The organism is Paractinoplanes globisporus DSM 43857, assembly GCF_000379645.1.
Classification (GTDB): Bacteria; Actinomycetota; Actinomycetes; order Mycobacteriales; family Micromonosporaceae; genus Actinoplanes; species Actinoplanes globisporus.
The window spans coordinates 57552-286931 of record NZ_KB903294.1; the positions used below are offsets into that span (position 1 = coordinate 57552).

General features: G+C 71.3%; 199 protein-coding genes and 2 pseudogenes (2 of these 201 running past the window's edge). 120 read left to right on the top strand and 81 right to left on the bottom strand.

All coding sequences use genetic code 11. The features are described 5' to 3' along the window. Positions 1–224: the final stretch of an enoyl-CoA hydratase/isomerase family protein gene (locus A3CQ_RS0100235; protein ID WP_020508891.1), read on the top strand. It extends 532 nt beyond the left edge of the window; the window shows 224 of its 756 coding nt (coding positions 533–756); the start codon falls outside the window, past its left edge; its stop codon occupies positions 222–224. 17 nt (positions 225–241) lie between these two features. On the opposite strand, the gene A3CQ_RS0100240 is transcribed toward A3CQ_RS0100235, so the two are convergent. After that, positions 242–3049, bottom strand: coding sequence for a helix-turn-helix transcriptional regulator (locus A3CQ_RS0100240; protein WP_026205142.1), 2808 nt, complete (start codon positions 3047–3049; stop codon positions 242–244). A 78-nt stretch (positions 3050–3127) separates the two neighbouring features. On the opposite strand from A3CQ_RS0100240, the gene A3CQ_RS50855 reads away from it, so the two are divergent. Then, the gene (locus tag A3CQ_RS50855; protein ID WP_020508893.1) at positions 3128–4957 is read left to right on the top strand and encodes an AfsR/SARP family transcriptional regulator; all 1830 of its coding nucleotides are present in this window, start codon (positions 3128–3130) and stop codon (positions 4955–4957) included. Positions 4958–4976: 19 nt separating this feature from the next. Here the strand turns inward: A3CQ_RS50855 and A3CQ_RS0100250 are convergent, their stop codons facing one another. Next, positions 4977–5471 carry a sigma-70 family RNA polymerase sigma factor gene (locus A3CQ_RS0100250; protein WP_020508894.1) on the bottom strand — a complete coding sequence of 165 codons (495 nt, stop codon included), beginning with the start codon at positions 5469–5471 and terminating at the stop codon, positions 4977–4979. Between the two features lie 224 nt (positions 5472–5695). Here A3CQ_RS0100250 and A3CQ_RS0100255 point away from each other — a divergent pair, with 224 nt between their 5' ends. Both A3CQ_RS0100255 and A3CQ_RS50860 read left to right on the top strand, forming a co-directional pair. After that, on the top strand, positions 5696–6184 hold the full coding sequence (locus A3CQ_RS0100255; RefSeq protein ID WP_020508895.1) for a MarR family winged helix-turn-helix transcriptional regulator: 489 nt from the start codon (positions 5696–5698) through the stop codon (positions 6182–6184). Continuing rightward, positions 6181–6819: an NADPH-dependent F420 reductase gene (locus A3CQ_RS50860; RefSeq protein ID WP_020508896.1), complete on the top strand. Its 639-nt coding sequence runs from the start codon at positions 6181–6183 to the stop codon at positions 6817–6819. Before A3CQ_RS0100255 ends, A3CQ_RS50860 begins: the two co-directional genes overlap by 4 nt. Positions 6820–6891: 72 nt before the next feature. Here the strand turns inward: A3CQ_RS50860 and A3CQ_RS50865 are convergent, their stop codons facing one another. Further along, positions 6892–7479, bottom strand: coding sequence for a GNAT family N-acetyltransferase (locus tag A3CQ_RS50865; protein ID WP_020508897.1), 588 nt, complete (start codon positions 7477–7479; stop codon positions 6892–6894). A gap of 195 nt (positions 7480–7674) precedes the next feature. On the opposite strand from A3CQ_RS50865, the gene trpC reads away from it, so the two are divergent. From trpC to A3CQ_RS0100285, 4 genes are all read left to right on the top strand, one after another. Continuing rightward, positions 7675–8454: an indole-3-glycerol phosphate synthase TrpC gene (trpC, locus tag A3CQ_RS0100270; protein WP_026205143.1), complete on the top strand. Its 780-nt coding sequence runs from the start codon at positions 7675–7677 to the stop codon at positions 8452–8454. Between the two features lie 453 nt (positions 8455–8907). After that, on the top strand, positions 8908–13170 hold the full coding sequence (locus A3CQ_RS50870) for a discoidin domain-containing protein (RefSeq protein ID WP_084698854.1): 4263 nt from the start codon (positions 8908–8910) through the stop codon (positions 13168–13170). A gap of 339 nt (positions 13171–13509) precedes the next feature. Continuing rightward, the gene (def, locus tag A3CQ_RS0100280) at positions 13510–14055 is read left to right on the top strand and encodes a peptide deformylase (RefSeq protein WP_020508900.1); all 546 of its coding nucleotides are present in this window, start codon (positions 13510–13512) and stop codon (positions 14053–14055) included. 38 nt (positions 14056–14093) lie between these two features. Further along, the gene (locus tag A3CQ_RS0100285) at positions 14094–14693 is read left to right on the top strand and encodes a TetR/AcrR family transcriptional regulator (RefSeq protein ID WP_020508901.1); all 600 of its coding nucleotides are present in this window, start codon (positions 14094–14096) and stop codon (positions 14691–14693) included. Between the two features lie 16 nt (positions 14694–14709). Here the strand turns inward: A3CQ_RS0100285 and A3CQ_RS0100290 are convergent, their stop codons facing one another. Both A3CQ_RS0100290 and A3CQ_RS58435 read right to left on the bottom strand, forming a co-directional pair. Further along, entirely contained in the window at positions 14710–15063 is a 354-nt protein-coding gene (locus tag A3CQ_RS0100290) for a response regulator (RefSeq protein WP_020508902.1), read from the bottom strand. A 56-nt stretch (positions 15064–15119) separates the two neighbouring features. Next, entirely contained in the window at positions 15120–17288 is a 2169-nt protein-coding gene (locus A3CQ_RS58435) for a sensor histidine kinase (protein WP_020508903.1), read from the bottom strand. A gap of 144 nt (positions 17289–17432) precedes the next feature. Between A3CQ_RS58435 and A3CQ_RS0100300 the strand changes: the two genes are divergently transcribed. Both A3CQ_RS0100300 and helR read left to right on the top strand, forming a co-directional pair. Beyond that, on the top strand, positions 17433–17915 hold the full coding sequence (locus A3CQ_RS0100300) for a hypothetical protein (protein ID WP_020508904.1): 483 nt from the start codon (positions 17433–17435) through the stop codon (positions 17913–17915). Between the two features lie 344 nt (positions 17916–18259). After that, a complete protein-coding gene (helR, locus tag A3CQ_RS0100305; protein ID WP_020508905.1) occupies positions 18260–20386 on the top strand; it encodes an RNA polymerase recycling motor ATPase HelR in 2127 nt (708 codons plus the stop codon). On the opposite strand, the gene A3CQ_RS0100310 is transcribed toward helR, so the two are convergent. Beyond that, a complete protein-coding gene (locus A3CQ_RS0100310) occupies positions 20375–21511 on the bottom strand; it encodes a Gfo/Idh/MocA family protein (RefSeq protein ID WP_020508906.1) in 1137 nt (378 codons plus the stop codon). The two genes, helR and A3CQ_RS0100310, sit on opposite strands and share 12 nt — an antisense overlap. Further along, entirely contained in the window at positions 21481–22182 is a 702-nt protein-coding gene (locus A3CQ_RS0100315) for a ThuA domain-containing protein (RefSeq protein ID WP_040431215.1), read from the bottom strand. Before A3CQ_RS0100315 ends, A3CQ_RS0100310 begins: the two co-directional genes overlap by 31 nt. Before the next feature lie 105 nt (positions 22183–22287). On the opposite strand from A3CQ_RS0100315, the gene A3CQ_RS0100320 reads away from it, so the two are divergent. From A3CQ_RS0100320 to A3CQ_RS0100330, 3 genes are all read left to right on the top strand, one after another. Then, a complete protein-coding gene (locus A3CQ_RS0100320) occupies positions 22288–24093 on the top strand; it encodes a rhamnogalacturonan lyase (protein WP_026205145.1) in 1806 nt (601 codons plus the stop codon). A gap of 125 nt (positions 24094–24218) precedes the next feature. Beyond that, on the top strand, positions 24219–25223 hold the full coding sequence (locus A3CQ_RS0100325; RefSeq protein ID WP_020508908.1) for an alpha/beta hydrolase: 1005 nt from the start codon (positions 24219–24221) through the stop codon (positions 25221–25223). A 527-nt stretch (positions 25224–25750) separates the two neighbouring features. After that, positions 25751–26515, top strand: coding sequence for a PIG-L deacetylase family protein (locus tag A3CQ_RS0100330; RefSeq protein WP_026205146.1), 765 nt, complete (start codon positions 25751–25753; stop codon positions 26513–26515). Between the two features lie 27 nt (positions 26516–26542). On the opposite strand, the gene A3CQ_RS0100335 is transcribed toward A3CQ_RS0100330, so the two are convergent. Continuing rightward, on the bottom strand, positions 26543–27475 hold the full coding sequence (locus A3CQ_RS0100335; protein ID WP_020508910.1) for an MBL fold metallo-hydrolase: 933 nt from the start codon (positions 27473–27475) through the stop codon (positions 26543–26545). A gap of 123 nt (positions 27476–27598) precedes the next feature. Between A3CQ_RS0100335 and A3CQ_RS0100340 the strand changes: the two genes are divergently transcribed. Continuing rightward, positions 27599–28063, top strand: coding sequence for a hypothetical protein (locus A3CQ_RS0100340; RefSeq protein WP_020508911.1), 465 nt, complete (start codon positions 27599–27601; stop codon positions 28061–28063). Next, a complete protein-coding gene (locus tag A3CQ_RS0100345; protein WP_020508912.1) occupies positions 28060–28362 on the top strand; it encodes a winged helix-turn-helix domain-containing protein in 303 nt (100 codons plus the stop codon). The genes A3CQ_RS0100340 and A3CQ_RS0100345 overlap by 4 nt, the downstream gene beginning before the upstream one ends. Before the next feature lie 19 nt (positions 28363–28381). Here A3CQ_RS0100345 and A3CQ_RS56915 read toward each other — a convergent pair whose 3' ends face one another. Both A3CQ_RS56915 and A3CQ_RS0100355 read right to left on the bottom strand, forming a co-directional pair. Beyond that, complete coding sequence (locus A3CQ_RS56915; protein WP_020508913.1) at positions 28382–30178, bottom strand: sensor domain-containing diguanylate cyclase; 1797 nt, start codon at positions 30176–30178, stop codon at positions 28382–28384. A 57-nt stretch (positions 30179–30235) separates the two neighbouring features. Continuing rightward, positions 30236–31165 (bottom strand): LacI family DNA-binding transcriptional regulator, encoded by a 930-nt coding sequence (locus A3CQ_RS0100355; protein WP_026205147.1) that lies wholly within the window; start codon positions 31163–31165, stop codon positions 30236–30238. 109 nt (positions 31166–31274) lie between these two features. On the opposite strand from A3CQ_RS0100355, the gene A3CQ_RS0100360 reads away from it, so the two are divergent. From A3CQ_RS0100360 to A3CQ_RS56920, 5 genes are read left to right on the top strand one after another with little or no spacing between them, the layout of a single operon-like run. Further along, the gene (locus A3CQ_RS0100360; protein WP_026205148.1) at positions 31275–32609 is read left to right on the top strand and encodes an aminomethyltransferase family protein; all 1335 of its coding nucleotides are present in this window, start codon (positions 31275–31277) and stop codon (positions 32607–32609) included. A gap of 26 nt (positions 32610–32635) precedes the next feature. Next, positions 32636–33478: a methylenetetrahydrofolate reductase gene (locus tag A3CQ_RS0100365; protein ID WP_020508916.1), complete on the top strand. Its 843-nt coding sequence runs from the start codon at positions 32636–32638 to the stop codon at positions 33476–33478. Between the two features lies 1 nt (position 33479). Then, positions 33480–34385: a formyltetrahydrofolate deformylase gene (gene purU / locus A3CQ_RS0100370; protein ID WP_020508917.1), complete on the top strand. Its 906-nt coding sequence runs from the start codon at positions 33480–33482 to the stop codon at positions 34383–34385. Beyond that, a complete protein-coding gene (locus A3CQ_RS0100375; RefSeq protein WP_020508918.1) occupies positions 34385–35221 on the top strand; it encodes a bifunctional 5,10-methylenetetrahydrofolate dehydrogenase/5,10-methenyltetrahydrofolate cyclohydrolase in 837 nt (278 codons plus the stop codon). The genes purU and A3CQ_RS0100375 overlap by 1 nt, the downstream gene beginning before the upstream one ends. A gap of 14 nt (positions 35222–35235) precedes the next feature. Then, positions 35236–39213 carry an nSTAND1 domain-containing NTPase gene (locus tag A3CQ_RS56920; RefSeq protein ID WP_020508919.1) on the top strand — a complete coding sequence of 1326 codons (3978 nt, stop codon included), beginning with the start codon at positions 35236–35238 and terminating at the stop codon, positions 39211–39213. 6 nt (positions 39214–39219) lie between these two features. Here the strand turns inward: A3CQ_RS56920 and A3CQ_RS0100385 are convergent, their stop codons facing one another. Next, positions 39220–39996 (bottom strand): NPP1 family protein, encoded by a 777-nt coding sequence (locus tag A3CQ_RS0100385; RefSeq protein ID WP_020508920.1) that lies wholly within the window; start codon positions 39994–39996, stop codon positions 39220–39222. A 258-nt stretch (positions 39997–40254) separates the two neighbouring features. Here A3CQ_RS0100385 and A3CQ_RS50890 point away from each other — a divergent pair, with 258 nt between their 5' ends. Next, a complete protein-coding gene (locus A3CQ_RS50890; protein WP_020508921.1) occupies positions 40255–41427 on the top strand; it encodes an LCP family protein in 1173 nt (390 codons plus the stop codon). Here A3CQ_RS50890 and A3CQ_RS0100395 read toward each other — a convergent pair. From A3CQ_RS0100395 to A3CQ_RS0100410, 4 genes are read right to left on the bottom strand one after another with little or no spacing between them, the layout of a single operon-like run. Next, entirely contained in the window at positions 41399–42640 is a 1242-nt protein-coding gene (locus A3CQ_RS0100395; protein WP_020508922.1) for a DUF1501 domain-containing protein, read from the bottom strand. The two genes, A3CQ_RS50890 and A3CQ_RS0100395, sit on opposite strands and share 29 nt — an antisense overlap. Positions 42641–42653: 13 nt before the next feature. Further along, positions 42654–43883 (bottom strand): DUF1800 domain-containing protein, encoded by a 1230-nt coding sequence (locus A3CQ_RS0100400; protein WP_040431216.1) that lies wholly within the window; start codon positions 43881–43883, stop codon positions 42654–42656. 42 nt (positions 43884–43925) lie between these two features. Further along, the gene (locus A3CQ_RS0100405) at positions 43926–45002 is read right to left on the bottom strand and encodes a sensor histidine kinase (RefSeq protein ID WP_020508924.1); all 1077 of its coding nucleotides are present in this window, start codon (positions 45000–45002) and stop codon (positions 43926–43928) included. Beyond that, positions 44999–45658, bottom strand: a complete 660-nt coding sequence (locus A3CQ_RS0100410; RefSeq protein ID WP_020508925.1) for a response regulator transcription factor — start codon at positions 45656–45658, stop codon at positions 44999–45001. Before A3CQ_RS0100410 ends, A3CQ_RS0100405 begins: the two co-directional genes overlap by 4 nt. 113 nt (positions 45659–45771) lie before the next feature. Here A3CQ_RS0100410 and A3CQ_RS0100415 point away from each other — a divergent pair, with 113 nt between their 5' ends. From A3CQ_RS0100415 to A3CQ_RS0100430, 4 genes are all read left to right on the top strand, one after another. Further along, complete coding sequence (locus A3CQ_RS0100415) at positions 45772–46644, top strand: S1 family peptidase (protein WP_020508926.1); 873 nt, start codon at positions 45772–45774, stop codon at positions 46642–46644. After that, on the top strand, positions 46634–47266 hold the full coding sequence (locus tag A3CQ_RS63520) for a DUF3632 domain-containing protein (protein WP_020508927.1): 633 nt from the start codon (positions 46634–46636) through the stop codon (positions 47264–47266). Before A3CQ_RS0100415 ends, A3CQ_RS63520 begins: the two co-directional genes overlap by 11 nt. A 659-nt stretch (positions 47267–47925) precedes the next feature. Beyond that, positions 47926–48270, top strand: a complete 345-nt coding sequence (locus A3CQ_RS0100425) for a PadR family transcriptional regulator (protein WP_020508929.1) — start codon at positions 47926–47928, stop codon at positions 48268–48270. Beyond that, positions 48270–49253: a permease prefix domain 1-containing protein gene (locus A3CQ_RS0100430; protein ID WP_020508930.1), complete on the top strand. Its 984-nt coding sequence runs from the start codon at positions 48270–48272 to the stop codon at positions 49251–49253. Before A3CQ_RS0100425 ends, A3CQ_RS0100430 begins: the two co-directional genes overlap by 1 nt. Here A3CQ_RS0100430 and A3CQ_RS0100435 read toward each other — a convergent pair. Then, entirely contained in the window at positions 49250–50395 is a 1146-nt protein-coding gene (locus tag A3CQ_RS0100435; protein WP_020508931.1) for an acyl-CoA dehydrogenase family protein, read from the bottom strand. The two genes, A3CQ_RS0100430 and A3CQ_RS0100435, sit on opposite strands and share 4 nt — an antisense overlap. 77 nt (positions 50396–50472) lie before the next feature. Here A3CQ_RS0100435 and A3CQ_RS0100440 point away from each other — a divergent pair, with 77 nt between their 5' ends. The 6 genes from A3CQ_RS0100440 (at position 50473) to A3CQ_RS50900 (ending at position 57723) form a co-directional block, all read left to right on the top strand. Next, complete coding sequence (locus tag A3CQ_RS0100440) at positions 50473–52170, top strand: acyclic terpene utilization AtuA family protein (RefSeq protein WP_020508932.1); 1698 nt, start codon at positions 50473–50475, stop codon at positions 52168–52170. Next, positions 52167–53762 (top strand): acyl-CoA carboxylase subunit beta, encoded by a 1596-nt coding sequence (locus A3CQ_RS0100445; protein WP_020508933.1) that lies wholly within the window; start codon positions 52167–52169, stop codon positions 53760–53762. The genes A3CQ_RS0100440 and A3CQ_RS0100445 overlap by 4 nt, the downstream gene beginning before the upstream one ends. Before the next feature lie 7 nt (positions 53763–53769). Next, on the top strand, positions 53770–55731 hold the full coding sequence (locus A3CQ_RS0100450) for an ATP-binding protein (RefSeq protein ID WP_020508934.1): 1962 nt from the start codon (positions 53770–53772) through the stop codon (positions 55729–55731). Continuing rightward, a complete protein-coding gene (locus A3CQ_RS0100455; RefSeq protein WP_020508935.1) occupies positions 55724–56326 on the top strand; it encodes a TetR/AcrR family transcriptional regulator in 603 nt (200 codons plus the stop codon). The genes A3CQ_RS0100450 and A3CQ_RS0100455 overlap by 8 nt, the downstream gene beginning before the upstream one ends. 37 nt (positions 56327–56363) lie before the next feature. After that, positions 56364–56945: a hypothetical protein gene (locus tag A3CQ_RS0100460; protein ID WP_020508936.1), complete on the top strand. Its 582-nt coding sequence runs from the start codon at positions 56364–56366 to the stop codon at positions 56943–56945. Positions 56946–57030: 85 nt separating this feature from the next. After that, positions 57031–57723, top strand: a complete 693-nt coding sequence (locus A3CQ_RS50900) for a DivIVA domain-containing protein (RefSeq protein ID WP_040431217.1) — start codon at positions 57031–57033, stop codon at positions 57721–57723. Between the two features lie 64 nt (positions 57724–57787). On the opposite strand, the gene A3CQ_RS0100470 is transcribed toward A3CQ_RS50900, so the two are convergent. Further along, complete coding sequence (locus A3CQ_RS0100470; RefSeq protein WP_020508938.1) at positions 57788–58906, bottom strand: hypothetical protein; 1119 nt, start codon at positions 58904–58906, stop codon at positions 57788–57790. 399 nt (positions 58907–59305) lie between these two features. Here A3CQ_RS0100470 and A3CQ_RS0100475 point away from each other — a divergent pair, with 399 nt between their 5' ends. The 8 genes from A3CQ_RS0100475 to A3CQ_RS0100510 all read left to right on the top strand — a co-directional run bounded on the left by A3CQ_RS0100475 (position 59306) and on the right by A3CQ_RS0100510 (position 66735). After that, positions 59306–60478: an aldose epimerase family protein gene (locus tag A3CQ_RS0100475; protein ID WP_020508939.1), complete on the top strand. Its 1173-nt coding sequence runs from the start codon at positions 59306–59308 to the stop codon at positions 60476–60478. Continuing rightward, the gene (locus tag A3CQ_RS0100480) at positions 60478–61608 is read left to right on the top strand and encodes a sugar ABC transporter substrate-binding protein (RefSeq protein WP_020508940.1); all 1131 of its coding nucleotides are present in this window, start codon (positions 60478–60480) and stop codon (positions 61606–61608) included. Before A3CQ_RS0100475 ends, A3CQ_RS0100480 begins: the two co-directional genes overlap by 1 nt. Then, positions 61605–62639 (top strand): ABC transporter permease, encoded by a 1035-nt coding sequence (locus A3CQ_RS0100485; protein WP_020508941.1) that lies wholly within the window; start codon positions 61605–61607, stop codon positions 62637–62639. The genes A3CQ_RS0100480 and A3CQ_RS0100485 overlap by 4 nt, the downstream gene beginning before the upstream one ends. Next, positions 62639–63397, top strand: a complete 759-nt coding sequence (locus A3CQ_RS0100490; RefSeq protein WP_020508942.1) for an ATP-binding cassette domain-containing protein — start codon at positions 62639–62641, stop codon at positions 63395–63397. The genes A3CQ_RS0100485 and A3CQ_RS0100490 overlap by 1 nt, the downstream gene beginning before the upstream one ends. A 53-nt stretch (positions 63398–63450) precedes the next feature. After that, positions 63451–64218 carry a GNAT family N-acetyltransferase gene (locus A3CQ_RS62430; RefSeq protein ID WP_020508943.1) on the top strand — a complete coding sequence of 256 codons (768 nt, stop codon included), beginning with the start codon at positions 63451–63453 and terminating at the stop codon, positions 64216–64218. A gap of 97 nt (positions 64219–64315) precedes the next feature. Continuing rightward, positions 64316–65359, top strand: coding sequence for an RNA ligase RtcB family protein (locus A3CQ_RS0100500; protein WP_020508944.1), 1044 nt, complete (start codon positions 64316–64318; stop codon positions 65357–65359). Further along, entirely contained in the window at positions 65356–65952 is a 597-nt protein-coding gene (prfH, locus tag A3CQ_RS0100505) for a peptide chain release factor H (RefSeq protein WP_020508945.1), read from the top strand. The genes A3CQ_RS0100500 and prfH overlap by 4 nt, the downstream gene beginning before the upstream one ends. A gap of 9 nt (positions 65953–65961) precedes the next feature. Then, positions 65962–66735, top strand: coding sequence for an SDR family NAD(P)-dependent oxidoreductase (locus A3CQ_RS0100510; RefSeq protein WP_020508946.1), 774 nt, complete (start codon positions 65962–65964; stop codon positions 66733–66735). Here the strand turns inward: A3CQ_RS0100510 and A3CQ_RS0100515 are convergent. From A3CQ_RS0100515 to A3CQ_RS0100525, 3 genes are all read right to left on the bottom strand, one after another. Next, positions 66732–67397, bottom strand: coding sequence for a tetratricopeptide repeat protein (locus tag A3CQ_RS0100515; protein WP_245576958.1), 666 nt, complete (start codon positions 67395–67397; stop codon positions 66732–66734). The genes A3CQ_RS0100510 and A3CQ_RS0100515 overlap by 4 nt on opposite strands. A gap of 74 nt (positions 67398–67471) precedes the next feature. Next, positions 67472–68206 carry an SDR family oxidoreductase gene (locus A3CQ_RS0100520; RefSeq protein WP_026205152.1) on the bottom strand — a complete coding sequence of 245 codons (735 nt, stop codon included), beginning with the start codon at positions 68204–68206 and terminating at the stop codon, positions 67472–67474. Between the two features lie 28 nt (positions 68207–68234). Continuing rightward, entirely contained in the window at positions 68235–69023 is a 789-nt protein-coding gene (locus A3CQ_RS0100525; protein WP_020508949.1) for an alpha/beta fold hydrolase, read from the bottom strand. Positions 69024–69120: 97 nt separating this feature from the next. Between A3CQ_RS0100525 and A3CQ_RS0100530 the strand changes: the two genes are divergently transcribed. Then, positions 69121–69966, top strand: a complete 846-nt coding sequence (locus tag A3CQ_RS0100530; RefSeq protein ID WP_020508950.1) for an NAD-dependent epimerase/dehydratase family protein — start codon at positions 69121–69123, stop codon at positions 69964–69966. Here the strand turns inward: A3CQ_RS0100530 and A3CQ_RS0100535 are convergent. Continuing rightward, positions 69958–70941, bottom strand: a complete 984-nt coding sequence (locus A3CQ_RS0100535) for a phosphotransferase (RefSeq protein WP_020508951.1) — start codon at positions 70939–70941, stop codon at positions 69958–69960. The two genes, A3CQ_RS0100530 and A3CQ_RS0100535, sit on opposite strands and share 9 nt — an antisense overlap. A gap of 52 nt (positions 70942–70993) precedes the next feature. On the opposite strand from A3CQ_RS0100535, the gene A3CQ_RS0100540 reads away from it, so the two are divergent. From A3CQ_RS0100540 to A3CQ_RS50905, 4 genes are all read left to right on the top strand, one after another. Then, positions 70994–71617, top strand: a complete 624-nt coding sequence (locus A3CQ_RS0100540) for an AbfB domain-containing protein (protein WP_026205153.1) — start codon at positions 70994–70996, stop codon at positions 71615–71617. A 113-nt stretch (positions 71618–71730) separates the two neighbouring features. Next, positions 71731–73713, top strand: a complete 1983-nt coding sequence (locus tag A3CQ_RS0100545; RefSeq protein WP_020508953.1) for an endo-1,4-beta-xylanase — start codon at positions 71731–71733, stop codon at positions 73711–73713. A 16-nt stretch (positions 73714–73729) separates the two neighbouring features. Next, a complete protein-coding gene (locus A3CQ_RS0100550) occupies positions 73730–74245 on the top strand; it encodes a carbohydrate-binding protein (protein WP_020508954.1) in 516 nt (171 codons plus the stop codon). Between the two features lie 23 nt (positions 74246–74268). Continuing rightward, on the top strand, positions 74269–75324 hold the full coding sequence (locus tag A3CQ_RS50905; RefSeq protein WP_020508955.1) for an NAD(P)/FAD-dependent oxidoreductase: 1056 nt from the start codon (positions 74269–74271) through the stop codon (positions 75322–75324). Here the strand turns inward: A3CQ_RS50905 and A3CQ_RS0100560 are convergent. Continuing rightward, the gene (locus A3CQ_RS0100560; RefSeq protein ID WP_157295104.1) at positions 75321–76874 is read right to left on the bottom strand and encodes an alpha/beta hydrolase; all 1554 of its coding nucleotides are present in this window, start codon (positions 76872–76874) and stop codon (positions 75321–75323) included. The genes A3CQ_RS50905 and A3CQ_RS0100560 overlap by 4 nt on opposite strands. Positions 76875–76967: 93 nt before the next feature. Here A3CQ_RS0100560 and A3CQ_RS0100565 point away from each other — a divergent pair, with 93 nt between their 5' ends. Continuing rightward, positions 76968–77933, top strand: coding sequence for an MBL fold metallo-hydrolase (locus A3CQ_RS0100565; protein WP_020508957.1), 966 nt, complete (start codon positions 76968–76970; stop codon positions 77931–77933). Positions 77934–78026: 93 nt separating this feature from the next. Here A3CQ_RS0100565 and A3CQ_RS60370 read toward each other — a convergent pair whose 3' ends face one another. Continuing rightward, positions 78027–78500 carry a hypothetical protein gene (locus tag A3CQ_RS60370; RefSeq protein ID WP_157295106.1) on the bottom strand — a complete coding sequence of 158 codons (474 nt, stop codon included), beginning with the start codon at positions 78498–78500 and terminating at the stop codon, positions 78027–78029. A gap of 259 nt (positions 78501–78759) precedes the next feature. Between A3CQ_RS60370 and A3CQ_RS0100570 the strand changes: the two genes are divergently transcribed. Both A3CQ_RS0100570 and A3CQ_RS0100575 read left to right on the top strand, forming a co-directional pair. Continuing rightward, entirely contained in the window at positions 78760–79326 is a 567-nt protein-coding gene (locus A3CQ_RS0100570; RefSeq protein ID WP_157295108.1) for a hypothetical protein, read from the top strand. Beyond that, entirely contained in the window at positions 79316–79849 is a 534-nt protein-coding gene (locus tag A3CQ_RS0100575) for a hypothetical protein (protein ID WP_157295110.1), read from the top strand. The genes A3CQ_RS0100570 and A3CQ_RS0100575 overlap by 11 nt, the downstream gene beginning before the upstream one ends. 7 nt (positions 79850–79856) lie before the next feature. Here A3CQ_RS0100575 and A3CQ_RS0100580 read toward each other — a convergent pair whose 3' ends face one another. The 3 genes from A3CQ_RS0100580 to A3CQ_RS50910 all read right to left on the bottom strand — a co-directional run bounded on the left by A3CQ_RS0100580 (position 79857) and on the right by A3CQ_RS50910 (position 82507). Continuing rightward, positions 79857–80762: a hypothetical protein gene (locus tag A3CQ_RS0100580; protein ID WP_020508960.1), complete on the bottom strand. Its 906-nt coding sequence runs from the start codon at positions 80760–80762 to the stop codon at positions 79857–79859. A 123-nt stretch (positions 80763–80885) separates the two neighbouring features. Then, positions 80886–81038 carry a hypothetical protein gene (locus A3CQ_RS60375; RefSeq protein ID WP_020508961.1) on the bottom strand — a complete coding sequence of 51 codons (153 nt, stop codon included), beginning with the start codon at positions 81036–81038 and terminating at the stop codon, positions 80886–80888. 386 nt (positions 81039–81424) lie between these two features. Continuing rightward, positions 81425–82507, bottom strand: coding sequence for a hypothetical protein (locus A3CQ_RS50910; protein ID WP_020508962.1), 1083 nt, complete (start codon positions 82505–82507; stop codon positions 81425–81427). A 542-nt stretch (positions 82508–83049) separates the two neighbouring features. Here A3CQ_RS50910 and A3CQ_RS0100595 point away from each other — a divergent pair. From A3CQ_RS0100595 to A3CQ_RS0100625, 7 genes are all read left to right on the top strand, one after another. Then, a complete protein-coding gene (locus A3CQ_RS0100595; protein ID WP_020508963.1) occupies positions 83050–84030 on the top strand; it encodes a LacI family DNA-binding transcriptional regulator in 981 nt (326 codons plus the stop codon). Between the two features lie 11 nt (positions 84031–84041). Further along, a complete protein-coding gene (locus tag A3CQ_RS0100600) occupies positions 84042–85244 on the top strand; it encodes an extracellular solute-binding protein (protein WP_020508964.1) in 1203 nt (400 codons plus the stop codon). After that, positions 85241–86296 carry an ABC transporter ATP-binding protein gene (locus A3CQ_RS0100605; RefSeq protein ID WP_020508965.1) on the top strand — a complete coding sequence of 352 codons (1056 nt, stop codon included), beginning with the start codon at positions 85241–85243 and terminating at the stop codon, positions 86294–86296. The genes A3CQ_RS0100600 and A3CQ_RS0100605 overlap by 4 nt, the downstream gene beginning before the upstream one ends. Continuing rightward, entirely contained in the window at positions 86293–87165 is an 873-nt protein-coding gene (locus A3CQ_RS0100610) for an ABC transporter permease (protein WP_020508966.1), read from the top strand. Before A3CQ_RS0100605 ends, A3CQ_RS0100610 begins: the two co-directional genes overlap by 4 nt. Next, positions 87162–88034 carry an ABC transporter permease gene (locus A3CQ_RS0100615; RefSeq protein ID WP_020508967.1) on the top strand — a complete coding sequence of 291 codons (873 nt, stop codon included), beginning with the start codon at positions 87162–87164 and terminating at the stop codon, positions 88032–88034. The genes A3CQ_RS0100610 and A3CQ_RS0100615 overlap by 4 nt, the downstream gene beginning before the upstream one ends. Beyond that, positions 88031–89236, top strand: coding sequence for a D-mannonate dehydratase ManD (gene manD, locus A3CQ_RS0100620; protein ID WP_026205156.1), 1206 nt, complete (start codon positions 88031–88033; stop codon positions 89234–89236). Before A3CQ_RS0100615 ends, manD begins: the two co-directional genes overlap by 4 nt. Before the next feature lie 136 nt (positions 89237–89372). Next, positions 89373–90323, top strand: coding sequence for an ABC transporter substrate-binding protein (locus A3CQ_RS0100625; protein ID WP_020508969.1), 951 nt, complete (start codon positions 89373–89375; stop codon positions 90321–90323). On the opposite strand, the gene A3CQ_RS0100630 is transcribed toward A3CQ_RS0100625, so the two are convergent. Beyond that, positions 90312–91700: a gamma-glutamyltransferase gene (locus tag A3CQ_RS0100630; RefSeq protein WP_020508970.1), complete on the bottom strand. Its 1389-nt coding sequence runs from the start codon at positions 91698–91700 to the stop codon at positions 90312–90314. The two genes, A3CQ_RS0100625 and A3CQ_RS0100630, sit on opposite strands and share 12 nt — an antisense overlap. Before the next feature lie 227 nt (positions 91701–91927). Here A3CQ_RS0100630 and A3CQ_RS0100635 point away from each other — a divergent pair, with 227 nt between their 5' ends. Continuing rightward, positions 91928–92299, top strand: coding sequence for a hypothetical protein (locus tag A3CQ_RS0100635; protein ID WP_026205157.1), 372 nt, complete (start codon positions 91928–91930; stop codon positions 92297–92299). A gap of 35 nt (positions 92300–92334) precedes the next feature. Here A3CQ_RS0100635 and A3CQ_RS50915 read toward each other — a convergent pair whose 3' ends face one another. Then, the gene (locus tag A3CQ_RS50915; RefSeq protein WP_051115112.1) at positions 92335–92709 is read right to left on the bottom strand and encodes an ArsR/SmtB family transcription factor; all 375 of its coding nucleotides are present in this window, start codon (positions 92707–92709) and stop codon (positions 92335–92337) included. Between the two features lie 216 nt (positions 92710–92925). On the opposite strand from A3CQ_RS50915, the gene A3CQ_RS0100645 reads away from it, so the two are divergent. Together A3CQ_RS0100645 and A3CQ_RS0100650 are read left to right on the top strand one after the other, a co-directional pair. Further along, entirely contained in the window at positions 92926–93228 is a 303-nt protein-coding gene (locus A3CQ_RS0100645; RefSeq protein ID WP_040431433.1) for an RIP homotypic interaction motif-containing protein, read from the top strand. Positions 93229–93840: 612 nt separating this feature from the next. Beyond that, positions 93841–94401 carry a carboxymuconolactone decarboxylase family protein gene (locus A3CQ_RS0100650; RefSeq protein ID WP_020508975.1) on the top strand — a complete coding sequence of 187 codons (561 nt, stop codon included), beginning with the start codon at positions 93841–93843 and terminating at the stop codon, positions 94399–94401. Positions 94402–94412: 11 nt separating this feature from the next. On the opposite strand, the gene A3CQ_RS0100655 is transcribed toward A3CQ_RS0100650, so the two are convergent. Beyond that, positions 94413–95063, bottom strand: coding sequence for a hypothetical protein (locus A3CQ_RS0100655; RefSeq protein ID WP_157295120.1), 651 nt, complete (start codon positions 95061–95063; stop codon positions 94413–94415). Between A3CQ_RS0100655 and A3CQ_RS0100660 the strand changes: the two genes are divergently transcribed. Next, on the top strand, positions 95064–96215 hold the full coding sequence (locus A3CQ_RS0100660) for a glycosyltransferase (protein ID WP_020508977.1): 1152 nt from the start codon (positions 95064–95066) through the stop codon (positions 96213–96215). Here A3CQ_RS0100660 and A3CQ_RS0100665 read toward each other — a convergent pair. Beyond that, positions 96196–97446, bottom strand: a complete 1251-nt coding sequence (locus A3CQ_RS0100665) for an SAM-dependent methyltransferase (protein WP_020508978.1) — start codon at positions 97444–97446, stop codon at positions 96196–96198. The genes A3CQ_RS0100660 and A3CQ_RS0100665 overlap by 20 nt on opposite strands. Positions 97447–97542: 96 nt before the next feature. Further along, positions 97543–100605 carry a glycosyl hydrolase gene (locus A3CQ_RS0100670; RefSeq protein WP_020508979.1) on the bottom strand — a complete coding sequence of 1021 codons (3063 nt, stop codon included), beginning with the start codon at positions 100603–100605 and terminating at the stop codon, positions 97543–97545. A gap of 52 nt (positions 100606–100657) precedes the next feature. Between A3CQ_RS0100670 and A3CQ_RS0100675 the strand changes: the two genes are divergently transcribed. The 4 genes from A3CQ_RS0100675 (at position 100658) to A3CQ_RS0100690 (ending at position 104152) form a co-directional block, all read left to right on the top strand. Beyond that, a complete protein-coding gene (locus A3CQ_RS0100675) occupies positions 100658–101257 on the top strand; it encodes a TetR/AcrR family transcriptional regulator (protein WP_020508980.1) in 600 nt (199 codons plus the stop codon). Between the two features lie 151 nt (positions 101258–101408). Beyond that, on the top strand, positions 101409–102638 hold the full coding sequence (locus tag A3CQ_RS0100680; RefSeq protein ID WP_245576959.1) for a zinc-dependent alcohol dehydrogenase: 1230 nt from the start codon (positions 101409–101411) through the stop codon (positions 102636–102638). A gap of 33 nt (positions 102639–102671) precedes the next feature. Beyond that, positions 102672–103553: an ATP-binding cassette domain-containing protein gene (locus A3CQ_RS0100685; RefSeq protein WP_020508982.1), complete on the top strand. Its 882-nt coding sequence runs from the start codon at positions 102672–102674 to the stop codon at positions 103551–103553. After that, a complete protein-coding gene (locus A3CQ_RS0100690; protein WP_020508983.1) occupies positions 103550–104152 on the top strand; it encodes a hypothetical protein in 603 nt (200 codons plus the stop codon). Before A3CQ_RS0100685 ends, A3CQ_RS0100690 begins: the two co-directional genes overlap by 4 nt. 214 nt (positions 104153–104366) lie before the next feature. On the opposite strand, the gene A3CQ_RS0100695 is transcribed toward A3CQ_RS0100690, so the two are convergent. From A3CQ_RS0100695 to A3CQ_RS50920, 9 genes are read right to left on the bottom strand one after another with little or no spacing between them, the layout of a single operon-like run. After that, a complete protein-coding gene (locus A3CQ_RS0100695; RefSeq protein ID WP_026205159.1) occupies positions 104367–105941 on the bottom strand; it encodes a DUF1593 domain-containing protein in 1575 nt (524 codons plus the stop codon). After that, positions 105938–106924: a sugar phosphate isomerase/epimerase family protein gene (locus tag A3CQ_RS0100700; protein WP_020508985.1), complete on the bottom strand. Its 987-nt coding sequence runs from the start codon at positions 106922–106924 to the stop codon at positions 105938–105940. The genes A3CQ_RS0100695 and A3CQ_RS0100700 overlap by 4 nt, the downstream gene beginning before the upstream one ends. 1 nt (position 106925) lies before the next feature. Beyond that, on the bottom strand, positions 106926–108296 hold the full coding sequence (locus A3CQ_RS0100705; RefSeq protein ID WP_020508986.1) for an FGGY family carbohydrate kinase: 1371 nt from the start codon (positions 108294–108296) through the stop codon (positions 106926–106928). Continuing rightward, positions 108289–109227 (bottom strand): transketolase family protein, encoded by a 939-nt coding sequence (locus tag A3CQ_RS0100710; protein WP_020508987.1) that lies wholly within the window; start codon positions 109225–109227, stop codon positions 108289–108291. The genes A3CQ_RS0100705 and A3CQ_RS0100710 overlap by 8 nt, the downstream gene beginning before the upstream one ends. Further along, positions 109224–110105: a transketolase gene (locus A3CQ_RS0100715; RefSeq protein WP_020508988.1), complete on the bottom strand. Its 882-nt coding sequence runs from the start codon at positions 110103–110105 to the stop codon at positions 109224–109226. Before A3CQ_RS0100715 ends, A3CQ_RS0100710 begins: the two co-directional genes overlap by 4 nt. 32 nt (positions 110106–110137) lie before the next feature. After that, positions 110138–111106, bottom strand: coding sequence for a D-ribose ABC transporter substrate-binding protein (locus A3CQ_RS0100720; protein ID WP_020508989.1), 969 nt, complete (start codon positions 111104–111106; stop codon positions 110138–110140). Positions 111107–111155: 49 nt separating this feature from the next. After that, a complete protein-coding gene (locus A3CQ_RS0100725; RefSeq protein ID WP_020508990.1) occupies positions 111156–112235 on the bottom strand; it encodes an ABC transporter permease in 1080 nt (359 codons plus the stop codon). After that, on the bottom strand, positions 112232–113746 hold the full coding sequence (locus A3CQ_RS0100730) for a sugar ABC transporter ATP-binding protein (RefSeq protein WP_020508991.1): 1515 nt from the start codon (positions 113744–113746) through the stop codon (positions 112232–112234). Before A3CQ_RS0100730 ends, A3CQ_RS0100725 begins: the two co-directional genes overlap by 4 nt. Further along, positions 113743–114384 (bottom strand): DUF2291 family protein, encoded by a 642-nt coding sequence (locus tag A3CQ_RS50920; protein ID WP_020508992.1) that lies wholly within the window; start codon positions 114382–114384, stop codon positions 113743–113745. Before A3CQ_RS50920 ends, A3CQ_RS0100730 begins: the two co-directional genes overlap by 4 nt. Positions 114385–114593: 209 nt before the next feature. Between A3CQ_RS50920 and A3CQ_RS0100740 the strand changes: the two genes are divergently transcribed. From A3CQ_RS0100740 to A3CQ_RS0100770, 7 genes are all read left to right on the top strand, one after another. Further along, positions 114594–115571 (top strand): sugar-binding transcriptional regulator, encoded by a 978-nt coding sequence (locus A3CQ_RS0100740; protein ID WP_020508993.1) that lies wholly within the window; start codon positions 114594–114596, stop codon positions 115569–115571. 45 nt (positions 115572–115616) lie between these two features. After that, complete coding sequence (locus tag A3CQ_RS61945; RefSeq protein ID WP_020508994.1) at positions 115617–117248, top strand: CHAP domain-containing protein; 1632 nt, start codon at positions 115617–115619, stop codon at positions 117246–117248. A gap of 55 nt (positions 117249–117303) precedes the next feature. After that, the gene (locus A3CQ_RS56930; protein WP_026205160.1) at positions 117304–118482 is read left to right on the top strand and encodes a helix-turn-helix domain-containing protein; all 1179 of its coding nucleotides are present in this window, start codon (positions 117304–117306) and stop codon (positions 118480–118482) included. A 37-nt stretch (positions 118483–118519) separates the two neighbouring features. Further along, positions 118520–120568 (top strand): ATP-binding protein, encoded by a 2049-nt coding sequence (locus tag A3CQ_RS0100755; protein ID WP_020508995.1) that lies wholly within the window; start codon positions 118520–118522, stop codon positions 120566–120568. Positions 120569–120744: 176 nt separating this feature from the next. Continuing rightward, positions 120745–121806, top strand: coding sequence for an MBL fold metallo-hydrolase (locus A3CQ_RS50940; RefSeq protein WP_020508996.1), 1062 nt, complete (start codon positions 120745–120747; stop codon positions 121804–121806). Continuing rightward, positions 121793–122416: a maleylpyruvate isomerase N-terminal domain-containing protein gene (locus A3CQ_RS0100765; protein WP_020508997.1), complete on the top strand. Its 624-nt coding sequence runs from the start codon at positions 121793–121795 to the stop codon at positions 122414–122416. Before A3CQ_RS50940 ends, A3CQ_RS0100765 begins: the two co-directional genes overlap by 14 nt. A 38-nt stretch (positions 122417–122454) precedes the next feature. Then, complete coding sequence (locus A3CQ_RS0100770; protein WP_020508998.1) at positions 122455–122976, top strand: hypothetical protein; 522 nt, start codon at positions 122455–122457, stop codon at positions 122974–122976. A gap of 156 nt (positions 122977–123132) precedes the next feature. On the opposite strand, the gene A3CQ_RS0100775 is transcribed toward A3CQ_RS0100770, so the two are convergent. The 4 genes from A3CQ_RS0100775 to A3CQ_RS0100790 form a co-directional block, all read right to left on the bottom strand. After that, entirely contained in the window at positions 123133–124857 is a 1725-nt protein-coding gene (locus A3CQ_RS0100775) for an ABC transporter ATP-binding protein (RefSeq protein WP_020508999.1), read from the bottom strand. Beyond that, on the bottom strand, positions 124854–126440 hold the full coding sequence (locus A3CQ_RS0100780; protein WP_020509000.1) for an ABC transporter ATP-binding protein: 1587 nt from the start codon (positions 126438–126440) through the stop codon (positions 124854–124856). Before A3CQ_RS0100780 ends, A3CQ_RS0100775 begins: the two co-directional genes overlap by 4 nt. Positions 126441–126545: 105 nt before the next feature. Then, the gene (locus tag A3CQ_RS0100785; protein ID WP_020509001.1) at positions 126546–128405 is read right to left on the bottom strand and encodes a glycoside hydrolase family 5 protein; all 1860 of its coding nucleotides are present in this window, start codon (positions 128403–128405) and stop codon (positions 126546–126548) included. A gap of 42 nt (positions 128406–128447) precedes the next feature. Beyond that, positions 128448–129314, bottom strand: coding sequence for an alpha/beta fold hydrolase (locus tag A3CQ_RS0100790; RefSeq protein WP_020509002.1), 867 nt, complete (start codon positions 129312–129314; stop codon positions 128448–128450). 84 nt (positions 129315–129398) lie between these two features. Here A3CQ_RS0100790 and A3CQ_RS0100795 point away from each other — a divergent pair, with 84 nt between their 5' ends. Then, positions 129399–129905, top strand: a complete 507-nt coding sequence (locus A3CQ_RS0100795) for a CGNR zinc finger domain-containing protein (protein WP_020509003.1) — start codon at positions 129399–129401, stop codon at positions 129903–129905. Between the two features lie 263 nt (positions 129906–130168). Here A3CQ_RS0100795 and A3CQ_RS0100800 read toward each other — a convergent pair whose 3' ends face one another. After that, on the bottom strand, positions 130169–131584 hold the full coding sequence (locus A3CQ_RS0100800; RefSeq protein ID WP_020509004.1) for a cation:dicarboxylate symporter family transporter: 1416 nt from the start codon (positions 131582–131584) through the stop codon (positions 130169–130171). A gap of 39 nt (positions 131585–131623) precedes the next feature. Between A3CQ_RS0100800 and A3CQ_RS62435 the strand changes: the two genes are divergently transcribed. The 3 genes from A3CQ_RS62435 (at position 131624) to A3CQ_RS0100815 (ending at position 136837) form a co-directional block, all read left to right on the top strand. Beyond that, on the top strand, positions 131624–133336 hold the full coding sequence (locus A3CQ_RS62435) for a sensor histidine kinase (protein WP_020509005.1): 1713 nt from the start codon (positions 131624–131626) through the stop codon (positions 133334–133336). Beyond that, a complete protein-coding gene (locus A3CQ_RS0100810) occupies positions 133333–134040 on the top strand; it encodes a response regulator (RefSeq protein ID WP_020509006.1) in 708 nt (235 codons plus the stop codon). The genes A3CQ_RS62435 and A3CQ_RS0100810 overlap by 4 nt, the downstream gene beginning before the upstream one ends. Before the next feature lie 70 nt (positions 134041–134110). Then, a complete protein-coding gene (locus A3CQ_RS0100815; protein WP_020509007.1) occupies positions 134111–136837 on the top strand; it encodes a helix-turn-helix transcriptional regulator in 2727 nt (908 codons plus the stop codon). Here the strand turns inward: A3CQ_RS0100815 and A3CQ_RS0100820 are convergent. Next, positions 136814–137407: a peroxiredoxin family protein gene (locus A3CQ_RS0100820; RefSeq protein ID WP_020509008.1), complete on the bottom strand. Its 594-nt coding sequence runs from the start codon at positions 137405–137407 to the stop codon at positions 136814–136816. The two genes, A3CQ_RS0100815 and A3CQ_RS0100820, sit on opposite strands and share 24 nt — an antisense overlap. Positions 137408–137519: 112 nt before the next feature. Between A3CQ_RS0100820 and A3CQ_RS0100825 the strand changes: the two genes are divergently transcribed. Genes A3CQ_RS0100825 through A3CQ_RS0100845 form a run of 5 tightly spaced genes read left to right on the top strand, consistent with a single transcriptional unit; the run spans position 137520 to position 143337 of the window. Beyond that, positions 137520–137963: a VOC family protein gene (locus tag A3CQ_RS0100825; RefSeq protein WP_020509009.1), complete on the top strand. Its 444-nt coding sequence runs from the start codon at positions 137520–137522 to the stop codon at positions 137961–137963. Between the two features lie 2 nt (positions 137964–137965). Continuing rightward, the gene (locus A3CQ_RS0100830) at positions 137966–139297 is read left to right on the top strand and encodes a dihydrolipoyl dehydrogenase family protein (RefSeq protein WP_026205164.1); all 1332 of its coding nucleotides are present in this window, start codon (positions 137966–137968) and stop codon (positions 139295–139297) included. Next, the gene (locus tag A3CQ_RS50945; RefSeq protein WP_020509011.1) at positions 139294–140742 is read left to right on the top strand and encodes a DHA2 family efflux MFS transporter permease subunit; all 1449 of its coding nucleotides are present in this window, start codon (positions 139294–139296) and stop codon (positions 140740–140742) included. The genes A3CQ_RS0100830 and A3CQ_RS50945 overlap by 4 nt, the downstream gene beginning before the upstream one ends. 11 nt (positions 140743–140753) lie before the next feature. Then, complete coding sequence (locus tag A3CQ_RS0100840; RefSeq protein ID WP_020509012.1) at positions 140754–141476, top strand: SDR family oxidoreductase; 723 nt, start codon at positions 140754–140756, stop codon at positions 141474–141476. A 4-nt stretch (positions 141477–141480) separates the two neighbouring features. Continuing rightward, on the top strand, positions 141481–143337 hold the full coding sequence (locus tag A3CQ_RS0100845; RefSeq protein WP_020509013.1) for a glycoside hydrolase family 15 protein: 1857 nt from the start codon (positions 141481–141483) through the stop codon (positions 143335–143337). Between the two features lie 2 nt (positions 143338–143339). Here A3CQ_RS0100845 and A3CQ_RS0100850 read toward each other — a convergent pair whose 3' ends face one another. After that, entirely contained in the window at positions 143340–145970 is a 2631-nt protein-coding gene (locus tag A3CQ_RS0100850) for a glycoside hydrolase family 48 protein (protein WP_051115114.1), read from the bottom strand. A gap of 604 nt (positions 145971–146574) precedes the next feature. Here A3CQ_RS0100850 and A3CQ_RS50950 point away from each other — a divergent pair. Continuing rightward, a pseudogene (locus A3CQ_RS50950) lies at positions 146575–147817 on the top strand (IS256 family transposase). Between the two features lie 333 nt (positions 147818–148150). Here A3CQ_RS50950 and A3CQ_RS0100860 read toward each other — a convergent pair. After that, positions 148151–148549, bottom strand: coding sequence for a VOC family protein (locus tag A3CQ_RS0100860; RefSeq protein WP_020509015.1), 399 nt, complete (start codon positions 148547–148549; stop codon positions 148151–148153). Positions 148550–148612: 63 nt separating this feature from the next. Between A3CQ_RS0100860 and A3CQ_RS0100865 the strand changes: the two genes are divergently transcribed. The 10 genes from A3CQ_RS0100865 to A3CQ_RS0100910 all read left to right on the top strand — a co-directional run bounded on the left by A3CQ_RS0100865 (position 148613) and on the right by A3CQ_RS0100910 (position 160372). Continuing rightward, a complete protein-coding gene (locus A3CQ_RS0100865; protein ID WP_026205165.1) occupies positions 148613–149602 on the top strand; it encodes a helix-turn-helix transcriptional regulator in 990 nt (329 codons plus the stop codon). A 224-nt stretch (positions 149603–149826) separates the two neighbouring features. Continuing rightward, positions 149827–150597 (top strand): polysaccharide deacetylase family protein, encoded by a 771-nt coding sequence (locus A3CQ_RS0100870; protein ID WP_020509017.1) that lies wholly within the window; start codon positions 149827–149829, stop codon positions 150595–150597. Beyond that, entirely contained in the window at positions 150590–151714 is a 1125-nt protein-coding gene (locus A3CQ_RS0100875; RefSeq protein WP_026205166.1) for a DegT/DnrJ/EryC1/StrS family aminotransferase, read from the top strand. Before A3CQ_RS0100870 ends, A3CQ_RS0100875 begins: the two co-directional genes overlap by 8 nt. Before the next feature lie 3 nt (positions 151715–151717). Beyond that, positions 151718–152947: a glycosyltransferase family 4 protein gene (locus A3CQ_RS0100880; RefSeq protein ID WP_020509019.1), complete on the top strand. Its 1230-nt coding sequence runs from the start codon at positions 151718–151720 to the stop codon at positions 152945–152947. Continuing rightward, a complete protein-coding gene (locus A3CQ_RS50955) occupies positions 152931–154484 on the top strand; it encodes a tyrosine-protein kinase domain-containing protein (RefSeq protein WP_370657600.1) in 1554 nt (517 codons plus the stop codon). Before A3CQ_RS0100880 ends, A3CQ_RS50955 begins: the two co-directional genes overlap by 17 nt. After that, positions 154477–155733, top strand: a complete 1257-nt coding sequence (locus A3CQ_RS0100890) for a lipopolysaccharide biosynthesis protein (RefSeq protein ID WP_020509021.1) — start codon at positions 154477–154479, stop codon at positions 155731–155733. The genes A3CQ_RS50955 and A3CQ_RS0100890 overlap by 8 nt, the downstream gene beginning before the upstream one ends. Further along, a complete protein-coding gene (locus A3CQ_RS0100895; RefSeq protein ID WP_020509022.1) occupies positions 155730–156989 on the top strand; it encodes an O-antigen ligase family protein in 1260 nt (419 codons plus the stop codon). Before A3CQ_RS0100890 ends, A3CQ_RS0100895 begins: the two co-directional genes overlap by 4 nt. Continuing rightward, positions 156986–158095 (top strand): hypothetical protein, encoded by a 1110-nt coding sequence (locus A3CQ_RS0100900; protein WP_020509023.1) that lies wholly within the window; start codon positions 156986–156988, stop codon positions 158093–158095. The genes A3CQ_RS0100895 and A3CQ_RS0100900 overlap by 4 nt, the downstream gene beginning before the upstream one ends. 8 nt (positions 158096–158103) lie before the next feature. Continuing rightward, positions 158104–159120 (top strand): GNAT family N-acetyltransferase, encoded by a 1017-nt coding sequence (locus A3CQ_RS0100905; protein WP_020509024.1) that lies wholly within the window; start codon positions 158104–158106, stop codon positions 159118–159120. 10 nt (positions 159121–159130) lie between these two features. Continuing rightward, positions 159131–160372 carry an FAD-dependent monooxygenase gene (locus tag A3CQ_RS0100910; protein ID WP_020509025.1) on the top strand — a complete coding sequence of 414 codons (1242 nt, stop codon included), beginning with the start codon at positions 159131–159133 and terminating at the stop codon, positions 160370–160372. On the opposite strand, the gene A3CQ_RS58605 is transcribed toward A3CQ_RS0100910, so the two are convergent. The 4 genes from A3CQ_RS58605 to A3CQ_RS0100935 are packed head-to-tail and all read right to left on the bottom strand — an operon-like array spanning position 160277 to position 165168. Continuing rightward, a complete protein-coding gene (locus A3CQ_RS58605) occupies positions 160277–161350 on the bottom strand; it encodes a hypothetical protein (protein WP_245576960.1) in 1074 nt (357 codons plus the stop codon). The genes A3CQ_RS0100910 and A3CQ_RS58605 overlap by 96 nt on opposite strands. Continuing rightward, positions 161328–161975 carry a sugar transferase gene (locus A3CQ_RS0100925; protein ID WP_040431223.1) on the bottom strand — a complete coding sequence of 216 codons (648 nt, stop codon included), beginning with the start codon at positions 161973–161975 and terminating at the stop codon, positions 161328–161330. Before A3CQ_RS0100925 ends, A3CQ_RS58605 begins: the two co-directional genes overlap by 23 nt. Continuing rightward, a complete protein-coding gene (locus tag A3CQ_RS0100930; RefSeq protein WP_020509028.1) occupies positions 161972–163234 on the bottom strand; it encodes a nucleotide sugar dehydrogenase in 1263 nt (420 codons plus the stop codon). Before A3CQ_RS0100930 ends, A3CQ_RS0100925 begins: the two co-directional genes overlap by 4 nt. After that, the gene (locus A3CQ_RS0100935; protein ID WP_157295126.1) at positions 163234–165168 is read right to left on the bottom strand and encodes a polysaccharide biosynthesis protein; all 1935 of its coding nucleotides are present in this window, start codon (positions 165166–165168) and stop codon (positions 163234–163236) included. Before A3CQ_RS0100935 ends, A3CQ_RS0100930 begins: the two co-directional genes overlap by 1 nt. Positions 165169–165439: 271 nt before the next feature. Between A3CQ_RS0100935 and A3CQ_RS0100940 the strand changes: the two genes are divergently transcribed. Then, positions 165440–166489 carry a glycosyltransferase gene (locus A3CQ_RS0100940; protein ID WP_026205168.1) on the top strand — a complete coding sequence of 350 codons (1050 nt, stop codon included), beginning with the start codon at positions 165440–165442 and terminating at the stop codon, positions 166487–166489. Between the two features lie 52 nt (positions 166490–166541). Here A3CQ_RS0100940 and A3CQ_RS0100945 read toward each other — a convergent pair whose 3' ends face one another. Both A3CQ_RS0100945 and A3CQ_RS0100950 read right to left on the bottom strand, forming a co-directional pair. Beyond that, positions 166542–167012 (bottom strand): hypothetical protein, encoded by a 471-nt coding sequence (locus tag A3CQ_RS0100945; protein WP_020509031.1) that lies wholly within the window; start codon positions 167010–167012, stop codon positions 166542–166544. Beyond that, complete coding sequence (locus A3CQ_RS0100950; protein ID WP_020509032.1) at positions 167009–167698, bottom strand: DUF4386 domain-containing protein; 690 nt, start codon at positions 167696–167698, stop codon at positions 167009–167011. Before A3CQ_RS0100950 ends, A3CQ_RS0100945 begins: the two co-directional genes overlap by 4 nt. A 55-nt stretch (positions 167699–167753) precedes the next feature. Here A3CQ_RS0100950 and A3CQ_RS0100955 point away from each other — a divergent pair, with 55 nt between their 5' ends. Next, positions 167754–168401, top strand: a complete 648-nt coding sequence (locus tag A3CQ_RS0100955) for a TetR/AcrR family transcriptional regulator (RefSeq protein ID WP_020509033.1) — start codon at positions 167754–167756, stop codon at positions 168399–168401. Here A3CQ_RS0100955 and A3CQ_RS0100960 read toward each other — a convergent pair. After that, complete coding sequence (locus tag A3CQ_RS0100960) at positions 168398–169519, bottom strand: 5-methyltetrahydropteroyltriglutamate--homocysteine S-methyltransferase (RefSeq protein WP_020509034.1); 1122 nt, start codon at positions 169517–169519, stop codon at positions 168398–168400. The genes A3CQ_RS0100955 and A3CQ_RS0100960 overlap by 4 nt on opposite strands. Positions 169520–169932: 413 nt before the next feature. On the opposite strand from A3CQ_RS0100960, the gene A3CQ_RS0100965 reads away from it, so the two are divergent. The 3 genes from A3CQ_RS0100965 to A3CQ_RS0100975 are packed head-to-tail and all read left to right on the top strand — an operon-like array spanning position 169933 to position 171419. Then, the gene (locus A3CQ_RS0100965) at positions 169933–170538 is read left to right on the top strand and encodes a helix-turn-helix transcriptional regulator (protein ID WP_020509035.1); all 606 of its coding nucleotides are present in this window, start codon (positions 169933–169935) and stop codon (positions 170536–170538) included. A gap of 39 nt (positions 170539–170577) precedes the next feature. Continuing rightward, the gene (locus tag A3CQ_RS0100970; protein WP_020509036.1) at positions 170578–171126 is read left to right on the top strand and encodes a VanZ family protein; all 549 of its coding nucleotides are present in this window, start codon (positions 170578–170580) and stop codon (positions 171124–171126) included. A gap of 56 nt (positions 171127–171182) precedes the next feature. Next, complete coding sequence (locus A3CQ_RS0100975; RefSeq protein ID WP_020509037.1) at positions 171183–171419, top strand: hypothetical protein; 237 nt, start codon at positions 171183–171185, stop codon at positions 171417–171419. Here A3CQ_RS0100975 and A3CQ_RS50960 read toward each other — a convergent pair. The 3 genes from A3CQ_RS50960 to A3CQ_RS0100990 form a co-directional block, all read right to left on the bottom strand. After that, positions 171406–172386: a redoxin family protein gene (locus tag A3CQ_RS50960; protein ID WP_020509038.1), complete on the bottom strand. Its 981-nt coding sequence runs from the start codon at positions 172384–172386 to the stop codon at positions 171406–171408. The genes A3CQ_RS0100975 and A3CQ_RS50960 overlap by 14 nt on opposite strands. Before the next feature lie 87 nt (positions 172387–172473). Continuing rightward, positions 172474–173190 carry an MBL fold metallo-hydrolase gene (locus A3CQ_RS0100985; protein WP_020509039.1) on the bottom strand — a complete coding sequence of 239 codons (717 nt, stop codon included), beginning with the start codon at positions 173188–173190 and terminating at the stop codon, positions 172474–172476. Then, complete coding sequence (locus tag A3CQ_RS0100990) at positions 173187–174482, bottom strand: aspartate aminotransferase family protein (protein WP_020509040.1); 1296 nt, start codon at positions 174480–174482, stop codon at positions 173187–173189. The genes A3CQ_RS0100985 and A3CQ_RS0100990 overlap by 4 nt, the downstream gene beginning before the upstream one ends. An 83-nt stretch (positions 174483–174565) precedes the next feature. Here A3CQ_RS0100990 and A3CQ_RS0100995 point away from each other — a divergent pair, with 83 nt between their 5' ends. Continuing rightward, positions 174566–175477, top strand: a complete 912-nt coding sequence (locus tag A3CQ_RS0100995) for a LysR family transcriptional regulator (RefSeq protein ID WP_020509041.1) — start codon at positions 174566–174568, stop codon at positions 175475–175477. On the opposite strand, the gene A3CQ_RS0101000 is transcribed toward A3CQ_RS0100995, so the two are convergent. Beyond that, positions 175416–176435, bottom strand: a complete 1020-nt coding sequence (locus tag A3CQ_RS0101000) for an aldo/keto reductase (RefSeq protein WP_020509042.1) — start codon at positions 176433–176435, stop codon at positions 175416–175418. The two genes, A3CQ_RS0100995 and A3CQ_RS0101000, sit on opposite strands and share 62 nt — an antisense overlap. Before the next feature lie 56 nt (positions 176436–176491). On the opposite strand from A3CQ_RS0101000, the gene A3CQ_RS0101005 reads away from it, so the two are divergent. Then, positions 176492–176968, top strand: a complete 477-nt coding sequence (locus tag A3CQ_RS0101005) for a MerR family transcriptional regulator (RefSeq protein WP_020509043.1) — start codon at positions 176492–176494, stop codon at positions 176966–176968. Here the strand turns inward: A3CQ_RS0101005 and A3CQ_RS0101010 are convergent. Genes A3CQ_RS0101010 through A3CQ_RS0101025 form a run of 4 tightly spaced genes read right to left on the bottom strand, consistent with a single transcriptional unit; the run spans position 176872 to position 180340 of the window. Beyond that, complete coding sequence (locus A3CQ_RS0101010) at positions 176872–178239, bottom strand: TrpB-like pyridoxal phosphate-dependent enzyme (RefSeq protein WP_020509044.1); 1368 nt, start codon at positions 178237–178239, stop codon at positions 176872–176874. The genes A3CQ_RS0101005 and A3CQ_RS0101010 overlap by 97 nt on opposite strands. Positions 178240–178290: 51 nt before the next feature. After that, on the bottom strand, positions 178291–178884 hold the full coding sequence (locus A3CQ_RS50965) for a TetR/AcrR family transcriptional regulator (RefSeq protein ID WP_211216429.1): 594 nt from the start codon (positions 178882–178884) through the stop codon (positions 178291–178293). 24 nt (positions 178885–178908) lie between these two features. Further along, positions 178909–179490 (bottom strand): phosphatase PAP2 family protein, encoded by a 582-nt coding sequence (locus tag A3CQ_RS0101020; protein ID WP_020509046.1) that lies wholly within the window; start codon positions 179488–179490, stop codon positions 178909–178911. Positions 179491–179548: 58 nt separating this feature from the next. Next, positions 179549–180340, bottom strand: coding sequence for an alpha/beta hydrolase family protein (locus A3CQ_RS0101025; RefSeq protein ID WP_020509047.1), 792 nt, complete (start codon positions 180338–180340; stop codon positions 179549–179551). A gap of 43 nt (positions 180341–180383) precedes the next feature. Here A3CQ_RS0101025 and A3CQ_RS63530 point away from each other — a divergent pair, with 43 nt between their 5' ends. The 8 genes from A3CQ_RS63530 to A3CQ_RS0101060 all read left to right on the top strand — a co-directional run bounded on the left by A3CQ_RS63530 (position 180384) and on the right by A3CQ_RS0101060 (position 192617). Then, complete coding sequence (locus A3CQ_RS63530; protein WP_020509048.1) at positions 180384–180635, top strand: DinB family protein; 252 nt, start codon at positions 180384–180386, stop codon at positions 180633–180635. Next, the gene (locus A3CQ_RS56935) at positions 180620–181147 is read left to right on the top strand and encodes a maleylpyruvate isomerase family mycothiol-dependent enzyme (protein WP_020509049.1); all 528 of its coding nucleotides are present in this window, start codon (positions 180620–180622) and stop codon (positions 181145–181147) included. Before A3CQ_RS63530 ends, A3CQ_RS56935 begins: the two co-directional genes overlap by 16 nt. 88 nt (positions 181148–181235) lie before the next feature. Further along, complete coding sequence (locus A3CQ_RS0101035; protein ID WP_245576962.1) at positions 181236–181958, top strand: G5 domain-containing protein; 723 nt, start codon at positions 181236–181238, stop codon at positions 181956–181958. Between the two features lie 252 nt (positions 181959–182210). After that, positions 182211–182993, top strand: coding sequence for a hypothetical protein (locus tag A3CQ_RS0101040; protein ID WP_157295130.1), 783 nt, complete (start codon positions 182211–182213; stop codon positions 182991–182993). A 250-nt stretch (positions 182994–183243) separates the two neighbouring features. Continuing rightward, positions 183244–184794: an alpha-L-arabinofuranosidase B gene (locus tag A3CQ_RS0101045; RefSeq protein ID WP_020509052.1), complete on the top strand. Its 1551-nt coding sequence runs from the start codon at positions 183244–183246 to the stop codon at positions 184792–184794. A gap of 101 nt (positions 184795–184895) precedes the next feature. After that, positions 184896–185252 (top strand): effector-associated constant component EACC1, encoded by a 357-nt coding sequence (locus A3CQ_RS0101050; RefSeq protein WP_020509053.1) that lies wholly within the window; start codon positions 184896–184898, stop codon positions 185250–185252. Beyond that, a complete protein-coding gene (locus A3CQ_RS0101055) occupies positions 185249–189574 on the top strand; it encodes a WD40 repeat domain-containing protein (RefSeq protein ID WP_026205169.1) in 4326 nt (1441 codons plus the stop codon). The genes A3CQ_RS0101050 and A3CQ_RS0101055 overlap by 4 nt, the downstream gene beginning before the upstream one ends. A gap of 115 nt (positions 189575–189689) precedes the next feature. Next, positions 189690–192617, top strand: a complete 2928-nt coding sequence (locus A3CQ_RS0101060; protein ID WP_026205170.1) for a M36 family metallopeptidase — start codon at positions 189690–189692, stop codon at positions 192615–192617. Positions 192618–192659: 42 nt separating this feature from the next. Here the strand turns inward: A3CQ_RS0101060 and A3CQ_RS50980 are convergent, their stop codons facing one another. Both A3CQ_RS50980 and A3CQ_RS0101070 read right to left on the bottom strand, forming a co-directional pair. Then, complete coding sequence (locus A3CQ_RS50980; RefSeq protein ID WP_020509055.1) at positions 192660–194975, bottom strand: glycoside hydrolase family 9 protein; 2316 nt, start codon at positions 194973–194975, stop codon at positions 192660–192662. A gap of 75 nt (positions 194976–195050) precedes the next feature. After that, the gene (locus A3CQ_RS0101070) at positions 195051–195716 is read right to left on the bottom strand and encodes an aggregation-promoting factor C-terminal-like domain-containing protein (RefSeq protein WP_020509056.1); all 666 of its coding nucleotides are present in this window, start codon (positions 195714–195716) and stop codon (positions 195051–195053) included. A 255-nt stretch (positions 195717–195971) separates the two neighbouring features. Between A3CQ_RS0101070 and A3CQ_RS0101075 the strand changes: the two genes are divergently transcribed. The 4 genes from A3CQ_RS0101075 to A3CQ_RS0101090 all read left to right on the top strand — a co-directional run bounded on the left by A3CQ_RS0101075 (position 195972) and on the right by A3CQ_RS0101090 (position 199406). Continuing rightward, positions 195972–196982 carry an ABC transporter substrate-binding protein gene (locus tag A3CQ_RS0101075; protein WP_020509057.1) on the top strand — a complete coding sequence of 337 codons (1011 nt, stop codon included), beginning with the start codon at positions 195972–195974 and terminating at the stop codon, positions 196980–196982. A 66-nt stretch (positions 196983–197048) separates the two neighbouring features. Next, on the top strand, positions 197049–197879 hold the full coding sequence (locus tag A3CQ_RS0101080; RefSeq protein ID WP_020509058.1) for an ABC transporter ATP-binding protein: 831 nt from the start codon (positions 197049–197051) through the stop codon (positions 197877–197879). After that, entirely contained in the window at positions 197863–198660 is a 798-nt protein-coding gene (locus A3CQ_RS56940; protein WP_020509059.1) for an ABC transporter permease, read from the top strand. Before A3CQ_RS0101080 ends, A3CQ_RS56940 begins: the two co-directional genes overlap by 17 nt. Next, positions 198657–199406 carry an ABC transporter permease gene (locus A3CQ_RS0101090; protein ID WP_020509060.1) on the top strand — a complete coding sequence of 250 codons (750 nt, stop codon included), beginning with the start codon at positions 198657–198659 and terminating at the stop codon, positions 199404–199406. Before A3CQ_RS56940 ends, A3CQ_RS0101090 begins: the two co-directional genes overlap by 4 nt. 51 nt (positions 199407–199457) lie before the next feature. Here A3CQ_RS0101090 and A3CQ_RS50990 read toward each other — a convergent pair whose 3' ends face one another. Both A3CQ_RS50990 and A3CQ_RS0101100 read right to left on the bottom strand, forming a co-directional pair. Then, positions 199458–200408 (bottom strand): NADP-dependent oxidoreductase, encoded by a 951-nt coding sequence (locus A3CQ_RS50990; RefSeq protein WP_020509061.1) that lies wholly within the window; start codon positions 200406–200408, stop codon positions 199458–199460. Continuing rightward, positions 200408–201493: a uroporphyrinogen decarboxylase/cobalamine-independent methonine synthase family protein gene (locus A3CQ_RS0101100; RefSeq protein WP_020509062.1), complete on the bottom strand. Its 1086-nt coding sequence runs from the start codon at positions 201491–201493 to the stop codon at positions 200408–200410. Before A3CQ_RS0101100 ends, A3CQ_RS50990 begins: the two co-directional genes overlap by 1 nt. Before the next feature lie 192 nt (positions 201494–201685). Between A3CQ_RS0101100 and A3CQ_RS50995 the strand changes: the two genes are divergently transcribed. After that, positions 201686–202783 (top strand): hypothetical protein, encoded by a 1098-nt coding sequence (locus A3CQ_RS50995; RefSeq protein ID WP_020509063.1) that lies wholly within the window; start codon positions 201686–201688, stop codon positions 202781–202783. Here A3CQ_RS50995 and A3CQ_RS0101110 read toward each other — a convergent pair. Continuing rightward, entirely contained in the window at positions 202746–203471 is a 726-nt protein-coding gene (locus tag A3CQ_RS0101110; RefSeq protein ID WP_020509064.1) for a copper homeostasis protein CutC, read from the bottom strand. The two genes, A3CQ_RS50995 and A3CQ_RS0101110, sit on opposite strands and share 38 nt — an antisense overlap. A gap of 66 nt (positions 203472–203537) precedes the next feature. On the opposite strand from A3CQ_RS0101110, the gene A3CQ_RS0101115 reads away from it, so the two are divergent. Next, positions 203538–204536, top strand: coding sequence for an SGNH/GDSL hydrolase family protein (locus A3CQ_RS0101115; RefSeq protein ID WP_020509065.1), 999 nt, complete (start codon positions 203538–203540; stop codon positions 204534–204536). On the opposite strand, the gene A3CQ_RS0101120 is transcribed toward A3CQ_RS0101115, so the two are convergent. Then, entirely contained in the window at positions 204533–205654 is a 1122-nt protein-coding gene (locus tag A3CQ_RS0101120; RefSeq protein WP_020509066.1) for an acyl-CoA dehydrogenase family protein, read from the bottom strand. The genes A3CQ_RS0101115 and A3CQ_RS0101120 overlap by 4 nt on opposite strands. An 85-nt stretch (positions 205655–205739) precedes the next feature. Here A3CQ_RS0101120 and A3CQ_RS62450 point away from each other — a divergent pair, with 85 nt between their 5' ends. Further along, entirely contained in the window at positions 205740–207329 is a 1590-nt protein-coding gene (locus A3CQ_RS62450; protein ID WP_020509067.1) for an aldehyde dehydrogenase family protein, read from the top strand. A 127-nt stretch (positions 207330–207456) separates the two neighbouring features. Here A3CQ_RS62450 and A3CQ_RS0101130 read toward each other — a convergent pair whose 3' ends face one another. Then, the gene (locus A3CQ_RS0101130; RefSeq protein WP_245576963.1) at positions 207457–208104 is read right to left on the bottom strand and encodes a GntR family transcriptional regulator; all 648 of its coding nucleotides are present in this window, start codon (positions 208102–208104) and stop codon (positions 207457–207459) included. Between the two features lie 116 nt (positions 208105–208220). Between A3CQ_RS0101130 and A3CQ_RS0101135 the strand changes: the two genes are divergently transcribed. Then, positions 208221–209111 (top strand): oxygenase MpaB family protein, encoded by an 891-nt coding sequence (locus tag A3CQ_RS0101135; protein WP_020509069.1) that lies wholly within the window; start codon positions 208221–208223, stop codon positions 209109–209111. A gap of 559 nt (positions 209112–209670) precedes the next feature. Here A3CQ_RS0101135 and A3CQ_RS0101140 read toward each other — a convergent pair. From A3CQ_RS0101140 to A3CQ_RS0101150, 3 genes are all read right to left on the bottom strand, one after another. Continuing rightward, on the bottom strand, positions 209671–211488 hold the full coding sequence (locus tag A3CQ_RS0101140) for an AMP-dependent synthetase/ligase (RefSeq protein ID WP_020509070.1): 1818 nt from the start codon (positions 211486–211488) through the stop codon (positions 209671–209673). Between the two features lie 12 nt (positions 211489–211500). After that, positions 211501–212313, bottom strand: coding sequence for an oxygenase MpaB family protein (locus tag A3CQ_RS0101145; RefSeq protein WP_020509071.1), 813 nt, complete (start codon positions 212311–212313; stop codon positions 211501–211503). A gap of 101 nt (positions 212314–212414) precedes the next feature. Further along, positions 212415–213572, bottom strand: a complete 1158-nt coding sequence (locus A3CQ_RS0101150) for a TetR/AcrR family transcriptional regulator (RefSeq protein ID WP_245576964.1) — start codon at positions 213570–213572, stop codon at positions 212415–212417. A gap of 89 nt (positions 213573–213661) precedes the next feature. Here A3CQ_RS0101150 and A3CQ_RS0101155 point away from each other — a divergent pair, with 89 nt between their 5' ends. Further along, positions 213662–214876, top strand: coding sequence for an acetyl-CoA C-acetyltransferase (locus tag A3CQ_RS0101155; RefSeq protein ID WP_026205172.1), 1215 nt, complete (start codon positions 213662–213664; stop codon positions 214874–214876). Further along, positions 214873–216957, top strand: coding sequence for a 3-hydroxyacyl-CoA dehydrogenase NAD-binding domain-containing protein (locus A3CQ_RS0101160; protein WP_020509074.1), 2085 nt, complete (start codon positions 214873–214875; stop codon positions 216955–216957). Before A3CQ_RS0101155 ends, A3CQ_RS0101160 begins: the two co-directional genes overlap by 4 nt. A gap of 118 nt (positions 216958–217075) precedes the next feature. Here the strand turns inward: A3CQ_RS0101160 and A3CQ_RS0101165 are convergent, their stop codons facing one another. The 4 genes from A3CQ_RS0101165 to rfbB all read right to left on the bottom strand — a co-directional run bounded on the left by A3CQ_RS0101165 (position 217076) and on the right by rfbB (position 221152). Then, on the bottom strand, positions 217076–218647 hold the full coding sequence (locus A3CQ_RS0101165) for a DHA2 family efflux MFS transporter permease subunit (RefSeq protein ID WP_020509075.1): 1572 nt from the start codon (positions 218645–218647) through the stop codon (positions 217076–217078). Between the two features lie 136 nt (positions 218648–218783). After that, positions 218784–219059, bottom strand: a complete 276-nt coding sequence (locus tag A3CQ_RS0101170; protein ID WP_020509076.1) for a hypothetical protein — start codon at positions 219057–219059, stop codon at positions 218784–218786. A 270-nt stretch (positions 219060–219329) separates the two neighbouring features. After that, the gene (gene rfbD, locus A3CQ_RS0101175; protein ID WP_020509077.1) at positions 219330–220175 is read right to left on the bottom strand and encodes a dTDP-4-dehydrorhamnose reductase; all 846 of its coding nucleotides are present in this window, start codon (positions 220173–220175) and stop codon (positions 219330–219332) included. Next, a complete protein-coding gene (gene rfbB / locus A3CQ_RS0101180) occupies positions 220175–221152 on the bottom strand; it encodes a dTDP-glucose 4,6-dehydratase (RefSeq protein WP_026205174.1) in 978 nt (325 codons plus the stop codon). Before rfbB ends, rfbD begins: the two co-directional genes overlap by 1 nt. Before the next feature lie 46 nt (positions 221153–221198). Between rfbB and rfbA the strand changes: the two genes are divergently transcribed. The 6 genes from rfbA (at position 221199) to A3CQ_RS62460 (ending at position 228225) form a co-directional block, all read left to right on the top strand. Then, positions 221199–222083: a glucose-1-phosphate thymidylyltransferase RfbA gene (gene rfbA, locus A3CQ_RS0101185; protein WP_026205175.1), complete on the top strand. Its 885-nt coding sequence runs from the start codon at positions 221199–221201 to the stop codon at positions 222081–222083. Further along, a complete protein-coding gene (locus tag A3CQ_RS0101190; RefSeq protein ID WP_020509080.1) occupies positions 222080–222679 on the top strand; it encodes a dTDP-4-dehydrorhamnose 3,5-epimerase family protein in 600 nt (199 codons plus the stop codon). The genes rfbA and A3CQ_RS0101190 overlap by 4 nt, the downstream gene beginning before the upstream one ends. A gap of 353 nt (positions 222680–223032) precedes the next feature. Continuing rightward, positions 223033–224538 carry a sugar transferase gene (locus A3CQ_RS0101195; RefSeq protein WP_020509081.1) on the top strand — a complete coding sequence of 502 codons (1506 nt, stop codon included), beginning with the start codon at positions 223033–223035 and terminating at the stop codon, positions 224536–224538. 140 nt (positions 224539–224678) lie between these two features. Continuing rightward, positions 224679–225719, top strand: a complete 1041-nt coding sequence (locus A3CQ_RS0101200) for an NAD-dependent epimerase/dehydratase family protein (RefSeq protein WP_026205176.1) — start codon at positions 224679–224681, stop codon at positions 225717–225719. After that, positions 225716–226726, top strand: coding sequence for a hypothetical protein (locus A3CQ_RS62455; protein WP_020509083.1), 1011 nt, complete (start codon positions 225716–225718; stop codon positions 226724–226726). Before A3CQ_RS0101200 ends, A3CQ_RS62455 begins: the two co-directional genes overlap by 4 nt. Further along, on the top strand, positions 226723–228225 hold the full coding sequence (locus A3CQ_RS62460) for an oligosaccharide flippase family protein (protein ID WP_020509084.1): 1503 nt from the start codon (positions 226723–226725) through the stop codon (positions 228223–228225). The genes A3CQ_RS62455 and A3CQ_RS62460 overlap by 4 nt, the downstream gene beginning before the upstream one ends. Before the next feature lie 72 nt (positions 228226–228297). Here A3CQ_RS62460 and A3CQ_RS63535 read toward each other — a convergent pair whose 3' ends face one another. The 4 genes and pseudogenes from A3CQ_RS63535 to A3CQ_RS0101225 form a co-directional block, all read right to left on the bottom strand. Beyond that, a complete protein-coding gene (locus tag A3CQ_RS63535; protein ID WP_020509085.1) occupies positions 228298–228420 on the bottom strand; it encodes a hypothetical protein in 123 nt (40 codons plus the stop codon). Then, on the bottom strand, positions 228417–228599 hold the full coding sequence (locus tag A3CQ_RS62465; protein WP_245576965.1) for a hypothetical protein: 183 nt from the start codon (positions 228597–228599) through the stop codon (positions 228417–228419). Before A3CQ_RS62465 ends, A3CQ_RS63535 begins: the two co-directional genes overlap by 4 nt. A gap of 23 nt (positions 228600–228622) precedes the next feature. After that, positions 228623–228706: pseudogene (locus tag A3CQ_RS63975) on the bottom strand (hypothetical protein); the annotation flags it as partial. A gap of 496 nt (positions 228707–229202) precedes the next feature. Next, a protein-coding gene (locus A3CQ_RS0101225; protein WP_026205177.1) for an O-antigen ligase family protein crosses the window boundary here: on the bottom strand, positions 229203–229380 show its 3' end. The gene runs 1214 nt beyond the window's last position; 178 of the gene's 1392 nt are visible here — the last part of the coding sequence; the start codon falls outside the window, past its right edge; it ends in the stop codon at positions 229203–229205.

Here is a 229380-nt window from a genome sequence, read left to right on the forward strand (position 1 = left end):
CCGACCTGCTGCTCGACACCGCCGTCGCCCGAGCGCACGTGGCCGTCCCGCTCGACACCTACCGCATGACCAAGGAGCAGCTGCAGGCCCCTGTGCACGAGCGCCTCGACCGCCTGCGGCCCGTCTACGATCCACAGGTCTTCAAGCTGTGGACAACGGGAGTCGAGGACGGCCGCATCCGTCGCTACATGGAGGAGGTCACCGCCCGCCGAAGCGCTCGCTGATCTCCGGCAGCGGGGAGTCACTGGTCGCGCAGCGCCGCCGCGAGCTCACGCCGGGACGAGATCCCCAGCTTGGTGAAGACCTTCCGCAAATGCCATTCGACCGTACGGGGACTCAGGAACAGCACCGCGCCGATCTCGGCATTGGTGCGACCGGCCACCGCGTGGCGAGCGATCTGCGACTCCTGCGGCGTCAGCTCGTCGCGATCACCCAGGACCTTTTTCCGTACGGCCTCGCCGGTAGCCGCCAATTCGCGGCCGGCGCGTTCCGCGAGTCCTTCGGCCCCCATCGCGGAGAAGGCCTCATGCGCGGCTCGCAGCTGGTCACGGGCGTCCCCGCGACGGCCGGCCCGCCGGAGCCATTCGCCGTAGAGCAGCCAGGCCCGGGCCAGCGGCAGCCCCAACCGTCCGCCTCCGAACAACCTGATGGCCAGCAGGTACTGCGCGTCAATCGGACCGGAATCATCCGTTCCGCCCGCGGACTGACCGGCCGACGAAGCCAGCGCGTCGGCCAACGCCCGAGCCCCCAGCGCCCAATCCGTCCCGGCCGCCGCGGCCCGCGACGCGAGCCGTTCCCGCGCCCACGCCGCCGCCTCCGGATCGCCGCCGTGCGCCGCCGCCTCAACCATCTCCAGCAGCGCCGCCCCGGTAACGCCGAGATCGCCGCGCTCGACCGCCGCCCGGGAGGCCCCGATCGCCGCCGGATACCGCCCGAGCCCGTTGCACAACACGGCCTTCGCCAGCAGCGCAACCCCAACACGCCGCCCGCCGTGCCTGCCCGAGGCGCCCAGGCCAGAGGCGTCCCGCCCAGAAGCGTCGCGCCCGGAGGCATCCCGGCCGGAAGCGTCCTGCCCGGAGACATCCCGGCCGGAAGCGTCCCGACCGGAGGCATCCCGGATCGCGGCGTCGATCAGGTCGAGCGCCGCCTCCTCCCGCCCCCGCAGGGCCGCGAGCGCCAGCGCCGCCGACGGATCGACCGGCAGCCCGGTGGCCAGCCCGAGCGCATCCAGCTCATCGATCAGCGAGGCCGCGTCCGCGAACCGCCCCGCATCCAGCAACGCCCCGGCCCGGAACGTCAACGCGGCCGGCAGCGCCCCCAACGCCCCGGTCGATCGCGCCGACTCCACCACCCCCGACGTCAGCGAGTCCCGGGCAGCTTCGTCCCACACCTCCAGCGCCGCCGGCACCGCGAGCCAGAGCGGCCCCGGCGATTCCAGCGCCTCGCGAAGAAGCGGCGCCGCCACGTCGTATCCGTCCAGGGTCCAGGCCACCAGCGCATCCAGCAGCGGAAGCCCCGGCACACGACGGGCTGCGAGCGCCGCCGGCCGCGGATCCCCTCCCCCGGCGAGGGCCGCCCCCAGCGCCTCGAGATACGTCTCCCGCGCCGCCGCCACGTCCAGCCCTTCGAGCCGCCGCGCGGCCGCGAGCAGCGACGACCCCGCCGCCCGCCCCGGATCGACGGCGAACGCGACCTGCGCACCCAACCGCTCCACCCCCGCCTGCTGAAGCGGGTCGAGCGGCCCCAGCGAGGCCGCCGCGAGCAGCGCGGATGCCGCCGCCGGCGCCCCCGCCGCGAACCGGGCCCGGGCCGCCGCCAGCGCCCGCGCCGCACGCCCCTTCGGATCGGCCGTCAGCTCGGCCGCCCGTTCCAGGAACGAGGCCGCCGCCGACCGCCCACCCCGGGCCAGGGCCCGTTCCGCCGAGCTCTCCAGCTCCGCCGCGACCTCGTCGTCCGTACCCACCGTCGCGTGCGCCCGATGCCACGCCCGCCGGTCCGGGTCCGCCTCCGGATCGGTGACCTCCGCCAGCGCCGCGTGCACCGCCCGCAGCTCCTCCGGCGACGCCGAGCGCCACACCGCCGAGCGCACCAGCGGATGCCGGAACCGCACCCGGGCGCCCAGCTCGACCAGCCCCTCGGCCTCCGCGGCCGCCGCCGCGTCCGGCGCGACGCCGAGCCGTTGCGCGGCCCGCCAGAGCAGCGGAACGTCGCCCACCGGCTCGACCGCCGCGGCGAGCAGGAGCGTACGCGTGGAAATTGGCAATCGCGCGACGCGCCGCAGAAAGCCCTCCTCGACGCGGCCCGCGAGGGGTCCCGGGCTCTGCCCGCCGAAGCCGAAGGCCAGCTCGGCCGGGGTGAGCCCGCGCGGCAGCTCCAGCAGGGCAAGCGGATTGCCGCGCGTCTCGGCGACGATCCGGTCCCGCACCCGATCGTCGACCGGCCCCGGCAGCACCTGATCGAGCAGCGCCCGTGCGTCGGCCTCAGCCAGGCCCTCCACGCGCAGCTCGGGGAGCCCGCCCAGCAGTTGCTCGTCACCCGGGCTGCGGGCCGCGAAGACGAGCGCGACCGACTCGGCGTCGAGGCGCCGCGCCACGAACGTGAGGATCACCTCGGACATACGGTCCAGCCATTGCACGTCGTCGACCACGCAGACCAATGGCTCATTGGCCGCCGCCTCGGCGAGCAGCCCGAGCACGGCCAGCCCCACCATCAACGCCTCCGGCGGCGCGCCCGCGCTCAGACCGAACGCCGTCGAGAGCGCCTCCCGCTGCGGCTCCGGCAGCTCGCCGAGGTGCCCGAGCAGCGGCGCGATCAGTTGCTGCAGCGCCGAGTACGCGATCTCGGTCTCCGGCTCGACGCCGGCGGCCCAGGCCACCCGCCCGGAGCGAGCGTTGCCCGTGAGGTAGTCCAGCAGCGCGGTCTTCCCCGCGCCGGCCTCCCCGCGCAACACCAGCACACGGCTCTGACCAGCACGGATGTCACGCAGCAGACGGTCGAGCGCATCCCGCTCACGCCGCCGCCCCCGCAATTCCGGACGTTGTCTGGGCACGGCCTGGAGGTTACCCGCTGACGATCAACGGCCGGCGCATCCTTCAGGCCGTCGACGGCGTCACGTGATACTGGTGCCGTGCTGACGACGTTCACCATCCTGGGCCCGGTGCGGGTCCGGCGCGGCACGGCCGAGGTCGAGCTGGGCGGGCGCCAGCAGCAGGTTCTGCTCGCGTTCCTGCTGGCCCGGGCCGGCTCGGTGGTGAGCGTCACCGAGCTGGTCGGCGCGCTCTGGGACGGTGAGCCGCCGCCGAGCGCGGCCAACAGCATTCACCGCGCGGTGGGCGCGCTTCGCCGGCTCATCGAGCCGGATCTTCCGGTCAGAACAACAGGCCATTTTCTCGTACGCCTCAACGCCGGCTACTGCCTTCGCGTGGACGTCGACACGCTCGACCTGGCCCGGTTCCGCGCCCTGGCGCTGCGGGCCCGGCAGTCCGGTGGGGACGCCGAGGCGACCACGTTCTACGACTCCGCGCTTGCGCTGTGGGAGGGTCCCTGCGCGGCCGGTCTGGAGCCGGTGAACCGTACGCATCCCGTCTTTGTCGCCCTTGATGCCGAGCTTTCGCAGGTGGCGCTGGATGCGGCGGATGCGGCCCTGCGCGGGGGTGCGGCCGCCCGGATCCTCCCGCACCTGCTGCGCATCGCCGGCTGGCATCCGCTGGACCAGGCGCTCCGGGCCCGGATCGTGCGGTCGCTCGCCGCGGAGGGCCACCCGGCCGAGGCGCTGGCGGCCTACGAGGATTTCCGCCGCCGTCTCGCCGACGAGGTTGGCCTGGATCCGGGTCCGGAGCTGCGTTCCGCCAAGGAGCAGGCGATCCGGCACACGGAGGCGCCGCTGCCGATGGCTCCGCTGCCGGTGGCTTCGGTGCCGGCCGCCGCGGAGGGACCGGCCCAATTGCCCGCCGACCATCCGTTCTTCACCGGCCGGGCCGACGTCATCGTGCGCGCCGAGGCGCTGGTCGCCGACGATCGCCGGAAGGGCCGGCCGGTGGCGATGCTGGCGTTCGACGGCATGCCGGGCATTGGTAAGACCACCGTAACGGTCCATCTGGCTCACCGCCTGGCACCGTCCTATCCGGACGGTCAGCTCTATGTGGACCTGCGCGGCTTCGCCGCACAGAGTCCGATGCCCGCGGTGGAGGCCGTGCGCGGTTTCTTGCGCTCATTGGGCGTACGCGCCGAGGACAGCCCTCACGAACTGCACGCCGCGGCCGGTCTCTACCGAAGCCTGCTCGCGCACCGGCGGATGTTGATCGTGCTCGACAACGCCCGCGACTACGAGCAGGTGCGCCACCTCCTGCCCGGCTCCGGCGGCAGTCTCGTACTGGTGACCAGCCGGGCGCGGATCACCGGCCTCATCGCGGCCGGCGCGCACCCGCTGACGCTCGACCTGCCGACCGTCGCCGAGGCCCGGGAAAGCCTCGTACGCCGCCTGGGCCGCACCCGCGTCGACGCCGAGCCCACCGCGGTCGCCACGATCGTCGAGCGGACCGGCCGACTGCCGTTGGCGCTCGCGATGGTGGCCGCACACGCCATCGCCGAGCCCGACGTGCCTCTCGCCGACTTCGCGGCCCGCCTGGCCGACGCCCCCGAACCCGACCTGGCGGCCGTCTTCGCCAGCTCGTACCGCGCGCTCTCCCCGGCCGCGGCCCGCCTGTTCCGGCTGATCCCGCTGCACCCCGGCCCGACGATCACCTCGGAGGTCGCGGCCCGGCTGCTCGATGTCAACGCGCGAACCGCCCGCCTCCTGCTCTCCGAGCTGGCCCAGCAGATGCTCGTCCAGATGCGCGGCCACGACTACCTGATGCACGACCTGATTCGCGCGTACGCGTCGGAGCTCGCCGCCGAGGACGACCCGCGCGACCGCGAGGCCGCATTCGCCCGGCTCAACGGCCATCTGGTCGCCTGACCGCGCCTCCTCGACAGGGTTACACGGGAGAGTCGATCGCCCGCCGCAGCGTACGCATCGCGTAGTGCGCCCGGGACTTGACCGTGCCGACCGGCAGCCCCAGGCGCCGGGCCGTCTCGGCCACCGACCGGCCCTGGATATACAGCTCGTGAACGACCGCCCGGTGCTGGGAGCTGAGCGAGTTCACCGCGTGGCTCAGCGAGTGCAGCGCCATCACGGTCTCCATGGTCTCGTCACTGTGCGCAACCGAGGTGGCTTCAATCAGCTCGACCTCAGGCGGCCGCACCTTCTTGGCCCGCACCGCGTCGATCGCAACGTTGCGCGCGACCGTGTACAGCCAACGCCGGGTCTGCTCGCCCTCGGGCGGCATCCGGTCAAGGTTGCGCCAGGTCCGGATCATCGTCTCCTGGAGCAGATCCTCAGTCTCGGTCCGGTTGCCCCCGGTGAAATTGAGCAGGTAGCGCTCGACCGCCGCGCCGTGTTCGTACCGCAGCGCCGCGAGCTTCTCCTCCACCCGGCGAAACCTACGAATCGGCGGTGGCGAAACAGTGGAGATTCAGTGGCACGCCAATGGCGACCACCCCGGCGAGCCGGCAGCCTCCGATCCTCCCAGCCTCCTCCGCACGGATCTTCCGCCGCATCCGCGCAACGGCCGGTATCCGCCGTCACACCGGGAGTAGTTGACGCGTCAATGGTGTTGAAGGAGCATTGACGCGTCAATCACTTGGGGTGGGACGTATGAACGAGACCGAGCGGAACCGGCCGGCCGCCGAGCGCCGGCGGATGACGTCGCAGGAGCTCGCCATCTGGCGTTCTCTGATCGATACGACGGCCGAGTTGCGGCGCCGGCTGGCTGCCCAGTTGGCCGCCGAGTCGAGCCTCTCCCCCGGCGACTACGCGGTGCTGCTCGCGCTCAGCGAGGCCGACGGCCGACGGCTGCGGTCGTCCGAGCTGGCGGCCGCGATCGACTGGGAGCGCAGCCGCCTGTCGCACCACCTCGGGCGCATGGAGAAGCGTGGCCTGATCGAGCGGGTCGAGTGCGCGACCGACAACCGCGGCGCCGAGGTCGTGCTGACCGAGGAGGGCGCCCGCATCTTCCGGGCCGCGACCGCGCCCCACGCCCGGGCCATCAAGCAGCATTTCGGCGACGCGCTCAACCCCGCACAGTTCGACGCCCTCGACGACATCCTCCGCACCCTCACCACGCACCTGGAGGCCGGCAAATGAGCCGCATCGCCGTTCTCGGCTCGGGTCACACCGGGCCGATCGTCGCCCGGATGGCCGTGGAGACCGGCCACCAGGTGTCGATCTCCGCGTCCGGCGACCCGAGGCGGATTGCCCTGATCGCCCAGGTGCTCGCGCCGGGCGCCGAGGCGCGGTGGGCCGCCGACGCCGTGCGCGACGCAGACATCGTGGTGCTCGCCATCCCGATGCACGCGTTCGCCAGCCTCGACCCGTCGCTGTTCGCGGGCAAGCTGGTCGTCGACATCATGAACTACTGGCCGCCCAACGACGGCGTGCTCGAGATGTTCGAGAACACCGGCCGTGGCAGCAGCGAGGTGGTCGCCGAGCGGCTGGCCGGCGCCACCGTCGTGAAGACCCTCAACCACATCGGCTACCACGACATGGACGAGCGGCGGCTGCCCGCGGGCGCCCCCGGCCGGCTGGCGCTCGGCGTGGCCGGCGACGACCCCGAGGCGGTCGACACCGTCGCCGACCTGATCGATTCGTTCGGATTCGATCCCGTTCGCTTCTCTTCGCTCAGTGCCGGTCGAGGCTTCGAGCCCGGTCATCCGGTGTTCGGGGCGCTGCTCACCCGCGACCAATTCCTGAGCGAACTCGATCTGCTCGCCGAGGACTGACGGTTCGCCCCTTCCCCGGCCGCCGAGGACTGACGATTGGTCCGTCCCCGACGGCTGGGATGGACCATTTGGTCAGCGCCACATCCGGCGGAAGACGACCGGCCCCACCTCGATGGTCGCGGGCGCCATCTCGGCGTACCCATGCTTGCGATAAAGCCTCGCGTTGTCCTCGTTGGTTGCCTCCAGATACGCGGCGACGCCCTCGCGGTCGAGCCGGGAATGCGTGTGCTCGAGCAGCTCGGTTCCAAGACCGCGGCCCCACTGGTCCGGGCGCACCGCGAGGAACGCCAGATGCCAGTGCGGCTCGGCCGGGTGCAACGCGTCGAACGCCTCGTCGAGAGCCTGGAACCGCGGCAGGTAGACGCCGGTCGCCTCGGCGAGCAGCTTCTCATAGTCGTCCCAGGCCTCGGGCTCGCCGGTACGGTCGAACCAAACGGCGCACGCCATGGTCTGACCATCCTCGGCGATCCGCAGCACCTCACCGGCGCCGTCGGCCGCGCTCTCGGCGAGCAGACCGAAGTACCGGCCCATCACCTCGGTACGCCGCTCCTCGTCGGGCACGAGGAAGCGGTCCGCGTCGAGGTGGTCGAAGCTCTCCGAGATGAACCGGCCGAGGCCGAGCCGCGCCGCCTCCGCCGCGCTGTCCACGGTCTGAATCATGGCGTGGTTAGTCCTTTCCGGGTCGGGGCTGAGTCCACAGTGGTCTACCAGTCCGCGCGGCTACCGGAAAGGGTAATTATCAGCACATAAGTGATGATCGTGAATGGGTAGCCACGTACGCCACGAAGGGTGACGGTGGGCGCCATCACGCGCGGCAGCGACCACCGCACACTTAGGTTGGACCCCGTGACCAATGTGCTGGACGAGATCATGGCCGGTGTGCGCGAGGACGTCGCGAAGCGCGAGGCTCTGACGAGCCTCGACGAGATGAGGGTCCGGGCCGCGTCGGCGCCTCCCGCCCTCGACGCGTACGCCGCGCTGGCCCGCCCCGGCGTCTCGGTGATCGCCGAGGTGAAGCGCCGCTCGCCGTCGAAGGGCGACCTGGCCGCGATCGCCGATCCGGCCGCGCTCGCCGCCGACTATGCCGCCGGCGGCGCGACCTGGATCAGTGTGCTCACCGAGGAGCGCCGATTCGGCGGATCGCTGAGCGACCTCTCCGCCGTGCGGTCCGCCGTCGGCATTCCGGTGCTTCGCAAGGATTTCCTGTACGGCGACTACCAGGCCCACGAGGCCCGGGCGTTCGGCGCCGACGTGGCACTGCTGATCGTCGCGGCGCTCGACCAGGGGACGCTGACCCGCCTGCGCGTCCTGCTGGAGGAGGAACTGGGCATGACCGCGCTGGTCGAGGTGCACGACGAGGCCGAGGTCGCACGGGCCGTCGATGCCGGCGCCCGGGTGATCGGGGTGAACGCCCGCAACCTGCGCACCCTCGAGGTCGACAGGTCGGTCTTCGAGCGCCTCGCCCCACTGCTGCCCGACTCGGTTCTCAAGGTCGCGGAGTCCGGCGTGCGCGGCCCCGACGACCTGATCCGCTACGCCTCCGCCGGCGCCGACGCCGTCCTGGTGGGCGAGGGTCTCGTAACGCACGAAAGCCCCCGCGATGCCGCGGCCGCCTTGGTCGCCGCCGGCCGCTGACCCACCTGGCCGGTCGCGCACGGCCCGTCGCGCTCGGTCAGTCGCGCCCAGCCTGAGACGCGCGGGATCGGTCACGCCACCTCCAGATCCTGCCGATGGGCCACGTCAGGAGCCAGGCACCGTCGTCGCCGTGCGGAGCGGCTCCAGGCGCGACAACGCCACCGTGGGCCGAGGCCGAGCCCGACACCGCGGCCAGAAATAGGGAGAAGCAGCGCGTGCCCGGCCCTTGGCTGGCGGAGCCGTGGGCCGGGCACGCTGTTCGCTCGCCGGGCCGGAGGGGGTGGCACGGCGAGACCGGAACCGAGCCGCCGCGAAGCGGCCGGTACCGCAGTTTCTGGCAGATCAACTTACATTTCAAGTCTTGATTTTCCAGAAACTCCCGAGCAGCCTGACAACGTTGTCAAAGCCTGGTGCATCTCGATACCTGACAACGCCGTCAACCTGGAGGCATGGATGCCTGAGCCGCTGCCCGTGTCACGCCGCACCTTCCTCTCCGCCGGTGCGACCCTGCTCGCCTCGATCGGAGCGGGCGCGACGTTGCCCGGCGCACCCGCCCGAGCCGCAGACCAAGGTGCAGCCCAAACTGCCACCCAAGCCGGCGCCCGAGCCGCGGAAACCGGGCCGGCGCCGGCCGGCGCGGCCAAGACCGACCTCGCCCTCTACCGGCCCGTCTCCGCGTCGTCCACCGACTACGCGCCGACGCCGCCCGCGTTCGCCGTCGACCGCCTGCCCCAGCCGGGCGTGCGGGGCAGCGGCTGGCGCGCCGCGCAGGGCGACCCCCAGTGGATCTCCGTGGACCTCGAGGCCCCGTGCCGCGTCGAGGCCGTCACCCTGACCTTCGAGGCCACCGCCGCCGATCCCGCGTTCAACGGCAACTACGGCGAGACCGACGGCACCGAGATCCGCTCGAGCGCCGCCACCGCGTACACCCTCGAAGTCTCCACCGACGGCAAGGCCTGGACCACCGTCCACGACGAGTCCACGGGGGTCGGCGGCACCCAGACGATCACGCTCGCCGAGCCGGTCACCGCGCGCTGGGTCCGCCTCACGGTCACCCGGCGCAGCACCACGAACCCGGCCGGCCTCAACGGCTTCCAGGTGTACGGGATGCCGGCCGCGCCTCGGCCGCACCGCACGGGCTGGACGGACTGGGCCGGCCGCAACACCCGCCCCGCGCCCGCGCTGACCGTCGCGAAGGACGGCACCGTCGCGCTGGAGTCGGGCTGGTCGCTGACCCTCGACGACTTCGTCCCGGCTCCGCCCACCGGCCCCAGCGTCGACACGCGCGACTGGCTCCCGGCCACCGTTCCCGGCACGGTGCTCGCGACCCTCGTCGACCAGGGCCACCTCCCCGACCCGGTGGCGGGCTTCGCCAACCTGCACATCCCCGAGGCGCTGTCCCGTCACTCCTGGTGGTACCGCCGCGAACTGCGCCTGCCGAAGGGATTCGACGGAACCGAAAAGTACGGAACCCGGAAGATATGGCTCGAGTTCGACGGCGTGAACCACGAGGCCACCGCCTGGGTGAACGGCACCGAGGTCGGCACCGTGACGCACCCGTTCGCCCGCGCCGCCTTCGACATCACCGACGCGCTGCGCGGCCGGACTGACCACGTCATCGCGGTGAAGGTCAGTCCTATGCCCCACCCCGGCACCCCCGGCGACAAGGGCCCCGACGGCAACACCTTTGTGCAGAGCGGCCACCTGCACCTCGACTCCCCCACCTACCTGGCCGCCTCCGGCTGGGACTGGATGCCCGCCGTCCGCGACCGCGTCGCCGGCCTGTGGGACCACGTCCGCCTGCGCGCCACCGGCACCGCCCTCCTCGGCGACCCGCACGTCACCACAAAGGTCCTACCGCCCGGCACCACACCGCTCCCGGCCGGCAGCCGGCAGTCCGCACCCCTCGCCGCCGACGGCTCGCCCGCCGGCGCCACACCGCTCCCCGCCGGCGCCCTGCCGTCCACACCGCCCTCCGCCGGCGGCCCGCCCCTCGGCGCAGCACCGCTCCCCGCCAGCGGCCTGCTGTCCACACCGCCCTCCGGCGACGGCCTGCCCACCGGAGCCGCACCGCTCCCCGCCGTTGGTGACTCCGCGACGGTCTCCATTGCGGTGCCGGTGCGCAACGTGGCCGCCACCGCCGGCACGGTCACCGTCCGGGCGACATTCGACAAAACCAGGCTTTCCCGTACGTTGACCGTTCCGCCCGGACAATCGGTGACCGTCGCCTTCGACCCGGTCACCGTCCGCAAGCCCCGCCTGTGGTGGCCCAACGGTTATGGCGACCCGAACCTCTACGACCTCACGCTCACCGCGACCGTCGCCGGTCGGCGCAGCGACGAGCGCGCCTCCCGGTTCGGCATCCGCGAGTTCTCGTATGACTGGGACGCGCCGGTGGTGATCTCGCCACCGCCGCAGCCGCCGCTGGTCTTCGACGGCGACACCGCTATCCAGACCGTATCTTTTGACTCCCGTACTGCCCGCTACGTGCGTCTCCAGGCCGGGCAGCGCGCGACCGGCTGGGGCATCTCGATCTGGACGCTGTCGATCCTGAGCGGCGACACCGATCTGGCCCTGCACAAGCAGGTCACGGCCTCGGGCGACGACGGCAACCCGGCCGCGAACGCCGTCGACGGCAACCCCGGCACCCGCTGGTCGTCCCGCTACCAGGACAACGAGTGGATCCAGGTCGACCTCGGCGAGACGTACGAAATCGATAAGGTCTCGATCGCATGGGAGCAGGCGTACGCCCTGGACTATACGATCCAGGTTGCCACCGCCCCCGACGGCCCGTGGACCGATGTCGAGCACGTCAGCAACGAGACCCCGATCGGCGACACCGGCCTGCAGACCGAGACCTTCGCGTCGCAGACCTCCCGCTACGTGCGGATCGTCGGGGACCGCCGCGCCACCGAGTGGGGCATCTCGATGTGGACGCTCGAGGTCCGCGACGGCGACGGCACGGATCTGGCACTGCACAAGCAGGCCACGGCCTCGGGCGACGACGGGAACCCGGCCTCCAACGCGGTCGACGGCAACCCGCGCACCCGCTGGTCGTCCCGCTACCAGGACGGCGAGTGGATCCAGGTCGACCTCGGCGACAACACCACGTTCGACCGGGTGGCCATCGCCTGGGAGCAGGCCTACGCCCGGGCGTACCGGATCCAGGTCTCCTCCGACGGCAGTTCCTGGACTGACATCAAAACCGTCGACAACACGATCCGTCAGTTGCGGATCAGCGTGAACGGCGTGCCGGTCTTCGTGCGCGGCGGCAACTGGGGCTGGGACGAGCTGCTGCGCCGGGTGCCCGAGCACCGCACGGCCGAAACCGTTGCCATGCACAAAGATATGAACTTCACCATGATCCGGAACTGGCTCGGCAGCAGCAACCGCGACGAGCTGTACCGGGCGTGCGACGAGAACGGCATCCTGGTCTGGAACGACTTCTGGGAGGCCGGCGGCTTCCAGCCGAACCCGCCCGGGTACCTCGACATCGCCGCCGACACGATCCGCCGATTCCGCGGCCACCCCAGCATCGTCGTGTGGTGCGGCGCCAACGAGGAGTTCCCACCGCCGATCCTCGACGCCGGACTCCAGCAGGCGGTCGCGACCGAGGACCCCGAGATCCTGTACGTGCAGAACTCGGCCGGCTGGATCGTGAGCGGGCACGGGCCGTACCGCTGGATCGATCCAGCTACGTACAACGACCGCAACACGTACGACACGCAGGCGTTCGGCTTTCACACCGAGATCGGCATGCCGGTGATCCCGCACGTGGAGACCATGCGCAACCTGGCCGGCGACGAGCCCGGCTGGCCGATCGGAACGGTCTGGAACTATCACGACTGGTCGGATCGGGGCAACCAGCGCACGGACACCTACCGCGCGGCCATCGACGCCCGGCTGGGCGAGTCGGCATCGCTGGAGGAGTTCGCGGCTCGTGCGCAGTTCATAAATTACGAGTCCCATCGGGCGATGTTCGAGGCGTGGAACGCGAACCTCTGGGACGACGCGACCGCGCTGCTGCTCTGGATGTCGCATCCGGCCTGGTACAGCACCGTATGGCAAACATATGACTACGACCTGGATGTGAACGGCGCATATTACGGTTCTCGTAAGGCCTGCGAGCCGCGGCACGTGCAGGCCGACCCGGCGACCTGGCGGGTGCGCGCGCTCAACCACACCACGTCGTCGTTCTCAGGAGAGGTCGTCGCGCGCTGCTACGACCTGTCCGGGCGCCAGCTCGGCGTTACCCAGCGCGCGCGGGTCGACGTTTTGCCTTCGGCGGGCAAACCCGCCTTTGTGGTCACGGCTCCCGCGGACCATCCATTCCATCTCGTACGCCTCGAGCTGCGCGACGCGGCCGGCCGGCTGGTCTCGGAGAACACGTACTGGCGGTACGAGAAGGACACCGACATGCGCGCGCTGACGGCGATGACGCGTACGCGATTGGGGGTCTCGTCCACCGCGGCCCGGGGTGGATCGCTCACCGCGACCGTCACCAACCGCGGCTCCGCGGTCGCGGCCCTGGTCCGCCTCGCTCTGCGTGACGAGCACGGCGATCGCGTGCTGCCGGCCCGCTACGACGAGAACTACTTCTGGTTGTTGCCCGGCGAGTCACGCCGGGTAACCGTGTCCTGGCCGTCCCGGCTGAACGGCTGCCGGGGCGTGCACGTGACCGCGGAGGCCTACAACGCCTCGCGGGTCGCGGGGTGAGGTGGGGCGCTGCCCGAGCCACCGCCCGGGCAGCGCCTCGGCCCACCTCGGCAACTCGCCCAGCCCACCCTGGTCTAGCCCACGAACGCGAGGCCGGGCAACGGTTCGCGGGGTGGGGCTTGGGGCGCTGCCCAGGCGCGGGTTGGGGCACGCCGCCGGGATGGGGCGCGCAGCCGGAATGGGGCACGCCGCCGGGATGGGGCGCGCTACAGTGACGGAGCGCGCTGCCGGACTGGGGCCCGGGCGCTGTAGGGGTGGCGCGGGCGCGGGCTGCGGCGACGCAGAGGGTGTGACCGCCGTCCCGTCCGAACCCGCTGAGCTCCCGGCTACATTGGCGTCATGACCGTCCTCGACATCCGGAAAGTCGGCGACCCGGTGCTGCGCAAGCCCGCCGCCGAGGTGACCGACTTCGACGCCGAGCTGCGCCAACTGGTGAAGGACCTGGGCGAGACCCTGGCCGAGTCGCGTGGCGCGGGCCTGGCCGCACCGCAGATCGGGGTGGGCCTGCGGGTCTTCGCGCTCGCGCCCGAGCTGCCCGGCAACGACCTCAAGCTCGACCACCTGGTCAACCCGATCCTCACCTTCCCGGACGAGGACACCCAGGACGGGTACGAGGGCTGCCTGTCGATCCCCGGCATCTACCTCGACACCCGCCGCCGGATGAACGTGGTGGCCAAGGGCTTCACCCAGCACGGCGACCCGGTGCAGGTGGTCGGTGAGGGCCTGCTGTCGCGCTGCATCCAGCACGAGACCGACCACCTCGACGGCATACTGTTCATCGACCGCCAGGACGCGGCGGGCCGTCAGCGGATCCTCGACGCGGTCCGGGAGGCGTCCTGGTTCGATGGTCTGGCCGCCCCCGAGGTCAGGACCAGCCCGCACTAGAAAGGACCCGGCGGTCCAGAACGAGCTACCGTACGGGCATGACCGGACTGACCGCGAAGGGCGCGGCGACGCGCGACCGCATCGTGCGCGCCGCGACCGACCTGATCCTCGAGCGCGGCGTCGGCGGCATGACCCTCGACGACATCCGGGCCGGCACCGCCACCAGCAAGAGCCAGCTGTTCCACTACTTCCCGGGCGGCAAGAGCGACCTGGTGGCGGCCATCGCCGCGTTTCAGAGCGCGCGGGTCCTCGAAGCGCAGCGCCCGTGGATCGACCACCTCGACACCTGGGAGTCGTGGCGGGGCTGGCGGGACGCGGTCGTCGAGCACTACCGCGGCCTCACGCACAAGTACTGCTCGATCACCGCGCTGGTCAACGACGTCGCCCCGGCCGACCCGCGGCTGGCCGACGACGTCGCCGCCCACGCCGACCGGTGGGAGCGGCAACTGGTCGACGGCCTGCGCCGGATGCGCGCCAACGGTCTGCTCCGCGCGGACGCCGACCCCGAGCGCCTGGCCCTGGCGACGTTCGCGACGTTGCAGGGCGGCCTGCTGGTGATGCAGGCGAAGGACTCGATCGAGCCCCTCGAGGCCGCCCTCGACGGCGCGCTGACGATGCTGCGGGCGTACGCCGCGTAAAGCCTCGGCGCCGGTGCTAGCCGGTGTGCGCCGACACCATTTCGCGTACGGCGCCGGCCGAAAGTGCGATCTTGGAGAGGAAACCGATCGCGGGGCTGGCGGCGACCAGGTCCGCGTAGTCCTCGCCGGCGTGCGTCGAAATCATGATCACCGGCGTGGGGAGCAGCCGCTCGGCCACCGCGAAGCCGCTCTCCCCGCCCAGGTTGATGTCGACCAGTGCCACGTCCGGGCTCAGCTCGGCGACCCGCACCGCGGCCTCCTCGCCGCCGGCGGCCGTGCCCGCGACGACCAGTCCCTCGCGCTCGAGCAGGTCACTTGCGGCGGCGAGGAAGTGCTGGTTGTCGTCCACGATCAGGCAGCGCAGTGTCACCAATTCAGCCTGCCAGGGCGTCACGGCGTCCGCATTCCTGCTAGCGGGAGTTCGTGTCACCGGTCCGGCTCCTCGTCCAGCGGCACCCGGCAGGTGATCGTCGTGCCCGCGCCGGCCGGGCTGTCCAGCTCGAACGTGCCGCCCAGCGCCTCGATCCGGTCCTTCAGGCCGAGCAGGCCCGAACCGCGCGACGGGTCCGCGCCACCCCGGCCGTCGTCGCGGATCCGCAGGCGCAGCACGCCGTCCGCCGCCTCGGCGTCCACCTCGACCACCGACGCGTTGCCGTGCTTCACCGCGTTCGTGAGCACCTCCGAGACCACGTAGTACGCGCCGATCTCCACCGGCTCCGGCAGGCGCCCCTCGATGCGTACGTCGATCTCGACCGGAACCGGGGACCGGCGGCCGAGCGCGCGCAATGCCGGGCGCAGGCCGGAATCGGAGAGGACCGCCGGGTGGATGCCCCGGGACAGCTCCCGCAGCTCGTCGATGACCACCAAGATGTCGGCGGCGACCGCGGTGATCTCCTCGTGCACGTCGTCGCCCTGCTCCACCCGGATCGACGCCGACCGCAGCCGCAGCGCCAGCGCGACCAGCCGCTGCTGGGCGCCGTCGTGCAGATCCCGCTCGATCCGCCGCCGGGCGTCGTCGGCGGCCGCGACGATACGGGCGCGGGAGCTGATCAGTTCCGCGCGGCTCTGCGCGTTCGCGACCGCGATGGCCACGAGCTCGGTGAAATCCGCCATCCGCGCCTCGAGGTCGTCCGGAATGCGGCCCTCCCCCGAGCCGACCGCGATCATCCCCCACAGCCGGCCGTTCGCGTGGATCGGCATGCCGACCGCCCAGACCAGGCCCTCCCGCGCGTACTTCTCCCCGCCCGGCAGCTCCCGGTAGTCGTGCACCCGGGCCGGCTGACCGGTGCGCTGGATCGTCGCGGTGATCCCGGTGGTGGGATACGCCTCCCACTGCCCGCCCACCCGCACATGCGGCCCGGTCGTGCCCTCGTTGGCCAGCAGCGTCGCCGTGCCGTCCAGCTCGTACCGGATCATCCGGGCGGTGCCGCTGCCGAAGTGCCGCATCACTTCCTTGGTCACGGCCGAGAAGATCAGTTCCGGCGCCACGCCCTGCGCCACGAGCAACGCGAGCCGCCGCAGCGACGCCTGCTCCTCGGCGAGCCGGCGCAACTGTTCTACGGCCTGAGCGTTCGCGATCGCCAGGGCCGCGAGGTGGATGAAGTCGCCGATCCGCGACTCGGTGTCCGCCGGGAAGCTCTCCTGCCGGGTGCCGGCCACGACAACGCCCCAGCGCCGCGCCCCCACCATCACCGGCGCGGCGACGACCATCCGGATCCCCAGCTCCTCGATGATCTTGCCGAACGGCCCGTCCCGCAGCTCGTCCCCCCGGGTCTGCACCGGCTCCCCGGTGGTCGCGACCCGCCACATCACCATCGATTTCTCAAGCGCCATCGTGGTTCCGATCGACATTTCCCGTACGCCGAAAGAGCCGACCACGGTGACCGAAGCACCCTGCGATCCGCCGCCGACCGGCTCGCTGCCGGGCGAGGCGCTACCGGGGTCGCCACTGCTGGGGGCGTCGCTGCCGGGCGACGCGCTCCCGGGGGCGCCTCTGCTGGGGGCGTCGCTGCCGGGCGCGTCGCTGCCGGGTGCGCCGCTGCCGGGTGCGCCGCTGCCGGGCGGGTCGCTGCCGGGCGCGTCGTTCAGCCGGGTCATGAAGGAGGCGTCGGCGCCGATCAGCCCGGCCAGCTCGTCGGCGATCGCGGCGAACACGGCGTCGGGCTGGGCGCCGCCGGCCACCAGCGTGGCCACCCGGCGGAGGGCCACCTGTTCCCGCAGCAGGTCGCCGCGGGCGCGCTCGGACTCCACCGCCCGCCGGCCCGCCGCCGTCGCCACCGCGCCGACGATGACCGCCATCACGATGAACAGGGCGATCAGGGTCAGTGCCGAATCGTCGAAGTCGCGCAGTGGAGGAAGGAAGAACCAGTCGTAGGCCTGGATCGCGGCCACCCCGACCGGCAGTGCGTAGAGGATGCCCGCGGCCCGGGCCAGCGCCAGCACGCCGGCCAGCAGAGCCAGGCCCAGCACGACCGGCGGCACGTGTCCCCGGGCCGCCGTGCAGATCATCGCCGACAGCGCGAAGGCGGCCGCGCCGGCGACGACGGACAGCGCGATCTCCGCCGCGAAGGGCCAGCGCCGTCTCTCGTTGAGCATTCATCGAGGTTAGGGCAGGGGAGACGATCGACCTGCTGGAGGAGGCCCCACCCCGGCGGGAGAGGCGCGGTTTCATCCGGAACGAAGGAGGCGGCGTCGGCGGGGGCGGCAGAAGACTGGGCTCTTCCGTGTAAGGGGGCCGGGATGGACGCGCTGCTGGGGACGCTCGGAGAGACGGAGTTGGCGGTCGTGCGGGAGGTGCGGCCGGACCGGCTGACCAGTCTCGACGAGGACGAGCTGATCGCCCTGCACACGCGAGTGCGGCGGCACCGCGACAAGTACGTCAAGCAGTACCGCCGGCAGGCCGCGGCCAGCATCGAGGGCGCCGGCGGCCGGGGCAAGGCTCACGCGCGCAACGCCCGGGCCCGGGCCAAGGCTGAGCTGTTCGAGAACATCCTCGCCGGCGTGAGCCGCCAGTTGGCGGTGGCGGCCCAGGCCAGCGCCGACGCCCTGCACGCTCAGCGGCTCGCCGAGGAGCAGCCGAAACCGGCCCCGCCGCCGGCGCCGGTGACCCGGCTGAAGCCGCAGCGGCCCACCAGCCGCCCGAACTCCCCCGACCTGCAGAAACGCCGCGCCTCCACCCGAGCGGTCAACGCCCGCCGCCAGGCCCGCCGCGACAGCGCCTGAGAAACCACAGCGCCCGGCAGCCACAGCGCCCGGCAGCCGCAGCGCACGACCAGCCGCAGCGCCTGAGAAACCGCAGCGCACGACCAGCCGCAGGGCCCGAGGGCTGCTCAGCCGGTCGAGCTCGCGGCCAGTTGCCGCAGCCCGCCTCCCGGCTCACGCCGCGCCATGCGTCCTAGGAGGCTAGGTAACCGGCCTGAGGCAAAAAGAAAGGAAGGGAACGCTCCCCTCCACTACCAACGTATATCGCACCCGGGGGCTTGCGGCAAGACCCTGGTCAGGGCGCACAATCGTCCACCGAGGCCAGGAACCTGCGCAATTAGGAGATTCGCTAAGTGCGACCGGAAATGTCGACCAGTGTCTTCGAACTTCCCGAACGCCTCGCCGCCAAGGGGGACCCCGCGCTCATCGCCGCGGACGAGCGGCACTTCGCGGCGATCGCCGCGAGTCTGGAGCAGTCGATCGCCGAACTGTCGGAGCGGCTGGACGCCGAGCGCAAGGCGCCCGGTGGCATCGGCCGCCGCGCGCTGGACCGGGACCAGGAGATCCGCCGCCTGACCACCCGCCTGCGCACGCTGCGCCGCTACAGCCTCGACCTCTGCCTGGGCCGGATGGACTCGGCGGAGGACGGCGCGGAGCCGGTGTACGTGGGACGGCTCGGCCTCACCGACAGTGACGGCCGCCGCCTGCTCGTCGACTGGCGCTCCCCGGCCGCCGAGCCGTTCTTCGGCGCGACCCACGCCAACCCGATGGGCCTGACCAGCCGCCGCCGCTACCGGTGGAGCGGCGGCCTCATCACCGACTACTGGGACGAGGTCTTCAGCGCCGACGGATTCGAGGGCCACAGCGCGGCTCTCGACGATCAGTCCGCATTCATCGCGAGCCTGGGCGCGAGCCGGTCGAGCCGGATGCGGGACGTGCTCGGAACCATCCAGGCCGACCAGGACGCCATCATTCGCGCGGGATCGGCCGGTGCGCTCGTGGTCGACGGCGGCCCGGGCACCGGCAAGACGGTCGTGGCGCTGCACCGCACCGCGTACCTGCTCTACTCCGACCCTCGGCTGGGCCAGCGGCACGGCGGCCTGCTGTTCGTCGGCCCGCACGAGCCGTATCTGGCGTACGTCGCCGACGTGCTGCCCAGCCTCGGCGAGGACGACGTGCAGACCTGCACGCTGCGGGATCTCGTGCCCGGGGGCGCGGCGGCGGCCGAGGAGAAGGACCCGGAGGCCGCTCGCCTGAAGTCGTCGGCGGACATGGTGCGGGCGATCGAGGCGGCCGTGCGGTTCTACGAGGAGCCGCCGTCCACGGGCATGACGGTCGCCGACCTGCCGTTGACCGCCGCCGACTGGGCCGAGGCGTTCGACGTGCCGGGGCCGGGCACCCCGCACAACGAGGCCCGGGACGAAGTATGGGAGGAGCTGCTGACGATCCTCGTCTCTCACTACGACGGCGAAGAGCCCGAGCATCTCGTACGGGAAAATCTGCTGCGAAACCGTGAGTTGACGACGGCCTTCAACCGCGCCTGGCCGATCTTGGAGGCCGAGGATGTGGTCTCGGATCTGTGGTCGGTGCCCGCCTACCTGCGGAAATGTGCGCCCTGGCTGAGTGCCGGCGAGATCCGGACGCTGCAGCGGGCGGATGCCAAGGCGTGGACGGTCTCCGACCTGCCGCTGGTGGACGCGGCCCGGCTGCGGCTCGGCGACCCGGAGGCGTCGCGACGCCGGCGCCGGCAGAACGCGGCGGCCCGGGAGCATCGTGAGCGGATGGACCGGGTCGTGGACGATCTGCTCGACGCGGTCGCCTACGACGACGGCGAGGGGCTGTGGACGATGCTGCGCGGCGCGGACATGCGCAACTCGCTCGACGATGACGCCGTCCTGCCACGCGCCGAACCGGACCGACTGGAGGGGCCGTTCGCGCACATCGTCGTGGACGAGGCGCAGGAGCTCACCGACGCCGAGTGGCAGATGCTGCTGCTGCGCTGCCCGTCGCGGAGCTTCACGATCGTCGGGGACCGGGCGCAGGCGCGGCAGGGTTTCCCCGAATCGTGGCGGGAACGACTGGAACGCATCGGACTCGACCGGGTGGACGTGGCGACGCTCACCATCAACTACCGCACGCCGGCCGAGGTCATGGCGGAGGCCGAGCCGGTCATCCGGGCCGTGCTGCCGGATGCCAACGTGCCCACGTCGATCCGCAGCAGCGGCGTGCCGGTGCGGCACGGGCGCACCGCGGAGCTGGGCGCGATCGTCGACGCCTGGCTCGCCGAGCACGCGGAGGGCGAGGGAATCGCGTGCGTGATCGGCGAGCCGGCGTTCGCCGAGCGGCCGCGGGTGCGGTCGCTGAGCCCAGAACTGTCGAAGGGACTGGAGTTCGACCTGGTAGTCCTGGTCGACCCGCAGGAGTGGGGTGCGGTGGACCGTTACGTCGCGATGACCCGCGCCACCCAACAGTTGGTCGTTCTAACCACCTGACCATTCGGAGCGGGGCGTCAGCGGCACCAGCGGCGGGCGCTCCACGGTCGTGGTCAGGTCGATGCGGCGGCCCTCGGCCGACGAGCGCAGCAGTGCGGTCATCGCGTCGAGGATGTGCAGGGCCAGGTCGCCGGAGGCGCGAGGAGCGCCGCTGGCGGTCCGGCCACCAATGGTCTGACCGTCGGTGGTCTGACCATAGGCGATTTGGTCCAGCAGGCCGATGCCGCGGGCCGCCTCCGCGTAGCCGGCAGAGGGCGGCAGCACCCGCCACTCGGAGGCGCCGAGTTCGAAGAGGCGGACGTCGCCGTCGAACCGGTTGGGGTCGGGGACGGCCAGGGTGCCGGTCTCCCCGTGCACCTCGATCGGGGCGGCCGTGGTGCGGACCGCGTCGAAGCTCGTGGTGATCGTCGACAGGGCGCCGCCGTCGTGCTCGAGGATCCCGGTCACGTGGGTGTCGACCTCGACCGGCACCGGGGAGCCGGCCCGCGGACCGGTTCCGATCACCCGTTGATCGCGCGGGCGGCTGGACGCGCCGGTCACCGAGCGGATCGGGCCGAGCAGGTGGACCAGGGCCGAGAGGTAGTACGGGCCCATGTCGAGCAGCGGGCCACCGCCCGGCAGGTAGTAGAAATCGGGGTTCGGGTGCCACCGCTCGTGACCGGGGGTGACCATCACGGCCGACGCCGCCACGGGACGGCCGATGCCGCCGCCGTCGACGAAGGCGCGAGCGGTCTGGATCCCGGTTCCGAGGACCGTGTCCGGCGCGCATCCCACGGTCAGGCCGGCCGCCGACGCCGCCGACACGATGACGGACGCCTCCTCGAGCGAAGCGGCGAGCGGCTTCTCGCCGTACACATGAAGCGAGTGACCGATGGCACCCAGAGCGACCGACGCGTGTGCCGCCGGCACGGTCAGGTTGAGCACCGTCTGCACCTCGCCGGCCAGCAGATCCTCGACCGGCAGGGCGCGGGCGGTGGGCAGGGCCGCGGCCACGGCCGCCGATCGCGAAGGATCGAGATCGGCCACCGCCGTGATGGTCACGCCGGGATGGTTCGCCAGCGTTCCCAGGTACGCCCCGGAGATGTGCCCGAGGCCTACGATCCCGACGCGGTGCGGGTCGCCCACAGCAGGCCCCTCTCGATGACGGTGCGGACGTTCGGGTTCTCGAGGACGTCGAGGCTGTGCCCGGGAGTGCTGATCACGATGCGGCCGTCGCCCCAGAGCCGGGTCCAGATCGCGGGCGAGGTGATCGGCCGGTGCCAGGGGTGCCACGGCCGGACCGGATGGGTGGTGGTGGCGAGCACGTCGATCAGATCGTCGTGGAGCACCCAGTACTGCTCGGTTTCGAGGTCGAAGTCGTCGAGCCCGGCGGTGATGGGGTGGTCGCGACCGAGTGCGGTCAGGTTCACCGTGTAGGGCAGATAGTTGTCCTCCTGCCCTCCCCCGCACCGGCCGGGCTCCTTGCTGGGATGGGTGGCGAACTGGCCGCCCACCAGTTGGAGGTAGTCGGACGAGGCCCGGTAGGAATCGGCGATGCCACCGTGCCAGCCGGTGAAGCCGGTGCCGGCCGCGACCGCCCGGCGCAGCCCCGCGACCTGCTCCTTGCTGATCTCGGACATGGTCATGCACTGCACGATCAGGTCGGTCTCCGCCATCTCGGAGACGTCCGCGTAGATCGCCGGGGACTCCTCGATCCGGATCCGATAGCCGTTCTTTTCGAGGAAGGGCAGGAACAGCTCGGTCGCCTTGACCGGCTGGTGCCCCTCCCATCCGCCGCGTACCACGAGAGCTTTCACCTGTCCTGCCTATCATCTCCGCCGCACATAGACATTTCTCGATGTGTGGACTAACTTCCCGGGAAAGCGCTTGCCTATCACCCACCGAGTAGGGGAACGCCGAAAATGAAACGTCTCAGCATCCTCGCCGCCGCGGCGGCCCTGGTCGTGGCCGGCTCCACCGCCGCCGTGGCCCGGGCCGCGGAAACCCCGGCGGCCGCACCCGACCCCACCGGCACCACCGAGAACCTCGACCGCGGCCTGATCAGCATGCGGACCACCGGCGGCAACTTCCTCTCCTGGCGGTTGCTGCGCTCCGATCCGGGCGGCGCGACGTTCGACGTCTACCGGGACGGCACGAAGGTCGCCACCACGGCCGCCACGAACTTCACCGACAAGGGCGCGTCCGTCGGCGCGACCTACACGGTCCGCCCGGCCGGGGCGTCCACGCTCGCGGCCGCCGCGCCCACCGCCACGCTGGCCGCGAGCTCGATGGACGTCCCCATCCAGATCCCGGCCGGCGGCACCACCCCCGACGGCGTGTCGTACACGTACTCGGCCAACGACGCCTCCGTCGGCGACCTGGACGGCGACGGCTCCTACGAGATCGTCCTCAAGTGGGACCCGTCCAACAGCAAGGACAACTCGCAGTCCGGCTACACGGGCAACGTCTTCGTCGACGCGTACAAGCTGAATGGAACCCGCCTGTGGCGGATCGACCTCGGGCGCAACATCCGGGCCGGGGCGCATTACACCCAATTCCAGGTGTACGACTACGACGGCGACGGCAAGGCCGAGGTCGCCATGAAGACGGCCGACGGCACGAAGGACGGCACCGGCGCGGTCATCGGCAGCTCGTCCGCCGACTACCGCAACTCGTCGGGCTACATCCTGTCCGGCCCGGAGTACCTCACGATGTTCAATGGTCAGACCGGCAAGGCGATGTCGACGGTCGACTACGTGGTGGCGCGCGGCACCGTCTCCGCCTGGGGCGACTCGTACGGCAACCGGGTCGACCGGTTCCTGGCCGGAACCGCGTACATCAACGGGTCGTACCCGAGCCTCATCACCGCCCGCGGCTACTACACCCGCAGCACGATCGTGGCCTGGGACTTCCGCAACGGCACCCTGACCCGGAAGTGGACGTTCGACTCGAATTCGTCCACCAACGGCTCCAAATGGACAGACCAAGGTAATCATCAGCTGTCCATCGCGGATGTCGACGGCGACGGCCGGGACGAGGTCATCTACGGCGCTATGGCGATCGACGACAACGGCGCCGGCCTCTGGGTGAACGGCCAGGGCCACGGCGACGCCCTGCACGTGGGCGACCTGATCCCGTCGCGGGCCGGCCTCGAGGAGTTCAAGGTCGACGAGAACACCGGCAGCCTCGCGGCCTGGATGGCCGACGCCCGCACCGGCTCGATCATCTGGTCGAACCCGTCCTGCGGCTGCGACAACGGCCGCGGCGTCTCGGACGACATCTACGCGGGCAGCCCGGGCGCCGAGTCCTGGTCGTCGGCGGTCTCCGGTCTCTACAGCTCGACCGGGCAGAACATCGGCCGCAAGCCGTCCAGCACCAACTTCGTCATCTGGTGGGACGGCGACGCCCAGCGCGAGCTGCTCGACGCCACGCACATCGACAAGTACGGGACCAGCGCGGACACCCGGCTGCTGACCGCGAGCGGCGTGCACTCGAACAACGGCACCAAGTCGACGCCGTCGCTGCAGGCCGACATCCTCGGCGACTGGCGCGAGGAGGTCATCTGGCCGACGACCGACAACACGAAGCTGCGCATCTACAGCACCACCGACTCCACCAGCATCTCGCATGTGTCGCTGATGCAGGACCGGATGTACCGCGAGGCGGTGGCGTGGCAGAACACGGCGTACAACCAGCCCCCGCACCCCTCGTTCGCGATGAGCAAGTGACGTCCTGATTCCCGGCCGGCTGTTTCGCAAGCCGGCCGGGAACTGGCCGGCCACGGCTACCTTGATGGAAGATCACCCTCGCCAGGAGCGGTCCGGGCGGGAGACGATCGGCCGAAGGAGGAGCCATGGCCCGTCACCGCCTTCTGCCCGGTCTGATCGCCGCCATCGCCCTGATCGTCGCCGCCACACCCGCACCCGCCTCGTCCGGGCGTCATATGCAGATCAACACCAACATGTCGTACGCCTCGGCAGTCGGCCGCGGTCATCTCCTGGACGTGTACGTCCCCGGCCGGCGCGGAAAGACCCGGCGACCGCTCCTGATCGTCATGGGCGGAAGTGGCTGGTTCGGCGACAACGGCAAGGCGTATGCGGCGAGCCTGGCCCCGTTCTTCACCGCGGCGGGCTACGTGGTCGCGGGCGTCTCGACGCGCTCGAGCGCCCAGGCCCGGTTCCCCGCGCAGCTGTACGACGTCAAGTCGGCGATCCGCTGGCTCCGCAAGCACGCGCGCACCTATGGCATCGATCCGCGGCGCGTGGCCGTGCTCGGCGACTCCTCGGGCGGCTGGACCGCCGTCATGGCCGGCGTGACCGGTCACCTTCGCTCGCTGGAGGGCAGGGTCGGCGTCACCGGTTACCCCAGCGACGTCCAGGCCGTGGTCGACCTCTACGGCCCGACCGATTTCCTGCAAATGGACGAACACATGGTCCCCGGGGCCTGCGAATCGTTCAACCAATCCTTCGGCCTGACCAATTGCCACGCCGATCCCCGCTCCCCCGAATCGTCGCTGCTCGGCTGCCCGATCGAGACCTGCCCCGACCGGGTCAAGACCGCAAATCCCATCACGTACGTGTCCGAGAACGCCCCGCCGATCCTGATAGCTCACGGCAGTGAGGACGCGCTGGTCCCCCTCCATCAGAGCGAACTGCTCTTCGATGCCCTCGACGCCGCCGGTGTTCCCGCCACCTTCTACCCGGTCCCCGGGGCGGGCCACGACAAGACGATCGTCTCCCCCACCCACGCCGAGGCCACGATCCGTCGCACCTCGGCCGTCCGCGACCCCGGCCCGGCAACGGGTCACCCCACGCTGGAAGCGATCGAGCTGTTCCTGAACGAGGCCCTGCACCGCTGACGGGCGCTGTTCAGCTCTGCGGGCCGGACCGGGCCGGGCCGGGCCGGGCCGGGCCGGGCCGGGCCGGGCCGGGCCGGGCGGCCGGGCAGGCCAGGGGACCGGGCAGGCCGAGCGGGCCGGGCAGGCCAGGGGACCGGGCAGGCCGAGCGGACCGGGCAGGCCGGGCGGGCCGAGCGGGCCGAGTGGGGCCGGCCAGGCGGACGGGCCGGGCAGGCCGGGCGGGCCGAGCGGGCCGAGCGGGGCCGGCCAGGCGGACGGCCGGCCGGCGGGCAGGCCAGCGGGCGGGCGCGCCGGGGGGCCAGGGCCGGTCAGCGCTGAGGGCCGGGGCCGGTCAGCGCTGAGGGCCGGGGCCGGTCAGCGCTGAGGGCCGGGGCCGGTCAGCGCTGCGGGCCGGGGCCGGTCGGCGCTGCGGGCCGGGGCCGGTCAGCGCTGCGGGCCGGGGCCGGTCGGCGCTGCGGAGCAGGGCCGGCGAAGACGATCCGGCGGGGCGTACCAATGCCGCGCGGGGGCGAGCGAAGATGGTGGTCATGACTGCTGACGCGCCAACCGTGCCCCACCCGCTGCAGCCCGTCGATGAGAGCTGGCAGCGCGGGCTGGCCATCGTGGCCCACCCCGACGACCTCGAGTTCGGGGCGGCCGCCGCCATCGCCCGCTGGACCCGGCAGGGCAAGGAGATCGTGTACGTGCTGCTGACCAGCGGCGAGGCCGGCATCGACGGGATCGACCCGGCCGACGCGGGGCCGCTGCGGGAGCAGGAGCAGCTGGCGTCGGCGGCCGTCGTCGGGGTCTCCACGGTGGAGTTCCTCGGGCTGCCGGACGGCGTCCTCGAGTATGGCGTGCCGCTGCGGCGCGAGCTGAGCCGGGTGATCCGCAAGCACCGGCCCGACGTCGTGATCACCGGCAACTTCCGCGACAGCTGGGACGACGAGGGCAACGCGCTGAACATGTCCGACCACATCGTCACCGGCCGGGCCGTGCTCGACGCCGTGCGGGACGCCGCGAACCGCTGGGTGTTCCGCGACCAGATCGAGGCCGACGGGCTGGAGAAGTGGGGCGGGGTCAAGGAGGTGTGGGCGACCGGTTCGCCGAAGGCCACGCACGCCGCCGACACCACCGACACCTTCGACCTGGGTGTCCAGTCGCTGCAGGCGCACGCGGTGTACCTGCGCGGGCTCGGCTCCGGCGACTTCGACGCCGAGGAGTTCCTCGAGGGCTTCTCCCGCCAGGCCGGGGCCCGCCTGGGTAGCAAGTACGCGGCCAGCTTCGAGGTCTTCCGCCTCGGCCTCTTCTAGGCCGGCCGGGCGGCAAGGGCCGCAGGGTCAGACGGCGGTGTGCATGGGCCTGCCGAGCCAAGCGGTGGCGTCGGTGAACGCCGAGATGAGGTCGACGTCACCGCCGGCGTGGTCGGCGTAGGCACGGTGCAGGTTGAGCACCAGGCGCTCGGCGTCGGCCCACCCGGCGAACTCGCCGAGGTCCGCCCGGCCGGCCGCCTCGAGCGGCGACAGGTTGCCGGCCAGGCCCTCCTCGGCGACCGCGAGCACCAGCGAGTAGTAACGGCGGTGCTCGTCGAGGACGCGTTCGATGTCGGCTCCGGTCAGGACCGGGCCGTGACCGGGCACCAGGACCGCGGGGCCGAGGCCGGCCAGCCAGTCGACCGCGGCCAGGGCGCCGCGGACCGAGCCCATGAAGACCAGCGGGGTGAGCCCGGCGAAGACCAGGTCGCCCGAGTAGAGCAGGCGCTGCTCGGGCAGCCAGGCGATCAGGTCGCCGGTGGTGTGCGCGGGGCCGCCGGGGTGCATGAGCTCGACCCGGCGGTCGCCGACGTGCACGGTCAGGCCGGCCGACGTGGTCACATCGGGAAGGCGGCGGGTCACCGGCCCCCAGTCGGGCACGGGCTGCCAGAACGGCGGGCAGCCGTCGATGACCGGGTCGACGCGCAGGCCCTCGCGCATGCGCTCGTGGCCGATGAGGACCGTGGTTGCCGGGAGCAGGCTGTTTCCGTACGTGTGATCGCCGTGCTGGTGGGTGTTGACGGCCAGGCGGATCGGGACGTCGCCGGTGGCGGCGCGGGCCGCACGCAGGAAGCGCTCGGTGCGCGCCGCCGTGGCGCAGGTGTCGATGACCAGCACGCCGTCGCCGGCCGCCACCACCCCGGTGTTGTTGATCCACCAGGTTCCGTCCGGCTGCACCCACGCGTACGCCCCGGGCAGCAGCTCGTACAGCCGGGCCGCGTCGGGGGTCGATGTGGTCATCCGCCGAGGTTACCGGCCGCGGCGTCGCGTCCAGGGAACTTCGCGGGCCGGGATCGATCGAGTTGAGGGTCTGGCAATTACTTTCCTGTTGGAATAGACTTTCCTGACAGGAAAGGGGAAGCCATGGATCCGATCGATGCCGAGCTCGCCCTCGCCGAGGTGCGCGCCCGGCGCTCACAGGTCATCGACGCCAACTCGATCCCGTCCTGGTTCTGGCGGGCGATCGGCGTCCTCATGGTGATGTTCACGGCGGCCGTCGAGAGCCGGCGCCCGTGGCTGGTCGCGATCGGTTCGGTCGCGTACGGGATCGGCCTGGCCACCACGATCCTGCTGGTGGTCCGGCAGGCCAAGGTGCAGGTGCGGCCCTCGCTGATCGGCATCGAGGGGTTCCTCGCCATCTTCGGCTTCACGATCGTGCTGGTCGGGATCGGCGTGGGGCTCGGCCTCGGTCTCGAGGCGGCCGGCGTCGGGTGGCCGGCGACGCTCGCCGTCATCCCGGTCGCCTTCGGGCTGGCCGTGGGCGGGCCGCGGCTCATGGGCTTCCTGCGGCGGCTCATGCGGTCCCGGCCGCTGGCGGGTGACCGGTGACGACGCCCGAGTTCGACGAGCTCATCCACGCGCCGACCCGGCTGTCGCTGGTCAGCCTGCTGGCGGCCACCGAGTGGGCCGACTTCAAGTATCTTCGCGACGCCGCCGACCTGTCCGACTCCGCCCTGTCCAAGCAGCTGACCACCCTCGAGGACGCGGGCTACGTGGACATCCGCAAGACGTTCGTGGGCCGGCGGCCCCGCACCTCGGCGCGGCTGAGCGCCCGTGGCCGTCAGGCCTTCGAGGCGCACGTCGCCGCCCTGCAGGAGATCGTCGCGCGAGCCGGCCTCGTGTTGTGACGCGGGGAAACGGCAACGGTCAGGCGCGGGCGCGACGGGACTGCTTCGTGCGGTACATGGCGTCGTCGGCGTCGCGGAGCAGGCGGTCGGCGTCGGCGGGGGTGCCGCAGGCGACGCCCACGCTCGCGCCGACGGTGACGATCGCGCCGGGGACCGGGATGGGCTCGCCGATCGCGGCGGTGATCAGGTCGGCCAGCACCTGCGCCTGGCCCTCGTCGGCGCCGGGGAGCAGCACCGCGAACTCGTCGCCGCCCAGCCGGGCGACCGTGCCGGCCCGGCCGAGCAGGGCGGTGACCCGGCGGGCCACGGTGATCAGAACCTCGTCGCCGGCGTGGTGGCCGTGGCTGTCGTTCACCTGTTTGAAGCCGTCCAGGTCGATCAGCAGCATGCAGATCTGAGCGCCGTGGCCGGACTCGCGCACCCGCTGCTGGAGCAGGGCACGGTTGGCCAGGCCGGTCAGGGTGTCGTGGGTGGCCTGGTGGCGCAGCTCGTCCTGGAGGCGGCGGGCCTCGGTGATGTCGCGGCCGTTCCAGACGATGCCGCGCACGCTCGGGTTGTCCCGCAGGTCGGTGGCGATCACGTGCAACCAGCGGTGCGTCCCGTCGGCCTGGAGCACCCGGATCTCGGCCTCCACGGTCGCGGATTCGGCGAGGCGGGCGTCGAGACCGGCGAGGACGGGGCGGTCGTCCGGGTGCAGCCGGCCGCCCAGCGTCTCAGACGCGAGGCCGCCGACCTCGGCGCCGAGGAACCGCGCCGCGGCCGGGCTCACGTACTGGACGGTGTCGTCCTCGTTGACGACCACGGTCAGGTCGGAGGCCTGCTGGACCAGGGCGCTGAACCACTCGCGGCTGGCACTGATCTCCGTCACCAGGCGCTCGTTGTCGTGGAAGGCGGCCTGCTGGCGAATCAGCACCAGGCCGGTGATGACCAGGACGCCGGCGGCCACGCCCCAGATCCGCAGGTCGGCGTCGACCCCGGGCAACGCCGCCACCAGCAGGAGCTGGGTGCCGGCCACGGCGGCGTACGGGAGGCGGCTGAAGCTCTGGCGCTCGAGCGCGGCCTGGCGCCCGGCGTGCCGGCGGCTCCGGACCTCCTGCCAGCGCAGGCTGATCGGGATCAGCAGGCACGGGATCACCTGGGCCAGGTACATGACCCGGGACTCGGAATGGCCGGTCAGCATCGCGGCCAGCGGGGTGCCGACGGCGGTGCCGGTGATGGCGAGCGCGCCGAGTGCGCCGGGGGCGCGGTGGAACGGCGCGGAGTCGCTGAAGATGAGCTTGATCAGGCCGAACGTGACCAGCAGCATCACGGCGGCCGTGGCCGCGGCGGCCAGGCGCTCGCCGGTGGACGCGCCGGCCAGCAGGAAGTACCAGAGAAAGACGGCCACGGCGGTGAGGACCGTCGCCGCGTCGAGCCACATGCGCAGGCGTTGCCGGCCCTCGCCGCCGAGCGGGTGGAACAGCATGGTGACGACCACGACCACCATGCCGGCGTCGACGAAGGCGGTCTGCACGACGCTGACCTGCCCGGCCGGATGTCCCAGGGCGACCAGGACCGTCTGGTACGAGTCGCCGATCGCGCTGCACCCCATGCCACCGGCGACCGCGGTCCAGAACCGGCGGCCGTGCCGTTCCATCCAGGGCAGGCGGTAGAGGCGCGTCGCGAGCACGAGGTTGAACACGTCGATGCAGGACTGCAGCAGCCAGCTGGAGAACGCGCCCGCCGGTCCGAAGAGGAACCAGGGAACCACGAGCAGACCGGCCAGCGCGAGAACGCGCAGGACCGGATCGCCGGACAGACCCCGGTTGTACCGCATCCGATCAGTAGAAGGGCGGCCGGTTGCAGGCCGGGTTGCCGCGCGGTAGCGACGGGGTCAGGCCGAGTCGCGGACTATCACTTCCCCGTGAGTGGGTGAGAGGCCGGCGGTGTCGAGCCCCAGCGCCGTACGGGCCGCGCGCCGGCCATGTGTCTCGGCGTCGATGTGCACGGTCGTCAGCGCGGGCGTCGTGAGCGCGCCGTACTCCGTGTCGTCGAAACCGATCACCCCGAGGTCGGCCGGAGCGGACAGGCCGAGGTCACGCAGCGCGGTGAGAGCTCGCAGCGCGGTGTCGTCGTCGTACCCGGCCAGGGCGGTCACCGAAGGGTGCGCGGCGCGGAAGGCCGACACCGCCGAGGCCCCCGCCGCCCGCGGCCCGGGCACGACCAGGGACAGCAGCGGCGGCAGCCCCGCGCTCTCGGCCGCCTGGTTGGCGAAGCGCAGCCGCACCTCGGCCAGCGGCGGCTCCGGCGGCATCGCGAGCGCGATCTGCCGGTGCCCGCGCGAGGCCAGATAGCGGACCTGCAGGGTGGCGTGCGCGGCGAGCCCGTCGCTCCAGCCGCCGCCGACGTCGTCGAGCTCGTGGCCCGTGCGGTAGATCTCGCCGAAGCGCAGCACGGCCCGGGGCCGGATGGCGTCGAGGACCTGCTTGGTGGCCGAGTCGGTGGGCGGGCCGTGCCGCACGAGCAGCACATGGTCGTGGGCGGCGAGCTCCTGGTCGAGACCGCGGATGTAGCTGCGGGAGTAGTTGCCCTCCAGGCTGCTCTCGATGTACAGCACCACGATGCGCGACGTGCCCTCGCGGAGCGCCCGCGCGATCCCGTGCGGCACATAGCCCAGGTCGCGGGCCGTGCGCAGCACCCGTTCCCGGGTCGCGGGCGAGATCGTCTGGTTGGGCGTCTCGTTGAGCACGAAGCTGACGGTCGCCCGCGAGACGCCGCTGGCGGCGGCCACGTCCTTGAGCGTCGCTCTACGGGTGTCAGACATAGGTGAACGCTACCGACCCTTGCCATTCGGTGAAACATGCCTGTAGCTTTCGTCACTAGCTCGATTTAGTGCTAGCTCGATTAAGTGGCATCCTAGCAGGGGAGGAACCATGCCCGGACCGAGTCTTCAGGACGGCATCGACAAGGCCGGATCACCAGTACGGATGCTCTGGAAGCCGGGCGCCGCGCCGTGGACGCCGGAGGTCGTCGACCGGGAGTACGCCGGCTGGCGCGAGGAGCAGACGGCCTGGCACGAAGGCGTCGCGATCTCCGACCTCTCCCATCACATGTACGACACGGTGATCGAGGGGCCGGACGCGACCCGCCTGCTCGCCGCGGTCAGCGCCAACAACTACGAGAAGTTCGCGATCGGCCAGGCCAAGCAGATCGTGCCGGTCAACCGGGACGGGTTCATCGTCACCGACGGCATACTGCTGCGCCGCGCCGAGCAGGAGTACACGCTCAGCGGCGTCCCCGCCTCCCAGCACTGGGTGCGGTGGCACGGTGAGCAGGGCGGCTACGACGTCTCGTTCTCGACCGATCCCTCCTCGGCCTTCCGCCCGGACAAGAAAGACCCCGTCCTCTTCCGCTACCAGATCCAGGGGCCCAGGGCCCAGGAACTGGTCGAGAGCGTCTTCGGCGGGCCGCTCAGCCCGACCAAGTTCTTCCACACCACGCCGGTGACGCTCGGAAACGCCCGCTTCCGGGCATTGCGGCACGGCATGGCCGGCCAGCCCGGGTACGAGTTCATCGGCGACTGGGCCGACGGGGCGTACGTCAAAGGGGTCTTGCTCGAAAAAGGCCAGGAACTCGGGCTCGTGCACGTCGGGGCGCTGGCCTACACGACCGCCTCGGTGGAGAGCGGCTGGATCCCGTCGCCCACGCCCGCCATCTACACCCACCCCGAGCTGGAGGAATACCGGCGCTGGCTGCCGTTCTTCGGCATCGAGGGGCAGCGGCCGCTGCACGGCAGCTTCTACTCCGACGACATCGAGGACTACTACGTCACGCCGTACGAGCTCGGTTACGGCCGCCTGATCAACCTCGACCATGACTTCATCGGCCGCGACGCCCTGGCCAAGGCCAAGGAGAACGTACGGTTCGCCAAGGTCACCCTGGTCTTCGACAACGACGACGTACGCGCGACGATCGCGGCCGACAACAGGTTCGTGCTCAGCTACGCCCGCAACCGCATCGAGAACGCGAACGGCCTGGTCGGGACCACCTACCACACCGCCTCGCTCGCTCCCTACGACGCGGTCATCGCTCTGTCGCTGGTCGACGTCGAGCACGCCGCCCCCGGCACCCGGGTCGAGGTCGTCTGGGGCGACCACCCGGGCCCGGACGCCCCGGCCGACGCCGGCCTCGGCCTGCCCCGGATCCGCGCCACCGTCCAGCCGGCGCCGTACAACGAGCACGCGCGGACCCAGTACCGGCGCGACTGAGTCACCGGCGGAATCGGAGGCGAGCCTTGACCGAAGCGCTGAAGAAGCCGGACCTGCTGAGCGACTTCTCCCTCGAGATGACCGGCAAGGACACGGCGGAACTCACCGGCCCGATCCCGGCCGGTACCAGGATCAACGTGACCTTCCTCGGCAACGAGGACCTGCCGATGCGGGTGGCGGCCGCTCGAGCCGTCAAGCGCCTGGGATGCGTACCCGTGCCGCATGTGTCGGCCCGCCGGCTGACCTCCCGGACGGAGCTGGCCGATTTCCTGTCGGCCCTGCGGGCCGAGGGCGCCGCCGGGGAGATCTTCGTGGTCGGCGGCGATCCGCGCGAGCCACACGGGCCGTACGCGGACGCGCTGTCGGTGATCGATTCGGGCGTCCTCGAGGCGCACGGCGTCGGCAAGGTCAGCATCGCCGGCTATCCCGAGGGTCATCCCGACATTCCGGACGAAGTACTCTGGGAGGCACTAATCGGGAAGAGCGCGGCGATTGCCCGGCGGGGACTACGGGGAGAGATCATCACCCAGTTCGGCTTCGACGTCGACCCGGTCCTCGACTGGATCGAGGAGCTCCGGGAGCGCGGCGTCGATCTCCCCGTGCGCGTCGGCGTGCCCGGCCCGGCCGGCGTGCGGCGGCTGCTGCGCTTCGCGGCCCGGTTCGGCGTCGGCACCAGCGCGTCGATCGCCCGCAAGTACGGCCTTTCCCTCACCAACCTGATGGGCACGGCCGGGCCCGACCGCTTCCTGCGTACCCTCGCGACCGATTACCACCCCGCCCGGCACGGCGAGGTGAAGCTGCACTTCTACACCTTCGGCGGCCTGCGGGCCACCGCGGACTGGATCACGACCTTCAGGAAGGAGGGCTGACGTGACGATCACCCAGGCGGCTCCCCTGCGCGCCCCGTCGCCCACACCAACCCGCAACCAGGCCTCGCTGATCGTGCACGGCCGCGACCGCACCGGCATCGTGGCCGCCGTCGGCGCCGTGCTGAGCAAGCACCACGCCAACATCGTGTCGCTCGACCAATACAGCGACAACCCGCACGGCGGGGCCTTTTTCCAGCGTACGGTGTTCAGCCTCGACAACCTCAAGGTCGCGCTCCCGCAGATCGACGCCGACCTGACGTCCCAGCTCGCGGACGGTTTCGACCTCGAGTTCACGCTGCGCGACCTGTCCGTGCCGAAGCGGGTCGCGATCTTCGCGTCGAAGGCCGAGCACTGCCTGCTCGACCTGTTGTGGCGGCACCGCCGGGGCGAGCTGCCGATCACCGTCGCCATGGTGGTCTCCAACCACCCGGACACCGCCGACGAGGTCCGCTCGTTCGGCATCCCTTTCTTCCACGTGCCGTCGTCGGGCCCGGACAAGTCGGCGGCCGAGGCCGAGCACCTGCGGCTGCTGCGCGGCAACGTCGACTTCGTGGTGCTCGCCCGCTATATGCAGATCCTCTCCGGCGACTTCATCGGCAAGCTCGGCGTCCCGATCATCAACATCCACCACTCGTTCCTGCCCGCCTTCATCGGCGCCGGCCCGTACGCGAAGGCCAAGGAGCGCGGCGTCAAGCTGGTCGGCGCGACCGCGCACTACGTGACCGAGGACCTCGACGAGGGGCCGATCATCGAGCAGGACGTGGTGCGGGTCAGCCACGCGCACACCGTCGCCGACCTGCAGCGCCGCGGGGCGGACGTGGAGCGCGACGTGCTGTCGCGGGCCGTGCTGTGGCACAGCGAGGACCGGATCATCCGGCACGAGAACCACACGATCGTGTTCGCGTGATGACCGTGACCATCGACGGCAAGGCCGTCGCCCAGCGGGTACGCGCCCAGGTCGCCGCCGAGGTGGCGGCCCTCGACCCGAAACCCGGGCTGGCCACCGTGCTGGTCGGCGACGACCCGGCCAGCGCGGTCTATGTGGCGAGCAAGCGCCGGGCCGTCCGCGAGGCCGGCATGAGCGACCACCACCGATCGCTTCCGGCCACCGCGACCCAGGCCGAGGTGGCCGCGGTCCTCGAGGAGCTGGCCGCCGACCCGGCCGTCCACGGCATCCTGCTGCAGCTCCCGCTGCCCGCGCACCTCGACCCGGACGCGCTGATCGATCGCATCCCGGCCGCCAAGGACGTCGACGGCCTCACCACCCGCAGCGCCGGCCTGCTGGCCCGCGGCGAGCCCGGCCTGCGCCCGTGCACCCCGAGCGGCGTCATCGAGCTGCTCGAGTCGCAGGGGGTGAAGACGCGCGGGTCGCGGGCCGTGGTGGTGGGCCGCTCCGCGCTGGTCGGGCACCCGATGGCCGAGCTGCTGCTGCAGCACGACGCCACGGTCACGGTCGCCCACAAGCACACCGCCGACCTGGCCGCGGTGACCCGGGAGGCGGACATCCTGGTCGTGGCGGCCGGGGTGCACGGCCTGATCGGGGCCGAGCACGTCAAGCCGGGCGCGACGGTCATCGACGTAGGCATCCATCGCACCGCCGACGGCCTGCAAGGGGACGTACGGCGGGCCGAGCTGGACGGGGTCGCCGCGCGCGTCACCCCGGTGCCGGGCGGGGTCGGGCCGATGACGATCGCGATGCTGATGGTCAACACCCTGCGGGCCGCCACAATGGACGGTCCATGACACCATGAGCGTCGATGAGCGCGACGCCCTCCCCCGCCGAGCGGGCACGGTCCGGCATCCGGTCCTGGGTCCGCGCGACGGGCACCGGTATGCGCCGCGCCACCCCGTACGCGATCCTCGCCTTCCTCTCCGCATCGGCGGTCGCCCCGATCGCCGGCGCGGCGCTGGGCGCCCCGGCCGACTACGCGGCCGCCCTCAACCAGCTCGGCGGGATGGGCAGCAACTTCCTCGCCGACGCGCTGGCCACCACCGCCGCCCGCCTCGAGACCGGCGACCGGGACTGGCGTGACGAGATCGCCGGCGAGCTGCTCGCCCGGCTCGAGACCGGCGACACCGGCCTGCGCGACGAGCTGACCGCGCTGCTGCACGCGATCGGCGCGGTCGAGACGGCCCTGCTGGCGGCCGACGAGCAGAGCCGGCAGCAGATCGCGACCGCGTTCGAGAGCCTCCAGGTGCTCGCCGCCGACACCCGGCGGGTGCTCGACGAGATCCGGCTCGGCCTCAACCGCCAGGTCGAGGAGCAACGCCGGGACACGACCCGGGTGCTCGGCGCCCTCGCCGCCACCACCTCGCTGATCCGGTCCCTGCAACCGGCGCCGGCGCCCGCCGCGGAGCCCGGCCCGCCAACCCGAGGCATCCCGCCGTACCCCGGCCTGGCGAGCTTCGACATCGGCGACGCGCCCTTCTTCCACGGCCGCGAGCGACTCGTCCGGACCCTGCTCGGCCGCCTCGACGAGCACCTGCTCGGCGGGCCGCCGCTGGTCGTCGTGGGCGCGTCCGGCGCCGGCAAGTCGTCGCTGCTCAGGGCGGGCCTGCTGCCCCTGGTCGCGGCCGACGGACTCGGCGACGGCAGCGGCGCCTGGCCCTGGGTCCTCATCACGCCGGGCGCGACGCCGCTGGCCACGTTGCGCGCGGCGCTGGTACACGGCGGACGACAGGTCATCCTCGTCGACCAGTTCGAGGAACTGTTCACGCAGTGCCCCGACCCGGCCGAGCGAGCGTCCTTCGTGGACGCGCTCGCCGCGGTGCCGGACGCGCTGCTCATCGTCGCGGTCCGCGCCGACTTCTATCCGCAGTGCACGGAGCTCCCCGGGATGGCCGCTCTGCTCGGCACCGGCCAGGTGGTCGTCGGGCCGCTCGACGAGGACGAACTGCGCCGGGCGATCGCCGCGCCGGCAGGCGACGCCGGCCTGACCGTCGAGCCCGGGCTGGTCGAGGTGCTGCTGCGCGACTACGAGCCGGGCGCCCTGCCACTGCTCGCCCACGCGCTGCGCGCCACCTGGGAGCGCCGCGAGGGCGACACCCTCACGGTGACCGGCTACCGGGCGACCGGCGGCATCCGCCGGGCCGTCGCCGCCAGCGCCGAGCGGGTGTACGCCACCCTGGACGAACCCGGCCGGCAAGCGCTGCGCGCCGAGCTGCTCAGTCTGGTCACGGTGGTCGACGGGCTCGCCGTGCGCCGCCGGGCCGCGTTCGCCGACGTGAACATGGCCGTGCTGCGCCCGCTGATCGCCGAGCGCCTGGTGACGGCGGGCGAGGACACCGTCCAGATCAGCCACGAGGCGCTGCTCGACGGCTGGCCCCGCCTGGCGGGCTGGCTGGCCGACGCCCGCGAGGAGATCCTGCTCCGCCAGCGCCTGGCCCAGGCGGCGCGGGAATGGCAGGCGGCCGGCGAGGATCCGGACGCTCTCTATCGCGGCGCCCGCCTGGCCGCCGTCCGCGAGTACGCCACGGACCTGCCGGAGACCCCGCGCCGCTTCCTGGCCGCCTCGGCCGCGGCGGCCGAGCAGCGCGAGCGGACCGAGCGGCGCACCACCCGGCGGCTGCGACGCCTGGTGGCCGGGCTCGGCGTCGCGCTGCTGCTCGCGGTCGGCGGCGGGCTGGTCGCGGTCGAGCGGGGCCGCGAGGCCCGGGCCAACGGCCTGCTCGCCGCCTCCCGCCAGCACGCCGCCGAGGCCCGTACCGAGCACTGGTCCGACCCGCTGTCGTCGGTGGACAAGGCGCTGCGGTCGTGGGCGGAGTCACCCACGATCGAGGCCCGCAGCGCCCTGCTCTACGCCCAGCAGACCCAGCTGCTCGGCCGTCTCGGCACCCGCACCGGCGCCGAGACGGTGGCGATGAGCGCCGACGGCCGCCGGGTGGCGGTCGGGTACCTGGACGGCGAGATCCAGCTGTGGGACGCCGCGACGCTGCGCCCGACCGGCCCGGCGCTGCGCCACGAGACCGGCAACAAGCTGCTGCATTGGCTGGCCTTCTCCCCCGACGGCCGGTCGCTGGCGTCGGGCTCGCTCGACCCCGAGGGCGTGGCGGTCTGGGACGTGGCGACCGGCAGGATGCGGTTCCGGCTCAAGGCGTACGGCGGGGTGGGCTGGCTGCCCGACTCGTCGGCGCTGCTGGCCGCGCGGTTCGACTCATCCACGCCGGTGCTCGGCGAGTGGTCGGCCGCGGACGGCCGTCGCCTGACCGAGCTGCCGGTGCCGGATCCGGCCGGGAGCGATGTCGTGGTCAGCGCCGACGGAAAGTACCTCGCCTCCTGCGGTCCGCTCGGCGGGTCGGTGCTGCGCCTGCCCGGCGGCGCGGTGCAGACCCGTCTCCCGGGCCGGTGCACGGCGGGCTTCGACGCCGCGGACACCGTCTACAGCACCGGGATCGACGACGACAGCCCGGTGCAGGCGCGGCCGGCCGGGACAGGGTGGAAGCCGGTGAACCTGACCGACCCGGCCGGCTCACTGCCCCGGCCCGCGCCCGGCCGTAAGAATCTCGCCGTGACGCCGGACGGGACCGTACTGATCGCAAGCTGGACAACCGGCGAGACGCTCCGGCTGACCGTAGGCGGCGCGCGGGTCGGCCTCGGCATGATGAACGGCGCGGCGAACGACCTCGCCCTCTCCGCCGACGGCCGGACGCTCGTCACGGCCGGTGCGCAGGACCCGCCCACGCTCATGCGGATCAACGGGTCGGCCCTCCCCCACTCTCAGGCGATCGGGCACCTCGCGGTCGACCCGGCCGGCGGCTGGCTCGCCACCGGGTCGAAGGACCCGGCGATCCGGGTGTGGGATCCGCGGACCGGCGCGCTGCACGCGACGATCCCGGTCGACGCCGACGACGGGCCGCTCGGCCTCGCCTACGGGCCGGACGGGTCGCTTGCCGCCGCTTTCGCGCAGGGCGGCCGGGTCCTGGTCTACGACCGGCAGCAGCGTCCGCGCGCGACGCTGCGCCTCCCGGCCGGGCTCTACCCCGGTAACCTCGCGTTCTCCCCCGACGGCACGCGTCTGGCGGTCGTCACCAACCCGCTCCGCTCGGTCACGGGGCCGAGAAAGGACGTGCTCGACGAGGACGACCCCGATGTGGTCGTGTGGGACACCCGGACGTACCGGCAGATCGCGGAGCTGAAGCTCCCCGGAGCGCTCGCGATGCAGCCGGCCTTCACCCCCGATGGGAAGTCTCTGCTGGTCACGTCCAACGGCAGGACGAACGCTCTGACCGCGAAGCAGGACGGCGCCATCTGGCGGTTCCGGGCGGCGGACCTGACGCTCGCCGACTCGCGCGAGCTGCCCGGCGTCCCGCTCGACGAGATCACGGTGAGTCCCGACTCCACGACGTTCGCGATCGCGGCGGACAACACCGCGCGACTGTTCAAGGTGGACGGTCTCCGGCCGCTGCGCGATGTCGGCGGGCAACCGTCGCCGGTCACCCGGGTGGTCTGGTCGCCGGACGGCTCGCTGCTGGCGACCGCGACCGACACCACCGACGGCCTGATCCTGCTCTCGGATCCCGCGACCGGCGCCGAGGTGGCCGAGGTGCGCGGGAACAGCAACAACTGGGGTCAGATCCGCTTCACCACGGACGGGAAGACGCTGATCGCGGGGCTCAACGACTGGACGGTCGGCATCTGGCGGCTCGACCCGGCCGAGGCGGTGCGCTCGCTCTGCGCGCTGGTCGTGCCGGCCGATCGGGCCGGCGGCACATCGCCGCCGGCCCTCTGCGAGTGAGAGTTCCTACGCGTACGGGTCGAAGGGGATCCCGGCCGGCTTGGAGGCGTTGAGCAGGTACTCGAACGAGCCGTCCTTGATCTTGATGGTGGCCGAGCCGAAGTCAGCCGCCATCAGCTTGTCGCGCAGCTCGATGGTGGGCCAGCCGTTCCAGTCGACAAGCGGCGGGTAGCGCCAGTTGTGGTAGTGGTTCTCCGGCGGCTCGTCGTTGGCGTTGGCGAGCCGGAAGAAGTGCGTCGACGCGCCGTCCTTGTGGTAGACGACCTTCGGGTGGCTGCCGTCGAAGCGGACCGCCGAGCGGGCGTAGGTCACCTGCGAGCTGTGCTGCGTGGTGGTCACGTAGTCGACCTGGTTGGACGACTGGTTGACCCAGGAGATGACGTGCTCCCAGTCGTGCCGGTGGCCGCCGAGGCCGCTGCCCGCGACGGCCTGGTCCTTCTCGAAGTAGCTGGCGTACACGATCGCGCACCAGCCGTTGTTGCACTTCGAGCGGGCGTAGGTCTGCGAGTTGTCGAGGTCCGACTGGTCGCGGCAGCTGCCGTTTACCGCGCCGCTGGTCTTGAGGCCGCCGTTGAGCGTCCCGTCGGGGCCGATGGCGGGCACGGCGTAGCAGCCGTCGGTGTCGTAGTCGTAGGCCGGGGAGAAGGATTGCTCGTAGCCGCCGGCGTTCTGCGGGAGGTTGTGCGGCGGGTCGGCGAAGGCGGGTGTGGCGGGGACCACAATGAGGACCGCGGCGACGGCGGAGGCGAGGACGATCCGGGCGGTGGGACGGGTTCGGCGCATACGTCGGTGACCCTTACGTGAGTTTCGCCGGGTTGGGGATACCTACCGGATAGTCACTTATCGAATCGAGCCGAGTCAATAAGGTCCCGTTCCGGAACCAAAAGATCACAAGCGGTCACAACCGGGGCGTTACGTCCCAACGGCCGATTGACTATCGCAACGTGAAGATATATCTGTTTCTCTGCGATGTGCGTGCCCGGCGCGGGCAGCCCCAGTCTTGGGGCGGTGAACAACGCTCGTGTCTGGAGGAGACGACGCATGCCGGGTCAGACCGCCCGCCCCAACGGCAAGGTCCCCGCCCTCAAAGGCAAGAAGCAGAAGGCGCCTTTCTGGGCTAAAGCGGTCACCACGTTCGGTGCGGTTCTCGCGTTGTTCAGCCTGACCGGCATCGTCGGCGTGAAGTACTTCATGGGCCAGCTCACCGACAACATCCAGACGACCTCGAGCGTGCTGGACGGCGAGAGCGGCGGCGGCAGTGCCGCGTCGACCGGCGGCAAGCTGCCCGACGGCGCGATGAACTTCCTGATGCTCGGCCTCGACACCCGGCAGGGCTGGGAGCAGAAGGGCCAGACCTCCCGCTCCGACACGATGATCATCCTGCACATCTCGAAGGCGCACGACCAGGCGTACATGATCTCGATCCCGCGCGATGCCGAGGTGGACATCCCGGCCGACAGCTCGCTGGGCACCAACGCGACCCGGGACAAGATCAATGGGGCGTACGCCCTGGGGTCGGAGAACAAGCGGGGCTGGACCGGCGGCGCGAAACTGGCCACCAAGACCGTGCACGAGATCACCGGGATCGACTTCGACGGGGTCGTGGTCATCGACTTCGACGGCTTCAAGGGCATCCTCGAGGCCATGGGCGGCGTCTACATGTGCGTCGACAAGGATTCCTGGTCAAGCCACTACATCATCGTCGACGGCAAGGTGAAGTACGCCGAGGGTGCCAACCCGGAGAACCCGCCGCGCAACGCGCTGTGGTTCAAGAAGGGCTGCCGCAACATGGCCCCGTGGGAGGCGCTCGAGTTCTCCCGCATCCGGCACTCGGCCAACGGCGACTACGACCGGCAGCGCCACCAGCAGCAGCTGCTGCGGGCCATGGCCAAGAAGGCGAGCAGCGCCGGCACGCTGACCAATCCGGCCAAGGTCTCGGCCATCCTCAAGGCCGCCGGCAGCTCGCTCAAGATGGACACCCACGGCGTCGGCGTCCAGGACTTCATCTTCGGCCTGAAGAGCATCGCCGCCGCCGACCTGATCCCGGTCAAGACCAACGGCGGCACGTTCGCGCCGACCTCGGACGGCAAGGCCGAGACCCTCAACGGGGACACCCTGGACCTGTTCAAGGCCACGGCCGACGACAACCTCCGCGAGTTCCTCGTCCGGCACCCGCAGATGCTGATCAGCGACGGGTCAGCGGGGACGAAGTGAGCCCTCCCGTCCAGCCGTTGAGGATCCGGGCGGGGTCGGCGCCGAGCACGTCGCCGAGCAGCGTGGCGTAGACGTCGCGGAAGTCGGTCGTGTACTTGAGGTCGCCCTGGTCGAGATCGGTGAGGCTGGGCGGGTCGCCGTACATGCCGCCCTTGACGCCCGCGCCGAGCAGGAACATGGATGAGGCGGTGCCGTGGTCGGTGCCGTCGGAGGCGTTCGCGGTGACCCGCCGGCCGAACTCGGAGTAGACGGCGACGACCACGTTGCGGCCGGCCTCGGTCCGCGACATCCGGCCCGCGAACGCGGCGAGAGGCTTGTCCAGTTTGGTCAGTTGCGACTCCTGGGCGGCCTTCTCGTCGGCGTGCAGGTCGAAGCCGCCGAGCGAGACCGAGTAGACCCGGGTGGCCGCGCCGGCCTCGACGCACCGGGCGACCAGCGCGAGCTGCTGTTCGAGCGGCTGGGTGGCGCCGCCGGTGGCGGTGGCGGCCGGCTCGTCGTCGGCGTCGGTGCCGCCGGCCGCGGCCACGTCGGCCATCAGGTCCTGGATGCGGGTCAGGTCGGCGAAGCAGGTGGCGGCACGCTGCCGGGCGGCCGGTTCGGCGGGATCCACCTTGCCCAGGGCGGTCAGCTGGGCGGTGGTGACGGTGGCCGGAAGCTTCACCTCGCCGCCGGGGACGGTCGCGCCCGCACTGTGTGCGCCGGCCAGCAGCGGCGGCAGCACCGGCTCGAACGAGACCGCGAGGCGCGGGTCGCCGCCGGACGCGTCGAGCCAGCGGCCGAGCCAACCGGTGGTCTCGGGGTGATCGGGTCGGCCGGTCTGCCAGATGTCCATCGAGCGGAAGTGGCTGCGGTCGGGCTTCGGATAGCCGACGCCGCGCACAACCGCGAGCCGCCCGTCCTGGTAGAGCTGGTGCAGGCCGGTCATGGCCGGGTTGAGCCCGAACGCGTCGTCCAGCCGCAACACGTGGCCCGCGTCGTAGGCGAGGGCCGGCCGTGCTTTCGTGTAGGCCGGATCCGCGTACGGGATGAGGGTGTTGAGTCCGTCGTTGCCGCCGTAGAGCGTGACCAGCACGAGGGTGCGGGCGGCGGGGTCGCGGTCGCCGGCGGTGGCGAAGATGTCGGTGAGGCCGTAGGCGGCGCCGCCCGCGGCGATCAGGCCGCCGGCCGCGACGCCGCTCGCGACGAGGAACCGGCGGCGGGTGATGGCGTCCATGGGTGCTGTCTCCTCACTGCACGGTGTATTCGGGGGTGGCCAGGCCGATTGCGAGCAGCCGCCGCGGATCCTTGGCCGCCGGCGTGAGAACCGCGGCCGTCCGGTCGGTCCAGCCATCGACGGCGAGCATCGCCGCGAGGGCCTCCAGCCTTTCTTGCGGTACGGAGGAAGCGAGGTGTTGCACGGCCGCGGGCGCGAGGGCGGTCAGCGCCTGGCCGGTGCGCAGCCGGGCCTGGGCCGCGGCGGTGGTCAGCCACGCCTCCCCGGCCGGCCAGCCGCCCACGCTCGGCGGGCGCAACGGCAGCTGGCCGAGCCCGCGCAGCCCGGCGAGCAGCTGCTTGCGACCCTTGGCCGGGTCGATGCCGAGCTGCCGCACCGCGCCGACGACCCACTCGATCGGCTGCTTCACCAGGTGACCGGCGGTCTGCGGGAAGGCCGGGTCGAGGGCCAGCGCGCGCAGCATGGCCGGGACGTCGTTGCCGGCCGCCGTCAGCGAGTCCGGCATCGGAGTGTCGCCGCCGTAGCGCAGCCAGACCCGCCCGGCCAGGAACGGCACGTGGGCCGCGTGCCGGGTCAGCAGGTCGGCGAAGCCGTCCACGTCGAGCGGGCCGGTGCGCCCGAGCAGGGTGACCGGGCCGGTGGCGTGCCGCCTCGGGTCGAGCCGGCTGGTCCCGGCGGCCCGGTCGACCTGCCAGCCGGTGAGCACGCGGGCCGCCGCCTTGACGTCGTCCTCGGTGTAGTGGCCGACACCGAGTGTGAACAGCTCCATCACCTCGCGGGCCAGGTTCTCGTTCGGCGCCTTGCGGGTGTTCTTCTGCCCGTCGAGCCAGATGATGAGCGCCGGGTCGCGCAGCATCGCCCGGACAAACGGGCCGGTCGGCCCCGGGCCGTACCGGCGGAAAGTCTTCTGCTGGTTGAGCATGAGGCCCGCCGAGCGCACCTTCTGGACGCTGGTGGCGAAGTGGCCGTGCCAGAAGAACGTCAGCTTCTCGGCGGCCGAGCCGCCGTGTATGACCATTTGCCCCAACCACCAGGCCAGACCATCTGACACCTGGTCCTGTACGGCCTGCCGGTCCTTACGGTCGGGCGTGGGGAACGACGGCGGGGTGACTGTCGGGGCCGGGGCGAGGATGCGGTCCACGGTGGCGGGCAGGCCGTCCCGCGCCGCCGCGTCGACCTCGGCCGCCGTCGGCCCGAACGTCAACCGCCGCAGAACATGCGCAACCACACGTCGGTCCGTCATGCCGGGACACGCTAGGCCCCTCGTGTAAGCGCGGGGTAAGGGTTACGTCAGGCTCGCGTCCGGGAAGGACACCTGCACCCGCAGGCCGTCGTGACCGGTGGAGTGGGCGGCGATCGTGCCGCCGTGGGCGCGGGTGATCGAGCGGGCGATCGACAGGCCCAGGCCGGCGCCGCCGCTGTGGTCGATGCGGACGCCGGACAGCCGGTGGAACGGCTCGAACAGGCCGGCGACCTCCTCGGGCGGCACGTCGTCGCCGGTGTTCACCACGGTCAGGGCCGGGCTGCCGCCGACCCGCACGTCGATCGTCCCGCCCTTGCGGTTGTACTTGATCGCGTTCTGCACGAGATTGGTGACCAGGCGCTCGAGCAGCACCTGCTCGCCGATCACCACCCGGGGGCTCAGCGTGCTGGTGACGGTGACCCCGGCCTCCTCGGCCCGCGGCAGGTGCGCCTCCAGCACGGCGCCGGTGACCTCGTCGAGGCGTACCGGCGCGCGGGAGACCAGGCCGCGGTCGCTCTCGCTGAGCACGAGCAGGCCCTCGATGAGCCGCTCATTGCGCTGGTTGGTCTCCAGCAGCTGCGCGGCCAGCAGCTCGATCTGGTCGGCGTTGAGGTCGCGGGCCATGCCGATCTCGATGAGCGCCCGCTGGGTCGCGAGCGGGGTGCGCAACTCGTGCGAGGCATCGGCGGCGAACCGGCGCTGTGCCTCGTAGCCGACCGCGATGCGGTCCATCATGTCGTCGATCGTGCGTCCCAGGTCGGCGAGCTCGCCGCGGCCGTCGCCGGGGCGCAGCCGGTGGCCGAGGTTCTGCGGGCCGACGTCGGCGATGACCGGGATCAGGTCGCGGATCGGCGCGAGGCACCAGCGGATCGCCGCCACGCAGATGGCCAGGATGGCCAGGAGCACGAGCGTGCGGCCGAAGAGCGGCACGACGCTGGGGTGGCGGTACACCTGGACGCAGAAATAGGAGGGGCTCAGGTCCCTCGGGGTGCACGGCGTCGGCACGAAATCCGACCACAGGTTGAGCACCTCGTCGGCGGCGCGCGGGACGAACAGGGTGGCCAGCAGCAGGAGGCCGCAGACCAGCAGCATCCGGCGGGCCGGGGAGCGGTTGGTCATGGGCCCAGCCGGTAACCGACGCGGGGCACGGTGTGGATCACCGGCGGGTCGCCGAGCTTGCGGCGCAACGTCATGATCGTCACCCGGACCGAGTTGGTGAACGGGTCGGCGTGCTCGTCCCACGCCTGCTCGAGCAGGTCCTCGGCGCTGACCACCTGGCCGCCGGCGCGCAGCAGCACCTCGAGGACGGCGAACTCCTTGGGCGAGAGCGAGAGCACCAGGCCGTCGCGGGCGGCCGTGTGCCGGGTGGTGTCGAGCGTGACGCCGTCGCGCTCCAGCACCGGCGGCAGGGCCGGGGCCGTACGCCGGGAAAGAGCCTGTAACCGGGCGACGAGCTCGGCGAACGCGAACGGCTTGGTCAGGTAGTCGTCGGCGCCCAGGCCGAGGCCCTCGACCCGGTCGCGGATGCCGGCGGCGGCGGTCAGCAGCAGCACCCGGGTGGTCGCGCCGGAGTCGACGATGCGGCGGCAGACCTCGTCGCCGGTGCGGCCGGGCATGTCGCGGTCGAGGACGGCCACGTCGTAGCGGTTCACGCCGAGCCGCTCGAGGGCGCTGTCGCCGTCGTAGACCACGTCGACGGCCATCGCCAGCTGCCGCAGGCCACCGGCGACCGTGTCGGCGAGCATCCGCTCGTCGTCGGCCAGCAACACCCGCACGCGTCGTCCTCCACTCCGTCCCCGGGATCGCCAGGCTCGCACGGCGCGGATAAAGGTTCCGTAAACGGGCCGCTGACGCTCGCCCGACGGCCGGACGCCCAGCATGAGTCGTCGTGTCCCGAAACTACCTCGTCATCGCGCTGGCGGTCGCCGCTATGGTGGCCGTGCCGGCGCGCCCGGCTCACGCGATCGCGCACGGCGACCGCGTCCCGGCCGGCAAGTACGCGTTCGCCACGAAGCTGACCATGACCGGCATCCCGACGGGCGATGGCGGGGACCGCGACAGCTGGTGCTCGGGGGCCCTCATCGCCCCACGCTGGGTCATCACGGCCGGACACTGCTTCCGGGACACGGACGGCAAGCGGGTGAGCCGGACGGTGGCCGAGCACACGACCGCGGTGACCGGGGGCGGGCACTCGGCCGACGTCGTCCGCGCGTACCAGGCGCCCGACCACGACGTAGCCCTGGCCGAGCTGGCCACACCGATCACCGCGGTCACGCCGATCCGGCTCGGGGACGCCCCGCCGAAGGCCGGCGACCTGCTGCGGCTGATCGGCTACGGCCTGACCGGCGACGACTCGGGCTCGTCCGCCCCGCGCACCGGGGTGTTCGTGGTGGCACAGGTGCGGGACACGCTGCTCGACGTCTCGGGCCGCAAGCCGCGAGCCGACACGAGCGCGTGCCGGTACGACTCCGGCGGGCCCTACTTCACCGAGTCCCGGACCGGGGTGCCGACCCTGGTGGCGGTCGTGAGCACCGGGCCGGAGTGCCCGCACCCGGGCCCCGACTTCGCGGCGCGCACCGACCAGCTCGGCGACTGGATCGCCGCCACGACGGGGCCGGGGTCGCGGTCGCGGTCGCACGCGATGACGCTGGGCCTGCTCATCCCGGCGGTGCTGCTGGTACCGGCCGTCGCGTGGGTGGTGCGTCGACGCGCGGCCGCCGCGCCACGATCGCTCGGGAAGAATCGACGACATGAACTATGAGGAGGCCCTCGCCTACTACCCGGCGGTGGTCGCGTCCCGGGATGTCGCGGCGTTCGTCGCCCCGGTCGCGGAGGCGGGGCCGGACAAGGCCGAGAGCATCCTGTGGGCGGCCTGGCAGACCGTGGTGGCGTCGGCCGACGAGCGGCTGGTTCCACTGGTCGCCGGGGTGCGGCGCCATCTGCCCGAGCTGCCGCTGTTCGGCGCCGCGATGCAGGCGGCGTGGGACGAGCCGCCCGCGGGCGAGGCGTGGACCCGGCTGAACGCGTTCGCGGCCCGGCTGACCCCGGACGTGGCCGACTTCCTCCGGCTCGGCCTGCTGACGATCGGCAGCGCGCTGGAGACATTCGCTGACCCGGCCGCGCAGGTGCCGGCCGCCGTCGAGTGGTTCCACCACGCCGGGCCACCTCTGCTCGCCGCCACCCTGCACGGCCGCACGTACGTCTCCCGCCTGGGCGAGCTGGCGGTCGCGGCGGGCGTGGCCGCGCCCGGTTTCAGCGTCCCCCGCTGGGTCTTCTGGCGCACCCGGATGGCCGCGCTGGCCGACCAGGGTTTCCGCCCGGCCCGCGACGGCGTGCGTTTCATGAAGCGCTACGACCGCCAGATCGCCGCCGCCCATCTCTAGCTGTTCATCACTGGTTCCGGCGGCGGTCGGGCGAATGCGGCAGAGACCGGGTTCGCGGACGCTGCGGCAGATCGAGCGGTCGGTACGGCAACCGGCCGTCCGGGACCTCGCCCGCACGCTGCCGGCGCTGGCCGCCCAGGGCCTCCCGGTGGTGCTGACCGGCGACTTCAACAGCCCGTCGCCGCTGGACTGGACCCCGGCCGTCGCGAAGGCCCGGCCCGAGGTGCGCTATCCGGTGCGCTGGCCGGCCGGGCCGTCGCGCACTCTCGACTCCCGCGTGGTGGGCGAGCACGACGTGACGCCGTACCCGACGGATCATCGCGGCGTGGTCACGACGCTGGAGGTCCGCCCGGCCGCGCCGCCCGCGCTGGTGGCACCGGCAAGCCGGCGCGTGACCAGCGGGTCGGTGGTCGCGGTCCGGTTCCATGGTCCCGTTCTTCCGGGCGTACGCGTGGAGCTCCGTGACCCCGGTGGGCGAACCCACCAAGGTCTCCACCGACCGGTCCTCCTACGCCGTGGGCGACCCGATCGGGGTGCGCTGGTCGAACGCGCCGGACGTCGTCCGCCTCCTGCCCCTTCACCGTCTCCAGAGCTGGGGAATCCCGGCACATTGCTGTATTGGGTTGTCATAGTGTGTGAGACACAGTATCGTGCTTGCTATGACATTGGATGCGACGCTATCGGGGCACCTGCAGGAGCTGCGGCGCGGCACGGTCGTCGTCGCCAGCCTCACGGTGCTGCGTGAGCCGGGGTATGGGTATTCGCTGCTCGAGACGCTGAGCGGGGCCGGTTTCGAGGTCGAGGCGAACACGCTCTATCCGCTGTTGCGCCGGCTCGAGGCGCAGGGGCTGCTGACCAGCGAGTGGAACACCGATGAGGCGCGGCCGCGCAAGTTCTACCGGACCACCGAGCAGGGTGACGCGATCGCGTCGTCGCTGCGCTCGGAGTGGACCCGCCTCGACAAGGCGATAAACGATCTCGATCCGACCACGGGGAGCATGTGATGACCAGTCTCGTCGACCGTTATGTGTACACCGCCCTGCGCCGCGTCCCGGAGGCGCAGCGGGCCGACATCGACCGGGAGCTGCGGGCCTCCATCGAGGACGCGGTGGACGCCCGCGTCGAGGCCGGGGAGGCGCGCGAGGCCGCGGTCGAGGCCACGCTGACCGAGCTCGGCGACCCCGACAAGCTTGCCGACAGCTACGCGAACCGCTCGGGCTACCTGATCGGCCCGGAGCTGTACACGTCGTGGCGGCGGCTGACCGTGATGCTGTTGTCGACGGTGCTGCCGGTGGTGGTGGCCGTGCTGGTCGTGGTCCAGGTGGTCGACGGCAAGAGCTTCGGGACCATCGTCGGTACGGCGGTGAGCACCACGCTGACCGTCGGGGTCCACATGGTGTTCTGGACGACGCTGATCTACGCGATCGTCGAGCGGACCGGCGCGGTCAAGGACAAGCTGCGGGTGAAGTGGTCGGTGAAGGACCTGCCCAAGTACGAGCCGGACCGGATGCCGATCGCACGGCTGGCCGGCGGGCTGGTCTGGCCGGCGCTGCTGATCGCGGCACTGATCCTGCAGCAGTTCACGCTCTCCGGCGTACCGGTGCTGGATCCGGCGAACTGGTCGTTCTGGTGGCCGTACTTCATCGTGGTGCTGGTGCTGCAGGGCGCCTACCAGGTGTGGCTGTGGCGGCTGGGCACGTGGAACCGCACGGTGACCGTGGTCAACGCGGTGCTGCAGCTGGCGTCGGCGGTCCCGCTGGTCTGGCTGCTGGCCACCGACCAGTTCTTCAACCCGGAGTTCCACAACTTCGCCGGCCTCGGCGCCGAGTCCGACGTGAAGCACTGGCTCTCACTGCTGATCATCGGCATCACGGTGGTCGGCACGGCGTACGACATCTTCGAAGTGGCCCGCCGGGGTGAGCGCGTCCGCAGGGGCGAGCCCATCAAGATCACGGGTACCGGCGGCAGCTACAACTACGGCGGCTAGGCCGGCAGGCCGTCGAGGCGGGCCAGCACCTGCAGCATGACCTCGTCGGCGCCGGCCCCGATCGAGGTGAGACGGACGTCCCGGAGCATCCGGGACGTCCACGTCTCTTCCAGGTACCCGGTGCCGCCGTGGAACTGCAGGCACCAATCGGCGACCTCGCGGATCAGCCGGCCCGCCTTGAGCTTGGCGACCGAGGCCATCCGGGTGATGTCCTCGCCGGCCATCAGCGCCTCGCAGGTCTGCAGATTGTGGCTGCGCAGCAGGTCGACCTCGGCCTGCAGCTCGGTCAGGCGGAACGCGACGTACTGCCGCTCGGCGAGCGGGCGGCCGAAGACGCTCCGGTCCTTCACGAACGACCTCGTGCGGTCCAGCGCGTACTGGCACTGGCCGGCCGTGGTGTACGCGGCGAACATGCGCTCGGTGACGAACTGGCGCATCTGCTGCTGGAAGCCGCGGCCGGCCGTGCCGATCGTGTTGGCGACCGGCACCCGCACCTCGTCGAGGACCAGCTCGGCCGTGTCGGAGCAGCGGTTGCCGAGCTTGTCGAAGGTGCGGGCCACCTCGAAGCCCGGAGAGTCGGTGGGCACGACGATCTGGGACATGCCGCGGTACCCGCCCTCGTCGGAGGTGCGGGCGAGCAGGCACAGCCAGTCGGCCTGGGCGCCGTTGGTGATGAACACCTTCCGCCCGGTGATCACCCAGTCGTCGCCGTCGCGCACCGCCCTCGTCCGCAGCCGGGACACGTCGGAGCCGGTGTCGGGCTCGGTGACGGCTATCGCGGTGACGGCGGTGCCGGCGATCGCGGGCCGCAGGAACCGCTCCTTCAGCTCGGGCGTGCCGAACTCGTGCAACGACGGGGTGCTCATCATGGCCTGCACGCCGATCGCCATGCCGACGCCGCCGGCGTGCATCCGTCCGTACTCCTCGGCGGCGACCAGCTGGAAGCTCGGGTCGGCGCCCTCCCCGCCGTACGCCTCGTCGTACTCGAGGCCGAGCAGGCCGAGGGCCGCGGCCTTGGGGAACAGGTCGTGCAGCGGCGCGCGCCCGGCCGCCTCCCAGGCGTCGACGTGCGGGTTCACCTCGGTGTCGACGAACCGGCGAACACTCTCCCGGAAGGCGCTGTGGTCCTCGTTGAGCCGCATTACCGCACGGTAGCTTTCCGGGCCGCCGAAAAACAAGCACGCTTGATTGTTTTTCCCGGCTGTGCGAGCCTCGGCGGGTGATCCGCATCGGCAACTTCTCCGGGTTCTACGGGGACCGGCTCTCCGCGATGCGGGAGATGCTGGAGGGCGGCGACCTCGACGTGCTCACCGGCGACTACCTCGCCGAGCTGACCATGCTGATCCTCGCCCGCGACCGCAAGGAAGATCCGGGCATCGGGTACGCGCTGACGTTCCTCTCGCAGCTGCGCGACTGCCTGCGGCTCGCCCTCGACCGCAAGGTGCGCATCGTGACCAACGCGGGCGGGGTGAACCCGGCGGCGCTGGTGGCCGCGATCCGGCAGGTCGCCGCCGATCAGGGCCTCTCCCCCACGGTCGCCCTGGTGCGCGGCGATTCGCTGGGGCCGGATTCGCATGCGTACCTGGGCGCCTTCGGGATCGCGCGGGCCATGTCCGCCGACATCGTGGTCACCGGGCGGGTCACGGACGCGTCGCTGGTCATCGGGCCGGCGATCGCCCGGTACGGCTGGGACCGCGAGGCTTTCGACCAGCTCGCCGGGGCGACCGTGGCCGGGCACGTCATCGAGTGCGGGACGCAGGCCACCGGCGGGAACTATCCGTTCTTCACCGAGATTCCGGACATGCTCCACCCGGGGTTCCCGATCGCGGAGGTCTTCGAGGACGGATCCAGCGTGATCACCAAACATCCGGGCACCGGGGGTGCGGTCACCGTGGGGACGGTGACGGCGCAGCTGGTCTACGAGGTGCAGGACGCGCGCTACGCCGGTCCGGACGTGACGACCCGGCTCGACACGATCTCGCTGCGGCCGGACGGTCCCGATCGGGTTTCCATTTCGGGCGTACGGGGTGAGCCGCCCCCGCCGGACGTGAAGGTCTCGCAGACCCGGGTCGGCGGGTATCGCAACGAGATGACGGTGGTGCTCACGGGGCTGGACATCGAGGCGAAGGCGGACCTGTTCCGCCACCAGTTCGAGGCCGCCCTCCGGGTCCGGCCGCAGGAGCTCGACTGGACGCTGGCCCGGGTCGACGTGCCGGACGCGGCTACCGAGCAGCAGGCGTCCGCGCTGCTCACGGTCGTCGCCCGGGACCCGTCGCGCCGCAACGCCGACCGCGCCTTCAGCAACGCGGCGGTGCAGGTGGCGCTCGGCTCGTACCCGGGATTCTTCGCGACGTCGCCGCCGGGATCGGCCCATCCGTACGGGGTGTTCACGGCGGGCTTCGTGCCGCAGGACGCGCCGGTCCACGAGGTCGTGCACGACGACGGCACGGTCGAGCCCGTGGAGCCGCCGCGGGTGTGCCGGGCGCTCGAGCCGGCTGCCGGCGAGCACAGGGCCGAAGAGCACGGGGCCGGCGAGCACGGGGCCGGCGAGCACGGGGCCGGCGAGGCGACCCGCCGGTTGCCGCTCGGAACGATCGCCGGGGCTCGCTCCGGGGACAAGGGCGGCGACGCGAACATCGGCGTCTGGGTGCGCGATGCCGGGGCGTACCCCTGGCTCGAGAATTTGATCTCGGAGGAGCGGGTGCGGGAGTTGCTCCCGGAGACGGCCGCGCTGCCCCTGCGCATCACCCGGCTGCCGAACATCCACGCGATCAACATCGTGGTGGAGGGCCTTCTGGGCGAGGGCGTCGCCTACCACGCGCGATTCGACCCGCAGGCCAAGGGCCTCGGGGAATGGCTGCGCTCCCGGCACGTCGACATCCCCGTTTCGCTGCTCTCGCCGGAGGAAGCGCCGTGACAGTTCTGCGATCCGCGCTCGACACCACGACGGCCGAGGCCGCCTCGGCGCGGGAGAGCATGCTGGCGGCGCTCGACGAGATCGGCGCCGAGACCGCGAAGGCCGTGGCCGGCGGCGGGGAGCAGGCCGTCGAGCGGCATCACACGCGCGGCAAGATGACCGCTCGGGAGCGGATCGAACTGCTCCTCGACCTCGACTCGCCGTTCCTGGAGCTGGCGGCGCTGGCGGGCTACGGCTCGCAGTTCGCCGTCGGCGGGAGCGTCGTGGCGGGGATCGGCGTGGTCAGCGGGGTGGAGTGCCTGCTGGTGGCGAACGACCCGACCGTGAAGGGCGGCGCCAGCAACCCGTGGTCGCTGCGCAAGACGCTGCGGATGCACGAGATCGCGTTGCGGAACCGGCTGCCGCTGATCGCGCTGGTCGAGTCGGGCGGGGCGGACCTGCCGACGCAGAAGGACGTGTTCATCCCGGGCGGCGCCGTGTTCCGGGACCTGACCCGGCTGTCGGCGGCGGGGATCCCGACGATCTCCCTGGTCTTCGGGAACTCGACGGCCGGCGGGGCCTACCTGCCGGGGATGAGCGACCACGTCGTGATGATCGAGAAGCGGTCGAAGGTGTTCCTCGCCGGACCGCCGCTGGTCAAGGCGGCCACCGGCGAGGAGTCGGACGACGAGTCGCTGGGCGGGGCCTCGATGCACGCCCGGGTGTCGGGACTGGCCGACTACTACGCGCTCGACGAGCAGGACGCGATCCGGATCGGGCGGCGGATCGTCGCGCGACTCAACTGGGACAAATCGGGCGACAAGCCGGGCGAAAGCAAAAGTCCTCGCTTCGACGCAGAGGATCTGCTGTCTATCGTGCCAAAAGATCTCAAATCCCCCTTCGACCCCCGGGAGATCATCGCGCGGATCGTCGACGACAGCGACTTCGACGAGGTCAAGCCGCTGTACGGGACCTCGCTGGTGACCGGCTGGGCGCGCCTGCACGGCTACCCGATCGGGATCCTCGCCAACGCCAACGGCGTGCTGTTCAGCGAGGAGGCGCAGAAGGCGGCCCAGTTCATCCAGCTCGCCAACCGGTCGCGCACGCCGCTGCTGTTCCTGCACAACACCACCGGCTACATGGTCGGCAAGGAGTACGAGCAGGGCGGCATCATCAAGCACGGCGCCATGATGATCAACGCGGTGTCCAACTCGGGAGTCCCGCACATCTCGGTGCTCATCGGGAACTCGTACGGCGCCGGGCACTACGGCATGTGCGGCCGGGCGTACGACCCCCGGTTCGTCTTCTCCTGGCCGAGCGCCCGGTCGGCGGTGATGGGCGCCCAGCAGCTCGCCGACGTCACCTACCTGGTGTCCAAGGCATCGGCGCTGTCCCGGGGCCGGCCGTTCGACGAGGACGGCGCGCAGGTCGTCCGGCACATGATCGAGCAGCAGATCACCGCGGAGTCGATGCCGCTGGTGCTGTCGGGCATGGTCTACGACGACGGGATCATCGACCCCCGCGACACCCGCGACGTGCTCTGCGTCGCCCTCTCCGCCATCCACTCGGCGCCGGTGCGCGGCGCCGAGTCGTACGGCGTCTTCCGAATGTGAGGAAGCGATGATTTCCAGCGTGCTCGTCGCCAACCGGGGCGAGATCGCCCGCCGGGTCTTCGCGACCTGCCGCCGCCGGGGCCTGGCCACCGTGGCGGTCTTCTCGGACGCCGACGCCGGCGCGCCGCACGTCCTCGAGGCCGACAGCGCGGTGCGGCTGCCGGGCGCATCCGCCGCCGACACCTACCTGCGCGGCGATCTGATCATCGAGGCCGCCCTCAAGGCGGGCGCCGACGCCGTGCACCCGGGCTACGGGTTCCTCTCGGAAAACGCGACATTCGCCCGGGCCGTACGCGACGCCGGCCTCGTCTGGATCGGCCCGGCGCCCGAGGCCATCGAGGTGATGGGCTCGAAGATCGAGTCGAAGCGCCGGATGGCCGTGGCCGGCGTGCCGGTGCTCGACCGGCTCGACGTGGCGACCATCGGCGAGGGCGACCTGCCGGTGCTGGTCAAGGCGTCGGCGGGCGGCGGCGGCCGGGGCATGCGGATCGTGCGCTCGCTAGGCGACCTGCCGGACGCGATCGCGTCGGCGGCACGCGAGGCCGCGTCGGCGTTCGGCGACCCGACGGTGTTCTGCGAGCGGTACGTCGAGGACGGGCACCACGTCGAAGTGCAGGTCATGGCCGACGAGCACGGAACGGTCTGGGCGCTGGGCGAACGCGAGTGCTCGCTGCAGCGCCGCCACCAGAAGGTGATCGAGGAGGCGCCGTCGCCGCTGGTCGAGCGGCTCGGCGGCGAGCTGCGGCGACGGCTGCTGGCGGCGGGCCGGGCCGCGGCGGCCGCGGTCGGCTACCGCGGGGCGGGGACGGTCGAGTTCCTGGCCGACGAGCGGGGCGACTTCTGGTTCCTGGAGATGAACACCCGCCTGCAGGTCGAGCACCCGGTGACCGAGTGCGTGACCGGGACCGACCTGGTCGGCCTCCAGCTCGACGTGGCCGCCGGCAAGCCGCTGACCGGGGCGGAGCCGGCGATGACCGGGCACGCGATCGAGGCGCGGCTGTACGCCGAGGACCCGGCCGCGGACTGGCGGCCCCAGACCGGCACGATCGTCGCGTTCGATATCCCGGAAGTTTCCGGACATTTCGGCGCGGCATCTACGGGCCTCCGACTCGATTCGGGAGTCGAGGCGGGAAGCGTCATCGGCACGCACTACGACGCCATGCTGGCCAAGCTCATCGCGTACGGGAAGGATCGGGAAACCGTGGCCCGGCACCTGGCCGCCACTTTGCGACGCTCGCGGATCCACGGGGTGACCACCAACCGTGACCTGCTCGCGGCGAGCTTGGTGCACCCGTCGTTTCTCGCCGGGACGGCGAGCACGAGCTTCTACACGCTCCATCCGCCGGCCTCGCTGGTGCGCGAGCATCCCCGGCCGCGGCTGGCGGCGCTCGTGGCCGCCCTGGCTGACGCGGCGCTCGAACGCGGGTCGCTGCTGCCCGGCCTGACCAGCGGCTTCCGGAACGTTCCCGTGGGCTACCGCCGCCGGGTCTTCGCGCACGACAACTCGGACATTCCGGTTTTGTACCGATTTATCCGAGGCGGCGGCATCGAGGCCGACGGAATGGACGTGGCCCTGATCGGCGCGACCCCGGACCGGGTGATTCTCGAGGTCGACGGCGTGCAAAGGCAGTGGACCGTGGGCCGGTACGGCGCCGACGACGACGTCCGGGTGGTCGTGGACGGCCCGGACGGCTCGCTGGAGCTGCGCCGGGTGCCCCGCTTCACCGACCCGTCGGCCCAGGTCACGCCCGGCGCGCTGGTGGCGCCGATGCCCGGCACGGTCGTGCGCGTGGCGGTGAAGCAAGGCGACGAGGTCACGGCCGGTCAGCCGCTGGTCTGGCTGGAGGCGATGAAGATGGAGCACGCCGTGCACGCCCCCGCCGCCGGCACCGTGACCAGCCTTCCGGTCACGGTCGGCCAGCAGGTCGCGCAGGGCACGCCCCTCGCGGTGGTGACGGCCGATGGCTGATCTCGCCCCGGCCAAGCAGGACCGCAGCCGCGCCACCCGCCAGCGCCTGCTCGAGACCACGATCCGCTGCCTCGCGCAGTACGGGTGGGAGGCCTCGACCGTCGGCTTCATCGCCGCCGAGGCCGGCATCAGCCGCGGAGCCATACAACATCATTTCCGTACGCGTGAAGCACTCATCCTCGGCGCGCTCGAGCACATGTTCGAGGAGCGGGCGGCGCTGCTCGACGCGCTGCCCGAGCCATCGGAGACCGGCGCCGCGCGGGTCCACGCCGTGGTCGCCGGGCTGGTCGAGACGATCGGCGGGGAGCTGTTCCGGGCCGCGCTGCAGGTCTGGACCGTCGCCGCCGCCGACCCGGCGCTACGGGTGGCCGTGGTCCCGCTCGAGAAGCGCTTCGCCCGGGGCGTCCACCGGCGCGCGGTGCGGCTGCTCGGCGCCGACGACGCCGACCCCGAGGTGCGGGCACTGATCCAGGCCACGCTCGACATGGCCCGCGGCCTCGCCCTGGCCGGCGTGCTGACCGACGACTCGCGACGCCGGTCCCGGGTGGTGCGGGCCTGGTCGGCCCAGCTGGCCGCCGCGCTGTCCGCGGCGTGATTGACAGCATCGACGCGTACGCATAGGTTCGGCCCCCATGCTGAGCCGGAACGCCTGGCCGGGCGTGGTCGCCACCCTTCTCCTGTTGCCCCTGGCCGGCTGCGGTGGGAGCGGCGGTGCCACCCCGGACGCGAGCTCCCTGCCGGCCGTCTCCCCGGCCAGCGAGCCGCCGGTCACCTCTCCCAGCGCCGAGTCCACGGGCTCGCCCTCCCCCGGCGGGAATCCACCGACGCCCGCGACGACCACCACGCCGAAACCCATCACGTCGCCCGAGGGCGTCGAGATGGTCAAGTCGGGCGGCATCGCCGGCATCAGCGAGACGATCGTCGTCAAGGCCGACGGCACGTGGTCGCGTGTCACCGGCAAGGGCAAGCCGTCCGCCTCCGGCAAGCTCACCGCCGCCCAGATGGACCAGCTCCAGAAGCTCATCGCCGACCCGCGCCTGGAGGCCGAGGCCGACCGGGGCACCTCCGGACCGGGCAACTGCGCGGACTCCTTCGAGTACACCCTGCACGTGCGCTATCGGCTGATCCACTACGAGGCATGCGGGCAAACAAACCCGCCCGAGGTGACCAAACAGATCATCGCCCTGCTGCAAACCGCCACAAAAGGGCAGTAGTGATCACGCCCACCGCGGGGGTCACAGCCGGGTTGCGTACCATATCTGGCTGCACCACCGGAGACGACGGGAACCAGGGAGCACGATGCCGCTCACTCCAGCAGACATCCACAACGTGGCGTTCAAGAAGCCACCGATCGGAAAGCGTGGATACGACGAGGAGGAAGTCGACGCGTTCCTCGACGAGGTCGAGCAGGAGCTGATCCGCCTGCTCGAGGAGAACGGGTCGCTGCGTGACCGGATGGACCGCGGCGGTGGCGGCGGCATGCCCGGCGGACCGTCCCCGGCGATGGTGATGAGCTCCGAGCTCGCCGACCTCTCCGCCCAGCTCGAGCGCCTGCAGGAGGCCCGCGCCCGGGCCGAGCAGAACGCGCGCAACATGCAGTCCCAGCTGGAGCGGGCCCGGCAGGCCACGCCGTCCGGCTCGTTCGCCCAGGTGGGTGACGACGACCGGAACGCGCGGGTGCTGATGATGGCCCAGCGCACGGCCGACGAGCACATGCGCGACGCCCAGCGGGAGACCGAGGACCTGATCGCCTCGGCCCGCTCGAAGGCCGAGCAGCTCACCAGCGAGGCTCAGCTCAGCGCCGCGACGATCGAGAGCGACGCCCGCCGCAACCACACCGAGGCGATGAGCGCGATCGGCGCCAAGCGGGCCGCCCTGATCGACGAGATCGACCGGCTGGGCCAGCTCGCGCAGAGCTACCACCAGGCCCTGAACAACCACGTCAACCAGCAGCTCCAGGAGCTGAACAGCGCTCCCGACGCGCACGCCTGACCTGGTACACGCGAACGGCCGCCCGGACCCTGAGCCCTGAGGTCCGGACGGCCCGCTTCGTCGGTCAGCCGGCTATCCGGAAGGCGATGTTGCCGGACTGACCCGTGGTGCCGTCGGCCTGGTATCCGACCGCGAACTCGGCGCTCGGACCGGCCTTGGTGATCGCGCAGAGGTACGGCAGGCCCACCCCGCCGGTCACGGTCACCGGGGTCACCGTCCACGTGCTGCCGTTGAAGTGCCCCAGGGCCGGCGCCCCGTTCGCGTCGCCGCCGGTCACCCAGACGTCGCTGTCCGAGCGGGCCGCGACGCTGGTGAGGCTCGACAGCCCCGGCGGCGCCGGTGCGCTGCTCCAGGCCGTGCCGTTCCACCGCAGCACGAACGCCCCGCCGTCCGAGCCGTACCCGACCGCCCACGCGTCGCTCGCCGTCAGCGCCGCTACGTCGTACAGATAGGTGCTGCCGTTGTTGGGGCTCGGCACCTGGGTCCACGTGCCGCCGTCGTAGTGCATGACCAGCGACTGCCGGAACCGGTTGCCGTAGGGCAGGTCGAGCGTGTAGCCGACCGCCCACACGTCGGCCGGGCCGGTGCCGTCGACCGCGGTCACCCAGTTGTTGCGGGTGCCCGGGCTCGGCGTCGGCACCGCGGTCCACTGCGAGCCGTTCCAGTGCATGGCCAGCGTCAGCCGGTGCGACCACGTGCCGCCCTCGCCGACCGCCCAGGCGTCGCTCGCCGAGAAGGCCTTGACGCCGGTGAACGAGGTGTCCGTCCCGGCCGCCCGCGGCACGGTCAGCCGGCTCCACTGCGTGCCGTTCCAGCGCTCGGCCACGGCCGCCGAGTCGTCGCTGGCGGCGCTCGTCCGGCCCACGGCGAACGCGGACGAGGCCGACAGCATGTCCACACCGGCCAGGCCGGCCCAGGTGTTCGTGCCGCCGGCGAGCAGGTCGGGGCTGGCAACGGCGACCCAGCCGACGCCGTTGTACCGCTGGATCATGCCGTTGCCGTTGCCGCCGACCGCCCAGCCGTCGGTCGCCGAGACGGCGGCGACGCCGGTGAACCCGCCGAAGAAGGCCGAGTTGTCGGCCGCCGTCTGCGTGATGGACGAGGCGTACGCGGGCGCCGCGGAGCCGATCACTGCTCCGATGACGATCACCGCGCCCGCCGCCCGATAGGTTGTGCGCTTCACTGCTTCTCCCCCCGGGGACCGAAGTCCGCTCGGGGCGACGGTGTCACGCGGCGCTGGAACGGCGCTGATGCGCCGCTGAAGCGGGTCCGATTTCCGTACAAAACGATTCGGCCTAAAGAAGTCAAGATTGCTGCCCCGAAAAGCGGAAACGCACCTATACCGCAATTCAAGAGATCAACAATTGTTAGCGTTGACATTGCTCAATTGCAAACACTAGCGTCGGCTTCGCGCTTGTGGTTTCGCCCCCTGTCACCGGCCGGTTCCGTCCGACTTCTGGCCACCGGGCGAAACGTTCCTCTCCCCGACTCGGGGGGCCGACTCCCCCTCCCCGTGGTCGCCCTCATTGCACGCTGCCCTGCCACGCGAAAGGCGTGGCGCCGCTGAGAGAGGCGAGGCACGATGCAGAAGATTTCCCTGGGCCGGACCGCTGTCCGGCTCGGCGCGGTGCTGCTCATGGCCGGTGGTCTGGGCGCGGTCGCCGCGTCCAGCTCGTACGCCGGTGGGCCCGCGACCATCACGAAGGCGCCGTTCGGCACAACGGCCGGCGGTGAGGCCGTCGATGTCTACACGCTCACCAACAACGGCATCAAGGTCAAAATCCTCACGTACGGCGGCACTCTCCAGTCGATCGAGATGCCGGACAAGCACGGCAAGATCGCGAATGTCGCTCTGGGTTTCAACAATCTCGCCGATTACGAGGCGAAGAGCCCGTACTTCGGCTGCCTGATCGGCCGGTACGGCAACCGGATCGCCCTGGGCACGTTCACCCTGGACGGCGTCACCTACCACCTGCCGATCAACAACGACCCGAACAGCCTGCACGGCGGGACCATCGGGTTCGACAAGCACGTGTGGGCGGCCACCCCGATCCGCAGCCGGAACGCCGTGGCGCTCAAGCTCCAGCTGACCAGCCCCGACGGCGACCAGGGCTACCCGGGCACGCTGAAGGTCACGGTGACCTACACGCTCACCCATGACCACGGCATCCGGATGGACTACCTGGCCACCACGGACAAGGCGACGGTAGTCAACCTCACCAACCACAACTACTGGAACCTGGCCGGCGAGGGCACCAGCACGATCGACACCACGAAACTGCAGCTCAACGCCAGCAAGTACACCCCGGTCGACCCGACGCTGATTCCGACCGGCGCCATCGACCCGGTGGCCGGCACCCCGATGGACTTCCGCAGGGCCACGGCCATCGGCGCCCGTAACCGCGACGGCTTCCCACAGCTCGTGATCGGCCGCGGCTACGACCACAACTGGGTGCTCGACCGTCGCGACCCGACGTTCCGCAAGCTGGAGCTCGCCGCGAAGGCGACCGACCCGGCGAGCGGGCGGCAGCTGACGATCTACACGACCGAACCGGGAATCCAGTTCTACGGTGGCAACTTCCTGGACGGCACGCTGGTCGGCACCAGCGGGAACATGTACCGGCAGGGCGACGGGTTCGCCCTGGAGACCCAGCACTTCCCGGACTCGCCCAACCACGCGAACTTCCCGTCGACGGTGCTGCGTCCCGGCCAGACGTACCGGACCACCACCATCTACCAGCTCGGCGTGGCGTGATGAACGATCTGCCACGGGTCGTCGAAGAGGCGGCCGCCGCACTTGATCCACGCGGGGTTTCCCGCCGCCGGCTACTCGCCGGCACCGGCCTGGCCAGCGCGTCGCTCGCGGCAACGGGGCTACTCTCCGCGTGCAGCCAGGACAAGACCAACACGAGCTCGGACGCGATCGGGAACTTCCCGAAGACGCCGAACTGGAAATTCGTCTTCGTCAACCACGTCACCACCAACCCGTTCTTCACCCCGACCCAGTACGGCGCCGAGGACGCGTGCAAGCTGCTCGGCGTCTCGTACCAGTGGACGGGGTCGCAGAACTCGGTGGTGGCCGAGATGGTCAACGCCACCAACACGGCGATCAGCGGCAAGGCCGACGGTCTCGCGATCGCGGTGGTCGACAAGTCGGCGTTCAAGGCGCCGGTCGACCAGGCCCTGGACGCCGGTATCCCGGTGGTGTCGTACAACGCCGACGGCGCGCGCGACGATCCGGGCACCAACCGGCTCACGTACATCGGTCAGGGTCTCTACGATTCCGGGTACGCGCTCGGGCAGCGCGCCCTGACCGCGGTGCAGTCCGGCGACGTGGTCGGCTTCATCGCCACGCCGGGGCAGCTGAACATCCAGCCCCGGATCGACGGCGCGGCGCAGGCGTTCAAGGACGCCGGCGGCGCGGTGAAGTTCACCTCGGTGGCGACCAACGCCGACGTCACCAAGGGCCTGTCCATCATCGACGCGTACGCGCAGGGGCACGCCGGCCTGGCCGGGATGCTCGCCGTCGACGCGGGCTCGACACAGTCCGTCGGCCAGACGGTCAAGAAGTACAACATGCGCAGCAAGGGCCTGAAGGTGGCCGGGGGCTTCGACCTGATCCCGGAGACGCTCGCCGCGATCAAGGCCGGCGACCTCGACTACACCATCGACCAGCAGCCGTACCTGCAGGGCTTCCTGCCGGTGCTCTACCTCTACCTGTTCAAGATCTCCGGCGGCCTCATCTCGCCGCCGCAGACCAACACGGGCCTGTTGTTCGTGACGAAGGACAACGTCGCCACGTACCAGACCACCCAGACCCGGTACGAGGGTTCGTCGACCGAGGTGAAACTGGTCGAACGCTCCGGTCCGATCGCGCACACATGACCGGGACCCTTCCGAGGCAGCAGGAGACGCCGGCCCAGCGCGACCGGCGTCTCCTGACGCTGCTGCGAACCGGCGGCACCGTGCTCGTACGGTGGCGCGAGGCGAGCGTGCTCATCGTCGCCATCGCCATGGCGATCTACTTCCGGGCGGCCAACGACGTCTTCCTCACCCACGACAACCTGCGCAACATCGCGCAGGCGACGGCGCCGGCCGCGATCGTCGCGGTCGGCATCGTGATGCTGCTGGTCTCCGGTGAGATCGACCTGTCGGTCGGGGTCGTCGCGGCGCTCGCGCCGTTCCTCGTGCACTACGCCATCGACAACTACGGCATCCCGGTGATCCCGGCGTTCCTCATCGCGTTCGCGATCTCCGCGCTGATCGGGTTCTGCAACGGCTTCATCGTCACCAAGTTCAAGGTGCCGTCGCTGGTGGCCACGCTGGGCTCGTACTACCTGCTGCTCGGCATCCTGCTGACCACCTCGCACGCGTACCCGGCGCAGATCCCCGAGGCGGCGCAGGGCCGTATCCAATCGATCTTCGGCGCGGCCGACTGGTCGTCGCTGATCTGGTGCCTCGGCGTGGTCGCGTTCTATCACATCGTGCTCACCCGTACGCGGTGGGGCCTGCACACGATCTCGGTGGGCGGCAACCTGATCGGGGCCACCGAGGCCGGCATCCGGGTCAACCGGATCAAGATCGGGAACTTCATGATGGCGTCCATGCTCGGCGCGCTGGCCGGCATCCTGGAGGCCTTCCGGATCAACAGCATCGACCCGAACATCGGCGGCGGCACGGCGCTGGTCTTCACCGCGATCTCGGCCGCGGTCATCGGCGGCACGGCTCTGGCCGGCGGCTCGGGCACGGTGATCGGGGCGCTGCTCGGCGCGCTGATCCTGGCCGAGCTGCAGAACGGCTTCAACCTGATCGGGATCAGCGCGAACCCGTTCAACATCATCCTGGGCAGCGCGATCCTGCTGTCGATGATCGCCAATCAGTACCTGTCGCGGCTGCGGCGGACGGGAGGCGGGTGATGGACGTCCTCGTCGCCGAGCACGTCGCGAAACGGTTCGGCGCGCTGACCGCGCTGCGGGACGTGAACCTGCGCCTCGAGAAGGGCGAGGTGCTCGGGCTGATCGGCGACAACGGCGCCGGCAAGTCCACCCTCATCAAGGTCATCTGCGGCTTCCACCAGCCCGACTCCGGGCGCCTGGTGGTGAACGGCCAGGAGGTGACTCTGCGCAGCGTCGACCACGCGCGGTCGCTCGGCATCGACACCGTCTACCAGGGACTCGCGCTGATCAACGAGCTCTCCGTCTACCACAACATGTTCCTCAACCGGGAGCTGCGGGTCGGGCCGCTGCTGAACAACCGGGCGATGCGCCGGCTGGCCCGGGCGCACCTCGAGGACATGGGCGTGAACATCCCGAACGTGAACTCGGAGGTGGCCAAGCTCTCCGGCGGGCAGCGGCAGGCGGTCGCGGTGGCCCGCGCCGTCTACTCGGACGCGAAGATCCTGCTGCTCGACGAGCCCCTCGCCGCGATGGGCGCGAAGGAGGGCACCCTGATCCTCGACCTGATCCGCGACCTCAAGGCCCGCGGCGAGGTGTCGGTGATCATCATCGCCCACAACTACGCCCAGGTCCTCGACGTCTGCGATCGCGTCAACCTGCTCCAGCACGGCACGATCACCTTCGACAAGCCCACCGCCGACGTCTCCCTCGACGAGCTCACCGAACTGGTCGTCGCCGAGTACCGGGCCCGCCGCACCCGCGGAAACGGCGGGGGTTGATTCGGGCGCCTTCGTTTGGCACCGTCAGGAGGCCACGACGTCAGGGGGCGCCCATGACCACTCGAGACCTCGCCCGGCGGACGGCCGCCGACCTGTCCGCCCTGCTCGCGGCCGACAGCCGGGCCGGACACGCGTGGCAGCAGCGGATGTGGCAGATCGTCGCGTGCCTGTGCGCGGACGCGTCCGACGAGGAGGCGCTGCGGACGGCCCGGGTGCGCTTCGAGGGCCTCTACGCCGCCGGCCGCGACTTCGGCGACTTCCATCTGTGGCGGACCGACCCGCAGGAACGGGCCGCCGTCAACGAGCGGCTGGCCGCGCTCACCGGGCGGCTGCGCGACCTGCTGCACATGCCGCCGGTGACGCTGCGACGGGCCCGGCACGCCGACGCCGGCCGGGTCGCGGCGATCTGGCTGGCCGGGTGGCGCGACGGGCATCTGGGCAACGTGCCCGACGAGTTGGTCGCCGCGCGCACGCCGGAGACGTTCCGCTCGCGGGCCGAGGCGCGGGTGGCCGACACGACGGTGGCCGAGGTCGGCGGGGTGGTCGGCGGCTTCATCATGGTGGCCCGCGACGAGGTCGAGCAGGTCTACGTGGACGCCGCCTTCCGGGGCGACGGCGTGGCCGACTCGCTGCTGGCCGAGGCGGAACGGCTCGTGGCGGCCGACGGGCACCCGGCGGCGTGGCTGGCGGTCGTGCCGGGCAACGCCCGGGCGCGGCGGTTCTACGAGCGCGCCGGCTGGGTGGACGACGGCGGTTTCGACTACGTGGCGGCGTCGGTGCCGGTGCCGTGCCGCCGTTACGTGAAGCAGCTCAAGCCGTAAATCGATTGTCCCGGCCCACCGTTTCCGCGACCCTTCTTGTCATGACGCGCTGAGGACACTTTCCCGCCCTTTCTCCCTTTCGTAAGGAAAGACTGTCTTGTCCTCAGTCAGGATCTTCGCGTCCCCGTCCAGCTGGATCGAGTCCGGCGCCGTCGACCAGTGTCACCAGGTCGCCGCCCTCGACGGCATGCTGCACGTCGCCGGCATGCCCGACCTGCACCCCGGCAAGGGCGCCCCGATCGGCGCCGCCATGACCTCCACCGTGCTCTACCCGTTCCTGGTCGGCTCCGACATCGGCTGCGGCATCGCCGTCTTCCCGATCGGCCTCAAGCGGCCGGTCCCCGAGAAGCTGGCGGCCCGCTTTCCCGACCTCGACGAGCCGGTCGGCGCGGACAGCCTCGGCACGGTCGGGCGCGGCAACCACTTCGTCGAGCTGGCCCGGGTCGACGCCGTGCTCGACGCCGCACACGCGGCCCGGCTCGGTCTGTCCACCGGCTCGCTGGTGTTGATCGTCCACAGTGGCTCGCGGGGCCTCGGCGAGCGCATCCTCCGCCGGCACACCGAGGTCCACGGCGCCGGTCCCGCCCCCGATCCCGTTTCCTACCTTCAAGACCACGACCATGCCGTACGGTGGGGAGCCCTCAACCGCCGCACGATGGCCGAGCGCGTGGCGCGGGCCCTGGGCGCCGAGCTCGGTGACGCCCTGGTCGACGAGTCGCACAACCTCGTCACGTACGCGGACGGGGTCTATCTCCACCGCAAGGGCGCGGCCCGCGGTGACGGGCGCGACGTGCTGATCGCCGGCACCCGGGGCACCCGCTCGTTCCTGGTCGCCGCGCACGCCGGCCCCGAGGCGAACCACTCGGTCGCGCACGGCGCCGGCCGCAAGATGTCCCGCGCCGACGCCCTGCGCCGCGGCAAGGCCAAGCACACGGTCGACGAGCTGCGCCGCACCCCGGTCGGCTCCTATGTGGTCTGCGGCGACCGGCAGCTGCTGTTCGAGGAGGCCCCGACCGCGTACAAGCGCATCGAGCAGGTCATCGGCGACCTCACCGCGCACGAGCTGGCGACTCCGGTCGTCTCCACACTCCCCCTGGTCACCTACAAGACCGCCGCCCACCCCGCGGCCCGCCGCCGATGACCATCCACCTGCTGCTGTCCGCCGGCCGCGGCCCGGCCGAGTGCGCGTGGGCCGTGGCCCGGCTGACCGCCCGGCTCGAGGCCGACGCCGGCCGCCACGGCGTCGAGGTCACCCGGGTCGCCTCGGTCGCCGGCGAGCGGCCCGGCACGTTCCGCTCGGCGCTGCTGCGGATCGCCGCCGACGAGTTCGCCGCGACGTGGACCGGCACCCTCTGCTGGCAGGGCGCGAGCCCCTACCGCCGAGGCCACGGCCGTAAGAACTGGTACGTGATCGCGCGGCCGTGCGAGATCGGCGGCCCGGTCACCCCGTTCTCCGAGTCCGATGTGGAGGTCGTGGCCGTGCGCACCGGCGGCCCGGGCGGCCAGCACCGCAACAAAGCGAGCACCGCGGCCCGCGCCACCCACCGCCCGTCCGGCATCGTCGTGGTCGCCGACTCCGAGCGCCAGTTCACCCTCAACCGCGCCGCGGCGATGCGTCTCATCCGCGACCGCCTGGCGCGGGGCGACGAGGACGCCGCGCGGGCTCGTCTGACCGCGAGGTGGCAGATCCACGACGACCTGATCCGCGGCGATCCGGTCCGCGTCGAGCGCTAGTCTCCCCACGTGGACCTTGCGGGGAAGACGGTCGTGCTGACGGGCGCGACCAGCGGGATCGGCCTGGCCACCGCCCGGCTCCTGGCCGACCGGGTGGGCCTGCTGATCGTGCAGGGGCCGGAGAAAGCGGCCGAGGTGCGCGACCGGCTGCCGGCCGGGGTGGTCTACCTGCGGGCCGACTACTCGGAGCTGGCGGCCGTGGCCCGGCTGGCCGGCGACATGCGGGCCGAGGCCGGCGCCGTCGACCTGCTGATCAACAACGCGGCCCGGCCCGGGCCGCCGGCGCGCACCCTGACCGGCGACGGACACGAGATCACTTTCCAGACCAACTACCTGGCGCCGGTCCTGCTGACCGCGCTGCTCGGCGAGCCGCCGCGCGTCGTGAACGTCGCGTCGGCCACGCACCTGTCCGCGACCCTGCACCTCGACGACGTCGACCTGGCCCGGCACCGCTACGCGCCGGACGTGGCGTATGCCCATTCCAAGCTCGCGCTGGTGACCGAGACGTGCCGGCTGGCCGCGACGCTGACCCCGCCGGCCGCCGCGGTGAGCATGCACCCCGGCATCATCAGCACGGCCCTGCTGCACGCGATGTTCTCGATCGGCGGCGACTCCCCCGCCCGCGCGGCCGAGAACCTCCGCTACGTGGCGACCCGCGACGGCGACAACGGCACGTACTACGACGAGCGGGAGCCCGCCGACCCGAACCCGCAGGCCACCGATCCCCGCACGCAGCAGCGGCTGTACGAGCTGACCCGGGCCGCCCTGTCCGGGCTGCTCTAGGCGACCTCGGCCGCGAACGCCTCGCGTGGTGTCAGGGTATGGCCGTAGGCGTACTCGGCGGCGAAGGTGGCCTCGCCCAGCGCCTCCCGAGCGGCGGTCCGGGCCACCGTGAGCTCGGCGGCGTCGTCGGGGTCGGGCACCTGGCCGAGCGCCTCGAAGGCGGCGTCGGTGACCCCGGTCAGGCGGGCCGCGCGGTGCAGGTCGCCCTCGGTGGCGGCGAGCGCGGCGCCGGCCACGCACACGTACGGGACGAAGCCCTCCCAGCCCCGGCGGAACACCTCCTCGCGGCCCGCGGCGAACAGGTCGCGGGCGTGCGCGACGTTCCCCAGCCGCAGCTCGCAGAAGGCCAGGTTGTGGTACTCGCTGTTGACCGTCTCGTCGTTGCCGAGCGATTCGTTGAGCGCGATGCTCGCCCGGTACAGGTCGCGGGCGCGGGACAGGTCGCCGGACAGCCGGGCCACCGCGGCCAGCACGTGCCGGGGCCGCTCCTCCAGCGCCCGGTCGCCGGAGCGCACGGCGGCCTCCAGCGCCTCGCCGGCCAGGCTCTCCCCCGAGGCCAGGTCGCCCCCGCGGATCGACACCCGGGCCAGGCTGTAGAGGGCGTCGACCTCGCCGGCCCGGTCACCCGTCGCGCGGGCGCGGACGAGCTCCTCCTGGCTCATTCGCACCACCGCGTCGCTGTCGCCGCGCCGGAACGCGGCCCGTAGCCGGTCGCCGAACACGGGCTCGTGCGGGCTCAGATCGCGCCGCCGTTCACGTACAGCACCTGACCGTTCACCCAGCGGCCCGGACCGGCCAGGAACGCGACGGTCTCGGCGATGTCGCCCGGCTGCGCGAGCCGCTCCAGCGGCGGCTCGGCGGCGATCCGGGCGATCAGCTCGTCGGACTTGCCGTCCAGGAACATGTCGGTGGCGGTCGGGCCGGGCGCCACCGTGTTCACCGTGACGTCGCGGCCGCGCAGCTCCCGGGCCAGGATCAGGGTCATCGCCTCGACCGCGCCCTTGCTCGCCCCGTACGCGGCGTATCCGGGCCGGGCGAAGCGGGTGATGGAGCTGGAGAAGTTGACGATCGCGCCGCCGGCCCGCACCCGCCGCACCGCCAGCTGGTCGACCACGAACGTTCCCCGCACGTTGGTCCGTAGCACCCGGTCGAGCACGGCCAGGTCGAGGTCGGCGAGCGGGGAGAGCGGCATGATCCCGGCGCAGTGCACGACCACGTCGACGCCGCCGAAGCGCTCCTCCGCCTGGTCGAAGACAGCCTGCATGGCGACCTCGTCGGCCACGTCGCCCTGGACGGCGAGGACCTGGGCGCCGGTCGCGGTCAGCTCGGCGACGGCCGAGTCCGCGGCCGCCTTGTCGCCGGCATAGTCGATCACGACGGCCAGTCCGTCCCGGGCCAGACGCTCCGCCACCTCACGGCCGATGCCCCGGGAACCGCCGGTCACGATCGCCACTCTGCTGGGAGTGCTCATCCTCGTACCCCCTCAATGAGTTCCTCGGTTACGACTCCTTCAGGAACTCGAGCGTAACCACGGGCAGCAGCGGCGAGGTGCCCATGCTGTAGTGCGTCACGCCGGGCAGGATCGCCAGCGCGTGACCGCCCTTGGGCCGGTTCTCGCCCTGCCAGCCGCCGTCGCGCAGGCCGCCGTCGAGGAGCTTGAAGACCTCGGTGAAGTGGCTGACCGGCCACATGTCGGCGTCGCCCGCCACGATCATCGTGGGCACGCTCAGCGCGCGGACCTGCTCGGTGTAGTCGAAGTCCTTGGCCATCGACTGGCCGATCTTGTCGAGCAGCTTGGGGAAGTCCTCGGGGTGGGGCGCGACCCGGTTGTACAGCTCCCACATCGGGGTCTCCTTCATGAACTCGGCCGCGGCCGCGCCCACCTGGCCCTGCTGCTCGAGGATCTCCGGGTAGGTGGCGTCGCGGCTGATGCCGGCCGACACCGCGACGAGGCGGCCGACCTTCTCCGGGTGGTTGAAGGCGACCTGCATGGCGACCCCGGCGCCGAGCGAGTACCCCACCAGGTCCGGCCGGTCGAGCCCCAGGTGGTCGATGAGCGCCGCGATGTCGTCGCCCATCAGCCGTACGTCGAGGGGACGGTCGATGTCGGCGGTGCGGCCGTGCCCCTGCAGATCGGGGACGATGACCTGCCGGGAGGCGGCGAGCGCGTCGAGGTTCGGCCCGAACATCTCGCCCGAGCCGAGGCCGCCGTGCAAAAGGACCAATGGTCGGCCGGTGCCGTGGATCTCGTAGTAGAGGTTCATACCGTTGACGTCCGCGTAGCTCATGTCTCTCTCCTCACATCATTGTTGCCGGTACAGACCGGCCCGCGGCCCGGAACTCATCGCTAGGCTTTCCCGGGGTTCCAGGCACACAGGAGGCATCATGCGGATCGCGGTCACCGGGGGCACCGGGAAGCTCGGCCGGGCCGTCGTCGCGTCGCTGCGCGAGGACGGCGACGAGGTGATCAACCTGGATGCGGCCGCCGAACGGCCTGACATTCGGATCGATCTGACCGACTATGGCCAGACCATTGAAGCCCTCACCGCGATCGACGACCGGTACGACCACATCGACGCGGTGGTGCACCTCGCGGCCATCCCGGCGCCGGGCATCACGGGCAACGCGGCCACCTTCCACAACAACATCACCGCGACGTACAACGTCTTCGCCGCCGCCAAGGCCGCCGGCATCACGAACGTGGTGTGGGCGTCCAGCGAGACGGTCCTCGGTCTGCCGTTCGAGACGCCGCCGCCGTACATCCCGGTGGACGAGGAGTATCCGGCCCGGCCGGAGTCCCGGTACTCGCTGGCCAAGCACCTCGAGGAGACGATGGCGGCGCAGTTCTGCCGCTGGAACCCGTCGCTCAAGATGATCGGGCTGCGCTTCTCGAACGTCATGGAGCTGGCCGACTACGCGGCGTTCCCGTCGTTCGACGCCGACCCGCATCTGCGGAAGTGGAACCTCTGGGGATACATCGACGCCCGCGACGGCGCCCAGGCGGTGCGGCGCGCCCTCGACTACCAGGCCACCGGCGTGGAGATCTTCATCATCGCGAACGCGGACACGGTGATGAGCCGCTCGTCGGCCAGCCTCGCCGCCGCCGTCTACCCCGGCGTCGAGGTGCGCAAGGATCTCGGGGAGCACGAGACGCTCCTGTCCATCGACAAGGCGCGGCGGCTGCTCGGGTACTCGCCACGTTACAGCTGGCGGGACGAGATCTCAGGCTAGCGCGAGGGCCTCGTTGAGATTGTGCTCGGCGATCGCGGCCATGAAGGCGCGGTCCGGGAAGTCGCCGTCGAGCAGGCGCAACGGGCCGGCGGTCAGCGAGAGGCGCTGGGCCAGCAGGTAGAACGCCAGCCGGGCCTCGTCGAGACCGCCGGTCGCCACCCGGTGGTACTCGTCGCCGAGCCGGATGCGCAGGAACACGTGCTCCCACTCGACGTCGAAGTACATGAGGTTCTCGATGTCGATGAGCACCGGGTTTCCGGCCGGGTCGACGAGGACGTGGTCGAGGCCCAGCTCGCCGTGCACCACGGAGAACTCGTCGCGCGGCCGGATCGCGGCGTGGAGGTCGTGCAGGCGCCGCTCGAGGCGGTCGCGCCGGTCCGCGATGCGCCGGTCACGGGCGGCCGCCTCGGCCAGGCAGCGCAGCGCGAAGTCGAGGACCGCCCCCTCGCAGGTCGGGTGCCGTGAGCGTCCGCCATTTTCGATCAAGACCACTTTCCCGTACGCCCCGGAGCGGTGTTCCCGCATCCGGGCCAGGTCGCCGGCGAGGCGGTCGATGACGGGCCGGGCGGCCTCCGGGTCGCGGTGCAGCCGCTTCTCGAGGTTCTCGCCCGGGAAGTCCTCGAGGACGACCAGCTCGGCCGGGTAGTGGGTGCGGGTGCGGTCGCTCAGGTGGATCCGCGGGACGCGCAGGCCGAGAGCGGCGAGGCGGGCGTGGGCGGCCTCGTAGCAGTCGATGCCGCTGGCGGGCGAGAAGGGGTCGCGGTCGTCGTTGTCGTTGCCGGCCGCGGGCCAGTAGTTCTCGGACTCGTCCCACAGGTAGGCGATGGCGGTGGTGCCGTCGTCAATGGTCAGACGGTAGACGCCTTTGCGGCTGCCGCCGGCGAGCCGGTCCACTCCGGCCAGCGTGCGCCCCCGGCCCAGCGCGGCCCGGGCCACCCCGGCCAGGTCGTCACGGGTGACTTGCCTGGGCGCCATCTGGTGCCTGCCTTTCACCGGGGCCACCGCCGACGTGCGACGATACCGGCCGATGCCTGACTCTGCCGAGAATCCGCTGTGGCGCGCCGCGCGGGCCGTGGGGACGCATCCGCTCGCCGCTCTCGTCACGGTGGCGGCGCTGGGGCTCGGAATCGCCCTCATCGTCGTCGGGTGGACCGTCTCGGTGCCCGATGCCGTCGGCGGGCCGCGGCCTCGGCCGCCGTACGGCGCGTCTCCCCCGGCCGGATCGTTCCCGATGCCGGGCGTGGGATCCGTCTCGCTGGAATCGGCCGACGCACACGGGCGGTTTCTCGGCGTGTCCGGGGACTCCGCGGCGCTGGTCGCGGTCGGCCCGGGGAGCCCGGAGCCGGAGCGGCGGCTGGCGACATTCACCGTCCTGCCCGGGCTGGCCGACTCGGAGTGTTTCTCGTTCCGGGCCTCGGACGGACGCTTCCTGCGGCGGTCGGCCTCGCGGCTGCGGGTCGGCGATGCGGACGCCGGCGATCCGTTCCGGCTGGATGCGACCTTCTGTGTCCGGGGTGGGGCCGCGCCGCGGTCGGTAGCACTGGAGTCCCTCGGGGAACGCGGCTCGTTCGTGCGGCACACCGGCGACCAGATCGTTCTCGGCCCGCTCGACACGAACGGATCGTTTCTGGTGCGGCGGCCACTCTTCTGATCGGTCCCGGCGCTTGAAACATTCCGGACACGCCGTTGTGATGGGAGCGCTCCCATGTAACGATGAGCGTCACTTTCTCATCCGCGTACCCCTGCCCCCGAAGGAGCCCGCAGATGCGCGCTCTCGCGCGGCTGGCCGTGACGACCGTCCTGGTCGCGGCCCCCATCGCCGCTGTAACCGTCACCACGGTCGCCAGCGCGGCCGACGACCCCGCGCCCATCACGGTCGTCACCAGCACCTTCGAGGACGGCACCGTCCAGGGCTGGACGGGCCGCAACGCCGAGACCCTCGCGAACAGCACGACCGTCGCGCACGGCGGCACGCACAGCCTCTCGGTCACCGGGCGCACGGCCACCTGGAACGGGCCCTCGCTCGACGTCCTCGGCACGTTCGTGAAGGGCACCTCGTACACGATCTCGGCCTGGGTCCGGATGGCCGACGGCTCCGACAACGCCCGGATCAGCGTCGAGCGCCGCAGCGGGGACACGGCCTCCTACGACACGGTGGTCGGCAACACCGCGGTCACCAACGGCAACTGGGTCAACCTGGTCGGGCACTACACGCTCGCCGCCGACGTCGATTTCCTGCACGTGTACGTGGAGACCGCGTCCACGACCGGATCGCTCTATCTCGACGACGTGGCGATCAGCTATGTGCCGGCGCTGCCGATCCAGACCGATATCCCGTCGGTGAAGGACGTCGTCACCAACTTCCCGGTCGGCGCGGCGATCACCGGGGCCGAGACCGTGACCCTGCACGGCGACCTGCTCGCCAAGCACTTCAACTCGGTCACGCCCGGCAACGCGCTCAAGTGGGACGCGACCGAGCCGACCGAGAACACGTTCACGTACACCCAGGCCGATCCGCTCATCGCGTTCGCGAAGGCGCACAACATGAAGGTGCGCGGGCACACCCTGGTGTGGCACAACCAGACGCCGTCGTGGGTGTTCACCCGGGCCGACGGCACCACGATGACCGGCACGGCCGACGACAAGACGCTCCTGCTGTCCCGCTTGTCCAACCATATTCGCAACGTGGCCGCCCACTACGGCACGACGATCGGCACCTGGGACGTGGTCAACGAGGTGATCGACGAGTCGCAGTCCGACGGGATGCGCCGCAGCACCTGGTACAACGTGACCGGGCTCGACTACATCCGTACGGCGTTCCGCGTGGCCCGCGAGGTGGCGCCGACCGCGAAGCTGTGCATCAACGACTACAACACCAACGTGGCCGCCAAGCGGGACGCGCTGTACAACCTGGTGGCTTCGTTGAAGGCCGAGGGCGTGCCGATCGACTGCGTCGGGCACCAGATGCACATCAACGTGAGCTGGCCGTCGATCGGCGACACCGAGGCGATGATCCAGAAGTTCGTCCCGCTCGGCGTCGAGCAGCAGATCACCGAGATGGACGTCAGCATCTACACCAACAGCGGCGAAAACTTCCCGACGCCGCCCGCGGACCGCCTGCTGCAGCAGGCGTACGTGTACCGCGACATGTTCGCGCTGTTCCGCAAGTACGCCAGCGCGATCACCTCGGTGACGCTGTGGGGCCTGGCCGACGACAACACCTGGCTGGACACCTATCCGGTGTCGCGCAAGGACGCGCCGCTGCTGTTCGACACCCGGCTGCAGGCGAAGTCGGCGTACTGGGGCGTGGTCGACCCCACCAAGATCAGCACGACGTCCCCGACCACCTCGCCGACCACCACCACGTCGCCGACCACGTCCCCCACCACCACGACCTCGCCGACAACGTCCCCGACCTCCGGGACGACCTCCTGCTCGGTCACCTACCGGGTCACCGGAAGCTGGCCCGGCGGCTTCCAGGGCGACGTGAAGATCGCCAACGCCGGACCCGCCGCGATCAGCGGCTGGAAGCTGGCCTGGTCGTTCACCGGCGGCCAGACCATCGCCCAGCTGTGGAACGGCTCGGTGTCGCAGAGCGGCGCCGCGGTCACCGTCACCAACGCCTCCTGGAACGGCTCGATCGCCGCGGGCGGATCCCAGTCCTTCGGCTTCCTCGGCGGCTGGACCGGCAGCAATCCGGTCCCGGCCGCCTTCACCCTGAACGGCACGGCCTGCACAGTCCTCTGAGCGAAGGAAACCGGTCATGCTCATCCGATCCCTGTCCGCCATCGCCGGCGCCGCCCTGCTCACCCTGATCGCGGCGGCGCCGGCCTCGGCCGCGAGCGCCACCCGCCCGTTCGCGTCGCTGATCGAGGCCGAGAGCTTCGACGCCACCCACGGCATCCGGGTCCTCGCCGACCCCGCCGCCTCCGGCGGCCATGCCGTCGCCTTCTCCGCCGGCGACTGGATCCGCTTCGACAGCATCGACTTCGGCACGTACGGCCAGGCCAGCGGTTACGCCACGTGGCGCTCCTGCGCCACCGGCCCGGGCACGATCGAGCTGCGCGCCGACAGCCCGGCCGCCACCCCGTTCCTCACGCTCTACCCGGCCGGCGGCGGCTGCACCCAGTGGTACCAGTCGAGCCTGCGCCTGGGCCTGGCCACCACCCCGACCGGCGTGCACGCCCTCTACATGAGCGCCAGCTCGGACACACCCTGCGAGTTCTACCGCTTCGACAGCCTCCAGCTGATCAAGCAGACCTCCCCGCCGATCCCGTGACCGCGCGGGACGCACAATGAGCCATGGAGATCGAAGCTGACGTCGCTGTCATCGGCGCCGGGATGGCCGGCGTGTCGGTGGCCTACGAGCTCGCGGCCACGGCGTCTGTGGTGGTGCTGGAGCAGGAGAACCAGCCCGCTTACCACACCACCGGACGCTCGGCGGCCATGTTCCTGGAGAGCTACGGCAGTCCGCAGGTACGCCGCCTGACGACCGACTCGCGCCCCGACTTCGACACCGCCGGGGATCTGCTGTTCCCCCGGCCGATGCTCTGGGTCGCGCCGCCGGCCCAGGTCGCCAAGCTCGCGGCCATGGAGACGGCGCAGCCCACGCTGGTCCCGGTCCGGCCCGAGGAGCTCTGCCCGGTGCTGCGCCCCGGCTGGTGCGCGGAGGCCCTGCTCGAGCCGGACGCGCTGGAGATCGACGTGCTCGGGCTGCACCAGCACTACCTGGGCGGCGCCCGCCGGCGCGGAACTCGGATCGTGCTCCAGGCGGCGGTCGGCTCGGGCCGGCACGAGGGCGGCCACTGGCGGCTGGAGACCACCGCCGGCCCGGTCACGGCGGCCGCCGTGGTGAACGCGGCCGGCGCGTGGGCCGACCGGGTGGCCGCGAGCCTCGGTGTGCCGCCGATCGGGCTGCGGCCGATGCGGCGTACCGCGGCGGTGGCCCGCGCGACCGGAGTCGACCGGAACTGGCCGATCGTGGCCGATGTCGGCGAGACGTTCTACTTCCGTCCCGAGGGCGTCGGCGTGCTGGTGTCACCGGCCGACGAGACGCCGAGCGAGCCGTGCGACGCGCGTCCGCTCGACGAGGACGTGGCGCTCGCGATCGAACGGGTCAACGAGGCGACCGTTCTCGGCCTTCGCTCGGTGCAGACCGCGTGGGCGGGGCTGCGCACGTTCGCGTCCGACCGGGAGCCGGTGGCCGGCGCCGACCCGGCCGCGCCCGGCCTGTTCTGGCTAGCCGGGCAGGGCGGGTACGGAATTCAGATCGCGCCCGCGCTGGCCCGGGTCGCGGCGGCCGCGGTGACCGGCACCGAGGTGCCGGCCACCCTGTCGGTCGCCCGTTTCCGTATCTAGGCCGCCGGGAACGGCGCGAGATCCTGCTGGCAGTGGGTACCGGCGGGCGGGAGCGCGCCGTCGATCAGGTAGCGCGAGTACCAGCCGGTGATGCACGCGCTGTACCGGGTGGTGTGCCCGAACCCGTCCAGCGTGAGCAGCCGGGCGTTGCCCAGCTCCCGGGTCATGCGCAGGGCGAAGTCGTACCGGGTCGCCGGGTCGTGGGTCGGGTTGACCACGAGCACGGTCTGCGCCGTCCGCCGGTTCCACGGGCCGTGGTACCGCTCGGTGGTCGCCGGCCAGTTCGCGCAGGCGACCTCGCTGAACGCCTCGGCCCGGCCGAACGTCGGGCTGGCCGCCTCGAACGCGTCGGCGATGCCCGGGTACAGCGCGGGATTGCGGGGCAGCGGCGCGTCCGCGCAGTTCACGGCCAGCCCCGCGTCGTTGCCGTTGTAGGAGTAGGCGTCCGGCGACCAGCCGGGACGGGCCTTGGCCTTCGGCAGCGAGTGAGCGGCCAGGGTCGACGGCGTGACGCCGCCGAAAATCGCGTCGTACGCGAACTGCAGCGTGGCCGCCGTGTCCGGCCAGTCGGCGACGTTGTACATGCTGCCGGAGATGAAGTCGGTCAGGTCGTCGATCGTCACCGTGCCCAGCTCGGGCAGCGTGGCCGGGCCCTGCCGCAGCCGGTCGCGGAGCCGGTCGAACTTGGTCCGGGCGTCGCCGGTGAACGCGCAGGTCGCCACGGCCTTGTCACATTCGCGCAGGAACGCGTCCAGAACGATCTCAAAGCCGCCCGCTCGCTCGAACTTGTTCGCGAGCCGGTGGTTGGTGCGCTGATCGGGGTCGACATTTCCATCGATGATCACGGCCCGGACCCGGGACGGGAACAGGTTCGCGTACGTGGCGCCGATCAGTGTCCCGTACGAGTAACCGATGTAGGAGAGCTTGGCGTCACCGACTGCCTGGCGCAACCGATCGAGGTCCTTGGCGACGTTCAGCGTGCTCATGTGTGCCAGCAGCGGCCCGGCGTTCTTCACACACCCCTTCGTGTACGCGAGGTTGGCGCCGATCGTGCTGGAGATCTCGGCCCGGGAGAGCGGCACGATCCGCATCCGCGCGTAGAGGGCCTCGGCCTCGGCGTCGGTCGCGAAGCACTGGACGGGATCGCTCGCCCCGATGCCACGCGGATCGAATCCGACCAGATCGAACCGGGCGAGCACGTCGGGCGCCACGATCTCGCCCGCCACCGTGACCATGCCCCGGCCCGGTCCGCCCGGCCCGCCCGGGTTCACGAAGATGGTGCCGATCTTGTGGGCCGGGTCGTCGGCCGGCCGCCGGGCGAGAGCGATCGTGGTCGTGGCGCCGTGCGGCTTGTCGTAGTCGAGCGGCACCTCGGTGGTGGCGCAGTCGAATCCGAGCAGCCCCTCCTCGGTGCACTCCGCCCAGCGAACCGTGCCGGCGGTGGGCGCGGCCGCGGCCGACCCGGGCACGGCGAGAGCGGCGGCGAGCAGGGCGAGAGCGGCGCCCGCCCGCACGGAGATCCGGCGGTGGAGTGGAGTCACGACGGTCATGTACTCGTCCTTCCGGTCGGAGGCAGTACCGGCCACCATGCTTCCACGTATCGAAATTCATTGTTGTCCTGCGCCCGGGCGTAGGCTCGTGACGTGCAGCAGATCAGCCTCGCGCCGGTCGACGGCGTGCACATCACGACGCTCATGGACAACTCGTCGGACGCGTTGCTGCCCGACGAGGGACTCGTGCGACGGTTCGGGCTCGCGGGGACGGCCGCGCCGCTGCCGGTGATCCCGGCCGAGCTCGCCGAAGAGAAGCAGAACTTCGATTTCCTACGCGCGGAGCACGGGTTCTCGGCGATGGTGGAGGTCGCCGGCCGACGCATCCTGTTCGACGCCGGGATCACCGCCGAGGGCGTGGCCGGCAATCTCGACCGGCTCGCGATCCGGCCGGAGACGTTCGAGTCGATCGTCTTCAGCCACGGACACTTCGATCACGTCATGGGGCTCAACGGCCTGGCCGCCCGCCTCGGCCCCACCCACCTGCCGATCCTCCTGCACCCGGATTTCTGGCTGCGCCGCCGCTTCGTCTCGCCGGACCGCACGCTCGAGCTCCCCACGCCGAGCCGCTCCGCGATCGAGGGCGCCGGCTTCACGGTCATCGAGGGCCGCCAGCCCTCCTTCCTGCTCGACAGCGCCATCCTGGTCACCGGCGAGGTCGACCGCACGACCCCGTTCGAGACCGGCATGGACGGCCACGAGGCGTTCCGCGACGGTGCCTGGCAGCCCGACCGCGCCATCCACGACGACCAGGCGGTGGTCCTGCACGTCCGTGACAAGGGCCTGGTCATCCTGACCGGTTGCGGCCACTCGGGCATCATCAACATCATCCGGTACGCGAAGCGCCTCACCGGCGTCGACCGCCTCTACGCCGTCCTGGGCGGCCTCCACCTGCGCGACGGCGCGGTGGTCTCGGAGACGGTCGCCGCCCTCGCCGAGGAGGCGCCCGCGGTCCTGGTCCCGGCCCACTGCACGTCCTGGAAGGCCCAGCACGCCCTCGCGGCGGCACTGCCCGGCGCCTTCCGCCCGAACGCCGTCGGAAGCCGCTTCGAGCTCTGACGCGGCCACTGCACCAGCCCGGGAGCGACCCCCGGACCCCACGGTGCGTGAAGTGCAGCAACCGATCCAACCGAACCGCCGCGACTCGATCGGTCACGGGTCTCGATGGCGGCGATCTGAGTGACCTGCGGAATTTACTGCCAGGTCTCCCTTGAACAGCTCAATCACCGCTAGCCGAGCGCGATTCACGTCCTCTATTTTGGCTAGAATCTTTTCCTTTTCCGTCTGCGACAAGCTCGCCGCCTTCGCCAACTCTTCGTGGGTTTTTACAACTGTTTCCGTAAGTTCGGAAACGGGTCCGGAAACCGCCTTGGCCGAAAGGATTTGAATCTCGGCCGTGGCAGCACGAAGGTTGCCGTGCTCCCTAGGAGCCAACACACCCGCCTCGGCCTCTGCGAAGCTAGCGCTGATTGATCTCACGTACTGGGCGTATGCGATGCGCTTATGGTCGCTGAGCAAGTCCTCTTTGTTCCACCGGCGTTTACGCCATTCCCGAAATTCTTGGAGCGCGCCACCAACAACAACTCCCAGCAGTGTTCCGATCACTCCTACGGCAGCGGAGTTCATCTTCGGCCTCTCGGTGCGATGGTGCCCCCTCCATACGATGCTAGAGGGAGCCGGCGTGGCGGACGGAGCCGGACAAACACTGCACACAATCGAACTGGTCGTAGCCCCTGCAGGCCGTCTGGCCTCGCATCCGGCTCGATCCGACCGAGTCGCCCTGACTCGATCGGTCAAGGTCACCCGGCGTTGCCGGCTATCCCTGTCGTCGCATTGCGGGCGGTCGATAGCGTGAGCGCGTGCCGTTGAGCATTCGGGAGCGCACATGACCGCTCAGCCCGCCGCCCCACCGCGATCCCGGTCCCGCACCCGGGTGCGCCGCGTCCTCGCCGTTCTCGTCACGCTCGCGATCGCCCTGGGTGGCGGGCTCACCTACTGCTCGGCCGACTGGAAGAGCTCGGTCTTCAGCTTCGATCTCCCCGGCGGCGACTACCGGGTGCGGCTCACCGGCTCGGGCGGCAGCGAGTGCGCGCGGCTGGAGCGGGAGACGAACTTCGACGAGTTCACCCGCTGGCGGACGGCCGGCAAGGACTGCGCCTGGCCCAAGGTCGCGGGCGGCGACGGGTGGCTCGCCGGCGGCCAGGCCGTGCAGGTCGTCGCCGACCGGGGCGGGACGACGAAGGACTGGATCCTCTTCGGGATCGTCCCGGCCGCGGCAACCAAGGTCGTGCTCACGCTCGCCGGCGGGAAACCGCAGTCCGCGCCGATCAAGCCGGCCGGCGGCGGAGCCAACCGGATCTACGCCCTGCACGTTCCCGGCGCGGGCGATCACGCCGAGGTGGTCGCGATCGATCTGCTCGACGCCCGGGGCGGTGAGGTCCGTGTCTATTAGGCGCGTTTCCGTGGCGGCGGCGGTCGTTCTGCTCGCGGTGGCCGGGTGTGACCGGCTGGACGGGATGTTCCAGCAGCGCAGCAACCCGCGGCTGCTGGCGAGCGGCGCCATCGGCGAGACCCGCTGGTCGGTGGTCCAGATCCACGACAAGGACTACGGCGACTGCCTCGAGCTGCGCAGCCGTGGCGTGCCCGTCGAGCACACCTGCACGCCGTCGAGCATGCTCGGCCAGTTCACTATCGGCGTGACCGTACTGAACGGAACGGGTCAGCCACTCGTCTTCGGCCTCCTGCCGACGGGCACCACGCGCGCGGAGGTCCCGCTCGACGGCGGTACGGCCCTCCGCCCCATCCCCGGCCGGAAGATGACCGGGGTCGAGGTGCAGAAGAACGGCGACCTGCGTTTCGTCGCCGAGCCGGCGCCGCCCGAGCGCACCACGGCCTCGAGCGGCGCCTGGAAGGACGGCGCGACGGTGAACGTGACCGCGTACGACGAACAAGACAAGCCGATCGCACCGAACTGACACGCGGTCAGAGGCGAGCGGTGGAGATCGTGCCGACGGCGGCCGCGGTCGTCACGTCGTACCTCTCCTTGGCGGCCTTCCACGCGGTGGGCGTGAGCGTCGTGCGGGGTTTGACCTTTCGAATGGTCTTACCGTCGACGACGGCGATCTGGGCGCCGCCGGTGAGCCGCAGGCGCACCGGAATCGCGCCGACGGTGGCCAGTCTCAGCTCGCTCACCGGCCCGGTCACGGTGACCTTCGCGGTGCCCTTCGGCCGGGGCAGCATCAGTGCGGCGCGCGCCGAGCCGCCGAGCAGTTCGACGCCGGCCAGGCCGCCCGCACGCATGTCGATGTCCTGATCGGAGGAGGCGGACCGCAGGCGTACCGTCCAGGACACTCGCGAGCTCAGCCTGATCTCCGCTCCGATCCTGGCCAGTTCGAGCCTCGGCCCGCGTGGCGAGTTCGTGACCCGGGGCGTCGCGCCCACGCCGATTCCCACGATGCTGTAGAGCTGGCCGCGCAGGTCGGCGCTCACGATGTGCAGCACCGGCGCCTCGCCGGTCACCTCGAAGACCAGCGCCTTCGCAGTCCCGAGCGGCGCGGTCAACGGCTGGACGGGCGCCGGGGCGGACGGGCTCTGCGGCGGCGGCACGACGGCGGCCTGGGCGCTCGAGCCGCGGGAGACCGGCTGGAACGCCTCGGCCTGACCGAGCACGACGCCGATCGTCAGCGCCACGAGAACCGCGGTGAAAGCCCACAGCTTCCACGGCTGGCGCGGCGCCGGCTCGTACACGATGACCGCCCGCCCGGCGACGCGCTGCGGGACCGTCGGGAGCGTCTTCAGCTTCTGGGTGGGCTCGTCGACGACAGGCGGAGGCACGACCAGGTCCGGCGGCACTTCGGGCCCGGTGCGGGAGAGGAGTCTGTCGAGCATCGTGGGCACCCCTTTCCCGGGGTGATACGGCTCGCGGACGCCAACGGATCGATGAACATCGGTGCAATTCCCGCGGCCCGGCGCCGGGCGGTTCGGTGCCCGGCGCCGGATCGGCGTAGGGCGTCAGCGGGCCAGGTCGGCCAGCTCGCGCTCCTCCGCCTCGGTCAGCGGGAGAACCACGTCGGCGGCCAGGTCGTCGCCGGGGTGGAAGCACGCGTTTACCGGCTTCGGTCGGGGGCCGGCGGCCTCGGGGGCGTGGTCGGTCGGGGTGGTCATCGCTGTCTCCTTTTGTTCGAGAGAAGTCAGGCCGACGGCGAGCCGGGGCGTTCTCCCCAACTCAGTTGATCAAGCCACGGGGGGCCAACTCTCGCAGCAGGCGTCCACAGGTGTCAATGAAACGGCGGCACCGGGAGTGACTCGGCACGAGTAGGCAAGTCGATCACGGATAGTCACAGGTGGCGCACAGCGGAACCGGATGGACGGTCGACACCCCGCCGACGGTCGGCCACTCATGATCAACTGCCCGGACGAGGAGCGGCGCCCCCAAGCGGGGATAACGTCGCCCGATGACGTCCCGCCCGGTGGAGAACCACACGACTTGATCCCCGGCGGCGCCGTGTCCCCGGACGTGCGGGGCCGAGGACACGGCGCCGCGATTCTTCTCAGTCGCGGTGGCGCCACCAGCGGCGCTTCTTCTTCGGCGGCTCGGGCGCCGCCTCCTCGCCCTCCGCGTCGTCCTCCTCGGCCCGCGCGATCGCCTCGGCCGCCGCGGCCCGGTCGTCCGCGGTGCAGCCGGGCGTGACCAGCATGAGCCGGGCCAGCGACTCCTCGATCGTCACCAGCCGGGGCGCCGCCATCGCCGCGTCGAGCCGGGCCCGCACCAGCGCCCGTACCTCGTGCCGCTGCTCGGGCTCCCGAAAGGCGACCGTGACCAGCGCGAACAATGCCGCGTCCGACACCCAGTCCTCGACGCCGAAGGCGAGGTCCATGAGCACCTCGCGCCGCGTCGAGACCAGCCACGGCTCGTCGGCCGCGTGGTGCAGGATGCCGAGGCACACCCAGGGCTGCATGAGCCGGTACCAGTAGGTCGGCGTGGTCGTCGCCAGGTGCCGCCAGCGCGGGGTGTCGGGCGCCTCCGGCAGGTGCGAGAGCATGCCGAGCAGGTCGTCGAGTGGCAGCTTGCCCAGCGGCGCCGCCTGCAGATATCCCGACAAGAGCGAAGGCCACGGCTCCGCCGCAACTTCATGCAGCACCCGTACGGCCTCGGGGGCCGGCGCCGGAACGGAGGGCACCGGGTTCTCCCCGTCATACCGCCAGACGGAGTAGCGAACCGGACGCACCGGCGTACGGATGTCGGGCCGCGGGAAATCGGCGACGCCAACCTCGACGGGACCGGCGACCCGCCGGCACGCGGTCATCGCACTGGGCGGCTCGGCCGCGGAGAGCCCCAGGCCCGTGATCTCGATGTCCTCGCCCTGCGCCCGCCGCCGGCCGACCTCGTTGGCGACGTTGGCGATCGCCTCGGTCGGCATCGGCACCCAGTTGAGCCAGGGCCGCTGCTGCCCGGCCAGCGCGAAGATCACGTCGGTCATCTGGCAGGGGTGTGGGTCGTCTTCGATCGCGACCAGGTCGGCGGCGTCGCCTTCGGCCCGGAACCGGATGGCGTGGCGCGCCGCGTCGCTGTGCGGGAACTGCGGATCATCGGCCAGGCGCCTCAGGTCGGCGTCTATGTCGTCCGAAAACACGCCGGGGAGCCTAGCTCATCAAGATCCCCATGCCTGTCCCCTCGCCGATCGAACGTTAAGACCTGGGGCGCTGCCCCAGACCCCGGCCGCGCCCGGAGATCAGCCCTGGCGGTTCGGTTGCGGTGGGTGGGGTCCGTCTGGGCGGCGTTCGCCGCAATTCTCAACCCCTTGGCCAGGTGCGCCGTGCGGCCGGTTGCACTCGGCGTGGCGGCAGCTTGCGCGGGATCCAACCGCCGCGCCACGCCTACCGCATTTGCCGCATACCGGCCATCTCGACGGGCCGCACTCGCCGCAACCACGCAGACCCACGCCATGGCCGCATCGGACTGGTTGGGCGGGCGGCGATGGGACGGGTGGCTCGTGGTGGGGAGATCTCCGGCCGGCAAAGCGGTGGCGCGGGTCGCCGATGCTTCAAGATCGCCAACGTTTTCATCGGTGAGCAGCAACTTCAGGAAGGATCATGAAGAGATGGAGGTCGATGGGTTGACATCTATCCGAAATGGATTTCAGACTGGCCGTTAGCTCCGGTGGGGAGGCGCGGCGTGGCGGTGACGATCAAGGACGTGGCGCGGGTGGCCGGCGTCTCGGCGTCTACCGTCACGCGCGCGCTGACCATGCCTGAGCTCGTTCACCCTGAGACGCGCGAGCGTGTCCGCCGTACGGCGGTCACCCTTGGGTACCACCCCAATCGGGCCGCTCGTGGACTGATCACGGGGCGTACCGGCAACATCGGGCTGCTCGTTCCCGATCTCGGCAATCCGTTCTTCCCCAGCGTCGTCAAGGGCGTGCAGGCGCGCGCGCACGAGGCCGACTACGCGGTCTTCCTCGCCGACACCGACGAGGACGCGACTGCCGAGGCGGGGCTGGTGCGCCGGCTGTCCAAGCAGGTTGACGGCATCGTGCTCTGCTCGCCGCGGATGCCCGACGAGGAACTGCGCACGCTGGTCGCCGACACGCCGGTCGTGCTGGTCAACCGGCGGATCGCCAAGGTGCCGTCGGTGACCCCGGAGTTCCCGGACGCCATGCGCCAGGCGGTCAGCCATCTGACCGCCCTGGGCCACCGCCGGATCGCGTACGTGGCCGGGCCGCGCTCGGCCTGGGCCAATCGTGAGCGTCTTCGATCGTTGCGGGCGCTCACCAAGGACATCGAGCTGATCGAGATCGGCAACGTGATGCCGATGTTCGAGGGCGGGGTGGCCGCCGCCGACCAGGTGCTCGCGGCCGACGTGACCGCCGTGATCGGCTACAACGACCTGGTCGCGCTGGGCCTGCTCAACCGCTTCATGGCCCGCGGCGTCGCGGTCCCCGGCGACATCAGCGTGCTCGGCTTCGACGACATCGCCCTCGCGGCGATGGTTCACCCCTCGCTCACCACTGTCGCACTCCCCAAGGAGCAGGCCGGCCGGGCCGGCGTGGATCTGCTCCTGCAACTCCTGACCGAGCCGGACCGCTCCACCGCGGCCCGGCGGGAGCTGCCCGCCCAACTGATGGTGCGCGGTTCCACCGGTCCCACCCCCGCCTGAAGGGATTCCCCATGTCCCGGAAAATCGGAATCATCGCCGCGGCCGCGGCGACCGCTCTCGCCATAACCGCCTGTGGCGCCCCGGAGAAGCCGAAATCGACCACCGACGGCCCGGTCCCCGACAAGCCGGGCAAGGCGGTGACGCTCAACATCCTCGACGTCGCCGGCGACCTCCAGCTGACCCAGGGGATGATCGACGAGTTCGTCGGCAAGAACAAGGACCAGATCGAGAAGGTCACCTACTCCAAGGCGACCGCCCCCGAGCTGGTCGGCAAGGTCAAGGCCCAGCAGAACGCGGGCCGCGTCGACATCGACCTGGTGCTGACCGGCGTCGACGGCCTCGCCGCGGGCATCGACCAGGGCCTCTGGGTTCCGCTTCTCCCCACGTACGCGAACCGCGTGCCCGGGATGAGCGACTACCTGCCCGGCGCCGCGTCCATGCAGAAGCTCGCCGGCGACTTCGGCGTGACGGTCACCTACTACCCGTCCGGCCCGCTGATCGAATACCTGCCGGCCAAGGTGCCGACCCCGCCCAAGACCGCCGAGGAGCTGCTCGCCTACGCCAAGGCGAACCCGGGCGCGGTCCAGTACGCGCGCCCGTCCAACTCCGGTCCGGGGCGTACGTTCCTGATGGGTCTGCCTTATCTTCTGAAGGATTCCGATCCGAAGGATCCGATGAATGGATGGTCCAAGACCTGGTCCTATCTGGCCGAGCTGAACAAGTACGTGACGCTCTACCCGTCCACGACCAGCGAGACCATGAAGAACCTCGCCAACGGCTCCGCGAAGATCATCGCGAGCACGACCGGCTGGGACATCAACCCGCGCGTGCTCGGCACCGTGCCCAAGGAGGCCGCGGTCGGCACCCTGGCCGGCTTCCACTGGGTGACCGACGCGCACTACGCGGTGATCCCCAAGGGCGTCGGCGTGGACAAGCAGGCCGCGATCCTCAACCTGCTCAAGGACATGCTCACGCCGGCCCAGCAGGCGAAGGCGTACGACAAGGGCTACTTCTACCCGGGCCCGGCGCTCAAGGACGTACCGCTGTCGATGGCGCCGCCGGAGAGCCAGCAGGCGCTGGGTGAGTACGGCCGGCCCGAGTATGAGCAGCTGATCGCGAGCAACCCCCTCGAGGTCCCGCTCGACGCCAAATCGCTCGTGGCCGCCTTCGACAAATGGGATCGCGAGATCGGCGGCGCGAAGGTGAAGAAGTGAGTTCCTTCGACACTCTGCGCCTGGACGGCGTGACCCGTCGCTTCGGCGGCAAGGACGCGCTGTCCGGGCTCAGCCTGGAAATCCACAAGGGCGAGTTCATCGCCCTGCTCGGCCCCTCCGGCTGCGGCAAGTCCACCGCGCTCAACTGCCTCGCCGGCCTGCTGCCGCTCTCGGCCGGCAGCATCTGGCAGGACGACCGGCGCCTCGACACGCTGCCGCCGGAGCGCCGCGGTTTCGGCATGGTGTTCCAGAGCTACGCCCTGTTCCCGCACCTCTCGGTGCGGAAGAACATCGCCTTCGGGCTGCAGATGCGGCATCTGCCGCGCGCCGAGGTCCGGCGTCGCACCGACGAGGCCATTCGACTCGTACGCCTGGATGAGCACGCTACGAAGCTCCCGGGCCAGTTGTCCGGCGGTCAGCAGCAGCGCGTCGCGATCGCCCGCGCGGTCGTCCTCGAGCCGTCGCTGGTGCTCATGGACGAGCCGCTGTCCAATCTGGACGCGAAGCTGCGCCTGGAGATGCGCACCGAGATCCGCCGGCTGCACCAGTCGCTCGGCCTCACCACCGTGTACGTCACGCACGACCAGGAGGAGGCGCTGTCGATGGCCGACCGGCTGGTCGTGCTGCGCGACGGCCGGGTCCAGCAGGTCGGCACCCCCGAGGAACTGCACACCCGCCCGGCGAACCGGCACGTCGCCGACTTCATGGGGTACCGCAACCTGCTGCCGATGCGGGTCACCTCGGTCACCCGCGAGCACGTCGGCGTCGAGGGGCCGGGCATGACCCTGACCGGCACCGGGGTCGGCGACCTGTTCCCCGGCGACGAGGTGGTGGCCGCGATCCGTCCCGAGGACCTGGTGGTCGGCGAGGGCGGGGTGCCGGTCACCGTCGAGGTGGTCGAGTACCAGGGACGGGAGCTGGCCGTGGAGGCGCGCACCGATCAGGGGATCATGCTGCACTTGCGGGCGGCCGAGCGGCCGGCGCCCGGCGACAAGGTCTCCGTGGTGGCCGACCCGGCGCGGGTGCTCGTCTTCCCCGGGGAGCCGTCGTGACCGCGCTGCGTCACCGGCTGGCCGAACGCGGTATCGACCGGCAGTTGCTGCTCCTTGTCCCGGCGCTGCTCTGCGTACTGATCCTGTTCATCTATCCCTTCGCCTACGGTCTGGGTCTTTCCTTCCAGCCGTCCCAGGGTGGGGTGTTCGGGGCCTATCGCGAGTTCTTCGCGGACGCCTATCAGCGGGACACCATCTGGACGACGCTGAAACTGTCGCTCCCGGCGGCGTTCCTCAATGTGGCGGCGTCGGTGCCGATCGCGTACCGGATGCGGGGCCGCTTCCGCGGAAAGCGACTGCTGACCGTGCTGCTGGTCGTCCCGATCACCCTGGGCACGGTGCTGACCGCCGAGGGTCTGCTCAATTTCCTCGGGCCGACCGGCTGGCTCAACCGGACGCTCATGTCGGCCGGCGTCATCGACGAGCCCGTGCGGCTGACCAACAATTACTGGGGCGTGTTCTTCTCGCTGGTGATCACCGGGTTCCCGTTCGCGTTCCTGCTGATCCTGTCGTATCTGTCCGGCATCGACCCGACGCTCGAACGGGCCGCGGCGACTCTGGGCGCCGGCTGGTGGCCGCGTTTCCACCGCATCACCCTGCCGCTGCTCGCGCCCGGTCTGGCCACCACGTTCTGCCTCACGTTCGTGCTCGCGTTCAGCGTCTTCCCGTCGGCGGTTCTCGTGGGCGATCCGGCGGGAACGACCCGGGTCATCTCCATCGCCGCCTATCACGCCGCCTACGAGGCGTACGACTATCCGCTCGCCAGTGCGATAGCGGTGGTGATGGGCGTCGTGGAGCTCGCCGTGGTGGCGGCCGTTCTCGGGATGCGCTCGCTGTTCTACACCGGATCGACGGGAGGCAAGGGATGACCGCGGTCGCCGTTCCCGCACAGGAGGAGAAGACTCGCCGAGCGCGCATTGTCGCGTCTCCCGGCGCCTGGCTGGTGTGGGGTTCCGTGACGTTCTTCTTCGTCATGCTCGCCGGCGTCATCGGCTCGGTCGTGGTCAGTTCGTTCGGCCGGCGCTGGTTCGACACGTGGCTGCCGGAAAGCTGGACCACCCAGTGGTACGGCCAGGCGTGGCACGAATTCACGCTGCTCGACGTGCTCATCGTGACGATCGAGGTGTCTCTGCTGGTGGTGGGCATCTCGGTGCTGGTGGGCGTGCCCGCCTCGTACGTCCTCGCCCGCCGTTCCTTCCCGGGCCGGCGGGTGCTCTACCTGCTGTTCCTGCTGCCGATTCTGATGCCGCCGATCACCTACGGCATTCCGCTCGCGACGGTCCTCTACAAATACGGCCTCGCCGGGCACATGACGGGCGTGGTGCTGGCCAATCTGGTGCCGTCCATCCCGTTCGTGATTCTCACGATGACCCCGTTCATCGAGCAGGTCGACCCGGCCATCGAGCGGGCCGCCCGGATGTGCGGGGCGCGCACGTGGCAGGTGTTCCTGCGGATTCTCGCGCCACTGCTGGTGCCCGGCATTCTCGCCGCCTCGATCCTCGTGCTGGTGCGCACGGTCGGCATGTTCGAGCTGACGTTCCTCACCGCCGGGCCCGATTCGCAGACGCTCGTGGTGGCGCTCTACTACACGATGTCGGCGGCCGGGATCCGCGCGCAGCAGTCGGTCGACGCGATGGCGGTCATCTATACCTCCATGATGCTGGTGCTGCTGGTCATCGCGTTGCGGTTCGTGAATCCGACGCAGCTGGTGGCGCGGGTCAAGGAAGACCCGTCGTGACGATTGCTGCGGCCCGGGTGATCGTCTGCTCACCGGGCCGCAATTTCGTGACGCTCAAAATCGAGACGTCCGACGGGCTGACCGGGGTGGGGGACGCGACGCTCAACGGGCGCGAGCTCGCCGTCGCCGCGTACCTGAACGAGCATGTGATTCCCGTGCTGATCGGGCGGGACCCGGCGCGCATCGAGGACACCTGGCAATACCTCTACAAGGGTGCCTATTGGCGCCGGGGACCGGTCACGATGACCGCGATCGCCGCCGTCGACACGGCCTTGTGGGACATCAAAGGCAAGGTGGCCGGGCTCCCCGTCTACCAATTGCTGGGTGGGCGGTCGCGCTCCGGCGTTTCCGTGTACGGGCACGCGAACGGTTCTTCGGTCGATCAGTTGCTGACGTCCGTCGCGTCCTTTGTCGAGCGCGGTTATCGCGCCGTGCGCATCCAGGCCGCCATCCCCACCATATCCGATATATACGGTGTGACCGCTTCGCCGATCTACGAACCGGCCTCCGCCGCGATCCCGGCCGAGTCCACCTGGTCCACCCCGCACTACCTGGCCCACATTCCCTCCGTCTTCGCGCGGGTGCGCGAGGAGTTCGGCCCGACGCTGCGGCTGCTGCACGACGTGCACCACCGGCTCACCCCGATCGAGGCAGCGCGGCTGGGCAAGTCCCTCGAGCCGTACGCGCTGACCTGGCTCGAGGACCCGGTGCCGGCCGAGTTGCAGGACGGCTACCGGCTGATCCGGCAGCACACCACCACTCCGCTGGCCGTCGGCGAGGTCTTCAACTCGATCTGGGACTGCGAGCGGCTGATCCGCGAGCAGCTCATCGACTACATCCGGGCCACGGTCGTGCACGCCGGCGGCATCACGCACCTGCGCCGAATCTTCGACCTCGCCGCGTTGTATCAGGTGCGCACGGGCTCGCACGGCGCCACCGATCTCTCGCCCGTGTGCATGTCCGCGGCGCTGCACCTCGACCTGGCCGTGCCCAACTTCGGGCTGCAGGAGTACATGCCGCACACCGCCGAGACCGACGCGGTGTTCCCGCACGGCTACCGCTACGAGGACGGGTACCTGCACCCGTCCGAGGAGCCCGGGCTCGGCGTCGACATCGACGAGACGCTCGCGGCGAAATACCCCTACCGCCCCGCATCGCTGCCGGTGAACCGCCTGGTGGACGGCACTCTTCACGACTGGTGACGGCTTCCCCTACGTACGGTAATGGCAATGTCTTTACGGTCCGCAACTCTGTCCGTTCGCTCTGTGTTATGCGTGCATAGATCGAGGTACCGTGCGCCGGGCGCGTCCGCGCCGTACGTCTCCAGGGAGCGCACCCATGCGTCGGATTCTCGCCACCGTCGCTGTGCTGTCGACGCTGCTCGCGTCCGCGGCCTGTACCGCCAACGGCTCCGACAAGCGGCCGGCCGGCACCAAGGTCGATGTCGGCGTCATCGCGATCATCGATGTCGCGCCGATCTATCTCGGCAAGGCGAAGGGCTTCTTCAGCAAGCGGGGCATCGACCTCAACCTCGTCCAGGAGCAGGGCGGCGGCCCGATCGTCAAGGGCGTGCTCGCCGGCAAGTACCAGTTCGGCTTCTCGAACGTGACCTCGCTGATGGCCGCCGAGGCCGACGGCGCGCCGCTCAAGGCGGTGGCGAGCGGGGTCGCCTCGACCGGCCGCACCGGGCGCGACTTCTCGGCGATCGTCGTCAAGGACGGGAGCAAGATCCGCTCGCCGAAGGACCTGGTCGGGAAGACGATCGCGGTCAACGTGCTGAAAAACATCGGCGACACGACCGTACGCCAGTCGGTGCGCAAGGCCGGCGGCGACGCGAAGAGCCTCAAGTTCGAGGCGATGCCGTTCCCGACCATGAACGGCGCTCTGCGATCGGGGAAGGTCGACGCGATCTGGGTGGTCGAGCCGCAGCTGTCCGAGGCGGTCACGACCGGCGCCGAGGTGCTGGCGTCCAACTTCGTGGACACGGCGCCCGACCTGACGGTGGCGCTCTACTTCACCAGCAAGGACGTGATCGCGGAGAGCCCGGACCTGGTCAAGAACTTCACCGACGCCATCAAGGAGTCGCTGAGTTACGCCGAGCAGAACCCCGATGAGGTACGCGACGTGGTCGGCACCTATACGCCGATCAACGACACGGTCCGGATCAGCATGATCCTGCCGAACTGGCCGCAGGACATCAACCGGGGCTCGCTCGACAAGGTCGCCGAGCTGGGCGAGGAGGACGGCATCTTCAAGAAGACGCCCGCTCTCGACCAGCTACTCCCCTAGGACGGCGCCCCGGCCGTCGGCGCGCGGGTCGCTGGCTGCCGCGAGCTCGCCGGAACGCAGGCGGCAGACCTGGACGTGACCGGCGTCGTCGCGCAGGTCGCCGGCGCCGGGCTCGGTGACGACCGCACCCTCGTCGAAGTACCAGCGCGGCCGGGTCAGCAGGCCGGTCAGGTCACTCGAGCCGAGTGCCTCGCCGGCGACCTGGGCGAGGATCCACGGCTGGTTGCGGCCGCCCTGGCAGCCGAGCGCGAGCACGTCGTCGCCGGTGACCGCGAGGGTCGGGCAGAGTGTGTGCGGCGGGCGGCTGCCGGGGGCGATCCGGCCAGGATGATCGGGTTCAAGGCGGAACGACGAGCCGCGGTTGTGCAGCACGATCCCGGTCTCGGGGTCGAGCAGACCCGATCCGAAACTCTCGAAGACGCTCTGGATGAGCGTCACCGCGTTCCCGTCCTGGTCGACGGCCGTGACCGCCACGGTGTCGCCGGTCGGCTTCCGCCCGTCGCTGGGCGCCGGCCCACCGCCGGGCGCCGCGCTCGGCGACAGCAGCGCGGCCAGATCGACCGGGCCGGTGCGGGGGTCGCCGAGCAGGTTGTCGCGTACCAGGCGGGCTCGTTGAGACGCGGCGAGCAGGTCGGGCGCGCCCACGACGGCGAGGAACGTCGGGCCCTGGACCGGAGGCGGGGCGGCGTGCCAGGTGACCTCGCCCAGCACGCGGGTCAGCGGCGGGACGACCTCGGCCCGGTGCGCGGCGAGGTCGGCGGCGACGAGCGGGCTGCCCAGTTTGCGCAGGCCCTCGGCGAGCCGGCGGGCGAGGTCGCCCTCGTAGAAGGTGCGCCAGCCGGCGCCGATCGCGGTCAGAGTCGCCGCCAGCGCGGGCTGCACGAGACGGTCGTCGCCGGTGAGCAACAGGGCGGACAGGCCCGGATCAGACTCGATAGCGTCCTGCCGGTACGCGATCGCGCGGCGCAGACCCGGGCTGAACGGGACACCGTCGGCCGCCAGTCGGATCGCCGGGGCGAGCAGGTCGGCCAGCGACAGTCGCGAGCCGAGGCCGGCGATCGCGGCCCAGCCGGCCACCACGCCCGGCACCGTGATGGTCTGCGGGCCGTCGAACGGCATCCGGTCACCGGCGGCGCGCAGGGCCGCGATGTCGACCGCCGCGGCGGCGGCCCCGATCGACAGCACCGCCCGGGCCGGGCCGCCCGCGGGCCGGACGATCGCGACGAGGTCGCCGCCGACCGAGCACTGGTGCGGATAGGCCACGGCGAGCGCCCCGGCCGCGGCGAGCGCGGCGTCGAGCGCGTTCCCGCCCGCCGCGACCGCTTCCTCGGCGGCCTCGACCGCGGCCGGGTGTGGTGCGGCAACCGCGACGGCCATCGTTCCTCCCGGGGGCATCTGCGCCTCCGGCCATCCTAAGGATTTCTTGCGGCTGTGCAGGTTCAGGAACGTACAGCTGCGTACTTGCAAAAGTCTTCAAGTCGGCACTTGCGTGAGACAACCCTCTCAGCGATGGACGGCGGCGGCCGGACAATGTGTGCGATCCGGACGGTGCCCGGGACGCGATCCTCTGCCCACACAGCCGTTGTGCGCAGAGGAGTAGGGACATGGCAGAGATGGACGTCGCGCTCAAGGACGCGATGCAGATCGACGGCGCGATCGGTGCGGCGCTGGTCGACCATTCGAGCGGAATGGCGCTCGGCACGGTCGGCGGCGGCCGGGAGCTGGACCTGACGGTCGCCGCGGCCGGCAACACGGACGTGGTGCGCGCGAAGCTGCGGGCGATGGAGATGCTCAACCTCACCGAGAAGATCGAGGACATCCTGATCACGCTCGACACGCAGTATCACCTGATCAGGCCCCTGACGGGCCGCTCCGGCAAGGGCCTGTTCCTGTACCTGGCCCTGCGCCGGGACCGCGCGAACCTGGCCATGGCGCGTCACCGGCTGCGCACGATCGAGCAGAACCTGGACGTCTGATCGCGAACGGTCGCCGGGGATCTGATCGGAGCCGGTCACCGCGAGCCGGTCAGATCCTCCTCGACCCCGTCCCCGGCGGCGCCGGTGCGCGCCCGCAGCTCCGCGAGAAGCCCGTCGCGGTCGGTCAGGATCTCGCCGAGGATGCGCCGGCCGGCCGCGAGCAGGTCGAGCACGGCCGGCGTGCTGAGCGCGTACATGACCGCGCCGCCGTCGCGGAAAGAGACCACGATGCCGGCCCGGCGCAGGACCGCGAGCTGCTGCGACAGGCTCGACGGCTCGATGTCGATCTCCGCGAGCAGGTCGCGTACCGGCTGCGGGCCGGGCTGGAGCAGCTCCAGCACCCGGATCCGCACGGGATGCCCGAGGGTCCGGAACATCTCGGCCTTGGCCTGGTACAACGGCACTGACACGGGCGTCCCCCAACATGGTCGGCCACCGCGCCGATGTGCTGCGAGCGGCAGCGTCCTCAGGCTACACGGACGCACCCGGCTGACCCGGATGGGCGACATCGGTCGTCCGCAGCCGCTGGTCGTGAGCACCTTCCGCGTACCGGCCGATCGTCTCTACTGTCATTCCCGGCAGGACTGTCACAATCGGTGCGGCTCCCTGACGGAAGGGTGATCAAGGTGGCGGACGTCGAGCTGATCCTGGCAGCGCTGGCGGCCGGTGGTGGCGAGGTAGCCAAGACCGCCGTGATGGACGCCTACACGACCCTGCGCGACCTGCTCAAACGCCGCCTGGGCGACCGACCCCTCGAAGCGTCGTCCGAGGTGCTGCGCGGCGAGCTGATCGACTCCGGCGCCGACCGCGACGAGGAGATCCTGGCCGCCGCCCGCCGGGTCCTGGAGGCGACCACGACCATCAACGTGCACGACTCCAAGGGCGTCCAGATCGGCGACCATAACACCCAGCACAACACGTTCAACTGACATGGCCGACATCAAGGACAGCCAGGGCTTTCAGGTCGGCGACAACAACACCCAGCACAACATGTACGTCCAGCAACCGCCCGACCTGGGCGTGCTGAGCGCTCGTCGGCATGCTCCCCAAGAGCGCCCGCGACATCGTCGAGGCGCTGACCAACGCCCCGGGTTGGCTGGCCCGAGGCCACGGCGGCGATCGCCACGTTCGAGGCGAAGAACTGGTCCACTTTTGGCAAGCGCGTGGGGGAGGTCGAGCGGGTAGGACCCTCCCAACGCGGCAGCGCCGGCTGGCTCCAGCGCTTCGAACACGGCCGGCTCTACTACACCGGCCGACTGTTCCTGGTGTCGGGCGAGATCGAGCGCTACCACGAGCGGAAGGGCGGGGTCACCGGCCGGCGCGGGTTCCCCGTCAGCGCGGCCGTTTCCGGCGGGCACAGGCCGAAATCAGACGGAAGGCCGCCGGTGGCGTTACCACCGACTGGCTCGCGGAAGAGGCATAACCGCACAAACTGCTTTTGTGGGAGCCTCGGCGCGTACATCTGGGAAAGCGGAACGAAACCGCCGGGCGTGAGTGGCGGAGGGGTATCCGGGGCGGGGACGGGCACCTATTCTGCACCGATGGCGCACATTGACCTGGGTGTTGACGAGAGCATGTTCCCGGGGATCCAGGGGCTGCTGCAGTATCGGCCGGAGACGGCTCGACCCCTGATGATGCTGGCTGAGGTGTTGCTTCGGGGGCCCAGCACGCTGTCGCCGGGTGAGCGGGAACTCATCGCCGCCTATGTGTCGGAGCTCAATGAGTGTGCCTATTGCGCGGCTTCGCATGCGGCGTTCGCGGCGGCTCAGCTTGAGCGGGGAGTGAGCCTTGTCGATGAGGTTCGGGCCGATCTGGAGACGGCGCCGATCACGGCCAAGTTGCGGGCGTTGCTGCGGATCGCGGCAGCGGCGCGGGATGACGGGCGGAACGTGACCGCCTGGCTCGTTGCGGACGCTCGGGCGGAGGGTGCGAGCGATCTGGAGATTCATGACACGGTTCTGATCGCGGCGGCGTTCAGCATGTTCAACCGGTACGTCGACGGGTTGGCGACGTTCACGCCGGACTCGCCCGAGGCCTACCTGCACGGGGTGCACCGGATCGTGCGGGACGGATACCTGGCGGGGCGGAACCGGGAGGGTTGAGCTCGCCTCGGTCAGCCGGTGCTGCGGGCGCGGCGGACGATGAGCACCGCGGCGGCCAGCAGGGCGATCGGCACCGCCAGCAGCACACCGGCCAGGCCCGCGCTTCCGGGGGTGATGCCGGCGTCGGCGGCCAGCAGGGTAGCGAAGGCCAGTCCGCACGCCACGGCCGCGGCCGCCGCGAGCAGGGCGCGCCTCGGCGGGTCGTGAGCGAACGTGGCTCGGTTCAGCGCGAGCGCTAGCAGGGCGGCGAGGGCGGCGCAGAAGACGGTCACGAAAGCCGAGTGATACCAGCCGGCGGCGGTGAAATGGTGCGGGGCGGTCAGTGTCCAGTTCGGACGCGGGTCGGCGTCGGCCAGCCAGACGGCCTGGGAGGTGGCGCCGGCCGCGCCGGCGAGGACGGCCGCCGTCACGGCGAAGGCGCGATCGGATCGGGCCGGCGGCAGGGCGCGGACCGCGTACACCAGCAGGCCGGTCATCGCGGGAAGGGCGAGTGAGTCGCCCCAGGTGACGCTGGCGAAGGCGAACGGGCCCGGCACGCCGGGAAATCGGGGGCCGAACGTCCAGAAGAGACAGAGCGCGCCGAAACCGGTGGCGAGCACCACGAGAGCGGCGATGACCGGTACCGTCTTCTCACCATCTCGACGTGCGGGGGACGCGCCCACGTGGTCAGGATCGCACACTTCTCGGACGCCGCCGCGGACGGTGTGAACGGCATCGCCACCTCGATCCGGCTGCTCACCGGCCAACTGTCCGAGCTCGGCCACGAGAGCCTGGTGGTGAGCACCGGGCGCGGCGGGATCAAAGTGCCGTCGCTTCCGACCGGCATGGGCGATTTCCGGTTCGCGCTCGTGCCGCTGCTGCCGATGCGTAAACGGGTGCTCGCCTGGCGGCCGGATGTCGCTCACGTGCACACTCCGGGCCCCCTCGGCGCGGCGGGGATGACGGTCGCGCGGGAGCTGGGCATCCCGGCGGTCTACACGTACCACACCGACATGCACGGATACTCGGCGTTCTACCATTTCCCCACGCCCGTGATCCGGGCCGGCACCGCTCTCTACGCCCGCCGTCTGCGGCGGGGCGCCCGGGTCGACGGTTGGGGGAAGTACGCGGCGGTGGAGGCCGCGAACGCCCGCATCTTCGAGGCCGCGCGGGTCATCATCCTGCCGACCGCCACGGCGTTGCGTCATTGCCGTACGGCCGATTCCTACGCGCACAAGACGCGGGTCATCGCCACGCCACCGGGGCATCGCTCCGAGCGGGCCCGATCGGGAACGAGCAGCACCGTCCTGTTCGTCGGCCGGGTGTCCGAGGAGAAGGGGATACCGCTGCTGCTCGACGCCTTCGCGCTGCTGCGCCGCGATCGGCCGGAGGCGCGGCTGGTGCTGGCCGGGCCGGTCTCGCGGCGGCTGGGTCTGCGCCGCCGGCTCGACCGCGCGGGGCTGACCTCCTCGACGCTGGTCACCGGGGTGTTGCACGACGAGGAGGTGCTGGCGGCCTATCGCGGCGCGGGCGTCTTCGCGTTTCCGTCCACTACGGACACTCAGGGGCTCGTGCTGCACGAGGCGGCGCTCGCGGGACTGCCGATCGTCATGGTCGACCGCGAGCTGGCGGCCGGTCATCCGCTGGGCGGGGCCGTGCGGCTCGCCGACCCCGAGCCGGCGTCGCTCGCCTCGGCCCTGCGCGCCTCGCTCACCGAGGACCGGGACGCGCAGGTACAAAAGGCATTCCAGATTGCGTACGCGCTGACGCCCGCACTTTTCGCCGAAAGGACGCTCGACGCCTACCGTGCGGCGCTCACGGGCGATCGAGAATGAGCTGGTACACGTCGATCTCGCCGGACACGAACCCGGCCTCACAGTAGGCGAGGTAGTACTCCCAGGTGCGCAGGAAGATCTCGTCGAAGCCGAGCGCCCGGACCCGATCGGAGTTCGCCATGAAGTTGGCCCGCCACTGCCGGAGCGTCTTCGCGTAGCTCCAGCCGAACGCCCGCTTCTCAGCCAGCCGCAGCCCGGTGCCGGCGGCGAGCTGCCGCTCGACCTCCTCGACCGAGAGCATCACGCCGCCCGGGAAGATGTACTTCTGCACCCAGGTGTACGTGTCGGCGTACGGCAGCCGCTCGTCGGGGAGGGTTATCGCCTGGATGCCGGCCCGCCCGCCGGGCGCGAGCAGCCGGCCGATCGCGCCGAAGTAGTCCGGCCAGTACTTGCGCCCGACCGCCTCGATCATCTCGACGCTCACGATCGCGTCGTACCCCTGCGTGTCCTCGAGGTGGCGGTAGTCGCGCAGCTCGATGGTCACCCGGTCGGCGACGCCGGCGTCGACCACCCGCTGCTGGGCGAGGGCCTGCTGCTCGGCGGAGATGGTGATGGTGTGCACGGTGGCGCCGCGCCGGGCGGCCCGGATGGACAGCTCGCCCCAGCCGGTGCCGATCTCGAGGACGCGGGTGCCGTCGCCGACGCCGGTCAGGTCGAGCAGGCGGTCGATCTTGCGCCGCTGCGCCCCGGCCAGGTCGTCGTCCTCGGGACCGGCGAACAAGCCCGACGAGTACGTCATGGTCTCGTCGAGGAACAGCGCGAACATGTCGTTCGACAGGTCGTAGTGCCGCTGGATGTTGCGGCGGGCGCCCTCGACCGTGTTCTCCTCGTCGGCGGGCTGCCGGGCGCCGTGCGCCCACTGCAGCCAGGGCACGTGCCGGATCCGGGCGAGCCCGCGATACCGGCCGAGGGAGCCGCTCATCGCCGCGGCGCCCGCGGTGAGCAGGCCCGCGAGGTCGTCGGCGTCCCAGTCGCCGGCCTGGTAGGCCTCGCCGAGCCCGATCAGGCCGGTGGCGCCGATCCGGCGGTAGAAAGCGTCCGGCCGGCGCAGGCGCAGCACCGGCGGGCCCGGCGGTTGCGGCTCGTCGACGGTCACGACGCGCACCGGCACCCGGCCGGCAATGAATCGCAGCAGTGCGTGGGCCGCCGCCCCGCGCAGCGGCGCGCGGGGGACGGACTCCACATCGGGCCAGTATCCGGCGGGGGTGGTGGGGACGCCGATCTCCGTCATAAGCAGCAGCTTCGGCGATCTACCTGGCCCCCCGCAAGACCCTGTCAGAAGTTGAATCGGTCTATGTTCTCGGCGGGCGGGCCGAGCCCGAACCTCCTAGTGGGTGGTGGCCACGACTTCTTGCCGGTACGGACTGAGCACGACCGGCCCGACGAGGCCGTAGTTCTGGATGACGCCCCGGTTGCGGACCGCCGCGTCGAGTGCGGCGAGCCGGTTGTTGAGCGTCGTCGCGACGCGGACGGCGATCGTGTTCGCTCCCGCATGCAGGTAGGGCCCGAGGTCCGCGGATGCGCCGATCTGATCGACGGCGACCGCATGACCGTTGACCGTGAGCGTGAAGGTGTCGGTGACCCGGCCGAGGTCGAGCGTCGCGCCGTCGGCTCGCGACCAGGACGCCGGGAGCGTCACGGTGGTGGTGTAGTAGCCGATGCCCGAGGCGCTCGCGAGCTCGGGGATGTCCGGCCACGCCTTGAGCCCGTGCAGCGCCACGCCCACCTGCTTCTTGACGGTGGCGGTCCCCGCCTCGCCCGTGGTGCCGTACGGGTTCGCGGGCTGCCAGTCCTTGGCGGTCAGCGACCAGTCGGCGCCGGTGAGGTCAACGCTCGCCGGCACGGACGGGATGCGGGTGACAACGCGGCGGCCGTTGTCGAGCGTGGTCGTGTAGGTGCCCGCCTCGCTCGCCCGCACCACGAGGTCGCGGCCGTCCCGGATCGCGGAGTCGGCGGTCGTCGACACCACGTGCGGACCGGAGGCACCGAACCGGTGGGAATCCGTGCTCAGCGCGATGATCGTGGATGCGTCGCGGGCCAAACGGACCCGGATGGTGACCGTGCCGCCCTTCCGGGTGTACTGGGCGATCGGCGTGATCTCGCCGGTGAACGCGTCCAGGACGTACGGGGCGCCGTCACCCTCGAGCGTCACCGTCGTGTCGAGCGCGCCGCCGGTGGCCATGCACGGGTTGGCGACGGTCGTCGTCGCGCAGGCGGCCGGCTCCTCGTACAGGTTGCTGGGGTTCTTGCCGTAGGAGGCGGTCGAGCCCGGCCAGGCGTCGACGCCCTGGTTGTAGAGGTAGTAGAAATCGGTGCCGCGGTCGGCGCGGCGGACGCTCTGCAGCGTGGCCGGCGCGGCCGGCTCGGTGGCCGGGTGGATGCCCAGCTCGGCGAGCGCGCTGGGCACCGCGGCCTCCGAGGCCACCCGCACGACATTGCGCCGCGCGAAGATCTGGCCGAGCAGCTTCGACAGGGTCGCGTCGCTCGACGCCGGCATCTGACCGGTGCCGGTGGGTGTGCCGACGAAGACGACCGGCAGGCCGGACCGGGCGTAGCGCAGGATGTCGGTGGCGGCCTCGACGGTCAGCGTGCCGCGAGCGGTGTTCGTCGTCGGGTACAGGAACTGATCGAAGATGAGCGCCTTGTACGCCGGGCCGTCCGCGGCGAGCCGCCCGTGGCTGACGGTCGCGTTCGGCAGTTCGAACAGGTTCTCGTCGAGGTAGTCCCAGGAGTAGCCGGCCCGCTGCAGGCTCAGGTCCTGCCAATGCCGGTTGTTCGGGTCGGTCGTCGAGAACGCGGCCGGCGACGAGTAGTTGCGCAGGTAGACCGCGACATCCACCTTCGCGTCGCCCTGGGTGAGCACCTGATGGTTGCGCGCGAAGTAGTCGTTCATCGCGGCCGCGTCGACCCAGTACGGCTCGGTGCGGTTCCACGCGTTGGAGAAGCTCACCTTCGAGGTGGCGCTGAAGCCGAGGCCCGGCCAGGTCGTCGCGGGCGTGTCGACGTACGGACGGATGTGGTAGACGATGCGGTTCACGCCGCCCGCGAACTCGTGGTTCATCCGCACCACGGCGTCCTGATAGGTCTCCAGGTAGCTGCCGTTGAGCACGGCGCAGCATTCGGTCGAGTACCACGAGTTGCCGGTCAGGTGGGTGGCCGACGCCATCGGGCGGTAGAGGTCGGTCTGGTCGCTGCCGGTCAGCGACTCGTACTCGGAACGGTCGAGAACGCTGGAGGTCTGCAGCTGGTCGCCGATCGAGGTGACCGGCCCATCCTCCTGCTGCAGACGCAGCTTCATGTTGTACGTGTGCGCCCAGCCCTGGAACGGAACGATCCGGTTCTCCGTGTACAGATCGGACCGAACCCGGTTGAAGTCCGATCGGATCCGATCGGCGCTACCGTCGCTGAACTCGTAGGAGATCGCGCCGGCCGGCACTCCCCCGAGGCCGGCGCCGGCCATCGTCGGGCTGACCAGGGCGGCGAGGCCGGGCACGAGGTCATAGCCGGCCCGCTTGCGGAAGTCGGAGCGCATCGTGCTCGACCACAGCTCCTCGGGAGCGCCCCACGGGTCACTGGCGTGCGAATCGACGAAGAAGTCGCCGCCGTTGCGCCGGACCAGCGTGCCGAGGCCGCCCGCGAAGTACGCGTCGTACGCATCGGTGACCTGCTTGGTGCCCGCCCGGGTGAGGGTCTCGGGCTGGGCTCCGAACGGCACGGCCCGGAAGGTCAGGACCGTCCACTGGTTGCCGGCCGGTGCGGTCCAGGTGAGCATCCCGGCGGTCGAGCCGTCCTGGTAGCCGTCGGTGTTGGTGCCGGTCAGCGTGCCGGTGAGATCACGTACCGAGGAACGGTCGACGGCGATCGGACCGGCGGCCGGGCACGTCGCGGCGGCGCAGCGGTAGGCGAGAACGGCGACGATCGTGCCGGTCGCCGAGCCCGGCACCGTGCCGCTGAGCGTGGCGCCACCGTCGACCACCTGCGGCGAGACGGCGAGCGTACGGCGGGCGAGGTCGTCGGTGGCCGAGTAGGTCGCGCCGGGCAGACCGTTGGCCGCCTTGAGGCTCACCTTGATGCCGAGTTTGTCGGCCTTCTGGTAGATCGCGGTCAGCTGTTCGGTGGTCGGCACGCCGCCCTGCCCGATCTCGACGCCGCCGATGTTGTGGTCGTACGCGTCCTGCAGGTCGGCCTCGAGCCCGGCGATGGTGGCGGTGGCCGGTGGGAAGTTCCAGCGGGCCCAGGGCATGTCGTTCTGCGGCGGGTCGGCGAACGTGGCGGCGGTCAGGGCGGTCACGGGGTTGAGCGGCGGGTCTGCGTGGTGGGCCGCGGCCGGCGCCTGAAGGGACGCCGCGACCGTTACCCCGGCGAGGACGGGGATCAGTACTTGTCTCATCGAACTCCCCTTTGTCGCTGAAACGATTCACGGAGGGCGGTAGGATGATCGAATGCCACGAAGCAGGACGGGCGGCTACGAGGTCGGCCGGCAGCGCCGCGCGCGGATCGTCGAGGCCGCCGCCGCCCGGTTCGCCGAGGACGGGTACCACCGGACGTCGCTCGCCGAGATCGCCGAGGCGGCCGGGATCACCGAGGGCGGCCTGCTGCACCACTTCCCGTCGAAGCGGCACCTGTTGCTCGCGGTGGCCGAGCACCGGATCGAGACCACGGCCGGCTGGTGGCACGACCTCGGCCCCGACGCGAGCATCGAGGATGTGCTGGCACTGCGCGTGCGCACCGCCGAGCGCTTCCTCGAACAGCCGGGCTTGATCCAGCTCAACGTGCTGGCCGCCGCCGAGGCGGCCGACCCGTCGAGCCCCGCGCACGAGGCCCTCGCCGCCCGGTACCGGGCGGCGACCGAGGACTTCGCCGCGATCCTCCAGCGCTGCGCCGACCGCGGCCAACTGCCGGACGGGACCGACTGCGCCGCGCTGGCCCGCGAGTTCATCGCGGTCAGCGACGGCCTGCAACTGCAGTGGGTCCTGTCCGACGGCGCGACCGATCTCGTCGCGGGCGTGCGCGACCACGCCCACCGCATCCTGGCCACCTGAGTGCGAAGGTTCACGGTGAAACCTTTCAATCGCCGTGGACGGAATGCGGGCCATGTTTCCTCCGTGTGACAAGCAGACTAAACCAAAAAACCGAGGACGCAAGGTTTTTGTGGAGGCGTCAGAATAGGTCGCTCCCGCGCAGAGGGCACCGGTGAGCCGAAGGGGAATGATGCGCGCCGTTCTCGCCGACCTGTCGATCCCGCGCTATGTGCTTACCGCGGCCACCCGCGGCCGGGTCCCGGTGGGATTGCTCTCGCTCCGCGACAACCTGCCGGCGCCGACGCTGCCGGACGCGCCGGGGTGGGTGCTGCTGCGCACCGAGCTGGCCGGCATCTGCGGCAGCGACCTGGCCGTCGCGCACGCCAAGTCGTCGCCGGTGCTCAGCGCCTTCTACTCCGCCCGGCGGCAGATCCTCGGGCACGAGATCGTCGCGGTCGTGCAGGAAATCGGGCCGGGGGTCACGGCGGTCGAGGCCGGGGACCGGGTCGTGGTCGATCCGGTGCTGTCGTGCGTGCACCGCGGGTTTGCGCCGTGCCGAACGTGCCGGGACGGATTCCCGTACGTCTGCGAGCGTTTCGATCAGCCGGGAGCGGCCCGGTGCCAGTCCCCCACGCAGGGTTTCGACGCCGCGCTCGGCGGCGGGTGGGGTGAGCTGATCGCCGCGCACGAGACTCAGCTGCACCGGGTCGGAGCGATGCCGGCGCGCCGGGCCGTGCTGGCCGAGCCCGCCTCGATCGGACTGCACGCGGCCCTGCGCTGGCCGCGGCGCGGGGACCGGGCGGTGGTGATCGGGCCCGGCACGATCGGCCTGCTGACCACGGCCGCGCTGCGCCGGCTGCACCCCGACCTCGACATCACCGTGGTCGGACCGGGCGCGTTCAGCCAGGAGATGGCGGTGCGAGCCGGCGCGACCCGGACGATGGATCCGGGACCGCAGGTGGTCGAGGCCCTCGCCGGCCTGCACGGCGGCCGGGTCATCCGCCCGCGCATCAGCCGGATCCCGATCCTCGAGCAGGGCGTCGACGTCGTCCTCGACTGCGTGGGCCTGCCCGGCACGATCGATCTGGGCCTGCACCTGCTCCGGCCGACCGGCATGCTCGTGCTCGTCGGGGGCGCCGGCCGGCAGCGGGTCGACTGGTCGCTGGTCTGGAATCGCCAGCTCACCGTGCAGGGGACGGTCAACTCCGGCCCCGAGCCTGCGCTCGACGGCCGCACCACCATGTCGCGCGTCGTGGAATGGCTGGCCGATCCGTCCTACCCGGTCGACGATCTGGTCACCCACGTGTTCCCGCTCGATCGGTGGCGGGCCGCGCTCTCGGCAGCCGCGGCCGGACCCCGCGCCCGCGCTATCAAGGTCACCCTGCGCAGCCCGAGGGAGTGACGGACTTGATCTCGTGTGCGAGAGTGGCGCGCGATGATCGAGACCATCGAGCTGACCAAGGCGTACGGGAGAGTGCGCGCCGTCGACGGGCTCTCGTTCAGGGCGCGGCCGGGGCGGATCACCGGTTTTCTCGGGCTCAACGGGTCGGGGAAGACCACTACGCTGCGTATGCTGCTCGGGCTCAGCCGGCCCACCGCGGGGGTCGGGCTGATCGACGGGAAGCCGTTCACCGAGCTCGCCCATCCGCTGCGGCAGGTCGGCGCCGTGCTCGAACAGGGCATCTCGCATCCGGGTCAGAGCGGACGATCGCATCTGATCGCGCAGGCGATGCTGGCGGGCGCCGATCGGGCCCGGGTCGATCTGCTGCTCGACGAGGTCGGGCTGGTCGAGGCCGCCCACCAGCGCACCGGCGACTACTCGCTCGGCATGCGTCAGCGGCTGGCGGTGGCGACCGCCCTCCTCGGCGACCCACCGGTGCTGATCCTCGACGAGCCGGCGAACGGGCTCGACCCCGAGGGCATCGCCTGGCTGCGCGGGCTGATGCGCGACCACGCCGACCGGGGCGGCACCGTGCTCATCTCCAGCCACCTGCTGGCCGAGCTGGCGCAGCTCATCGACGACGTCGTGATCATCGCGGACGGCCGGCTGCGGCACGAGGGTCCGCTGGCCGATCTGTACGGCGCGACCGAGCGGCGGCTACGTGTGCGCGGGCGTGATCCGCAGCGACTGTGCGAGGCGTTCGAGAGCGTCGGCGCAAAGGTCGTGCTGTATGACGGTCAAACGCTTGAGGTGCAAGGGCTGACCGCCGAGGACGCCGGTGAGATCGCCTTCGCGGCCGGCGTGCCCGTCCACGAGCTGGCCACCGACACGCCCAACCTCGAACAGATCTTCCTCGGCCTGGCGGGCGCCCGATGATCATTCTGGTCCGCAGCGAGCTGTACCGGATGGCGACGATCCGGTCGAGCTGGGTCTCGCTCAGCCTCTTCGGATTCCTGGCCGCGGCGTTCGGCATCGTCGGCCCGTACTACTGGGCGCTGTTCGCGGGTGTCGGCGCGTTCGGGATCTCGGTGCTCACGGTCGCCCAGCACTACCAGCACCGCACGGTCGCGCTGTTCTATCTGGCCCGGCCCAAGCGCATCCCGGTGCTGATCGCGCAGGTCATCACGACCGTGGCCGTCGCCTGGGTCCTGGCCGCCGCCTCCGGCATCACGGCGCTGCTCAAGGGCGGCGGCGCGACCTACGTGCACACGCTGATCGTCGTCCCGATCATGGCCGTCTTCGGCGCCTCCATCGCGGCCGTGGTGCGCCGCGCGTCGTGGCTGCTGATCGGCTTCGGCGCGTGGTTCGTCGTGGTCGAGGGCCTGATCGGGCAGCTCAAGTGGGAGCTGCCGATCTCCTCCTACCTCGACGCCGCGCGGGGCAATCCGTTCGGCCTGGAGGTCTTCCTCGTCTGGGCCGCCGCGGCCCTGGCCGTAGCCATCGCCCTGCTGGGCCGCGACCTGGCCGGCGACTGACCGCCGCACCGCCGCGCACCCGCGACTGACCGGCCGCACCGCGCCGCGCACCCGCGACTGACCGGCCGCACCGCGCCGCGCACCCGCGACTGACCGGCCGCACGGCGCCCTCATCCGCGACCTGACTGCCACGCCGCGATGTGGGTGTGCTCGGTGCTTTCGCTGTCCGGGGTTGTCCGGCCGAGGCGCGCCGGACAACCCCGATGTCAGCGGGTCAGACCACGCGAATGGTCACACGGTCATACCTGGTCAATGGATAGTCACCGTTGTCGGTTCCTTGCAGGATCACCGAGATGGTCTGACCGGGCCTGGCGTCGGCGGGAACGCCGACCGCCCCGCTCGGCGAGATCGGGACGGCGCCCGGATACGTGCCCTCCTCGCGGTACTGCCACCACGACGTGGCTACGTGGTCGCGGTCGGGATCCGACACGCGCGCCGAAAGCCGCACGAGCGACCCCGGCCGGGCCTTCACCGACGACGCCCGGTCGGCCGCGATCGACGGGCCGGTGACGATAGGCACGCGGTCCGCCGCGATCGACGGCCCGGCCACGATCCGCACCGACGGCGGGTGGTTTGCCGCCGAGTAGTGCGGCGTGAGCGTCCACTGGATCCGGGCCGCGAAGTCGTTCTGCGCGGCCGCGGCCCACCGCAGCGTCGTGTAGTTGGCCACGTCGGCACCGCCCCGGTCCTTCTCGGTGGCCGCCGGCTTCCACAGGTTCGGCGACGCGGTGACCTGCGTGGCGCGGCCGCCCCAGCCGCCGAGCGCCGGGTTCGACGGCGCCTCGATCCCGGTGGTCAGCAGTGGGTTGAACGCCACGTTGTCCCCCTCGGAGAGGAAATCGTACGGCCCGAGCGGCGGGCACCATCCGCCGGCCGCCGCGACCGGATCCCCGAAGATGTCCAGCGGGTCGCCCGGCATCGACTGCCCGTCCAGCCACGACCGGTAGAGCGAGCCGTACGGCCCGATCTGGATGTTCTGTCTGATCCACGCGCCGCTGAAGTAGACCCGGTCGGCCGGCAGCCCGCGCACGTTCCCCGTACCGCCGAAGTTGCAGTTGTAGCCCCACGTCGCGTATCCGGCCGACAACTCCTCGACGCGGATCGCGGGCCAGGAAACAGCGATGTAGTTCGCGTACGTCTCATCCTGGAACCCGCTGGCGAGAATGACCGCCTTGGCCGAGACCGCCGCCTGGATCCGGTGCCACTGCGGCGTCCCCGAGTAACGCTCCTGGATCGACTTGAGCGCGCGGGCGATCGTGCTCGTGCCGCCCCACGCCTGCAGATACAGCGGCCGCTGATCGTGATCGAGCAGAAGCGATCGGATCAGGTCCGATCCGGGCGTGTCCTGGGCCATCTCGCCCTCGAAGACGATGTTGCCGACCCGCACCTTCGAGAGCAGCTCCCCCGGCGCCGGATAGGCCGGGTCGTGCCGCTTCAAATTCCCATAGACCTTGGCGTACGCCGGGAGCACCTGGTCCTGGATGGTCCGCGTGCCCGTCCAGCGCCAGGATGTCTGCGGGGTCTTGTACTCGCGTCCCGGCAGGAAGAACTCGGTGCCCTTGCCGTCGCCGGCCCAGTGGAAGCGGCTGCTCGTGTAGATGATGCCCTCGGTGTCCACCTCGTCGGTGTAGAGCAGATACCGGATCAGCGAGGCGAGGTCGTCCTGCTCCATGTCGGTGGTGACCACGGTCCGCGGTTTGAGGGGCCGAGAGCCGTGCGCCGACGCCGGAATAGCGGAAGCGGCCAGAATCGCTCCCACCGCGGCGACAACGCTCAGAAAGCGCCTCATTCGACCACCTCCCCGAACAGCGCCGCCTGGACGATCCGCTGCGCGGCCATCGCGTCCTGCCGCTCCTGCGCCTCCGCCAGCGCCGCCGTGTCGAGCCGGTCGAGCGCCCGGTGGATCCGCTTGAGCGTGCCGATCGCCGTGCGGGCGGCGTCGACCGAGTCCTCCCGGAACGGGAACTGGTCGAGCTGCCACACCCCCTCCCAGTTGTTCTTCCGCAGCGTGTGGAAGAACTCGAAGATCTCGGTGAGGTGGACCGTGCCCACCACCAGGTCGTCGTCCCAGCCGCGCAGGTTGTCGTTGACGTCCATGCCGAACAGGCGGCCGTGATCGATGATGAGCTGGGCGGCGTCGGCCGGCGACTCGCCGCCGTACAGGCTGTGCCCGAAGTCGAGCAGGACGCCGACGTTGTCGAGACCGATCTGCTCGATCCCCAGCAGCGTGCGGGCGGCCGAGTCCCAGGTCATCTTCACCCGCGGCTCGCGCGGCTTGTACTCGATCGCGAAGCGAAGGTCGGGGTGCGCGCCGGCCAGCTCGCGCATGCCGTCGACGGCCAGCTTCCACAGCGTGCGGTGGTCGACCTGGAACGGGTAGTCCCAGCCGTCCTGGCCGGGCCAGATCTTCACGTAGTCGGCGCCGATCTCGCGGACGATCCCGGCCGCCTCGTGCATCAGGTCGAGCGCCGCCTTGCGTACGCCCGGATCGGGGTTGGTGAACGACCCGCGGCTGAACCGGCGCAGGTAGATCTCGGGCGTGATGCCGATGGCCCGGAGGCCCTGCGCGGCCAGGGCGTCCCGGACCTCGCCGAGGCCGACGCCCGGGGTGAACGGGTAGTTGAGGTCGACCACGGAGAGGTCCTCGACCTGCCCGGCCAGCTCGATCGCGTCGAGCGTGGTGCGGGCCGGCCCGTAGCCGTCGGAGGCGTACCGGTCGACGTAGGTGGCGAAGTGCCAGAGGCCGGCGCCGAAGCGGGGGTACTCGGTCATGTCAGCTCCCTTGCTGAGGGGTGCGGGCCCGGGCCACGGCGTCGCGCCAGGCACGACGGACGGCCGGGTCGATGGGACGGGGATCGAAGTCGTCGTAGGAGAGGGGCGGCCGGAAGCCACCGGCCATGAAGGCGGCCCCGAGCGCGGAGAGGTTGGCGGCGCGGGCACGCCGGACGGGCACGCCGGCCAGGTCGGCCTGGATCTGCATGAGGGTGTCGTTCGCGCTCGCCCCGCCGTCGGCGAGCAGGCGGGAAGCGCCGCCCATCGCGTCCACCACGTCGGCGACCTGGTGGCCGATCGACTCGACAGCGGCCCGGGCGAGCTGGGCCGGCCCGGTCCCGAGGGTGAGCCCGCTGATCAGGCCCACGGCGGTGTCGTCCCACCAGGGCGCGGCCAGCCCGCCGAAGGCCGGCACCACGAACACGCCGTCGCTCGACGCCGATGAAGCCATATTTCCGATCTGTTCGGGCGGGACGCCGAGCAGCGACGCCAGCCAGGCGACGGTCGCGCCGCTGGACCGGATGTTGCCCTCCATGGCGAGGCGGTCGTCCCAGGCCACGGTGAGGCAGACGGCCTCGGAGTCCGAAACCCCGAGGCGCATCACCGACGACCCCGTGCCGTAGGTGACCTTCACGCCGTCCTCGGCCGCCGCGCCGTGCGCAAACAACGCCGCATGCGAGTCGCCGAGCACCGCCGCGACCGGCAGCCCTTCGAGGACTCCCCCGCGCGGCCCGATTCGCCCCAGCGACCCGGACGACGGCGTGACCTCCGGAAGCGCCGTCTCCGGGATGCCGAACAACGAGAGCAGCGCGGGGCTCCACGCGCCGCCGCGCACGTCGAGCAGCTGGGTACGGGAGGCGTTGCCGGCCTCGATCTGGTGGGCGCCGGTCAGTGCGAACAGCAGCCAGGAGTCGACGGTGCCGATCGCCGCGTCCGGCGCCCGATCGAGGAGCCAGCGCAACTTCGCGGCACTGAACATCGGGTCGAGCGGGAGCCCGCTGATCCCCCGTACAAGATCAGCATTGCCTTTTGCCCGCAAGGCGGAGCAAATATCTAGAGCTCGCTGGTCCTGCCAGCCCAGGACGGGACCGGCCGGAAGGCCGGACCGGCGATCCCAGACCACGGCCGACTCCCGCTGGGTGCTGAACCCGACCGCCGCCACCGCGCCGCGCGGCACGTCCTGCAGACAGGCAGCCGCGGCCGCGAGCACGCTGTCGAGGATCTCGGCCGCGTCCTGCTCGACCCAGCCCGGCCGTGGATAGCGGATCGGCACCGGCGCGCTCGAGGTGCGCACGATCGATCCGGACGGATCGACCAGCAAACATTTGGTCGAACTGGTGCCCTGATCGATCGCGAGCACGAGATCAGGCATCGGCGCGCGCCAATCCGATCGCGGCCGCCCGGATGTCGGCCGCGGTCAGCCCGAAATGCTCGAGAAGGAACGCGGTGCTCCCGGTCGGGGCGAACTCCCGGTGCACACCGAGCATGCGCATCGGCACCGGATGCGGCTCGGTGACCACCACGGCCGCCACCGCCGCGCCGAGCCCGCCGGTCGTGGTCGCCTCCTCGGCGGTCACGATCGCTCCGGTCTCGCGCATGGCCGACCGGATCGCGTCCTCGTCGAGCGGCGCGATCGTCGACATGTTCAGCACCCGGACCGAGACGCCCTGCTCGGCGGCCTCGGCGGCGGCCTCGAGCGCCCGGGAGACCATCGTGCCGGTGGCCACCACCGTCACATCGTCGCCGTCGCGCAGCCGGGTCGCCGTACCAAAGGTGAAAGAACTGTCCCCGGTGACCGCCGGAACCTTGAAACGCCCCACCCGGAGGAAGACCGGCGTGGCCGCCCCGGCCGCCCAGCGCACCGCCTGCCGGGTCTCGTCGGGATCGGCCGGCACCACGATGCCCAGCCCCGCGATCGCCCGCAGCCAGGAGAGGTCCTCGATCGAGTGGTGGGTGGGCCCGAGCTCGCCGTAGGCCATGCCGGGGCTCATCCCGCACAGGACGACGGGCGATTGCGAGTACGCGACATCGGCCTTGATCTGCTCGAGAGCCCGCCCGGTGAGGAACGGCGACGCCCCGCACACGAACGGCACGTACCCGCTGAGGGCGAGCCCCGCGCCGACCCCGACCATGTCCTGCTCGGCGATCCCCACGTTGATGAGCCGATCGGGGAACTCGCGAGCGAACTGAACGAGGTTGCTCGACCCGACCGAGTCGTTGCACACCGCCACGATCCGCTCGTCCTCGCGCGCGAGGGAGATCAGTTCCTCGGCGAAGGCGACCCGGCAGTCGAAACCGGTCATCGGGCCAGCTCCGCGACGGCGGTCTCCAGCTGCGAAGCGGTCGGCACCTTGTGGTGCCACTCGACGCGGTCCTCCATGAAGGAGACGCCCCTTCCCTTGATCGTGTTGGCGATGACGCAGGTCGGACGGTCGCCGCGGGCCGACGTGAAGGTGTCCAGCAGGGCAAGATGATCATGCCCGTCCACGATCCGGACGTCCCAGCCGAACGCGCGGAACTTGTCGTCGAGCGGATCGAGCGCGTTGGTCTCCTCGGTACGCGCGCCCTGCTGGAGACGGTTGCGGTCGACGATCGCGGTGAGGTTGGCCAGGCGGCGGTGCCCGGCCGTCATCGCCGCCTCCCAGTTGCTGCCCTCCTGCAGCTCCCCGTCGCCCAGCACGACGTACACGTGCCTCGAGGACGCGGACAGTCGCCCGGCCACGGCCATGCCGACGGCGATCGGCAGGCCGTGGCCGAGCGGCCCGGTGTTGGTCTCGACGCCCGGCACCTTGACCCGGTTCGGGTGCCCGTTCAGCGCGGACATCGGCCCGGCGAAGGTGTCGAGCTCCGCCGAGGAGAAGAAACCGGCCGCGGCCAGGGTCGTGTACAGCGCGCCGGCCGTGTGGCCCTTGCTGAGCACGAACCGGTCGCGATCGGTCCAGTCCGGCTTCTCCGGATCGATCCGCAGCACGGCGAAGTACAGCGTGGTGAGGATGTCGAGGACGGACAGGTCGCCGCCCACGTGGCCCAGGCCGGCCCGGCCGATCATGTGCAGGTCGGTGGCGCGTGACCGGTTGGCCCGCTCCCGTAGCAACTCGCGTCGTCGCGCGGGCGCGGCGTCGGCGATCTCCTGCCGGAGTCGGCGCCACGCGGCGGCGGTACGGGGGTCGGCGACCAGCATGGGTTGTTCCCTTTCTGTGGAGAAGCCGGGACTCAGGAGCCCGCGACCGCGAAGTTCGTGACCGACTTGGCGTTGTCCGGGTTCACCAGCACGCAGTCGATCGACTGCTTCTCCGGCTGGTCGGCCTTGCCGTTCTTGACGTACGCGTCGGCCTGGTCGACGGCCATCTCGGCGATCTTGCTGGCCGGCTGCAGGACGGTGGCCTTGATGCCGTCCTTGAGGATCGACGAGACCACGTCCGGGCTGCCGTCGAAGCCGACCACGACGATGTTCTTCTTCGCGGCCTGGACCGCCGCGAACGCGCCCAGCGCCATGGTGTCGTTGCCGGCGATGATGCCCTTGATGTTCGGATGCGCCTGCAGGATCGTCTGGGTCTTCTGCAGCGCCTCGGCCTGGTCCCAGTTCGCGCTCTGCTGGGCGACCATCTTGAGGTCCGGGTACTGGTCGAGCACGCCGTGGTAACCCTGCGAGCGGACGCCCGCGTTGGTGTCGGTGGCCTTGCCGGTCAGCTCGGCGTACTCGCCCTTGTTGCCCATCAGCTTGGCGAACTCGGTGCCGCCGAGGCCGGCGCCCTGGGCGTTGTTGGAGACGATCTGGGCGACCGCCACGCCGGTCTTGTTGATCTCCCGGTCGATGAGGAAGGTCGGGATCTTCGCGTCCTTGGCCCGCTGGATCGCGGCGACCGAGGCGTCCGCGCCGGCGTTGTCGAGGATGATCGCGGCCGCCTTGCGGGAGATCGCGGTGTCGATCTCCTGGCTCTGCTTGGTCGGGTCGTCGTCGTGGCTGAGCACCAGGGTCTCGTAGCCGAGCTTCTTGGCCTGGGCGTCGGCGGCCTCCTGCTCGGCCTTGAAGAAGACGTTGTCCGGCGAGGGCGTGATGATCACGATGAGCTTGGAAGCGGCGGGAGTGCTGCCGCTGTCCGATTTGTCCGAGGAGCCGCCGCAGGCGGACAGAGCGAGGACGGAGGCCGCGCCGACAGCTATCAGAGTTCTTCTCAACATAGGGGGATTTGTCCCTTCACAATCGTCGGTGGAAGCGAACAGTGGTGTTTCAGGCGGTGCGTCGGGCCAGGCCGGACTGGAGGCGCTGCTGCGCCTGCTCGGTGATGACCGCGAAGACGATGACGGCGCCCTTGACCACGGACTGCCAGAACGTGGAGACGCCGACCAGGACCAGGCCGTCGCTGAGGAAGCCGATGACGAAGGCGCCCATGACGGTGCCGATGATGGTGCCGCGGCCGCCGCTGAGCGCGGTGCCGCCGAGGACCGCCGCGGCGATCGCGTTGAGCTCGTAGGTGGTCGCGGTGTCCGGGTACGCCGCGCCCAGTTCCGAGGTGAGCAGCAGGCCGGCCAGGGCGGCGCAGGCGCCGGAGATGACGTACACCGCGATCTTGATCCGGTTGACCCGGATGCCGGCCAGGATCGCGGCCCGCTCGTTGCCGCCGACCGCGAAGATGCGCCGGCCGAACGGGGTCCTGGTGGTGACGACGATGGCGGCGATCGCGACCAGGATCATGATCCAGACGGCGACCGGGATGCCGAGCACGCTGTCGACGCCGATGAAGTGGAAGCCCGTGTTGCCGCGCGCGGGCGTGCCGGCCAGATCGGGGTAGGTGCCGCCGTTGCTGTGCAGCTGCGCCAGCCCCCGGGCCACGTACAGCATGCCGAGGGTGGCGATGAACGGCGCGACCTTGAACCGGGTGATCACGATGCCGTTCACGGCGCCGACCAGCGCGCCCACCGCGATCCCGATGACGATCACCACGGCCGCCGAGAAGAAGACCGTTCCGCCGGGCACGCCCAGCCCCTTGAACAGCAGACCGCCCGCGACCATGCTCGCCAGCCCCGCGATCGAGCCGACCGACAGGTCGATGCCGCCGGTGAGGATGACGAACGTGACGCCGATCGCGAGGATCGCGTTGATGGCCACGTGCTTGGTCATCAGGATCAGGTTGCTCTGCGTCAGGTACTCCGAGGAGACGGCGCCGAAGAACAAGATCAAAATCACCAGCACGACGAGGGTACGCCCGCGGAGCAGCAGTAACGCCGCCCGGGCGAGGGCCCGCCCCCGGGGTGCGCCGGGCTCCGGCGCCGCGGCCGTCGAGGCCTCGCGCACGTGCGTGTCGGTCATGGGAGGGCCTCCAGGACACTCTCGGATGCGGAGGCGGACACCAGGGCCTCCTCGGTGACGGTGTCGGCGGTGAACTCCGCCGTGATGCGGCCGCGGGCCATCACCAGCACCCGGTCGGCCATGGCGATCACCTCGGCCAGCTCGGACGAGATGAACAGCACCCCGAAGCCGCGCGCCGCGAGCTCGGCCATCAGGGCGGCGATCTGAGCCTTGGCGCCGACGTCGATGCCCCGGGTCGGCTCGTCGAGCAGCAGCACCACCGGCTCGGTGAGCAGCGCCCGGGCCAGCACCACCTTCTGCTGGTTGCCGCCGGAGAGCGCGGTGACGCCGGCGGCCAGGCCCGGGCTCCGGATCGCCAGCTCGCGCACCTTGGCCTCCGCGGCGCGCTGCTCGGCACCGCCGGAGAGAAGCCCGGCGCGGGTGAACCGGGCGACGGTGGCGAGCAGGATGTTGTCGCGGACGGACATGGTCTGCACCAGGCCGTCGCGCTGCCGGTCCTCGGGCACGAGCGCCAGGCCGGCCGCCATCCGGCTCTGAACGGTGCCCTTGTCCTCCGCCCTCCCCCGCACCAGGACCTGGCCGGCGGCGGCGCGGCGCATGCCCATGAGACATTCGACGAGCTCGGTGCGGCCGGCGCCCATCAGGCCGTAGATCCCGACCACCTCGCCGGCGCGCACGGTCAGCGAGACGTCGTGGACGGGCACGGTTCCGGGGACGGTCAGTCCGCGTACGGCCAGAAGGGTCTCGCCCACCGGGGAGCCGTTGCGGACGTACAGAGAATCGGGGTCGCGGCCCACCATCTGCCGGACGATCCAGGCGGTGTCGGTCCGGCTCATCGACTCGTGCGCGACCAGGCGGCCGTCGCGGAGGACGGTGACCCAGTCGCCGATGCGGCGGAACTCGTCGAGCTTGTGCGAGATGTAGATGACCGTGACGTCCTGCCGGCGCAGGTCGGCCATCACCTCGAACAGGACGTCGACCTCGTGGTTGGACAGCGCCGAGGTGGGCTCGTCCATGATGAGCACGCGGACGTCCTCGAGCAGGGCGCGACCGATCTCGACCAGTTGCTGCTGGCCGATCGGGAGTTCGCCGACGTCCTTCCTGGGGTCGAGACCGTGCTGGCCCAGGCGGGCGAGCACCTCTCCGGCCTTGTGCTTCTGCCGGGCCGCGTCGACGAAACGCCTGCCCCTTCGCAGCTCCCGGCCGGCGAACATGTTCTCGGCGATCGAGAGGTTGGGGAACAGGCTCAGTTCCTGATGGATGATCCCGATGCCGCGGGCCTGGGCGTCGCGCGGGCTCGCCAGGACGACGGGCTCGCCGTCGAGCAGGATCTCGCCGCTGGTCGGCTGCTCGGCGCCGGAGAGGATCTTCATGAGCGTGGACTTGCCGGCGCCGTTCTCGCCGACCACGACGTTGACCTGGCCGCGGTGGGCGGTGAAGGTGACGTCCCGGAGCGCGTGGACGCCGCCGTAGCTCTTGCTGACGCTCTTGGCCTCGACGATGGCGGTCACGGCGCCACCGTGAGCTCGGTCGGGACCAGGAAGATCGTGCCGGGGCCCAGCGCCGAGAAGGCTCCGTAGAAGTCGATCTTCTTGCCCTTGACCGTCGCGAGGTCGACCTTCGCGAGCACGTCGGACTTCACTTTGAGATTGATCTGGTTGGCCACGTTCGCGTAGTCGATCTGGTTGGTGAAGTCGCCGAACGAGATGAAGCCGACCGCGTCGCGGATCGCGGTGCCCGCGATGACCGGGCCGGTGGCGATGGTGACCTTGGTGGTGCCCACCTCGACGGTCATCGGGCCGGTGGGCACCGAGGTGTCGATGCCGGTCACCGTCCCGGTGCCCTTGACCATGTACGCGAACGGGCTGCCGGTGCCCGACTGGTGGCCGTACTGCTTGCCGGCCGCGGCGGGGTCCTTGGCCACGGCCGCCGCGACCGTGGCGACGTCGACCGCCTTGTCGTGCACGGTCGGCACGATCTTGGCAGACCAGGTGTCGGCCACGTACTGCTTCGGGTCGGCGGCTCCCGGCTTCGCCGCCGCGGCCTGCCCGTCCTTCTCGTAGACATAGACGCCCGGCACTTTCGAACAGGCGCCCATCAGCGCCGCCACGAGGACGAGGACGGCTGCCCGGCGGACGAGAACTCGCATGTTGAATATCCATTCATAGGCGACTGGCCATGCAAGTACTGTGAACGCTCGATGTCGCCCTTGTCAACGGGCGCGTTCTCGACGCTCGCCATCCGGCACGGCCGCCCGGGTCGTCGTCATGGTGAAGTAGCCGACCGGCCGGGTCCGATCCACGCGTGAATGGATATTCTTGCTAGCTGCGCGTAGTCGACGCACGGGGAGGACCGCAGGTGGACAGCTATCCGACGGAGATCGCCACCGACCAGATCCGGCTGCTCACCAAGGTCGCCCGGATGTATCACGAGCGTGGGATGCGGCAGCCGCAGATCGCCCAGCAGCTGCACATCTCCCAGCCGCGCGTGTCGCGGCTGCTCAAGCGGGCGGTCGAGCTCGGCATCGTGCGCACCACGGTGATCGCGCCGCGGGGCGTGCACGCCGAACTCGAGGAGCAGATCGAGCAGGCGTACGGGCTGACCGAAGTGATCGTGGCCGACACCGACGACCACGCCGACGAGACGCAGGTGATGCGGGCGCTCGGGGCGGCGGCCGCGGTCTATCTCGAGACGACGCTGATGGGTGGCGAGCGGATCGGCGTGTCGTCCTGGAGCTCGACGATCCTGGCGACCGTCGAGGCGATGCACCCGCGGCCCACGCCGGTCGCCGATCAGGTGGTGCAGATGATCGGCGGGGTGGGCAACGTGACCGCGCAGACGCAGGCGACCCGGATCACCGGGCGGCTGGCCGCGCTGACCGGGGCGCAGGCCGTCTATCTGCCGGCGCCGGGGCTGCTCGCGTCGGCCGACATGCGGCAGATGTTCATCAGCGATCCGAACATCGAGCCGGTGCTGCGCGCCTGCGACGACCTGACGATGGCGCTGGTCGGGATCGGCAGCATCGAGCCGTCGCCGCTGCTGCGCGAGAGCGGGAACGCCGTTGCCGAGAGCGAGCTGCCGGCGCTGCGGTCGGCGGGCGCGGTCGGCGACGTGTGCATCCGGTTCTTCGACTCGTCCGGGCGGCACATCGACTCCGAACTGGACGATCGGGTGCTCGGGATCGCGGCCGACACGCTGCGCGCGATCCCGCGGCGGGTGGCGGTGGCCGGGGGCACCCGCAAGAGCACGGCGATCCGGGCCGCCCTGAGCGGCGGCTGGGTCAACGTGCTCATCACCGACCTGCAGGTCGCCCGGGGATTGATTGTCCGGAGTTGATTGACGACGCTTCTGATCCGGCGTTTCCGGCCCGATCGTGAGCGTATGAGACGCATTCTGTTTCCCGCCCTCGCGCTGGTCGTGGCGACGTGGGCGGCCGTGTTCGCCGGACCGTCGGCGGCGCAGGCATCGACCGCGGGCGCGGCTACGCTCGCCGCGGCGAACTACAACAAGACCGCCGGCACGTGTGCGCAGAACCCGACCGTCAACTCGCTCGGCGGCTCGCAGTACGAGCACAGCTGCGCGGGCGGGTACTCGGGCGGGCCCGAGTACTGGTGCGCCGACTTCGCCAAGTGGGTGTGGCGCAACTCGGGGCTGAACGTGTCGGGGCTGACCGCCGCGGCGCAGAGCTTCTACACGTACGGGCAGTCGCACGGCACCTTCCACTCGTCGGCTCAGCCGGGCGACGCCGTCGTGTTCTCGTCCAGCCGCGGCGGCTACGCCAACCACGTCGCGATCGTCACCGCGGTCAACTCGGACGGCTCGGTGGTCACCGCCAACGGTGACTGGGGCGGCCAGAGCGGCAGCATGGCCCACTTCGCGGTCACCTCGTCGGTCGTGAAGATCACGATTCCGGCGTCGGCGGCGTCGACCGGCTCGTGGGTCGCGGCCGAGAGCTACTACATCACCGGCTTCGTCGGCGCCTCGGGCAGCGGCGGCTCGTCCCCGCCGGACACCTCGGGCAACCCGTACTCGCCGGTCTCGTTGTGCGGCAGCGGTTACGGCGTGGTCGACTCGCACGACCTCGGCTCGGCGACCATCTTCCTGCTCTACGACGACGACCAGGGCAAGAACTGCGTGGTGACGCTGGCGGACGCGGACGGCGGCGCGGTCACGATGAACGCGACGCTCACCGTCCAGGGTGGAAGCACGGTCTCCGATCCCGGGAGTTATCACTGGTATGCGGGGCCGGTCACCGCGTACGCGCCGAACTCGTGTGTGAAGTGGGGCGGCACCTACAAGACCGCGTCGTGGACGAGCGACTACGGCCACTGCGGCAGCGGCGACGGCTCGCCGGCGCCGTCCGGCTCCAACCCGTACACGGCCAACCAGGTCTGCGGCGACGGCTACGGCGTGGTCGACCACCACGCCCTCTCCGGCGCCACGATCTACCTGCTGTACAACGACGCCAACGGCAACAACTGCGTGGTCACGCTGTACACGGACATCGCCGGGGCGGTCGCCGGCAAGGCCACGCTCGCGGTTCAGGGCGGGGCGTCCACCAGCGACTCGGGCTCCTACACGTACTACGCCGGCCCGGTCTACGAGCACGCGCCGAACTCGTGCGTGAAGTGGGGCGGCTCGTACTCGTCGAGCTCGTGGACGAGCGATTACGGCCACTGCGGATCGGGTTCGTCGACGGCCAACCCGTACACGCCGGCCGGCGTCTGCGGCTCGGGTTACTCCGTCATCGACTCGCACAACCTCGGCTCGGCGACGATCTACCTGCTCTACAACGCCGGCTACAACTGCGTGGTCACGATGGTCCACACCGGAAACGGCGCCGTCGGCCTCAACGCGACGCTCGCCGTCCAGGGTGGCTCGTCGGCCAGTAATCCCGGCCTGTTCCAGTGGTACGCCGGTCCCGTCCGGCTCTCCGCACCGAGCGCCTGCGTGAAGTGGGGCGGTTCGTACGAGAGCACGTCCTGGACCAGTGCCTGGAGTCACTGCGGCTGAGTGAGGCACGCCGGACCCATCGGCTCGAGTCCTAGCGACACGAGTCGATGGGTCCTTGTCGGCCGGGGCCGCCGACGGCATGATGCTCCCGGCGATTCCGGCACTCGGCCGGGCGCTGCGCGCCGGGAGGGGCTGGGTGGCACGGCGGGAGAGGGCGGTGGATCCGCTGGGCGGTCCACTCCAGGCTTTCGCGTACGACCTGCGCAAGGTCCGCGCCGACGCCGGCAGCCCGACCTACCGCGCCCTGGCCAAGGTCGCCGGGTACAGCGCCACGACGCTCTCCGAGGCCGCGGGCGGGGTCCGCAAGCCGTCGCTCGAGGTGGTTCTCGCCTACGTGGGCGCCTGCCGGGGCGACGCCGAGCTGTGGCGCACGCGGTGGGAAGCCCTCCCCGATCCACCCACCCCGGCCACCACACCGGAACCCCTCGACTCCCCCACCGCCGAGCCACCGCCCCCGGCCGCATCCGCCCGGCGCCGCCGGCCCTGGAAGCTCGTCGTGCCGATCGCGGCACTGCTCCTCGTCGGGGGGATCGGGGCGGTCGTGCTGGCGCGCCGCGGGGACTCGAAGGGCTGCCCGGGCGCGGTCCGGCACCCGGCGTTCACCGCCCTTACCTACGGCGCGGGCGCGCGGGTCCACACCGGCGCCGTCCGCGACGCACCGGTCACGAAGACCATCCCGAGCGGCTGCACGGTCGGCTTCGTCGGCTACTGCCTCGGGGAGAAAATCCACGACACGACCGGCGGAACCCCGGACGTACGGTGGTTCAAGCTGCCCGACAGCGAGGTCGTGGCCTCCGGCATCGTGCACGGCAACCCGCCGCCCGGGCTCGCGCCGTCGCGCTGCACCGACGACCATCCCGGACCGCAAGCGATCGCCTTGGCCGTCAATGGCACGGGCACCCTGCGACTGATCGCCACCGGCACTCGTCTGGACATCGTCGGCTTCGCCGCGCTCTTCGACCCCGACGGCGACCAGCCCGCGGAGCGACGCTGGCGCCAGGTGGGCTTCACCGAGGAGACCGCCGACCACCCCGGCTTCACCGCTCGCTGGAAGGCCGTCCCCTCCCAGGACGGCAAGCCGGTGCTGCTGGCCGCCGCGGCCTGCGTCGGCGGCGACGGCCCGACCCCGGTCGTGTCCGCGCGCACGGTCTCCGGCACGGCCTTCCCGGCGACCGCGCTGAGCACCGCCGACCAGACCTCGGCCGCGGCCGCCGCCTGCTCCTACCCGCCGTAGCCCCACCGGCCCGGCCGGTTCGGTAGGTTGTTCGCCGATGGTGAGCGAACATCCGGCGTCAGCTTCCGCCCAGGCCGGCCGCCTGGACGAGGCTCTGCGCCTGCTGCCGCCGGAGGGGCCGCTGCCGGCCGGGGTCGCCTGGCGGATCGGTGTCCTTCTGCACGCCCGCGGCCGGTTCGACGCGGCCGCCCTCATCTACGCCCGCGCGAGCGACGCCGGCGACGCGCTGACCGAGCGAGCGGAGGACGGCACCGAGCTGGCGGACCGGGCGCAGCTGCTGGCCGGGCGGGCCTCGCTCAGCTGGGCGCAGGGCGGCGCGGACGTCGGAGCGCTGGCCGAACAAGCGGTCCTCGCGGCCGAGGCGAGCGCGGACGATGCCGCCCGGGCCGCAGCCTACGTGGCGCGGGCCCTCGCGGCCTATCAAGCCGGGGACCGGGCGGCCAACGAGCATGCCTACGTGCTGGCCCTGAGTGCCGCCGAGCGCGCTTCGGACGTACGGCAGCAGGTGCGGATCCGGACCAACATCGGGTCGCGGCTGCTGGAGGAGGGCCGGTACCGGGCGGCGATCGCCGAGCTGGACGAGGCCATCCGGCTCGGCGACGAGGCCGCCCTCCCGGAGTTCCTGGCGCTGGCCCGGCACAACCGGGCCGAGTCCTGGCTCGGGCTCGGGGAGCTTCGCCGGGCCCGGGAGGACGCCGATGCCGCGCTGAGCGGCTGGCAGCGGATGGGCTCGCCGCAGGCCGCCTTCGGACTGCTCACGATCGCCCGGGTGCACCGGCAGCGGGGGCTGGCCAGCCAGTCCGTGGCCGCCTACCGCGAGGCGATCGCGCTGGCCGAGCCGACCGGAAACGCTCAGGTGCTGGCCGAGGCGTGGGCGGGTCTGGCCCGGGCCGCCTTTGCCGACGACCCGGCCGAGGCCGCCCGCGCCGCCCGGAACGCCCTCGAGACGGACACGGCCGGTGGTGCGGTGGTGCCCGAGCTGGCGGCCGGCTGGGTGGCGCTGTGTTCCGCCGGGACGGACGCGGCCGACCGGGCGGCGGGGCAGCGGCCGCCGGCCGCCCTCCACGCCGCGCGGGCCAAGGCCGAGGCTGGCCGGCGCCGCGACGCCGCCGGGCTGGCCGAGGCACTCGAGCTCGGGGCGCTCGCCGACGAACGGTCGCTGACCGGCCGCCTCTCCGATCTGGCCGAGGCGGCCGCCATCTGGGCCGAGGTCGGCAACGGGCTGGCCACCGCCACCAACGCGATCGTCCGGGCCCGGCTCACCGGCGACCAGCCGACCGAGGCGGTCGGCCGGCGCCGGTTGCAGGCCCTCGGCGTACGGGATGGGGTGTGGCAGATCGCCGGACCGCTGGCTGCCCTCGGGCCGCCACCCGTCGCCGAGGTCGCGATCCAGGCTCTCGGCGAGTTCGCCGTGCTGCTGGCCGGAGCGCCGGTGCCGACCGCGGCCTGGCAGTCGCGGAAGGCGCGCGACCTGGTGAAACTCCTCGCCGCACGAGCGGGCGGGCCGATCGGGCGGCAGACCTTGGCCGCGGCGTTGTGGCCCGATGCGGAGGCCGGTATCGCCGGACGGCGCCTGGCCGTTCTGATCTCGACCGTGCGCGGCGTGATCGATCCGGATCACCGACGACCGGCCGGCTTCTTCCTGACCGCCGACGAGGCCTCCGCGCGGCTCGACACCCGGAACGTCGCGCTGGACACCGCCGCCTTCACCGCGGCGGCCCGGTCGGCTCTCGCAGCGCCCCACGACGAGGAACGGCTCGAGGCCGTCGCGGCGCTCTACACCGGAGAGCTGTGCGTGGGGGACGAGAGCGCCCGGGTGGCCCTCGCCGATCTGCATCGGGAGGTGCTGCGGCGGCTCGCGGCGGGCGCGCGGCCGGAGACCGCCGCCGGCTGGTACCGCCGGATCGTCGCCACCGACCGGTACGACGAGGCCGCCCACCTCGGGCTGATCGGGGTGCTGACCGCGGCGGGACGGCACGGCGAGGCGAGGCGGGCCTACGACGACTACGCCACGGCGATGCACGAGATCGACGTGGAACCGGCCCCGAGATTCGGGCCGGGCACGGGACGCCTGAACAAAACCTGAACCGGGTCCGAAGCGGGCCTGGCACCCTGTGCGCGCGGCCGGGTGGGTCGCGCTCATCCTTCAATGCCGGCGGGCGCCCCGCCGATGAGCTGTCTCGTGGCGGCGTGGACGGCCCACCCGGCGTCACCCCCGCTTCCGGGCTGCCACAATCACGGTGACCGCCTAGTCTGATCGCGATGACGACGGCCTCGATGATCACCGGTGAGGCGCAGCACGAGGCCTGGCAACGGCACGTGCTGCCGCCCGTCGAGCAGCCTCGCCCCGGCGTGTGGTCGATCCCGGTGCCGATCCCCGACAACCCGATGCGTTACACGCTGGCGTACGCGTTCGCCGACGACGCCGGCCTTCTCCTGGTCGACCCGGGGTGGGACAGCCCCGACGGCCGCCGCCTGCTCGCCGAGGGGCTCGCCGCCGCGGGCGCCACCCCGGCCGACGTCGCCGGGATCGTGCTCACCCACATCCACCCCGACCACCACGGCCTGACCGGCTGGCTGCGCGAGGAGAGCGGCGCCTGGGTCGGCATGCACCCGGCCGAGGCCGCCTCCCTGCCCGCCCGGGCCTGGCGCGGCCGCCATCCCGGCACCGACCCGGCGTGGTTGCGCGGGCAGGGCGTGCCGGAGGACGAGATCGCCACCATGCAGGTACGCCCCGAGCGGATGGCGGCCCTGCTCGCGATGGCCGGCCCGGACCGGCCGATCGAGGACGGCGACCGGCTGCCCCTCGCCGGCCGCGATCTGCGGGCCGTGTGGACCCCCGGGCACTCCCCCGGCCACCTGTGCCTGCACGACGCCGAGGCGGGCATCCTGCTCACCGGCGATCACCTGCTGCCCCGCATCACGCCGAACATCGCGGTGCTGCCGACCTCGTCGGGCGACCCGCTCGGGGCGTACCTGACCTCTTTGCATCGAACGAGAGCGTTCGTGGCCGACGAAGCCTTGCCGGCACATGAATGGCGTTTTCGCGGCGTGGACGCGCGGGCCGCCGAGATCGTCGCCCACCACGAGAAACGCGACGCCGAGATCCTGCGCGCGATCGACCTGCTCGACGAGCCCACCACCTGGCACGTCGCCGCCGCCCTGACCTGGTCGCGCGGCTGGGACGGCCTGCACGGCTTCCTCCGCCGGATGGCCGTGGCCGAGACCCTGGCCCACCTGTGGCACCTCGCCGGGACCGGACTTGTCGCAGCGTCTCCCGGTGATCCGACGATGTGGCTAAGGTCGAGCAATGTCCATCGATGACCGCCTCACCACACTGGACGCGCTCTGGTCGGTCTGGGCCGCGACCGGGAAGGGCCTGGCCGACGACGACTGGCGCCGGCCCACCCGGCTGGAGGGCTGGGACCTGCGGGCCCTCTGGGCGCACTCGGCCGGCTGGCCGTTCGGCTTCTCGATCCTCGTCGGCCGGGTGACCGACGCCGCGCCGACCCACGACACCGCGGCCGCGCTGCTGGCCGAGTTCAACGTGCCCGACGGGATCGCCAACACGACCCGCGACCGGGTCGCGGAGGCCGGGCGCGACGACGCGAACCGGTACACGGTCGATCAGCTGGTCGACCAGTTCGCCACGACCGGGCCGCAGGCGATCGCGCAGGCGCGCGGGCTGGGCGAGGCGACGGTCGACTACTTCGGGCGGGCGGTGCTGCCGCTGGGCGAGGCGGTCAGCATCGGCATCGTCGAGGCGACCGTCCACCTGCTCGACGTGCAGCGGGCGCTCGGCCACACACCGGACGTGCCGCTCGCGGGGCTCGAGCACTCCGCCGACGTCCTCGCCCACATCGCGCCGCCGATCGACTTCGTCGAGGCCGCCACCGGCCGCGCCTCCACCGACCTGTTCCCGGTGATGAGCTAGTACGGTGTCCTCGAACGTTCACCGGGTTGACTCGGAGGATGCGCCGCTACTCCGACGCCTGGTTCTCCGCAGCCGCCCGCCGCAAAGCCGGCACGATCGAGGTCCACTACCCGCGCCGGCGGCGGGCCCTCATGCCGATCCGCTGGTACCACGGCACCTTCACCGCCACCGGCCGCACCCTGCGCCTGCCCACCGCCAGTGGCTGCCCACCGCTGCTGGTCCGCCTGGACCGGCATGTGCCCTACCCGCCGGGCACGGTGCGGTCGGTGACGTTGTTGTTCACCGACGGCCGACTGTGGATCGATGTCACCGCGGAACTGCCGGTCACCACCTACCCGGCCGGGCAGGCCCCCGACCCCGGCCGGGTGGCCGGCGTCGACCTCGGCATCATCCACCCGTTCGCGGCCGCCGGAGCCGGCGGTGAGGCGCTGTTGGTGTCTGGGCGGGCGATCCGGGCTGAGCACCGGCCGCACCTGGCCGACACCAAACACCGCCACCGCGCCGTCGCCGCCCGCGCCTTGGCCAAGGGGCCTGCCCGGAGTCGCCACGGCACGGCGTGACCCCCGACGCCGACCACCCCGGACAGCGACGGCAGGGTCCCTTGGCCGGCGGAGGCCCGCCCCACCACCCAGGATGGGGAGTCGCTCGCCCACACCCCTGGACGAGGATCCACAACACCACCGGACCCGACCCGGTCAACGTTCGTGGACACCGCACTAGGCGAGGTTCAGGTCGGAGCCGTGCCACGAGCGCCAGAGCGCCGCGTACTCCCCGTCCGCCGCGACCAGCTGGTCGTGGCTGCCCAGCTCGATGATCCGGCCGTCGCGCATGACCGCGACCTCGTCGGCGTCGTGCGCGGTCTGCAACCGGTGCGCGATCGCGATGACCGTCCGCTCGTGCAGCACCGCGGCCAGCGCGCGCTCGGCCGTGCGGGCGGCGGTCGGGTCGAGCAGCGCGGTCGCCTCGTCGAGGATCACCGTGTGCGGGTCGGCCAGCACCACCCGGGCCAGCGCGAGCTGCTGGGCCTGGGCGCCGTCGAGCGGGTGCTCCCCGAGGTCGCGGTCGAGGTCGTCGGCCCAGTCCGCGCCGACCGTCGCCAGCGCGCGGCGCAGCTCGTCGTCGGGCGCGGCGACCATCATGTTGTCCCGCAGCGACTCACGGAACACGTGGTGCTCCTGGGTGACCAGCACGACCTGGCGGCGTAGCTCGTCGGGCGGCAGGTCGGCGATCGGCACACCGCCGACCGTGACCGAGCCGGCGGCCGGTCGGTCGACACCCGCGATCAGCCGGCCCAGCGTGGACTTTCCGGCCCCGGAGAGACCGACGATCGCGAGGCGCTCGCCGGGACGGACGGTGAGAGCCACGTCGTGCAGGACATCAGGGCCTTTCCCGTACGCGTACCGCACGCCCACGACCTCGATCCGGTCGTCCCGGGGCGATTCGGTGGCCGAGGGTGGCGGAGCCGGGATCGCGGCGATCCCCTCGACCCGGGCGAACGAGGCGCTGCTGGACTGCAACTGCTCGATCCAGATCAGGATCGAGTCGAGCGGACCGACCAACTGCCGCAGGTAGAGCACGGCCGCGCCGACCGTACCGAGGCTGACCTGACCGTCCAGGTAGAGCAGCCCGCCGAGCAACAGCACGAGCACGGCCGGCACCGCGTACGACGTCTCGACGAGCGGGAAGAAGACGCTGCGCAGGGCGAGAGTGGCCATCCGGGTGCGGCGGGTCTCGGCGATCGCCGCGTGCCCGGCGTCCAGCCGGCGTTGCCGCAGGTCGAACGCCTCGACGGTGCGGGCGCCCTCGGTGGTGGCGGCCAGCTCGTCGGCGAGCCGGGAGTTCGCGGCGCCCTCGGCCAGGTACGCGTTCCGCGCCCGGCGCAGGTACCACCGGGTGACGAACCAGATGCCGGAGAGCCCGAGCACGCCGACGCCGCCGAGCAGCGGGTTGACCAGCAGCACCGCACCGATGATGAAGATCATCTGGACGAAGCCGACGAGCAGGTTGGGCAGGATGTCGCGCAGGGTGGTGGCTACCGCGTCGATGTCGGTGGTGCCGCGGGCGGCCAGGTCACCGGCCGGCACCCGCTCGATGACGGCGGCCGGCAGCGCGAGCGCGCGGCGCAGGTAGCCCTCGCGGATGCGGGCCGCGGTGCGCTCGCCGAAGCGGTAGGCGATCGAGAGGGCGAAGCGGGAGAGCACCATCTGCGCGATCGCGCAGGCCAGCACCCCGAAGGCGAGCCGGTCGATCGCGTGGGCGCCGCCGCCGGAGGTGACCGTGTCGATGACCCGGCCGAGCAGCCAGGGACCGCCGAGGGCGGCGAGGGCGGCCAGCGCGTTCAAGGTGATCATCGCGGCGACCGAGCGGCGGTCGGCGGCCAGCAGGCGAAGGGCGGCCTGGCCGACGGCCCGCTGGTCGGCCACGGGGAGAGTGCTGCTCATTCGTCCTCCTCCCCGAACACCCTGGTCACCAGCGTTCGGTAGCCCGGCTCGGTCGCGAGCAGCTCGCGGTGCGTACCGGTGGCGGCGACCCGGCCGTCGACCAGGTAGTGCACGACGTCGGCCCGGTCGAGCAGGACCGGCGAGGTGGTGGCCACGACCGTGCCGCGCCCCGCCCTCGCCTCGGCCAGCCGCTGGGCGATCGCGGCCTCGGTGTGCGCGTCGACGGCCGAGGTCGGCTCGACGGCGAGCAGCATCTCCGGGTCGGCGTAGACGGCCCGGGCCAGGCGCAGCCGCTGCCGCTGGCCGCCGGAGAGGTTGCGGCCGCTCCACTCCACCTCGCGGTCGAGCTCGGTCGCCACGTCCTGGGCGACGGCGGTGGCGATCGCGGCGCGTACCCGGTCGTCGTCGGGATCGGCCGGGCCGGCCACGACGTCGCGCAGCGGGCCGGCGAACAGGTCGGCGTCCTGGTGCGCGACCAGGATCCGCTCGCGCAGGCCCGGCAGCGCGAGCTCCTCCAGGGGACGGCCGTCCCAGGTGGCGCCGGTCGGGCCGTAGCGGCCGAGCCGGTCGACGACCGCGATGGCGTCGTGCGGGGTGCTCGCGGCCAGGGCGGTGAGCCGGCCCGGTTCCGCGACGACACCCGACTCGGGATCGGCCAGCACGGCGGGGCCGTCCGGTGGCGGCGCGCCGGACGGGTCGTCCAGCGGCACCCGCAGGAAGTCGGTGACGCGGCGGGCGGCGACCAGGCCGTGCGTGACGTCGAAGCCGCAGAAGATGAGCACGTTGACGGGGATGACCAGCATCGCCGTGTACCCGTAGACGGCGATCAGCTGGCCGACCGTTATCTCGCCGGACGCCGCGAGCCGGGCCGCCAGCCAGATCACCACGGCGAGGAAGACCACGGGCAGCCCGTCGCCGAGCGCGCCGATCCAGCTCGACGGGCCGCCCACCCGGTAGCCCTGGTCGCGCAGGGCCGCGGACTGTCCCTCGTACCGCCGCAGATGATTTTCCTTGCCGCCGAGGCCGTTGAGGATGCGCAGGCCGCCCAGCACGTCGACGAGGCGGGCGTTGAGCCGGCCCTGCCGCTCCCGGTAGCGCGACCCGGCCCGCTGGGTGCGGCGCAGCAACGGCGCGACGATCAGCGCGAGCACCGGGACGCCGATGAGAACGACCAGGGCCAGTTTCGGCGAGGTGCGGTCGAGCAGGATCGCGATGACCACGCAGGCCACCGCGGACGCCGCGCCCACGCCGCCGACGTTCATGGCCCGGCCGATCGTCCACACGTCCGAGATGCCGATCGTGACCACCTCGCCCGCGGTGACCCGCCGGGGCAGCGCCGAGCCGAGCCGCGTCGCGTGGGTCATGACCAGGTCGGCCGTGCGCAACGCCGCCGCCAGCCGCAGCTTGGTCATGCTGCGGTGCCGCATGATGCCGAGCCCCGCGCTGGCCACACCGGTCACCAGCACCGCCGCCGACCAGAAGACCAGCGCCTCGACCCGGTGCGGGTGCAGGCCCCGGTCGATGGCCTGGGAGATGAGGTACGGCGTGAAGGCGAGGCTCAGAAACCACAGCGAGCCGAACATCGCGCCGAGCCCGACGCGTCCCTTGTACTCCCTCGCCAGCCACCACAGATAACGAACCGGTCCCCGTGTCACCCCGTAATCCTGCCAAATCGGCCCAAGCGATATTTACCTGCAGTACAGCGCGTCGGGGGTGCGCGACTTGCCGATGCGGCCGGTGTAGGCGACGCCCGCCGCGTACTCGCCCGGCGCGCACTGGCCTTTGTAGTTGCCGTCGGCGAAGTCGCCGCCGGGGTTGCCGGACGGACGGTTGTCGCCACGGTCGAACCACACCGTGCGGCCGCCGCCGGCCAGTGGCGTGGCCGGCACCGCGCAGATCGCGCTCGACATCGCGGCGCCCCGCACGGCGTAGCCGGCCAGGTAGGCGCCGGCCGGGCACTGCAGCTTCGAGTAGCCGGAGGCCCAGTCGGTCGTGACGTAGCGCTCGTCGGTCACCACCTGGTAGCCGGTCACCGTGGCCGCGATGCCGGTGCACAGGCCGCGGTTGCCGGTGTGGGCGAGCCCGTCGAGGCGCTGGCCGTCGGGGCAGGCCGCCTTGCGCGCGCCGGAGTCCCAGTCCGGGCGGTCGCGCAGCGTCGACGACTGGACGAAGTCGCCGTGATCGGGGCTGAGCATCGACCACCGCGGGACGGGATCGATCACACCGGTGCGTCCGTCGCTCGCCACCAGCCGGTTCCAGATCTCGGCGCGCCAGGCGTCCCCGGTCGCTTTCTGGCCGTTCTTGTCCCAGAAGACCAGCGCCCAGTTGTTCCCGCCGCGCGTCTCCGACCAGCCGACCACCGGCCAGTAGGCGAAGTCGGCGTCGGTCTGGATCAGGTAGTCGACGAAGTTCGCGAACCACTGCCGCTGCAGCGACCCCTCCGGCGCGCTGCCGTCCACCCCGAACTCGCTGACCCACAGCGGCGCCGTGAAGTGCTGGCCCGGCTCGGCCGTGACGAAGAACGCCTGCTGGTAGAGCACGGTGAACAGATCGTCGCGGCTGAGGTCGCGGTAGCGCGGGTCGCTGGTCTCGCCGATCCCGGTCGCTCCGCTGTGATTCGGGCCGGTGTAGTCGTAGAAGTGCGCGGAGTAGACCAGTTTGCCGGAGGCGACCAGCGTGTGCGACAGCCGGCGGGCCGGTGTCAGAGTCGGCCGCCCGTGCGCGAACCCGTCCACCGGGATCCCGGTCCAGTTGATGCCCTCGACGACGATGAGCAGGTTCGGGTTGGCCTCGCGCAGGATCCGGTCGCCGAGGTGCTGCGACGCGGCGAACCAGTCGTGTTCGTCGCCGCTCCCCCAGTTCGGGTCGTCCCACACGTCCCGCCGCACCTCGTTGTACAGGTCGGCGCCGACGACGTACGGGTTGTCGCGGTAGCGCCGGACCATCGTCAGCCAGTTCTCCTCCCACTGCTGGGTGGACTGGGCGGCGTTCCAGCGCTCGTTGCCGTCGACGCCGCAGCACCAGCGGGTCGTGTTCGTGTGGTTGTTGAGAATGACGGCGAGCCCCGCGCCGGTCAGAGCCGCGACCACCGAGTCGTACACCTGAATCGGGGTCTTGCCCTTGAGCTGCGGATTGGCCGCGACCGCCGCATCGGTCACCGGCCGCGTGTCACCGATCATCTCGTCGGAGAACGGCAGCCGCACGCTGTTCAGGCCGATCTCCTTGAAGCTCGACACCATGTCGGCGAGCGGCGCCCGATCGAGTCCGAGCGGAATGCGATGCGAGTTCTCCCCCGCGTGATGGTTCGCGTCGTCATCGACGTCCCCGGACCCGTTCCACGTCCCGCTGGCGCCGTGCCAGTTCCCCGACTTCAGCTTGAACCGCGCGCCGGTGGCGTCCACTATGTACCGTCCGCGCGTGCTCAGCGGTGGCACAAACGCGGCGGCGGCGGCCTTTGACGGTGGTGCCGCTCCGGCGGGGGCCGTCGCGCTCAGCGGCGCCACAAGACCAAGCAGCAGGGGTACGACGAGAGCGCGCGCGATCATCATTACATCGACCTCCGCGCATATCTTGGCCTGCCGCCGCCCGATTTACCAGGAGTGTTTACCGAGGAAGTTCCGGATAAGTCCGGCCACCTCGCCGACCGCGGACTCGAGCAGGAAGTGACCGCCGTCGAGCAGGTGGATCTCGGCGCCGGGAAGGTCGGTGGCGAACGCCCGGGCACCGTCGGGACCGAAGATGCCGTCGCCCTTGCCCCAGACCGCGAGCAGCGGGATCCGGGACGATCGGAAGTAATCGTGCAGGCGCGGATAGAGCGGCGGATTGGTCGCATAGTCGGCGAACAGATCGAGCTGGATCGCGTCGTTGCCGGGCCGGGAGACCAGCGCGAAGTCGTGGTGCCAGGCGGTCGGGTCGACGAGCGTCTCGTCGGCCACGCCGGTCAGGTACTGCCAGCGGATCGACTCCAGGGTGAGCGCTCCGCGCATGGCCGCCTCGGTCTCGGGGTTGCGGTCCTTGTGGTACTCCCAGACGCCCGCCCAGAACTCCGGGACGAAGCCCTCGTCGTACCCGTTGCCGTTCTGCGTGACGATCGCCGCGACCGCCTCCGGGTCGCGCAGCGCGAGCCGCCACCCGATCGGCGCGCCGTAGTCCTGGACGTACATCGCGTAGCGCTCGACACCCAGCTGCCGGAGAAGCCCGGCGGTCAGCTCGGTGAGCGCATCGAACGTGTAGTCGAACTGGTCGGCGCCCGGCGCATCGGACAGGCCGAATCCCAGATGGTCGGGAGCGATCACGTGATAGTCGCCGGCCAGCAGCGGGATCAGCTCGCGAAACATGAACGAGCTGGTCGGAAACCCGTGCAGCAGGACGATCGCCGGCTTCGCGGGGTCGCCGGCCTCGCGGTAGAAGAGCCGCCGGCCGTCGACGGTCGCGTACCGGTAATGAACCTCGATCATGACCTAACCTCCTTGAAAGCTTTTGACGGTTAGTAACCTGCCACGCGGTGCTGTAACCTGTCAAGTGAGCTTTGGAGGTTAGGCATGACGGACGAGGGCACTCTGCTGGCGTTGCTGAACAGCACGCCCGTGATCGCCGGCGCGCCCACCGACGAGTTGGCCGACGACTCGGCGAATCGGTGGCTGCGGGAGCACCGGATCCCCGCCCGCGCCGAGGACGCAGCGATCCTGCGCGAGGGTCGCGATCTGCTCCAGGCCGTGGTCCGCGGCGAGCGTCCGCCCTCGGCCCTGGCCCCGCTCCTGGACGGCGTCGTGTCCCGCCCGGCGATCGGCGAGCGGGGTCTGATCTGGACGGTCGATCTGCACGGCGCCCGTGCCGTGCTGGTCCACGCGATCGAGGCCTGGGACGAATTGCGGCGCACCCGCCCCGGCCGCCTTCGCCCGTGCGCCAACGAGGAGTGCGCCCGCTTCCTGATCGACCACAGCAAGTCGAACAGCGCCCGCTGGTGCTCGATGGCGACCTGCGGCAACAAACTGAAGGCCCGCCGCCACTACCAGCGCATCCGCACGGGCGACGACCCCGAGGTCTGAGGCCGAAGGCCGCGCGGCCCGAAACGCTGGGCGGCCCCACCAGGGCGGCCCCACCGCAGGGCGGCCCCACCCCAGGGCGGCCCCACCGCAGGGCGGCCCCACCGCAGGACGGCCCACCGCAGGACGGCCCACCGCAGGACGGCCCACCGCAGGACGGCCCACCACAGGGCGGCCCAAAAGGCCGAGTGGCCCGGCCGCTTCCGGGCGGTGGAAGCAGCCGAGCCACGTTCAGGAAGCACCGGCCGGGCCGGACGCCGCGAGTCTCAGGCGCTCGGCGTCGCGTCGGCGCTCGCGCCGGAGTGGGCCGCCGCGTCGGCGGTCGCGCCGGAGTGGTCCGTCGCCCGCGTGCCGGTGGACGGCTCGGAGTCGGGTTCGTCGAGCATCGTGGACTCGTCGAAGGGGATGTCGCCGGCCAGGACCAGGCCCGCTCGTTCCCGATCGATCTCGCCGGTCCAGGTGCCGATGAGAACGGTGGCGACCGCGTTGCCGGCGAAGTTGGTCAGGGCCCGCGCCTCGGACATGAAGCGGTCGATGCCGACGATCAGGCCGACGCCGTCGACCAGGTCGGGGCGGTGGCTCTGCAGGCCGCCGGCCAGGGTGGCCAGGCCGGCGCCGGTGACACCGGCGGCGCCCTTCGAGGCGATGATCATGAAGACCAGCAGGGAGATCTGCTCGCCGACCGAGAGCGGATCGCCCATCGCGTCGGCGATGAACAGCGACGCCATCGTCAGGTAGATGGCCGTGCCGTCGAGGTTGAACGAGTAGCCGGTGGGGACCGTGATGCCGACGACCGGCTTGCTCACGCCCAGGTGCTCCATCTTGGCGATCAGCCGGGGGAACGCGGTCTCCGACGACGAGGTGGACAGGATCAGCAGGAACTCGCGGGCCAGGTAGCGCAGCAGCAACAGGATGTTGACCCGGGCGAACGCCCACAGGATCGTCGCGAGCACGCCGAAGACGAAGATCGCGCAGGTGACGTAGAAGCCGAGCATGATCTGGGCGAGGCTCTTGAGCGCGTCCACACCCGTCGCGCCGACGACGGCGGCCATCGCGCCGAACGCGCCGATCGGGGCCAGCCACATGATCATGGCGAGGATCTTGAAGACGACCCGCTGGGTGATCTCGATGGCCCGCAGCACCGGCTCGCCGCGCGGACCCAGCGCCTGCACCGCGAAGCCGACCAGCAGCGCGACCAACAGTGCCTGGAGCACCTCGCCGCTGGTCAGCGACGAGAACAAAGTGGTCGGAATGATCCCCAGGACGTAGTCGGCGGTTCCCTCCTTGCCGGCGTCGCCGACCGCCTTCTGGCCGGCCGCGGCGATCGCGTCGTTGATGTGCAGGCCCGCGCCGGGATGAATGATGTTGCCGACGACGAGACCGATGGCGAGCGCGACCGTCGACATGATCAGGAAGTAGCCGAGCGCGAGCCCGCCGACGCGGCCCACCTTGGCCGCCTGCCGGATCGAGCCGACCCCGAGCACGATCGTGCAGAAGATGACCGGAGCGATCATCATCTGGATGAGCTTGACGAATCCGGTCCCGACCGGCTTCAGCTCGACACCGAGGTCCGGAAAGACGAGGCCGACCACGATGCCGGCCGCGACCGCGGCGATCACCGCCAGATAGAGGAAATGCGTTCGGTCCCGCCTGACCCGCGGGGAGGGCGTCTGGGTCTCCATGCCGCAGAATGTGTCCTACGTCTCACCGAGAGGGCACCATTGCGTTCATTCTGGTCACCGAAAGGCCCCTGGAGCATCGCGCGGCAGCTGTTCGTGCTGCAGGTGCTGGTCGTGATGCTGCTCGTCGCGATCGGCACGACCGGCGCCGTGCTGCTGGCCCGCGACGACGCCGACCAGGCCGCGATCGATCAGGTCACCGGCATCGCCGAGGCGGTCGCCCGCTCGCCCACGGTGATCGACGCCGTGCGCGGTCCCGATCCGTCCGCGGTCCTGCAGCCGTACGCCGAGTCGGTCCGCCTCGCCACGCACACCGACTTCGTCGTCGTGATGGGCACCGATCGCACCCGCTACTCGCATCCCACCGCGTCGCTGATCGGCAAGCCGTTCATCGGGACCATCGAAGCCGCCCTGGCCGGCGGCGTCGTCAAGGAAACCCACATGGGCACTCTGGGCGAGTCGGTGCGCGCGGTTGTTCCCGTACGCGACGGGACCGCGACCGTGATCGCGCTGGTCTCGGTCGGGATCACCACCGAGGCGATCAACCGCAAGCTGCTGGCCCGCTCGCCCGCGCTGCTCGTGCCCACCGCCCTGGCCCTGCTGCTGGCCGCCGGCGGCTCGTGGCTGCTCAGCCGCCGCCTGCGCCGCCAGACCCACGGCCTGGGCCCGGCCGAGATGACCAGGATGTACGAGTACCACGACGCCGTCCTCCACTCCGTCCGCGAGGGCCTCCTGGTCGCCGATCGCGACGGCCGGGTGACCCTGGTCAACGACGAGGCCCGCCGCCTGCTCGCCCTCGCCCCGGCCGACGACGCCGCACGGCCGCGCCCGCCCGAAGCAGGGCCCCGCCCACCCGAAGCAGGGCCCAGGGAACGGGCGGAAGCAGGGCCGCGCCCGCCCGAATCGGGGCCCCGCCCGGCGGAAGCGGCGCCCACCGAATCGGCACGGCCGGGGGCGGCGTGGCTGCCGCCGGAGGTCGCCGAGCTCCTGGCGTCGGGTGTGGCCGTCGCCGACGAGCCGGTCCTGGCCGGGGACCGGGTGCTGGTCGCCAACCAGCGGGTGATCCGGTCGCAGGGGCAGACGATCGGCACCGTGCTCACCCTGCGCGACCACACCGAGCTGCGGGCGCTCACCGGCGAGCTCGACTCGGTGCGCGGGCTGACCGAGGCGCTGCGGGCGCAGGCGCACGAGGCCGCGAACCGGCTGCACACCGTGCTCACGATGGTCGAGCTGGGGCGTACCGAGGAGGCGGTGCGGCTGGCCACCGCCGAGCTCGCCCACGCCCAGCAGCTCACCGACCAGGTGATGGGCGCGCTCGACGAGCCGGCCCTCGCGGCCCTGCTGCTCGGCAAGTCGGCGCAGGCCGCCGAGCGCGGCGTGCAACTGGTGGTGGACGACGCGTCCCGGTTGGACGGCGAGCGGCTGCCGGCCGGCGATCTGCTCACGGTCGTCGGCAACCTGGTCGACAACGCTCTCGAGGCGGTCGCCGGCACCGATCCGCCCCGGACGGTGACCGTGCTGGTGGTCGAGGAGGACGGCGAGGTGCTGGTGAAGGTAAGCGACAGCGGTCCGGGCCTGCCCGCGCGCGACGTGGACGCGGCGTTCCGGCGGGGCTGGTCGACCAAGGCGGACGGGCGCGGCGTCGGCCTCTCGCTCGTGCGTCAGGTGGCCGATCGGCACGGCGGCAGTTACGCCGTCTCCCCGCGACCCGGCGGCGGCGCGATCGTCGCGATCCGGCTCCCGGTGCCGGCGTGAGCGGCGAGGCGGGTGCCGAGGTGGGTGCGGGCATCCGCGTGCTCGTCGTCGAGGACGATCCGTTGATCGCGGACGCGCATGCGGCGTACGTGCGAAGGGTCGAAGGTTTTGATCTTTCCGGTGTTGCCCACACCGCTCAGCGGGCCATGGCGACGCTGCGGAGTGGGCCGATCGATCTGGTGCTCCTCGATCTGAACCTGCCCGACATGAACGGTCTCGAGCTGTGCCGATCGCTGCGGGCGGCGGGGTTCGGGACGGACGTCCTGGTCGTCACGTCGGCCCGGGACCTCGCCGTCGTGCGGTCGGCGGTGTCCCTCGGGGTCGCTCACTACCTGCTCAAACCGTTCACGTTCGCGACGTTCCGCGAGAAGTTGCTGGGGTACGCCCGCTACCGCGATCAGCTTCGCGGCGCCGACCCGGTGGCGGCCCAGCACGAGATCGATCGGGCGTTCGCGGCGCTGCGTGGCGCCTCGCCGGACAGCCTGCCCAAGGGGCTCGACCAGTCGACGCTGGATCTGGTTCTGGGCGTGCTTCGTTCGGCCTCGATCGGTCTGTCGGCGGCCGAGGTGGGCGCGCGGATGGGAGCGTCCCGGGTGACGGCGCGGCGCTATCTGGAGCATCTGGCCGAGACCGGGCAGGTGGCGCGCAGCCCTCGCTACGGCGGTCCCGGGCGGCCCGAGGTCGAGTACCGCCGGGTCCGGTAGCGGCCGCGACGTGTGCCAGGCCACACGAACTGGCACGCCAGGGCACGCGGCGGCGGGCGAGAATCTTGGGGTGGCGGGGTTGCTCGGCCGTGCGGGGGAATGCGCGACGCTGGACCGGCTGGTCGACCGGGTGGCGGGCGGTGCGAGCCAGGTGCTGGTGCTGCGCGGGGACGCGGGCTCCGGCAAGAGCGCGCTGCTCGCCTATCTTGCCGAGCGCGTCGGCGACTGGCGGATCTTGTCGGCGGCCGGCGTAGAGTCCGAGATGGAGCTCGCCTACAGCGCGCTGCACCAGCTCTGCTCGCCCCTGCTCGGCGGCCTCGACCGACTGCCCGGACCGCAGCGCGATGCCCTCGCCACGGTGTTCGGGCTGACCGCGGGCCCGGTCCCCGATCGGCTCATGGTCGGGCTCGCCACGCTGACCCTGCTCGCCGACGCCGCCGAGGAGCGGCCGCTGGCCTGCCTCGTCGACGACGCCCAGTGGCTCGACCGGGCCTCCGCGCAGGTCCTCGGGTTCGTGGCCCGGCGGCTGCTGGCCGAGCGGATCGCCCTGGTCGGCGCGGCCCGCGACGGCGCCGGCGACGAGTTCCTGGCCGGCCGGCCGGAGCTGACGATCGCCGGGCTCGGCGAGGGCGACGCGCGCCGGTTGCTGCTCACCGGCGTGCACGGGCCGCTGGACACCGCCGTCGCCGACCAGATCGTCATCGAGAGCCACGGCAACCCGCTCGCCCTGCTCGAACTGCCGCGCACCTGGTCGGCCGCCGATCTGGCCGGCGGGTACGGCGTCCCGGCCGGGCACGAGGTGGCGGGCCGGATAGAGCGGTCCTACCTGCGCCGGCTCGACCAGCTGCCGGACGGCGCCCGGCTGTTCGTGCTGGTCGCGGCGGCCGAACCGCTCGGCGATCCGGTCCTGCTGCACCGGGCGGCCGCGACGCTCGGCATCGACATGACCGCCTCGATCCCGGCCGTCGACGCCGGGCTGATGCGGGTGCACGGCCGGGTCGAGTTCGCCCACCCGCTGGTCCGCTCGGTCGCCTACCGCTCGGCCGCGACGGGCGACCGCTACCGGGTGCACCGGGCCCTCGCCGAGGCCACCGACGCCGACGCCGACCCCGACCGGCGCGCCTGGCACCGGGCGCACGCCACCGCCGGCCTCGACGAGGACGTGGCCGCCGAGCTGGAGCGCTCCGCCGGCCGGGCGCAGTCGCGGGGAGGGCTGGCGGCCGCCGCCGCGTTCCTCACCAGGGGCACCGAGCTGACCCCCGACCCGGCCGACCGGGTGCGACGGGCGTTGGCCGCCGCGTTCGCCAACGTCCGATCCGGCTCCTACGACGAGGCCCGGGCCATGCTCGCCATCGCCCGCGGCGGGCCGCTCGACCGCCGGCAGCGCGCCCACGTCGACCTGGTCCGGGCCCAGCTCGCGTTCGCCCTCAGCAAGGGCAGCGAGGCGACCCCGTTGCTGCTGACCGCCGCCCGCCGCCTCGAGCCGGTCGACCTCGCCCAGGCCCGCGAGACGTACCTGGACGCCCTGCTCACGGCGATGTTCGCCGGCCGGCTCAACGACGGCGCGCTGACCGCCGAGGCGTCCCGGGCCGCGCGGGCCGCACCGCGCCGTCCGGGCGCGGAAACCCCCACCGACCTCCTGCTGGAGGCGTTCGCCGCGCTCGCCGACGACTACGCGACCGCCGTGACCATGTGCCGGGAGGCGCTGCGCGCCCTGCGCGGCGTGACCGACGACGCCCTGCGGGTGCGCTGGCTGTGGCAGGGCGTCGTGGTCGCGATCGAGCTGTGGGACGACCGGGACTGGTGTGACCTGGCCGAACGCCACCTGCGCCTGGCCCGGGAGTCGGGCGCGCTCACCGACCTGCCGATGGCGCTCGGTTCGCAGATCCACGTGCACGCGATCTGCGGCGACCTGCGGGCCGCGGCCGTGCTGGTCGACGAGGCCCGCTCGGCGCTGGAGGCGACCGGCCGGGCGGCCGAGCCGAACGGATCGCTCCTGGTCGCCGCGTGGCGCGGGCAGGCCGGCGAGGCGAGCGAGCTGATCGAGAACGGACTGCGCGACGCGGCCGCCCGCGGCGAGGGCATCGCGCTCGGGGTCGCCCACTACGCGCACGCCGTGCTCTGCAACGGCCTCGGCCAGTACGAGGAGGGCCTCGAGGCCGCGACCCGCGCCACCGAGAGCGTCCGCGACCTGGCCGCCCAGAACTGGGGCCTGCCCGAGCTGGTCGAGGCGGCCGTACGGCACGGCCGGCCGGACGTCGCCGCCGACGCGCTCGACCGGCTCACCGAGCGGGCCAAGGCGAGCGGCAGCGACTGGGCCCTGGGCCTGGAGGCGCGCTGCCGGGCGCTGCTGAGCGAGGGCCCCGACGCGGAGAGCCTCTACCGGGAGGCGATCGAGCGACTGTCCCGCACCCGGCTGCGGGCCGAACGCGCCCGCGCCCACCTGCTGTACGGCGAGTGGCTGCGCCGGGAGAGCCGCCGCGTGGACGCCCGCGCCGAGCTGACCGTGGCCCACGACATGCTGCGGTCCATGGGCGTCGAGGGCTTCGCCGAGCGGGCCCGGCGCGAGCTGCTGGCCACCGGCGCGACCGCCCGCAAGCGGACCACCGAGACCCGCAACGACCTCACCGCGCAGGAGACGCAGATCGCGCGGCTGGCCCGCGACGGGCTGTCCAACTCCGAGATCGGCGCCCAGCTGTTCATCAGCGCCCGCACGGTCGAATGGCACCTCCGCAAGATCTTCGGCAAGCTCGGGATCAGCTCCCGCCGGCAGCTACGCGGCGCCGCCCTGGGCTGACGGGGCACGGTCGTACCCGTGGAAAAGAGACCGGTCCCCCGCCTCCCAGGCCTCCCGGAGGCCGGGTTTGGAGAGGTCCCAGTCGGGCCGGACCTCCCGGCTCGCCGCGCGCAGGTCGAGCCACAGGTCGTCGACCGACGGCCGGCCCCAGAACCAGTACCCGTTGTAGATCGTGTGCACCACCAGCCCGGGCTTGAGCACGAGGGTGTGCGGGATCATCGGGTTGTTCTCGGGATCGGTGTACTCCTGGATGTCGAGGTCCTGCTGCACGATGCGGCCGGGATCGGCCAGGAACGTCCACTGAGCGCCCACCGACGAGCGGAACTCCTGCAGCGTGTGCCGGTCATCGGTGGCGATGGTCACGACCTGCGTGTAGGAGACGGCGATCTTCGGGTAGAAGGCGGCCAGCGCCAGGTGCTGCTGGTGCTCCTTGGGGCAGTAGTGACCGCGGGCCAGCGTGAGGATCATCGGGTCGCGGCCCTGCAGGTCGCTGAGCTTGTGCATGGCGCCCGTGTGGTCGGGCAGCTCGTAGTCGGGAAAGATCCCGCCGGGAACGATGTCGGATCGCATGCCCCGACTCTCCCCTTCACCCGGGCGCCTTCGAACCAGTGTTTTTCCCTGGGGCGAACGCCCGGCTTCCGTGCGAGGTTGAACCCACACGAAAAAGAGGGGTGTTCCGATCATGGACTTCAAACTCGAGGTCATCGTTCTGCCCGTCGCCGACGCCGATCGGGCCCTGGAGTTCTACCGGGGCCTGGGCTGGCGGCTGGACGCCGACTTCGCCGCCGACGACAAGTTCCGGGTCATCCAGCTGACGCCGCCCGGCTCGCTCGCGTCCGTGATCTTCGGGACCGGCCTCACCGACGCGGCGCCCGGCTCGTCGCAGGGTCTGCACCTGGTCGTCGAGGACATCGACGCGGCCCGGGCCGAGCTGGCCGGCAAGGGCGTCGACGTCAGCGAGGTGTTCCACGACGCGGGCGGTGTCTTCCACCACGCGGGCACCGAGGGCCGGGTCCCCGGTCCGGACCCCCAGCGGAACAGCTACTCGTCGTTCGCCTCGTTCAGCGACCCGGACGGCAACGGCTGGGTGCTGCAGGAGATCACCACGCGTCTTCCGGGCCGGTGAGCATGCCCGCCGACTACGACGTGATCGTGCTGGGCGCGGGGGCGCCCGGCGAGCACTGTGTCGGCGACCTCGTCGACGGCGGCCTGCGGGTCGCCGTCGTCGAGCGCCGGCTGGTGGGTGGCGAGTGCTCGTACTTCGCCTGCATCCCCTCCAAGACGCTGCTGCGCCCGGGCGAGGCGGTGCACGACGCCCGGGAGGCGGCGGCGACCGCCGAGGTCGACGTCCAGGCCGCGCTGGCCTGGCGAGATTTCATGGTGTCGGACTACAACGACGCGGGCGCGGCCCGGTGGCTGACCGACAACAACGTCGACCTGATCCGCGGGCACGGCCGGTTGGCCGGGCCCGGAGCGGTCGAGGTCGACGGCGTTCGCTACACGGCCGATCACATCGTGCTGTCGACCGGTTCCGATCCGGCCATTCCGCCGGTGCCGGGGCTGGCCGAGCTCGAGGGCATCTGGACCAACCGCGAGGCCACCGCGATGAAGGAGGTGCCGCGGCGGCTGCTGGTGCTGGGCGGTGGCCCGGTCGGGGTCGAGCTCGGGCAGGCGGTGCGCCGCTTCGGCGGCGAGGTGGTGATGGTGCAGACCGGTGGCCGCCTGCTGTCCCGCGAGCCGGCGGCGCTCGGGGACGCCCTGGCCGAGGTCCTCCGGCGGGACGGCATCGAGGTAATTCTGGACGTACGCGCGACATCGGCGCGCAAGGACGGCGACGACTTCGTGCTCGTCCTCGACGACGGCCGGGAGCTGCGCGGGGACCGTCTGCTCGTGTGCACCGGCCGCAAGATCCGGGTGGACGACATCGGCCTGGAGACCGTGGGCGTCGAGGGCGGCCCGCGGGGCATCCCGACCGACGCCCGGCTGCGCGCCGCCGAGAACCTCTGGGTGGTCGGCGACGCGACCGGCAAGTACCTGCTCACCCACGTCGGCAAGTACCAGGGCGAGGTGGTCGCGTCGAACATCCTCGGCGAGGTCCGCGAGGCCAACTACGAGGCGGTCCCGCGGGTGGTCTACACCGATCCGCAGGCGGCGGCGGTCGGCGCCACCGAGGCGCCGTTCAGCGGGACGGCCAAGCTCAACGGAATCGCCAAGACCGAGACCTACACCCGGGCGTACGCCGAATCGAACGGCTTCCTGACGCTGCTGAGCGACGGCGAGCGGCTCACCGGGGCGTACGCGTTCGGTCCGGAGGCCGGCGAATGGCTGCAGCAGGCCACCGTGGCGATCCGGGGGCGCGTGCCGCTCGACGTGCTGCGCGACACCATCCAGCCGTTCCCGACGTTCTCCGAGATCTTCGTGGGGGCCCTCAAGGCGCTCCGCAAAGAGATCAAGAAATGACCACCACCCCGCTGCGCAGCCAGGTCGGCGTCGCCCTCATCGCGGCGACCGTCCTGGCCTCGATGGTCGGCTTCCTCGACGCGAACGTGGTGAACGTCGCGGTGCCGGCGATCGGGAAGGACCTGGGCGCCGGCGTGGCCGGGCTGCAGTGGGCGCTGACCGGCTACCTGCTGACCGTGGCGGCGTTGCTGCTGCTCTCCGGCGCGCTCGCCGATCACTTCGGCCGGCGCCGGATCCTGATCATCGGGCTGCTGGCGATGCTCGGATCGTCGGTGCTGTGCGCGGTGGCGCCGACGATCGGGGTCCTGATCGCGGCGCGGGTGCTGCAGGGCGCGGGCGCCGCCATGGTCGTGCCGACCAGCCTCGCCCTGCTCAACGGCACGCTGCGGGTCGGCGACCGGGCCCGGGGCATCGGGATCTGGGCCGGGCTGGCGACGATCGGCAGCACGGTCGGCCCGTACGCCGGGGGCTGGCTGGTCGACCACGCCGGCTGGCGCTGGATCTTCCTGCTCAACGTGCCGCTGATCCTGCTCGCCCTGCTCGCGCTGCGCTGGGTGCCGGAGGCGACGGACGAGCCGCGGCCGCTCTCGCTCGACCTGGCCGGCGCGCTGCTGGCGATCCTCGGCATCGGCGGGGTCATCTTCGCCCTGACCCGCGGCGCGGCCTCGGGCTGGGCTGACACGGCGGTGCTGGTCGCCGGGATCGTCGGGGTAGCGGCCCTCATCGCGCTCACCCCGGTCGAGCGGCGGGTGAAGGCGCCGATGGTGCGCCTGTCGCTGTTCAAGTCCCGGCAGTTCGACGCGATCAACGTGACCACCGTGCTGTTCTACGGCGCGCTGGCCGCGGGCGGCTACCTGCTGGTCCTGCAGTGCCAGCTGGTGCTCGGCTACACCGCGGCGCAGGCCGGCGCGGTGGCGATCCCGAACTCGATCCTGTTCCTCGTGCTCTCGCCGGTCGCGGGCGCGCTGGTGCCGCGGATCGGGCCGCGCTGGCTGATGGTGGCCGGCATCGTCTCGGTCGCGGCCGGGTTCGCGTGGCTTTCCCAGGCACAGGCCGGCGACACGTACGCCTCGGCGATCCTCCCCGGTGTGTTGTTGCAGGGCCTGGGACTGGGCCTGGCCGTCACGCCGCTGACCTCCGCGGTGCTGGCCGCCGTCGACGACGCCGACCTGGGCGAGGCCTCGGCCGTCAACGACGCCGCGTCCCGGGTCGGTGCGGTCCTCGCCGTCGCCGCGGTCCCGCTGCTGATCGGGGCCGGCGGCGGAGATCTCGGCGGCGCCCTGGTCGACGGCTTCCGCCCCGCCATGCTGGTGCTGGCGGTTTTCTGCGTTCTCTCCGCCCTGGTCACCGGGGTCTTCGTGAGCGACCGCCGGGCCGTCGCCAAGGCTCCCCGGCTCGCCCCGCCCGCGGCGTGCCACGCGTGTGCCCTTCCCGCAACGTCCTAGGAGGTTCGACGATGAGCAAGCTCGACGGACAGACCGTCGTCGTGATCGGTGGCAGCGCCGGCATGGGCCTCGAGACGGCCCGGCTCGCCCGCGCGGAGGGCGCCGACGTCGTGATCACCGGCCGCAACCCCGATCGCCTCAAGCAGGCCGCCGCCGAGGTGGGCGCGGTCGGCTCGGCCGCCTTCGACGCAGCTGACCCCGTACGCCTGCGGGAATTTTTTGATGGTTTGTCCGGTGGAATGGACCACGTGTTCGTCACCGCGGGCGGCCCCTACTACGGGCTGCTGGCCGACCTCGACCTCGACGAGGCGGCCCGGCACGTGGGCTCGGCGCTCACGCTGCCGCTGCACCTCGGACGGGCCGCGATCGGCACGGTGCGCGGCTCGCTGACCTTCATCGGCGGCACCGGCGCTCGCCGGCCGGGACCGGGCCTGATCGTCACCTCGGCGATGACGAACGCGCAGCCCTCGCTGATCGCGGGGCTCGCGATCGAGATCGCCCCGATCCGGGTGAATCTGATCGCCGCCGGTTTCGTCGACACGCCGCTGTCGGCCCGGCTGCTCGGCGATGATCTGGAGAAGCGCCGCCGGCAGCTGCGCGACACGCTGCCGATCGGGCGCGTGGTCGGGCCGGAGGACGTCGCCGCGCTGGCTGTGCACCTGATGACCAACACCGCGCTGACCGGCGCGACCTACGACATCGACGGCGGTCAGCAGTTCGTGCCGAGAGGCTGAGAAGGTGAGCGCGGTCCCGATCGCGGCGCACGCGCTGCTGTCCGACTGTCACTCGGCCGCGCTGGTGACCGATTCCGGCTCGGTCGACTGGTTGTGCTTCCCGCGCTTCGACAGCCCGTCGGTGTTCGGCCGCCTCCTCGACGACGCGGCCGGGCACTGGTCGGTGCGACCGGCCGGCCAGTTCCGGTCGTCCCGGCGCTATCTCGACCGGACGCTGGTGCTCGAGACGACCTTCGAGTGCCCCGGCGGCACGGTCGTGCTGACCGAGGCGCTCGCCATGGGGCTCGGCAACCGGGGGCACGCGCTGGGCCGCGGTGCTCCGCACCTGCTGATCCGATCGATCACCTGCGCTTCCGGGTCGGTTCCGGTCGATTTCTCGTACGCCCCGAGGCCCGAGTACGGGCTGTTGCGTCCGCTGCTGTCGGTCGTCGACGGCGGGGTCACCGCGCGCGGCGGGGCCGAGTGGCTGGTGCTCTCCAGCCCGGTCCCGCTGACCCCAAGCGACTCGGTAGCGACCGCTCAGATCGCGATGACGGCCGGTCAGACGCACATTTTCGGTCTGCATCGCTCGACGCTCGAGGAGACCCCGGCGCACATCTGGGACCAGGCCGCCCTGCGGGAACGGCTGGACGGGACGGTCGAGGCGTGGCGCTCCTGGTCGGAGCTACACCAGAACTACGACGGCCCGTGGCGGGAGATGGTGCACCACAGCGGGCGGGTCCTGCAGGCGCTCACGTTCCGGCCGAGCGGCGCGATCGTCGCGGCGGCCACCACGTCGCTGCCCGAGGAGGCCGGCGGCGAGCGGAACTGGGACTACCGCTACTCCTGGGTGCGCGACGCCAGCTTCACCATGGCGGCCCTGTGGGTGGCGGCCTGCCCCGACGAGGTCAGCGACTTCTTCGCGTTCATGACCACCGCCGCGGCCGCCGCCGTGGGGCCGGACCAGCCCCTGCAGATCATGTTCGGTGTCGGCGGCGAGCACGACCTCTCCGAGCGCACACTGCCGCACCTCTCCGGCTGGCGGGGCTCACGCCCCGTACGAATCGGGAACGGCGCCTGGCAGCAACGGCAGATCGACGTGTACGGGGAACTGCTCGACGCGGCCCACCTGCTCGCCGACAAGATCACCGAGATGGACGAGGACATGCGCGCGTTCCTGGTGGCGCTCGCGGACACCGCGGCCGGCCACTGGCGCCACCCCGACCAGGGCATCTGGGAGGTGCGCGGGGAGGCCCGCCACTTCCTCTACTCGAAGGTGATGTGCTGGGTCGCGCTCGACCGGGCGCTCAAGCTCGCCGACCGGCTGGCGGCGGGTGACCACGCCGACCGGTGGAAGGCGGCGCGGGACGAGATCTGGGAGACGGTCGTCCGCGAGGGCTGGAATCCGTCGGCGGGGGCGTTCACCCAGTACTTCGGCGGGGCGGCGCTGGACGCGTCGGCGCTGATGGTGCCGATCGTGGGATTCCTGCCGGCCGACGATCCGCGGGTGCTGTCCACGATCGACGCGATCGCCTCCCGCCTGACCGACGAGCGCGGCCTGGTCTACCGCTACCGCGCCGAGCTCGGCGTCGACGGGGTCGCCGGGGGCGAGGGCACGTTCCTGCTGTGCACGTTCTGGCTGGCCCAGGCGCTGGCGATGGCCGGGCGGGTGCCCGAGGCGCGGGACGTCTTCGCTCGGGCCGCCGCGTACGCCAATGATGTCGGTCTTCTGGCCGAGGAGGTCGATCCCGCAAGCGGCGAACTGCTCGGGAATTTTCCGCAGGCGTTCAGCCACATCGGGCTGGTGAACGCGGCGTGGGCCATCACCCAGGCGATGGGCAGCCAGGCGATGGGCCGGGACCCGCAGGCCCCGGCCCATTGACCTCAGCTGACGGTGACCGTCGGCGCGGTGTTGGAGCCGCTGTAGGTGCCCTGGAAGCCGAACGACACCGACGCGCCGGCCGGGATCGAGGCGTTCCAGTTCACCGGCGTGGCCGTGACCCCGGTGCCCGACTGGGTCACCGTGGCGTTCCAGGCGTTGGTGATCTTCTGGCTGCCGCCGTACGTCCAGGCCGCCCGCCAGGTGGTGACGGCGGCCGTGCCGTTGTTCTTGATCGTGACCGTGGCGACGAAGCCGCTGCCCCAGTCCGAGTCGATGTGGTACGTGCCGGTGAGCGAGCCGGTGCCGGTGCCACCGGACTGCGTGGTGGCATTGACGGCCGCGGACGCCGCCGACTGGTTGTTCGCCGCGTCCCGGGCCCGGACCGTGTACGAGTACTGCGTGCTCGCGGTCAGGCTCGTGTCGGTGTACGTGGTCGCGGTCGAGGTGCCGACCTGGGTGCCATTGCGGTAGATCAGGTACCCGGTGACCGCCACGTTGTCGGTGGACGCCGTCCAGGACAGGCTGACGCTGCTGGAGGTCGTGCCGCTGACCGTGAGGCCGGTCGGCGTGCTCGGCGCGGTGGTGTCGCCGGTGCCGGGGCCGCCGCCGGTGCCGAACAGCTCCGAGTAGACGGCGAACGCCATCGCGATGTCGGCCTGCGCCCAGAAGCGGTGGTACGTGAACGAGGGCACCGCGCCGCCGTTCAGGTAGGTCTGCACCTTGGCGTAGTCCGGCTCGTTCTTGAGGAAGGACCGGATCGAGATGAACGTCGAGCTGGAGTTGATCGTGTCGCCGTTGGGCATCTTGCCGGTCCAGCCGGACGGCACGTAGATCGGGTCGTCGAACCGGTTGTAGTCGGCCCGGGTCTCGGCGATCGCGATGCCCTTGGTGTCGGCGTGCGCCGAGAGGGCGTCCAGCAGGTTCTTGCCCAGGGTCTGCGCGGCCGTGTTGCTCGCCGCGGCCGCGTAGTAGAGCAGGGCCTTGACCAGGCCGCCGGCCACGCCGACGTCGGTGCCGGACTCGGCGACCGTGACGTGCAGGCCGGAGTTGGCGCCGGGGCTGGCCGCGTTCCAGGTGTCGGGCTGGCCGGTCCAGCTCAGCGTCGACGGGATCGAGAACGTGCCGCCGGTGCCGACCGTGACGTGCGCCGAGACCCAGCTGACCCACTTGTCGAGGATCGGCTTGATCTTGGTGTCCTTGGTCAGGTAGTAGTACTCAGCCCAGCGCTCCATGCCCCAGACCTGCATGCCGAACCAGTTGTTGCTCGGCGGGTCGTGGTAGACCGGCTGCCAGTCGTACGCCATGCCGTAGAAGGTCGGCGTGCCCGCGGGCGGGGTGCCGTACTGGCCGTCCCAGCTGTTCGTGCAGCCGCCGGCGATGCCGCCGTCCGGGGACTGCAGCCACTGCAGGAACTCGATCTGGCGGGTCAGGCTGGTCGCCCAGTCCGACTTGCCGGTCGAGCTCTTCGGCGCGATGGCCGACTCGGTCGACAACGCGTACGCGGCCACCGGGTTCTGGTAGCCGTGGTGCGCGGCGCCGTCGCTGATGCGCCAGGCCCAGCCGCCGCCCGGCTCCGCGCCGCCCCACGCGAAGTACCAGCCGAGCAGGTAGTGCTGCGAGTTCCGGCCGCTGCCGGCGGCGCAGGTGGTGGCGCCGACGCAGTTGCCGATCTTCTTGAAGTACTTGTCGAACATCGCGTAGCGCAGGTAGTCGCCCATCTTGGCGGCCTTCGCCACCGAGGCGGAGATCGCGCTCGCGTTGCCCTGCGCCGACGCCCACCGGTACGCCCAGTAGGCGGCCTGGATGGCCCGCGCGTCGGCGTCCGGCGCGTTGGTGTACTTCCACTGCTGCGAGTACGCCGAGTCCTTGACGAACAGGTCCAGGTAGCCGTTGGGGCCGCCGTACTTGAACAGGTCGGTGGACGGCTGCGGGATGGTCTCCCAGACCGACTCCTGCGAGCCGCGCTGGTAGCTGTTGATGTAGCAGGGGCCGGCCGCGCTCGGGCCGTTCTCGGCGCCGGTGCCGGCCGTGTTGCCGTACCCGTAGACGTTGTCCACGTCCAGCAGCCAGTGCATGGCGTACATGTTGGAGGTCCCGTAGGCCGAGGACAGCTCGCCGGCGATCGGGTCGGCGCCCACCGCGACCGAGGTGTTGATCTGGCTCGGGTAACTGGTCGGCGACGGCCACTCCGGGATGTACGACGCGGGAGCGCTCGCGTTGTACGAGGAGTTGGTCGGCTGGTCGGTCGCCGTGGGGATGATGTACTTCTCGGCCGCGGCCCAGGCGTTGTTGAACGGGGCCCAGTCGCCGGTCACCCGGCCGTAGGTCGCCTCGAGCCACATCCAGTAGCTGAACGCCTCGGAGGTCGTCTGGTGACCGTGGTCGGGCGCCTCGACCATCAGCCTCTCGACCGAGTGGTAGGGCACCCCCGCCGGGCTGAAGTAGCCGCTCGCGGAGGCCTTGATCTTGTTGTACTGGTCCAGGAACTTCTGCCCGTACTCGTCGACGGCGGCGAGTGCGGCGGCGCCGCCGGTGGAACCGGCCGCGGCTTCGGCAATCCGCGGGCTGACAGTTGCAGCGACTATCGCACCGCCGACGGCGGTCACGAAGCCTCTGCGTGACAAGGGAGCCATGCGAGTCCTCCTTGCGAGGGGGAGCAGCCACCCGCGGCGGCGACGGCAACGGGGTCACCGCGGGCAGCGTGAGGAACCGGCCCGAAACAAATCGGTAATATCGAGGTGCATCGTTACATGGGAGCGCTCCCATCACAAGCCCCCGGCACACTCAGGTTCGGCGCAGTAAGCACACAGCCCCGTCCCGGATCTTTCCCACGCTCCCCACCGCCCGCCACCGCCGGCGCCCCCTTTGCTCTGCGCACCCATACGCACGCCCACGCCCATGCGCACCCCGGCGCCCGGCGCCCCGCTCAGCACGCCCCGCTCTGCGCACCTCCGCGCCCCGCTCTGCGCACCTCCGCGCCCCGCTCTGCGCACCTCCGCGCCCTGCTCTGCGCACCTCCGCGCCCTGCTCTGCGCACCCATACGCGCCGCTCTGCGCACCAAGACGCGCCGCTCTGCGCACCAAGACGCGCCGCTCTGCGCACCAAGACGCGCCGCTCTGCGCACCAAGACGGGTCACGTCCACCGACGTGGTGTATGACCTGGTCTTTCCTGTTGGACGGAGGCGGCCATCGCAGATCCTTCGGATTGTCTGATGATCACGAAGGAGAGACCTGCGATGGCCGCAGAACCGAGTTTGAACGTCGCTAACCTGCTGCGCGAGCATCTGGAATCGGCGAGCCCCGATCTACTGCGGGCGATGGTGAAAACCTTCGCCGACGTGCTGATGTCGGCCGAGGTCGACGCGGTCTGCGGCGCGCAGTACGGCGAACGCAGCGACGAGCGGACCAACTCGCGCAACGGCTACCGGCACCGTGAGTGGGACACCCGGGCCGGGACCGTCGAGCTGGCTATCCCGAAACTACGGTCGGGCTCGTATTTCCCGGACTGGTTGTTGCAGCACCGCCGCCGCGCTGAGCAAGCCCTCGTGTCGGTCGTGGCCACTTCGTATCTGCTCGGGGTCTCGACGCGGCGGGTGGAGAAGCTGGTCGAGCAGCTCGGCATCAAACAACTGTCCAAGTCACAAGTCTCGGAGATGGCCCGTCATTTGGACGCGCAGGTCGAAGCGTTCCGTCAGCGGCCGCTCGACAGCGGGCCTTACACGTTCGTCTGGGTCGACGCTCTCGTGATCAAGGTCCGGGAGCAAGGCCGCACGATCAACGTCCATGCGCTGGTCGCGGTCGCCGTGAATGCCGATGGCGGCCGTGAGGTGTTGGGCCTGGAGGTCTCCAGCGATGAGGACGGGGCCGGCTGGCTGGCGTTCCTGCGCTCGTTGACGGCCCGGGGCCTGTCCGGGGTCCGCCTGGTCATCTCCGACGCCCACCGCGGCCTGGTCGGTGCGATCGGGGCCGCTCTGCCGGGCGCCGGCTGGCAGCGCTGCCGCACCCACTACCTGCGCAACCTACTCGCCAAGGTCCCCAAAAGCGCACAGCCGTGGGTGGCCACCCTGGTCCGCACGATCTTCGACCAGCCCGACACCGACGCCGTCACGCAACAGTTCACCCGAGTCCTGGACATGATCGGCGAACGCTTCCCCGACGCCGCCGAACACCTCGACGACGCCCGCGACGACCTCTTGGCATTCACCGCCTTCCCCACTGAGCTCTGGAAGCAGATCCGCTCGAACAACCCGCAAGAACGGCTCAACAAAGAGATCCGCCGCCGCACCGACGTCGTCGGGATCTTCCCCAACCGGGCCGCGATCATCCGCCTCGTCGGCGCGGTCCTGGCCGAGCAGACCGACGAATGGGTCGAAGGCCGCCGCTACATGGGGCCTCGAAGTCCTCCGCAAAGCCCGCCTCACACCCATCACGACCTGCCAAGACACCGAACCGGCCGAACCCACCGAGATCGCCGCATAGCATCAACCCACACGGATCAGCGATGGCCGTTCATACACCACGCCAGTGGACGTGACCCCAAGACGCGCCGCTCTGCGCACCCATACGCGCCGCTCTGCGCACCCATACGCGCGGCGGTGCGTCTGGGTGCGCAGAGCAAAGGGTTCAGAACCGGCCACCCATCCGGCTGCAGGCCATCCGGCGGCCACCCATCCGGCGGCAGGCCATTCGGCGGGCGCGTCTCCGTTGCGCGGGTCGGGGAGAAAATCGCGGAGGCACGCCGCGAGTGGGCGAGCGGCCGGGCGGACGGGCGAGCGGGCAGACGCTGCGCGGTGCCGGCCGTGGGAGCGCGGCTTAGCGGCTCTGGCGGGCGGTGGCCTCGGCGGTTACTGGGGTGAAGAGGTTGACCAGGGTGCCGTCGGGGTCGCGGAAGAGCAGGGAGCGGTTGCCCCAGGGCATCGTTGTCGGCTCCTGGATTACGGCGCCTAGCACGTCGCGCAGGCGGGTGAACTCGGCGTCCACGTCGTCTACGCGGAATTCGATGATGGCGGTGCGGTTGGCGGCCGGCTCGGCCTCGCCGGCGCCGAACAGCGCGACCGTGGCCGTGCTGCCGATCGCCAGCGTCGCTCCGGGCAGTACCAGCTCGGCGAAGTCGGGGGTGTGCCGGACGGCGGCCCGGCCGGTGACGTGCTCGTAGAAGTCGGCGAGGCGGCCGACGTGGTCGGTGATGAGGCGAACGGATGCGAAGTTCATGGCCCGAACGGTAGGAGGTATACAGGACAGCTTCCGCCCGGTTTTGAGCAATAATCTTCGTCCATGACCAGGCCGACCGCTCGGGTGCTGGCCCTGCTGGAGATCCTGCAGGGCGGTGGCACGCACACGGCCGCCGAGTTGGCCCGGCGGGTCGGGGTCGACGAGCGGACCGTGCGCCGCTACGCCGGCCACCTGCTCGACCTGGAGATCCCGGTCGAGTCGGTGCGCGGCCGCTACGGCGGTTTCCGGCTGGCCCGCGGCTTTCGGATGCCGCCGCTCATGCTGACCGACGAGGAGGCGCTCGCCGTCCTGCTCGGCCTGATGCCGGGGCATTCCACGCCGCCGCGGGAGGCCGCGGGAACCGCCGCCGCCAAGGTCCAGCGGGTTCTGCCGAGGGCACTCGCGGCTCGGCTCGACGCGCTCTTCGCCACCACCGAGTTCAGTTCGCCTCCCGCTGCCGGCGCCGCGCCGGAAGCCGCGGTCATGTTGCGCCTGGCGGAGGCGGCGCGTGACCGCCGGCCCGTGACGATCGACTACACCGATCGCGCCGGTCGGCGGAGTGAGCGCACCGTGCACCCGTACGGGATCGTCGCCCACTCCGGGCGCTGGTACCTGACCGGACCGGACTCTGCCTCGGGCGACCTGCGCACGTTCCGGCTCGATCGGATCGTTCACGTGCGGCCGGAAATGGGCACGTTCGCGCCGCCCGATGACTTCGCGCCCGCCGACGTGGTCCGAGCGAGTCTGGCCGGCACGCCGTGGCGGCACGAGGTCACCGTCGCGGTGCGGGGCACGGCCGACGAAGTCAGCGCACGACTCCCCCGCGGAATCGCCACGATCGAACCGGACGACGCCGACGACGGCTGGGTGCTCGTGCGCCTCCGGGCCGAGCGGCTCGACTGGCTGCCCGGCGTACTGGCCGGCCTTGGCCTGCCTTTCGTGGTGCACGGACCCGCCGAGCTTCGCGACCTCGTCCGCACCTGGTCACGGCGGCTCGCGGACTGCGCCGCGGCGACCACATCGCACGAGGCAGCTGCGGCCTGGGACCGCTGACGCGCGCGATCAATTCCCGGAACGGTCGATCAAATAGGCCGTCACCGATTCTGATTGACAAATACATTGCGCAACTAGTCGTGGAATTCGGCGGCGATGATGCGCCGCTGATCGCCATTTCGCAAGGACCGTTCGGGCGTCCTTTATTGAACGCGAAACATCCTCACATTCCAGATGACAATTGCTACTGACGATCTCCGCATCCATTTGTCACTGTGAGTGGCATGCGGTCGCCGACCCCCATCCAACGACGCCTGAACGAGCTCGGGCTACGCAGCCGGCTGCGGCGGAACCCCCGCCTGCAGGGCCGCATCCTCGCCCTGGCCGGCGCCCGGAAACGGCTGCCTTCCGCCACGGGCCTGTACTTCCCGTTCTACCACGACGTCCCGCCGGAGTTCGCCGGCGGACTGCGCCGCCACCTCACGGCCTTCCGCGAGCTCGGCCCGCTGGTCTCCTGGGACGCCGCGCTCGAGGTGCTCACCGGCCGGCGCCCGCTGAACGGGCCGATGTTCTGCCTCTCCTTCGACGACGGCCACGCCACCTGGCGCGACGTGGTCGCCCCGATCCTCGCCGACCTGGGCGTGCCGGCCACGTTCTTCGTGACGACCGGCCTGATCGGGCAACCGGGCAATCTGACCTGGTCCGACGTGCGCGACCTGATCGCGGCCGGTCACAACGTCGGCTCGCACACGATCACCCATCCCCGGCTCGCCGACTGCGACCACGGGACGGCCCGGCGGGAGATCGCCGAGTCCAAGCGCGAGCTCGAGGACGAGCTCGGCGCCGAGGTACGCGACTTCGCCGCCCCGTACGGCAATCCGGACGTGGATGTCCGCGACGGTGACGTGCGCGCCGCGCGTGAGGCCGGCTACCGCAGCTTCGCCACCACCCTCCGCCCGGCCATGCACCCCGGCGACTCTCCGATGTGGATCCATCGGCAGGGCCTGCACCCGGCGTGGCCGCTTCGCGCCGTCAGGACCAGGGTTCATGACTGACACGAGAATCTTCCTGTCGCCGCCCGACGTGAGCGACGTCGAGCGGAAGCTGCTGCTGGAAGCCTTCGACTCGAACTGGGTCGCGCCGGTCGGGCCCGATCTCGACGCGTTCGAGGCGCAGGTGGCCGAGTTGGTCGGCGTGCGGCACGCGGTGGCCCTCGCGAGCGGCACCGCGGCCCTGCACCTCGCGCTGGTCGCGGCCGGTGTGCGCCGCGGCGACACCGTGCTGGTCCCGTCGTTCACCTTCGCCGCGACCGCGAACGCCGTGATGTACCTGGGCGCCCGCCCGGTCTTCCTGGACTCCACCGCCGAGAGCTGGAACGTCGACCCGGCGCTGGTCGCCGAGGAGTTGCGCGCCCGGGCCGATCGCGGGCAGCTGCCGCGCGCGGTCATCGCGGTCGACATGTACGGCCAGTGCGCCGATTACGAGCCGCTTCTGGACGCTTGCGACCGATACGGCGTACCGCTGATCGAGGATGCGGCCGAGGCGCTTGGCGCGTCCTATCGGGACCGGCCGGCCGGATCGTTCGGGCTGGCCGGGGTGCTCTCGTTCAACGGCAACAAGATCATTACGACCGGCGGGGGCGGGATGCTGCTCACCGACGACGGCCGGGTCGCCACCCAGACCCGGCACCTGGCCACCCAGGCCCGCGAGCCGGTGGCGCACTACGAGCACCGCACGGTCGGCTACAACTACCGGCTGAGCAACCTGCTCGCCGCGGTCGGCCGGGGTCAGGTGCAACGGCTCGGCGAGATGATCGCCGCCCGGCGGGACACGGCCCGCTTCTACCGGGAGGCGCTCGGCGACCTGCCGGGGCTGGAGTTCATGCCGGTCGCCGGGTACGGCCTGCCGAACTGGTGGCTCACCTGCCTTCTGGTCGAGCCCGACCGGTTCGGAGCGGATCGCGACCAGTTGCTGGCCCGCCTCGCCCGGCACAACATCGAGGCCCGGCCGGCCTGGAAACCGATGCACCTGCAGCCCGTCTTCCGGGACTGCGTCATGCGCGGCGGCGAGGTCAGCGCCGACCTGTTCCGCCGCGGACTGTGCCTGCCCAGCGGCTCGGCGCTCACCGGCGGCGATCGCGAGCGCGTGGTCGCCGCCCTGCGGGAGGGGTGAGGGATGCGCATCGTCTACATCCACCAGTACTACTGCAATCCCGGTATGACCGGCGGGATTCGCTCCTACGAGCAGGCCCGGCGACTGGTCGCGCGCGGGCACACGGTCGACGTCATCACCACCGACATCACCCCGGGCAAGCGCGGATTCGGCTGGAAGACCACGGTCGACGACGGGGTCCGCGTGCACTGGTACTCCATCCCGTACTCGAATCACATGTCCTATGCCCGGCGCCTGCGCGCCTTCGGTGAGTTCATGGTGCTCGCGGCGGCGAAGGCCGCCCGGCTGAGGGCCGATCTGGTCTTCGCCACCAGCACCCCGCTCACGGTCGCGGTGCCCGGCGTGATCGCCGCGCGCCTGCGGCGGGTGCCGTTCGTCTTCGAGGTGCGCGACCTGTGGCCCGAGGTGCCGATCCAGATGGGCGCCCTGCGCAACCCGCTCGCCCGCCGGCTCGCCTGCGGCCTCGCCAACTTCGCCTACCGCAACGCCACCGAGGTCATCGCGCTCTCGCCGGGCATGGCCGCGGGCGTGACCGCCCGCCGGCCGGAGACCAGAACCACCATGATTCCCAATGCCGCGGACTTGGATCTCTTCCAGGGCGTACGCGCCGAGGACGTGCGCCGCTTCCGGGACGAGCACCGCTGGCTCGCCGACCGGCCGCTGATCGTCTACACCGGAGCGCTGGGCGCGGTGAACGGCGTCGAGTACCTCGTGCGGGCGGCCCGGCGGATGCGCGAGCTCGATCCCGGGCTGCAGGTGCTCATCGTCGGTCACGGCCGGGAGTGGGAGTCCACCAAGAACCTGGCCGCGGCGCACGGGCTCCTGGACACGACCGTGCACATGTGGTCGCAGGTGCCCAAGTCCGATCTCCCGGTGATCCTCGCCGCCGCGACCATGTCGAGCAGCCTCGTGCGGCCCATCCGCGCGCTCTGGGACAACTCGGCAAACAAGTTCTTCGACGCGTTCGCGGCGTCCCGGCCGATCGCCATCAACTACGGCGGCTGGCAGGCCGACGTGCTGCGCGAGTCGGGTGCCGGGCTGGTGCTCGACCCCGACGACGCGGACGAGGCCGGCAAGCTGCTCGCCGGCCATCTGCGCGACGAGGACTGGCTGCGCCGGGCCGGCGAGGCCGCGCACCGGCTGGCGGTCGAGCGTTACTCCCGCGACCTGCTCTTCGAGCAGTTCGAACAGGTGCTGACGAGAGCTTCAGGGGTGCGTGTTGGAGCTGCGTGAATACGTACGGGCCTGCCGCCGCCGATGGCCGTGGCTACTCGTGCCGGTGCTGATCGCCGCCGGGATCGCGGCGGGGCTGTCGCTGTCCTCGCCGCCGGCCTACCGGTCGTCGATGGTTCTGTTCATCACGACCGGGGCCACCGACCCGGACGCCAAGGCGAGCCGGCTCAACTCGTACATCGCCCTGCTCGCCGGGCCGAGAGTCGCCGACACGGTCGTCGCGAAGCTCGGCCCGCCGCTCACCGAGGACCAGGTTCGGCAGAGCCTGAAAGCGCAGGTGCAGGAGGGCACCGACCTGCTCGTGGTCAGCGCCACCGACCCGTCCGCCGCCCGCAGCCGGCAGATCGTCACCGCCGCCACCACCGCGCTGGTCGGGCTGGCCAAGCAGCTCGACCCGCCGAGCGCGGCCGGGGACGGGCCCAAGCCGTCGGTCACCGTGGCGCAGGACCCCGTCACCACCCGCGAGCCCAGCAATCTCGTACGCAATGTGTTGTTCTCCTCCGTGCTCGGCCTGCTGATCGGGGCGATCGCGGTGGCCGTGCGGCAGGCGACCCGGCGAACCGTGAACGAGGAGGACGACCTGCGCCGGCTCGGCCTGGGCGCGGTCGGCGTCATCTCGCTGGAGCGCACGTCGGGACTGCCCGGCGAGGCGCTCGCCGAGGGCTTCCGCCGGTTGCGCAGCCTGCTCCCTCCGCTCGGCGGCGGTTCGCGCGGCACCTCGCTGCTGCTGGCCGGCAGCCACCCCAAGGAGGGCACCACCGCCGTGGCCTGCGGGCTCGCGATCGCGATGGCCGAGACCGGCGCCCGGGTCGTGCTCGTCGACGCGAACCTGCGCACCCCGGGCGTCGGCCGCTACCTGGCGCTGGACCGCGGGCCCGGCCTCGCCGACGTGCTGGCCGGGCAGGCGTCGGTACGCTCGGTGCTGCGCGACTCGCTCGACGGCCGGCTCACCGTCCTCCCGTGCGGGGAGAACGCGTCCGACCCGGGCGTGCTGCTCGCCTCGCCGCGGCTCGAGGCGGCCATGCACGCGCTCACCGAGACCTTCGACGTGGTGCTGGTCGACGCGCCGCCGCTGCACGGCGTCGCCGACGGCGTGGTGCTCAGCAAGGTGACCGACCAGTCGCTGCTGGTGGTGCGGGCCAACCACACCCCGGCCGCCGACGTGGAGCGGTCCAAGGACCTGCTCGAGCGGGTCGGCGCCCACCTGGCCGGCGCCGTGCTCAACGCGTTGCCGCGCAAGCTGCCGACGGGCGCGGCCTGGCACCGGGAGCGGCCGGCGATGCCCGGCGCGACCGGGCTCGGGGTGGTCACCGGTGAGCGCCGGGAGGGCGACGAGACGATGGTGATCGGGACGGTGCGCGGGCAGGCCACGGTGGTGCGCACGACGATCGGGCACCACCCGCGCGGCCAGGCGAAGGTGGTCAACCTCGAGCCGACCGGCGAGCCCGAGCCGGAGAACCTGCCCGTCCCGTCCGACGAGGCCGCCGCCGAGGAGCCGGAAGCCCCCGGCAGCGCCGGGCCGCGGGACGATGACTGAGATCCGGGTCGCCGACCCGATCGCGTGGCTCGGTGGCCGGCTCCGCGAGCCGTACATCCAGCTGATCGCGTCCCAGCTGCTGATCGGCGCGGTCGCGCTGGCCGCGAACATCATGATGGTCCGGTCGCTGACCCCCACCCACCGCGGCGAGGTCGCCCTCATGCTCCAGGTGGTCTACCTGGCCACCCAGGCGCTGCTGCTGGGTACCGAGCGCAGCTTCGTGGCCGCCTATCACGAGGTGCCGCCGGCCGCCGCCGTCCGGGCGTACGCGCGACTTCTGATCCTCCCCTTCCTGGCCGGCGCGGGCGCCGCCGCGGCGTACGCGATCCTGGCGCCCGGCCGGCTCAGCCCCGGACCGGTCGTGATCGCTCTGATCGCGGCCTATGCCATCGTCGACGCGGCGTGCCTCGCGAGCCGGGCCGTCGCGATCGCCATCGGCCGGGTGCACGACTTCCTCGCCGCCCGGGTCGTCGAGTCGATCCTGCTGCTCGCCGTGATGGCACTGCTGTTCCTGGCCCGCGTCGACAGCCCCGAGGAGTGGCTGGCGGCGTACATCGTGGCCTGTCTCGTGCCGACCGTGGGCTACGTGGCGTTCTGGCTGCGCCTGCCCGGCGGCGGGATGGACGACCAGAACCGCCTGGTCCGGCGGCAGGGCGCGGCGCTGTTCCCCGCGGCCATCTCGAACATGGCCATGCTGCGATCGGACCGGCTCGCGCTGCCGGTGCTCGCCTCCACCACGGCGCTCGGCCTCTACGCCAGCGTCGCCACGATGACCGAGCTGCTGGCCTGGCCCCTGCGCGCGTACGCGGACTCGCGGCTGGGCCGATGGCGGGCCGACGACCGCGCCGGCCGGTTGCGATCGCGGCCGATCGTCGCCGCCACCGCGCTGTACGTGCTGGTCGCCGCCCCGCTGCTGGCCGGCGGGCTCTACCTGCTGATCGTCCCCGTCCTCGGCCACGCGTACGCGCCGGCGAAGGCCGTGGTGGTGCCGCTGGTGATCGCGGCCGGCCTGTACGCGGTGTCTCGGATCGTCCTGGGCCTGCTCGTCGCCAAGGGCCACGGCACGCTCGTGTCCGCCGCCGAGATCGCCGGCTTCGCGGTGAGCTTCGCCGCCTACCTGCTGCTGATTCCCGGGCACGGCATCGCCGGCGCGGCCTGGGGCTCGCTGCTCGGCTACGGCGCCGGCCTGGTCTTCGCGCTCGTCGTCAGCCGCGTGGCCGGCACCCGGACCCGGGCCGGCGTGTCATGAGCGCCGCCCGGTGGTGGCACACGCCGCGCGTGTTCTTCGCGCCCGCGGCGGTGTTGATGATCATGGCGATCGGCGGCCGGTTCACCCTGGACCGGGCCGGATTCCCCGACCTGGCCTGGGTCGACCTGCGGGTGGTCGGACTGGTCGCGGCGCTGGCCGTGCTCGTGGTCGACATCGCGCGGCGGCCGGCAACCGGGCTGGACGGCCCCCGGCGGGAGGGCTGGCTGGTCGCGACCGTGCTGTTCTTCGTCTACCAGATCGCCTCCGGCCTGTGGGCGCCGCCGGCCGCGCGGGTCGGCCCGCAGACCCTCGACCTGGTGCTGATGGCCGCGCTGACCGTCGCCATCTACCTGTACGCGATCGGCGATCCGGAACAGGCCGCACGGAACGCCTTCTGGCTGTTCTACGTAGCCGCGATCATTTTTGCTCTCGCCGCGCTGTTCATCAACGGCCCGGGCGAGCAGGGCCGCTATTCGGCGTTCGGCGGCGGCCCCAACGTCTTCGTGCGCATCCAGATCCTCGGCATCATCAGCACCGTCGCGCTGTTCCTGCACTACCGCCGGAAAACTTTGCTGCTGGCCGTGCCGCTGTTCGTGCTCGGGGCGGTGCTCTCCGGATCGCGCGCGGGCCTGATGACGGGGGCCGCGGTCGGGGCGGTGGCCCTGTTCAAGCAGCGCCGCCGGGTCAGGCCGGGCGCGGTCGTCGCGGCCTGCCTCGCGCTCGCGGTGGCGGCCGGGGTCGTCCTCGCGCTCGCGCCGCCGGCGTTCACCAGCCTGTTCAAGGAACGGTTCGTCGAGCAGACCGTGCAGCAGCACTACGTCTCCGACCGCACCAGCATCTGGCAGGCGGCCTGGAAACTGGCCGTCGAGCACCCGTTCGCCGGGACCGGGCTGGACGGCTTCTACGGCACGATCGGCGTCAACCAGAACGTCGAGTACCCGCACAACTACCTGCTCGGCGTCGCGGCCGAGGGCGGCCTCGTGGGCATCGGCCTGCTGGCCGCGGCCGTCGTTCTGTGGGCCACGACGGTTCGCGGCGGGGGCGCACGCCCGCGCTGGACGGGGCTGGCCGTGGCCGCCGCGGTCTTCGTCGCGCTGGACAGCCTGTTCTCCGGCGACAACTACGACGCCCGGCTGGCCTGGCTGTTCGCGGCGATCGCGGCCGCCGCCGCGGTGGTCCCGTCCGCGGCCGAAACCTCGGCGAGGCCCGCCGACTCCGCCGGGCACGAGCCCGGACGAAAGCTGGTGACACCATGACAACCCGACGCGCGCTGCTGATGCTGGGCGCGGCCTCGCTGGTGGCGGCCTGCGGCCACGACAAGGACGTGCCGGCGATGATGACGCCGTTGCCGACCTCGCCGACCTCGCCGCCGCCACCCGCGAAGCTGAAGTCTGTCGCCGAGTGGACATCGGTGTTCGAGCAGAGCTGGGACTACCTGGACCAGAACGGCACGCCGCTCTCCCGGTCGACGGACAGCTGGGACCACTACAACCTGTCCTATTCGGTCGACTCCTGCGTGACGATGTTCCGCGCCACCGACGAGGGCCGCTATCTCGACCGGGCGCTGCAGTTCGTGGAGAACGTGGTCGCCTCGGCGGTGCCGTCGAGGTCGTTGCCGCACAGCAGCTTCCACGACCGGTACCTCGGCTGGCCGTCGTCGAAGGAGGGCGAGGGCGGCGACGAGGTGCCGCTCTACGAGAGCTACTTCTGGCGGTACGGCACCGCCCTGCTGGTCGCCATGCACGACGGGCGGGTGCAGTCCGACCGCTACCGGCGGCTACTGGAGTTCGCCGAGGTCCAGGTCTTCGAGAAGTGGTATTCGCGGGACGCCTCCCGGGCCATCTACCGGGACCGGACCCACATGGCCTCGCACTGGGCGCTGATCGCGCTCAACCTCGCCCAGGTCACCACCGACGCCGCGCGCAAGGCTCGCTACCTCGAGGTGGCCACGACGATCGACAAGCGCCTGCATCGCCAGTTGCGGCGCAATCCGGTCGAGCCGACCGCCTACTTCTGGTCCGACATCTGGGGCTCGGCGAAGCGCCCCGGACAGGACGTGAGCCACGGCAACGGCGTCATGGCGTACGTCGTGGAGGCACGCGCCCGCGGCGGCGCCTGGACCGACGGCGACATGTCGGCCTTCTGCTCGCTGCTGACCCGGGTGATCTGGCCGGGTGGCACCACGTACCGGGGCTACGTCGACGGCAGCGGCTCCGACAACGGCTGGCTGGCGGACGGGTTCGTGAAGCTGGGCCGGTACGACGCCGCGACCCAGATGCGGCTCGACGGCTATCAGGTCGTCAACGATCAGTTCGCCGCGAACATGGCGCTGAACGCCCGGATCCTGCGGTCGGGGCGGTAGGGGGACTCATGAACGGATCGCTGCTCCGGCCGGACTCGCCCGCGTGGGCGGACGCGCTGCCGAGGCTCCGGCACGACATGCACCACGAGCCGGCGTACGTGGTGCTCGACGCCGCGCTCTACGGCGGCGAACCGGCCGCCTTCCACTACGAGGACGACGGTCACGTCTTCCTCATGCCGCTGATCGTGCGGGACATCCCGGACACCGATCTCCGCGACGCGTTGTCCCCCTACGGCTACCCGGCGCCGGTCAGCGACACGACCGACCCGGCGTTCTGGGATCGGGCCTGCACCGCGCTGACCGAGTGCCTTCGGGAATGCCGCATCGTCACCGTCTTCGCGCGGATGCACCCGCTGCTGGAGGCGCCGCTGCCGGTGCTGGACGACCACGGGCGCCTCGTGCGGCACGGCGAGACGGTCTCGATGGATCTCACGATCGGCCTCGACGAGATGTGGAGCCAGACCCGGTCGGACCACCGCAACCACATCAACCGCGCCCGCCGGGCCGGCACCAAGGTGGTCTTCGACGACTGGGACCGCCTCGCCGACTGGGTCGCGGTCTACCACGACAACATGCGGCGGGTCGGCGCCTCCGACTACTACTTCTTCACGTACGAGCACCTGGCCGCGCTGCACGAGGCGGTGGGCGACCGGATGCACCTCGCGGTCGCGCTCGAGGGCGACGAGGTGGTCGGCGGCAACACGTTCTTCGAGAACGACGGGATCGCGACCGGCTACGTCTCCTCCACCCGGCGGGCCCGCGGGCGGTACGCCGACGAGATGCTCTACGACGAGGTGCGGCGGTTCTGCAAGGCGCGCGGCGACACCGTCTTCCATCTCGGCGGCGGCAAGGGCGGCAGCAACGACTCGCTGTTCTTCTACAAGTCCGGCTTCTCGCCGAGCCGGCACCCGTTCCACACCTGGCGCGTCGTCACCGACCCGCCCACGTACCGCAAATTGGTCTGGCTCCGTCGCCCGGCGGCGGACCCGGACGACCTCGCCGCGACCTTCCCGCCCTACCGATAAAGGAGCCACCATGCGGATCACCTGCGTCGGCGGCGGCCCCGCCGGCCTGTACTTCGCGGTTCTCGCGAAGCTCGCCGACCCCGCGCACGAGGTCACCGTGCTCGAGCGCAACCCGGCCGGCGTCACGTACGGCTGGGGTGTGGTCTTCTGGGACGACCTGCTCGACGACCTGTTCCGGCACGACCCGGTCAGCGCCCGGCGGATCTGGGACGCCGCCTACAAGTGGGACGAGTACGAGGTGCGGGCGACCGGCAAGGCGGTCAGCTACCTGGCCGGGTACGGCTTCAGCCTGGGCCGGCACCGGCTGCTCGACATCCTGGGCGCGCGGGCCGCCGAGCTCGGCGTCGACCTGCGCTACCGGTCGGAGGCGACCGACGACCCCGACGCCGACCTCGTCGTGGCGTGCGACGGCGCGGGCAGCCGGGTCCGTGAGCACGACGCGGCGCATTTCGGCGCGGAGGTCGTCCACGGCCGCAATCGCTACATCTGGCTGGGCACGCCGCACGTGTTCCGCACGTTCACGTTCGGTTTCGAGAAGACCGAGGCCGGCTGGATCTGGTTCCACGCCTACCCGTTCACCGACGAGGCGAGCACGTTCATCGTCGAGTGCACCCCGGAGACGTGGGCCGGGCTGGGCTTCGACGAGCTCGACGGGAGGGACGGCTGCGATCGGCTCGCCCGTATCTTCGCCGACCACCTCGACGGGGAGCCGCTCATCGACCAGCGGGCCGAGAGCGGCGGCACCGGCTGGATGTCCTTCCGCCGGATCACCAACCGGCGCTGGGACCACGGCAACGTCGTGCTGACGGGCGACGCTGCACACACCACGCACTTCGCGATCGGCTCGGGCACCAAGCTCGCCATGCAGGACGCGATGACCCTGGCCGACGCCATCAACGCCGACGCCGGCGGCGATCTGGGGGCGGCGCTGGAGCGTTACGAGCACACCCGGAAGGCGGCGCTGGCCCCGCTGCAGGCCGCGGCGAAGGCGAGCTCCGAGTGGTTCGAGCGCATGAACGACTACGGGGACCTGCCCGCGAAGCAGTTCTCCTACGCGCTGTCCAACCGCCGCGGCGCGTATCCATTGTGGCGGTACGTGCTGCACGTGTCGACGCAGCGGGGTGCCGGGCGGGCGATGCTGCGACGGGCGCTGGCGCTACGCCGCTGGAGCCGGGCTCGCCGCCGGCCGGGCTTCGGCGCTCCCGTGGAAGGCCCGCAGCACCGACACGATCCGGCGCACATCGGCGGCTGAGCACCGGTGGTCGGCGGGGATGGTCAGCATCCGGGCGGCCAGCCCCGCCCCCTCGTCGTCGCCGCTCCACAGGCCGGCGCGATCCTGCCGCCAGTGCACGGGCGCGTAGATGCCGTGCGCGGCCAGGTGCCGGAGCAGGTCGTCCCTGATCGATTCCGATTCGCAGACCAGCTGGGCCCGGAACGGCCCGGCGCCCACCAGCCGCCACCCGTCGCCGTGAGCCGGGAGCGCGCGGGCGTTCTCGATGCCCTTCCTCCGCAGGCCGGCCGCGTCCAGCAGCGGTAACACGGCGGCGGTGAAGGCGCTCGCCGGTCCGGGGCTGCAGAGCAGGGTGTGCTCGCCACGCTGCTGCAACGCCCGGAAGCCGTCCTTGGGCACCGGGCGCCCGTCCAGCCAGGCGGATTTGAGCAGCATGGCGGCCAGTTTGAGGTGGGCGCCCTCGCTCTCGCCGCCCTCGGGCTCCGGCGTCTGCAGGCCGCACGGTGACCACAACAGACCACCGTCGGGCACCGGCAACGTCTTCCGCAGCGAGGCGATCGCGAACGGCGCACGGGAGTGGCGCGCCCAGTCGCTCAGCGGGTCGTGCGAGTGGTCCTCGACGACCGTGACGCCGCGATGGGCCTCCCGCCACGCGTCCCACCGCGAACCGTCGTCGCGGCCGAACAGGTTCTGGGCGAGCACGACGTCACCGGGCAGGGCACGGAGAGTCGGCCAGACCGGCCCGCCGGAATCGGGCAGGTGGCGATACCAGGCGATCGGCACGTCCGCCGAGAGCGCTTCGACCACACCCATGCAGAAGTACGACGGGAAGTGCACCCGGCCCCGTGGGCGCAGCCGCCGCAACAGGGCGCCGAGCGCGCCGGAGCCGGTGGCGAACAACTCGCGCCGGGCGGGCAGCCAGTCGTCGCCACCGGCGGTCAGGGCGGCCGGATCCCAGTGGAACTCCGAACCGATCTCAGGCGGCACGGCGTACGTCATGGGCCTGGGATCTCTGGATGTTGATCTCGTCGAGGTGCACCGCCGGCTCCTCGCGCTGCAGCGAGGTCGCGGTCCGCCACAGGATGCGCAGGTCGAGCGCGGGCGACCAGTGGTCGACGTACCACCGGTCGAGGACGAAGCGCTGGGCCCAGTCGATGTCCTCGCGGCCGTTGATCTGCGCCCACCCGGTGATGCCCGGCCGGACCTCCAGGCGCCGCCGGTCCGCGGCCGTGTAGTTGGCGACCTGCGGCAGCACGTCCGGCCGCGGCCCGACCAGGTTCATCCGCCCGGTCAGCACGTTCACCAGCTGGGGCAGCTCGTCGAGGCTGGTGCGGCGCAGGAACCGGCCGCAGCGGGTGATCCGCGGATCGTTCTCGAGCAGTCCGAACGGATCGGCGAGACCGATCTCGACCGCCATGTCCACCGAATGGTGCACCATCGATCGGAACTTCCACATCCGGAACGGCACGCCGTCCTGTCCCGCCCGGTCCTGAACGAACAGGATCCCCTTGCCGTCGGCGATCCGGATCCACAGGGCGATCACGAGCAGCAGCGGCGAGAGCAGCACCAGCGCGATGGCGGCGGCGAGTCGGTTGGCGAGATCCCAGAGCACTCGAACGGTCATAGCGACTCCACGGTCGGTCCGGTCAGGCGACGGCGGGTGTCCAGCACGTACGAGGCGTGCCGCACCACCAGGTCGAGGTCGAAGGCGTCGTGGTCGGCGAGCAGCAGCACCGCGTCGGCCGCGGCGATCTGCTCGGCGGTCGCCGGCACGAGCGTCACCCGGCGGTCGATGTGCGCGTCCTCGACCACGTGGGGGTCGGCCGCGCGCACGTCGGCGCCCATGTCGAGCAGCAGCGCGGCCACCCGGCGGGCCGGCGACTCCCGGGCGTCGCCGGTGTTCTTCTTGTACGCGAGCCCGAGCAGCAGCACGGTCGAGCCGTTGACCGCCTTGCGCCGGCGGTTGAGCGCCGCGACCAGCCGGCGTACGACGTAGTCGGGCATGTGGTTGTTGATGTCGTTGGCCAGCTCGACGAAGCGGAAGCTCTGCCCGAGCGTCCGCTGCACGCGCCAGGAGAGGTACGACGGATCGATCGGCAGGCAATGGCCGCCGACACCGGGGCCGGGCACGAACTTGTGGTAGCCGAAGGGCTTGCTGGCGGCGGCGTCGATCGCCTCCCAGACGTCGATGCCGAGGTCGTGCGCGAACACCGCGAGCTCGTTGACCAGCGCGATGTTGACGTGCCGGAAGGTGTTCTCGAGCAGCTTGGCGAGCTCGGCGACCCGGCAGTCGGAGACCGGCACGGTCGTGTCGACGACGGACGCGTAGAACTCCCGCACCTTGACCAGCGAGGCGGCGTTGATCCCGCTCACCACCTTGGGCGTGCTGACCAGCGTCCACTCCCGGTTGCCGGGATCGATGCGCTCGGGGCTGTAGCCGAGGAAGAAGTCGGTCCCCGCGATCAGACCCGATCCCTCCTCGAGCAGAGGCGCGACCAGATCGGTCGTGGTGCCCGGATAGGTCGTCGACTCGAGCGCGACGGTCGCACCCGGTCGCAGATAGCGGGCCAGGACGCGGGCGGCCTGCTCGATGTAGCTCAGGTCCGGCGTGCCCTCCCGCAGCGGGGTGGGCACCGCGATGACCGCCACGTCGAAGCCGGCGCAGGAGCGTGGGTCGGCCGAGGGGTGGAACGTTCCAGCGTCGAGGACCTCCCGCAGCGTGGCCGATCCGATGTCATCCACATAGGACTCGGCGGCGGCCAGGCGCTTGATCCGCTCGTCGTCGACGTCGAACCCGACCACGTCGTGCCCGGCCTGCGCGGCCCGCACGGCGAGCGGCAGACCCACGTACCCCTGGCCGACCACGACCACCCGCGAAACCATCATTTCCTCCCGTTCCGGATTGCGAAGCCGTTCGTGGCCGCGAAGCCGTCGGTCACGGCGAAACCGTTCGTGGCCGCGGCCGCGCTGGACAGCGCCGGGCTCTCGGCCAGCCACCGCAACATCGCGATGAGGTCCTCCCGCGGCGCGGCCGGCTCGAGCAGCGACAGCACCGCACCGTCCAGCGGCGGCACCGGCACCTGCGACAGCAGCGGATGGTTCGGCCGCCGGTCCTCCTCCCCCGGCCCGAGCAGCACCTCGCGCAGCTTCTCGCCCGGCCGCAGCCCGGTGTAGACGACCTGGATGTGCCGGTCGGCCGCGGCGGCCAGGCGCCGGGCGACGTCGGCGATCCGCACCGGCTCGCCCATGTCCAGCACCAGCACCTCGCCCGCGCTGTCGATCGCCCCGGCCTGCACGACCAGGCGCACCGCCTCCTGCACGGTCATGAAGTAGCGGGACACCTCGGGATCGGTCACCGTGATCGGCCCGCCCTTGGCCACCTGTGCCTCGAACGCGGTCAGCACCGAGCCGCGGCTGCCCAGCACGTTGCCGAAGCGGACGCTGCAGTAGGTGCCGGCCGAGGACTCGTCGGCGGCCGCGGTGAGCCGTTCGGTGATGCGCTTGGAGTAGCCGAGCACGCTGCACGGCTCCGCCGCCTTGTCGGTCGAGATGTTCACGAACCGGTCGACGCCGTGCCGCAGCGCGGTCTGCAGCACCTGGTACGTGCCGAGGATGTTCGTCTTGAGCGCCTCGGACGGGTGCATCTCCAGCAGCGGCAGGTGTTTGAGCGCCGCGGCGTGGAAGACGACCTGCGGCCGGTGCTCGCGGAACACCTCGTCGAGGCGCGGCTGGTCGCGGATGTCGGCGACCACGAGGTTGCGGTCGTTGAGCAGGCCGCGCCCGTCCAGCGAGAGCTGCACCGCGTGCAGGCCGGACTCGTCCCGGTCGAGCATCACCAGACGGCCGGGGTGGAACTGGGCGACCTGCCGGCACAGCTCGGAGCCGATCGACCCGCCGGCCCCGGTGACCAGCACCCGGCGGCCCTCCAGGTATCCGGCGATCGCGGCCAGGTCGATCCCGATCTCGCGGCGGCCGAGCAGGTCCGCGTGACCGACCGGCCGGATGTCCTCGATGCGCACGGTCCGGCCGAACAGCTCGACGACCGGCGGCACCACCTTCACGTCGGCGTTCATCTCCCCGGCGAGCATGCTGATCTCCCGTACGAGATCGGCTCCGGCACTGGGGATGGCGATGAGCACGGTGTCAGCGCGGAACCGCCGGATCACCTCCGGGAGAGCGTGCCGGTCCCCGGTGACCGGCACGCCCATGACCCGGAGCGAGCGTTTGCGCGGGTCGTCGTCGAGCAGGGCAACCGGGACGTACGGGCTGGACGGCGTGCGCAGCATCGAGCGCACGACCTGGGCCGCCCCCTCGCCGGCCCCCACCACCACCACGCGGCTGCCCTGCTCGGGCGACGGCCGCAGGCGGGAGTCCTGCAGCAGGCGCGCCGTGTAGCGCACTCCGGCCTGAAGCACCAATGCGATCAGGCCGGAGGCGATGATGGCCGAGCGCGGCACGAGCCGGCCCAGCAGGGTGTCGAGCACGAAGACGACCGGCATGGTGAGCGCGGCGGTCTTGGCGAGCGCGGCTATCTCCTCGAAGCAGCCGTACCACCATCGTCCGGTGTAGAGCCCGAACCGGATGCCCGCGAGGGTCTGCACGACCGCGGCCACCCCCGCGAGCTCCATGAGCCCGCCGCAGTCGAGGTACTGGAGGTTCCCGTCGTGCCGGAGGAGCGTGGCGATCAGCATCGCGACCGCGAGCGCCAGCGCGTCGGCGCCGGCCCGCGCGGCCCGGCCGGGAAGGGCAGCCCACCACAGCGACGGCCATGGGCTGCCCGCGCGCCATTCGCCAGGCGTTGCCCTCCGTAACTCCACGGCGTCCCCCTCGCGCTTCCGAATTCCCTTTTCGGAGAGTGACAGCCGCACGGGGAACGGCCACAGTAGCAATTGTCACGAGCAATGTGAGGATCATTCATGTTCTTTGTTTGTGCGCTGCTACCAGCACTTTTAGGCACTCCGGCATGGCCGTTCGACCATTATGAAGAATGTGAGGGATCATTCACGTTACCCGTGACATTTGCTTCTATCATTTCCGCCGAGCGCTTTGACAGCGTCGTTTCCTGGGGTGTCGGAAAATGGAGTCGGCATGAGAGTGCTGCATGTGATCAGCGCGCTGGCCGAGGGCGGACCCGAGCATCAGCTGCGGCTGCTCGTCCGCCGGCTGCCGCATGAGAGCGAGGTGGTCACCCTCTCTCCGCCCGGCGCCGTCGCGGCGGCGCTGCGAGCCGGCGGCACCACCGTGCACGAGCTCACCGGCCGGCGCGGCCTCGGCACCGTCGGCGGTCTGCGCCGCCTCATCCGGCGCGGCCGTTTCGACCTCGTGCACGCCCATGTCCACCGCGCCTGCGTTCCCGGTCGGTTCGCCGCCCGCCTGGCCGGCGTGCCCCGCGTGGTCGCCACCGAGCACCACGTGGCCGGCGACGCCGGCCACCTCTACCTGACCGCCGAGCGTCTCGGCCGCCTCACCATCGCCGCCACCCCCGCGATCGCCCAGCGGCTGCGCGAGTGGGGCGTGCCCGAGCAGCGGATCGCGGTCGTGCCCAAGGCCGTCGCCGCCGACGAGTTCCGCTTCGATCCGGGGGTACGCGCCGCCGTCCGCACCCGCCTCGGCATCGCCCCCGAGGCCGCGGTCATCGGCGGCGTGGGCCGGCTCGAGCCCGGCGAGCGCTTCGACCGCCTCGTGCGCGCCGTCGCCGAGGTTCCCGGCGCGACCCTGCTGCTGGTCGGGGACGGGCCGGCCCGCGACGCCCTGGAGAAGCTCGCCGCGATCGAGGGCATCACCGACCGTGTGGTCTTCGCGGGTGCGGTCGCCCACGCCCGCGAGATGCTCTGCGCCATGGACGTCTACGCCTCCCCCTCCGAGGAGACGTTCGGCCTCGGCGTGCTGGAGGCGGTCGCCGCCGGCCTGCCCGCCGTCTACGCCCACTGCGAGCCGTTCGGTGCCCACCCGGTCGAGGGCGTCAAGAGGCTGACCCCGCACGACCGCGAGTCACTCCCCCGCGCCCTGCGCGCCGAGCTTCTCTGCTGCGCCGAGCGCCGTTTCCGCCGCCTGCCCGCCCGCACGGCCGGCAGCCGCTACGACGCCGACCACCTCGCCGAGGAGGTCGACCAGATCTACCGGCGAACCGCGGAATAAGCGCCGCGGGGTAAGCGCCGCGGAGTAACCGCCGCGGAGTGAGCGCCGCGAATCAGGCGGCCGCGCGGAGGTCGGTCATGGCGTCCGCGAGGGCGGCGGCGGGCTTCGGGACGCCGGTGGCGCACGCCGAGGCGTACCGCTGCAATTGAAGCTCCGCGGCCGTGAGGCGCGGCTGGACGCCGGGCAGGCTCACCTGCAGGCGCCATCCCTGAAGCTCGATCCCGGTCAGGTGGATGGTCAGCACGTCGTCGACGCTCGTCCCGGGGATGGCGCCGTCGGCGGCCCGGCCGATCTCCTTGTCGAGCTCGTCGAGGCCGGCGTCGAGGTCGGTCACGTAGCTCGACCAGGCGGCGTCGTCGACCGCCTCGGCGCGGGAGTGGGCCAGCGTCAGGCCGCCGCGCAGCCGGTCGACGGAGTGGCGGATGGCGGTGGCGAAACCGGGGTGTCGCTGGGCGGTCGCGTTCGCCGCGTCGGTGACGTGCCGGTCGACCTCGGCCAGGCGATCTTCGTTCACGGTGCTCACGCGGAAGAACTTACGAGCTTCGGGTGAACAACGGGTGCTCCCCGGAACCCGCGCAGGAGCAGCCACCCGATCATCCAGAACTCCCCGATCGAGGCCGGCACCACCAGGATGTCGCCGACGGCCGGCGCCAGGTAGGCCGCAAAGGAGCTCAGCACGTAGCCCGCGCCACCGGCGATGAGCAGCCGGCCGAGCACGCGCGGCCCGTCCCGGAGCACGCAGCGGCCCATCGGGATCAGCCAGAGTCCGAAGAAGATGCCGCCCACCGTCCAGAGGTGACCGCTCACCAGGTACATCAGCTGGACGCTGGAGGCGGCGTCGCCGAACGGCTCGCGGGCGACGTCGAGCGCGGCGCCGAGCAGGGCGGCGCTGGCCAGGATCGCCACCGCGTTGACGAGGCCGAACGCCGCGATGCCGGCCGCGTTCAGCGGATGGGTCGCCCGGAACAGCTTGTAGAACCAGACGGCGGCCAGGGCCTGGGTGAGCACCACCAGCAGCTCGAAGACGATCCCCAGGCGGGCCAGCGCGAGGTGGTCGGTGAGGTTCGCGAGTGTCGCCGCCGGGTCGCCGGCCGCGTACAGCATCGGGCGGGTGACCAGGAAGCCGGCCGCGCCGGCGAGGGCGAGGCCCAGGTAGAGCAGGCCGGTGGTGCGGGCGTCGGGTTCAGCCTTACGAGGTAAGGTAGCCATACGTTGTAAGGTACGGCATGGAGTCAAGAGGGGAGAACCGGCGATCCGCGAACCAGTGACCCGTGAGCGCGCCCTGGCCGCCGCCGTCGCGCTCGCGGACGCGGAGGGGCTGAGGGCGCTCACCATGCGCCGTCTCGCCGCCGACCTGAGCATCGAGGCGATGTCGCTCTACTACCACCTGCCCGGCAAGGAGGGCCTGCTCGACGGCCTGGCCGAGACGGTCATCGCGGAGATCTCGGCGGTGGCCGGCGATGAGAAGGGCGACTGGCGCGCCCGGCTGCGGCAACGCTTCCTGCGGGCCCGCGAGGTGATGCTGCGCCACCCGTGGGCGCCCGCGCTGATCGGCTCCCGCGCGTCGGTCCCGCCCAGCCTCTACCCCTACTACGACGAGATCGTCGGCACGATGACGGAGGCCGGCTTCTCGGCGCACCTGGCCCATCGCGCGCTGCACGCCTTCGGCACGATGCCGCTCGGGTTCGTGCAGGAGCTGTTCGCCCCGGTCGCGGCCGGTGGCGCCACCGAGGTCGGCGACGCCGAGGCCGACCTCGCCGCGATGGCCGGGGCCCTGCCGCACCTGACCGCGATGATGGCCGCCGAGCTGCACGCCGCCGGCGACCCGACCCTCGGCTGGTGCGACAGCCAGACCGAGTTCGAGTTCACCCTCGACCTGCTCCTCGACGGCCTCGAACGAGCGCGGGGCTAGCCCCAGACCTCCTCGGCCGTCTCGACGATCAGGCGGAGCTTGGCGACCTCCTCGTCGTACGACAGGACGTTGCCCTCGACGGTCGAGGAGAAGCCGCACTGCGGCGAGAGGCAGAGCTGCTCGAGCGGGACGTACTTGGCCGCCTCGTCGATGCGGCGCTTCAGCGTGTCCTTCGACTCGAGGGCGCCGCGCTTGGTGGTGACCAGGCCGAGCACGACCATCTTGCCGGGCGGCACGAAGCGCAGCGGGGCGAAGCCGCCGGAGCGGTCGTCGTCGTACTCGAGGAAGAAGCCGTCCACGGCGAGCTCGCTGAACAGGGCCTCGGCCACGAAGTCGTACCCGCCCTCGGCCGCCCACGACGAGCGGAAGTTGCCCCGGCACATGTGGGTGGTCACGGCCAGGCCGGCCGGGCGGTCGGCGATCGCCGCGTTGATCTGCTTGATGTAGCGCAGGTGCTGGTGCTCGGCGTCGTCGCCGCGCTCGTTCAGCAGGCGGCGCTGCTCGGGATCGTTGAGGTACGCCAGGCTGGTGTCGTCGAGCTGGAGGTAGCGGCAGCCGAGCGCGGCGACCCGGCGCACCTGCTCCGCGTACGCGGCGCTGAGGTCGGCCCAGAACTGGTCGTGGTCGGGGTAGACGGCCGGATCGATCGCGGCCATGCCGCCGCGGTAGTGCACCATGCTCGGCGACGGGATGGTCAGCTTCGCGGTGACGCCCTCACCGACCGCGCCGGCCAGGAACGTGAAGTCGTCGCCGAAGATGGTCTCGTTCAGCCGGACCGGCGCGTCGATGGCGAGCGCCGCCGACTCGAAGTCGAGCTCGCCGTCCGCGTTGCGGAAGTGGACCTGGATCTTGTCGTCGGTGGGGTGGATGCCGCCGAGGCGATAGATGAAGTCCATGTGCCATGACGTGCGGCGGAACTCGCCGTCGGTCGCCGAGCGCAGGCCGACGTCCCGCTGCATGCGCACGACGTCGCGGATCGCGTCGTCCTCGACGGCACGCAGCTCGTCCGCATCGATCTTGCCGTCGGCGCGCTGTTGCCGGGCGTCGAGCAGACGGCGCGGCCGCAGGAGGCTGCCGACGTGATCGGCGCGGAAGGGCGGGGTGTCGCGGAGCGTCATGGCAGATAACCCCCAAAGCTTCGATGCCTGTCGCCGGAGCATACGCCGGGCGGACGGGCCCGGCGCATCCCCAAGATGTCCGGAGAAGGCGGAAACGGGCGACATGGTCATTGTTTCGCCTGGGCTTCGTAAACGTCCGAAGCCATTTCGGCTGGCCGGGGCGGAAATCCGCTACATCTGGCTCGGTCGATCGGCTAACGATCGTGTGCGGCGTGACACGGGGCAGTAAGTTGAAGCGGTGCGGAAGTTTCGGCAATTGAGCGGCACAAATCTCACGTGAGCAGGAAAAACCGCGGTCCCTGCCGACCGCGGCGTGATTTTTGCGCCCGGCGGCCGTCCGAGCGTGGGACGGCTCCGAATGGACACGCAGGCGTAGAGAGGTAAAGAGGGTCCGTTCTCGGCGAGGTGGTGTCATGATCCGGGTTCTGGTGGTGCGGGACGAGGGGTATTTCGGGGTTCCGGTGCGCGCGCTCATCGAGTCCAAACCCGACATGCACTACGTCGCGACGCTGCCGCTCGACACCGGCCTGGTCGAGCGGGCGGTGCAGCTGTGGCCCTCGGTGATCGTCTTCGACACCGAGTACATGGTGAGCCAGCTCCTGCCGTTCGCCGGCGACCTGCACGCCGCGATCCCGTCCTGCGCCATGCTCGTGCTCTCCGATCCGGCCAAGCGCGGCATGCTCCCGCCGCGGCGCCGGGCCAACGGGCTCAACTTCCTCGTCAAGGGCGCCTCCGAGGCCTTGCTGGCCGATTCCGTGCGCCGGCTGGCCAACGGCGAGCGGGTCGTCTCGCCGATGCTGCAGGCCGCCTCGCTCAACGCCGACCGCTCGCTGAGCACCCGCGAGCTGGAGGTTCTGGGGCTGGCCGCCGAGGGCGACTCGGTGAAGGACATCGCCAACCGGCTCTTCCTCTCCGGCGGCACGGTGCGTAACTACCTCTCCGCGATCATCTCGAAGACCGGGGCCCGTAACCGGCTCGACGCGATCCGGATCGCCCGCAAGGATGGCTGGCTGCACTGAACCGACGGTGACGGCCCGGCCGACGTACCGTTGGTCGGGATGCGAAGCGACCAGTTCGTCGTGCCGGGGCCGCCGATCCTGCTGCCGCTCGGCCTCGTCCTCATGGTCGTCTCCTGGGTGGTGCTGCGCCGCCGCGGCCAGCTGACCCCGATGCGCCTCGGCGTGGCGTGGCTGGCGGGGTGGTACGCGGTGGCCGTGCTGGGCGCGACGCTCCTGCCGCTGCATCTCTCGTGGGGCGCCGACCCGCAGTTCTTCCGGATCAATCCGATCCCGCTGACCCAGATCCGCCCCCGCGATTCCGTGCTCAATATCGTGATGACGCTGCCGTTCGCGGCAATCCTGCACGTGCTTTTCGGCGTTCGCGACAAAATGCGGGTGATCCGTCTCGGTCTGCTGCTGAGCGCCGGCATCGAGATCACCCAGTGCGTGCTGATCCTGATCGTCCACGACAACCGCTGGGCCGAGGCGAACGACATCATCGCGAATGTTCTCGGCGTCTATCTCGGCTATCTCGCGTTCCACCGGCTGTTGCGCGTCGACGCCATTCGCCGCCTGGTGAGCGACCTGGAAACGGTGCCCGCCCCGTAACCGGGCCAGGGTCTTCCACGGGCGCGACCGGGGCCGCCGCGGGCCACCCTGGGAGCATGACTGACGCACACAAGGATGTCGCGGAGCTCGCCGAGCTCCTGAAGGAGACCAGCGAGCACCACGGGTCGTTCGAGGCGGTCGCCCCGCCGCACCACTGGTGGGACTGGTACGCGGCCTACATGGTCTCCCGGCAGGGCGGCGGCTCCCCGGAGGAGGCCGCCGCGTTCGGCGACACGTACATGGCCGAGGTGAAGAACGTGGTGATCCCGCCCGAGGCGCTCAGCCGAAGGTGAAGCTGTAGGTCTCGGCGCCGGGGTCGAGGAACGTGATCTCGGCGGTACGGTCGGCGATGCGGCCGGGCTGGCGCAGGAGCTGGTACAGCCGCCGGTCGCCGATCGTGCCGAAGCCGTCGGCGTCGAGGTCCGCACCGTGCGCCTCGGCCGGTGGCGCGCCGTCCAGCAGCAGCTGGAACCGGACCGGGGTCGCCGCGCCCATGACCGCGTTGAGGTCGCGGGCGTGGAACCGGTACACCAGCCGGCCGCCGGCCGCGTTCGCGGTGGTGGCCTGCTCCCCCATTGTCCAGTCGCCGACCAGCGCCCAGTCGTTGAGGCCGAGCCGGTCGGGGGCGTCGTAGCGGTGCGGCTTGCCGAAGACGATGCCGTCGGGCGAGGAGAAGCGCTCGGTGCGCTCGTAGCCGGTGTAGTTCTCCGGCGAGCGCAGCGTGCTCCAGTCGGCGGACACCTCGACCGGCCGCGGGGCGACCTCGACGATCTCGCGATCGGGGTCGTCGAGCAGCCGCTGGATCGCCATCTCGGTGCGGGAGTACTCACCCTCGCCGAAGTGGTGGTAGCGGATCTTCCCGTCGGCGTCGGCCAGGTAGAGCGCCGGCCAGTAGTGGTTGTCGAAGGCGCGCCAGACCGCGTAGTCGTTGTCGAGCGCGACCGGGTAGTCGACCCGGTCGCCGTGCGACTCCCGGCGGACGTTGTCGAGGTCGTGCTCGAAACCGAACTCGGGCGTGTGCACGCCGACGACGACCAGGCCCTTCTCCGTGTACTTGTCGGCCCACGCCCGCACGTAGGGAAGCTGGCGCAGCCAGTTGACGCAGGTGTACGTCCAGAAGTTGACCAGCACGACCTTCCCGCGCAGGCCCTCCGCGGTCAGCGGCGGCGAGTTGAGCCAGCCGGTCGCGCCGCCGAAGTCCGGCAGCGTGCCCTCGACCGGCAGCCGCGACGTTTCCCCGTGCAGCCAATGTGGCGACATGACAACCCCCAATTCGATGTGGTCCCACCATCGCAGGCCGGAGCCCCACGTCGCGCCCGTGAGTTCCCCTGGTCCGAGGCGGCCGCCTCAGTCCAGGAGGGTGTCGAGTCCCGCGGCGGCGAAGGCCTTTCGTACATCGTCGCGGCCCTCGGTGAAGTGAGCCCAGCTGTCGACGTGGGCGGCGACAACGCGGGAGACGCCGAGGATGCGGGTGGCCGCGACCATGTCGGCGGCGGAGAGGGTCAGGTTCGCGTCGCCGACCAGCGGGGTGCGGGCCGCGCCACCGAAGAGGACCGCGATGTCGATGCCGGGGAAGCGGGCCGCGATCTCCTCGACCACCCGCAGCGAGGCGTTGTCGCCGCTCACGTAGACGGTGGGCTGGCCCTCCGCCTCGAGGACGAAACCGGTCACGGGACCGACCAGGCGTTCGGAGCCGTCGGGCCCGTGCTGGGCCGGGACCGCGGTGACGCGTACGCCCGGAAGGTCGGCGTGCTCCCATGGCTCGAGACCCCGCACCGGCCCTCCCAGCCGGGAAGCGGCGGTGGGCGTGCTCAGCACGACCGGCGCGGAAAGCGCCACCTCCCGCCCGATCCGATCGAGATTGTCCGGGTGCTGGTCGTGCGAGAGCAGAACGACGTCGATCCGGCCGGCCTGATCGGGCCCGGCCGCGGGCGGAGCGGTTTTGGTCAGCTTGCGATCGCCGATCGGGTAGTCGCCCGGCTCGTCGAACGTGGGGTCGGTCAGGAAGGCGAGCCCGCCGTAGGTGAACGCGACGGTCGGGCCGCCGAAGGAGCGGAAGTTCATGACCCCATACTGCCGCCGGCGGTGACGTCGGTGATCGCGCGGTCCAGGATCTCGAGGCCCAGGTCGAGCTCGGCCGGCGACGACGTCAGCGGCGGGGCGATCCGGAAGACGCCGCCCATCCCGGGCAGCTGCACGACGTTCATGTGCAGGCCGAGCTCCAGGCAGCGCCTCGTGACCGCGGCGCCGAGCTCGTCGGAGGACAGTTCCAGACCGACCAGGAGGCCGCGCCCGCGCACGTCGCCGATCACGTCGTGCTGTTCCTTCAGACCATTCAAACCCTTCCGCAGGTACGCCCCGAGTTCCGCGGCCCGCCGATCGAGGCTCTCCCGCTGAAGGACGTCGAGGACCGTGTTGCCGACCGCGGCGACCAGCGGGTCGGAGACGTGCGTGGTGAAGAACAGGTACGACCGCTCGTGGGCGATCTGCTCGATCTCGGCGCTGGTGATGACCGCGGCCAGCGGCAGGCCGGCGCCCAGCGTCTTGGAGAGCGTGAGGATGTCGGGGACCACGCCGTCGCGCTGGAACGCGTACCAGTCGCCGGTGCGGCACAGCCCGGTCTGCGCCTCGTCGAGGATCAGCAGGCCGCCGCGCTCGTGGCACTTGTCGCGCAGCGCGCCCAGGTAGCCCGGCGGCAGGTCGAGCACACCGCCCGAGCTGAGGATCGGCTCGACGATGCAGGCGGCGAGGCTGCCCACCGACTGGGCGTCGAACAGCTCGAACGCGTAGTCGAGCTGCCGCCGCCAGTCGAGCTCGCCGTCCGGCGTCGTGAAGTCGGGCCGGTACGAGTTCGGCGTCGGGATCGCGAAGTTGCCGGGCGCGGCCGGGCCGTACCCCTTGCGGCCGGAGCTGTAGGTGGCGCTCGCCGCCGCCTGGGTCATGCCGTGCCACGAGCGCGCGAACGAGACCACCTCGTGCCGGCCGGTGACCAGCTTCGCCATCCGGATCGCGGCCTCGTTGGACTCGGCGCCGGTGGTCAGCAGCAGCACCTTCTCCAGCGGCTCGGGCAGCGTGCCGGCCAGGCGACGGGCGAGCTCGACGACCGGGCGGCTGAGCATGCCGCTGAACAGGTGGTCGAGCGTGGCGGCCTGCCGCTGGACGGTCGCGACCACGGCCGGGTGCGAGTGGCCGAGGATGGCGCTCATCTGCCCGGAGGTGAAGTCGAGCAGCCGCCGCCCATCGGCGGTGTAGACGAAACTGCCCTCCGCCCGCTCGATGATCTCCGGCGTGAAGCGGCCCGCGCCGGAGTAGCGGACCAGGTGACGATCGGCGTCGGACCAGAACGAATCAGCCATGCCCTCGACGCTAGGAAGCCGCGAGCGTCGGGTCCATCTCACGTTTCCGCCGCTGCTGTTAAGCGTGGCCGCACAATCGGGTCATGACGCTCAACCCCTGGCGGCTGCGGCTGCTGGCCGATCTCGCGACGTTCGGGACGGTGCGGGCCGTCGCGCAGCGCGGAAATCTGAGCCCGTCGGCCGTGTCGCAGCAGCTCGCGACGCTGGAGCGGGAGACGCGCACGGCGCTGCTCGAACGGACCGGGCGCCGGGTGCGGCTGACCGCCGCGGGCGTGCTGCTGGCGGGGCGGGCCCGGGAGATCCTGGCGGCCATGGACGCGGTCGAGGCCGAGCTGCGCGGGCTGGCCGACGAGCCGGCCGGCACGGTGACGCTGGCCGCGTTCCAGAGCGCGGTGCACGCGCTGGCCGAGCCGGCCGTGGCCCGGATCGCCGAGCGCCACCCGGACGTGACCGTGGTGCTGCTCGAGCTGGAGCCGCACGACAGCATGCCGGCGCTGCGCCGCGGCGACGTGGACGTCATCATCACGACGACGGACTTCGCGGGGGCCGAGCTCGACCCGGCGATCGACCTGGTGCCGATCGCCGAGGACGAGATCGTGCTGGTGCTGCCGGTGGACCATCCGCTGACCGCGCACGAGGCGATCGGCCTGGAGGCGTGCGCGGGGCAGCGGTGGACGTTCGACGTGACCGGCTCGTACATGTCGGAGCTGGCCACCCGCCTGTGCCGGGAGGCCGGGTTCGAGCCGTCCGTGATCTGCCGGTTCAACAACTACATGATCGCGTTGCAGCACGTGGAGAAGTCGCGGTCGATCGCGCTGCTGCCGAGCCTCGCGATCGACCCCCGCTACCGGGTCGCGACCCGGCCGCTCACCCCGCCGGTGACGAGGCGCATCATCGCGGCGGTCCGCCGCCCACCCACGCCGAGGCCGGAGATCACCGCCGTCCTGACGGCGCTTCGCTCGGGAAGCGGGCGAAGATCGAGTGCGGGGTCATGACCGGGGTGGCCGCGCTGACGGCGTCGAGCCGCGCCACCGCCTCGTGTGGCAGTTCGAGATCGAGCGCGTCGAGATCGGCGTCGAGCTGCTCGACGGTGGTCGCGCCGATCAGCGTGCCGGCCACCGCGTCGCGACCGGTGACCCAGCGCAGCGCCACCTGAGCCGGCGTGCCCCCGACCTCGGCCGCCACCTCACGCAGGGTCGCCACGATCGCCCAGTGCCGGTCGGTCAGGGTGATCTCGACGGGCCATTCCCGGCCGGGATCGAGCCGGCCCGCGCCGAGTTGCGCCCGGTGGTACTTGCCGGTCAGGAAGCCGTTGGCCAGCGGCGACCACGGCACGATCGACATGCCGAGATTGCGGGCGGCGGGCACGTGCTCCCACTCGATGCTGCGCTCGACCAGCGAATACTCGAGCTGGAGGGCGGCGATCGGCTCCCAGCCGCGCTGCCGGGCCAGCATCTGCGCCTTGGTGGCCCACCAGGCCGGCACGTTGCTCAGCCCGGCGGCGCGCACCTTTCCCGCCCGGACCAGCGCGTCGAAGGTCGCCATCACCTCGTCCACGTCCGTGCGCCGGTCCCACAGGTGCAGCCAGTAGAGGTCGAGATAGTCCGTCCCGAGACGGCGCAGGGATGCCTCGAGCGCGGTGAGCAGGTGCTTGCGGCCGTTGCCGCGGCCGTTCGGGTCGTCCGGGTGGGTCGGGCCGCCGAACTTCGTGGCGAGCACGATCCGATCCCGGTCGCCGGTCTCGCGCAGCAGCGCGCCGAGCATCTCCTCGGCGGCGCCACCCCCGTACACGTTCGCGGTGTCGATGAAGTTGCCGCCGCGCTCGCGATAGCGGTGGAAGATCGCGCGCGAGGCGTCCCGGCCGGCGTGCCAGCCGCCGTTGCCGAAGGTCATGGTGCCCAGGCCGAGCGGCGAGACGCGCAGCCCGGTCGAGCCCAGCAGAAGGTCGGTCATGGCGCCAGCCTTCAAGCTGGAGCGCACTCCCCGTCAAGAGATGCGATCCTCGGCGGGTGCCGTACACCGCGAGAGAGGCCGCCGCTTCCAGCGGCTTCAGCCTCGACACCCTGCGCTATTACGAGCGCATCGGACTGCTTCCGCCCATTTCCCGTACGCCCGCGGGCCGTCGCGTCTTCGGCGAGATCGACCTGAAATGGCTCGCCATGCTGCGCTGCCTGCGCGACACGGGCATGCCGATCGGCGAGATGCTGCGCTTCGTCCGGCTCATGAACGACGGCGAAGCGACCACGGCCGAGCGCGAAGAGGTCCTGATCGCTCACCACCGCCGGGTCGAGGACCAGATCGCGCGCCTCCGGGAGCACCTCGGCCAGATCGCGGCGAAGATCGAGGTGTACCGGGACGGCGAGCCGTGGTCGCCGCCCCGGGACCGGGATCAGGCCGGCACGGAGGGCAGGCCGGCGAGGGCGGCCCGGACCGCGTCGCCCGAGAGCTCGTGGTCGACCATGTCGCCGGCCAGGAACTTGCCGTAGGCGGGCAGGTCGAGGTGGCCGTGGCCGCAGAGCGCGGTGAGGATGACCTTCTCCTCGCCGGTCTCCTTGCAGCGCAACGCCTCCTCGACGCAGGCCGCGAGCGCGTGGGTCGGCTCCGGCGCGGGGATGATGCCCTCGCTGCGGGCGAACCGCACGCCGGCCTCGAAGCACTCCTTCTGCGTCTTCGCGACCGCCTCGATCAGGCCGAGCTCGTAGACGTGCGAGATGAGCGGGGACATGCCGTGGTAGCGCAGGCCCCCGGCGTGGATCGGGTCGGGAATGAAGCCGTGCCCGAGTGTGTGCATCTTCATCAACGGCGTCATCCCGGCGGTGTCGCCGAAGTCGTACGCGTAGATGCCCTTGGTCAGTGACGGGCAGGACGCGGGCTCGACCGCGCGGATCGTGGGCGCCATCCGGCCGGCCAGCTTCTCGCGCAGGAACGGGAAGGCAAGACCGGCGAAGTTGGACCCGCCGCCGGTGCAGCCGACGATCACGTCCGGCGCGACGCCGGCCTTGGCCATCTGCAGCAGCGCCTCCTCACCGATGATCGTCTGGTGCAGGAGCACGTGGTTGAGCACGCTCCCGAGCGCGTAGTTCGTGTCGGCGTTCTGCGCGGCGACCTCGACCGCCTCGCTGATCGCGATGCCCAGCGAGCCCGGCGAGTCCGGGTCCTCGGCGAGCACCTTCCGGCCGGCCGCGGTCAGCTCGGACGGCGACGGGTGGATGACCCCGCCGAACGTCTCGATCATGATCTTGCGGTACGGCTTCTGGTCGTACGAGGCCCGGACCTGCCAGATCTCGCACTCGAGGCCGAACTGCGCGCTGGCGAAGGCCAGGGCCGTGCCCCACTGGCCGGCGCCGGTCTCGGTGGTGAGCCGCCGGACGCCGGCCGCCGCGTTGTAGAAGGCCTGCGGCACGGCGGTGTTCGGCTTGTGCGACCCGGCCGGCGAGACACCCTCGTACTTGTAATAGATCTTGGCGGGAGTGCCGAGGGCCTTCTCGAGGCGGTGCGCCCGGTAGAGGGGCGAGGGCCGCCAGAGCTTGTAGACGTCGAGCACCTCGTCCGGGATGTCGACGTACCGCTCCGGGGTGACCTCCTGTTCGATCAGCGCCATCGGGAACAGCGGCGCGAGGTCGTCGGGGCCGACCGGCTGGAGGGTGCCGGGGTGCAGCACGGGAGGTGGCGGCGACGGCAGGTCCGGCACGATGTTGTACCAGCGCCGCGGCATCTCCGATTCGGACAGCAGGATCTTCGTGGGTTCGTCGCTCATCCCCCGATCATCGTCGTTTTCGCGACGGCCGCGCATCGCTCCGGCGAGGAATCAGCGGGAAGCGCCGCGCAGGAAGATCTCGACCGCGTTGGCGATCGCCCGGTCGACCTCCTCCGCGCTCACCGGCCCGGCGTTGGTGAGCAGCCGCATCTGCGGCTCCCCGAGCATCGCCTGGTAGAGCTGTGACGCCGCCAGCGCCGGGTCGTCGAGCCGGAGCACGCCCGACGAGCACTGCCGCCGCAGGTAATCGGCGAGCACGGAACTGCCGAAGGTCGGCCCGTGGTCGAAGAACGTCTGCCCGATCCCCGGCACCCGCTCCGCCTCCGCGGTGATCAGCCGGTGCAGCGCGATCGCCTCCGGCGCGAGCACGATGTCGGCGAAATGGTGCCCGAAGGCGGTCAATGTCTCCGCCACGTCCGCATCGCCCGGCTCGAACCCGCGCAGCGGCCCGGAACGCTCGTCGATGACCATCTCGACGGCCGACTTGAACAGGTCGGCCTTGTCGTGGAAGTACCGGTACAGCGTCCCCTTGGACCCGCCGACCTCGGACAGCACGTCCCCCATGCTCACCCCGGCATAGCCTCTTTCCACGAAGAGGGCCGCGGCCGCCCGCAGTATCCGGGAGCGCCTGTCCTGACTGTTCACGACCGCCAAGCATAGGGTGGCCGGCTACCGGGCCAGGCCGAACACGACGCCCGCGATCACCGCGCCGATCGCCGTGCCCACCAGGACCTGCGCCACCGTGTGGTCGCCCAGCCGCACTCGCGACCAGCCCACCGCAGCCACTCCCACGGCGGTGACCAGCAGCGCCGGGCCGAAGATGAGCACCAGCACCACCGACGAGCCGGCCGCGACGCCCGCGTGGACGCTCGACTTCCAGAAGTGGTTGACGCCGGTGGCGACCGCACCGCCCGCGAACGACGCCACGATCAGCGCCAGCAGCTCGCGCGGCGCCCCGGTCACGACCAGCAGCGCCAGGCCCGCGAGCACCGAGCCGAGCCCGAACAGCAGCGGTCCGGTGCGCTGCGCGCGCTCCCCGATGTGCCGGTCGCTCAGCTGCCCCCGTCGCACTCCACGCAAGATCATCCCGTACGGGAGAAGGGAGCAGAACGTGGCCGCCAAGAGTCCCCACCCGAGGCCTTTCGCCGCCGTCGAGGCGGCGTGCACGGCGACGACGAGCGGCAACACGGCGGCCAGCACCGCGGGCGCGAACACCTCGGTGAGCACCCGCGCGACGCGATCGCCCCGCATTACTCGCCCCGGCACTACTGGCCCCGGCACTACGGGCCCCGGCACTACGGGCTTCGCTCTACGGGACGAGCGCACGGTCGAGGAAGTCGGCGATCGTGCGGGCCAGCGCGACCCGGTGGTCGGAGAGCGGGTGGTCGGTCGGGAAGACGTGATGCTCGAGCCGGCCCGCCGCGTACGCCTCGACCAGCGGCCGGTGGTGCACCTCGACGACCGCGATCGGGTCCCGGCCCGTACCGATGAGCAGCACCGGACGGTCGGCCAGCTTCGGCGCGAGACGGGCCAGCTCCCAGCCCTCCCCGGCCGAGCGCATCTCGTCGGCCAGCGCCTCGGCGGTCGTTCCCCGCAGCGGCAGCAGCTCGTCCCGGAAGATCTCGACCAGCTCCGCCCGCGAGAACGCGGCCGCGGCCACGCCGAGATCGAAGCCGGCCACCGAGACGACCGCACGGACCGCGGGATCGGCGGCGGCGGTCATCAGGGCAATGAATCCGCCGACGCTGTGGCCGACCACCGCGAGCCGCGAAGGGTCGAGACCGTCCATCGACCGAACCTCGGTCACCACCCGGGCCGCGTCCTCGAGCATGTGACCCCACGAGTACGACCCGCCGACGCCCCACGCGCCGCGATAGTGGAAGACCAGTGCCGCGTACCCGGCACGGCGCAGCGCCTGGGCGAGGTCGAAGTTGCGCTCGTTGCCCGGAAACCCGTGCAGGAGCACGACGATCGGGTGCGGGCCCTCGCCGGCCGGCCGGTGCAAAACGCCGAGCAACCGCTCGCCGCCGCTCTCGATCGTCACCGGCGGGGTGCTGGCCGGCGTGCCGCCCGGCGGCGGATCGGTGGCGATGAAGTCCATGCCGGGACGTTATCAATCGCCGCCATGCCGCAAGATGGAACGCATGACCGCCCTGGAAGTCATCGACGACCTCGAGGCCGAGCAGGACCAGCTCGAGGCGATGCTCAGCAAGCTCTCCCCCGCCGACTGGACGTCGCCGTCGGCCGCCGCCGGATGGACCGTGGCCGATGTGATGCTGCACCTGGCGCAGACCGAGGAGGCGGTCGCGGCCGCGCTCGGCGCCTCTGGCGGGTTGCCCGAGGTGCGCTGGGCCGAATACGGCACGAATACGGCACGAACGTGGACGACGCGATGAACGCGCTGGTCCGCAGCCAGCCCAGCGAGCCGGCCGAGATCTTCGACCGGTGGCGGGCCGGGCGCCGGGCCTCCGTCGCCGCGCTGCGCGAGGCCGATCCGAAGCAGCCGGTGCACTGGGTCGCCGCGCCGCTCAAGCCGCCCGCGCTGGCGACCACCCGGCTGGCCGAGCACTGGGCGCACGCGGCCCTGGACATCGCGGCCCCGCTCGGCCTCGACTATCCCGACACCATGCGGCTGCGGCACGTCGCCTGGCTCGGGCACCGCACCCTGCCGTACGCGTTCCAGGTCGCCGGCGAGCCGGTGGCCGACGTCTTCTGCGACCTGACCGCGCCCGACGGGTCGTCGTGGCGGCTGGGCGATCCGGCCGCCGCCTCGTCGATCTCCGGCTCGGCGTCCGCGTTCTGCCGGGTGGGCGCGCAGCGTCTCGCGCCTTCCGCTTCCGGGCTGCAGATCAGCGGGCCGTACGGGGAGAAGGCGCTGAGCCTCCTCCGGAACTACGCCGTCACGTAAGAGGTGTCGGACTTTCGCATCTTTCGTGTGAGTGGTGATCGGCCGAACGGGCGTTCTGCTGGGCCCGGCCGCCGCCCACACTGTCGCGGTGACGAATACGTGGGTGCCGCAGCCGCCACCGAAGCGGGGCTTCTGGTCCCGTCTGACCCCGATCCAGCGGGTCGGGCTGATCGCGGCGGCGCTGCTGGTGCCCTGCTGCGGCGGGATAGGAGTGGCCGCGGCGTTCTCCGATTCGCCGAAGACGGCGGTCGTGGAGAAGCCTGCGGCCCAGCAGCAGCTCGCCGGCACCGCCGCCGCTTCCTCTCCTCCGGAGACGGAGCCCGGGACGTCGGAGACGGCAGGGGCGACGGAAGCCGCGGCAACCGAGACGACGACGGCCGCCGCCACGGCCGTCGTCACCAAGAAGACCGTCACGGTGCGCAAGTCGATCGCGTACACGACGAAGAGGGTCAACGACGCCACCCTCGCCAAGGGCACGACCAAGGTACGCACCGCGGGCGTGGCCGGCGTGCGCACCCTGACCTACACGGTCACCCTCACCGACGGCAAGGAGACCGGCCGCGCCCTGGTCAGCGACGTGGTCACCAAGAAGCCGGTGACCAAGGTCGTCGCGGTCGGCACCAAGGAGGCATCGAGCGGCGGCGGCAACTGCGACCCGAACTACACGCCGTGCGTGCCGATCGCCAGCGACGTCGACTGCGCCGGCGGCAGCGGAAACGGACCGGCGTACGTGCAGGGCCCGGTGCACGTGATCGGCGAGGACATCTACGGCCTCGACCAGGACGGCGACGGAACGGGCTGCGACAGCTGACTTGGGCGACTTGCCGCTTTACTGCGTTTGCGCGTCAGCGGTCAGGAGCATTGTGTCACCGACGCCGCACGGCCCGCACCGACAACGCCGGTGACCTGCAATTTCGCCAATTCCGAAGATGACTAGCCAGGTAACCCGATTGGCACTACGGAATTGATGGACAACCAGCGGCAATGCAGATCACTTAAGGAAAACTAAAGGAACAACCACGATCGGGCGTACGCTATTGACTCCCCCGACATCATGTGGGGCGTGGCGATCGAATCACGCGAGTTCCCAGTACCCAGGCACAGGCACCGGGCGAATCCGCGTCTTTATCACGAGGGCGGCTCGTCATCCAGTGCGCACCCGCGCACCATTCAATACGAAGAAGAGCTCGACGCCGGGCGCGGCGAGGCCATTCAGGCCCTGAACCACGAGGTGCTCATCCGCCGGTCGCTCGAGGTCTCGCCGAACGGCTTCATCACCATCATCAGCATCATCCAGGGCGTGGCGCTCGCACTTCTCGCCCAGAACACGTTCGCGAAACCGTCCCCGCTGGTCGTCGTGCAGAGCGTGACGCTCATTCTGGTATTCGTCTGTGTTTTCTACTTCTACCTCACGATGAGCGTCCTGCTCCGCTGGGCGCCGAGTTTCCTGCCATTCGCGATCGCCGGCCTCGAGATACCGCCGGCGTTCTTTCTCGGTAACGCGGTCGCGTGGTGCGCCTGGCTGGCCGCGCTCTGGTTCTTCGTGGTCGCCGGCATGTGGCTCACCGCGAAATGGTCGCCGCCCTCGCATTTCGGCCGGACCCGCCTCGCGCACACCCGCTGGCACCAGATGCTGCACGAGTTGCGGCTCTGCGTCGGCGTCGGCGGCGTGGTCGTCGCGCTCTGCGGCCTGTTCGCCGCCGCCCACCCCGATCAGCCGCTCGCCTGGGGCCTGATGGGCTCGCTCGCCGTGCTCGCCACGGTGGTCGCGGTGGTGTGGCGCATCGAGGTCCGCGCGTCCCAGATCCACGCGCTCTACGGCGTCAACCGCCCGCCGTTCAACTAGTTCAGAAGCCATTGCGCTCGGTGGCGTGGACCACTATGTTAACGTTCACATCCACGGGCTTCACAGCCTTGCCTGCGGCCCGGCAGAGGCGCACGCGAGAGGAGATCGCCCCCGCCGCAGGGCCCGTTGATCATCAGCCATCCGCGTCAGGCTCCCCCCTGCCGAGCGGGCCGCCGCCGCGCAGATTCCCCGTCCCACGTGGCGTCCGGTCCGGCAGAGCCGCATCCCAACGCCACGGAAGAGGTCAACAATGGACCATCCCCGCCTGCGCAGAGCACTGCTCGCGGTCGCCGCCACCGGCGTCCTGGTAGCGGGCCTGTTCGCTGGGCCCGGCAGCGCACAGGCCGCCGGCACCGGCCCATGCGACATCTACGCCTCCGGCGGCACGCCCTGCGTCGCCGCGCACAGCACGACCCGGGCGCTCTACGGCGCGTACGCCGGCAACCTTTACCAGGTCCGGCGGGCCCGCGACAACGCCACCCTCAACATCACCCCGCTGAGCGCGGGCGGCGTGGCCAACGCCGCCGCGCAGGACACGTTCTGCTCCGGCACGTCCTGCGTCATCACGATCATCTACGACCAGTCGGGCCGCGGTAACAACCTGACCCAGGCCCCGCCCGGCGGCTTCAACGGGCCGGCCGCCGGCGGCTACGACAACCTCGCCAACGCCACCGCCGCACCGATCAGCGTCGGCGGCCACAAGGCGTACGGGGTCTTCGTCGCTCCCGGCACCGGCTACCGCAACAACAACACCAACGGGATCGCGACGGGCGACGCCGCCGAGGGCATGTACGCCATCTTCGACGGCACGCACTACAACGGCGGATGCTGCTTCGACTACGGCAACGCCGAGCGCAACAGCCGCGACAACGGCAACGGCACGATGGAGGCCATCTACTTCGGCAACATCAAGGTCTGGGGGTACGGCACCGGGAACGGCCCGTGGATCATGGCCGACCTGGAGAACGGCCTGTTCTCGGGCGTCAACGCCGGCTACAACTCGAACGACCCCACGATCAACAACCGGTTCGTGACCGCGATCATCAAGGGCCAGCCCAACCACTGGGCGATCCGCGGCGGCAACGCACAGTCCGGCAGCCTGTCCACCTTCTACAACGGCGCGCGCCCGAACGTCTCGGGCTACAACCCGATGAAGAAGGAGGGCGCGATCATCCTGGGCATCGGCGGCGACAACAGCGTCGGCGCAGCCGGCACCTTCTACGAGGGTGTGATGACCTCCGGCTACCCGAGCGACGCCACCGAGAACTCGGTCCAGTCCAACATCACCGCGGCCGCGTACGCGACCGGTAGCGGCGGCGGGACCACCGGCCCGACGGTCGGCTCGACCATCTCGCTGCGGGCCACCACCGCCTGCTGCACGACGCGCTACATCAGCCACTCCGGCGCGACGGTCAGCACCCAGGTGGTCAGCTCGTCGAGCTCGTCGGCCGCGAAGTCGCAGGCCTCCTGGATCGTGCGGTCGGGCCTGGCCAACGGCTCCTGCGTCAGCTTCGAGTCGAAGGACACGGCCGGCAGCTACCTGCGGCACCAGAACTACCAGCTGTACCTGCACGCCAACGACGGCAGCTCGCTGTTCGCCAACGACGCGACGTTCTGCCCGCAGGCCGGGATGAACGGCCAGGGCAACTCGTACATGTCGAACAACTACTCGACCCGCTACCTCCGGCACTACAACAACAACGTCTACATCGCCAGCAACGGCGGATCCAACGCGTTCGACTCGTCGACGTCCTGGACCGACGACGTGAGCTGGGTCGCCACGGCCCCCTGGACGCCCTAGCTCGCTCCACGGCCGCCCGGGTTTCCCAGGACCCGGGCGGCCACCCCCGCACTCCACAAAGGCCGATTCGACTAGAGTCGATCCCGCCACGAGGGGGTGCGGTGGACGTATCGATCACGACCGGTGACGCGGACGACCTGCGGGCGCTGCGTGCCTGGCTGACCGATGAGGACGCGTTGCGCGGCCGGATCACGGCCCGGGAGACGCCGGCCAAACCCGATAAGCTCGGCCCGGTGCTGGAAGCGCTGGTCGTCGCGGTCGGCCCGGGTGGGGCGGCCGTCGCGCTGGTCACCGGCATCGTCGCCTGGCTGCGGCAGCAGCGCGGCGACCTGACCCTGCGGGTCGAGCGGCCGGACGGGAGCTCGTTCGAGATCGCCGCCCAGCGGGTCAAGGGCCTCGACATGCCGGCCCTGCGCGCCGAGATCGAACGGCTCACGGACCAGATCGACCCGCCGTGACCGATCTCGCCGGCCACGGGGTCCGCGCGCTGGTCATCGGCACCGCGACCCACACCGGGACGGCGCTCCCGCCGGTCCCGGCCGCGGCCCCGAGCGCGCGGGCGTTCGCCGCTGCGCTCACGGGCGTCTGCGGGGTGGCGCCCACCGGCGTACGTCTGATGATCAACCCACCGGATGCGCGCGGCATGGCGGAAGCCGTCGCGGAGGCCGCGGATCAGGCCACCTCGGTGCTGCTGATCTACTTCGTCGGCCACGGGCTGCTCGACGAGACCGGCGAGCTGCACCTGGCCGCGACCGGCACCGGCACGCTCACCCCCGGCCTCAGCGGGCACCAGGCGCTCGCCTGGTCCGCCGTGCAGAAGGCCCTCTCGGGCAGCACCGCGGCCACGATCGTGCTGATCCTCGACTGCTGCTTCTCCGGCCGGGCCCGCACGCCCGGCACCTCCGGACCGGTCGGGCCCGGCTTCATCCCGCCGCCGGCGCACGGCGCCTACGTCTTCGCCTCCGCCGAAGGTCTGGCCTCCGCGCCCCCGTACGCCGAGCTCACCGCCTTCACCGGTGAGCTGGTGTCCCTTTTGGAGAAGGGCGACGAGCGGGCGGGCCGGCGGCTGACCCTCGACGTCGTCTACGACCGGCTGCTGAGCCGGCTGCGGGCCGCCGGCGCCCCGCTCCCCCGGCGGCAGAGCGGCGACACGTCGGGCTCGCTGGTGCTGGCGGAAAACCGCGCGCAGCCGCCCGAGCCGGCCGGCGCCGAGCCACCCGCCGAGGGCACCAGCCCCTACCTCGGCCTCGCGTCGTTCGGCGCCGAGGACGCGGACCTCTACTTCGGACGCGAGGCGCTCACCCGGCAGCTGCTGGCGGCCGCCGCCGAGGCGCGGAACGCCGGCCGGCCGCTGATCGTGGTGGGCGCGTCCGGCTCGGGCAAATCGTCGCTCGTGCAGGCGGGCCTGGTCGCCGCCGTGCACCGCGGCGACCTCGACGGCTCCGAGGACTGGCCGGTCGTGGTGCTGACGCCGGGCCGGCCGACCACTCTGGGCGATCTGCGCGCGGTCGTCGTGGTCGACCAACTGGAGCAGCTGTTCGCGCTCCGGTCCCCGCAGCAGCGCGCGGATTTCCTGGCCGCGATCCCCGGGCTGGCCACCAGGCATCTGGTCGTGCTCGCGCTGCGCGCCGATTTCTACGCCCAGGCCGCCGAGCAGCCGGAGCTGCGGGCCGCGCTCGACCACCAGTTCCTGGTCACCCCGATGAGCGCCGGAGAGTTGCGCTCCGCGATCGAGGAGCCGGCCCGGGCGCGGGGCCTGCGGCTGGAGGGCGCGCTCGCCGATGTCATCCTGCACGAGCTGGGCGCCGGCAGCCGTCTGCCGCTGCTCTCGCACGCGCTGTGGGCGACCTGGCGCAACCGCAGCGGCACGACGCTGACCCTGAAGGGCTACGACGACGCGGGCCGGATCGACCGCGCGGTCGCCACCAGCGCCGACGAGGTCTACGAGGCGCTCGACGAGCCATCGCGCGAAGCGGTCCGCCGCATGCTTCCGCATCTGGTCCAGGTCGGCGAGGAAAATCCCGATACCGTACGCCCCGCGGGCCGCGACGAGCTGCTGCACGCGTTGCCCGATCCGGAGGCCGGCAGCCGCGCCCTCGAGGCCTTCACCGCGGCGCGCCTGATCACCCAGGACCGCGACACGGTCCGCCTGAGCCACGAGGCCCTGCTCCGCATCTGGCCCCGCCTCGTGACCTGGCTCGACGAGGACCGCGACTGGCTGCGCACCAGCCAGCGCCTCGCCACCGACGCCGCCGCCTGGCGCTCCTCGGGCCGCGACAACGCGCTTGCCTACCGCGGCAGCCGCCTAGCCGCGGCCCGCGACGGCGCCCGCGAGCACCCCCGTCTCCCACCCGACTCGGCCGACTTCCTCGCCGCCTCCGAACGACTGGAGCGCCGCTCGGCCCGGATCCGCCGCGCGGTGATCGCCTCCCTGACGGTCCTGGCCGTGGTCGCCGCGGCCGCCACCGTCGTCTCGCTTGTCGCCCAGCGCCGGGCTACCACGCAGCGCGACCGGGCGCTGGCCCGGGCCATCTCGGCGGACGTGGCCCGGCTGGCCCCGGGCGAGCCCGGCCTCGCGAAGCAGCTCGCTGCCGTGGCCTACCGCCTCGCCCCCGAGGTGGGCTCGGGGACGGTGCTGACCAGCGTCGGCCTCCCCGGCCAGTTCGCGGTCCAGCAGCGGGTCGCCGACCTGGCCACCGACGGCGCCGGACGGATCGCCGCCCTGGCCACCGGTGACTCCGTGCTGCTCTGGGACCTCACGGCCGGCGCCCAGCTGAGCCGCGTCGGCGATCTGTTCACCGGCCCGGTGGCGATCTCGCCCGACGGCACGCTGCTGGCCGCCGCGGCCGGGCCGGTCAGCGGCAACGCTCCTACCATCGTGGGGACGGTCCGGATCGAACTGCCGCGGCCGGACGTGCGGCTGTGGGACATCCGCGACCCGCGCCACCCGGCGCCGCTGCCCACGCTGGCCTCGGGCGCGGCCAGCATCACCACGCTGGCGTTCTCCCCCGACGGCCGGATGCTCGCGGGGGCAGGCACCGGCGGGCTGATCCACCGGTGGGACGCCACCGACCACACCGCCGTGCGGCCGCTGCCCGCGCTCGCCGGCCACACCGGCCGGGTCGACTCGGTGGCCTTCTCCCCCGACAGCCGCCTGCTGGCCAGCAGCGGCCGGGACGGAACGGCACGGCTCTGGGACGTGGCCGATCCGGCTCGCCCGGTCGCCCGCGCCCGCCTCGCCGGCTCGACCGCGGACTGGGACAACTCGATCACGGCCATCCAGCACCGGGTCGCCTTCGACCCGACCGGCCGGCGGCTGGCGATCGTCATCGGAAAGGACTCGGAGGCCCCGGACGTCTACGACGTGTCCGACCCCCGCCACCCGCGCCTGCATTTCCAGCAGCACACCAGCGACGGATGCCACCGCCTGTACGCGCTGGCCTTCCAGGGCGAGGTGGTGGCCGGCTCCTGCGACACCGGCGCCCGCACCTGGGTTCCCGGCAAGGATCTCGCCTCGGCCACCCGGGACCAGACGATCCTCGACTACGGCGATGCCATGCCGGTCGACGACTTCATCGGCTTCGGCCCGCTGCTGACCTGGCCCGGCGCCGGCCACACCGCGACGGTCCTGGTGGCCGGCGGGGCCGGCGTGCTCATCTGGGACATCTCGGACGCCCGCCGCGCCGGCGCGCTGACCACCCTGAACCGGGAACCGACCGGGGCATCGATCCGGGTCCAGTTCAACCCGACCGGGCCCCGGCTGATGGCCGACTCGAGCGGCTACGCCGGAACCCTGGTCTACGACGTCGCCGACCCCCGCCATCCCCGCCTGGTGGGCTCGGTCCGGACCACCGACCCGGTCGACAGCTTCTACGGCAACGACGCCGGTAGCGGCGTCGCCTTCAGCCCGGACGGCACCGTGCTCGCCGCCACCAAAATCATCAAGCAGCGGCCGTACGTCGTGCTGCTGTCGACAGCCGACCCGGGCGGCCCGCCGATCGCCACCATCACCGACCTCGAGTACGGCGCCTCGGCGCTGTCCTTCTCGGCCGACCGGAAGCTGCTCGCCATCGCCGATATCGGGTTCGGGCCCGGCGCGGCACCGCCGTCGGTGAAGATCTTCGACCTCTCCGACCTCGCCCACCCCCGCCGGGTCGGCTCGTTCGAGGCCCTGACCTGGAAGGTGGCGTTCGCGCCGAAGGGTCGCACCCTCGCGGCGTTCACCTCGGACGACGTGCTCCTGCGGGACCTGACCGATCCCGCACGGCCGCGCCCACTGCGGGGGTTCCACTTCCCGGCCGACGACAGCGCGACGAACGGTGTCTTCACCCCCGACGGCAACTGGATGGTGGTCGCCGACCAGACCCGGCTGATCCGGTTCTTCCAGCTGGACGACGGCGGGCTCGTCCCCGGCCCGGTCCAGGCGATCGCCCGGGGCCAGTTCGGCAACAGCGTGCTGGCGATCAGCCCGGACGGCCTGACGCTGGCGCTCCCCGGCACCCAGCAGTCGAAGCAAGTCGACCTCTGGGCAATCGACGACCCCAGGCAGGCGCGGGTGCGGACGTCGCTGACCGTGCACGAGAGCGGCGTCGCCGAGGCGGTGGCCTTCAGCGCGGACGGGACGATCCTCGCGGTTCGCAACGGGGACCTGCTGGACCTGTGGTCGGTCGACGCGGCGGCGGTCGCGGGCGACCTGTGCCGGCTGGTCGGCGATCCGATCACCCGCGCCCAGTGGCAGCTGTATCTGAGCGATCTGCCGTACGACCCGCCGTGCGACTGAAGATCGCTGAATAGACACTTTTCTACTTTTGAATGTTCGGCCCATGCCGGGCGACCGCTGGCTGCGGTCGGATCCAAGGGAGACCGGTCATAACCGTTCGACTTAGGAGGGACCCGTGCGCACACCATCCCGTGCGTTACCGGCAGCCACCGCGATGCTTCTCGCCACCGCGCTCGTCCTGACCGTGCCGGCCGCCGCCCAGGCCGCGCCCGTCGGTACGGCCCGGGCCGAGGCCGCCCGCGCCCCGGGCGATGATGACCATCAGACCAAGGACAATCGCCGCGGCCGCGTCGCGCCGACCGAGCGGCAGCGTGACCTCGCCGCCGCGGCGGGCGCTACGGCCCGGTGGAACACCTTCGGAACACCCGCCTCGCTGACCCCGGCCGGGGTCGGCGAGCCGCTCGCGTCCGGGCTGTCGGCCGACCCGATCGTGGCCGCCCGCGCCTACGTCGACGGCCACCATGACGTGCTGGGGCTGACCGACCGCGGCGCCGACGCGCTCGAACTGCTCACCTCGGCGCCGCTGGGCGCCGGCGCGGCCGTCGTCTTCCGGCAGCGCTTCGGCGACCTCGTGGCCGGCCACGACGGCCTGCTCACGCTGGGCGTGCGTGACGGACAGATCTGGTACGTGAGCTCGTCGCTCGCCCGCGACGCGGCCGCACCGGAACCGGCCACCCTTTCGGCGGCCGACGCCGTGCGCCTGGCCGCCGCCGACGCGGGGATCGCCAGCCCGGCGGTCATGGCCAACCGCCTCGTCGCCGTGCCCACCGCGGACCGCGGCGCCCGCGCGGCCTACCAGGTGACGCTCGGCGCCGACCTGGCCGGGGCCGATCCCGTCGCGTACACGAGCTATGTGGACGCTCGCGACGGCGGCGTGCTGTTGCGCGAGGACATCGTGGACAACGACCACGACACCGCGGACTGGTCGGCCTTCCCGCTCTCCCCGCCCACCGACTACTCGTCGGCGGACACGCGGCAGAAGTGGTGCTTCGAGCCTTCACGCCGCTGCGACTTCGTGATCGGGACGAGCGCGTCGCCGTACGCGTGGGATGTGCTGGACGGCGCTCCCACGGCGACGACCGCGGGGAACAACTCGTTCGCGGTGCACAACTGGAACTCCAACGACCCGTTCACGGTCGGCACCGAGACGGCGACCGCCCGCCCGGGCCGGAACTACGACTACCCGTGGACCAATCAGTGGCAGACCGCCCAGTGCTCGCCGGCGGTCTTCGACACCACCGCGCGCAACGACATCGACGCGGCCCGGGCCAACCTGTTCGCCCTGCACAACCGCATGCACGACTGGGCGTACCACCTGGGCTTCACCGAGAAGACGTGGAACATGCAGGACGACAACTTCGGGCGCGGCGGGCTCGGCGAGGACCCGGAGCAGGGCAACGCCCAGGCCGGCGGGATCACCGGCGGGCCGCCCGACTTCGCGGCGCGCGACAACGCCAACCAGATCACGCCGCCCGACGGCGAGGCGCCGATCACCAACATGTACCTGTGGCAGCCGATCGCCGGCTCGTTCTACGCGCCCTGCGTGGACGGCGACTACGACATGTCCGTGGTCGGCCACGAGTACACGCACGCCATCACCAACCGCATGATCGCCGGGCCGGACGGTGGGCTGAGCTCGCCGCAGGGCATGAGCGAGAGCTGGTCGGACCTGTCCGCCATGGAGTACCTCAACGAGAACGGCTACGCGCCGCGCGGCATCCGGGCGTACACGATCGGGCAGTACGTCACGAGTGACCCGATCGCCGGGATCCGCAACTACAACATGAGCGCGAGCCCGCTCAACTACAGCTCGGTCGACTACGACTTCGTCGGCCTGCAGGTGCACGCCTCCGGCGAGGTGTGGTCGGCCACGAACTTCGACATCCGCTCCGCGCTGGTCAAGAGGTACGGCGCCGGCACGCCCTCGCTGCAGAAGGCTTGCGCGAACGGGAAGGTGCCGGTCACGTCCTGCCCGGGCAACCGGCGCTGGGCGCAGCTGATGTTCGACTCGTTCCTGCTGATGGCCAACAGCGCCAACAGCATGGTCGACGCCCGGGACGCGCTGCTCGGCGCCGACCTGGTGCGCTTCGGCGGGGCCAACCAGCCGCTGCTGTGGAACGCGTTCGCCAAGCGCGGCCTGGGTGAGGGAGCGGTCAGCAACGGCGCCGCCGATGTCAACCCGACCCCGAGCTTCTCCTCGCCGTACGCGACCGAGGCGCCGGTGACGTTCCGCCCGGTCGACGAGCACGGCAAGCCGGTGCCGAACGCGAAGCTGATCGTCGGCAACTACCAGGCGCGGGCCGTCGCGGTGGCGGACACCGATCCGGCGACGGCGCTGCCCGACACCGTGCAGCTGGTGCCGGGGTCGTACACGTTCATCGCCCAGGCTCCCGGCTACGGCGAGGCGCGGGTCGCCGCGACCTCGTTCCACTCCGGGAAGCCGGCCCGGCTGACCGTGCGGCTGCCGCACAACCTCGCCTCCGGCAACGGCGGCGCGACGGTGACCGGCGACGGCATCAACCCGGCCCGGCTCGTGGACGACGACGAGGCGACCAACTGGGCGTCGCTGGGCAGCGCGGTAGCCGGCAAGCAGGTGACGGTCGACCTGGCCGGCGGCGCGCAGAAGGTCCGGCGCGTCCAGGTGAGCGCGATGCTGCGCCCGCCGATCGCCACCGACCCGGACGGCGCCACGCAGAGCCGGTTCTCGGCGCTGCGGCAGTTCCGGGTGCAGGCGTGCACCGCGTCGGCCACGGTGACCTGCGCGAACGCGGCCGATTTCCGGACCGTCTTCACGAGCCGGCCGGACGCGTTCCCGTCGGTCGCGCCGCGGCCGCGCGCGCCGGAGCTGATCGTCCGCTCGTTCGACATCCGCCCGACGACGGCCACGCACCTGCGATTCGAGGTGCTGACCAACCAGTGCACCGGTGGGCCGGACTACGCGGGTGAGCAGGACGCCGACCCACGGGCCGCCACCGACTGCGGGACGGCGAGCCCCCAGGCGCTCAACGTCCGGGTCGCGGAGTTCCAGGCGTACGGCAGCTGACCGCCGGTGGGGCGGGCCGCCCGGGCCCGCCCCACCGCTTTCCTACCCCCTGGTGCAGGTCATGCCGTTGACGGTGAACGCCGTCGGCGCGATGTTGGTGCCGGTGTAGGTGCCGTTGAAGCCGATGCTGGTCGAGCCGCCGCCCGGCACCGAGCCGTTGTAGGAGAGGCTGGTCGCGGTGACCTGGGTGCCGCTCTGGGCCCAGGTGGCCGACCAGCCCTGGCTGATCTTCTGGTTGCCGGGGAACGCGAAGGCGAGCGTCCACCCGCTCCACGCGGCCGAGCCGGGGTTGGCGATCGTGATCGTGCCGGTGAAGCCGCCGCCCCAGTCGTTGACGCTGTAGGTGACCCGGCAGCCGGTCCCGGTGAAGGTCGGCGTCGGCGTCGGCGACGAGGTCGGGCTGGTCGTGGGCGACGGCGTGGGCGAGGGCGACGACGTCGTCGGGGACGGGGTCGGCGAGGGCGAGGACGCGCCCGGCTCCTGGCCCCAGATCAGCTTGCCGGCCTCGTGCAGCGGGACGTTCTTGTTGACCGCGGTCCCGGCCAGGTAGGACGGGTCGTTCGACTTGTCCCAGGTGCCGCCGTCGGCCACGCCCACCTTGAACTGGACCTCCATGCGGTACTGGGATTGCCCCTGCGGCGCGATCGAGTAGCCGGCGCAGTTCACCTCGACGTACCAGATGTCGCCGGACCACTGCTTGGCCGTGGACGGCGACGGGCAACCCTGGGTGTAGCCCGGCGTGACGACCAGCGCGGCCGTGCCCTCGCGGCGGAAGAAGTAGCGGTACGAGGAGCTGGTGAGCGCCCGCGCCGGGTACGCCGACTTGTTGTAGATCATCACCTTGAGCGCGGTGTCCCGCGGCTCGTCCTGCATCACCGTCGTCTCCACGGTGATCTCGTCCATGTCCGGCGTCTCCGCCTGCGGGAAGTTCGCCAGCGGCGCGCCGCCGTACTCCTGGTAGAGCCGGACGAGCGCCGACGTGAACCCGGCGTTGTAGTCGGTCGCGACCTCGTTCATCACGTAGTCGCTGCGTACGTCCTGATAGGCGTCGTCGGGCGAGGACGGTCCGCCGACCAGGGCGCCGTAGAGCACGTGACGCGTGTCGGTCGGAACGGTCATGTTGTCCCACCACGAGCCATGGGCCGTACGGTGATGGGGATTCTTGGGGGAATTGGCGCCGAAGCCGATGAGATAGCTGGACTGGCGGGGGTTGTCGCCGAGGGCGTAGTTGATCTGCCGCACCGCGAAGTCGTGGTAGCGGGCCTTGCGGGTCGCGTCGGTGGTCTTGTCGCTGTAGACGAGCGCGACGAAGGCCGTGTTCGCGGCGTAGCGCAGCGAGCCCCAACTGTCGAGCACCGCCTCCCCGCCCGGCGAGTACCGCACCTTGTCGCCGTTGACGCCGACGGTCCACCAGTCCAGCCACCGGTTGGCGTCATCGATGTACTTCTGCTTGCCGGTCAGGTTTGCCAGGAGGACGTACGCACCGAACTGCTTGTTATCCCAAGCGATGGTCCATTTGTAGGAATGTGTGGTGGTCTGAGGTTCGGTGCCGAGCGCGTCGTACGCGGCCTCGGCCTTGGCCAGGTAGGTGGCGTCGCCGGTCGCCCGGTACAGCCAGATCGCGCCCCAGACCAGCTCGTCCTGATACCCGCTCCACGACTTGTAGAAGTTCTGCGCGTCCGTGATGCAGTCGCTGTACGCCTTACGCACCGTGTCCGCGAACGTGTACAGCTGCTTCGCGTGGGTGAGGAGCTTGTCGGCGTACGCGGAATCGGTGGGCCGGAAGACCATCGAGCTCGCGGCCATCGCGGCGGCCGTCTCCCCGGCCAGGTCCGAACCGCCGCAGGTGGCATCGATCTTGTAGGCCGGCCGCGCCATCGGCAGCACCTCGGCCGGGCCCCACCACTTGTGGTCGTCGTCGCCCTTGCCGACCTGGCCGTAGAGCACGTTCGCCGACGGGTGCGCCTTGATGAAGTAGTCGTTGGGCACGCGCAAGTTGTTCAGGAACGTCGTGAGCTGGCCGGACGCGGCGTACGCGGAACGGTACTCGACCGCGCCCCAGGCGAGCATCGTCGTCGAGAACGCCATCGGGAAGCCGAACTTCACGTGGTCGCCGGCGTCGAACCAGCCGCCGGTGAGGTCGAGGCCGACGTCCGAGCCGTCGTTCATGGCCGCGTCGCCGCGCCACGACACCTGGCTCCACGACGGCTTCTTGCCGGCGATCTGGGCCTGGTAGAAGAACATGGATTTCTGCAGCGCCTCGCCGTAGTTGAAGGCGCCGGCGGCGGAGGCGGGCCGGGTGGCGAGCCCCACGACGCCGGCGGCGACGAGGACGAGGGCGAGAAGGACACGGCGCATGGGAGCCCCTTGAGGTCAGTTGGGAGCGCTCCCATACATTCAACAATGTCATTACATGCTTGTGAAGCCTAGATTTCAGTACGAGTGATTCGCCTGCCAGTGCGACCAGGCGCCGCACGGGGTCTTGTACTTGCCCTTGACGTACCCGAGGCCCCACTTGATCTGGGTGGCCGGGTTCGTCCGCCAGTCATCGGCGACCGACGACATCTTGCTTCCCGGGTACGCCTGCGGGATCCCGTACGCGCCGCTGGGGTTCTCGGCGCGGTGGTTCCAGCCGCTCTCCTTGTTGAACAGGTTGTTGAGGCACGGGAACTGGTCGATCGCGAAGCCCGCGTCGAGCATCAGCGCGCAGCCGGTCGCCCGGTTGCCGACGAACTCCTTGCACGAGGTCGGGATCGGTCCCGTGTACGGCACCGTCGTGGTGGACGTCTTCGCCTTCTTGGCCTCGACCACCTTCTTGGCGAGGGTGCGCGCCCGGCCGGCCGCGGTCCGCGCCACGGTGGCGGCCTTCTCGGCGGCCTCGGTCTCCGCCTCGCGCTGCCAGGCCCGGGCGGCGACGTGCTCGTTCTGCCGCGCCTTGAGCATCTGCATCTCGTCGGTCTGCACCTGCAGCGAGACGTCGGTCGCGCCGAGCGGCTCGACTTTTCTGCCCTGACCGAGATAGAGACCACCGGCGGCGCCGACGACCAGCAGGACGACCGACGCGACACGTGCGCCGACTCGGCTCCACTGCCGATTCACGGGGGATCCCTTCTCCGCGGGACGACGCGGGGGGATGCGTCGCACGGGGGATCGTAGCGGTTACCGGCCTCATCGGGGCTGCTGGGGAAGCTACAGGATCTCTCACGCGCGCCCGAACGGCGTATTTCGTGAGGGCGACATTTCGTAACCCTAAGGTTGCACCCACGTGACGCGCGTAACGGGCAGCATCGTGGCCACCGGGAGGGGCTTGTGACGTGAGTCCCAGCCGGCTTGACCATCGAGAGGAGAGGTCGGATGCAGGTGCATTTCCGGCAGCCCGGCGCTCGCGCGACCATGCTCGCGATCGGCGCCGCCATGGTGATGGCCATCGCGGCGTGCGGTGGCGGGTCGTCGGGCAACGACACCACCGACAGTGCCGGCGGCCAGTCGGGCCAGCTCGCGCTGCGCATCGCATATAACCCGAACGCCACCAACACCACCATCGTCGTGGCCGATCAGCAGGGCTTCTTCAAGAAGAACGGCCTGGACGTCAAGCTCACGGCCACCCAGAACTCGGCGGCGCTGATCCCCAGCATCGGCAAGCAGTTCGACCTGATCACGGTGACCCCGCCGTCGCTGCTGCAGGCCGCGGCGCAGGGTCTCAAGCCGATCCTGGTCGCCGCCGAGGACGTCGAGAACTCGACGGACAAGCGGAACAGCTACGTGATCGGCGCGAAGGGCGTCAACTCGGTCGCCGACCTCAAGGGCAAGACGATCGGCGTGCCGAGCCTCAGCGGCAACCTGTACGAGGGCGCGGTCATCCTGCTCGACAAGGCCGGCCTCAAGAAGACCGACGTGAAGTTCCTCCAGGTGCCGTTCGCCGACATGGCCGGCGGCCTGAAGACCGGCACGATCCAGGCCGCCGTGACGATCTTCCCGTTCAACGGGCAGCTGCTCGGGCAGGGCGGGGTCGACCTCGGCAATCCGACCGACGTCTCCGGCAACGGCGGCGACGCGCTCTCCGCGGGCTGGGTCGCGACCGCCGACTGGGCCAACTCCAACAAGGCGACGATCGACGCCTTCAACAAGGCGCAGGACGAGGCGCTGGAGTGGATGAAGGCCAACGACGCCGCGGCCAAGCAGATCCTGGTGAAGGATTTCAAACTGCCCGACGCGGTCGCCCAGAAGTTCCCGATCACCCAGTGGGTGTCGTTCGAGCCCAAGCCCGAGTACCTCGAGTCGTGGATCGAGCCGATGAAGAAGGTCGGTGACCTGCCGGCCGGCTTCACCACCCCGGCGAGCGAGCTCGTCTATCAGCAGAGCTGACGTGAGAACACCGCCGGCGGCTGGGCGACCAGCCGCCGGCCCATCGCCGATTTACGGGAGCGAGACATGAGCGAACGTCTGGCGGCGCCCAGCAACAACGCCGCCACCGACGCCGCCGGCACGGGCGGCGTCGTCTTCGAACTACGCGACGTGGGCGTCAAGCTTCCGGCTGGTCCCACGGGTCGCGACATCCTGCGTCAGGTCGACGTGGAGGTCCACGCCGGGGAGATCATCGGAATCATCGGCCCCTCCGGCACCGGCAAGACCACGCTGCTGCGCATCCTCAGCGGCCTGCTGCTGCCGACGACCGGGACCAGCACCCTCGGCGGCAAGCCGGTCACCGGCCCCTCCCGCGACGCGGTCACCGTCTTCCAGGACTACGCGACGGCGCTGCTGCCCTGGCGGACCGTGGCCAAGAACGTCGCCCTGCCGCTGGAGGGCCGCACCAGCAAGGCCGAACGCAAGGAGCGGGTGCACCGCGCGCTCGAGATCGTCGGTCTCGCCGAGCGGGCCGGGGAGTACCCGTGGCGGCTGTCCGGCGGCATGCAGCAGCGGGTGCAGATCGCCCGTGCCCTCGTGCTCGAACCCAAGGTGCTGCTGATGGACGAGCCGTTCGGCGCCCTCGACGCGATCACCAAGGGCGCCCTGCACGACCAGCTCATGGACGTGCAGGCACAGACCGGGCAGACGATCATCTTCATCACGCACGACGTCGACGAGGCGGTCTACCTCGCCGACCGGGTCATGGTGATCCACGGGTCGCCCGGCTCGATCGTGCACGAGGTCACGACCAAGCTGCCGCGCCCGCGCGACCAGATCGCCACCCGCGACCTGCCCCGCTTCCACGAGGTACGCCACGAGCTCGCCGAGGTGCTGCGCTATGGCCGACCGGCTTAGGCGCGGCGGCCTCCTTGACCGCGGCTTCCGGGCGGTCAACTGGCCGGGCATCGCGGTCATCCTCGCCCTCCTGATCGTCTGGCAGTTCCTGGGCGGTCCCAACCTGCCCCGGCCGGTGGACATCTGGCACGGTTTCCAGGATCTGATCGGCCCCGACGGCGGGCTGTGGGCCGCCGTCGAGCACACCGTCCGGGTCGTGCTCATCGCCTGGGTCATCGGCGCCGGCACCGGCCTCGTCCTCGGCCTGCTGCTCGCGCTCAACCCGGTCGTCGCGTCCTGGGGATACGCGACCGTGGACATGCTGCGGTCGCTGCCGGTCGTCGCGCTGATCCCGATCGCGATCCTGATCTGGGGCACCGGCGACCTGACCGAGGTGATCCTCGGGGCGTACGCGGCGCTGTGGCCGATGCTCATCAACACCGCGGGCGGCGTCCGCGGCGTCACCCCGCGCCTGCGCGACGTCTCCCGCACGCTGCAGCTGTCCCGCACCGCGACGCTCGTCAAGATCGTCCTGCCGGCGACCGGCTCGTCGATCCTGGTCGGCGCCCGGCTGTCGCTGGCCACCGCGCTGGTCGTCTGCGTGGTCAGCGAGATGCTCGGCCTGCAGAGCGGCGTCGGCAACCAGCTCGTGCTCGAGCAGAGCGGCATGCAGCCGGCCCGCATGTGGGTCTACGTGCTGCTGGTCGGCGTGCTCGGCCTGATCATCAACGCCGGGCTGATCCGGGCCTTCCGGGTCCTGTTCCCCGGCGTCGCCGCCGTGGCGGAGAGGAGCAGCAGATGAGCCTGCGCACCCTGCGGGGCGTGGTACCGATCGCGCTCGTCATCGTGCTGTGGCAGCTGTTCGGCAGCCAGGACTCGATCACCACGCCGCCGCCGTCGGCCTGGTGGACGTCGTTCAAGGCGATCGAGGAGAGCGGCGCGCTGTGGCCGGCGCTGGCGATCAGCCTGAAGCTGTTCGTGCTCGGCCTGCTGCTGGCGACCGTGCTCGGCGTGGTGCTGGGCGCGGCGCTCGGCTCGTCGCGGCGTCTCAGCCGGGCGCTGAACCCGCTGTTCGAGTTCATCCGCGCCACCCCGGCCGCCGCCATCGTCCCGGCCGCTCTCGTGCTGTTCCAGGCCAACAGCAAGACCGAAATCGGGATCATCGTGTACGGGACGATCTGGCCCATTCTGCTGAACACCGCCGCCGCCCGGGCCGCCCTGCCGGACATGCGTCTCGAGATGGCCCACTGTCTGGGCCTGAGCACCTGGGACCGGCTGCGCAAGGTGGTTTTGCCGTCCCTGCTGCCCGAGATCGTGGTCGGCATCCGGGTCGCCGTGCCGGTCTGCCTGATCGTGACCCTGCTGGTCGACTTCCTGGTCGCCACCGGCGGCATGGGATACCTGCTGGTGCAGTACCAGCAGAGCTTCCAGGTGGCGAGCGCGTTCGCGCTGCTGGCCACGATCGGCGTGGTCGGCGTCCTGCTCAACCTGGTGATCGGGATGGGCGAGCGGGTCATCCTCCGCCGCTGGCCGGCCGAGGCGCGCTGACGAGCACAGCAAAAGGGGGCGGCCGATCGGCCGCCCCCTTTTTGGCGTTCCCTAGTTCATCGTGATGACGGTCTTGCCCCGGGTGTGCCGGGTCTTCGCCTCGGCCAGCGCGCCGGCGACGTCGGCGAGCGGGCGGGTCTCGCGGATCGGCACCCGCAGCGTGCCGGCCGCGGCGAGCCGGCCCAGCTCCTCGATCAGGGCCCGGTCGGGGTTGCTCATCACGTTCGTGCCCCGGATCCCGCGCGGCTCCAGCAGCGCCGGGTCGGCGGCGCGGTGCACCGAGACGACCCGGCCGCCCGGCTTGACCAGCTCCACCAGCTCGGCGACGGCGTCGCCGCCGTTGACCAGGTCGATCAGCGCGTCGACGCCGTCCGGGTGCAGCTTGCCGACGGCCGCCGCGAAGTCGACGCCCGGCGCGACCACCTCGGTCGCGCCCAGGCCGAGGAGGTAGTCGGTGTCGCCGGCCGGGCCGGAGGCGACCACCGTGGCGCCCCGGGCCGCGGCCAGCTGCAGGGCGTAGCTGCCGACGCCGCCGGGGGCGCCGACCACGACGACCACCTCATGCTCGGCGGGCGCGGCGGCGGCGACGCAGCGCAGCGCGACGACCCCGCTCAGCGGGAGGCAGGCCGCCTGCTCGAAGGAGAGATCGTCGGGCTTGGCCACGACGCACTCGTCCTCGCCGACGAGCAGGTGGGTGGCGAAGGCGCCGCGGTGCAGCTTCGGGCCGCCGAGGTACCCGAAGACGGCGTCGCCCGGGCGGAACCGGGTCACGCCGTCGCCGACCGCGGCGACGACGCCCGCATAGTCACGGCCGATGGTGACCGGGAAGTCGTATTGGAAAGCGTGCCGCAGCGCGCCGTCGGCGACCTTCCCGTCGAAGGCGTTGACCGACGACGCCTTCACCGCGAGGAGCACCTGGCCGTCCGCCGGCCCGGGAATCTCGAACGGCGCCAGGGCCGCGGGCTGGTCGAACGAGGTCAGAATCAGTCCGGTCGCCCGCATCAGATCTCGTTGCCCCAGTAGTAGCGGCACACCATCTCGACGCGCTGCAGCTTGGCCCTCTGCTCGTCGGCGGTCATCAGCGGCGCGGTGGCCGAGGGGGCGAAGCCGGCGTTGGGCGCGAAGGCCACGTCGTCCAGGCTGCGCCGGTCGGCGATCTCGTCGGCCAGCGCGAGCAGGTCGTCCATCGGCTCGGGCTCGGGCGTCGAGACGTCGACGATGCCGAAGCTGACCGCGATGCCGGCCGGGATGTCGTCGAACGGCAGGCGGCGGGCCGGGTCGGCCGGGAAGTCGACGCCGAGCCGGTGGAACGGGGTCCCGGCGACGAGCTGTTCGAGCGCGCCGGTGTCGTACCCGTGCTCGGTGGTGGCGAATGGGCCGTGGTCGGTGAGGTCGAGGCCGACCCGGAAATGAGCCGGGGCGTCGAGGCCGGTCACGGCGGCCCGGTCGGCGGCCACGGCCGCGTCGAGCAGCGCGTCGGCGGCGGGCACCCGACGACGGCCGTCGACCGTGAGCAGCGGGACGAGCAGCGGGTTGCCGAGCGCGACATGGGCGACGCCCTGCGCGGCCAGCGCGCCGATCTCGGACCGGATGATCGCGGCGAGCTCGTCGCCGATCCGGGCCACCGTCGCGGGGTCGCCGGCCGGGTCGCTCAGCAGCGCCAGGTAGCCCGGCGAGGGAAGCGCCACGAAAACCGGGCGGTCCACCGTACGCAACAGTGGTTCTGCTTCGTGGTCGGCGAGGCGGCTCTTGGCGGCGAGCGGGCCGCGCACCGAGCGGCGGCGAGCCGGGGCGATACCGGCCAGATCGGCGAGCTCGTGGCCACCGGCGCCATTCTCAAAGCCGGCATTGGTCTCGAAGCCGTCGACGTGGTCGTAGACGACCGACTCGAAATGCTCCCGCCGGAACTGGCCGTCGCTGACCGCCGAGAGAGTAAGGCGTCGTTGCTCGTGGGCGGTCGCGACGGCCGCCTCTTCCTCGGCGGCGGCGATGGCGCCGGCGTCACCGGAGGCGCGGGCGGTCAGAAGCTCGACCGGGCGGACCAGGCCGCCGTGATGGTCGATGTGGTACTGGAAGTCGTCGGCCATGTGGTTTCTCCTCCGGCGATGGACTGCGCCGAGGCTATGTCAATCGCCGGAGGAGGAATACGCACTCGCGCGCATCCTATGGTGAACCGGGCGTGCGCTCATCCGCAACAGATGAAAGCGGCGCGGAATCCTTGTGCCGTCCGGTATTGACCTGGGACTATCCGGAAAATCCAGGTGCCGGAGGGCCGGGTCATGGGCACAGAAGCGACACTGGTCTTCCTGACCGTGGTCGGCGCGCGATTCGTCGTGCCGCTGTTCATCCCGAAGTACCCGCTGCCGGCGATCATCGTGGCGCTGGTGCTCGACGGGATCGACCAGACGATCTTCCAGTGGTTCGGCTACGACCCGCCGGGCTACCAGGGCTACGACAAGGCGATGGACATGTTCTACCTGTCCGTCGCGTACTTCTCGGTGCTGCGCAACTGGACCAGCCGGCCGGCGATCGAGGTCGCGCGCTTCCTGTTCTTCTACCGGCTGGCCGGTGTCGTGCTGTTCGAGCTCTTCGACAACCGGGTGCTGTTGCTGATCTTCCCCAACACCTTCGAGTACTTCTTCATCGCGTACGAAATCGTGCGGATGTTCTGGGACCCGGCCAGGGTGAGCATGCGACGGTGGGTGATCACCGCGGGGTGCATCTGGGTCTTCGTGAAGCTTCCGCAGGAGTGGTGGATCCACGTCGCGCAGCTCGACTTCACCGACACCGTGCGTGACCACCCGTGGATCGCGCCGGTACTCGCGGTGCTCATCATCGCGGTGGCGCTGTGGATCTGGCTGTGGCTGTGGCCGCGGTTGCCCGAGCGGGCGTGGCCACTCAAGCTGGCGGCCGACCCGCTGCCGGAGGAGATCGACACGGCGGCCGAGCGCGATCAGTGGGTGGCCTCGCACTGGCGGGTGTTCTCGTTGCCGACCCTCGAGAACGTCGTGCTCATCGGGCTGCTCTGCGTGATCTACGGGCAGGTGCTGCCGGAGCGTCGGACGAGCGATCTGGAGCTGTTCATCGGCATCGCGGCGTTCGTGGTGATCAACGCGGCGATCAGCCTCGCGGTGGCCCGGCGGGCCGGCGGCGTGGAGTCCATGGCCGCGTCGTTCGGGGCGCGGGTGCTGGTCAACGCCCTGCTCGTGCTGGGGGCGGACTGGCTGCTCAACCAGCTCGGCGACGACCTCAATCTCGGGATCGCGCTGTTCTTCTCGGCGCTGCTCAGCCTGCTGATGACGCTGGACGACCGGTTCCGGCCGGTCGAACAGGTGCGGTTCAGCGCCTCGCGGCCGCCGCTCGCAACGCGGACATGATGCGGGCGGCCTCGTGCTCGTCGGTGGTCTCGCGGCCCTGCTCCCCCGCGGGCGCCGAACTGCCGAGCGTGATGCCGACCGCGTCACGGACGGTGTGCTTGGCCGAGGCGTGGACGGCGTCGACGCCGGTGCGGACGATCTTCTCGACCAGGTGCGGGCGGACGCCGCCGCCCGCCATGATCTCGATCCGGCCGGCGGCTGCCTCGACCGCCCTCGCCAGGGTTTCCAGGTCGGTGGCGTCGGCGAGGATGCGCCGGACGCCCAGCCCGGCCAGCGTCTCGACGGCCTCCTCGGGGTCGTGGACCGTGTCGAAGGCTCGGTGGAACGTGACCTCCGCGTCGCCGGCCGCCTCGACTGCGCCCTCCATCAGCGATTTGTCCACTTTGCCGCCCTGGATGCCACCCATGACGAGACCGCACGCTCCCGCTTTTAGGACATTTACGATATCTCGCATTATGAGGGCCGTGTCGTCGGCGGCGTAGGCGAAGCCGCCGGCCCGGGGGCGGATCAGGACGTGCACCGGCGGGATGCCTGGCGTCGCGACCGCCGTCTCTATCAGGCCCAGTGACGGAGTCAGGCCGCCGAGCTGAAGCGCCGAGCAGAGCTCGATCCGATCGGGTTTGATCTTCGCCGCGACCGCGAGGCCGTGCGTGTCCTGAACCGCGAGCTCGAACTCCACCATGCCCATGATCGGATCATATCGACTGCTATAAATGTGGGAGCGCTCCCGGCCTCGTCGGAAAGGAAACCGATCATGATTCGCCTGGCGCTCGCCACCGTCCTAGCCACGTTCGCACCCATCACCGCGGCTCCCCTCGCGGCTGGGGACGGCTCCCCCACCGACTCGAACATCGCCTTCGTCGGGCGATGGAACACGAGCAATGCCGGCGCCTTCGTGCCGGCGTGGGCGGGCGCCTATCTCACCGCCGGTTTCACCGGCACGACCGTGAAACTCAAGCAGCGCAACAGCATCGACCTCTTCTTCAGCATCGACGGGGGTGCCGATCAATACCTGACAAATCAGACGGGTACGGTGAATCTCACGCCCACGAAGCTGGCGGCCGGACGGCACACGTTGCGCGTGTCGTACCGGGTGGTCGCGGGGTCGTACCACGGGGACGCGGTCTTCCAGGGGCTGGTCCTCGACGCGGGCGCCACGACGTACGCGCTTCCCCGGCCGGCGAAGCTGATCGAGTTCATCGGTGACTCGATCACGGTCGGCACCACCACGTCGAAGAACGCGCTCACCGCGTACGGCTGGCTGATCGGTGAAAGGCTCGGGGCGCGGCACACGCAGATCGCGCAGGGTGGGGCCTGCCTGGTCACCACCGCGGACGGCTGCGTCGGGCTCGAGGACTACTTCCTCAAGCTGAGCAGTGCCGCCACCTCCCCGGCGTGGGACTTCAGCCGGTACACGGCCGACGCCGTCGTCATCAACCTCGGCACGAACGACCTCGCGCACGGCACGCACACGACCACGTTCGAGCCGCACTATGTCCACCTGCTCGAGGAAGTACGGGCTAAATATCCGTCCGCGAAAATATTTGCCATGCAGACCTTCTGCAAGCGCTTCGGCGCGCAGACCCAGGCGGCCGTGCAGACGCGCAACGCCGCCGGCGACGCCAACGTCTTCTACGTCCCCACCGAGGGCTGGCTGGCCGCCGCCGACTACACCGACGGCACGCATCCGACCGACGCCGGCCACCGCAAGGTCGCGGATCGCCTCGCGCCGATCATCGCGGCCAAGCTCTAGAGTCCGAACGTCTTACCGATGATGTCGCGCTGGATCTCGCTCGTGCCGCCGTACACGGTCGAGACCAGCGCGGCCCGGACGTGGCGCTCCATGTCGTACTCGGTGGCGTATCCGTAGCCTCCCATCATCTGCATGCCGGCCAGCGCCACCTCGCGCGCGACCTCGGTGGTCTTGAGCTTCACCATCGAGCTTTCCCGAGGCAGTACACGCGACGGGTCGCGATCGACGAGCGCCGCGGTGCGGTAGACGAGCAGCCGGCAGCACTCGATCTCGGTGGCCAGGTCGGCGATACGGTGGCGCAGCGCCTGGAAGCTGCCGACCGGGCGGCCGAACTGGCGGCGCTCCCGCACGTAGGCGAGCGCGTCGTCGAAGGCCCGGCGCGCGGTGCCCAGCATGAGGGCGGCGAGGATGAGCCGCTCGAGGTTGAGCCCGGCCATCAGCTGCCGCCAGCCCTGACCGATAGTGCCCACCACGGCGTCGGCGGGGACCGCGCAGTCGGTGAAGTACAGGTCGTTGACCTCACGGCCGCCCATCGTGTCGATGCCGCTGATCCGCAGGCCCGGCGTGTCGGCCGGCACCAGGAGCATGGTGAGGCCGTCGTGGTCGCCCGGCCCGCCGCCGGTGCGCGCGACGAGCAGGATCGCGTCGGCGAAGTGCGCGTTCGAGCACCAGGTCTTCTGCCCGTTGATCACGAACCCGCTCGTGGTGGGCCGAGCCCGGCAGGCGAGGGCGGCGACGTCCGAGCCGGCCTCCGGTTCCGACATGGCGATCGAGTACGTCCGGCCGTCCGTGATCCCCCGCAGCACGGTCGCCCGCTGCATCTCGGAGCCGAAGCGCTGGATCGCCCCGGCCACGATCGCCGAGGTGGCGAACCCGCCGATCGGCGCCATGCCGTACCCCGTGTGCTCGAGGAAGAGGCAGGTGTCCACCATGCACTCCCCCAGCGCGACCTCGAGCCACCCGAGGTCGGCGAGCTTCTGGTAGAGGCCCTGGTGGTGCGCGTGGCGACCGCCGTCGGTGAGCTCGTCGCGCCGCAGGCGGGTGCCGCTCTCGCGCTTGCAGAAGTCGGCGACGGCCTCGGCGAAGGCGCGCTGCTCGTCGGTTAAGTCGAGATCCATGTCAATCCCTTCCGGCATCGTTCCTGGGATTTCCTGGGGATTGACAGCGAACGTAGCATATCAAATATCAAATCTGGAGGGTGTCATGGCCGCCACCACCTCGGTCTCCGTCTCCGCCCCTGTCGATCGCGCCCGCGCCGCTTCTCAGTGGTGGGGCGGCCTGAGTTTCGGCGAGCGGCGGGCCCGGCTGCTCGCCTGGAAACGGCACATCGCGGCCCGCGCCGGCGAGTTGGCCGCCCTGATCAGCGAGGAGACCGGCAAGCCCGCCGGCGACGCGCTGCTCGAGGTCATGCTCGCGGTCGAACACCTGGACTGGGCCGCCCGCAACGCCTCGAAGGTGCTGCGCCGGCGCCGTGTCCGGTCCGGGCTGCTCGCGGCCGACCAGGGCGCGGCGCTGTCCTACCGTCCGCTCGGCGTGATCGCCGTGATCGGCCCGTGGAACTATCCGGTCTACACACCGATCGGTTCGATTTCTTATGCGCTGGCGGCCGGCAACGCCGTCGTCTTCAAGCCGAGCGAACACACCCCACGAACCGGCACATGGCTGGCGTCGTCCTGGTCGGCGTCGGCGTCGGGCCTCGCGTCAGCCTCGAGCCCTGCGTCAGCCTCGAGCCCGGCTTCAGCGTCGGGCCCTGCGTCAGCCTCGAGCCCGGCGTCAGCTTCAGCGACGGGCCCAGCGTCGGGCCGGGCGTCAGCGTCGGGCCGGGCGTCGGCGTCGGGCCGGGCGTCGGCGTTGATGGAGCCGGAGCCGGTCCTGCAGGTGGTGACCGGCGACGGCACGGTCGGGGCGGCGTTGTGCGCGGCCGGCGCCGACAAGGTGGCGTTCACCGGCTCGGCGGCCACGGCCCGGCGGGTGATGGCGGCGTGCGCGCAGACCCTGACTCCCGTGGTGATCGAGGGCGGCGGCAAGGACGCGATGATCGTGGCGGCCGACGCCGACCTCGACGCCGCGGCCCGGGCGGCCGCCTTCGGCGGTTTCGGCAACGCCGGCCAGACGTGCGCAGGTGTCGAGCGCATATATGTGGAACGCGCCGTCTACCCAGACTTCGTCTCGCGCCTCAAGGCGATCGCCGAGTCGCTGCCGGCGGACGGGCCCGACCTCCCGTACGGCCCGATGACGGTCCCGTCCCAAGTGGACATCGTGCGGCGGCACATCGACGACGCGCTGGCCCACGGCGGTAAGGCGGCGGTGGGCGGTCCCGAGTCGATCCGCGAGCCCTACATCTTCCCGGTGGTGCTCACCGAGGTCCCGGAGGACAGCGCGGCGATGACCGAGGAGACCTTCGGCCCCACGCTGGTCGTCAATCCGGTCGACAATCTCGACGAGGCCGTACGCCTGGCGAACACCTCGACCTACGGCCTGGCCGCCTCCATCTTCTCCGCCAACCGCCGAGGCGCGGAGGCTCTGGCCGCCCGCCTGCGCACCGGCGCCGCCTCGATCAACGGCGTGCTCGGTTTCGCCGCCGTCCCCTCGCTCCCCTTCGGCGGCGTAGGCGACTCAGGCTTCGGCCGCATCCACGGCCCCGACGGCCTGCGCGAGTTCAGCCGCGCCCAGTCCGTGACGTGGCGCCGCTTTCCCGCCCCACTGGACCTGATGCGCCTGGGTCGCGACCAGGCTGTCCTGGACCGAGCCGCCAAGCTCTTCAAACTCCGCCACGCCCGCGGCACCCGATGACGACCGGTGGTCGCGCACGCCACCCGGCTCGGCCTCGGCACCCAGCCAATCGGTTCGCTTCCGCACCCCGCCCAGGTGCGCGGTGACCGCTCGGCGCGCGATGGCGAGGGGTGGCGGGGTTTGCGGGTCAGGTCCAGATGCCGAGGTCGTCCAGATGCTTGATGAGCAGCGCGGCGCCGTCGGTGAAGTGAGCGGTCATCACGGCACGGGCGGCGATCGGGTCGCGGTCGCCGAAGGCCGCCAGCAGACGGTCGTGGTCGGCGCGCATGCCGTCGCGCCACGCCGGGTCGGCGGCGTAGAAGCGAGCCGGGGTATAGCGGGTCGCCGTGTGCAGGAACCAGCTCAGCTTGCGCGCCTGCGCGAGCCGGTTGATCGTGCGGTGGAACTCGTACTCCAGTCGCTCGACCTCCTCGACCTTGCGACCCCGCGCAGCACGCAGCAGTGCCCGGTTCGCCACGATCAGCTCGCCCGTCTGCGCCTCGGTGATCCGCTCGGCGACGCGGGCGGCCAGGTCCCCCGCGATGTCCCCCTGCAGCTGGAAGAGGTCGGCGACGTCCTGCTTGGACAGCGGCGCCACCACGTACCCCTTGCGCGGCTGCAGCTCGACCATGTCCTCGCCGCGCAGCGTCAAGAGCGCCTCGCGCACCGGCGTGATGCTCACGCCGAGCTGGGCGGCGACCTCCTCGAGCCGGATCCGCGCGCCCGGCCGCAGGTCACCGGACATGATCCGCTCCCGCAGCGCGGTCGCCACCTCGTCGGCCAACTGGGGTCGCATCCGACCGACCATATCAAATATCAAAGAACGAGAAGTTCGGGGCGATCCGCTTGCCGCCGGCCCGGCTCGCCGAGATCCTGGAACGCACCGGCCCGGGTGAGGGAGTTGATGAGCTAGTGCGCAGCCGCTACCGCAACCTGAACCGAATCGCCGCCCTCGACCCCGAGCGCGACCACCTGGAGATCTACCAGATCTCGGTCGGCCTCGAGTTCCCGTGGGACTACACCCGCGCGCTGGAGTTCGCCCTGTTCCGCACCTACTGCGTCCCAAGCATCTCCCGCCTGCTGGCCGCCACCGGCGAGTTCGAGAACCGCCCGCAGAAGCGCTACGACGACACCTCCCTCCTGATGGCCGAGATCGCCGCCCACGGCTACGACTCACCCCGCGGCCGCGAGGCCCTCCGAGTCGTCAACCGGGCCCACGGCCGCTACGCCATCACCAACGACGACATGCTGTACGTCCTGTCCACCTTCATCTACGACCCCATCGCCTGGCTCGGCAAGTACGGCTGGCGACCCCTGCACGACCACGAGCGCCTGGCCGCGTTCCACTACTACCGCGCCGTCGGCACCCGCATGGGCATCCGCGACATCCCCGCGACCTACGAGAACTACGCCGCCTTCAAGCACGACTACGAGTCCCGCCACTTCGTCTACTCCGACACCAACCGCCGAATAGGCAACTACACGGTCGGCCTCTTCGCCGCCTGGTTCCCCTCCTTCCTGCGCCCGGCCGTGCGCCTGGGCGTCCGAGGCATGCTCGACGAGCCCATGCTGCGAGCCTTCGGCTTCGACCCGGCCCCCGCCTGGGTAGGAGCCTCCGCCGCCGCCGGCCTACGCGCCCGCGCGGCCGCCCTGCGCCTGGCCCCACCCCGCCGTCGCTCGGTCCTGGGTATCTCCAAGCGCAACCGCACCTACCCCGGCTACCCCACCGGCTACATCCCCGCCAACCTGGGCGCCCCCGCCCCACGCGAAGACCTCCCCGCCGAACACCTACGCCGCGCCTGACCAGCCCGCGCGCCCGCACCCACCGACGCGGACGCCAACGCCCTGCCTGCCCGCCCGCCACCACCAGCCCACGCCCGCCGTCGCGAACGCTCACGCCGCGCCCGCCCAGCCGAACGCCCCCACCCGCCCACGCGAACGCACCCGCCCACGCGAACGCACCCGCCGCGCCTGCCTGCCCGCGCGCCACCACCAGCCCACGCCCGCCAGCGCGAACGCTCACGCCGCGCCGGACCGGCCGAGCGCCCCACCCGCCCCACGCGAACGCACCCGCCCGCGCGACGCCCACGCCGCGCTTGACCGGCCGCGCGCCCGCACCGGTCCACGCCCGCCGGCACGAACGGTCACGCCGCGCCCGCCCGGCCGAACGCCCGGGCCCGCCGGCGCGGACGGTCGATCGGCGGTGGCCTGGGCGGAAAGCTGGATGGTCGCGCGAAGGCCCGGGGCACGGCTCTCTGACGGGCCGGGGTGAGGACAGACCCCGGATTGACCACGATGGGATTCATGCGGACAGCTTGCCCCTGGGGTATGACAAAAATCGGGGCTCGGCGGCAGGGGCGGGTCAGGAATCTCCGGCGGCTGGTCCGGAATAGAGCTCGTCGATGACGTCCGCGTACCTCTCCTGCACGACCCGCCGCCGGAGCTTGAGGGTCGGGGTGAGCTCACCGGTCACCGGCGTCCACGCCGTGGGCAGCACCCGGAACGACTTGACCTGTTCGGGCCGCGCCAGGTGATCATTCGCCGAGGCCACCGCGGCCCCGATCTCCTCGAGCACGACCGGCGACGACGCAAGCGAATTAACGGAAATATCCGAAATGCCGCGAGCGCGCGCCCACAACGGTGCCGTCTCCTCGTCCAGGACGATCAGGGCGGTCACATACGGCCGCCGGTCACCGATGGCGACGGCCTGAGCGATCAACGGATGAGCGCGCAGCAGATTCTCGATCTGGGCCGGCGAGATGTTCTTCCCGGCCGACGTGATGATCAGTTCCTTCTTCCGGTCGGTGATCGTGAGATACCCGTCCGCGTCGAGCACGCCCACGTCCCCGGTCGCGAGCCACCCGTCGGCGTCCACGACCGGGGCTACCCCACCCCCGGGTTGCAGATATCCGGCACAGACCAATGGCCCCCGTACGAAGATCTCCCCGTCCTCCACGAGCCGGATCTCCATCCCCGGATTGGGCCGCCCCACCGTCCCCGTACGGAAATGGTCGGGTGTGTTGATTGTCGCGGTGCCGGTCGTCTCGGTCATCCCCCACACCTCGAGGACGTCCAGGCCGATCCCGGCCAGGTAACGCAGCACCTCCACCGGAATCGGCGCGGCGCCGCTCCCCGCCCACATCATCTTGTCGAGCCCGAGCCGGGCCCGGAGCGGCCGGAGCACCTGCGCGTCAAGCGCATCGAAACGCGCGGAAAGATCGGGAGGGATCGGGAGGGAAGCCTCCCGGAGCTCATGGACCTGCGACGCGACCGCACTGGCCGCCGCCACCGCCGCTTGCACCGGCGGATCGGCCGCCGCGAGCTGACCCTGCAACCCGGCCACCATCTTCTCCCAGATGCGCGGCACCCCGAAGAACGACACCGGCCGGACCGTGACGAGCCCCGTCAGCAGCTGCGCCGGGTCGGGGCAGATCGTGACGTGCCCCGCCCGGTAGATCGGGTTGTAGATCCCCAGCATCCGCTCCGCTATGTGCGCAAGCGGCAGATAGGCCAGCGACTCCGGATGATCCGGCGTGGAGACGGTCGCCTCGAGTACGACCGACTGATAGATCACGTTCTGATGCGTCAGCACCACGCCCTTGGGATCCCCCGTGGTCCCCGACGTGTACAGCAACGTCACCGGCTGATCGGCGCGCACCCGGCGCCACGCCTCGGCGAACACCGACGGATCGGCCCGATGAAGCTCGGCACCCCGAGAGGCGACGTCCTGCAGCGACTCGCCGACCACCAGCACCCGCGGCGGCGTCGGCAACGCGTCGAGGATCGGCTTCCAGCGCGCGGCCATCTCGGCCGACTCGAGAACCAGGAACGTCGCTCCACTGTGCTCGGCCAGGTAGTGCAGCTGATCCGGGGAGAGCGTCGCGTACACCGTCGACGGCACCGCCCCCAGATGCGCCGCCGCGAGATCGGCGATCCAGTGCTCGGGCCGCCCCGGCATCATGATCAGCATGCGGTCGCCCGCGCGCAGCCCCGCCTCGGACAGGCCGCGGGCGAGCGCCGCCACCTCGTCGCCCAGCTCGCCCCACGTGTAGGTGCGGGAGCCGCCGAGCATGCTCAGGGCGGGCAGGCCGGCGAACTCGGTCGCGTTGCGGTGCAGCAGGGCGGGAATGGTCAGACCTCCCGCTTTTTCGGCGCACTGTTGGGCTAACGTATGGTCCATTCGCTGGCCTCCTCAGCCGTCGGCTGCTATGGGGGTGCGCCGCCGGGCGAACCGCCGGCGGAGATCGTTCAGGTAGTAGTCCTTCGCCGCGTCCCGCAGGACGTGCGGCAGGTGGGGATAGACGACGGACGCGGCCGACAGCCCCCCGTCGAGCAGCCGTTCGCGCCGCCGCGACCAGCGGAAGTGATAGCCCTCGCGGATCGGCGCCGGCAACAGCCCGATCGTGACGAACCGGTTGAGCGGAACACCGGGCCGCAGCGCGACCGGCAGATTCCGCGGCCACATCAGCGCATTGCCGATCACCCGGGCCTCGGCGCCGACCCGCAAGTTCACCACCATTTCTTCCCAGTACGAGGTGAACGCCGCGCGATCGGCGGGCCACGCCGACCCGGGGCATCCGATCGACGTCGCGAGCACGCTGTACTGCTGGTAGCAGACGTCGGCGTCGGCCGTGGGCAGCGGACCGACGACCCGCTGGTAGAGAACCATGGCGGTGTCGTAGAGCGTGGCGTTGACCCAGACCTGCAGCTCCGGGTCGTCGGCGCGGTAACCCGGCCCGGTGACCCGCCGGTGCATGGCGGCAACGGCCTGACTGATAGCCCGCGCCTCGTCCCGGGTGCCGAAGAGCACCCCGTACACGTAGATCATGGTCTTGCGAAGGCGATCGAGCGGGCGCCCGGCGAAATCGCTGTGGTCGTGGACGCCCCGGGCGACGCCGGGGTGCGCGATCTGGAGCAGCGTCGCCCGGCCGCCCCCGGCCAGCATCAGCCCCTCGCGCGCCACCCGGCGGATGACCGCGGCGTCGTCGAAGAGACCGTCTTCCATTCCGGCAACGTAAACGACGGTTAACTTCTTGGGAAGCCCCCGACGCGCATGCGCGATCAATCAGACCTTTGACCAGGTAGAACCTGTGAAACGAGATTAACTTAAGACCAAAGAACAACTTCTATCAGCCGTACGAGGTGACGGTCCATCGCCGTGCGACGGTCGAAGCGGACCCACCGGCCCAGGTCCGCCACCAGGTTGAGCGCCGCGTGCGTCAGCACCCGCGCCTCGGAGGCGGCGAGCCCGGGCCGGACGGCGACCACCAGGCGCACCCACTCCTCCACGTGCAGCCGCTGCACCTTGCGCAGCTCGTGCCGGTCGGCCTCGGGCAGGTTGTTGTTCTCGGCGAGGTAGACCGAGACGAGATCGCTGCGCTCGAAGGTGAGCTCCACATAGGACTCGGCCATCCGGTGCAGGGCGTCGGCGCCGTCCGCGGCGCCGTTCAGCGCGACCGCGGTCGCCTCGGTGACCCGCTCCGAGGCGCGGTAGAAGGCCGCCGCGAGAATGTCGCCCTTGCCGGGGAAGTAGCGGTAGACGCTGGACGCGTTGATGCCCGCGGCCCGGCCGATGTCCTCGATGTTGACGGCGTGGTACCCCCGGCGGCGGAACAGCCGGATCGACTCGGCCAGCAGGATCTCGCGGCGCCCGCCCACCCGGACCGGCGGCGGCGTCACGGCGGCCGGCACCGCGGCGGGCGTCGGCGGCTCGGTGGCCAGCACGGCCGCGGCGGCCCGGCGCAGCACCTGCTCGGCCCGGCCCTTCGCGATCACCGCCCGGTGGGTGCCGAGGCTGCCGAACACGCTGAGCGCGGCCCGGGCCAGCGCCTCGGCGTCGGCCGGTGACAACGCGGGCCGGGCGGCGGCCAGCGGCTCGGCGACCCGGTGCAGCAGCCGCCCGAGATCGTCACCGAACTCGCGGCGATGCTCCTCGGTGAGGTAGCGCCACTCCCACTGGTACAGCCCGACTGTCTTGCGGTGGGTCACGGCGACGGCGGCGAACGCGTCGAGCATCGCGTCGAACCCGACCACGTCGGTGGCGTTGAGCGTCGCGGCGACCAGCTCGCGGGTGGCGGCGACGAGGATCGCGTACTTGTTCTCGTAGTGCCGGTAGACCGCGGGGGCGCTGATGCCGACCACCGCGGCGATCTCCTCGAGGCTGACGCCGTGGTAGCCCCGCTCGCAGAACAACTCGGCCGCGACCTGCGCGATCCGGTCCTTGCGATCCTTCGGCCGACGGCGGCCGACCGTGGGGCTCTGCACCGGCACAGCGTACGCGAGTTAGCCCCGATTCGCTTCAGACGGACATCGATGGCCTTGACAGCAAGCCGAAAGACGTGAATAAGTTAACCATGATTCGCGGCCAGGAAGCGTTTATTTACGACGCCGTGCGCACACCCCGGGGGCGGGGGAAGAAGACCGGATCGCTGCACGGCACGAAACCGATCTCGCTGGTCACCGGCCTCATCGACGAGTTGCTCCGGCGATCGCCCGGCCTCGACCCGGCCGCCATCGACGACGTGGTGCTCGGCGTCGTCTCCCCGGTCGGCGAGCAGGGCGCCGACATCGCCAAGACCGCGGCCCTCGCCGCCGGCCTGCCCGACACGGTGGCCGGGCTGCAGGTCAACCGGTTCTGCGCGTCCGGGCTCGAGGCGGTGAACCTCGCCGCGCAGAAGGTCCGCTCCGGCTGGGAGGACATCGTGCTGGCCGGCGGCGTCGAGTCGATGTCGCGGGTGCCGATGGGCTCCGACGGCGGGGCGTGGGCGCTCGACCCCGAGACGAACCTGGCCACGGGCTTCGTGCCGCAGGGCATCAGCGCCGACCTGATCGCGACCATGGACGGCTACACCCGGCAGGATGTCGACGCGTACGCGTTGCGCTCGCAGCAACGGGCCGTCCACGCCGTGGCGAACGGCTGGTTCGACCGGTCGGTGGTGCCGGTGCGCGACCTCAACGGCCTGGTCGTGCTCGACCACGACGAGCACGTACGCCCCGAAACAACGCCGGAGGGGCTGGCCGCGCTGCCGCCCTCGTTCGCGAAGATGGACTTCTTCGACGCCGTGGCGCTGCAGAAATACCACTGGATCGAGCGGATCGAGCACGTCCACACGGCTGGCAACTCGTCGGGCATCGTCGACGGCGCCGCACTGGTGCTGGTCGGCTCGCCGGCGGCCGGCGAGCGGGCCGGGCTGACGCCTCGCGCGCGCATCGTCTCGGCCGCGCTCAGCGGCGCCGATCCCACGATCATGCTGACCGGGCCGGCGCCGGCCTGCCGCAAGGCGCTCGACCGGGCCGGACTCACCGTCGACGACCTCGACCTGGTCGAGATGAACGAGGCGTTCGCGTCCGCGGTGCTGCACTTCATCGACGACCTCAAGCTCGACCCCGAGATCGTCAACGTCAACGGCGGCGCGATCGCGCTCGGCCACCCGCTCGGCGCGACCGGCGCGATGATCATCGGCACGCTCGTCGACGAGCTCGAACGGCGCGGCGGCCGGTATGGGATGGCGACGCTCTGCATCGGCGGCGGGATGGGCGCGGCCACGATCGTGGAGGTGATCCGATGACCGGGACGATCCGCTGGGATCAGGGCGCGGACGGCATCGTCGTGCTCACCCTGGACGATCCGGCGCGCGGCGCCAACACCATGAACGACGCGTACGTGCGCAGCATGGCCGCCACCGTCGACCGTCTCGAGGCCGAGCGCGACACGATCACCGGGGTCATCGTCACCTCGGCCAAGAAGTCCTGGTTCGCGGGCGGCGACCTCGACCGCCTCCGGGCGATCGGACCGGACCAGGCGCAGGCGGCGCTGGACCGGGCCACCCAGGTCAAGGCCGACCTGCGCCGCCTCGAGACGCTGGGCCGGCCGGTGGTCGCGGCGCTCAACGGGTCGGCGCTCGGCGGCGGGCTCGAGATCGCCCTCGCCTGCCACCGGCGGATCGCGCTCGACGACCCGAGCCTGCAGGTCGGAGCGCCCGAGGTCACCCTGGGCCTGCTGCCGGCCGGCGGCGGCGTGGTGCGGACCGTCCGGATGCTCGGCCTGGCCACCGCCCTGACCGAGGTGCTGCTGACCGGCACCCGCCACCGGCCGGCCCGGGCGCTCGAACTCGGCTTGATCGACGAACTGGCCGACTCCCCCGAGGCTCTGATCACGGCGGCGCGGGCGTGGATCCACGACAATGCGGACGCCGCGCAGCCCTGGGATCGGCCCGGCTACAAGATCCCCGGTGGTGTCCCGACCGCGCAGCTCCCGGCCTTCCCGGCCACCCTGCGGAAGAAGCTCAAGGGCGCGCCCTATCCCGCGCCGCGCGCCATCCTCTGCGCCGCCGTCGAGGGCGCGCAGCTCGACCTCGACACCGCGTTCGTCGTGGAGAGCCGCTACTTCGCCGGCCTCGCCACCGGCCAGACCGTGAAGAACATGATCCAGGCGTTCTTCTACGACCTCAACGCGGTGAACAAGCGCGACGTCGGCGAGGTGCCATCGGTGCGCAAGGTCGCGGTGCTCGGCGCCGGCATGATGGGCGCCGCCATCGCGTACGTCTGTGCCCGCGCCGGTCTCGACGTGGTGCTGCGCGACGTCACCCTTGCGGCGGCGCAACGCGGCAAGGCGTACTCGGAAAGGCTGACGACGAAGCCGGAGCTCCTGGCCCGGATCACGCCGACCGCCGACGTGGCCGACCTGGCCGGCGCCGACCTGGTGATCGAGGCCGTTTTCGAGGACGTGGCGCTCAAGCACCGCGTCTTCGCCGAGATCGAGGACGTCGTCGCGCCCGACGCGCTGCTCTGCTCGAACACGTCGACGCTCCCGATCACCCTGCTGGCCGAGGGCGTCAGCCGCCAGGCCGACTTCATCGGCCTGCACTTCTTCTCCCCCGTCGACAGGATGCCGCTGGTCGAGGTCATCCCCGGCGAGAAGACCGGCGACGAGGCCGTACGCCGGGCGCTCGCGGTGGCCGCGCTGCTGCGCAAGTCGCCGATCGTGGTCGGCGACAGCCGCGGCTTCTTCACGAGCCGGGTGATCGGCACCTTCACCAACGAGGGCCTGGCGATGCTGGCCGAGGGGGTACCGCCGGCCAGCATCGAGCAGGCCACCAGCCAGGCGGGCTATCCCGCGCCGGTCCTGGCGCTCATGGACGAGCTCACCCTCACCCTCCCCCGCAAGATCCGCCGCGAGTACCAGGCCGCCGCCGGCGACGCCTGGGTGCCCCATCCCGCCGACGAGGTCATCGATCGCATGATCGACGATTTCGGCCGTCCGGGCCGTTCGTCCGGCGCCGGTTTCTACGTGTACGCGGAGGGCAAGCGCACCGGCCTCTGGCCCGGCCTGTCCGCCTTCGCCCGCCCCGACGTGAAGGTCCCGTTCGACGATCTCAAGGAGCGCTTCCTGTTCATCGAGGCCCTGGAGAGCGTGAAGTGCCTCGACGAGGGCGTGCTCAACTCGGTACCCGAGGCCAACGTCGGCTCGATCCTCGGCATCGGCTATCCCGGCTGGACCGGCGGCGTCCTGCAGTACATCAACCAGTACCCCGGCGGCCTGCCCGGCTTCGTCGACCGCGCCCGCGAACTGGCCGCCCGCTACGGCGACCGCTTCGCCCCTCCGCCACTGCTACTGGCCAAGGCCCGAGCCGGCGAAGTCTTCGCCTGACCCGGGGGAACGACACGGGGTGAGGGCCGCGATGCGGCTGGCATCGCGGCCCTCACCCCGTGATCGCGGGTTGCGGTGAAGGGAGGAAGGCCGCCCGGAGGCGGCCGACCTGAGAACGTCAGTGGGTCATCACCGGGGTCTCGGCCACGTCGTAGCCGGACGGGCCGTCGGTGACCGATTCCTTCTTGCGCGGGAGGAAGGCGATCGGGATGAACGTCGCCAGCACCAGGACGAAGCCGACCGTGAACGTCGTGGCGAACGAGTCGGCGGCGAACTGCAGGCCGCGCGCCAGCAGGTCGGCCGGGAGCGGAAGGTTTACCCCCTGCTGGTGGGCGATCGCGGCGCCCGCCTCGGTGATCGGGTCACCGGTTTTCGGGTTGGTCAGGCCGGGGATGTCGGGCGAGCCGTTGAGCTGGGTGGTCAGGATGACCGACATGGTCGCGGTGCCGATCGAGCCGCCGATCTGCTGCAGGATGTTGACCAGCGTGGAGCCGCGGGCCACGTCCTGGTGATCGAGCGTGCGCAGCGCCGAGGTCATGATCGGCATCATGGTGCCGCCCATGCCGAGACCCATCACGAACAGCGAGCCGCACAGCAACACGTACGACGTGTCGACGCCGACCTGGGTGAACGTGAAGAAGCCGATGGCGATCAGCGCCATCGCGAACGGCACCGTCCGCCCGACCGGGACGCGGTCGGCGAGCGTGCCGGCGATCGGCATCGTGATCATCGCGCCGAGGCCCTGTGGAGCCATCAGCAGGCCGGCGTGCAGCGTGGACTCGCCGCGGATCTGCAGGAAGTAGCTGGGGAACAGCAGGCCGGCGCCCATGAACGCGATGATGAAGACGAACAGCGCGACGGTCGAGACCGTCAGCCTGCGGTTCTTGAACAGCCGCAGGTCGAGCAGCGGATGCCGGGGCTTGAACGAGTAGAACACGAAGCTGATCATCATGACGGCGCCGACCAGCATGGGGATCCAGACCCTCGGCGCCGAGAACGTGCCCTCCTGTGGCAGCGAGGAGACGCCGAACAGGAACAGCGCGAGACCCGGGGACAGCAGCAGCATGCCGATGAAGTCGAAGGACTCGGACGGCGACGGGTTGTCCCTCGGCAGCGCGAAGTACGCGTACACCAGGGCCACCGCGCCGATCGGCACGTTGATCAGGAAGATCCAGTGCCAGCTCGCCGCCTCGATCAGCCAGCCGCCGAGGATCGGGCCGCCGATCGGGCCGAGCAGCATCGGGATGCCGAGGACCGCCATGAGCCGGCCGATCCGTTTCGGGCCCGCCGCGCGCGTCATGATCGTCATGCCGAGCGGCATCAGCATGCCGCCGCCGAGGCCCTGGAGCACCCGATAGCCGACGAGCTGCTCGATCGAGGTCGCGGTCGCGCAGAGAGCGGAGCCGGCGGTGAACAGGACGAGCGCCATCATGTACAGCCGTTTGGTGCCGAACCGGTCGGCCGCCCAGCCGCTGAGCGGGATCACCGTCGCGAGGGCCAGCGTGTAACCGGTGAGGGTCCAGGCGACCTGTGCGTAGGTCGCGTTGAACTCGATCTGGAAGGTCGGCAGGGCGACGCTCACGACCGTGATGTCGAGGATGGACATCACGGCGCCGAGCACCACGACGCCGGCGATCTTGAATACTGCGGCGTCCAGCTTCTCGGGCGGCGCCGCCGCTTGTTCAGTCACGAAGTGCTCCAGAGATCGCGATCACTGTGTGTATGGCCTGGATCCTGCCATTGATGCAGGTCGCGCGGCATCCCGTTTTCCGACAGGGTGACGCCGATCACTCAGTGAGTTCTCAGGAGGCAAATCCGGTGACCGGTCAAGCGGCGACGAGCTCCCGATCGGGCTCCGGAGGCTGGGCCGCGGCGGGCGCTAGAGAGACCAGGCTGAGCGCCCAGCGCATGCGCGGAGCGGCGGTCTCGGGGTAGTCCCCGTAGGCGGCGGCCATCAGGGCCACACAGCCGCGGGTGCCGCCGCATGCGTGGACGGAGGCGGCGATCGCCGAGCGGATGGTGCCGGCGGCGGGACGGGACCCGGTGGGCAGGTCGCTGGCGAAGAGGGCGGCGGCGCGGGCGGCGAGAAGCTGGGTTCGCATTTCGATCATCTCCGATGTCGTGTGCGGTTACAGGCCTCAGGGTGCGCCTCGCTCGCCACTGATCGCCTCCGGGTTTTCGCCGGAATCGATGACCGGTGACCCCTGCGGGCCTCACCTGACAAACGCCTGAGCGGCCCAGACGGTTCGGCCGACCGCGAAACACGGGTGACCGGGGTAACCCGGACGTACCGCCCGATGTCCCCTTTCCGACGGAGCCACATGCACAAGAGGGACGAGAGGGCGCCCCGAATACATCAGTGTCGGAAACCTCTACTTGCTCAGGTAGGGCATCGCCTCGGTGAGCATGGGCCGCCAGTCGGGCAGGGGGTCGACGCCGGTGCCGGCCCAGCGGTCGTGTCCGAGCACGCTGTACGCCGGGCGGCGAGCCGGACGGACGTACTTGTCGCTGGTGGTCGGCCGGATCCGCGCCGGGTCGAGGCCGGCCTCCTCGAAGACCGCCCGGGCCAGGCCGAACCAGGTCGTCTCGCCGGACGCCGTGCCGTGATAGGCGCCGGGCGGGGCGTTCCCGGCGACCGCCGCACGGCCCAGCGCGACCAGCTGCCGGGCGAGCGCGAACGACCAGGTCGGCGAGCCGCGCTGGTCGTCGACGACCTCGAGAGTGTCCCGGTCGGCGGCCAGCCGCAGCATGGTGCGCACGAAGTTCGGGCCGTGCTCGCCGTAGAGCCAGGCCGTACGCACGACGTAACCGCCGGCGGCGAGCACCGCCCGCTCCCCCACCGCCTTGCTCCGGCCGTACGCGTTGATCGGCGCGTGAGCGGTGTCCTCGGGGATCGGCGCGGTGGCCGAGCCCTCGAAGACGTAGTCGGTGGAGACGCTCAGCAGGCGCTTGCCGGCCGCCTCGGCGAGCGTCCGCACGGCGAGGCCGTTCACCGCGGTGGCGACCTCCTCCTCGGTCTCGGCGCCGTCGACGTTGGTCCAGGCGGCCGCGTTGAGCACCAGGTCGGCGCCGTCAACCGCGTCGCGCACCGCCGCCGGGTCGGTGACGTCGAGGTCGGCCCGGGTCGCGGCCACCACGTCCGCCTCACCCGCCTCGGCCAGCGCGGTCAGCAGGTCGCGGCCGAGCATGCCGCCGGCGCCGGTGACCAGCCAGCGCATCAGAGGGCCGCCCGCGCCTTGAGCGGTTCCCACCAGGCCCGGTTGTCGCGGTACCAGGCGACGGTGGCGGCCAGCCCGTCCTCCAGCGTGATCTGCGGCGCGTACCCAAGCTCATTGCTGATCTTGGTGATGTCGAGCGAGTAGCGGCGGTCGTGGCCCTTGCGGTCGGGCACCTGGCGCACCATCTCCCAGCCGGCGCCGCAGGCGGCCACCAGCCGCTCGGTCAGCTCTCGGTTGCTCAGCTCGGTGCCGCCGCCGATGTTGTAGACCTCGCCGGCCCGGCCTTTCTCCAGCGCCAGCTGGATGCCCCGGCAGTGATCGGAGACGTGCAGCCAGTCGCGGATGTTGCCACCGTCGCCGTAGAGCGGCACCTGCTTGCCGTCCATGAGGTTGGTGACGAACAGCGGGATGACCTTCTCCGGGAACTGGTGGTGCCCGTAGTTGTTCGAGCAGCGGGTGACCACCACGTCCATGCCGTGCGTGCGGTGGGCGGCCAGCGCCATCAGGTCGGAGGAGGCCTTGGAGGCCGCGTACGGCGAGTTCGGCTCCAACGGCCAGGTCTCGGTCCACGAGCCCTCGGCGATCGAGCCGTACACCTCGTCGGTGGAGACGTGCAGGAACCGGCCGACACCGGCGGAGCGGGCCTCGTCGAGCAGCGTCTGGGTGCCCAGCACGTTGGTGGTCACGAACGGCAGCGCGCCCGCGATCGAGCGGTCGACGTGCGATTCCGCCGCGAAATGGACGATCGCGTCGTGACCGGGGAGCAGCTCCCGCAGCAGGGCGGAATCTGTGATGTCCCCCTGCACAAAGCGTAGTCGGGGATCCGTCAATGGAAGGTTGTCGCGATTACCGGAGTAGGACAGGAGGTCCAGAACGGTCACCGTTGCGCCCTGCGCACCAGCGAATTCATCCTGTAAGAGGGCTCGAACGTAGGCCGAGCCGATGAAACCGGCACCCCCGGTCACGAAGATCTGCACGGCTGGCGAGTGTACCCGTACCGGAGCCCCCGTTTAGTCTCCTTCGGTGCGCGGAATTCTTCTCGCCGGTGGAACCGGCTCTCGGCTCTGGCCGATAACCATGGCGATGTCGAAACAGTTGATGCCGATTTTCGACAAGCCGATGATTTACTACCCCCTGACCACTCTGGTATCAGCGGGCATCCGGGAGATCCTCGTGATCACCACGCCCGAGGACCGGCCGCTGTTCGAGCGCCTGCTCGGCGACGGCAGCCGGCTCGGGCTCTCCCTGACCTACGCCGAGCAGGCGCGGCCGGACGGGATCGCCCAGGCGTTCAGGATCGGCGCGGACTTCATCGGCGACGAGCCGGTCGCGCTGGTGCTGGGCGACAACGTCTTCCACGGGGTCGGGCTCGGACGGCGGCTGGCCAACTTCACGCGGCCGGAAGGCGGGCGCGTCTTCGCGTACCCAGTGGCCGACCCCGAGCGGTACGGCGTCGTCGAGTTCGACGAGAGCGGCAAGGTCCTGTCGATCGAGGAGAAACCCGAGAAGCCCAAGTCGACGTACGTGGTGCCCGGCCTCTATTTCTACGACGCGGACGTGGTGCGGATCGTCGAGGAACTGGTGCCCAGCGAGCGGGGCGAGCTGGAGATCACCGCGGTCAACGAGGCCTACCTGCGGCGGGGCAAGCTCGAGGTGACCGTTCTCGATCGGGGCACGGTCTGGCTGGACACGGGCACGTTCCAGTCGATGGTTCAGGCGTCGGAGTACGTCCGGGTCATCGAGGAGCGCCAGGGCCTCAAGATCGGCTGCGTCGAGGAGGCCGCCTGGCGGCTGGGCTTCATCTCCGACGACGAGCTGCGCGAACTGGCCACGCCCCTGCTCAAGAGCGGGTACGGTGACTATCTTGTGAGGCTGCTGGACAGCGGCCGGTACGGTGGCGCGCTGTGAAGATCACGCCGTTGACCATCGAGGGCGCGTACGAGATCACCCCGGTCCAGCACGGCGACGACCGGGGCACGTTCCTCGAGTGGTACCGCTTCGACAAGCTGGCCGAGGTCGTCGGGCACCCCCTCGACCTCGCCCAGGCGAACCTGTCCGCCTCGGCCCGGGAGGTGGTACGCGGCATCCATTTCGCCGACGTGCCCCCCGGGCAGGCCAAATATGTCACTTGCGTGAGCGGCTCGATACTCGACGTGATCGTGGACATCCGGGTGGGGTCCCCCACGTTCGGCGCCTGGGAAGCGGTGCCGCTCGACGACCGGGAGCGCCGGGCCGTCTACCTCGCCGAGGGGCTGGGGCACGCGTTCTGCGCGCTGACCGAGGGCGCCACCGTGACGTACCTGTGCTCGAGCGTCTATCGCCCCGGCCACGAGCACGGGATCAACCCGCTGGACCCGGCCCTGGACATCGCCTGGCCGGTCGCCGAGCCGCAACTGTCCACGAAGGACGCGGCCGCGCCGACGCTGGCCGAGGCGCTGGACGCCGGACTATTGCCGGATTACGCAATCTGTAACAGCTATGTCGCGCAACGTAGTCGGATTTAATACATTCCGCCGTCCTCTTCGGACGATTGACCCGAACCGCCCGACGGAGTATGGGTTACTGGGTTGATCCCGAATTCCGGCACGCTTGGATCCGATTTATGGAACTAGTCTGTTACGCCCGATTTGCCCGGCCTGGGCCCCGTTTGGAAACCGCATCCTCCGATTCGCCAGTCCTCTCGCACGGAAAGGTGTAGCGGCGGGCCCACACGATTGCGCAGGCTCTCCGATGAAGTCGCCGGGGTGTCCCCCCGGCGGCGAATTCTCACTCAGATACGCTCCACCCGCAGCCGGCTTGCCCGGAGAGGGCGGAAAAACGGACCGTGGTTGACCGCCATCAATGACGGAGGCTAGGCGTGCAGACGATCGACCCAAGATCGGCCGTCGAGATCACCGAAGAGGCACCGCGTTTCACAGCGGTACGTCCCGCTGAGTTCCGGGCGCCTGTAACCCGCACCGACTGGCGCGGACGGTACGCGAAGACCCTGTACCTGATCGACTACCTGGTCGGCCTCGTCGCGGCGTCCTCCGCCCTGTTCCTGCGATTCGGCTCATACGGCGTCCAGCCGTTCCTCTGGAACTATCTGCTGCTGACGGCTCTGTTCCCGCTCACCTGGATCGCGATCCTCGCGATAAACCGGGCGTACGAGGCGCGGCACCTGTTCGTCGGCACCGACGAATACGCGCGAGTAGTCCGATCCGGATTAGGCCTCACGGCCACGCTCGCCATTTTCTCGTTCGCGCTCGACCTCCGGCTGGCCCGCGGGTACGTGATCATCGCGCTGCCGATGGCCACCGTCCTGTCGGTCGGCGCCCGCTTTCTCTTCCGCCAGTTGCTGCACCGTTCCTGGGCCGACGGCCGGCGGCTGCACCGGGTCATCCTGGTCGGGCACGCCAGCGCGGTCGCCGACATGAGCCGGCGGCTGCACCGGGAGAGCCACCACGGCCTCGGCATCGTCGGCGCCTGCGTGCCCGCCACCCAGACCTCCGGCGGGGTGCCCGGGTTACCCGAGGTCTACGGCGACTTCGACAACGTCGCGCTCGCCGTCAGCCTCTCCGGCGCCGACACGGTGGTCGTGCTGTCCTGCCCCGAGATCGACGGCCCCGCGCTGCGCCGGCTCGCCTGGCAGCTCGAGCGGGACGAGATCGACCTGATCGTGGCCAGCACCCTGGTCGACGTGGCCGGCGACCGCACCACGATCCGCCCGGTGGACGGCCTGCCGATGCTGCACATCGAGCACCCGCGGCTCAAGGGCAGCTCCCGGGTGATCAAGGAGGCGTTCGACCGGGTCGGCGCCTTCATGCTGCTGACGTTCAGCCTGCCGTTCCTGCTCGTGGTGGCGGCCCTGGTGAAGTTCGGGCCCGGCGGCCGCGGACCGGTCATCTTCAAACAGGAACGGGTCGGCAGGGATGGCCGGCCCTTCATGCTGTACAAGTTCCGGACGATGGTGGTCAACGCCGAGGCGCGCCTGCAGGAACTGCGCAACCTCAACGACACCGACGGCGAGCTGTTCAAGATGCGCAACGACCCGCGGATCACGCCGGTCGGCCGCTGGCTGCGCCGCCTCTCGGTGGACGAGCTGCCCCAGCTGATGAACGTGCTGAAGGGCGACATGTCGCTGGTCGGGCCCCGCCCGCCGCTCGCGCGGGAGGTCGCCGGTTACCCGGCCGACATGCGCCGCCGCCTGGTCGTCAAGCCCGGCCTGACCGGTCTGTGGCAGGTTTCCGGCCGTTCCGACCTTTCCTGGGACGAGTCGATTCGCCTCGACCTAACGTACGTGGAGAACTGGTCGCTGGTCATGGACCTGGCGATCCTCGCCCGCACGGTCAGCGCCGTCGTCCGCAGCTCGGGCGCGTACTGACCGAAAGCCCGAGATCAGTGGTCAATCGTGTGGTTGTGCCGGCCATTCACGCCAGAAACGCTTGGCGAGTCTGTCGGCGGCACAACGCCACTGCATAACATCCGTGCGCCCCTTCCGGCGCCCGAACCCTGGAGTTCTGCATGCGAGTTCTCGTAACCGGCCACGAGGGCTACCTCGGTAGTGTGCTGGTTCCCCGACTGATCGAGTCCGGGCACGAGGTCGTCGGCCTCGACACCGGGCTCTTCGCCGACGGGACCATCGGCCCGGTGCCCGAGGACGTGCCGGCGCTGCGGGTCGACCTGCGCGACGTCACCAAGGACCACCTCGCCGAGGTCGCGCCGGACGCGGTCATGCATCTCGCGGCTCTGTGCAACGACCCGCTCGGCGACCTCGACCCCGAGCTGACGTACGACGTGAACCACCGCTCCACGGTCCGGCTGGCGAAAGCGGCCAAGGACGCCGGCGTGACCCGCTTCCTGTTCTCGTCGTCGTGCAGCCTCTACGGCGCCGGGACGGACGACGCGCCGCTCGACGAGAACGCGGCCTTCGCGCCCCTCACCCCGTACGGCGAATCGAAGATCCTCTCGGAGCAGGACCTCGTCGGGCTGGCCGACGACGACTTCTCGCCGACCTTCCTGCGCAACGCCACCGCCTACGGCTTCTCCCCCCGCCTGCGCGGCGACCTGGTCGTCAACGACCTGGTCGGGCACGCGCTGCTGGCCGGCAACATCGGCCTGCGCAGCAACGGGATGGCCTGGCGTCCGCTGGTGCACGCCGACGACATCGCCTCGGCGTTCATCGCGCTGCTCGAGGCGCCCCGCGAGACGGTGCACGCCCGCCCGTTCAACGTGGGCCACTCGGACGAGAACTACCTGATCCGCGACGTCGCGAACCTCGTGCAGGAGGTCGTCGGCGGCGAGGTCACGTTCGCCGAGGGCGCCGGCGCCGACGCCCGCAACTACCGGGTCTCCTGTGACCGGATTGCCGCCGAGGTGCCCGAGTTCAAACCGCAGTGGACCGTACGCAAGGGCATCGAACAGCTCGTCGAGAAGTACAAGGCGTACGGACTCTCGCTCGATGATTTGTTCGGCGAGCGGCACCAGCGGCTCAAGAAGATCAACGCGCTGCACGCCGCCGGCAAGATCGGCTCGGACCTGCGCTGGACGGAGAACGCCCGATGACTGCTCTCGCCTTCAAGGTGGGCGACGTGGTCGAGGTGCTCAGCGAGGCCGAGATCCTCGCCACCCTCGACGAGAACGGCGCCCTGGACAAGATGCCGTTCATGACCGAGATGCTGGAGTACTGCGGCAAGCGCCTGCGGGTCGGCAAGGTCGCCCACAAGGCCTGCGACACGCTCAGCCGCAGCGGCATCCGGAAGATGGAGAGCGCCGTCCATCTCGAGGGCGTGCGCTGCACCGGCGCCGCGCACGGCGGCTGCGAGGCGCAGTGCATGATCTATTGGAAGCACGCCTGGATCAAGCACGTGGACTCCCCCGACGCCACCCCCGATGTGGTCGCCCACAACGAGCCTCGCCTTCAGCCGCTGCTGCAGATCGCCAGCCGGCGTCCCGACGGCGACGACGGCGAGCCGCGCTACCGCTGCCAGGCCACCGAGATGCTCAACGCGACGCCCGAGGGTCTCCCGATCCTCAACCTCGGCCAGTACCTCGACGACTTCCGCAGCGGCAACGTGAGCGCGTTCCAGTCGGGGCGGGCCCTCGCCGCCGGCGTGTACAACCGGATGCAGGACGTCCTGCCGCGCGGCCTGCGCGTGAAGGGCGGCAAGCACTGGGGCACGCTGGTCGGCCGCGCGCCCGGCAAGACCCCGACCCAGGAGCTCGGCCTGCAGCCCGGCGAGTGGGTACGGATCAAGTCGCGCGAGGAGATCGAGCAGACCATCAACGCCGACCTGCTCAACCGGGGTCTCGGCATCGACGCGGAGATGGCGCGCTTCTGCGGGCGCACGGTCCGGGTCGCCCGCCGGGTAAACAACATCATCGACGAGCACACCGGCAAGATGCTGCACATGAAGTCGCCCTGCATCGTGCTCGAGGGAGTCGTCTGCGAGGGTGCGTTCAGCGGGAGCTGCCCGCGGGAGATCCCCTCGTACTGGCGGGAAATTTGGCTGGAGAGAGTGGAAACGACGAACACGCCGACCCGGAACGCCGACACGGCAGGGGTGCGGTGACCGCCGAGACGGCGATCGCCGAGCCTGGCGTAACCGAGTCGATCGGTCAGAAGGCGGGGCGGGGCCTGCGGTGGAGCCTCTTGGGCACATTCGTGACCAAGATGGGCTCCTTCGCCATGGGCCTCGCCCTGGCCCGCATCCTGGCGCCCGCCGATTTCGGCGTGTACGCCATCGCCATCGCCGCCACGGCCGTGCTGATGCACATCAACGACGTCGGCCTCATCGCCGCGACCGTGCAGTGGCGGGGCAAGCTCGAGGAGATGTCGCCCACCGCGGCCACCCTCGCGATGGTGCTGGCGACCAGCATCTACGGCCTGTTCTGGCTGGTCGCGCCGATGTTCGCCGAGGCGGCCGGCAACGCGTCGGCCACCCCGGTCGTCCGCATCCTCGCGCTGATCATCGTGATCGACGGGGTGACGGCGGTCAGAGCCGGCGCGCTCATGCGAAATTTCCAGCAGGGCAAACTGGTGACCGCCAACTCGATCGGCCTCGTGGTGAACGCGGCGGTAGCGATCAGCCTGGCCGTCGGCGGCGCCGGCCCGTACGCCTTCGCCTGGGGCCAGGTCGCGAACGCGCTGGTCACCGGCATCCTGATCTTCAAGTTCGGCGACGTGCCGTTCAGGTACGGGCTGGACCGGGCGATCGCCAAGAAGCTGCTGATCTTCGGCGTCCCCCTCGCGGCCAGCCTCGGCGTCGAGGCCGTCGTCACGAACGTCCAGTTCACGATCATCGGCCACCTCACCGGCCCGGTCCTCGTCGGTTTCTACCTGCTCGCCTTCAACGTGGCCAGCTGGGCGCAGAACACGCTGGGACAGGCCATCCGGTACGTCTCGGTGGCCGGCTTCTCGCGGCTGTCGGAGCACCACGACGACGCGCTCAACGACGGCGTCCAACGGTCGATGCCCCTGCTGGTGACCGTGGTGGCGCCGATCGTCGCGCTGACGTCGGTGCTCGCGGCGCCGCTGATCGAGCTGCTGTACGGCCACGAGTGGAGCCCGGCCGCGGCCGTGCTGCGCATCCTGGTCGGCCTCACCCTGGTCCGCATGATCACCGGCCTGTGCATGGACGCTCTGATGGGCGCCGGCGCCACCAAGGCGACGCTGTGGCTCAACCTGGGCTGGGCCATCGTGCTCTTCCCGGCGCTGTGGCTGGCCACCCAGCAGGGCGGCATCCACGGGGCCGCCATCGCCCAGACCGGCGTCGGCTTCCTGGTGGCCGTGCCGCTAGCGGCGCTGGCCCTGCGGCGCAGCAACGTCTCGCTGCGCCCGGTCGCCGCCGGCATAGTCCGGCCGGTCCTGGCCGCCGTTCTGGCCGGCCTGGTGACCACGGTCGCGGTCAAATTCCTCGGTGGCCCGTACGCGTTCACCCAGCTCGCGGTCGGCGGCACGGTGGGCCTGCTCGTCTACGTGCCCGCCGCTATCCCCCGCGCCCAGCTGCGCGAGTGGATCGGCCTCGCCCTCCGGCGGAAGCAGGCGGCACCGGCGGTCGCGCTCGACTGACCTTCTTCACGGCAAAGCGCAGGGCCCCCGCTCCCCGGCCGGAGCGGGGGCCCTGCGCTTTGCTCTGCGCACCTATACGCGCGACCCGTAGTCCCGCGCGACATAGAACCCCGACGTGGACACGCCCAGCACCCGGCACGCCGCCGCCACCGCGATCCCGCCCGCGGCGAGTTCGGGGACGACCGGGTAGATCATTTTGGAAGGACGTTGTCCGGCGCGACATAGGCCGCGGCCTTGCGCAGGATCTCGTTCTCGGTCTCCAACCGGCGCTTCTCCCGCCGCAACACGGCCAGCTCAGCGCGTTCATCACTGGACAACCGGTCGTCACGACGGCCCTCGTCCGCATCGGCGCGGCCAGCCAGTTCCGCAGACACGACTCGGAGATCCCCAACTCCCGGGCAATCTGCCGGACCGGTTTCTCGCCCTGACGGGCCAACTCGACCGCGCGTTCACCAAACTCCGGCGGGTGTGGTGCGGGCATCCGAACTCCTCCCTCAGCGATGGTGTCCGGAAAACCGGGGGAAGCTCAGAGCACCCACACGCCCAGCTCTGCTCACCCATACGCCCAGCTCTGCTTACCTGGACGCGCCGCTCTGCTCACCTATACGCGCCGCTCTGCTCACCTATACGCGCCGCTCTGCGCACCCATACGCGCCGCTCTGCGCACCCATACGCGCCGCTCTGCGCACCTGGACGCGCGGCCCGGGAATGGACTTGCGCGGCTCGGACATCTTGCCTGGTTTGCGCTGGTTCGGCACGGCTGGCTGGGTGGGTGGTCGCGCGTGGCTTGGCGTGACCCGGCTCGTGCCTGGTTACGGCGGGTGGGGCCAGTTGCGGTGGGCCGTACCACCCAGCTACCGCGACCGGCGCGGCCCCCGCAACCAGGCACAGACCAGGCCGTGGCGAACAGGCCAGCCACCCGCAACCGGCCGCGGCCCCGCGCGACCAGGCGTGGACGGGGGGCGCGGCGGGCGAGGTCAGCCGGCGCGGCCGCCGAAGGCTCGGGTAGCCGACGTGCGGACCATGCGCTGGGGGTGGGTCAGGCGCCAGACCGTGCCGCACATGCCGATCGTCAGGGCCAGCGTCGTCGCGAACGTCAGGAACGCCAGCGAGTCGAAGGTGGCGGCGACGATGAGGCCCATGAACTGGGTGGAG

Coding starts and splice junctions, on each gene's coding strand:
- A3CQ_RS0100515 (WP_245576958.1), bottom strand. CDS start 67,397: ATGAGCCAGGAGGAGCTCGTCCGCGCCCGCGCGACGGGTGACCGGGCC.
- A3CQ_RS0100925 (WP_040431223.1), bottom strand. CDS start 161,975: ATGACCGTTCGAGTGCTCTGGGATCTCGCCAACCGACTCGCCGCCGCC.
- A3CQ_RS0100400 (WP_040431216.1), bottom strand. CDS start 43,883: ATGACGGACCGACGTGTGGTTGCGCATGTTCTGCGGCGGTTGACGTTC.
- A3CQ_RS0100820 (WP_020509008.1), bottom strand. CDS start 137,407: ATGCGATCCGACATCGTTCCCGGCGGGATCTTTCCCGACTACGAGCTG.
- A3CQ_RS50960 (WP_020509038.1), bottom strand. CDS start 172,386: ATGTCGCCACATTGGCTGCACGGGGAAACGTCGCGGCTGCCGGTCGAG.
- A3CQ_RS0101140 (WP_020509070.1), bottom strand. CDS start 211,488: ATGGACCATACGTTAGCCCAACAGTGCGCCGAAAAAGCGGGAGGTCTG.
- A3CQ_RS0100360 (WP_026205148.1), top strand. CDS start 31,275: ATGCCCGGACCGAGTCTTCAGGACGGCATCGACAAGGCCGGATCACCA.
- A3CQ_RS0100850 (WP_051115114.1), bottom strand. CDS start 145,970: ATGGCTCCCTTGTCACGCAGAGGCTTCGTGACCGCCGTCGGCGGTGCG.
- A3CQ_RS0100375 (WP_020508918.1), top strand. CDS start 34,385: ATGACCGTGACCATCGACGGCAAGGCCGTCGCCCAGCGGGTACGCGCC.
- A3CQ_RS56915 (WP_020508913.1), bottom strand. CDS start 30,178: ATGCGGTACAACCGGGGTCTGTCCGGCGATCCGGTCCTGCGCGTTCTC.
- A3CQ_RS0101200 (WP_026205176.1), top strand. CDS start 224,679: ATGCGAGTTCTCGTAACCGGCCACGAGGGCTACCTCGGTAGTGTGCTG.
- A3CQ_RS0100670 (WP_020508979.1), bottom strand. CDS start 100,605: ATGAGACAAGTACTGATCCCCGTCCTCGCCGGGGTAACGGTCGCGGCG.
- A3CQ_RS50890 (WP_020508921.1), top strand. CDS start 40,255: ATGCCGGGTCAGACCGCCCGCCCCAACGGCAAGGTCCCCGCCCTCAAA.
- A3CQ_RS0100685 (WP_020508982.1), top strand. CDS start 102,672: ATGATCGAGACCATCGAGCTGACCAAGGCGTACGGGAGAGTGCGCGCC.
- A3CQ_RS60370 (WP_157295106.1), bottom strand. CDS start 78,500: ATGAACTCCGCTGCCGTAGGAGTGATCGGAACACTGCTGGGAGTTGTT.
- A3CQ_RS0100975 (WP_020509037.1), top strand. CDS start 171,183: ATGACTGACGCACACAAGGATGTCGCGGAGCTCGCCGAGCTCCTGAAG.
- A3CQ_RS0100825 (WP_020509009.1), top strand. CDS start 137,520: ATGGACTTCAAACTCGAGGTCATCGTTCTGCCCGTCGCCGACGCCGAT.
- A3CQ_RS0100895 (WP_020509022.1), top strand. CDS start 155,730: ATGAGCGCCGCCCGGTGGTGGCACACGCCGCGCGTGTTCTTCGCGCCC.
- A3CQ_RS0100880 (WP_020509019.1), top strand. CDS start 151,718: ATGCGCATCGTCTACATCCACCAGTACTACTGCAATCCCGGTATGACC.
- A3CQ_RS56940 (WP_020509059.1), top strand. CDS start 197,863: ATGGCCGACCGGCTTAGGCGCGGCGGCCTCCTTGACCGCGGCTTCCGG.
- A3CQ_RS0100720 (WP_020508989.1), bottom strand. CDS start 111,106: ATGTTGAGAAGAACTCTGATAGCTGTCGGCGCGGCCTCCGTCCTCGCT.
- A3CQ_RS0100635 (WP_026205157.1), top strand. CDS start 91,928: ATGGCAGAGATGGACGTCGCGCTCAAGGACGCGATGCAGATCGACGGC.
- A3CQ_RS0100970 (WP_020509036.1), top strand. CDS start 170,578: ATGCGAAGCGACCAGTTCGTCGTGCCGGGGCCGCCGATCCTGCTGCCG.
- A3CQ_RS0100710 (WP_020508987.1), bottom strand. CDS start 109,227: ATGACCGGTTTCGACTGCCGGGTCGCCTTCGCCGAGGAACTGATCTCC.
- A3CQ_RS58605 (WP_245576960.1), bottom strand. CDS start 161,350: ATGACGTACGCCGTGCCGCCTGAGATCGGTTCGGAGTTCCACTGGGAT.
- A3CQ_RS0101000 (WP_020509042.1), bottom strand. CDS start 176,435: ATGACCGACCTTCTGCTGGGCTCGACCGGGCTGCGCGTCTCGCCGCTC.
- A3CQ_RS0100615 (WP_020508967.1), top strand. CDS start 87,162: ATGACCGCGGTCGCCGTTCCCGCACAGGAGGAGAAGACTCGCCGAGCG.
- A3CQ_RS0100340 (WP_020508911.1), top strand. CDS start 27,599: ATGGATCCGATCGATGCCGAGCTCGCCCTCGCCGAGGTGCGCGCCCGG.
- A3CQ_RS0101110 (WP_020509064.1), bottom strand. CDS start 203,471: ATGGGCATGGTGGAGTTCGAGCTCGCGGTTCAGGACACGCACGGCCTC.
- A3CQ_RS56920 (WP_020508919.1), top strand. CDS start 35,236: ATGAGCGCGACGCCCTCCCCCGCCGAGCGGGCACGGTCCGGCATCCGG.
- A3CQ_RS0100355 (WP_026205147.1), bottom strand. CDS start 31,165: ATGTCTGACACCCGTAGAGCGACGCTCAAGGACGTGGCCGCCGCCAGC.
- A3CQ_RS0100480 (WP_020508940.1), top strand. CDS start 60,478: ATGAACGATCTGCCACGGGTCGTCGAAGAGGCGGCCGCCGCACTTGAT.
- A3CQ_RS50860 (WP_020508896.1), top strand. CDS start 6,181: ATGAGCCGCATCGCCGTTCTCGGCTCGGGTCACACCGGGCCGATCGTC.
- A3CQ_RS0100285 (WP_020508901.1), top strand. CDS start 14,094: ATGACCGGACTGACCGCGAAGGGCGCGGCGACGCGCGACCGCATCGTG.
- A3CQ_RS0100600 (WP_020508964.1), top strand. CDS start 84,042: ATGTCCCGGAAAATCGGAATCATCGCCGCGGCCGCGGCGACCGCTCTC.
- A3CQ_RS0100950 (WP_020509032.1), bottom strand. CDS start 167,698: ATGGCTACCTTACCTCGTAAGGCTGAACCCGACGCCCGCACCACCGGC.
- A3CQ_RS0101045 (WP_020509052.1), top strand. CDS start 183,244: ATGGACCATCCCCGCCTGCGCAGAGCACTGCTCGCGGTCGCCGCCACC.
- A3CQ_RS0100540 (WP_026205153.1), top strand. CDS start 70,994: ATGCCTGACTCTGCCGAGAATCCGCTGTGGCGCGCCGCGCGGGCCGTG.
- A3CQ_RS0100330 (WP_026205146.1), top strand. CDS start 25,751: ATGACTGCTGACGCGCCAACCGTGCCCCACCCGCTGCAGCCCGTCGAT.
- A3CQ_RS0100705 (WP_020508986.1), bottom strand. CDS start 108,296: ATGCCTGATCTCGTGCTCGCGATCGATCAGGGCACCAGTTCGACCAAA.
- A3CQ_RS0100675 (WP_020508980.1), top strand. CDS start 100,658: ATGCCACGAAGCAGGACGGGCGGCTACGAGGTCGGCCGGCAGCGCCGC.
- A3CQ_RS63520 (WP_020508927.1), top strand. CDS start 46,634: ATGAACTATGAGGAGGCCCTCGCCTACTACCCGGCGGTGGTCGCGTCC.
- A3CQ_RS0100625 (WP_020508969.1), top strand. CDS start 89,373: ATGCGTCGGATTCTCGCCACCGTCGCTGTGCTGTCGACGCTGCTCGCG.
- A3CQ_RS62430 (WP_020508943.1), top strand. CDS start 63,451: ATGACCACTCGAGACCTCGCCCGGCGGACGGCCGCCGACCTGTCCGCC.
- A3CQ_RS0100785 (WP_020509001.1), bottom strand. CDS start 128,405: ATGATGATCGCGCGCGCTCTCGTCGTACCCCTGCTGCTTGGTCTTGTG.
- A3CQ_RS0100485 (WP_020508941.1), top strand. CDS start 61,605: ATGACCGGGACCCTTCCGAGGCAGCAGGAGACGCCGGCCCAGCGCGAC.
- A3CQ_RS0100775 (WP_020508999.1), bottom strand. CDS start 124,857: ATGAGCAGCACTCTCCCCGTGGCCGACCAGCGGGCCGTCGGCCAGGCC.
- A3CQ_RS0100690 (WP_020508983.1), top strand. CDS start 103,550: ATGATCATTCTGGTCCGCAGCGAGCTGTACCGGATGGCGACGATCCGG.
- A3CQ_RS60375 (WP_020508961.1), bottom strand. CDS start 81,038: ATGACCACCCCGACCGACCACGCCCCCGAGGCCGCCGGCCCCCGACCG.
- A3CQ_RS0101090 (WP_020509060.1), top strand. CDS start 198,657: ATGAGCCTGCGCACCCTGCGGGGCGTGGTACCGATCGCGCTCGTCATC.
- A3CQ_RS0100580 (WP_020508960.1), bottom strand. CDS start 80,762: ATGCTCGACAGACTCCTCTCCCGCACCGGGCCCGAAGTGCCGCCGGAC.
- A3CQ_RS0100650 (WP_020508975.1), top strand. CDS start 93,841: ATGGCGCACATTGACCTGGGTGTTGACGAGAGCATGTTCCCGGGGATC.
- A3CQ_RS0100995 (WP_020509041.1), top strand. CDS start 174,566: ATGACGCTCAACCCCTGGCGGCTGCGGCTGCTGGCCGATCTCGCGACG.
- A3CQ_RS0100800 (WP_020509004.1), bottom strand. CDS start 131,584: ATGGAGACCCAGACGCCCTCCCCGCGGGTCAGGCGGGACCGAACGCAT.
- A3CQ_RS0100530 (WP_020508950.1), top strand. CDS start 69,121: ATGCGGATCGCGGTCACCGGGGGCACCGGGAAGCTCGGCCGGGCCGTC.
- A3CQ_RS50870 (WP_084698854.1), top strand. CDS start 8,908: ATGCCTGAGCCGCTGCCCGTGTCACGCCGCACCTTCCTCTCCGCCGGT.
- A3CQ_RS0100755 (WP_020508995.1), top strand. CDS start 118,520: ATGGTGAGCGAACATCCGGCGTCAGCTTCCGCCCAGGCCGGCCGCCTG.
- A3CQ_RS0100300 (WP_020508904.1), top strand. CDS start 17,433: ATGGACGCGCTGCTGGGGACGCTCGGAGAGACGGAGTTGGCGGTCGTG.
- helR (WP_020508905.1), top strand. CDS start 18,260: ATGTCGACCAGTGTCTTCGAACTTCCCGAACGCCTCGCCGCCAAGGGG.
- A3CQ_RS0100905 (WP_020509024.1), top strand. CDS start 158,104: ATGAACGGATCGCTGCTCCGGCCGGACTCGCCCGCGTGGGCGGACGCG.
- A3CQ_RS0100960 (WP_020509034.1), bottom strand. CDS start 169,519: ATGACGCTCCGCGACACCCCGCCCTTCCGCGCCGATCACGTCGGCAGC.
- A3CQ_RS0101115 (WP_020509065.1), top strand. CDS start 203,538: ATGATTCGCCTGGCGCTCGCCACCGTCCTAGCCACGTTCGCACCCATC.
- A3CQ_RS63535 (WP_020509085.1), bottom strand. CDS start 228,420: ATGATCTACCCGGTCGTCCCCGAACTCGCCGCGGGCGGGATCGCGGTG.
- A3CQ_RS0101170 (WP_020509076.1), bottom strand. CDS start 219,059: ATGCGAACCCAGCTTCTCGCCGCCCGCGCCGCCGCCCTCTTCGCCAGC.
- A3CQ_RS0100405 (WP_020508924.1), bottom strand. CDS start 45,002: ATGACCAACCGCTCCCCGGCCCGCCGGATGCTGCTGGTCTGCGGCCTC.
- A3CQ_RS61945 (WP_020508994.1), top strand. CDS start 115,617: ATGAGACGCATTCTGTTTCCCGCCCTCGCGCTGGTCGTGGCGACGTGG.
- A3CQ_RS0100990 (WP_020509040.1), bottom strand. CDS start 174,482: ATGGCTGATTCGTTCTGGTCCGACGCCGATCGTCACCTGGTCCGCTAC.
- A3CQ_RS0101025 (WP_020509047.1), bottom strand. CDS start 180,340: ATGGACTTCATCGCCACCGATCCGCCGCCGGGCGGCACGCCGGCCAGC.
- A3CQ_RS0100770 (WP_020508998.1), top strand. CDS start 122,455: ATGCGCCGCTACTCCGACGCCTGGTTCTCCGCAGCCGCCCGCCGCAAA.
- A3CQ_RS0100525 (WP_020508949.1), bottom strand. CDS start 69,023: ATGAGCTACGCGGACGTCAACGGTATGAACCTCTACTACGAGATCCAC.
- A3CQ_RS0100475 (WP_020508939.1), top strand. CDS start 59,306: ATGCAGAAGATTTCCCTGGGCCGGACCGCTGTCCGGCTCGGCGCGGTG.
- rfbD (WP_020509077.1), bottom strand. CDS start 220,175: ATGCGCTGGCTGGTCACCGGCGCCGGCGGCATGCTCGGCCGCGACCTG.
- A3CQ_RS0100695 (WP_026205159.1), bottom strand. CDS start 105,941: ATGAGGCGCTTTCTGAGCGTTGTCGCCGCGGTGGGAGCGATTCTGGCC.
- A3CQ_RS50900 (WP_040431217.1), top strand. CDS start 57,031: ATGCCGCTCACTCCAGCAGACATCCACAACGTGGCGTTCAAGAAGCCA.
- A3CQ_RS0100830 (WP_026205164.1), top strand. CDS start 137,966: ATGCCCGCCGACTACGACGTGATCGTGCTGGGCGCGGGGGCGCCCGGC.
- A3CQ_RS0101160 (WP_020509074.1), top strand. CDS start 214,873: ATGACCGGGACGATCCGCTGGGATCAGGGCGCGGACGGCATCGTCGTG.
- A3CQ_RS63530 (WP_020509048.1), top strand. CDS start 180,384: ATGACCGCCCTGGAAGTCATCGACGACCTCGAGGCCGAGCAGGACCAG.
- A3CQ_RS0100865 (WP_026205165.1), top strand. CDS start 148,613: ATGACCAGGCCGACCGCTCGGGTGCTGGCCCTGCTGGAGATCCTGCAG.
- A3CQ_RS0100325 (WP_020508908.1), top strand. CDS start 24,219: ATGGCCCGTCACCGCCTTCTGCCCGGTCTGATCGCCGCCATCGCCCTG.
- A3CQ_RS0100560 (WP_157295104.1), bottom strand. CDS start 76,874: ATGACCGTCGTGACTCCACTCCACCGCCGGATCTCCGTGCGGGCGGGC.
- A3CQ_RS50995 (WP_020509063.1), top strand. CDS start 201,686: ATGGGCACAGAAGCGACACTGGTCTTCCTGACCGTGGTCGGCGCGCGA.
- A3CQ_RS0100435 (WP_020508931.1), bottom strand. CDS start 50,395: ATGCGGCTCAACGAGGACCACAGCGCCTTCCGGGAGAGTGTTCGCCGG.
- A3CQ_RS0100460 (WP_020508936.1), top strand. CDS start 56,364: ATGCTGAGCCGGAACGCCTGGCCGGGCGTGGTCGCCACCCTTCTCCTG.
- A3CQ_RS50905 (WP_020508955.1), top strand. CDS start 74,269: ATGGAGATCGAAGCTGACGTCGCTGTCATCGGCGCCGGGATGGCCGGC.
- A3CQ_RS0100875 (WP_026205166.1), top strand. CDS start 150,590: ATGACTGACACGAGAATCTTCCTGTCGCCGCCCGACGTGAGCGACGTC.
- A3CQ_RS0100900 (WP_020509023.1), top strand. CDS start 156,986: ATGACAACCCGACGCGCGCTGCTGATGCTGGGCGCGGCCTCGCTGGTG.
- A3CQ_RS0100520 (WP_026205152.1), bottom strand. CDS start 68,206: ATGAGCACTCCCAGCAGAGTGGCGATCGTGACCGGCGGTTCCCGGGGC.
- A3CQ_RS0100795 (WP_020509003.1), top strand. CDS start 129,399: ATGACGGACGAGGGCACTCTGCTGGCGTTGCTGAACAGCACGCCCGTG.
- A3CQ_RS62455 (WP_020509083.1), top strand. CDS start 225,716: ATGACTGCTCTCGCCTTCAAGGTGGGCGACGTGGTCGAGGTGCTCAGC.
- A3CQ_RS0100255 (WP_020508895.1), top strand. CDS start 5,696: ATGAACGAGACCGAGCGGAACCGGCCGGCCGCCGAGCGCCGGCGGATG.
- A3CQ_RS0100450 (WP_020508934.1), top strand. CDS start 53,770: ATGATTTCCAGCGTGCTCGTCGCCAACCGGGGCGAGATCGCCCGCCGG.
- A3CQ_RS0100930 (WP_020509028.1), bottom strand. CDS start 163,234: ATGGTTTCGCGGGTGGTCGTGGTCGGCCAGGGGTACGTGGGTCTGCCG.
- A3CQ_RS50865 (WP_020508897.1), bottom strand. CDS start 7,479: ATGATTCAGACCGTGGACAGCGCGGCGGAGGCGGCGCGGCTCGGCCTC.
- A3CQ_RS0100940 (WP_026205168.1), top strand. CDS start 165,440: ATGAGAGTGCTGCATGTGATCAGCGCGCTGGCCGAGGGCGGACCCGAG.
- def (WP_020508900.1), top strand. CDS start 13,510: ATGACCGTCCTCGACATCCGGAAAGTCGGCGACCCGGTGCTGCGCAAG.
- A3CQ_RS0100765 (WP_020508997.1), top strand. CDS start 121,793: ATGTCCATCGATGACCGCCTCACCACACTGGACGCGCTCTGGTCGGTC.
- A3CQ_RS0100665 (WP_020508978.1), bottom strand. CDS start 97,446: ATGACGGAGATCGGCGTCCCCACCACCCCCGCCGGATACTGGCCCGAT.
- A3CQ_RS0101120 (WP_020509066.1), bottom strand. CDS start 205,654: ATGGATCTCGACTTAACCGACGAGCAGCGCGCCTTCGCCGAGGCCGTC.
- A3CQ_RS0100630 (WP_020508970.1), bottom strand. CDS start 91,700: ATGGCCGTCGCGGTTGCCGCACCACACCCGGCCGCGGTCGAGGCCGCC.
- A3CQ_RS0101145 (WP_020509071.1), bottom strand. CDS start 212,313: ATGGAAGACGGTCTCTTCGACGACGCCGCGGTCATCCGCCGGGTGGCG.
- A3CQ_RS0100725 (WP_020508990.1), bottom strand. CDS start 112,235: ATGACCGACACGCACGTGCGCGAGGCCTCGACGGCCGCGGCGCCGGAG.
- A3CQ_RS50940 (WP_020508996.1), top strand. CDS start 120,745: ATGACGACGGCCTCGATGATCACCGGTGAGGCGCAGCACGAGGCCTGG.
- A3CQ_RS0100780 (WP_020509000.1), bottom strand. CDS start 126,440: ATGTTCGGCTCGCTGTGGTTTCTGAGCCTCGCCTTCACGCCGTACCTC.
- A3CQ_RS0101100 (WP_020509062.1), bottom strand. CDS start 201,493: ATGGCCGACGACTTCCAGTACCACATCGACCATCACGGCGGCCTGGTC.
- A3CQ_RS62450 (WP_020509067.1), top strand. CDS start 205,740: ATGGCCGCCACCACCTCGGTCTCCGTCTCCGCCCCTGTCGATCGCGCC.
- A3CQ_RS0100790 (WP_020509002.1), bottom strand. CDS start 129,314: ATGATCGAGGTTCATTACCGGTACGCGACCGTCGACGGCCGGCGGCTC.
- A3CQ_RS0101080 (WP_020509058.1), top strand. CDS start 197,049: ATGAGCGAACGTCTGGCGGCGCCCAGCAACAACGCCGCCACCGACGCC.
- A3CQ_RS50945 (WP_020509011.1), top strand. CDS start 139,294: ATGACCACCACCCCGCTGCGCAGCCAGGTCGGCGTCGCCCTCATCGCG.
- A3CQ_RS58435 (WP_020508903.1), bottom strand. CDS start 17,288: ATGCTCAACGAGAGACGGCGCTGGCCCTTCGCGGCGGAGATCGCGCTG.
- A3CQ_RS0100545 (WP_020508953.1), top strand. CDS start 71,731: ATGCGCGCTCTCGCGCGGCTGGCCGTGACGACCGTCCTGGTCGCGGCC.
- A3CQ_RS0101155 (WP_026205172.1), top strand. CDS start 213,662: ATGATTCGCGGCCAGGAAGCGTTTATTTACGACGCCGTGCGCACACCC.
- A3CQ_RS0101130 (WP_245576963.1), bottom strand. CDS start 208,104: ATGCGACCCCAGTTGGCCGACGAGGTGGCGACCGCGCTGCGGGAGCGG.
- A3CQ_RS0100395 (WP_020508922.1), bottom strand. CDS start 42,640: ATGGACGCCATCACCCGCCGCCGGTTCCTCGTCGCGAGCGGCGTCGCG.
- A3CQ_RS0100425 (WP_020508929.1), top strand. CDS start 47,926: ATGACATTGGATGCGACGCTATCGGGGCACCTGCAGGAGCTGCGGCGC.
- A3CQ_RS0101010 (WP_020509044.1), bottom strand. CDS start 178,239: ATGAGCGACGAACCCACGAAGATCCTGCTGTCCGAATCGGAGATGCCG.
- A3CQ_RS0100430 (WP_020508930.1), top strand. CDS start 48,270: ATGACCAGTCTCGTCGACCGTTATGTGTACACCGCCCTGCGCCGCGTC.
- A3CQ_RS0100890 (WP_020509021.1), top strand. CDS start 154,477: ATGACTGAGATCCGGGTCGCCGACCCGATCGCGTGGCTCGGTGGCCGG.
- A3CQ_RS50990 (WP_020509061.1), bottom strand. CDS start 200,408: ATGCGGGCGACCGGACTGATTCTGACCTCGTTCGACCAGCCCGCGGCC.
- A3CQ_RS0100870 (WP_020509017.1), top strand. CDS start 149,827: ATGCGGTCGCCGACCCCCATCCAACGACGCCTGAACGAGCTCGGGCTA.
- A3CQ_RS0100965 (WP_020509035.1), top strand. CDS start 169,933: ATGATCCGGGTTCTGGTGGTGCGGGACGAGGGGTATTTCGGGGTTCCG.
- A3CQ_RS0100320 (WP_026205145.1), top strand. CDS start 22,288: ATGAAACGTCTCAGCATCCTCGCCGCCGCGGCGGCCCTGGTCGTGGCC.
- A3CQ_RS0100550 (WP_020508954.1), top strand. CDS start 73,730: ATGCTCATCCGATCCCTGTCCGCCATCGCCGGCGCCGCCCTGCTCACC.
- A3CQ_RS0101020 (WP_020509046.1), bottom strand. CDS start 179,490: ATGCGGGGCGATCGCGTCGCGCGGGTGCTCACCGAGGTGTTCGCGCCC.
- A3CQ_RS0101075 (WP_020509057.1), top strand. CDS start 195,972: ATGCAGGTGCATTTCCGGCAGCCCGGCGCTCGCGCGACCATGCTCGCG.
- A3CQ_RS0100860 (WP_020509015.1), bottom strand. CDS start 148,549: ATGAACTTCGCATCCGTTCGCCTCATCACCGACCACGTCGGCCGCCTC.
- A3CQ_RS50920 (WP_020508992.1), bottom strand. CDS start 114,384: ATGCGAGTTCTCGTCCGCCGGGCAGCCGTCCTCGTCCTCGTGGCGGCG.
- A3CQ_RS0100840 (WP_020509012.1), top strand. CDS start 140,754: ATGAGCAAGCTCGACGGACAGACCGTCGTCGTGATCGGTGGCAGCGCC.
- A3CQ_RS0100910 (WP_020509025.1), top strand. CDS start 159,131: ATGCGGATCACCTGCGTCGGCGGCGGCCCCGCCGGCCTGTACTTCGCG.
- A3CQ_RS0100985 (WP_020509039.1), bottom strand. CDS start 173,190: ATGAACTTCCGCTCCTTCGGCGGCCCGACCGTCGCGTTCACCTACGGC.
- A3CQ_RS0100455 (WP_020508935.1), top strand. CDS start 55,724: ATGGCTGATCTCGCCCCGGCCAAGCAGGACCGCAGCCGCGCCACCCGC.
- A3CQ_RS0100700 (WP_020508985.1), bottom strand. CDS start 106,924: ATGACCGAGTACCCCCGCTTCGGCGCCGGCCTCTGGCACTTCGCCACC.
- A3CQ_RS0100715 (WP_020508988.1), bottom strand. CDS start 110,105: ATGCTGGTCGCCGACCCCCGTACCGCCGCCGCGTGGCGCCGACTCCGG.
- A3CQ_RS0100490 (WP_020508942.1), top strand. CDS start 62,639: ATGGACGTCCTCGTCGCCGAGCACGTCGCGAAACGGTTCGGCGCGCTG.
- A3CQ_RS0100335 (WP_020508910.1), bottom strand. CDS start 27,475: ATGACCACATCGACCCCCGACGCGGCCCGGCTGTACGAGCTGCTGCCC.
- A3CQ_RS50980 (WP_020509055.1), bottom strand. CDS start 194,975: ATGCGCCGTGTCCTTCTCGCCCTCGTCCTCGTCGCCGCCGGCGTCGTG.
- A3CQ_RS0100535 (WP_020508951.1), bottom strand. CDS start 70,941: ATGGCGCCCAGGCAAGTCACCCGTGACGACCTGGCCGGGGTGGCCCGG.
- prfH (WP_020508945.1), top strand. CDS start 65,356: ATGACCATCCACCTGCTGCTGTCCGCCGGCCGCGGCCCGGCCGAGTGC.
- A3CQ_RS0100570 (WP_157295108.1), top strand. CDS start 78,760: ATGACCGCTCAGCCCGCCGCCCCACCGCGATCCCGGTCCCGCACCCGG.
- A3CQ_RS0100385 (WP_020508920.1), bottom strand. CDS start 39,996: ATGCGCCGAACCCGTCCCACCGCCCGGATCGTCCTCGCCTCCGCCGTC.